The sequence below is a fragment of the Pseudomonas nitroreducens genome, assembly GCF_014204515.1.
In the GTDB taxonomy this organism is placed as follows: Bacteria; Pseudomonadota; Gammaproteobacteria; order Pseudomonadales; family Pseudomonadaceae; genus Pseudomonas; species Pseudomonas nitritireducens_A.
The window spans coordinates 1-186,873 of the sequence record NZ_JACHLI010000012.1 but is presented as its reverse complement, the minus strand read 5'-3'; the positions used below and the strand labels follow the sequence as shown (position 1 = coordinate 186,873).

The 186,873-nt window shown below is 65.6% G+C and carries 156 protein-coding genes, 3 tRNA genes, 2 rRNA genes, 1 other RNA gene and 2 pseudogenes; 76 read left to right on the top strand and 88 right to left on the bottom strand.

Translation table 11 applies throughout. The annotated features are described in order from the left end of the window. Positions 1–428: 428 nt before the first annotated feature. Positions 429–1,007: a TetR/AcrR family transcriptional regulator gene (locus HNP46_RS16900; RefSeq protein ID WP_184590969.1), complete on the bottom strand. Its 579-nt coding sequence runs from the start codon at positions 1,005–1,007 to the stop codon at positions 429–431. Between the two features lie 168 nt (positions 1,008–1,175). Between HNP46_RS16900 and HNP46_RS16895 the strand changes: the two genes are divergently transcribed. Together HNP46_RS16895 and HNP46_RS16890 are read left to right on the top strand one after the other, a co-directional pair. Continuing rightward, entirely contained in the window at positions 1,176–1,613 is a 438-nt protein-coding gene (locus tag HNP46_RS16895; protein WP_184590967.1) for a hotdog fold domain-containing protein, read from the top strand. An 11-nt stretch (positions 1,614–1,624) separates the two neighbouring features. Continuing rightward, complete coding sequence (locus HNP46_RS16890) at positions 1,625–2,479, top strand: alpha/beta hydrolase family protein (protein WP_184590965.1); 855 nt, start codon at positions 1,625–1,627, stop codon at positions 2,477–2,479. 33 nt (positions 2,480–2,512) lie between these two features. On the opposite strand, the gene HNP46_RS16885 is transcribed toward HNP46_RS16890, so the two are convergent. Together HNP46_RS16885 and sohB are read right to left on the bottom strand one after the other, a co-directional pair. Continuing rightward, positions 2,513–3,505, bottom strand: coding sequence for a YhdH/YhfP family quinone oxidoreductase (locus HNP46_RS16885; RefSeq protein WP_184590963.1), 993 nt, complete (start codon positions 3,503–3,505; stop codon positions 2,513–2,515). A 70-nt stretch (positions 3,506–3,575) separates the two neighbouring features. Then, a complete protein-coding gene (gene sohB / locus HNP46_RS16880; protein WP_184590960.1) occupies positions 3,576–4,604 on the bottom strand; it encodes a protease SohB in 1,029 nt (342 codons plus the stop codon). Between the two features lie 211 nt (positions 4,605–4,815). Between sohB and HNP46_RS16875 the strand changes: the two genes are divergently transcribed. From HNP46_RS16875 to HNP46_RS16860, 4 genes are all read left to right on the top strand, one after another. Beyond that, a complete protein-coding gene (locus tag HNP46_RS16875) occupies positions 4,816–5,526 on the top strand; it encodes a histidine phosphatase family protein (RefSeq protein ID WP_184590957.1) in 711 nt (236 codons plus the stop codon). A gap of 58 nt (positions 5,527–5,584) precedes the next feature. Continuing rightward, positions 5,585–5,896 carry an SCP2 sterol-binding domain-containing protein gene (locus HNP46_RS16870; protein WP_017519529.1) on the top strand — a complete coding sequence of 104 codons (312 nt, stop codon included), beginning with the start codon at positions 5,585–5,587 and terminating at the stop codon, positions 5,894–5,896. 333 nt (positions 5,897–6,229) lie between these two features. Then, positions 6,230–7,297 (top strand): phosphotransferase family protein, encoded by a 1,068-nt coding sequence (locus tag HNP46_RS16865; RefSeq protein ID WP_184590954.1) that lies wholly within the window; start codon positions 6,230–6,232, stop codon positions 7,295–7,297. A 28-nt stretch (positions 7,298–7,325) separates the two neighbouring features. Further along, positions 7,326–8,093: an SDR family oxidoreductase gene (locus tag HNP46_RS16860; protein WP_045208354.1), complete on the top strand. Its 768-nt coding sequence runs from the start codon at positions 7,326–7,328 to the stop codon at positions 8,091–8,093. A gap of 147 nt (positions 8,094–8,240) precedes the next feature. On the opposite strand, the gene HNP46_RS16855 is transcribed toward HNP46_RS16860, so the two are convergent. Further along, the gene (locus HNP46_RS16855; protein WP_184590952.1) at positions 8,241–8,885 is read right to left on the bottom strand and encodes a hypothetical protein; all 645 of its coding nucleotides are present in this window, start codon (positions 8,883–8,885) and stop codon (positions 8,241–8,243) included. 157 nt (positions 8,886–9,042) lie between these two features. On the opposite strand from HNP46_RS16855, the gene HNP46_RS16850 reads away from it, so the two are divergent. Then, on the top strand, positions 9,043–9,822 hold the full coding sequence (locus HNP46_RS16850; RefSeq protein WP_184590949.1) for a TSUP family transporter: 780 nt from the start codon (positions 9,043–9,045) through the stop codon (positions 9,820–9,822). Between the two features lie 25 nt (positions 9,823–9,847). Here the strand turns inward: HNP46_RS16850 and nudC are convergent, their stop codons facing one another. The 9 genes from nudC to HNP46_RS16805 form a co-directional block, all read right to left on the bottom strand. Then, positions 9,848–10,687 (bottom strand): NAD(+) diphosphatase, encoded by an 840-nt coding sequence (gene nudC, locus HNP46_RS16845; RefSeq protein WP_184590947.1) that lies wholly within the window; start codon positions 10,685–10,687, stop codon positions 9,848–9,850. Then, the gene (locus tag HNP46_RS16840; protein ID WP_184590944.1) at positions 10,687–12,360 is read right to left on the bottom strand and encodes a ferrous iron transporter B; all 1,674 of its coding nucleotides are present in this window, start codon (positions 12,358–12,360) and stop codon (positions 10,687–10,689) included. The genes nudC and HNP46_RS16840 overlap by 1 nt, the downstream gene beginning before the upstream one ends. A 42-nt stretch (positions 12,361–12,402) precedes the next feature. Continuing rightward, positions 12,403–13,215 carry a crotonase/enoyl-CoA hydratase family protein gene (locus HNP46_RS16835; RefSeq protein ID WP_184590941.1) on the bottom strand — a complete coding sequence of 271 codons (813 nt, stop codon included), beginning with the start codon at positions 13,213–13,215 and terminating at the stop codon, positions 12,403–12,405. Positions 13,216–13,448: 233 nt separating this feature from the next. Next, positions 13,449–14,792 (bottom strand): amino acid permease, encoded by a 1,344-nt coding sequence (locus HNP46_RS16830; RefSeq protein WP_184590938.1) that lies wholly within the window; start codon positions 14,790–14,792, stop codon positions 13,449–13,451. A gap of 202 nt (positions 14,793–14,994) precedes the next feature. Next, on the bottom strand, positions 14,995–17,181 hold the full coding sequence (locus tag HNP46_RS16825; protein WP_184590936.1) for a putative bifunctional diguanylate cyclase/phosphodiesterase: 2,187 nt from the start codon (positions 17,179–17,181) through the stop codon (positions 14,995–14,997). Between the two features lie 105 nt (positions 17,182–17,286). Next, positions 17,287–19,539, bottom strand: coding sequence for an Orn/Lys/Arg decarboxylase N-terminal domain-containing protein (locus HNP46_RS16820; RefSeq protein WP_184590933.1), 2,253 nt, complete (start codon positions 19,537–19,539; stop codon positions 17,287–17,289). A gap of 648 nt (positions 19,540–20,187) precedes the next feature. Further along, on the bottom strand, positions 20,188–20,925 hold the full coding sequence (gene dnaQ, locus HNP46_RS16815; protein ID WP_184590929.1) for a DNA polymerase III subunit epsilon: 738 nt from the start codon (positions 20,923–20,925) through the stop codon (positions 20,188–20,190). A gap of 58 nt (positions 20,926–20,983) precedes the next feature. Next, positions 20,984–21,427 carry a ribonuclease HI gene (gene rnhA / locus HNP46_RS16810; RefSeq protein WP_184590927.1) on the bottom strand — a complete coding sequence of 148 codons (444 nt, stop codon included), beginning with the start codon at positions 21,425–21,427 and terminating at the stop codon, positions 20,984–20,986. Between the two features lie 11 nt (positions 21,428–21,438). Further along, positions 21,439–22,194 carry a class I SAM-dependent methyltransferase gene (locus HNP46_RS16805; protein ID WP_184590980.1) on the bottom strand — a complete coding sequence of 252 codons (756 nt, stop codon included), beginning with the start codon at positions 22,192–22,194 and terminating at the stop codon, positions 21,439–21,441. Positions 22,195–22,283: 89 nt separating this feature from the next. On the opposite strand from HNP46_RS16805, the gene gloB reads away from it, so the two are divergent. The 7 genes from gloB (at position 22,284) to HNP46_RS16770 (ending at position 32,287) form a co-directional block, all read left to right on the top strand. After that, positions 22,284–23,063 (top strand): hydroxyacylglutathione hydrolase, encoded by a 780-nt coding sequence (gene gloB, locus HNP46_RS16800; RefSeq protein ID WP_184590924.1) that lies wholly within the window; start codon positions 22,284–22,286, stop codon positions 23,061–23,063. 79 nt (positions 23,064–23,142) lie between these two features. After that, positions 23,143–24,762: a LysM peptidoglycan-binding domain-containing protein gene (locus tag HNP46_RS16795; RefSeq protein ID WP_184590922.1), complete on the top strand. Its 1,620-nt coding sequence runs from the start codon at positions 23,143–23,145 to the stop codon at positions 24,760–24,762. A gap of 115 nt (positions 24,763–24,877) precedes the next feature. Beyond that, positions 24,878–26,707, top strand: coding sequence for an extracellular solute-binding protein (locus tag HNP46_RS16790; protein WP_184590919.1), 1,830 nt, complete (start codon positions 24,878–24,880; stop codon positions 26,705–26,707). After that, complete coding sequence (locus HNP46_RS16785) at positions 26,704–28,569, top strand: extracellular solute-binding protein (protein WP_184590917.1); 1,866 nt, start codon at positions 26,704–26,706, stop codon at positions 28,567–28,569. Before HNP46_RS16790 ends, HNP46_RS16785 begins: the two co-directional genes overlap by 4 nt. Continuing rightward, positions 28,569–29,651, top strand: coding sequence for a microcin C ABC transporter permease YejB (locus HNP46_RS16780; RefSeq protein WP_184590915.1), 1,083 nt, complete (start codon positions 28,569–28,571; stop codon positions 29,649–29,651). The genes HNP46_RS16785 and HNP46_RS16780 overlap by 1 nt, the downstream gene beginning before the upstream one ends. Before the next feature lie 4 nt (positions 29,652–29,655). Beyond that, positions 29,656–30,675, top strand: a complete 1,020-nt coding sequence (locus tag HNP46_RS16775; RefSeq protein ID WP_184590913.1) for an ABC transporter permease — start codon at positions 29,656–29,658, stop codon at positions 30,673–30,675. A 1-nt stretch (position 30,676) separates the two neighbouring features. Further along, entirely contained in the window at positions 30,677–32,287 is a 1,611-nt protein-coding gene (locus tag HNP46_RS16770; protein ID WP_184590911.1) for an ABC transporter ATP-binding protein, read from the top strand. Between the two features lie 85 nt (positions 32,288–32,372). Here the strand turns inward: HNP46_RS16770 and HNP46_RS16765 are convergent, their stop codons facing one another. From HNP46_RS16765 to HNP46_RS16725, 9 genes are all read right to left on the bottom strand, one after another. Continuing rightward, on the bottom strand, positions 32,373–34,262 hold the full coding sequence (locus HNP46_RS16765; protein ID WP_184590909.1) for a SurA N-terminal domain-containing protein: 1,890 nt from the start codon (positions 34,260–34,262) through the stop codon (positions 32,373–32,375). A 227-nt stretch (positions 34,263–34,489) separates the two neighbouring features. Continuing rightward, a complete protein-coding gene (hupB, locus tag HNP46_RS16760; protein ID WP_003087931.1) occupies positions 34,490–34,762 on the bottom strand; it encodes a nucleoid-associated protein HU-beta in 273 nt (90 codons plus the stop codon). Positions 34,763–34,898: 136 nt separating this feature from the next. After that, entirely contained in the window at positions 34,899–37,295 is a 2,397-nt protein-coding gene (lon, locus tag HNP46_RS16755) for an endopeptidase La (RefSeq protein WP_184590907.1), read from the bottom strand. A gap of 133 nt (positions 37,296–37,428) precedes the next feature. Then, on the bottom strand, positions 37,429–38,709 hold the full coding sequence (gene clpX / locus HNP46_RS16750; protein WP_184590905.1) for an ATP-dependent Clp protease ATP-binding subunit ClpX: 1,281 nt from the start codon (positions 38,707–38,709) through the stop codon (positions 37,429–37,431). A gap of 107 nt (positions 38,710–38,816) precedes the next feature. Further along, positions 38,817–39,455 (bottom strand): ATP-dependent Clp endopeptidase proteolytic subunit ClpP, encoded by a 639-nt coding sequence (gene clpP / locus HNP46_RS16745; protein ID WP_184590903.1) that lies wholly within the window; start codon positions 39,453–39,455, stop codon positions 38,817–38,819. 93 nt (positions 39,456–39,548) lie between these two features. Continuing rightward, positions 39,549–40,859, bottom strand: coding sequence for a trigger factor (gene tig / locus HNP46_RS16740; protein WP_184590901.1), 1,311 nt, complete (start codon positions 40,857–40,859; stop codon positions 39,549–39,551). A 142-nt stretch (positions 40,860–41,001) separates the two neighbouring features. Beyond that, positions 41,002–41,086 (bottom strand) — tRNA-Leu (locus HNP46_RS16735). Positions 41,087–41,138: 52 nt separating this feature from the next. After that, positions 41,139–41,214 (bottom strand) — tRNA-His (locus HNP46_RS16730). 29 nt (positions 41,215–41,243) lie between these two features. Beyond that, a tRNA-Arg gene (locus HNP46_RS16725) sits at positions 41,244–41,320 on the bottom strand. Positions 41,321–41,582: 262 nt separating this feature from the next. Here HNP46_RS16725 and folD point away from each other — a divergent pair. After that, the gene (gene folD / locus HNP46_RS16720; RefSeq protein ID WP_184590898.1) at positions 41,583–42,437 is read left to right on the top strand and encodes a bifunctional methylenetetrahydrofolate dehydrogenase/methenyltetrahydrofolate cyclohydrolase FolD; all 855 of its coding nucleotides are present in this window, start codon (positions 41,583–41,585) and stop codon (positions 42,435–42,437) included. A 63-nt stretch (positions 42,438–42,500) separates the two neighbouring features. On the opposite strand, the gene cysS is transcribed toward folD, so the two are convergent. Beyond that, a complete protein-coding gene (cysS, locus tag HNP46_RS16715) occupies positions 42,501–43,889 on the bottom strand; it encodes a cysteine--tRNA ligase (RefSeq protein ID WP_184590896.1) in 1,389 nt (462 codons plus the stop codon). Between the two features lie 3 nt (positions 43,890–43,892). Then, on the bottom strand, positions 43,893–45,575 hold the full coding sequence (locus tag HNP46_RS16710) for a glutamine--tRNA ligase/YqeY domain fusion protein (protein ID WP_184590978.1): 1,683 nt from the start codon (positions 45,573–45,575) through the stop codon (positions 43,893–43,895). 121 nt (positions 45,576–45,696) lie between these two features. Between HNP46_RS16710 and HNP46_RS16705 the strand changes: the two genes are divergently transcribed. The 3 genes from HNP46_RS16705 to HNP46_RS16695 all read left to right on the top strand — a co-directional run bounded on the left by HNP46_RS16705 (position 45,697) and on the right by HNP46_RS16695 (position 48,382). Continuing rightward, the gene (locus tag HNP46_RS16705; RefSeq protein ID WP_184590894.1) at positions 45,697–46,203 is read left to right on the top strand and encodes a peptidylprolyl isomerase; all 507 of its coding nucleotides are present in this window, start codon (positions 45,697–45,699) and stop codon (positions 46,201–46,203) included. A 4-nt stretch (positions 46,204–46,207) separates the two neighbouring features. Beyond that, positions 46,208–46,930, top strand: coding sequence for a UDP-2,3-diacylglucosamine diphosphatase (gene lpxH / locus HNP46_RS16700; RefSeq protein ID WP_184590892.1), 723 nt, complete (start codon positions 46,208–46,210; stop codon positions 46,928–46,930). Between the two features lie 123 nt (positions 46,931–47,053). Beyond that, on the top strand, positions 47,054–48,382 hold the full coding sequence (locus HNP46_RS16695; protein ID WP_184590890.1) for an SPFH domain-containing protein: 1,329 nt from the start codon (positions 47,054–47,056) through the stop codon (positions 48,380–48,382). A gap of 144 nt (positions 48,383–48,526) precedes the next feature. Here the strand turns inward: HNP46_RS16695 and HNP46_RS16690 are convergent, their stop codons facing one another. Continuing rightward, positions 48,527–49,138: a tRNA-(ms[2]io[6]A)-hydroxylase gene (locus HNP46_RS16690; protein WP_184590888.1), complete on the bottom strand. Its 612-nt coding sequence runs from the start codon at positions 49,136–49,138 to the stop codon at positions 48,527–48,529. 204 nt (positions 49,139–49,342) lie between these two features. Here HNP46_RS16690 and HNP46_RS16685 point away from each other — a divergent pair, with 204 nt between their 5' ends. Next, a complete protein-coding gene (locus HNP46_RS16685; RefSeq protein WP_184590886.1) occupies positions 49,343–50,206 on the top strand; it encodes a universal stress protein in 864 nt (287 codons plus the stop codon). Between the two features lie 161 nt (positions 50,207–50,367). Here the strand turns inward: HNP46_RS16685 and HNP46_RS16680 are convergent, their stop codons facing one another. Next, positions 50,368–50,844, bottom strand: coding sequence for a DUF1289 domain-containing protein (locus HNP46_RS16680; protein ID WP_184590884.1), 477 nt, complete (start codon positions 50,842–50,844; stop codon positions 50,368–50,370). Positions 50,845–51,226: 382 nt separating this feature from the next. On the opposite strand from HNP46_RS16680, the gene acnB reads away from it, so the two are divergent. The 11 genes from acnB (at position 51,227) to cobA (ending at position 67,551) form a co-directional block, all read left to right on the top strand. Next, positions 51,227–53,836 (top strand): bifunctional aconitate hydratase 2/2-methylisocitrate dehydratase, encoded by a 2,610-nt coding sequence (gene acnB, locus HNP46_RS16675; RefSeq protein ID WP_184590882.1) that lies wholly within the window; start codon positions 51,227–51,229, stop codon positions 53,834–53,836. Positions 53,837–54,286: 450 nt separating this feature from the next. Next, the gene (locus HNP46_RS16670; RefSeq protein WP_184590879.1) at positions 54,287–55,489 is read left to right on the top strand and encodes a CmpA/NrtA family ABC transporter substrate-binding protein; all 1,203 of its coding nucleotides are present in this window, start codon (positions 54,287–54,289) and stop codon (positions 55,487–55,489) included. Between the two features lie 2 nt (positions 55,490–55,491). Continuing rightward, on the top strand, positions 55,492–56,070 hold the full coding sequence (locus HNP46_RS16665) for an ANTAR domain-containing response regulator (RefSeq protein ID WP_184590877.1): 579 nt from the start codon (positions 55,492–55,494) through the stop codon (positions 56,068–56,070). A gap of 234 nt (positions 56,071–56,304) precedes the next feature. Then, positions 56,305–56,997, top strand: coding sequence for a polysaccharide lyase family 7 protein (locus HNP46_RS16660; protein ID WP_184590875.1), 693 nt, complete (start codon positions 56,305–56,307; stop codon positions 56,995–56,997). A 98-nt stretch (positions 56,998–57,095) separates the two neighbouring features. Next, positions 57,096–57,524 (top strand): thioesterase family protein, encoded by a 429-nt coding sequence (locus HNP46_RS16655; protein WP_184590873.1) that lies wholly within the window; start codon positions 57,096–57,098, stop codon positions 57,522–57,524. Between the two features lie 306 nt (positions 57,525–57,830). After that, entirely contained in the window at positions 57,831–59,042 is a 1,212-nt protein-coding gene (locus HNP46_RS16650) for a nitrate/nitrite transporter (RefSeq protein ID WP_184590870.1), read from the top strand. A gap of 229 nt (positions 59,043–59,271) precedes the next feature. Then, entirely contained in the window at positions 59,272–60,942 is a 1,671-nt protein-coding gene (locus HNP46_RS16645; protein WP_184590867.1) for a bifunctional protein-serine/threonine kinase/phosphatase, read from the top strand. 274 nt (positions 60,943–61,216) lie between these two features. Continuing rightward, positions 61,217–63,667, top strand: coding sequence for a nitrite reductase large subunit NirB (gene nirB / locus HNP46_RS16640; RefSeq protein WP_184590864.1), 2,451 nt, complete (start codon positions 61,217–61,219; stop codon positions 63,665–63,667). A 42-nt stretch (positions 63,668–63,709) separates the two neighbouring features. Beyond that, the gene (gene nirD, locus HNP46_RS16635; RefSeq protein WP_184590862.1) at positions 63,710–64,039 is read left to right on the top strand and encodes a nitrite reductase small subunit NirD; all 330 of its coding nucleotides are present in this window, start codon (positions 63,710–63,712) and stop codon (positions 64,037–64,039) included. A gap of 23 nt (positions 64,040–64,062) precedes the next feature. Then, the gene (locus HNP46_RS16630; RefSeq protein ID WP_184590859.1) at positions 64,063–66,777 is read left to right on the top strand and encodes a nitrate reductase; all 2,715 of its coding nucleotides are present in this window, start codon (positions 64,063–64,065) and stop codon (positions 66,775–66,777) included. 36 nt (positions 66,778–66,813) lie between these two features. Then, positions 66,814–67,551 (top strand): uroporphyrinogen-III C-methyltransferase, encoded by a 738-nt coding sequence (gene cobA, locus HNP46_RS16625; RefSeq protein ID WP_184590857.1) that lies wholly within the window; start codon positions 66,814–66,816, stop codon positions 67,549–67,551. Between the two features lie 67 nt (positions 67,552–67,618). Here cobA and HNP46_RS16620 read toward each other — a convergent pair whose 3' ends face one another. From HNP46_RS16620 to ppsA, 8 genes are all read right to left on the bottom strand, one after another. Next, complete coding sequence (locus HNP46_RS16620; protein ID WP_184590855.1) at positions 67,619–68,680, bottom strand: OmpA family protein; 1,062 nt, start codon at positions 68,678–68,680, stop codon at positions 67,619–67,621. Positions 68,681–68,788: 108 nt separating this feature from the next. Continuing rightward, positions 68,789–69,379 carry an RNA polymerase sigma factor SigX gene (sigX, locus tag HNP46_RS16615; RefSeq protein WP_045208526.1) on the bottom strand — a complete coding sequence of 197 codons (591 nt, stop codon included), beginning with the start codon at positions 69,377–69,379 and terminating at the stop codon, positions 68,789–68,791. Between the two features lie 73 nt (positions 69,380–69,452). Next, positions 69,453–70,277 (bottom strand): mechanosensitive ion channel family protein, encoded by an 825-nt coding sequence (locus HNP46_RS16610; protein WP_045208529.1) that lies wholly within the window; start codon positions 70,275–70,277, stop codon positions 69,453–69,455. 2 nt (positions 70,278–70,279) lie between these two features. Then, on the bottom strand, positions 70,280–70,528 hold the full coding sequence (locus HNP46_RS16605; protein ID WP_184590853.1) for a CrfX protein: 249 nt from the start codon (positions 70,526–70,528) through the stop codon (positions 70,280–70,282). 53 nt (positions 70,529–70,581) lie between these two features. Beyond that, positions 70,582–71,586 (bottom strand): zinc transporter ZntB, encoded by a 1,005-nt coding sequence (locus HNP46_RS16600; RefSeq protein WP_184590850.1) that lies wholly within the window; start codon positions 71,584–71,586, stop codon positions 70,582–70,584. 101 nt (positions 71,587–71,687) lie between these two features. Beyond that, a complete protein-coding gene (rraA, locus tag HNP46_RS16595; RefSeq protein ID WP_024765711.1) occupies positions 71,688–72,176 on the bottom strand; it encodes a ribonuclease E activity regulator RraA in 489 nt (162 codons plus the stop codon). Between the two features lie 97 nt (positions 72,177–72,273). Beyond that, positions 72,274–73,248: an alpha/beta fold hydrolase gene (locus HNP46_RS16590; protein WP_184590848.1), complete on the bottom strand. Its 975-nt coding sequence runs from the start codon at positions 73,246–73,248 to the stop codon at positions 72,274–72,276. Between the two features lie 64 nt (positions 73,249–73,312). After that, positions 73,313–75,682, bottom strand: coding sequence for a phosphoenolpyruvate synthase (ppsA, locus tag HNP46_RS16585; protein ID WP_184590846.1), 2,370 nt, complete (start codon positions 75,680–75,682; stop codon positions 73,313–73,315). A 165-nt stretch (positions 75,683–75,847) separates the two neighbouring features. On the opposite strand from ppsA, the gene ppsR reads away from it, so the two are divergent. The 4 genes from ppsR to HNP46_RS16565 all read left to right on the top strand — a co-directional run bounded on the left by ppsR (position 75,848) and on the right by HNP46_RS16565 (position 79,990). After that, positions 75,848–76,666, top strand: a complete 819-nt coding sequence (gene ppsR / locus HNP46_RS16580) for a posphoenolpyruvate synthetase regulatory kinase/phosphorylase PpsR (RefSeq protein ID WP_184590845.1) — start codon at positions 75,848–75,850, stop codon at positions 76,664–76,666. 251 nt (positions 76,667–76,917) lie between these two features. After that, entirely contained in the window at positions 76,918–77,460 is a 543-nt protein-coding gene (locus tag HNP46_RS16575; RefSeq protein WP_184590843.1) for an ATP-dependent zinc protease family protein, read from the top strand. A gap of 4 nt (positions 77,461–77,464) precedes the next feature. Then, complete coding sequence (locus HNP46_RS16570; RefSeq protein ID WP_184590841.1) at positions 77,465–79,000, top strand: inactive transglutaminase family protein; 1,536 nt, start codon at positions 77,465–77,467, stop codon at positions 78,998–79,000. A gap of 3 nt (positions 79,001–79,003) precedes the next feature. Further along, a complete protein-coding gene (locus tag HNP46_RS16565) occupies positions 79,004–79,990 on the top strand; it encodes an alpha-L-glutamate ligase-like protein (RefSeq protein WP_184590839.1) in 987 nt (328 codons plus the stop codon). 268 nt (positions 79,991–80,258) lie between these two features. Here HNP46_RS16565 and HNP46_RS16560 read toward each other — a convergent pair whose 3' ends face one another. The 7 genes from HNP46_RS16560 to HNP46_RS16530 form a co-directional block, all read right to left on the bottom strand. Continuing rightward, positions 80,259–81,443 (bottom strand): MalM family protein, encoded by a 1,185-nt coding sequence (locus HNP46_RS16560; RefSeq protein ID WP_184590837.1) that lies wholly within the window; start codon positions 81,441–81,443, stop codon positions 80,259–80,261. Positions 81,444–81,454: 11 nt separating this feature from the next. Continuing rightward, complete coding sequence (locus HNP46_RS16555; RefSeq protein WP_184590835.1) at positions 81,455–83,053, bottom strand: outer membrane protein transport protein; 1,599 nt, start codon at positions 83,051–83,053, stop codon at positions 81,455–81,457. A gap of 18 nt (positions 83,054–83,071) precedes the next feature. Continuing rightward, entirely contained in the window at positions 83,072–84,076 is a 1,005-nt protein-coding gene (locus tag HNP46_RS16550; protein ID WP_184590833.1) for a transporter, read from the bottom strand. Between the two features lie 48 nt (positions 84,077–84,124). Beyond that, entirely contained in the window at positions 84,125–84,886 is a 762-nt protein-coding gene (locus HNP46_RS16545; RefSeq protein ID WP_184590831.1) for a C39 family peptidase, read from the bottom strand. 77 nt (positions 84,887–84,963) lie between these two features. Continuing rightward, positions 84,964–85,419: a DUF6160 family protein gene (locus tag HNP46_RS16540; RefSeq protein WP_184590829.1), complete on the bottom strand. Its 456-nt coding sequence runs from the start codon at positions 85,417–85,419 to the stop codon at positions 84,964–84,966. 231 nt (positions 85,420–85,650) lie between these two features. Then, positions 85,651–88,374 (bottom strand): helix-turn-helix transcriptional regulator, encoded by a 2,724-nt coding sequence (locus HNP46_RS16535; protein WP_184590826.1) that lies wholly within the window; start codon positions 88,372–88,374, stop codon positions 85,651–85,653. A gap of 1 nt (position 88,375) precedes the next feature. Next, a complete protein-coding gene (locus tag HNP46_RS16530; RefSeq protein WP_184590824.1) occupies positions 88,376–91,084 on the bottom strand; it encodes a LuxR C-terminal-related transcriptional regulator in 2,709 nt (902 codons plus the stop codon). 162 nt (positions 91,085–91,246) lie between these two features. Between HNP46_RS16530 and pabB the strand changes: the two genes are divergently transcribed. Beyond that, the gene (pabB, locus tag HNP46_RS16525) at positions 91,247–92,590 is read left to right on the top strand and encodes an aminodeoxychorismate synthase component I (protein WP_184590822.1); all 1,344 of its coding nucleotides are present in this window, start codon (positions 91,247–91,249) and stop codon (positions 92,588–92,590) included. Positions 92,591–92,745: 155 nt separating this feature from the next. Here the strand turns inward: pabB and thrH are convergent, their stop codons facing one another. Next, on the bottom strand, positions 92,746–93,363 hold the full coding sequence (gene thrH, locus HNP46_RS16520; RefSeq protein ID WP_184590820.1) for a bifunctional phosphoserine phosphatase/homoserine phosphotransferase ThrH: 618 nt from the start codon (positions 93,361–93,363) through the stop codon (positions 92,746–92,748). A gap of 189 nt (positions 93,364–93,552) precedes the next feature. Between thrH and HNP46_RS16515 the strand changes: the two genes are divergently transcribed. The 3 genes from HNP46_RS16515 to HNP46_RS16505 all read left to right on the top strand — a co-directional run bounded on the left by HNP46_RS16515 (position 93,553) and on the right by HNP46_RS16505 (position 96,002). Then, positions 93,553–94,287 (top strand): phosphoadenylyl-sulfate reductase, encoded by a 735-nt coding sequence (locus HNP46_RS16515; RefSeq protein ID WP_184590818.1) that lies wholly within the window; start codon positions 93,553–93,555, stop codon positions 94,285–94,287. An 85-nt stretch (positions 94,288–94,372) separates the two neighbouring features. After that, the gene (locus HNP46_RS16510) at positions 94,373–94,717 is read left to right on the top strand and encodes a hypothetical protein (protein ID WP_045208573.1); all 345 of its coding nucleotides are present in this window, start codon (positions 94,373–94,375) and stop codon (positions 94,715–94,717) included. 88 nt (positions 94,718–94,805) lie between these two features. Next, complete coding sequence (locus HNP46_RS16505) at positions 94,806–96,002, top strand: MFS transporter (RefSeq protein ID WP_184590815.1); 1,197 nt, start codon at positions 94,806–94,808, stop codon at positions 96,000–96,002. 43 nt (positions 96,003–96,045) lie between these two features. Here HNP46_RS16505 and cysB read toward each other — a convergent pair whose 3' ends face one another. The 5 genes from cysB to HNP46_RS16480 all read right to left on the bottom strand — a co-directional run bounded on the left by cysB (position 96,046) and on the right by HNP46_RS16480 (position 100,033). Next, positions 96,046–97,020 (bottom strand): HTH-type transcriptional regulator CysB, encoded by a 975-nt coding sequence (gene cysB, locus HNP46_RS16500; RefSeq protein ID WP_024765699.1) that lies wholly within the window; start codon positions 97,018–97,020, stop codon positions 96,046–96,048. Between the two features lie 166 nt (positions 97,021–97,186). After that, positions 97,187–97,672, bottom strand: coding sequence for a universal stress protein (locus HNP46_RS16495; protein ID WP_184590813.1), 486 nt, complete (start codon positions 97,670–97,672; stop codon positions 97,187–97,189). Positions 97,673–97,768: 96 nt separating this feature from the next. Continuing rightward, complete coding sequence (locus HNP46_RS16490) at positions 97,769–98,680, bottom strand: 5'-nucleotidase (RefSeq protein ID WP_184590811.1); 912 nt, start codon at positions 98,678–98,680, stop codon at positions 97,769–97,771. Positions 98,681–98,699: 19 nt separating this feature from the next. Then, a complete protein-coding gene (locus tag HNP46_RS16485; RefSeq protein ID WP_184590976.1) occupies positions 98,700–99,656 on the bottom strand; it encodes a putative 2-dehydropantoate 2-reductase in 957 nt (318 codons plus the stop codon). Continuing rightward, positions 99,647–100,033 carry a thioredoxin gene (locus tag HNP46_RS16480; RefSeq protein ID WP_184590809.1) on the bottom strand — a complete coding sequence of 129 codons (387 nt, stop codon included), beginning with the start codon at positions 100,031–100,033 and terminating at the stop codon, positions 99,647–99,649. The genes HNP46_RS16485 and HNP46_RS16480 overlap by 10 nt, the downstream gene beginning before the upstream one ends. Between HNP46_RS16480 and HNP46_RS16475 the strand changes: the two genes are divergently transcribed. Together HNP46_RS16475 and HNP46_RS16470 are read left to right on the top strand one after the other, a co-directional pair. Further along, positions 100,032–100,451 (top strand): PilZ domain-containing protein, encoded by a 420-nt coding sequence (locus tag HNP46_RS16475; protein WP_184590807.1) that lies wholly within the window; start codon positions 100,032–100,034, stop codon positions 100,449–100,451. The genes HNP46_RS16480 and HNP46_RS16475 overlap by 2 nt on opposite strands. A gap of 181 nt (positions 100,452–100,632) precedes the next feature. After that, positions 100,633–101,709 (top strand): 3-deoxy-7-phosphoheptulonate synthase, encoded by a 1,077-nt coding sequence (locus tag HNP46_RS16470; protein ID WP_184590805.1) that lies wholly within the window; start codon positions 100,633–100,635, stop codon positions 101,707–101,709. Between the two features lie 156 nt (positions 101,710–101,865). Here HNP46_RS16470 and HNP46_RS16465 read toward each other — a convergent pair whose 3' ends face one another. Both HNP46_RS16465 and HNP46_RS16460 read right to left on the bottom strand, forming a co-directional pair. Further along, positions 101,866–102,150, bottom strand: coding sequence for a GNAT family N-acetyltransferase (locus HNP46_RS16465; RefSeq protein ID WP_017516909.1), 285 nt, complete (start codon positions 102,148–102,150; stop codon positions 101,866–101,868). 22 nt (positions 102,151–102,172) lie between these two features. Continuing rightward, on the bottom strand, positions 102,173–103,447 hold the full coding sequence (locus HNP46_RS16460; protein ID WP_184590802.1) for a hypothetical protein: 1,275 nt from the start codon (positions 103,445–103,447) through the stop codon (positions 102,173–102,175). A 235-nt stretch (positions 103,448–103,682) separates the two neighbouring features. Between HNP46_RS16460 and HNP46_RS16455 the strand changes: the two genes are divergently transcribed. The 4 genes from HNP46_RS16455 to HNP46_RS16440 all read left to right on the top strand — a co-directional run bounded on the left by HNP46_RS16455 (position 103,683) and on the right by HNP46_RS16440 (position 106,310). After that, positions 103,683–104,372, top strand: coding sequence for a crotonase/enoyl-CoA hydratase family protein (locus tag HNP46_RS16455; protein WP_184590799.1), 690 nt, complete (start codon positions 103,683–103,685; stop codon positions 104,370–104,372). Between the two features lie 158 nt (positions 104,373–104,530). Next, complete coding sequence (locus HNP46_RS16450; protein ID WP_184590796.1) at positions 104,531–104,725, top strand: hypothetical protein; 195 nt, start codon at positions 104,531–104,533, stop codon at positions 104,723–104,725. 303 nt (positions 104,726–105,028) lie between these two features. Further along, entirely contained in the window at positions 105,029–105,250 is a 222-nt protein-coding gene (locus tag HNP46_RS16445) for a hypothetical protein (RefSeq protein WP_184590794.1), read from the top strand. 88 nt (positions 105,251–105,338) lie between these two features. Then, positions 105,339–106,310: a magnesium and cobalt transport protein CorA gene (locus HNP46_RS16440; RefSeq protein ID WP_184590792.1), complete on the top strand. Its 972-nt coding sequence runs from the start codon at positions 105,339–105,341 to the stop codon at positions 106,308–106,310. A 28-nt stretch (positions 106,311–106,338) separates the two neighbouring features. Here HNP46_RS16440 and HNP46_RS16435 read toward each other — a convergent pair whose 3' ends face one another. Then, positions 106,339–106,734 carry a GFA family protein gene (locus tag HNP46_RS16435; protein ID WP_184590789.1) on the bottom strand — a complete coding sequence of 132 codons (396 nt, stop codon included), beginning with the start codon at positions 106,732–106,734 and terminating at the stop codon, positions 106,339–106,341. A 27-nt stretch (positions 106,735–106,761) separates the two neighbouring features. Continuing rightward, positions 106,762–107,457 carry a TetR family transcriptional regulator gene (locus HNP46_RS16430; protein ID WP_184590787.1) on the bottom strand — a complete coding sequence of 232 codons (696 nt, stop codon included), beginning with the start codon at positions 107,455–107,457 and terminating at the stop codon, positions 106,762–106,764. Positions 107,458–107,533: 76 nt separating this feature from the next. Between HNP46_RS16430 and HNP46_RS16425 the strand changes: the two are divergent. From HNP46_RS16425 to HNP46_RS16415, 3 genes and pseudogenes are all read left to right on the top strand, one after another. Next, a pseudogene (locus tag HNP46_RS16425) lies at positions 107,534–109,125 on the top strand (flavin-containing monooxygenase). Then, positions 109,122–110,012: an SDR family NAD(P)-dependent oxidoreductase gene (locus HNP46_RS16420; RefSeq protein ID WP_184590783.1), complete on the top strand. Its 891-nt coding sequence runs from the start codon at positions 109,122–109,124 to the stop codon at positions 110,010–110,012. The pseudogene HNP46_RS16425 and the gene HNP46_RS16420 overlap by 4 nt, the downstream one beginning before the upstream one ends. 177 nt (positions 110,013–110,189) lie before the next feature. Next, positions 110,190–110,729 carry a CbrC family protein gene (locus HNP46_RS16415; protein ID WP_184590781.1) on the top strand — a complete coding sequence of 180 codons (540 nt, stop codon included), beginning with the start codon at positions 110,190–110,192 and terminating at the stop codon, positions 110,727–110,729. Between the two features lie 14 nt (positions 110,730–110,743). Here the strand turns inward: HNP46_RS16415 and HNP46_RS16410 are convergent, their stop codons facing one another. Both HNP46_RS16410 and ftrA read right to left on the bottom strand, forming a co-directional pair. Further along, positions 110,744–111,892 carry an acyl-CoA dehydrogenase family protein gene (locus HNP46_RS16410; protein ID WP_184590779.1) on the bottom strand — a complete coding sequence of 383 codons (1,149 nt, stop codon included), beginning with the start codon at positions 111,890–111,892 and terminating at the stop codon, positions 110,744–110,746. Between the two features lie 76 nt (positions 111,893–111,968). Then, entirely contained in the window at positions 111,969–112,937 is a 969-nt protein-coding gene (gene ftrA, locus HNP46_RS16405; RefSeq protein ID WP_184590777.1) for a transcriptional regulator FtrA, read from the bottom strand. Between the two features lie 94 nt (positions 112,938–113,031). Here ftrA and HNP46_RS16400 point away from each other — a divergent pair, with 94 nt between their 5' ends. Next, positions 113,032–113,475, top strand: a complete 444-nt coding sequence (locus tag HNP46_RS16400; RefSeq protein ID WP_184590775.1) for a rhodanese-like domain-containing protein — start codon at positions 113,032–113,034, stop codon at positions 113,473–113,475. A gap of 57 nt (positions 113,476–113,532) precedes the next feature. On the opposite strand, the gene recR is transcribed toward HNP46_RS16400, so the two are convergent. From recR to dnaX, 3 genes are all read right to left on the bottom strand, one after another. Then, on the bottom strand, positions 113,533–114,132 hold the full coding sequence (recR, locus tag HNP46_RS16395) for a recombination mediator RecR (protein WP_184590773.1): 600 nt from the start codon (positions 114,130–114,132) through the stop codon (positions 113,533–113,535). 135 nt (positions 114,133–114,267) lie between these two features. Further along, a complete protein-coding gene (locus HNP46_RS16390) occupies positions 114,268–114,594 on the bottom strand; it encodes a YbaB/EbfC family nucleoid-associated protein (protein WP_045209089.1) in 327 nt (108 codons plus the stop codon). 37 nt (positions 114,595–114,631) lie between these two features. Beyond that, the gene (gene dnaX, locus HNP46_RS16385) at positions 114,632–116,827 is read right to left on the bottom strand and encodes a DNA polymerase III subunit gamma/tau (protein ID WP_184590770.1); all 2,196 of its coding nucleotides are present in this window, start codon (positions 116,825–116,827) and stop codon (positions 114,632–114,634) included. A 152-nt stretch (positions 116,828–116,979) separates the two neighbouring features. Here dnaX and HNP46_RS16380 point away from each other — a divergent pair, with 152 nt between their 5' ends. Continuing rightward, a complete protein-coding gene (locus tag HNP46_RS16380) occupies positions 116,980–117,702 on the top strand; it encodes a substrate-binding periplasmic protein (RefSeq protein WP_184590768.1) in 723 nt (240 codons plus the stop codon). A 61-nt stretch (positions 117,703–117,763) separates the two neighbouring features. Here the strand turns inward: HNP46_RS16380 and ffs are convergent. Continuing rightward, positions 117,764–117,860, bottom strand: an RNA gene (gene ffs / locus HNP46_RS16375) — signal recognition particle sRNA small type. A gap of 242 nt (positions 117,861–118,102) precedes the next feature. Here ffs and HNP46_RS16370 point away from each other — a divergent pair. Further along, a complete protein-coding gene (locus HNP46_RS16370) occupies positions 118,103–118,477 on the top strand; it encodes a hypothetical protein (protein WP_184590766.1) in 375 nt (124 codons plus the stop codon). Between the two features lie 6 nt (positions 118,478–118,483). Here HNP46_RS16370 and HNP46_RS16365 read toward each other — a convergent pair whose 3' ends face one another. The 6 genes from HNP46_RS16365 to HNP46_RS16340 all read right to left on the bottom strand — a co-directional run bounded on the left by HNP46_RS16365 (position 118,484) and on the right by HNP46_RS16340 (position 127,133). Beyond that, complete coding sequence (locus HNP46_RS16365; protein WP_184590764.1) at positions 118,484–118,861, bottom strand: hypothetical protein; 378 nt, start codon at positions 118,859–118,861, stop codon at positions 118,484–118,486. A gap of 88 nt (positions 118,862–118,949) precedes the next feature. After that, complete coding sequence (locus tag HNP46_RS16360) at positions 118,950–119,228, bottom strand: HU family DNA-binding protein (RefSeq protein WP_184590762.1); 279 nt, start codon at positions 119,226–119,228, stop codon at positions 118,950–118,952. A gap of 53 nt (positions 119,229–119,281) precedes the next feature. After that, positions 119,282–121,669, bottom strand: a complete 2,388-nt coding sequence (gene ligA, locus HNP46_RS16355; RefSeq protein ID WP_184590760.1) for an NAD-dependent DNA ligase LigA — start codon at positions 121,667–121,669, stop codon at positions 119,282–119,284. An 87-nt stretch (positions 121,670–121,756) separates the two neighbouring features. After that, positions 121,757–122,650: a cell division protein ZipA gene (gene zipA, locus HNP46_RS16350; RefSeq protein ID WP_184590758.1), complete on the bottom strand. Its 894-nt coding sequence runs from the start codon at positions 122,648–122,650 to the stop codon at positions 121,757–121,759. Between the two features lie 298 nt (positions 122,651–122,948). Further along, on the bottom strand, positions 122,949–126,437 hold the full coding sequence (gene smc, locus HNP46_RS16345; protein WP_184590756.1) for a chromosome segregation protein SMC: 3,489 nt from the start codon (positions 126,435–126,437) through the stop codon (positions 122,949–122,951). Between the two features lie 36 nt (positions 126,438–126,473). After that, positions 126,474–127,133, bottom strand: a complete 660-nt coding sequence (locus tag HNP46_RS16340) for a GntR family transcriptional regulator (RefSeq protein WP_184590754.1) — start codon at positions 127,131–127,133, stop codon at positions 126,474–126,476. Between the two features lie 182 nt (positions 127,134–127,315). On the opposite strand from HNP46_RS16340, the gene HNP46_RS16335 reads away from it, so the two are divergent. The 5 genes from HNP46_RS16335 to guaD all read left to right on the top strand — a co-directional run bounded on the left by HNP46_RS16335 (position 127,316) and on the right by guaD (position 135,172). Beyond that, on the top strand, positions 127,316–128,452 hold the full coding sequence (locus HNP46_RS16335) for an alkane 1-monooxygenase (RefSeq protein WP_184590752.1): 1,137 nt from the start codon (positions 127,316–127,318) through the stop codon (positions 128,450–128,452). A gap of 352 nt (positions 128,453–128,804) precedes the next feature. After that, on the top strand, positions 128,805–130,268 hold the full coding sequence (gene xdhA / locus HNP46_RS16330) for a xanthine dehydrogenase small subunit (protein WP_184590750.1): 1,464 nt from the start codon (positions 128,805–128,807) through the stop codon (positions 130,266–130,268). Next, the gene (xdhB, locus tag HNP46_RS16325; protein ID WP_184590748.1) at positions 130,261–132,651 is read left to right on the top strand and encodes a xanthine dehydrogenase molybdopterin binding subunit; all 2,391 of its coding nucleotides are present in this window, start codon (positions 130,261–130,263) and stop codon (positions 132,649–132,651) included. Before xdhA ends, xdhB begins: the two co-directional genes overlap by 8 nt. Positions 132,652–132,868: 217 nt before the next feature. Next, on the top strand, positions 132,869–133,720 hold the full coding sequence (xdhC, locus tag HNP46_RS16320; RefSeq protein WP_184590746.1) for a xanthine dehydrogenase accessory protein XdhC: 852 nt from the start codon (positions 132,869–132,871) through the stop codon (positions 133,718–133,720). A gap of 147 nt (positions 133,721–133,867) precedes the next feature. Continuing rightward, positions 133,868–135,172, top strand: coding sequence for a guanine deaminase (gene guaD / locus HNP46_RS16315; RefSeq protein ID WP_184590744.1), 1,305 nt, complete (start codon positions 133,868–133,870; stop codon positions 135,170–135,172). 425 nt (positions 135,173–135,597) lie between these two features. Here guaD and HNP46_RS16310 read toward each other — a convergent pair whose 3' ends face one another. Beyond that, positions 135,598–136,020 carry a universal stress protein gene (locus HNP46_RS16310; RefSeq protein ID WP_184590742.1) on the bottom strand — a complete coding sequence of 141 codons (423 nt, stop codon included), beginning with the start codon at positions 136,018–136,020 and terminating at the stop codon, positions 135,598–135,600. A 165-nt stretch (positions 136,021–136,185) separates the two neighbouring features. Between HNP46_RS16310 and HNP46_RS16305 the strand changes: the two genes are divergently transcribed. From HNP46_RS16305 to HNP46_RS16290, 4 genes are all read left to right on the top strand, one after another. Next, positions 136,186–137,109 carry a LysR family transcriptional regulator gene (locus HNP46_RS16305; protein WP_184590740.1) on the top strand — a complete coding sequence of 308 codons (924 nt, stop codon included), beginning with the start codon at positions 136,186–136,188 and terminating at the stop codon, positions 137,107–137,109. 163 nt (positions 137,110–137,272) lie between these two features. Then, positions 137,273–138,856 (top strand): MFS transporter, encoded by a 1,584-nt coding sequence (locus tag HNP46_RS16300; RefSeq protein WP_184590737.1) that lies wholly within the window; start codon positions 137,273–137,275, stop codon positions 138,854–138,856. A gap of 11 nt (positions 138,857–138,867) precedes the next feature. Then, positions 138,868–139,935, top strand: coding sequence for an HlyD family secretion protein (locus HNP46_RS16295; protein ID WP_184590735.1), 1,068 nt, complete (start codon positions 138,868–138,870; stop codon positions 139,933–139,935). Continuing rightward, positions 139,932–141,386: an efflux transporter outer membrane subunit gene (locus tag HNP46_RS16290; RefSeq protein WP_184590733.1), complete on the top strand. Its 1,455-nt coding sequence runs from the start codon at positions 139,932–139,934 to the stop codon at positions 141,384–141,386. Before HNP46_RS16295 ends, HNP46_RS16290 begins: the two co-directional genes overlap by 4 nt. A gap of 274 nt (positions 141,387–141,660) precedes the next feature. Here HNP46_RS16290 and HNP46_RS16285 read toward each other — a convergent pair whose 3' ends face one another. After that, positions 141,661–142,437 (bottom strand): GntR family transcriptional regulator, encoded by a 777-nt coding sequence (locus tag HNP46_RS16285; protein WP_184590731.1) that lies wholly within the window; start codon positions 142,435–142,437, stop codon positions 141,661–141,663. 399 nt (positions 142,438–142,836) lie between these two features. On the opposite strand from HNP46_RS16285, the gene HNP46_RS16280 reads away from it, so the two are divergent. After that, on the top strand, positions 142,837–144,183 hold the full coding sequence (locus HNP46_RS16280) for an NCS2 family permease (protein WP_184590728.1): 1,347 nt from the start codon (positions 142,837–142,839) through the stop codon (positions 144,181–144,183). A gap of 68 nt (positions 144,184–144,251) precedes the next feature. On the opposite strand, the gene HNP46_RS16275 is transcribed toward HNP46_RS16280, so the two are convergent. Both HNP46_RS16275 and uraH read right to left on the bottom strand, forming a co-directional pair. Next, entirely contained in the window at positions 144,252–146,045 is a 1,794-nt protein-coding gene (locus tag HNP46_RS16275; RefSeq protein WP_184590725.1) for an ATP-binding protein, read from the bottom strand. 163 nt (positions 146,046–146,208) lie between these two features. Then, positions 146,209–146,562 carry a hydroxyisourate hydrolase gene (gene uraH / locus HNP46_RS16270; RefSeq protein WP_184590724.1) on the bottom strand — a complete coding sequence of 118 codons (354 nt, stop codon included), beginning with the start codon at positions 146,560–146,562 and terminating at the stop codon, positions 146,209–146,211. Positions 146,563–146,971: 409 nt separating this feature from the next. On the opposite strand from uraH, the gene puuE reads away from it, so the two are divergent. The 4 genes from puuE (at position 146,972) to HNP46_RS16250 (ending at position 150,380) form a co-directional block, all read left to right on the top strand. Further along, on the top strand, positions 146,972–147,907 hold the full coding sequence (gene puuE, locus HNP46_RS16265) for an allantoinase PuuE (protein WP_184590721.1): 936 nt from the start codon (positions 146,972–146,974) through the stop codon (positions 147,905–147,907). Beyond that, entirely contained in the window at positions 147,904–148,419 is a 516-nt protein-coding gene (uraD, locus tag HNP46_RS16260; protein WP_184590719.1) for a 2-oxo-4-hydroxy-4-carboxy-5-ureidoimidazoline decarboxylase, read from the top strand. Before puuE ends, uraD begins: the two co-directional genes overlap by 4 nt. 66 nt (positions 148,420–148,485) lie before the next feature. Continuing rightward, on the top strand, positions 148,486–148,995 hold the full coding sequence (locus HNP46_RS16255) for an ureidoglycolate lyase (protein WP_184590717.1): 510 nt from the start codon (positions 148,486–148,488) through the stop codon (positions 148,993–148,995). 50 nt (positions 148,996–149,045) lie between these two features. Next, positions 149,046–150,380, top strand: a complete 1,335-nt coding sequence (locus tag HNP46_RS16250; RefSeq protein WP_184590715.1) for a urate hydroxylase PuuD — start codon at positions 149,046–149,048, stop codon at positions 150,378–150,380. 114 nt (positions 150,381–150,494) lie between these two features. On the opposite strand, the gene mnmH is transcribed toward HNP46_RS16250, so the two are convergent. Both mnmH and selD read right to left on the bottom strand, forming a co-directional pair. Continuing rightward, complete coding sequence (mnmH, locus tag HNP46_RS16245) at positions 150,495–151,595, bottom strand: tRNA 2-selenouridine(34) synthase MnmH (protein ID WP_184590713.1); 1,101 nt, start codon at positions 151,593–151,595, stop codon at positions 150,495–150,497. After that, positions 151,595–152,629: a selenide, water dikinase SelD gene (gene selD / locus HNP46_RS16240; protein ID WP_184590711.1), complete on the bottom strand. Its 1,035-nt coding sequence runs from the start codon at positions 152,627–152,629 to the stop codon at positions 151,595–151,597. The genes mnmH and selD overlap by 1 nt, the downstream gene beginning before the upstream one ends. Before the next feature lie 108 nt (positions 152,630–152,737). Here selD and HNP46_RS16235 point away from each other — a divergent pair, with 108 nt between their 5' ends. After that, a complete protein-coding gene (locus HNP46_RS16235; RefSeq protein ID WP_184590709.1) occupies positions 152,738–153,775 on the top strand; it encodes a patatin-like phospholipase family protein in 1,038 nt (345 codons plus the stop codon). 590 nt (positions 153,776–154,365) lie between these two features. Here HNP46_RS16235 and HNP46_RS16230 read toward each other — a convergent pair. The 6 genes from HNP46_RS16230 to kdpF form a co-directional block, all read right to left on the bottom strand. Next, complete coding sequence (locus HNP46_RS16230; RefSeq protein WP_184590973.1) at positions 154,366–155,058, bottom strand: response regulator; 693 nt, start codon at positions 155,056–155,058, stop codon at positions 154,366–154,368. A 40-nt stretch (positions 155,059–155,098) separates the two neighbouring features. Continuing rightward, positions 155,099–157,756, bottom strand: coding sequence for a sensor histidine kinase (locus HNP46_RS16225; protein WP_184590707.1), 2,658 nt, complete (start codon positions 157,754–157,756; stop codon positions 155,099–155,101). A 164-nt stretch (positions 157,757–157,920) separates the two neighbouring features. Further along, positions 157,921–158,469: a potassium-transporting ATPase subunit KdpC gene (gene kdpC, locus HNP46_RS16220; RefSeq protein ID WP_184590705.1), complete on the bottom strand. Its 549-nt coding sequence runs from the start codon at positions 158,467–158,469 to the stop codon at positions 157,921–157,923. 315 nt (positions 158,470–158,784) lie between these two features. Further along, entirely contained in the window at positions 158,785–160,845 is a 2,061-nt protein-coding gene (gene kdpB / locus HNP46_RS16215; RefSeq protein WP_184590703.1) for a potassium-transporting ATPase subunit KdpB, read from the bottom strand. 12 nt (positions 160,846–160,857) lie between these two features. Further along, complete coding sequence (gene kdpA, locus HNP46_RS16210; RefSeq protein ID WP_184590701.1) at positions 160,858–162,552, bottom strand: potassium-transporting ATPase subunit KdpA; 1,695 nt, start codon at positions 162,550–162,552, stop codon at positions 160,858–160,860. Positions 162,553–162,560: 8 nt separating this feature from the next. After that, positions 162,561–162,650: a K(+)-transporting ATPase subunit F gene (gene kdpF / locus HNP46_RS16205; RefSeq protein ID WP_009618573.1), complete on the bottom strand. Its 90-nt coding sequence runs from the start codon at positions 162,648–162,650 to the stop codon at positions 162,561–162,563. Between the two features lie 321 nt (positions 162,651–162,971). On the opposite strand from kdpF, the gene HNP46_RS16200 reads away from it, so the two are divergent. From HNP46_RS16200 to HNP46_RS16180, 5 genes and pseudogenes are all read left to right on the top strand, one after another. Continuing rightward, positions 162,972–163,730 (top strand): response regulator, encoded by a 759-nt coding sequence (locus tag HNP46_RS16200; RefSeq protein WP_184590699.1) that lies wholly within the window; start codon positions 162,972–162,974, stop codon positions 163,728–163,730. Further along, a pseudogene (locus HNP46_RS16195) lies at positions 163,711–164,858 on the top strand (sensor histidine kinase). The gene HNP46_RS16200 and the pseudogene HNP46_RS16195 overlap by 20 nt, the downstream one beginning before the upstream one ends. A 108-nt stretch (positions 164,859–164,966) precedes the next feature. Next, positions 164,967–165,743 (top strand): XopAW family type III secretion system calcium-binding effector, encoded by a 777-nt coding sequence (gene xopAW, locus HNP46_RS16190; RefSeq protein ID WP_184590697.1) that lies wholly within the window; start codon positions 164,967–164,969, stop codon positions 165,741–165,743. Between the two features lie 121 nt (positions 165,744–165,864). Continuing rightward, the gene (locus HNP46_RS16185; RefSeq protein WP_184590695.1) at positions 165,865–166,527 is read left to right on the top strand and encodes a FadR/GntR family transcriptional regulator; all 663 of its coding nucleotides are present in this window, start codon (positions 165,865–165,867) and stop codon (positions 166,525–166,527) included. Between the two features lie 66 nt (positions 166,528–166,593). Further along, positions 166,594–167,874 carry a CynX/NimT family MFS transporter gene (locus HNP46_RS16180; RefSeq protein ID WP_184590693.1) on the top strand — a complete coding sequence of 427 codons (1,281 nt, stop codon included), beginning with the start codon at positions 166,594–166,596 and terminating at the stop codon, positions 167,872–167,874. Between the two features lie 482 nt (positions 167,875–168,356). Here the strand turns inward: HNP46_RS16180 and HNP46_RS16175 are convergent, their stop codons facing one another. From HNP46_RS16175 to HNP46_RS16125, 11 genes are all read right to left on the bottom strand, one after another. After that, complete coding sequence (locus tag HNP46_RS16175) at positions 168,357–169,412, bottom strand: AI-2E family transporter (RefSeq protein ID WP_184590691.1); 1,056 nt, start codon at positions 169,410–169,412, stop codon at positions 168,357–168,359. 62 nt (positions 169,413–169,474) lie between these two features. After that, positions 169,475–170,284: a DUF4892 domain-containing protein gene (locus tag HNP46_RS16170; RefSeq protein ID WP_184590971.1), complete on the bottom strand. Its 810-nt coding sequence runs from the start codon at positions 170,282–170,284 to the stop codon at positions 169,475–169,477. 155 nt (positions 170,285–170,439) lie between these two features. Beyond that, positions 170,440–171,300 (bottom strand): alpha/beta fold hydrolase, encoded by an 861-nt coding sequence (locus HNP46_RS16165; RefSeq protein WP_184590689.1) that lies wholly within the window; start codon positions 171,298–171,300, stop codon positions 170,440–170,442. Positions 171,301–171,309: 9 nt separating this feature from the next. Beyond that, positions 171,310–172,110, bottom strand: a complete 801-nt coding sequence (locus HNP46_RS16160; RefSeq protein ID WP_184590687.1) for an alpha/beta fold hydrolase — start codon at positions 172,108–172,110, stop codon at positions 171,310–171,312. Positions 172,111–172,336: 226 nt separating this feature from the next. Continuing rightward, positions 172,337–172,984, bottom strand: a complete 648-nt coding sequence (locus HNP46_RS16155) for a LysE family translocator (protein WP_184590685.1) — start codon at positions 172,982–172,984, stop codon at positions 172,337–172,339. Between the two features lie 42 nt (positions 172,985–173,026). After that, positions 173,027–173,830, bottom strand: coding sequence for an AraC family transcriptional regulator (locus tag HNP46_RS16150; RefSeq protein ID WP_184590683.1), 804 nt, complete (start codon positions 173,828–173,830; stop codon positions 173,027–173,029). 454 nt (positions 173,831–174,284) lie between these two features. Continuing rightward, positions 174,285–174,710, bottom strand: coding sequence for a hotdog fold thioesterase (locus tag HNP46_RS16145; RefSeq protein ID WP_184590681.1), 426 nt, complete (start codon positions 174,708–174,710; stop codon positions 174,285–174,287). Between the two features lie 16 nt (positions 174,711–174,726). Then, positions 174,727–176,394, bottom strand: a complete 1,668-nt coding sequence (locus HNP46_RS16140; protein ID WP_184590678.1) for an AMP-binding protein — start codon at positions 176,392–176,394, stop codon at positions 174,727–174,729. A gap of 260 nt (positions 176,395–176,654) precedes the next feature. Next, positions 176,655–177,119 (bottom strand): phosphohistidine phosphatase SixA, encoded by a 465-nt coding sequence (gene sixA / locus HNP46_RS16135; protein WP_184590675.1) that lies wholly within the window; start codon positions 177,117–177,119, stop codon positions 176,655–176,657. Next, on the bottom strand, positions 177,116–177,457 hold the full coding sequence (locus HNP46_RS16130; protein ID WP_184590672.1) for a DUF4389 domain-containing protein: 342 nt from the start codon (positions 177,455–177,457) through the stop codon (positions 177,116–177,118). The genes sixA and HNP46_RS16130 overlap by 4 nt, the downstream gene beginning before the upstream one ends. Positions 177,458–177,470: 13 nt before the next feature. Continuing rightward, the gene (locus HNP46_RS16125; RefSeq protein WP_184590669.1) at positions 177,471–178,493 is read right to left on the bottom strand and encodes an NAD(P)H-dependent glycerol-3-phosphate dehydrogenase; all 1,023 of its coding nucleotides are present in this window, start codon (positions 178,491–178,493) and stop codon (positions 177,471–177,473) included. A 182-nt stretch (positions 178,494–178,675) separates the two neighbouring features. Between HNP46_RS16125 and HNP46_RS16120 the strand changes: the two genes are divergently transcribed. The 6 genes from HNP46_RS16120 to HNP46_RS16095 all read left to right on the top strand — a co-directional run bounded on the left by HNP46_RS16120 (position 178,676) and on the right by HNP46_RS16095 (position 186,172). Continuing rightward, positions 178,676–180,784, top strand: a complete 2,109-nt coding sequence (locus HNP46_RS16120) for a TonB-dependent receptor plug domain-containing protein (RefSeq protein ID WP_184590667.1) — start codon at positions 178,676–178,678, stop codon at positions 180,782–180,784. Position 180,785: 1 nt separating this feature from the next. After that, positions 180,786–181,706 (top strand): ABC transporter substrate-binding protein, encoded by a 921-nt coding sequence (locus HNP46_RS16115; RefSeq protein WP_184590665.1) that lies wholly within the window; start codon positions 180,786–180,788, stop codon positions 181,704–181,706. After that, positions 181,703–183,619, top strand: a complete 1,917-nt coding sequence (locus HNP46_RS16110) for an ATP-binding protein (RefSeq protein ID WP_184590663.1) — start codon at positions 181,703–181,705, stop codon at positions 183,617–183,619. The genes HNP46_RS16115 and HNP46_RS16110 overlap by 4 nt, the downstream gene beginning before the upstream one ends. 231 nt (positions 183,620–183,850) lie before the next feature. After that, positions 183,851–184,366, top strand: a complete 516-nt coding sequence (gene fabA, locus HNP46_RS16105) for a 3-hydroxyacyl-[acyl-carrier-protein] dehydratase FabA (protein WP_138216449.1) — start codon at positions 183,851–183,853, stop codon at positions 184,364–184,366. Positions 184,367–184,376: 10 nt separating this feature from the next. Continuing rightward, on the top strand, positions 184,377–185,594 hold the full coding sequence (gene fabB / locus HNP46_RS16100; protein WP_184590660.1) for a beta-ketoacyl-ACP synthase I: 1,218 nt from the start codon (positions 184,377–184,379) through the stop codon (positions 185,592–185,594). A gap of 119 nt (positions 185,595–185,713) precedes the next feature. Continuing rightward, the gene (locus HNP46_RS16095) at positions 185,714–186,172 is read left to right on the top strand and encodes a GNAT family N-acetyltransferase (RefSeq protein ID WP_184590656.1); all 459 of its coding nucleotides are present in this window, start codon (positions 185,714–185,716) and stop codon (positions 186,170–186,172) included. Between the two features lie 205 nt (positions 186,173–186,377). Here the strand turns inward: HNP46_RS16095 and rrf (HNP46_RS16090) are convergent. Together rrf (HNP46_RS16090) and rrf (HNP46_RS16085) are read right to left on the bottom strand one after the other, a co-directional pair. Continuing rightward, positions 186,378–186,493 (bottom strand): 5S ribosomal RNA (gene rrf / locus HNP46_RS16090). A 105-nt stretch (positions 186,494–186,598) separates the two neighbouring features. Further along, positions 186,599–186,714, bottom strand: a 5S ribosomal RNA gene (gene rrf / locus HNP46_RS16085). Between the last annotated feature and the right edge of the window lie 159 nt (positions 186,715–186,873).

Genomic DNA, 186,873 nt, shown 5'->3' with positions numbered 1-186,873 from the left:
CAAGTTGAAGGGACTGAGCCCCGTTCAATACAGGGCTCAGTCATTGGCAGCTTAGCGGCCCAGTCCAACTGTCCAACTTTCGGGGGTCAGTTCATATGCGGGGCTTTTTCGTTTCTGCGGAGCGCAATTCTGCGGAAGCTTTCGTAGGGCGCATAACGCGCCAGCGTTATCCGCAACCCTGTGAGCGGCGGATAACCTGTTCCAGGTTATTCGCCCTACGGTCCCGCACTGGCGACCTCGTAGGAGCGGACTCCGTCCGCGATGCTATCCGGCGCGCTGCGAACCTATCGCGGACGGAGTCCGCTCCTACGCCTATTCAAGCAAGCGCGACTGGCTGGTAGGAGCGAGCTTGCTCGCGAACCCGCCCAGCTTCAGCGCCGCCGGTCAATCCGTTCGCGAGCAAGCTAGCTCCTACAGGGAGCTCCGCCTCAGGCGCGGACGCTGTCCCAGGCGATCTGCGCCAGCTGCTCGCGGCATTCGAACAGGTCCGCCCGCGTGCGCCCGGCCAGCCAGTTGCGCGCGTAGTCATGGGTCGGGCCGATCACCACGGAGTTGAACAGCTCCGCCGACAGCGCCTTGAACGCCCCGGCCTTGCGATGCTCGGCCAGCAACTCGGCGATCCGCCGCCCCTGCTGCCGATTGGCTTCGCGCAACTCCTCGCCCACCTCCCCCGCCTCCACGCGCCCCCGGCTGTGGAGGATGAAACGCGCCCACTCGGGATTCGCCGACACCCAGTCGATGTAGGAAGTGACGAACAGCTTCACCACCGCCTCAGCGCTCTTCGCTTCCTGCAGCCCCGCATCGAGCAGCGCCGCGTACTGGCCGACGCCGGCCAGGTACAGCGCACCGATGATCCGCTCCTTGTTGCCGTAATGGTGGTAGAGGCTACCGATGCTGGCACCGGAGCGATCACGGATCATCTCGATGGTAGTGGCGTCCACGCCGGATTCACTGAAACAGGCCAGTGCGGCCTGGAGGATGTCGTCTTTGCGGGAAGGTCGGGCCATGGGGGTCCTGGGGAGTGAATCATTCCAGAATAAAATTCTAGAATAATCTTCTAGAATTACTTTCTAATCTTCGTATACTGCCTGGGCGCGCAGGTCTCTTCAATCGCAGTACTTCAATGAGAGCTCTTCAATCCCAGCTTGCCCACCCCATCAGCTTGCGGAGTCACCATGAGTCAGATGCTGCAGATGTTCCAACAGGCCGGCCCGGCGCAGTTCAGCGCCATGATCGGCCAGGTCGCCCCCTACTTCTCCACCATCGCCCCGCAGTTCGTCGAGTTGCGCCCAGGCTACGCAGAGGTCACCTTTCCCAAGCGCCGCGAAGTGCTGAATCACATCGGCACCGTGCATGCGATTGCCCTGTGCAACGCTGCCGAACTGGTGGCCGGAACCCTGACCGACGTGTCGATCCCCAAGGGACGCCGCTGGATTCCCCGCGGCATGACGGTGGAATACCTGGCCAAGGCCGAGGGCGACGTGCGCGCCGTGGCCGACGGCCTGACGATCGACTGGAACCAGGAAGGCGACATCACCGTGCCGGTGCTGGCCTACGTCGGTGACAAGAAGGTCTTCCGCGCCGACATCACCATGTACGTCAGCCAGGCCTGAGGGACGATGCCATGATCACCCCGCTCCCCCGCCCGCTGGACAACGGCAACGGCCACAGCCTTTCCAGCCACTGGTACTACCCACGCGGCGAGGCCCGAGGGGCGGTGCTGATCGTCCCCGCCATGGGCGTCGAACAACGCTTCTACACAGCCTTCGCCAACTGGCTGGCCGAGCGCGGCTACCTCACCGTGACCTTCGACTACGTGGGCATGGGCAAGTCCCGCGCCGGCCACCTGCGCGATCTTGACGTCGATGTCGTCGCCTGGGGTAACCACGACTGCAGCGCGATGCTCGACGCGGTGGTCGAAGCCGCCGGCGACCTGCCGGTGTACTGGATCGGCCACAGCCTCGGCGGGCAGATCCTGCCCTTCGTGCGCGGCAACGAACGCATCCTGCGCGCCTTCACCATTGCCACCGGCAGCGGCTATTGGCGCGAGAACACCAAGGGCTTGCGGCACAAGGCCTGGCTGCTCTGGTACCTGCTGGCGCCAACCCTCACTCCGCTGCTGGGCTACTTCCCCGGCAAGCGCCTGGGCGTGGTCGGCGACCTGCCGCGCGGGGTGATCGAACAATGGCGACGCTGGTGCCTGGATCCGGAGTACGCCGTGGGTGCGGAAGGCGGCGCGGTGCGCGAGGCGTATTCATCGGTACGCACGCCTATCACGTCGATCTCCTTCACCGACGACGAGATGATGTCCGGGCGCAATACCGAGTCGCTGCACGGTTTCTACCGTGGCTCGCCGAAGACGCTGAAGCGGATCGATCCGCAGGATATCGGCGTGAAGCGCATCGGCCACTTCGGCTTCTTCCGTAGCCAGTTCGCCGATTCGCTGTGGGCGGATTACCTGTTGCCGGACCTGGGCTGACACCCAGGCCCGGCGCGGGCATCGAGCGGAGTATCAGTCGAGGGTCACCAGCACCCGGCCGACCAGCTTGCCGGCGAGAATCTGGTGGATGGCGGCCGGCAGGTCATCGAGCTTGACCTCGCGCACCGCCGCTTCGAGGTTGTCGAGCTTCCACTGCAGGGACAGCTTGTCCCACATGGAAGCCTTGACCACCAGCGGCAGCTCCACCGAGTCCACGCCCAGCAGGTTCACGCCGCGCAGGATGAAGGGCAGCACGGTGGCCTTGAAGGCGGCACCCGCAGTCAGACCGCAACAGGCGACACTGCCGCCGTACTGCAGCGACTTGACCACGTTGAACAGGATGTCGCCGCCCACGGTGTCCACCGCACCAGCCCACTGCTCGCGCAGCAGCGGCTTGTCGATGCCATCGGAGACGGTGGCGCGGTCGAGAATCTGCCGCGCGCCGAGGCGGTTCAACAGCTCGGCCTGCTCCAGCTTGCCGGTGGCCGCAGCCACGGTGTAGCCCAGTTGCGCCAGCAGCATCACCGCGATGCTGCCCACGCCGCCGGTGGCACCGGTAACCAGGATCGGCCCGGCGGACGGCGTGACACCGGCGCGCTCCAGCTTGTCGACGCACAGCGCGGCGGTCAGGCCGGCAGTGCCGAGGATCATCGATTCGCGCAGCGACAGGCCCTGCGGGCGCTTGATCAGCCAGGCCGCGGGCACGCGGATGTACTGGCCGAAGCCGCCCGGCGTGTTCATGCCCAGGTCGTAGCCGGTGACGATGACTTCATCGCCCGGCGCGAACTCGCCGACCGAGGATTCTTCCACCACACCGGCGGCATCGATGCCGGGAGTGTGCGGGTACTTGCGGGTGACGGCGCGGTTGCCGCTGGCGGACAGCGCATCCTTGTAGTTCAGCGAGGAATACTTCACCCGCACCAGCACTTCACCCGCCGGCAGATCGGCCACCTGTCGCTCGATCACCTGCAGGTCATGCACGCCGTGCGCGCTTTCGGTGACCCACAACGCCTTGAATGCACTCATCTCGACCCTCCTCATTCGAATTCGGAACGGGCGCGATCCCGGCGCCCGATGACAATCAGTGCCAGCGGCCTCACTGCCAGAAGCGGCTGCGGCCCAGGCGGTCCCACCAGGTCACCAGCACACGGTCGATCACGCTGCTGACGCCGACGCCGAAGCGCTCCTGGATGGACTTCTTCTGCACATAGCTGAGCTGGTAGACATCCGCCTCGCGGGCGCGTTCGGCCAGGTATTCGTCGCTGGTCTTGAGCTCGTCGACCAGCTTCTTGCCCAGCGCCGCCTGGCCCAGCCAGACCTCGCCGGTGGCGATCTCGTCGATGGCCAGCTGCGGGCGGTAGTGGACGACGAAGCGCTTGAACAGCTCGTGGGTGGTTTCCAGGTCTTCCTGGAACTTCTCGCGGCCCTTCTCGGTGTTCTCGCCGAACACCGTCAGGGTGCGCTTGTACTCGCCGGCGGTGAGTACCTCGAAATCGATGTCGTGCTTCTTCAGCAGGCGGTTGACGTTGGGCAGTTGCGCCACCACGCCGATGGAGCCGAGGATGGCGAAGGGCGCGGAGAGGATGCGCTCGCCGATGCAGGCCATCATGTAGCCGCCGCTGGCGGCAACCTTGTCGACGCAGACGGTCAACGGCACGCCGGCCTGGCGGATACGCGCCAGCTGGGAAGCCGCCAGGCCGTAGCCATGGACCATGCCACCGCCGCTCTCCAGGCGCAGCACCACTTCGTCACGCGGGGTAGCGAGGGTCAGCAGTGCGGTCACTTCATGGCGCAGCTGCTCGGTGGCCGAAGCCTTGATGTCGCCGTCGAAGTCGAGCACATAGACGCGGTTCTTCTCGCCGCCCTTCTTCTTTTTCGCTTCCTTCAGCGACTTCGCCTCAGTCTTGCGCAGGGCCTTGAGCTTGGCCTTCTCCAGCACGCTGTGCTGCAGGCGCTCGCGCAGCTCCTTGTAGAAGTCGTTGAGCTTGTGCACCTCCAGGTGCCCACTGCCGCCGCGGCGGCCACGACCGCGCAGTGCGGCGATCACCACCAGGACGATGACGATGGCCACCACCACGGTGAAAGTCTTGGCCAGGAAACCGGCGTAATCGGCTAGAAACTCCACTCACATCCCCTTTTACAATTCTGTTCGCGCCCGCGCGAGGAGCGCGGCGAATCCCGCAAGCATACCCAGCCCGCCGGCCCGCCACCAGCGCTGGCAAAGCGCTGTATCAGTCCAGCGAATAGCATTCAAACAAGCGTATGTTTTTTCGTTGACAGCCCCAGGTGATCCTCATAACCTCGCCGGAACTTTCAGCCCTGCCGGGAACGTGCGCGTGGGAAGCATCTACCTGATTCGACATGGCCAGGCTTCATTCGGTGCCGACGACTACGATGTGCTTTCGGCCACCGGCGTACGCCAGGCAGAAATCCTCGGCGAGCACCTGGCCAGCCTCGGCCTGCGCTTCGACCGCTGCGTCGCCGGCGACCTGCGCCGCCAGCGCCATACCGCCGAAGCGGTGATGGGCCGGCTCAACGAAGCAGGGATCGAAACCCCCACCCTGGAAATCGACGCCGCCTTCAACGAATTCGAAGCCGACGCGGTGATCCGCGCGCACCTGCCGGACCTGCTGGAGATCGAGCCGCAGGCCCTGCACATCCTGCGCAACGCCGCCGACCACCGCGCCGAGTTCCAGCGCCTGTTCTCCAGCGTGATCGCGCGCTGGGTGTCAGGCGACCACGACAAGGACGGCCTGGTCAGCTGGGCCGAATTCCTCGACACCGTGCACGGCGGCCTCAAGCGCCTGCTGGAATCGGCCAGCGGCAAGGACAACATCGGCGTGTTCACCTCCGGCGGCACCATTACTGCAGTCCTGCAGATGGTCACCGGCATCCCGGCGCTGAACGCCTTCGAGCTCAACTGGCAGATCGTCAACACCTCGCTCAACCGCCTGAAGTTCCGCGGCAGCGAAGTGGCCCTGGCTTCCTTCAACAGTCACGTGCATCTGGAACTGTTGAGGGCGCCGGAACTCATCACCTATCGTTGAGTACCGGCCCATTGCGACGCGAGCGTCGCGCGAGAAAACCTAGAAAAGGAATAGAACCATGAGTGTTGCTGACATCGTTTCCACCATGAAGAGCAAGTTCAACGCCAGCGCGGCCGCCGGCCTGGATCTGGTGTTCCAGTTCAACATCGAAGACGGCGACAACCACTACCTGGTCGTCAAGGACGGTACCTGCGAAGTGGTACAGGGCGATGCCGAGTCCCCCAACGTCACCCTGATCATGGACAGCGAAACCCTCAAGGGCATCACCAGCGGCGAAACCGACGGCATGCAGGCCTTCATGGCCGGCAAGCTGCGCGCCGAAGGCGACATGATGCTGGCGATGAAGCTGGGCGAACTGTTCCCGGTCTGATCCGCGGAAACCTGCCCGCGCAACGCGAAAAACCGGAGTCCCTGGCTCCGGTTTTTTTATGCCCGCGCGCCGCTGCAAGCCCCGGATCAGGCAGCCTGATCGGGGTGCAACACGGGCGCCAATAACGGCGATGCGTGCTTGTGACGGGCGGGAGCGGGCATTAGATTAGCCAATGATCACCCGGCGCCATCATTGCTTTGCCTGATCCTGCCGACACTCATCAGGCACGAGAAGGACGCCGGCCTGCGCGCACCCCGCAGCAAGCCCAAGGCCTTGCGGGGAAGACCAGTACAAGCCCGTAGCAGACGAGCTCGTAGATAAGAAGGGACCAGCATGTCGTTGACCGACCAGACCATCCGCTCCCGCGAAGGCGAAGAACTCGACGCCGCCGTGATCGACGGCTACCTCAAGGACCATATCCCCGGCCTGCAGGGTCAGCCGTGCATCAGCCAGTTCCCCGGCGGTGCCTCGAACCTGACCTACCTGATCCAGTACGACAACCAGGAACTGGTCCTGCGCCGCCCGCCGTTCGGCAAGAAGGCCAAGTCCGCCCACGACATGGGCCGCGAATACCGCATCCTGAACCAGCTCAAGGATGGCTTCCCCTACTGCCCCAAGGCCTACGCCTACTGCACCGACGAATCGGTGATCGGCGCCGAGTTCTACGTCATGGAGCGGGTCAACGGCATCATCCTGCGCAGCGACCTGCCCAAGGAACTGAACCTCGACGCGCCGAAGACCACTGCGCTGTGCAAGAGCTTCATCGACAAGTTCGTCGACCTGCACAATGTCGACTACAACGCCTGCGGCCTGGGTGACCTGGGCAAGCCCGAGGGCTACGTGCAGCGCCAGATCGGCGGCTGGATCGATCGCTACGAGAAGTCCCTGACCCCCGACGCGCCGGCCTGGGAGCAGGTGAAGGTGTGGCTGCGCGAGAAGATGCCGGCCGACCACCACAAGCCGGGGATCGTCCACAACGACTACCGCTTCGACAACGTCATCCTCGACCCGAACAACCCGATGCAGATCATCGGCGTGCTCGACTGGGAGATGACCACCATCGGCGACCCGCTGATGGACCTGGGCAACACCCTCGCCTACTGGATCGAAGCCGGCGACCCGCAGCCGATGCAGATGCTGCGCCGCCAGCCCAGCCACGAGCCGGGCATGCTGACCCGCCAGCAGTTCGCCGACTACTACGCCGAGCGCGCCGGGATCCAGATCAACAACCTCGATTACTACTACACCTACGGCCTGTTCCGCCTGGCCGGCATCATGCAGCAGATCTACTACCGCTTCTTCCACGGCCAGACCCAGGACAAGCGCTTCGCCACCTTCATCCACGCCAACAAGCTGCTGGAACAGGTGAGCCTGCAGGTCATCGGCAAGTCCCGCCTGTAACGGCGCCAAAGAACAAGGAGAACTCCCCATGTCCAAGACCCAACTGTTCGACCTCGAAGGCAAGATCGCCTTCGTTTCCGGCGCCAGCCGCGGCATCGGCGAGGCCATCGCCAAGCTGCTGGCCCAACAGGGCGCCCACGTGATCGTCTCCAGCCGCAAGATCGACGGCTGCCAGGCCGTGGCTGACGAAATCGTCGCCGCCGGCGGCAAGGCCACCGCGATTGCCTGCCACATCGGCGAGATGGAGCAGATCCAGGCCGTCTTCGCGCAGATCCGCGAGCAGTTCGGTCGCCTGGACATCCTGGTCAACAACGCTGCCACCAACCCGCAGTTCTGCAACGTGCTGGACACCGACCTGTCGGCCTTCCAGAAGACCGTCGACGTGAACATCCGCGGCTACTACTTCATGTCCATCGAAGGCGGCAAGCTGATGAAGGCCAACGGTGGCGGCAGCATCATCAACGTCGCTTCGGTCAACGGCGTCACCCCCGGCGAGTTCCAGGGCATCTACTCGGTGACCAAGGCCGCTGTGATCAGCATGACCAAGGTCTTCGCCAAGGAATGCGCGCAGTTCAACATCCGCTGCAACGCCCTGCTGCCGGGCCTGACCGACACCAAGTTCGCCTCGGCGCTGGTGAGCAACGACGCCATCCGCAACGTCGCCCTGCAGCGCATCCCGCTCAAGCGCGTGGCCGACCCGAGCGAAATGGCCGGCGCCGTGCTCTACCTCGCCAGTGATGCCTCCAGCTACACCACCGGTGTGACGCTGAACGTGGACGGTGGTTTCCTCGCATAAGCATTGTCGCAGCAACGAAAAAGGGAGCCGGTTGGCTCCCTTTTTCATGGACGGAAAGTGGGCTTTTCGTAGGAGCGGATTCATCCGCGATTTCTTCATGGCGGATGCCAATCGCAGACGGAGTCCGCTCCTACGCCAGCTGGCAGATCACTGCCAGGACTTCAGCGCCTGGATCGCCGCCGCATTCATCGGCTCGGCGGTCAGCCCGCCGGCGCCGTAGCGCACGGCGAATACCGCCTGGTCCGCCATGGGCAGGTAGTTCACTCGACCGGCCTTCGGGACAAAGGTCAGCAGGTCATGCTGGCCGTCGCGCAGCCAGCGCCACAGGTCGATCCCCAGCGCCTCGTCAGCCAGCGACACCTTGCGCCCCAGGGCCTGCTGCTCGACCGCCAGGAAGCGCCCGCTGAGGTCCTGCAGGCGATAGCCCGGCGCCAGGCCGATCAGCCGCGCCAGCCCCTTCCACTCCAGCACCCGCGCGTCCAACTGCCAGAGATCGCCAGCCAGCTCCACATGGCGCTCGTCGTCGCCTTCGAGCAGGGTCACGTCGTAGCGCTGCTCGGCCACCCTGTGGAAGCTCAGGGTCGCCAGCGGCCGCTCCGGCGGCAGCGGCGCGTAGCTGCGCAGGTCCCAGGCCACCAGCGCGACCAGCACCGCCAGGGCAACGAACAGCATCCCCGCGCTGCCGCGCAGCCAACCCAGGAACCAGTGACGGTCGAACAGGATGCGTGCCGCCACCACCAGGGCCAGCAGCGCCAGGATCGCCACGACCCAGGCCAGACCGTCGTACTGCATCGAATGATTTCCTTCCTCGTAGAAATGCCGGCATTATGCGCACCGCATCCCTGCGCGGCCAGCCAGACCGTCGCAGCTTTCGGGCCCGTTAACGTTTCCTGCCGCACCGCCCTTCACAAGAGGTCGGCGCAGCGGGCCCCCGATCAAGGCCGATCCCATGCCCTTCGAACTCGTTGTAGACCCCACGACCCTGCTCATCCTCGCCGGGGTCGCCTTCCTCGCCGGCTTCATCGACGCCATTGCCGGCGGCGGTGGCCTGCTGACCATACCCGCCCTGCTCACCGCCGGCGTGCCGCCGCACCTGGCCCTGGGTACCAACAAACTCAGCTCGACCTTCGGCGCCGCCGTGGCCAGCTACACCTTCTACCGCCGCAAGCTGTTCGAACCACACAAGTGGCGCAAGGGCGTGATCGCCACCGCCATCGGCGCCGCGCTGGGTGCCTGGGCCGCGCACCTGATGCCGGCGGAGTGGCTCAACCGCATGCTGCCGGTGGTGGTGTTCGGTTGCGGCCTGTACCTGCTGTTCGGCAAGACGCCCGAGGCGCCACTGGACGCCAACCCGCAGATCGCCCAGCGCCGCCAGTGGCCGCAGGGCTTGGGCCTGGGCTTCTACGACGGCGTGGCCGGCCCCGGCACCGGCGCCTTCTGGACCGTCAGCACCCTGCTGATGTACCCGCTGGACCTGGTCCGCGCCAGCGGCGTAGCACGCAGCATGAACTTCGTCAGCAACATCGTTGCCCTGGCGGTGTTCATCGCCTCGGGCCAGGTGGTCTGGCTGCTGGGCCTGTGCATGGGCAGCTCGCTGATGGTCGGCGCCTATTTCGGCGCGCGCACGGCTATCGGCGGCGGCGCCAAGTTCATCCGTCCGGTGTTCATTCTGGTGGTACTGGCGCTGACCGTGCGCCTGGCCTGGCAGCACTGGTTCAGCGCAGTCTGATTTGCCGCTTGCGGCGCCTGAAGCGTCAGGCGCCGCCGGGCAGGACGGGATCGGGACGACCGGCGCGGCGCGCCAGGTAGACCTCGATCAGGTAGCGGGCGATGGAGCGCTCGGCCGGCAGGCGCGGCAGCTCGTCGACGTGGAACCAGCGGGCATCCTCGATCTCGTCCGGCTGCATGACGATCTCGCCGCTGACGTACTCGGCGTGGTAACCGAACATCAGCGAGTGCGGGAACGGCCACGGCTGGCTGCCCAGGTAGCGGATATTGCCGATCTCGACGCCCACCTCTTCGCGCACTTCACGCGCAACACAGTGCTCCACCGACTCGCCCGGTTCGACGAAGCCGGCCAGGGTGCTGTACATGCCCTGCACGAAGCGCGGCGAGCGTGCCAGCAGCACCTCGTCGCCACGGGTCACCAGCACGATCATGCTTGGCGATAGCAGCGGGTAGCGCTGGATGCCGCAGGCCTCGCAGTGCATGGCTCGATCGCGGGGCAGGCGCTGGTTGGGCTGACCGCAGCTGCCGCAGAAGCGGTGCTGGCGCCACCAGATGCCGATCTGGCTGGCGAAGCCGAGCATGGCGAAGATGTCTTCCTCGGCCTGCATCATGAACTGGCGCAGGCCGACCCAGCTGGCGCCTTCCAGCGGATCGGTGCGGTCGATTTCCAGCAGGTACACCGGCTCGCCATCGAACTGGCCGACGGCATGTTCGGAAAGCACCGAAAGATCCTGGCGCTTGAGCCAGTCACGGGGGAACAGCACGCCATTGCTGTCGGCGAGGAACTGCTGCTGGCAGTGGGCGAGCGCCCAGCCGCCAGTGGCAGCGATCTCGAACATCGAGGATTCCCAGCGTCCGCTACGCATCAGGCGGCCACCGTCAGGCCCAGGGCCTTGACGCTCTCGCTGGCGACGTCCAGGACGTCGGGTTGGCCTTCAGGCCGCATCATCGCTCCACCCTCCAGGTAGTACTCCAGGCCGGTCAGCGCATCCGCCAGGGTTTCCAGCATCTGCTCGGACGGCATCTGGCTCGTCTCGATCATCTGCCCCTGAATGTAATCGGCACAGGCGCCGACAAGCAATGCCGCGCGCTCCTGGCCGAGGAACCAGAGGCCGCCGCGTACCGCCTGCAGGCTGGTGGGAACGTTGGCCAGGTGCAGCTTGTCGCCGTTGGATTCCAGGTAGGCGGTGATCGCCCGCTTGGCCAGCGCCAGGCCCGCCTGGGCCTCGTCGATCACCACGATGCGCGCCTCGGCGAGCTGGTGCACGGCGAAGGAGTCGCCCTCCTCCTGCATCACCGGACGGGCGCTGCTGCGCTCACCGCGCTCGAGGTTGCCGACCATGCTCTCGACATAGAGCAGCGCATCGGCCAGCGCGTTGAGCGACGCCGGGTCGTCCGCCTCGCCCTTGGCCACCCAGCCGGCGACCACGCCATGCTGGTGCTGCAGCGAGGTGGCGGCGGAGTTCAGCCCGACCATGCCCAGGGTCTTGGCCAGCTTGCCCAGCTGGGTGTGCAGGATGCCGAAGGCATCGGCCTGGGACACGCCGCGTTCGATCAGATCGAGCTGGTCCTTCACGGCGGTGAGTTCTTCGCGGATCGCCACCGACAGCGAGCGCATCACCGACTGGCCGGGGCCGGACAGGCGCTGGGACTCGTCTTCGAGCAGATGGTCGGTGAAGGGCAGCGGCGCCAGGCCGAACACCTGGCGCAACTCGCTGGCGCGCACGCCGCTGGTGTCCGCCAGGGCGGTGAGGTACAGCAACTCCTTGAGCAGCTGGCGCGGCGCCTCGTACTGCGGGTTGCCGATCAGTTGCTTGATCTCCCGGTCCAGGCGCGAGAATACCTGCTTGCGCGTCTTGCGCGGCAGCATCTGCGCATCGACCAGGGCCTCCAGCGCGCCGGCGCCGACCCAGCACAGGCGGGTGCGCGCGGCGCTGCCCAGGAGCACGTCGAGCTTGCCCAGGGCGCGGCCCATCAGCTTGAGGCTGGGGTAGAGATTCTGTTCGCGGATCAGCCCGAGCAGGCCGACCTGGTACATCTGCCGCAGGCGGCGGATTTCCCGCGCCGGGTCTTCCACCTGCGGTGCAGTGACGGCACGCAGGGGGCGCGGCAGGTCCAGCCGCGCGCTGAAGAAGAAGCTCTCCGGCAGCGCCGGCTGGCCGGCGGCCTGGCGCACATCGTTGATCGCCGGCAGCAGCAGCTCGGGAATCTCCTGGCGGTGCGCCTCGAGGTTTTCCAGGTAACGGCGCAGCACGTACAGCGCATTGCCCAGCGCCGCCAGTTGGCCGTCACGGTCCTCGCTGACACCGGCGGGAATGTCGGTGGCCAGCGACAGCGCTTCCTGGGCCAGCAGCTCGGCGCCGGCCAGCTCGATCAGGTTGAGCGTGCCGCGAATCTGGCTCAGGCACTCGACCGAATGCTGCAGCAGGCTGCCGTTCTGGCGTTCGGCGATGAAATGTTCGAGGTTCTGCTCGGCCTCTTCCATGGTGGCGAACAGTTCGTCGCGGACCAGACTGAGGGACGTGGCTCCAGTAACCATCGGCCTAGTGCGCCTCCTGCGCGCAAGAAGATCGGAAGGACATCAATCGGCGAACTCGGGAGTCTTCTTGCTCATGTGCGCCATCATGGCGTTCTGCAGGTCGGCAGACTGCAGCATGGCGGCGTTCCAGGTGGCGATATATTCGAGGCCGTCCTCGACCCGGTGGTCGCGGGCGTAGCCGATCATTTCCTTGGTGCCGCGGATGGCGATCGGCGACTTGGCGGCGATCTGCCGGGCCAGCTCCATCACGCCATCCTGCAGCGCGGCATGGTCGGCGTAGACGCTGTTGACCAGGCCGATGCGCTGGGCTTCCTCGGCGTTGACGTTGCGCCCGGTGTACGCCAGCTCGCGCATGATGCCGTCGCCGATCAGGCGTGGCAGGCGCTGCAGGGTGCCGACGTCGGCCGCCATGCCCATGTCGATTTCCTTGATGGAGAACTGCGCGTCCGCGCTGCAGTAGCGCATGTCGCAGGCGGAAATCAGGTCGATGCCGCCGCCGATGCAGTAGCCCTGGATCGCCGCCAGTACCGGCTTGCTGCAGTTGTCCACGGCGTTGAACGAGCCCTGCAATTGCAGGATGGTCTTGCGCAGGGCGCGGGCATTGCGGCCGACGTCCTTGCCCAGGAGGGTTGCGGCCTGGGCCAGCAATGCCAGGTCGATGCCGGCGGAGAAATGCTTGCCGGCGCCGCTGAGGACGACGACGCGGACTTCATCCGTTTCATCGGCCCACTGGAAGATATCGATGATTTCCTTCCAGAAATCGGCGTTCATCGCGTTGAGTTTTTCCGGACGATTGATCTGCACATGGGCGATCTTGTCCGCCAGTTCGACGCGGAATGCTTTGTATTCGGTCACGGGGATGTCCTCGGGATTGCCCTGCTTCTCGTCTGGGTGCGGCGCGCTGCCGCTGGAGCCCGGGCCAACAGTTCTTATGAGTGCTGGATACAGATTTTTGATATCGCGCCACTATAACAAGGCAGGACCAAAAGTCGATCCGCGGTCTGTGACACAGACCACGGCATCGCCCGCCAGTCAGTTAGCGGCGGCATCACCCGCGCTTGATCGGGCGCTGCCCGCCGCCGCGACGATCAGTCGCCGGCCGCCAGCGGCAGGCCCTGCAGGCGGTTGCGGTACTGGCGCCAGGTGTACATCGGGATGCCCGCCATGAACACCAGGAAGCCCCAGAACATCGCCTGCTGGCCAGTGCCGTAGAGCGCCCACAGCGAGTAGAGGAAGCCCAGGCAGCCGATGGTCAGCACCTGCGGCCGCGAGCGCGGCGAGAAGGCCTCCGGCTTCACCGCCAGCATCTGCAGCAGCGCCGCGGTGCAGAAGGCATAGGGTACGACGCCGGTCATGGTGCCGAGCAGGATGATGACGTTGAACACTTCCACCAGCTCGCCATGGCCATCGACCATCACCAGCGCGGTGACCAGCAGCCCCGATGACAGCAGGCCATTGGCCGGCGCGCCGCGCTTGTTGAGCTTGCCCAGGGACTCGGGGAACAGCCCGTCACGGGCCGGCGCCACCGGGATCTGCCCCTGCAGCAGGACCCAGCCGTTGAGCGCGCCCAGGCAGGCAATCACCGCCCCGCCGGCCACCAGGTAGTAGCCCCAGTCGCCCATCAGGACGCGCGCGGCATCGGCGAAGGGCGAAGTGGACTTGGCCAGCACTTCCGGCGGCATCAGCCCCTGCACGGCGGTGATCGACAGGATGTACACCGCGGCGGCCGCCAGGGTGCCGAACAGCGTGGCGCGCGGGATGGTCTTCTTCGGGTCGCGCACATCGTCCGCCGGCACGGTGGCCGACTCCAGGCCGATGAACGACCAGAGCGTCAGCGCCGCCGTGGTGGCGATGGCCTGGGCATAGCCCATGTTCGGCAGTTCGCTGGGCGCCGGAATGGTCAGATAGTCCGGATTGAAGTGGAACCAGCCGAGGACGCCCACCAGCAGCAGCGGAATCAGCTTGAGCGCGGTCAGGCAGTTCTGCACCAGGGCGAAGGCGGTGATGCCGCGCAGGTTGATCAGGGTGCACAGCCAGATGGCGCCGATAGCGGTGGCCACCATCAGCAGCGGGTCGGCCAGCGCCGGGATGAACACCCGCAGGTAACCCACCAGGGTCACGGCGATGGCGGCGTTGCCGATCCACGCGGCCTTCCAGTAGGTCCAGGCACACAGATAGCCGGCGAAGCTGCCGAAGCCGTCGCGGGTATAGGCGTAGGGTCCGCCGGCACCGGGGTTGAGGCGCGCCAGCCGGGCAAAGGTGAAGGCCAGGATCACCGCGCCGGTACTCGATACCAGCCAGCCGAACAGGCTCAGACCACCGAAAGCCGCCAGGCTCGACGGCAGCAGGAACACCCCCGACCCCACCATGTTGCCGACCACCAGCGCGGTGCAGCTCCAGAACCCCATGCTGCCCTTCTTCGCTTCCGCCATCTGCGCTCCTTAGAAGCCCGCCTTCGTGTTTCGACTGGTTGCGCGCTGCCACGGCCAAGGGTGCAGAGCGACGATCTGTCCTACAGGGTAGACAGCGGCGGGCGAAGGAGGAAACCGATTTGCAGGGCGAAACCCCTCGTTTCGAGCGATTTCGCCCCGCGCGGTCAATGTCGACGCAGAAAATGCCGCCGCAAGGTCATTTTCAGGCGGAGCCGAACTGGCGCGTGCCGAGGTCGTAGAACTGCTCGAACTGCTGCGGTGGCATCGGTTTGGCGAACAGGTAGCCCTGCCCTTCGGTGCAGCGCTCGGCGCGCAGGCGATCACGCTGGGCGCTGGATTCGATGCCCTCGGCGATGGTCTCCAGGTCGAAGCTGCGGGCCATGTCGAGGATGGCGCGGATCACCGATAGGTCCTGTTGGGTTTCCAGCATGCCGATGACGAAGCTGCGGTCGATCTTGATCCGGCTCAGCGGGTAGGTCTTGAGCAGGCTGAGGGACGCGTAGCCGGTGCCGAAGTCGTCGAAGGCGATGCCGACCCCATACGAGCGCAGACTCTGCAGGGTGCTCAGGACCGTGTCGTCGTGGTTGAGCACGATGTTCTCGGTGATTTCCAGCTCCAGCGCCTCCGCCGGCAGGCCGTGGCGCTCCAGGGCTTCGAGTACCTGCGAGACCAGGTTGCCCATGCGGAACTGGGCGCCGAACAGGTTCACCCCCATGCGCAGGTTGGGCGCGCCATTGCGCCGCCAGTAGGCCGCCTGGGCACAGGCCTCGTCGAGAATCCAGGCGCCGACGATCGCTGCCAGCGGTCCGCCCTCCAGAGAAGGCAGGAAGGCCGCCGGCGACAGCAGGCCGCGCTGCGGATGCTGCCAGCGGATCAAGGCCTCGGCGCCACGCAGCGAACCATCGCGCAGGCTGACCTGTGGCTGGTAGAACAGCAGGAACTCGCCGTTAGCCACGGCCCGGTGCAACTCCATGCCATAGAGATGCCGCGCCGCCGCCTCCATCTTCAGGGCCGGGACGAACACGAAAGCGTGGCCACGCCCGCTGATCTTGGCCTTGAACAACGCCAGGTCGGCATCACCCACCAGCTCCAGGGCCTCCTGCGCGTGCAGGGGCGACAGCGCCACGCCGCAGCTGGCGGCGACCCGCACCTCGTGGGCATCGATGACGATGGGCTCGGCGATGCTGGCGATCACTGCCTGGGCGAAGCGCATGGCGTGCTCAGGGGTGAGCAGGTTGGGTTCGAGGATGGCGAACTCGTCACCGCCGATCCGCGCCACCGTGGCGCCGGCGGTAGCCAGCCGGTCCAGGCGCGCGGCGACTTCGCGCAGGATGCCGTCGCCCACCGCGTGGCCGAGGGAGTCGTTGACGTCCTTGAAGCCGTCCAGGTCGATCATCAGCACTGCCGCCGGTCGCGACTGCACCAGCACGTCCTCGGTTCGCCGGTAGAACTGGCCGCGGTTGGCCAGCCCGGTGAGCACGTCGACGCTGGCCAGCTGACGCAGCGCCTCTTCCTCCTGGTGGCGAGCCGTGAGGTCCTTGAGCACCGCCTCGAACTTGAGCTTGCCCTTCTCCGACCAGCTGAACAGGGTCAGGCCCAGGGACAGCTCGACGCCGTTCTTGCGCACGCCGGTGATTTCCCCTGGCACCGCCATGCCGTCCAGCGAAGTGGCGTCGCTGGCGCCGCTGATCAGCGCATGGAAGGTCGCGCGGTCGCGTTCGGGCAGCAGCAGTTCGAAGGACTGCCCGCAACCCTCGATCAGCTCGTAGCCGAACAGGTTGGCGGCCGCCTCGTTCCAGGCGCCGATCTCGCCCCAGCAATCGAACCAGACCACCGGGGTCGGCGAGGTACCGGCGTATTCCTCGAACAGCGGCCGGGTGCGCGAGGAGGCCACCTCGATGCGCCGCAGCTCCAGGCGGTCGGACGCCATGCGTGCCAGCTCGCGCAGGCGCTCGCAGTCGTCGCGGGTGAAGTCTTCATGGGGCTGGCTGTCGATGATGCACAGGGCGCCCAGCGGCTGTCCTTCCACCGACAGCAACGGAACGCCGGCATAGAAACGCACGCCGTTGGGCGCGGTCACCAGCGGGTTGTCGTGGAAGCGTTCGTCCTGGCTGGCATCGCCCACCACCATCACCTCGTCCTGGGTGATGGCATGGGCGCAGAAGGACACGTCGCGACTCATGTCCACTTCGCCGACACCTGCCGCGGCGGCGAAGAACACATGGTCACTGCCGATCATGTTCACCGCCGCAACCGGCATGCCGAACATGCGCACGGCGATCTGCACCACCGGATCGAGGCTGGGCAGCAGGCTTTCATCGTCGAATCCGTAGTCGGCGAGCGCACTCAGGCGCTCGCTCTCGTTCGGCAACGTCACGGGACAGCGCATGGGGGAAACCTCCCTTTTTCCTCAATTTCTCCCTTTACCGATCCGCACAAGGATAGTAGCACTTTGGAAATTCAGGGCCGGCCCCGCAAACCGGGGGCCGGACGGTCATTTGCAGCATTCCACGGTGTAGTGTTTCTGCCCGTCTATGACGCGGATCTGCAGGCCATGCACGTCGGAATCGAAGCCGGGGAACTGGTGCTCGAAGCTCTGCGCGAAGGCCAGGTAGTCGAGTATGGAGCGGGTCGATTCGGTGAACCTTTCCCCTGGCATGATCAGCGGGATGCCTGGCGGATATGGCACCAGCATCACCGCGGCGATACGCCCCTCCAATCGATCGATAGGCACCGCTTCCACTTCCCCGCGCACCAGCTGCGCGTAGGCGTCGGCCGGGCGCATGGCGATTTCCGGCAGTGCCGTGTACATGCGCTTCATCGCCTTGGCGGTGGCGTGATCGCGGTAGCAGCGGTGCAGTTCGTCGCACAGGTCGCGCAGGCCCATGCCCGCGTAGCGCGAGCCACCGGCCTGGGCGACGCTGGGCAGCGCGTCCGCCAGCGGCTGATTGGCGTCGTAGCTGCGCTTGAACTCCAGCAGCTCGGTGACCAGGGTGCTCCACTTGCCCTTGGTCACGCCCATGGAGAACAGCACGAGGAAGGAGTACAGCCCGGTCTTCTCCACCACCAGCCCGCGCTCCCAGAGGAAGCGGCTGACCACCGCGGCGGGAATTCCCCGCGAGTCCAGGCGCCCGCCGGCGGTGAGGCCCGGCGTGGCCAGGGTGACCTTGATCGGGTCGAGCAGCACGTAGTCTTCCACCGCGTCGCCGAAGCCGTGCCAGTCGGCGTTGGGTTCCAGTACCCAGTCGCAGGTCCTGACTTCGTCGGTGCCCTCCACGCCCGGCGGCTGCCAGACGCAGAACCACCAGTCGTCTTCGGCGAGGCTCTGCTGCACGTTGGCCAGGGCGCGGCGGAAGCTCAGCGCCTCGTCGAAGGTTTCCTGGATCAGCGAACGCCCGGCCGGGCCTTCCATCATCGCCGATGCCACATCCAGGGAAGCGATGATGCCGTACTGCGGCGAGGTGGAGATGTGCATCATGAAGGCTTCGTTGAAGCGCGCCTGCTCGAAGCGCCGTGCGCCGGCGTCCTGCACGTGGATCATCGAGGCCTGGCTGAAGGCCGCCAGCATCTTGTGGGTGGAATGGGTGGCGAAGACCATCGGACCGCCGTCGTCGCGGCTGGTGCCCATGCCGTAGCGCCCGTCGTAGAAGTCATGGAAGGCCGCGTAGGCGTACCAGGCTTCGTCGAAATGCAGCACCTCGACGCTGTCGCCCAGGGCCTGCTTGATCATCTGCGCGTTGTAGCAGAGGCCGTCGTAGGTGGAGTTGGTCACCACCGCCAGCCGCACCTTCGGCTCGCGCCCGCGGGCGAGCGGGCTGGCCGCGATCTTCGCGGCAATGGATTCGCGGCTGAATTCGGACAGCGGGATCGGCCCGATGATGCCCAGCTCGTTGCGCTCCGGCGTCAGGTACAGCGGGATGGCGCCGGTCATGATGATCGAATGCAGGATCGACTTGTGGCAGTTGCGGTCCACCAGCACCAGGTCGTCGCGGCAGACCATGGAGTGCCAGACGATCTTGTTCGCCGTGGAGGTGCCGTTGATCACGAAGTAGGTGTGGTCGGCGCCGAAGTTGCGCGCGGCGCGGGCTTCGGCTTCCGCCAGGGGGCCGGTGTGGTCGAGCAGCGAACCCAGTTCCGGTACGGAGACGGAAAGGTCCGAACGCAGGGTGTTCTCGCCGAAGAACTGGTGGAACGCCTGCCCCACCGGGCTCTTGCGATAGGCCACGCCACCGCCGTGGCCGGGCGTGTGCCAGGAATAGTTGGATTGCGCGGTGTGCTCCACCAGCGCGCGGAAGAACGGCGGCAGCAGGCCCTCCAGGTACTTGCGCGCGGCACGGCTGACCTGCCGCGCCAGGAACGGCACGGTGTCCTCGAACAGATAAAGAATGCCGCGCAGCTGGTGCAGGTCGGCCATGGACTCGGCCGGCGCGTTCTCGATGGTCATCTGCTCGCCGAGGGCGAAGATCGGCAACTGCGGCGCACGCACCCGCGCCATGCGGATCAGCTCCACCACGTCCTGCAGCAGGCGCTGGTTCTCCCCCGCCCCCTCGGCGGCCACCAGGATGCAGGCCAGCCCGTGGTGGGTCGACGCGACGATGCGGCCTTCGGCGGAACTGGCGGTGGAAAGGATGCTGAAGCCGTCCTGCTCCAGCTCCCGCGCAATATCCCTCACCCGGTCACCGGCCACCGTGTCGGCCTTGATATCGCGATGGACGATGAGGATGGGGAATTTCAAATCTTTGTACATTGTGAGCCCCTGAATGACGTACGACTGGCGTCGATCCCTTTCAGAGTATGGACTCACGGAATGTAGGGGAATGCGCTCGACTGAGAGCTGTAATAAAACGTCGCGTGGGTGACAGGCGCGCTTACTTCGAGCGCTTCGCTCTGGCTCTGGCTCTTCGTAAGTCTTCCAGATAAATGTCAGCGCACTCCGACTGCCCCGTTCAGGAGGCCTCGTTGAAGCGAAGTTTCAGGGGCACGCCGCGATGGGCCATCCCTGGCCCGTCGCGGCTCTCGCGGCATCCATGCCGCTCAACCCCTGAAACTCCGCTTCAACGAGGGTATTTTTCGCCTAAGCGAAAAACCGGATGTCCGGGGCAAGACCTTTGCCTACTTTGGGTGGGGCGGCCATCCGTCGTTTGCCAAAGTAGATCGCCCGAGGGGGCGAAACACAGAGTCCACGCACACGCCGAAGCGGCGCGGGAAACCCGGAGCGAGGCAGGCACATCGCGGACAGAGTCCGCTCCTACGCGGAAGCCATACAGGTGCGCTGCGAGAGGGATTTCGCGGACAAGGTCCGCTCCTACGGAAGCGGCGGAGTCGACCGAAAACGCTGGCCCGCAGAAACGAAAAAGGCCCCAGTCAGGGGCCTCTTCTCATGCAGCGCACCGAATCACTCCTTCGGCGCCTCCATCTGCGCCCACAGCGACGGACCGCCAGCGGACTTCTCGATCACCGCCAGCCTAGCCACGTGCGCCTCGATCTCCGCATCGGTCGCGCGGATCACCCTCGTCAACCCTCGCTCCGCCGCCAGACGACGAATCGCCGAAGCAGTAGCGCGCCCGCTGCCGTCGCCCTCAGCGCCATTGCCCGCCAGCGACAGGCTGGTCTGGCCACCGGTCATCGCCAGGTAGACGTCGGCGAGAATCTCGGCATCGAGCAGTGCGCCGTGCAGGTCACGGCCAGAGTTGTCGACGCCATAGCGCTTGCACAGGGCGTCGAGGTTGTTGCGCTGCCCCGGATGGCGCTCGCGGGCCATCAGCAGGGTATCGAGGATGCCGCAGTAATCGGCCACATCGGCGCGCTCGCTCTGTCCCAGCAGGGCGAACTCGTTGTTGATGAAGCCCACGTCGAACGCCGCGTTGTGGATGATCAGCTGGGCGCCCTTGATGAACTCGAAGAAGTCATCCGCCACCTCGCGGAAGCGCGGCATGTCCTTGACGTAGTCGTTGGTGATGCCGTGGACCGCGATGGCGCCTTCGTCGATCTCGCGGTCGGGCTGCAGGTAGACGTGGAAGTGCCGGCCGGTCAGGCGGCGGCCTTCGAGTTCGACGCAACCGATCTCGATGATCCGGTGGCCGTCGGTGACCGGCATACCGGTCGTTTCGGTGTCGAGGACGACGCTACGCATTCTGTGTGAAACCTTCTTGCGGTTGATTCGCCCGCAGCGTTGCAGGCGATCCTTGATCTCAGCGCGGCAGTTCGCTCACGCCACGGTTGGCGAGCATGTCGGCGCGCTCGTTGCCGGGGTGGCCGGTGTGGCCGCGCACCCAGCGCCATTCGACAGTATGCCGGTTGACCTGCTCATCCAGCGCCTGCCACAGGTCGGCATTCTTCACCGGCTGCTTGGCGGCGGTCTTCCAGCCGCGCTTCTTCCAGTTGGCCATCCACTCGGTGATGCCCTGCATGACGTACTGCGAGTCGGTGACGATACGCACCTGGCAATGCCGCTTGAGCGCGGCCAGGGCCATGATGGCGGCCATCAGCTCCATGCGGTTGTTGGTGGTATCCGCCTCGCCGCCCCACAGTTCGCGCTCGGCGCCCTTGTAGAACAGCACGGCGCCCCAGCCACCCGGACCCGGGTTGCCCTTGCAGGCGCCGTCGGTATAGATCTCGACTTTCTCTTCGCTCATTTGGCTCGCTTTCAGGACTCGGAATCGCGGCGACTGACCTTGGCCACCGGCAGCGGGACCAACTGGCCGCGCGGTTCGCGGCGGGGCTGGCGCAGGGGGCGCAGACCGACCACCAGCTTGCGCGCCACCAGCAGGTAGAAGCCGGCGCCGGTCCCCTGCAGGACGGGTCCCCAGGTTTCCATGCGGGCCAGGCGGCCCTGCCATTTCGCCGATGCAAGCGGCGGACGATAACATCCGAAGCGGCGTTTCTCCAGCGCGAAGCCCAGCAGGTTGAGCCAGTCGCAGACCCGCGTCGGCGAGATGCAACGAGCACGGCGCAGGGCGTCGCGGGCGAAATAATGGCGGATTCCCCAGGCGCTCCAGGGGTTGACCCCGACCACCAGCAGGTGCCCGCCAGGGCGAACGCTGCGAGCGGCTTCACGCAGCAAGCGATGGGGCGACAGGCAGAAATCCAGGCCGTGCTGCAGCAGCACCACGTCGGCGGCGTGCTCACCCAGCGGCCAGGCCGCCTCGTCACAGGCGATTTCTACCCCTGGCAGCGGCGGCCCCAGGCGCACGCCGCGCTGGATGTTGCCGACACGGGCCGGTAATTCGGCATGCGGCCCGTAATGCACCAGGTAGCCGCCGAAATAGCGTTCCAGCTCGTCGATCAGCAGTTGCTGCTCTTCGGCCAGCATCATTCCGCCGATCGGCCCGGACAGCCAGTGGCGAGCCTGGTCGATCAGCTCCAGCCAGTCGGCATCGGCCTGGGCGAAGGGTTCTTCGATCATCACTACCCCCTGTGGGACAGCGCGACACAAATGTGCGTATCCGCACTACTATGCGCCAATGCCCACCTCTTGGCGACTTTGACCCCATGATACAGATAGACGCACTGCCGGCCTTTTCCGATAACTACCTGTGGCTGTTGCAGGATGTGACCCGCCGCGAGTGCGCGGTGGTCGATCCGGGCGACGCCGGCCCGGTGGAGCGCTGGCTGGAAGCTCACCCCGGCTGGAAACTGACCGACATCCTGGTCACCCACCACCACGCCGACCACGTCGGCGGTGTCGCCCGCCTGAAGGAGGCGACCGGCGCCCGCGTGCTCGGCCCGGCCCAGGAGAAGATCCCCGCCCGCGACGTGGCCCTGGAAGACGGCGACCGGGTCGAGGTGCTGGGCCTGGGCTTGGAGGTCATCCACGTGCCTGGCCACACCCTGGGCCACATCGCCTATTTCCACAGCGCTCAAGAACAACCGCTGCTGTTCTGCGGCGACACCCTGTTCGCCGGCGGCTGCGGCCGCCTGTTCGAGGGGACGCCGGCACAGATGCATGAATCGCTGAGCCGGCTGGCCGCCCTGCCCGGGGCTACCGCGGTCTACTGCGCCCACGAATACACCCTGAGCAACCTGCGCTTCGCCTGTGCGGTGGAACCGGACAATCCGGAGGTCCTGGCTCGCTACGAAGAGGTCCGGCAGTGGCGCGAGCGGGGGCGGATCAGCCTACCTTCGTCCATCGCCCTGGAGAAGCGTACGAATCCATTCCTTCGCTCGTCAGAAATATCCGTTATGAAAAAGGCCGACGAGCGGAACGGCCAGCATCTACGGGCTCCGGAGGATGTCTTTGCGACCATTCGCCGCTGGAAGGACCAGTTCTGACGTCTGGCGAAATCTTGACCAGGGCAGATGCGATTCCTAGAATCGCCGAAATTTTTGCCCCGGACACAGTCATCAGCCAATGTCGCCCAAGACCAGCAAGACCTCCGATCTAGACGCATTGGCACGTGCCATCCGAGTCTCCATCGTACTGCTCGCCGCAGGCCTGGCCGGCTGCCAGTCGACCCCGCAGGAGTCGTCCAGCAGTCCGGTGCGCAGCGCCTCGCGCGCCGTCGACGTGCAGTTCAATCCAGCCTGGACCCAGGCCCAGAACGATATCTGGGAGCGCATGCGCGGTGGTTTCCAGCTGCAGGACCAGCTCAATACCAACCCGCGTATCGAGCGCCAGCGCCTGTGGTTCATGAGCAACCAGTCGTTCCTGGAAAACGCCAGCGAACGCGGTGCGCCCTACATGCACTATGTCGTCGAGCGCCTGGAAGAACGCGACATGCCGCTGGAACTGGCCCTGCTGCCAGTGATCGAGAGCTCGTACAACCCCATGGCCGTGTCGCGCGCCCAGGCCGTCGGCCTGTGGCAGTTCATCCCGAGTACCGGTACCCATTTCAACCTGCGCCAGACCAACTTCTACGACGGCCGCCGCGACATCACCGCCTCGACCAACGCTGCGCTGACCTACCTCAGCCGCCTGCACGACATGTTCAATGGCGACTGGCTGCTCGCCCTGGCCGCCTACAACGCCGGCGAAGGCACGGTGAGCCGCGCCATCGAGCGCAACGAGCGCCTCGGCCTGCCCACCGACTACTGGAACCTGCCGCTTCCGCAGGAAACCCAGGACTACGTGCCCAAGCTGCTGGCCCTGTCGCAACTGGTGAACGCGCCGACCATCTACGGCATCAACCTCAGCCCGATCGCCAACCAGCCCTATTTCACCTCGATCCGCGTCAAACCCGGCCTGGACCTGTCCCAGGTCGCCGCCGTCGCCGATCTGGACGAAGACGAGCTGTACCAGCTCAACCCGGCCTTCAAGCGCAAGGTGACCCTGGACGGCCCGCATCACCTGCTGGTGCCGCTGGCCAAGGCCGACAGCCTGAAAGCCGGCGTAGCCAACCTGGAGCCGGTGCAGATCAAGCCGGTGATCGTCGCCTCCAGCCGCGGCAGCCAGTATCGCGTGCGCAAGGGTGACAGCCTGCACAGCATCGCCCAGCGCTACCGCCTCAGCGTCGCCGAGCTCAAGGCGGCCAACCGCCTGAGCGCCAACCGCCTGCGCAACGGCCAGACCCTGGTCATCCCCGGCCAGCCCGGCCGGCCGACCATCGAGCCGGAGAGCCCGCGCCAGCTGGCCCAGGTGGAAAGCTCGCGGACCACCGCCAGTACCCGTGTCGCCACCCGCAGCTACACCGTGAAGAACGGCGACACCCTGTGGAACATCGCCAAGAAGAATGGCGTCGAGGTCGCCGACCTCAAGCGCTGGAACGGCCTGGACAGCCACGGCGTCAAGCCCGGCCAGACCCTCAAGCTGCAGAGCGCCGCCGCCACCCAGTTGGCCGCTGCCAGCAGCAAGGGCAAGGCCAAGCCGGATGCCGCGACCTATTACAAGGTCAAGCAGGGCGACTCGATGTACACCATCGCCAAGCGCTTCAATGTCGAAATGCAACACATCAAACGCTGGAACCCGCGCAGCGCCCAGGCCCTGAAGCCGGGCCAGACGCTCACGCTGTACCTCAACACCGCCAGCCGCTGAGTTTCACCCTGCGCCGGGGCGCACAGCCCCGGCCGCATGTCTTCTGGCAGCAAGGACAAGCTGCTACTGTACGACGCTAACCCCTTCAGCCAGCCAGGATCGGATCCTACGCCTGATGCGTCGTTTGTCTCTGCTGCTCCTGGGCCTCTTCCTGGGGCTCCCCGCCTCCGCCCAGATCATCGAGAGCCACGGCTACGCGCAGTTCGGCGATCTCAAGTACCCGGCGAACTTCGACCACTTCGACTGGGTCGATCCCCACGCGCCCAAGGGTGGAACCCTGCGCCTGATGGGTCTGGGCAGTTTCGACACGCTCAATCCCTATACCTTCAAGGGCAGCCCGCCGATCAGTACCGCCGACTTCCTGCAGTACGGCGTCAGTGAGCTGAACGAGCCGCTGATGGTCGGCACCGGGCTCTACGATCCGTCCGGCGACGAACCCGCCTCCAGCTACGGCCTGATCGCCCGCAGCGTCGAATACGCCGATGACCGCAGCTGGGTGGTGTTCAACCTGCGCCCGGAAGCGCGCTTCCACGACGGCAAGCCGATCACCGCCTATGACGTGGCGTTTTCCTACCGCACCCTGCTGCAGCATGGCCACCCCATGTACCGCACCAGCCTGCAGGAGGTGCAGCGGGTCGACATCCTCTCCCGGCAGAGCATCCGTTTCGTCTTGAAGCGCCATGACAATCCGCTGCTGATCCTGCGCCTGGGCGAGATGCCGGTGCTGCCGCAGCACTACTGGAAAGGCCGCGACTTCCAGGCCACCACCTTCGACGCACCGCTGGGCAGCGGCCCCTACCGGATCACCGAGGTGGAGCCGGGGCGGCGCCTGGTGTTCGAACGGGTCAAGGACTGGTGGGGCAGGGATTTGCCGGTGAATCGCGGCAAGTACAACTTCGACCGTGTCGAAGTCGACTTCTACCGCGACGCCGGCATCGCCTTCGAAGCCTTCAAGGCCGGCGAGTTCGACATCTACATCGAGCACCAGGCGAAGAACTGGCGCAGCAACTACCGCTTCCCGGCGGTACGCCGCGGCGACGTGGTGAAGGTGGAAATCCCCCACCAGATTCCCACCCAGACCCAGGCGCTGTTCATGAACACGCGGCGGCCGACCTTCGCCGACCGCCGCCTGCGCGAAGCGCTGGGCATGATGTTCGATTTCGAATGGACCAACCGCGCACTGTTCAATGACGCCTATGTGCGCGCCAGCAGCTACTACCCCAACAGCACCTTCGCCGCCAGCGGCGTGCCCCAGGGCAAGGAATGGCTGCTGCTCTCGCCCTATCGCCAGCAACTGCCAGATGCCCTCTTCACCCGCCCCTTCACGGTGCCGGTTACCAAGGGCAGCGGCATCCCGCGGGAAACCCTGCGCCATGCATTGGGTCTACTGGCCGACGCCGGCTGGAAACTCTCCGGCGACCGCCTGCAGGATGCCAGCGGCAAACCGCTGCGCTTCGAGATACTGCTGGTCAACCCCAGCCTGGAACGCATCCTCCAGCCCTACCGCGAGAACCTCGCCAGCATCGGCATCGATGCGAGCTTGCGCACCGTGGACCGCGCCCAGTACAAACAGCGTCTGGACCAGTTCGACTACGACATGATTCTGATGACCCTGCCCCAGACCCTGAGCCCCGGCCTCGAACAATGGCAGTACTTCCATTCCAGCCAGGTGGCGGTCAAGGGCAGCAAGAACTATGCGGGCATCGCCAGTCCCGTGGTGGACGCGATGCTCGAGAAACTCCTCGGCGCCACCGACCGCGACCAGCAGGAAGCCGCGGCGCGGGCCCTGGACCGGGTGCTGCTGTGGCAGCACTACAGCATTCCCAACTGGTACCTGAACAAGCATCGATTGGCGTACCGCAACCGCTTCGCCTTCGTCACCACGCCGCCCTACACGCTGGGCCTGCGCGCCTGGTGGCAAAAAGACCAGGAGAAACCCCTATGAAAAGCCCCCGCCGCGCCGCGCTCTGCGCCGGCCTGTTGCTGGGACTGCTGGGCAGTGCGCAGGCCGCGCCGCAGCACGCCATCACCCTGTATGACGAAGCGCCGAAGTACCCGGCGAACTTCAAGCACTTCGACTTCGTCAATGCCGCCGCGCCCCAGGGCGGCACGCTGCGCCTCTCCAGCGCTGCCGGCTTCGACAGCCTCAACCCCTTCATTCCCAAAGGCAACTCGGCACCGCAGCTGGGGCTGATCTACGACACCCTGACCTTCCACTCCCTCGACGAGCCCTTCACCGAATACGGCCTGCTCGCCGAGAAGATCGAGAAGGACCCCAATCACCGTTTCGTGCGCTTCTACCTGCGTCCCGAGGCGAAGTTCCACGACGGCACGCCGGTCACCGCCGAGGATGTGGTGTTCACCTTCGAGACCCTGATAAAGAGCGGCGATCCGATGTATCGCAACTACTACGCGGACGTCGACAAGGTGGTGGCCGAGGACAAGCTGCGCGTACGTTTCGACTTCAAGCACGGCGATAACCGCGAGCTACCGCTGGTGCTGGGCCAGATATCCGTGCTCCCCAAGCACTGGTGGGCAACTCGGGACTTCAGCAAGACCAACATGGAGCCGCCGCTGGGCAGCGGGCCCTACCGCATCAGCAAGGTCGACGCCGGCCGTTCGATCCGCTATGAGCGGGTGAAAGACTGGTGGGGCGACAAGCTGGCGGTAAACCGTGGCTTCAATAATTTCGGTGCCGTTGTGGTCGATATCTACCGGGACTCCAACGTGGCCCTGGAAGCGTTCAAGGCCGGGCAATTCGACTTCAACGACGAGCGCATCGCCAAGAACTGGGCCACCGCCTACGACTCCCCCGCCGTGCGCGATGGGCGCATCGTTCGCGAGGAGCCGGTCAACGGCAACCCGTGGGGCATGCAGGCCTACGCCTTCAACATCCGCCGCCCGGTGTTCCAGGACCCGCGCGTGCGCGAGGCGATCACCAACCTCTTCGACTTCGAGTGGACCAACAAGCAGCTGTTCTTCGGCTCCTACCTGCGCGACGGCAGCTACTTCGAGAACTCGGAGATGGCCGCCAAGGAACTGCCCGACGCGCAGGAGCTGAAAATCCTCGAGCCGCTGCGCGACAAGCTGCCGCCGCAGGTCTTCACCCAGGTCTACGTACCGCCCACCAGCGACGGCAGCGGCATCATCCGCGAGCAGAAGCGCAAGGCCTACCAACTGCTGCTGGACGCCGGCTACAAGATCGACAACGACAAGATGGTCGGCCCCGACGGCAAGCAGCTGAGCTTCGAGTTCCTGCTGTTCCAGACCGATTTCGAGCGAGTGCTGCTGCCGTTCAAGCGCAACCTCGCCGAACTGGGCATCGACATGCAGATACGCCGGGTCGACGTCTCGCAGTACGTCAATCGCCTGCGCTCGCGGGACTACGACATGATCGTGACCAGCTGGCCGCAGTCCAACTCGCCCGGCAACGAGCAACGGGAATTCTGGCACTCCAGCAGTGCAGACCAGTCCGCCAGCAGGAACATGATCGGCCTGCGCGACCCGGGCATCGACGCCCTGGTGGAACAACTGATCAACGCCGACTCCCGCGAAAGCCTGGTGCGCCATGCCCGCGCCCTGGACCGCGCGCTGCTCTGGGGCCATTACGTCGTGCCCAACTGGTACCTGGGCAACTGGCGCCTGGCCTACTGGAACCGCATCGCCCATCCGCAGAACCTGCCGCCCTACGACTACGCGCTGATGACCTGGTGGCAGGCCCGTGACAAGGCCGAACCGTCCAGGTCGGACGCCAAGGCCGCAGCCCAAGCGCCGGCTGACGATGCCGTCGCCCAAGGGGCCAACTGATGCTGGCCTACATCCTGCGGCGCCTGCTGCTGATCATCCCGACCCTGTTCGGCATCCTGCTCATCAACTTCATCATCATCCAGGCCGCCCCCGGCGGCCCGGTGGAGCAGATGATCGCCAAACTGGAAGGCTTCGACGCCGCCAGCGGCGGCGCCACCGGGCGCATCTCCGGCGGCGGCGGTGAAGTCGCCTCTGCCGGCACGCACTACCGCGGCGCCCAGGGCCTGGACCCGGAGCTGGTGAAGGAAATCGAGCGCATGTACGGCTTCGACAAGCCGGCCCCCGAGCGTTTCTGGATCATGCTGAAGAACTACGTGCACCTGGACTTCGGCCAGAGCTTCTTCCGCGACGCCAAGGTCACCGACCTGATCGTCGAGAAGCTGCCCGTGTCCATCTCCCTGGGGCTGTGGAGCACGCTGATCATGTACCTGGTGTCGATCCCGCTGGGCATCGCCAAGGCGGTGCGCCACGGCAGCCACTTCGACGTCTGGACCAGCTCGGCGATCATCGTCGGCTACGCCATCCCCGCCTTCCTCTTCGCCATCCTGCTGGTGGTGCTGTTCGCCGGCGGCAGCTACTGGGACTGGTTCCCCTTGCGCGGATTGACCTCCAACAACTTCGACGAGCTGACCTGGGCCGGCAAGGTCCGCGACTACTTCTGGCACCTGGCGCTGCCCATCACCGCGCTGGTGATCGGCAACTTCGCCACCATCACCCTGCTGACCAAGAACAGCTTCCTCGACGAGATCGGCAAGCAGTACGTGGTCACCGCCCGCGCCAAGGGCCTGACCGAGCGCCGCGTGCTCTACGGCCACGTATTCCGCAACGCCATGCTACTGATCATCGCAGGGCTCCCCTCTGCCCTGCTGGGGATCTTCTTCACCGGCTCCCTGCTGATCGAGGTGATCTTCTCCCTCGACGGCCTGGGCCTGCTCAGCTTCGAGGCCGCGCTGAACCGCGACTACCCGGTGGTGTTCGGCACGCTGTTCATCTTCACCCTGTTCGGCCTGATCATGAAGCTGGTCAGCGACGTCCTCTACACGCTGGTCGATCCGCGCATCGACTTCGAGAACCGGGAGTAATCCGATGCGCCTGTCTCCCATCAATCAGCGCCGCTGGGCGCGCTTCAAGGCCAACAAGCGTGGCTGGTGGTCGCTCTGGCTGTTCCTCGCGCTGTTCATCCTCAGCCTTGGCGCCGAGCTGATCGCCAACGACAAGCCACTGGCGGTGCGCTACGACGGCCAGTGGTACTTCCCGGTCATCAAGCGCTACCCGGAAACCGCCTTCGGCGGCGAGTTCCCCATGGAGGCGAACTACAAGAGCCCGTACATGCGCGAGCAGATCGCGCAGAAGGACGGCTGGATCCTCTGGCCGCCGATCGCCTACAGCTACGACACCATCAACTACGACCTGCGCGTGCCGGCGCCCTCCGCGCCCACGGCGGAAAACTGGCTGGGCACCGACGACCAGGCGCGCGACGTGATGGCGCGGGTGATCTACGGCTTCCGCGTGTCGGTGCTGTTCGCCCTGATCCTCACCGTGCTCAGCTCCATCGTCGGCGTCATCGTCGGCGCGCTGCAGGGCTTCTACGGCGGCTGGGTCGACCTGCTCGGCCAGCGCTTCCTGGAAATCTGGTCCGGCCTGCCGGTGCTCTACCTGCTGATCATCCTCGCCAGCTTCGTCCAGCCAAGCTTCTGGTGGCTGCTGGGGATCATGCTGCTGTTCTCCTGGATGAGCCTGGTGGACGTGGTGCGCGCCGAGTTCCTCCGCGGCCGCAACCTGGAGTACGTGCGCGCCGCGCGGGCCCTGGGCATGCGCAACGGGGCGATCATGTTCCGCCACATCCTGCCCAACGCGATGATCTCCACCCTGACCTTCATGCCTTTCATCCTTACCGGCGCGATCGGCACCCTGACCTCCCTGGACTTCCTCGGCTTCGGCCTGCCCGCCGGTGCGCCGTCGCTGGGCGAGTTGGTCGCCCAGGGCAAGTCCAACCTGCAGGCGCCCTGGCTGGGCATCACCGCCTTCGTGGTGCTGGCCGTGATGCTGAGCCTGCTGGTATTCATCGGCGAGGCCGCCCGTGATGCCTTCGACCCGAGGAAGTGACATGAGCCAGAACGAGAACCTCATCGAAGTCCGCGACCTGTCCGTCGATTTCCTCTGCGGCGAGGAACAGGTCCGCGCGGTGGAACACATCAGCTTCGACATCCGCAAGGGCGAAACCCTGGCACTGGTGGGCGAAAGCGGCTCCGGCAAGTCGGTGACCGCGCACTCCATCCTGCGCCTGCTGCCCTACCCCACCGCCAGCCACCCCTCCGGCAGCATCCACTATGCCGGCAAGGACCTGCTCAAGCTGCCCGAGCGCAAGCTGCGCGGCATTCGCGGCAACCGCATCGCCATGGTGTTCCAGGAACCCATGACCTCGCTGAACCCGCTGCACACCATCGAGAAGCAGATCGGCGAAGTACTGGCCCTGCACAAGGGCATGAGTGGCAACCAGGCCCGTGCACGCACGCTGGAACTGCTGGAGCTGGTCGGCATCCCCAACCCCGCGTCGCGCCTCAAGGCCTACCCCCATGAACTCTCCGGCGGCCAGCGGCAACGGGTGATGATCGCCATGGCGCTGGCCTGCGAGCCGGAACTGTTGATCGCCGACGAACCGACCACGGCGCTGGACGTCACCGTACAGCTGAAGATCCTCGACCTGCTGCGCGATCTGCAGCAGCGCCTGGGCATGGCCCTGCTGCTGATCACCCACGATCTCAACCTGGTCCGGCGCATCGCCCACCGCGTCTGCGTGATGAAACGCGGCTGCATCGTCGAGCAGGCCGACTGCGAAACCCTCTTCGCGGCCCCACAGCACCCCTACACGCGCGAATTGCTCGGCGCCGAGCCCAGCGGCAACCCCGCGCAGAACGCGCCTGGAGAGCCGCTGCTGGAGGTCGATGACTTGCGGGTGTGGTTCCCGATCAAGAAAGGCGTGTTCCGCAAGACCGTCGACCACGTAAAAGCGGTGGACGGCATCGACTTCAGCCTGCCGCGCGGGCAGACCCTGGGCATCGTCGGCGAGAGCGGCTCGGGCAAGTCCACCCTGGGGCTGGCGATCCTGCGCCTGATCAACAGCCAGGGCGGCATCCGCTTCGAGGGCCAGGCCATCGAAGGCATGAACCAGGCGCAGGTCAGGCCATTGCGGCGCGAAATGCAGGTGGTCTTCCAGGACCCGTTCGGCAGCCTCAGCCCGCGCATGTCGGTGGGCCAGATCGTCGGCGAAGGCCTGGAGATTCACGGCATGGGCACGGCCGAGGAGCGCGAGCAGGCGATCATCGCGGCGCTCAGGGAAGTCGGGCTCGATCCGGAAACCCGTCACCGCTACCCCCACGAGTTCTCCGGTGGCCAGCGGCAGCGCATCGCCATTGCCCGCGCCCTGGTGCTCAAGCCGGCGCTGATCCTCCTGGACGAACCGACCTCGGCACTGGACCGCACCGTACAGCGCCAGGTGGTCGAGTTGCTGCGCAGCCTGCAGGAGAAGTACAACCTGACCTACCTGTTCATCAGCCACGACCTGGCCGTGGTGAAAGCCCTCAGCCACCAGTTGATGGTGATCCGCCACGGCAAGGTGGTCGAACAGGGCCTGGCCGAGGAAGTCTTCGCCGCGCCCCAGCACGCCTACACCCAGCAACTGCTGGAGGCTGCCTTCCTGGCGCCGACGCCGGCCTGATTCCTCAGCGCAAAGAAAAAGGCCGCGACTGCGGCCTTTTTTCTTCACCGGAAACAACAAGGGCCGCTTGCGCGGCCCTTGTCTGTCACTTCTTGGCGTCGTCGAATTTCTCGATCTTCGCCTGATCCTGCAGGTAGCGGCGGAACGCGGTGAAATCGTCCGAACCGCTGCGCGAGGCGAGGAAACGCTTGTACATCGCCTTCTCTTCTTCGCTGGGCTTGGCCTCCGGCTCGCTCACACCGCTGAGCTTGACCAGCACGAAGTCGCCGTTCTGCAGTGCCACGCCGCCCAGACTGGGCTTGTCGGCGCTTTCCGGGCGAGCCATGCGGAACGCACTCTGCAGCACCACCGGATCGACGCCCTCCTGGCCACGGGCAGCCGCTTCCACGACTTTCCACTGCTGGCCTTCCTGGGCCTGGGTCAGCGGGATCTTGCCGTCGCGCAGACCGGCCAGCAACTCTTCGCCGCGCTTCTTCGCATCGGCGGCCGCGTGCTCGACCTGCAGGCGCTTGAGGATACTGTCACTGACCTGCTCCAGGGTTTCCTGCTCAGGCTTGTGGTGCTCCTTCACGCGCAGCACGACCACAGTGTCCGGGTCCAGCTCGATGGCGCCGCTGTTGGCTGCCTCTTCCAGCACTTCCGGGCTGAACGCCGCCTGGAGAACCTGACGGTTGGCGGTGATGCCTTCGCCGCCTTCACGACCGAACGGCTTGCTGGTCTGCACCTTCAGGCCCATGTCCTGAGCCGGCTGACCCAGATCGGCAGCTTCGTAGGCGGAGCTTTCCAGCTGCTTGGTGGCGTCGACGAAGCGCTGCTCGACCAGTTGGGTCTTCACTTCGCGCTCGAGCTTGGCCTTGAGGCTGTCGAAGCTCGGAACCTCGGGGGCCTCGACGCCCAGCAGCTTGATCAGGTGCCAACCGTAGGAAGTCTTCACCGGGGCGGAAACCTCGCCCTTCTTCAGCGCGTAGAGCGACTCTTCGAAAGCCGGGTCGTAAACGCCACGACCGGCATAGCCCAGGTCACCACCGTTGGCGGCGGAGCCGGTGTCGTTGGACAGCTCCTTGGCCAGCTTGGCGAAGTCCTCGCCCTTGTCCAGGCGCGCCTTGATCTCGTCGATCTTCGCCTTGGCCTGCTGGTCGTTCTGCTTGTCATTCACCTCGATCAGGATGTGCGCGGCGTCGCGCTGCTCGGACAGGCCGGCGATTTCCTTCTGATAGAGGGCGTCCAGGTCTTCCTTCTTCACTTCAACCTGATCGAAGAACGCCGACTTCTTCAGTTCGACGTAATCGATGGTGACCTGTTCGGGAGTCATGAACTCGGTGCTGTGGGCGTCGTAGTACGCCTTGATCTCGCTGTCCTCCACCTTGCTCCTGGCCGGGTCGGCCTTCAGGGTCAGGGTGGCGAAGTCACGGGTCTGCTTTTCCAGGCGGGCGAACGCGGTCAGTTCGTCATCGGTAACGAAACCGGTACCGGCGATGCCGGCGCGCAGTTGGCCGATCAGCATTTCCTCGCCGAACATGCGGCGGAACTGCATGCGGTCATAGCCCATCTGGCGGATGACCTGGTCAAAGCGCTCGGCGCTGAACTTGCCATCCACCTGGAACTCGGGAGTCGACAGGATCAGCTGGTCCAGGGCCTGCTGGGAGAAGGCGAACTTGTCGTTCTGCGCGGCCTGCAGGATCAGCTTGCGCTCGATCAGCGCCTTGAGCGCCGATTCCTTGAGCAGCTTGTCGTCGAGCATGGAAGCATCGAAGTCCTTGCCCAGGCGCTGCATCAGCTGGCGACGCTGCATATCAGCGGCCTGCTGCAGTTCCGGCAGGCCGATGTCGTCTCCATTGACCTGGGCGGCGACGTTCTCGTGGTGGGTTGCGCGAATGATCTGATCGAACCCGGTCAAAGCCATGAGGACAACGATCACGCCCAGGATGGTCTTGGTGATCCAGCCTTGGGAATTGTCCCTGATGTTTTGCAGCATGCGGCCCCCGACGCGGCCACGGCTCACCGTCAATGGCGGCGCGGCGTGGAAAAAAGGCAGATATAAGAAAGGCGCATCCGAGGATGCGCCTTCTCGTAACGGGTGGAGCTGGCGGGCTTCGAGCCCGTGACCCCTGATGATTCCAACCGACCTACGCCAGCCGGGTCATCGCTCCGTGACCGGCCCAACCGAAGTTGAACCGGTTCGGGTCAAGTCCAAAAAGACGCTTAGTTGACGGCGTCCTTGAGGGCTTTACCGGCCTTGAAGCCCGGGATCTTAGCAGCAGCGATCTTGATCGGCTTGCCGGTTTGCGGGTTGCGACCGGTGCGAGCAGCGCGCTCTTTGACAGCGAAGGTGCCGAAGCCTACCAGTACGACGGAGTCACCAGCCTTCAGGGCGCCAGTTACGGACTCGATCACCGCGTCCAGAGCGCGACCGGCAACAGCTTTCGGGATATCAGCAGATGCGGCGATAGCATCGATCAGTTCCGACTTGTTCACTCTAAGTCCCCTTATTTCTGTTGAGTATGTTTCTATGTGTTAGGTGTAAGCAAAAGCAGGTGCTGGTTTGCCATCTGACAAAGCAAGTGCCGCTTTATAACAAGGGCTCAAAAACAGTGTCAAGAAAGCCCCCCAACTAATGCGTGCTGATTCGCTCCTTGGAATCAGACTCGCGCTTCTCATCCTTTGCAACCATCTCGGGAGCCGCATCGGGCAAGGGCTCCGGGGCGTATTGCAGCGCAATTTGCAGGACTTCGTCAATCCATTTAACCGGTTTAATAACGAGATCGGCCTTAATATTATCCGGAATTTCCCTAAGGTCTCGTACGTTTTCCTCGGGAATGATCACAGTCTTGATTCCACCCCGGTGCGCCGCGAGAAGTTTTTCCTTCAGCCCACCGATGGCCAGCACCTGACCACGCAAGGTGATCTCACCGGTCATGGCGACATCCGCCCGAACCGGGATCTGGGTGATCGCCGACACGAGCGCCGTACACATGCCGATGCCCGCGCTAGGGCCGTCCTTGGGCGTCGCGCCCTCCGGAACGTGGATGTGGATATCGTGTTTCTCGTGGAAATCCGCCGCGATCCCCAGGCTCTTGGAACGGCTGCGAACCACGGTCAGCGCGGCAGTAATCGACTCGGCCATGACGTCGCCCAGCGAGCCGGTCTTGGTCAGCGCGCCCTTGCCGGGAACCATCGCTGACTCGATGGTCAGCAATTCGCCGCCGACCTGGGTCCAGGCGAGGCCAGTCACCTGACCGATCTGGTCCTGCTGCTCGGCCAGGCCGTAGCGGAACTTGCGCACACCCAGGTAGTTCTCCAGCGAATCCGGGGTCGCCACGGCGTCGATGCGCTTGGCCTTGCCGCCGTCCTTCACCGCCTTGCGGCAGACCTTGGCAATCTGCCGCTCAAGGCTGCGCACCCCGGCTTCACGGGTGTAATAGCGAATGATGTCACGGATGGCCGCTTCCTCGAAGATCAGCTCGTCCTTCTTGAGACCATTGGCCGCAGTCTGTTTCGGTACAAGATATTTCGAGGCGATGTTGACCTTCTCGTCCTCGGTGTAGCCAGGCAGGCGGATGACTTCCATGCGGTCCAGCAACGCAGCCGGAATGCTCATGGAGTTGGCCGTGCAGAGGAACATCACGTCGGAGAGGTCGTAGTCGACTTCCAGGTAGTGATCGTTGAAATTGTGGTTCTGCTCCGGATCGAGCACCTCCAGCAGCGCCGAGGCAGGGTCGCCACGCATGTCGCTGCCCATCTTGTCGATCTCGTCCAGCAGGAACAGCGGGTTGCGCACGCCGACCTTGGTCATCTTCTGAATCAGACGACCGGGCATGGAGCCGATGTAGGTCCGGCGGTGACCGCGGATCTCGGCCTCGTCACGCACGCCACCCAGGGCCATACGGACGAACTTGCGGTTGGTCGCGCGGGCGATGGACTCGGCCAGCGAGGTCTTGCCCACGCCGGGCGGGCCGACCAGGCAGAGCACCGGGCCCTTGAGCTTCTTCACGCGCTTCTGCACGGCGAGGTACTCAAGGATGCGTTCCTTGACCTCTTCCAGACCGTAATGGTCGGCATCGAGGATGTCCTCGGCCTTGTCCAGGTCGTGGCGAACCTTGCTCTCAGCCTTCCACGGCACGTTCACCAGCCAGTCGATGTAGGATCGCACCACGGTCGCCTCGGCGGACATCGGCGACATCTGCTTGAGCTTGTTCAGCTCGGCAGTGGCCTTGGCCATGGCTTCCTTGGTCAGGCCGGCAGCGTCGATGCGCTTCTTCAGCTCCTCGACTTCGTTGTGGCCTTCGTCGATATCACCCAGTTCTTTCTGGATGGCCTTCATCTGCTCGTTGAGGTAATACTCGCGCTGGCTGCGCTCCATCTGCTTCTTCACGCGGCCGCGGATGCGCTTCTCGACCTGCAGCAGGTCGATCTCGGCATCCAGCATGGCCAGTACGTGCTCGACGCGGGCGGACAGCTCGGTGATCTCGAGGATTTCCTGCTTCTGCTCGATCTTCAGCGCCATGTGCGCTGCCATGGTGTCTACCAGGCGGCCGGGCTCGTCGATGCTGTTGAGCGAAGACAGGACTTCAGCCGGGACCTTCTTGCCCAGCTGTACGTACTGCTCGAACTGGCTGAGCAGGCTGCGGGTGAAGACTTCGGATTCGCGCTCGCCGACGCTCGCCTCGTCGATGATCGAGACTTCGGCGCGGCAGTAGGCTTCCTCGTCGATGAAGCGCTCGACCTGACCGCGCTGCTCGCCTTCCACCAGCACCTTGACGGTACCGTCGGGCAGCTTGAGCAGTTGCAGGACGGTGGCCACGGTACCCATGCGGTACAGGCCGTCCGCGCCCGGATCGTCGTCGGCCGGATTCTTCTGCGCCAGCAACAGGATCTGCTTGTCGCTGGTCATGGCGGCCTCGAGGGCCTCGATGGATTTCTCACGTCCCACGAACAGCGGGATGACCATGTGCGGATACACCACTACGTCACGCAGGGGCAGCAGGGGCAACTCGACGAGTGTTTTCATGATATTCGGCTCTACAGCGGCACTTGGCCAAAACGATGGGATTGGACCCTTCGGCCTAAGATGGGGTTAGGACTGGGAAAAAACAAGCGCGGTAGATGGGAAGAAAAAAGGGGCCCTAGGGCCCCTTCTGGTTTCAGGCGTCAGGCGCGGCCTTGGCCGGCTGCTCGGTGTTCTCGTAGATCAGCAGGGGCTGGGACGAGCCATCGATGACGCTCTCGTCGATGACGACCTTGCTGACATCGTTCTGCGAGGGAATCTCGTACATGGTGTCGAGCAGGATGCCTTCGAGGATCGAACGCAGGCCACGGGCGCCGGTCTTGCGCTCCAGGGCGCGGCGAGCCACGGCCTTGAGGGCGTCCGGGCGGAACTCGAGGTCCACGCCTTCCATTTCGAAGAGCTTGGCGTACTGCTTGGTCAGCGCGTTCTTCGGCTCGGTCAGAATCTGCATCAGCGCAGGCTCGTCCAGCTCGTCGAGGGTCGCGATGATCGGCAGGCGGCCGACGAACTCGGGGATCAGACCGAATTTCACCAGATCCTCCGGTTCCACCTCACGCAGCGCCTCACCCACCTTCTTGCCTGCTTCCTGGCTGCGAACCTCGGCGTTGAAGCCGATGCCGCCCTTGGTGGAGCGGTTCTGGATGACCTTTTCCAGGCCAGCGAACGCGCCACCGCAGATGAACAGGATGTTGCGGGTGTCGACCTGCAGGAATTCCTGCTGCGGGTGCTTGCGGCCACCCTGGGGCGGTACGGAAGCCACGGTGCCTTCGATCAGCTTCAGCAGGGCCTGCTGAACGCCTTCGCCGGACACGTCGCGGGTGATCGACGGGTTGTCGGACTTGCGCGAGATCTTGTCGATTTCGTCGATATAGACGATGCCCATCTGGGCCTTCTCGACGTCGTAGTCGCACTTCTGCAGCAGCTTCTGGATGATGTTCTCGACGTCTTCGCCCACGTAGCCAGCCTCGGTGAGGGTGGTGGCATCGGCGATGGTGAAGGGAACATTGAGCAGACGCGCCAGGGTTTCGGCGAGCAGGGTCTTGCCCGAGCCGGTCGGGCCGATGAGCAGGATGTTGCTCTTGCCCAGTTCGACGTCGTCCTTGCGCTCACGCTGGTTCAGGCGCTTGTAGTGGTTGTACACCGCTACTGCCAGGGTTTTCTTGGCACGCTCCTGGCCGATCACGTACTGATCGAGGATGGTGCGGATCTCTTTCGGCGCCGGAAGCTTGTGCGCACTGCTCTCTGCCTGTGCTTCCTGCACCTCCTCACGGATGATGTCATTGCACAGGTCGACGCACTCGTCGCAGATAAAGACCGAGGGGCCGGCAATCAACTTGCGCACTTCGTGCTGGCTCTTGCCGCAGAAGGAGCAATACAGCAGCTTGCCGTTGTCCTCGCCGTTGCGGGTGTCAGTCATTCGATCGTTCCAATCGGGGATATACGTGAAGGACAAGATGAAGGCATTCGCAGGCATTTTCAAGCCCGCGAGCGGCCGGATTACCGGCCGCGGTGCAGCGGAGAGACTTAGCTGGCGGTCGGACGCTGGGTGAAGACCTGATCGATCAGACCGTATTTGACGGCCTCTTCGCCGCTCATGAAGCGGTCACGATCGGTATCGCGGGCGATGACGTCCAGCGGCTGGCCGGTGTGGTGCGCCAGCACGTTGTTCAGACGCTCCTTGATGAAGAGGATTTCCTTGGCATGGATCTCGATGTCCGAGGCCTGGCCCTGGAATCCGCCCAGCGGCTGGTGGATCATCATGCGCGAATGCGGCAGGCAGTAACGCTTGCCAGCGGCGCCGCCGGCCAGCAGCAGGGCACCCATGCTGCACGCCTGGCCCACGCAGATGGTGGACACGTCGGGCTTGATGAACTGCATGGTGTCGTAGATCGACATGCCAGCGGTGACCGAACCACCCGGGGAGTTGATGTAGAGGTGGATGTCCTTGTCCGGGTTCTCGGCCTCGAGGAACAGCAGCTGGGCCACCACCAGGTTGGCCATGTAGTCCTCGACCTGGCCGACCAGGAAGATGATCCGCTCCTTGAGCAGGCGCGAATAGATGTCGTAGGAACGCTCACCGCGGGCGGATTGCTCCACCACCATCGGCACCAGACCACCAGCGGCCTGAATGTTCGGAACTTGCGGCATATAAGGATTATGCATGTCCGACGATCACTCCCTAATAAAAAGTCATGTCTCTATAGACGCACAAGCCAGCCCGAAGGCTGGCTTGTGACAATCGAACGAAGCGTTGGATCAGGCCGCTTGCGGAGCTTCTGCAGGCTTGACCGCGTCTTCGTAGGATACCTGCTTGTCGGTCACATTGGCCTTCTGCAGGACAGTATCTACAACTTGTTCTTCCAGTACAACCGAACGGACTTCGTTCAGTTGCTGGTCGTTCTTGTAGTACCAGGAAACGACTTGTTCCGGCTCCTGATAAGCCGAAGCCATCTCTTCGATCATTTCGCGAACGCGGGCCTCGTCAGCCTTCAGTTCGTGCTGCTTGACCAGTTCGGCGACGATCAGACCCAGCACGACGCGGCGCTTGGCCTGCTCTTCGAACAGCTCGGCCGGCAGTTGGTCGGGCTTGATGTTGCCACCGAACTGCTGGACAGCCTGGACGCGCAGACGATTCACTTCGTTGCCGATCAGGGCTTTCGGAACTTCGATCGGGTTGGTCTCGACCAGACCTTCCATCACCTGGTTCTTCACCTTGGACTTGATGGCCTGACGCAGTTCACGCTCCATGTTCTTGCGAACTTCGGTGCGGAAGCCTTCCAGGGTGCTCTCCTTCACGCCGAACAGAGCGAAGAACTCTTCGTTCAGTTCCGGCAGCTTCGGCTCGGCGACGCTGTTGACGGTAGCGGTGAACTCGGCGGCTTTGCCGGCCAGGTCCAGGTTCTGGTAGTCCTCGGGGAAGGTCACGTTCAGCACGCGCTCTTCACCGGCCTTGGCGCCCACCAGGCCTTCTTCGAAGCCCGGGATCATACGGCCGGAGCCCAGCACCAGCAGGGTGCCCTTGGCGGAACCGCCAGCGAAGGCTTCGCCGTCGATCTTGCCGACGAAGTCGATGTTCAGCTGGTCATCGTTCTGCGCGGCGCGCTCAACGGTCTCGAAGCGGGTGTTCTGCTTGCGCAGGATTTCCAGCATGTTGTCGAGGTCAGCGTCAGCCACGTCAGCCTGCAGGCGCTCGACCTTGATGCCGTCGAAACCGGCAACCTGGAACTCGGGGAAGACTTCGAAGGTAGCGATGTACTCGAGGCCCTTCTCCTTCTCGAACACTTTCGGTTCGACGGAGGGAGCACCGGCCGGGTTCAGCTTCTGCTCGACCACGGCTTCGTAGAAGGTTTCCTGGATCAGGTCACCGAGGGCTTCCTGACGAGCGGCGGCTTCGTAGCGCTGACGGATCACGCTCATCGGCACCTTGCCGGGACGGAAGCCAGGAACCTTGGCGCGACGAGCAGTCTGCTGCAGACGCTTGTTGACTTCGGTCTCGATACGCTCGGCCGGCACGCCAACGGTCATGCGGCGCTCAAGAGCGGAGGTGCTTTCAACGGAAACTTGCATGGATATTCCTCGTGGCACAGACGTAAGCCGGTCCTTCCGGCTCCCAGAATCAAGGGCAAGCATTCTAGTAGCTAGAAATGCAGAAGTCACCCTGACCGGAAGCTGCGGAAATTCACGGATGCGAGAGCTTATGGAAAGAAGATGGTGCGGACGGAGAGACTCGAACTCTCACAGCTTGCGCCACTGGAACCTAAATCCAGCGTGTCTACCAATTTCACCACGTCCGCAGGGTACCGCAGAAACGAAAACGCCAGGCTCTAGGCCTGGCGCTTCGGAATATGGGGTGGACGATGGGAATCGAACCCACGACACCAGGAGCCACAATCCTGTGCTCTACCAACTGAGCTACGCCCACCATATTACATGCTTGTTCCGAACGCCACTTGGCGCACCCGGCAGGACTCGAACCTGCGACCATCCGCTTAGAAGGCGGATGCTCTATCCAGCTGAGCTACGGGCGCTTTAAGTGGCGGCAACCCTTGCTAAGCAGATCCGGTGTTACCACCCGATCGGTTGGCACCGCCTCTTTCGTGTTTCAGGCTGTGCTCGGCAAGCGGGGCGCATGTTATCGATGAGGCCATACCCCGTCAACAACTTTTTTAAAAAAAATTCAAAGAGATAAAGGAGTTACGCCAAATCAGGGGCTGCCGCCTTTGCCTTATGGAGGCAGCGTGCGAAAATGCGCGCCTTCTTTTCTCCCGCCTTGATGGTTATCCCCCCGACATGACTGCAAAACTGATCGACGGCAAAGCGATCGCCGCCAGCCTCCGCCAGCAGATTGCCCAACGCGTCAATGAACGCCGCCAGCAAGGACTGCGCATCCCCGGCCTGGCTGTGATCCTGGTCGGTAGCGACCCCGCCTCTCAGGTCTATGTCGCGCACAAGCGCAAGGACTGTGAAGAGGTCGGCTTCCTCTCCCAGGCCTACGACCTCCCCGCCAGCACCACCCAGGAAGAGCTGCTGGCGCTGATCGACCGCCTGAATGCCGACCCGGCCATCGACGGCATCCTGGTCCAGCTGCCCCTCCCCGCCCACCTCGACGCCTCCCAGCTTCTGGAGCGCATCAACCCGGACAAGGACGTGGACGGCTTCCACCCCTTCAACATCGGCCGCCTGGCCCAGCGCATCCCGCTGCTGCGCCCCTGCACCCCGAAAGGCATCATGACCCTGCTGCAGAGCACCGGTGTCGACCTGTACGGCATGGACGCAGTGGTCGTCGGCGCATCGAACATCGTCGGTCGCCCCATGGCGCTGGAACTGCTGCTGGGCGGCTGCACCGTCACCGTGACCCACCGCTTCACCCGTGACCTGGCCGACCACGTGCGCCGCGCCGACCTGGTGGTCGTAGCCGCCGGCAAGCCGGGACTGGTCAAGGGCGAGTGGATCAAGGAAGGCGCCATCGTCATCGATGTGGGCATCAACCGTCAGGAAGACGGCAAGCTGGTGGGTGACGTGGAATACGACGTGGCCGCCGAACGCGCCAGCTGGATCACCCCGGTGCCGGGCGGTGTCGGCCCGATGACCCGTGCCTGCCTGCTGGAAAACACCCTGTACGCCGCCGAACACCTGCACCCCTGACAGGTTTTCGACGCGCAAGAAAAAGGCCGCTGATCAGCGGCCTTTTTCAATTCCAGGGGAGCCTTACTCGGCCAGACGCCAGGTAGTCCCACCCTTGCCGTCTTCCAGCACCACGCCCAGGGCGGTCAGCTCGTCGCGGATGCGGTCGGACTCGGCCCAGTTCTTCGCCGCGCGGGCATCCAGGCGAGCCTGGATCAGCGCTTCGACCTGTGCCGCGTCGACCTTGCCAGCCGCACCCGCCTGCAGGAACTCGTCGGCGTCCAACTGCAGAACACCGAGCAGAGCACCCAATTCACGGACGCGCGCCGCCAGGACCGCAGCCGCCGCCGGATCGCTCTCGCGCAGGCGGTTGACCTCGCGGACCATCTCGAACAGCACTGCCACCGCTTCCGGCGTGCCGAAGTCGTCGTCCATCGCGACACTGAAGCGCTCGACGAACTCCTCGCCACCCGCGGCAGCTTCCTGCGGCAGGCCGCGCAGCGCAGTGTAGAACCGCTCCAGCGCGCCCTTGGCTTCCTTCAGGTTGTCTTCGGAGTAGTTGATCGGGCTGCGGTAGTGGCTGGAGACCAGCAGGAAGCGCACGACTTCCGGGTGGTACTTCTCCAGCACTTCGCGGATGGTGAAGAAGTTGCCCAGGGACTTGGACATCTTCTCGCCATCCACGCGCACCGCGCCGGCGTGCATCCAGCTGGCCGCATAGAGCTTGCCGGTAGCCGCCTCGCTCTGGGCGATCTCGTTCTCGTGGTGCGGGAACACCAGGTCCGGGCCGCCGCCATGGATGTCGAAGGTCTCGCCCAGGCAGCAGGTGGACATCACCGAGCACTCGATGTGCCAGCCCGGACGCCCGGCACCCCAGGGCGATTCCCAGCTCGGCTCGCCCGGCTTGGCGCCTTTCCAGAGCACGAAGTCCAGCGGGTCCTCCTTGGATTCGTCGACCTCGATCCGCGCACCGATGCGCAGGTCTTCGATCTTCTTGCGCGACAGCTTGCCGTAGCCGGCGAACTTGCCGACCCGGTAGTAGACGTCGCCGTTGCCCGGCGCGTAGGCGTAGCCCTTGTCGATCAGGGTCTGGATCATCTCGTGCATGCCGGCGATATGGCCGGTGGCACGCGGTTCGATATCCGGACGCAGCACCGACAGGCGCGCCTCGTCCTCGTGCATTGCGGCGATCATGCGGGCGGTCAGGTCTTCGAACGATTCACCGTTCTCCTGGGCGCGGCGGATGATCTTGTCGTCAATGTCGGTGATGTTGCGCACATAGGTCAGGTCATAGCCGCGATGGCGCAACCAGCGGGCGATGACGTCGAACGCCACCATCACGCGGGCATGGCCGATGTGGCAGAAGTCGTACACGGTCATGCCGCACACGTACATGCGCACCTGGTTGCCCACCAGCGGCTTGAAGCTGTCCTTGGTCTTGGACAGCGTGCTGTAGATCTGCAAGTCAGCCATCCGTCACTGCCCCCAGGAATCGCGCAGGGTCACGGTGCGGTTGAACACCAGGGCGTCGGCCCTGGAGTCCTTGGCGTCGGCGCAGAAGTAACCTTCACGCTCGAACTGGAAGCGATCTTCAGCCGTCGCAGCGGCCAGCGACGGCTCGGCGCGGCAGCCCTTGAGCACCACCAGGGAGTCCGGGTTGATGTTGTCGAGGAAGCTGCCGCCCTCTTCCGATTTCTCCGGGTTGGCGGAACGGAACAGACGGTCATACAGGCGCACTTCGCACTCGACGCTCTCGGCGGCCGGCACCCAGTGGATCACGCCCTTGACCTTGCGACCCTCGGGGTTCTTGCCCAGGGTGTTCTCATCGTAGCTGCAGCGCAGTTCGACGATGTTGCCGGCGGCATCCTTGATGGCTTCGTCGGCGCGGATCACGTAGCTGCCACGCAGGCGCACTTCGCCGCCCGGAATCAGGCGCTTGTAGCCGGCCGGCGGGACTTCTTCGAAGTCGCTGGCGTCGATGTAGATCTCGCGGCTGAACGGCAGCACGCGCACGCCCATGTCCTGCTTCGGATGGCGCGGCAGTTCGAGGTTCTCGACCTGTCCTTCCGGATAGTTGGTGATGACCACTTTCAGCGGCTTGAGTACGCACATGGCACGACCGGCGTTGGCGTCCAGGTCGTCACGGATGGCGAATTCCAGCATGCCGATATCCACCAGGCCGCCGGCGCGGTTCACGCCGATCATGTCGCAGAAGGCACGGATCGACGCCGGGGTGTAGCCGCGGCGGCGGTAGCCCGACAGCGTCGACATGCGCGGGTCGTCCCAGCCATGCACGTGGTTTTCATCGACCAGTTGCTTGAGCTTGCGCTTGCTGGTGATGGTGTAGTTCAGGTTCAGGCGCGCGAATTCGTACTGGCGCGGCTGCGCCGGCACCGGCAGGTTGGCCAGGAACCACTCGTACAGCGGGCGATGATCCTCGAACTCCAGGGTGCAGATGGAGTGGGTGATGCCCTCGATGGCGTCCGACTGACCGTGGGTGAAGTCGTAGCTGGGGTAGATGCACCACTTGTCGCCGGTCTGGTGGTGATGGGCGTGGCGGATGCGGTAGAGGATCGGGTCGCGCAGGTTGATGTTCGGCGAGGCCATGTCGATCTTCGCGCGCAGCGAACGGGCGCCGTCCGGGAACTCGCCGGCTTTCATGCGGGCGAACAGGTCCAGGTTCTCTTCCACCGAACGCTCGCGGAACGGGCTGTTCTTGCCCGGCTCGGTCAGGGAGCCACGGTAGGCGCGCATTTCCTCGGCGTTCAGGTCGCAGACGAAGGCCTTGCCGGCCTTGATCAGGTCCACCGCCCAGTCGTGCAGCTGGTCGAAATAGTTGGACGCATAGCGCACCTGCCCGGCCCAGTCGAAGCCCAGCCATTTCACGTCGGCCTCGATGGCGTCGATGTATTCCTGGTCTTCCTTCGCCGGGTTGGTGTCGTCGAAGCGCAGGTGGCAGTCACCGCCGAACTCCTTGGCCAGGCCGAAGTTCAGACAGATGGACTTGGCGTGACCGATATGCAGGTAGCCGTTGGGCTCCGGCGGGAAGCGGGTGACGATCTTCTGGTGCTTGCCACTTTCCAGGTCGGCCTGAACGATCGGGCGCAGGAAATTGGCGGCAACAGTGGCTTCTTTCGTATCGGCGGTAGGCTTGCTCATGGTGTCCTTGATCATGCTGGTGTTCGGCCAGGGTAGGCCAGCCAAACCAAAGCGCTTATCATAGCCGAAGCTGTCAACCCCCTGACAGGCCTTCGATTTTTACAAAGAGCGGAAATTCCTGATGTCTACCACCGTCAAACTGCAGACCAACTTCGGCGATATCACCCTTGAACTGTTCGACGACAAGGCGCCGGAAACCGTGGCCAACTTCAAGGAGTACGTGAAGGCCGGCCATTACGACAACACCGTCTTCCACCGCGTGATCAACAACTTCATGATCCAGGGCGGCGGTTTCGAGCCGGGCATGAAACAGAAGTCCACCCGCAAGTCGATCAAGAACGAAGCCAACAACGGCGTCGGCAACAAGGTCGGCACCGTTGCCATGGCCCGCACCATGGAACCGCATTCGGCCAGCGCGCAGTTCTTCATCAACGTCGCCGACAACGATTTCCTCAACCACAGCGCACCGACCGTTCAAGGCTGGGGCTACTGCGTGTTCGGTGAAGTGAAGGACGGCATGGACGTGGTCAACAAGATCAAGACCGTCGCCACCACCATGCGCTCCGGCCACCAGGACGTACCGGCCGACGACGTGATCATCGAGAAAGCAGAAGTCATCGGCGAGTGAGTCGATGAGCGTCCTGTTCATCTCGGACCTGCATCTCGAAGCGGAACGCCCGGATATCACCCGGGCGTTCTTGCATTTCCTCGCCACCCGCGCCCGCGCGGCCGAGGCGCTGTACATCCTCGGCGACTTCTTCGAAGCCTGGATCGGCGACGACGGCATGGACGAGTTCCAGCACGGCATCGCCCGCGCCCTGCGCGAGCTCTCTGACAGCGGCACGCGCATCTACCTGATGCACGGCAACCGCGACTTCCTGATCGGCCAGGGGTTCTGCCGCGAAGCCGGCTGCACCCTGCTGCGCGACCCGAGCCTGATCGACCTGGGCGGCGAGAAAATCCTGCTGATGCACGGCGACAGCCTGTGCACCCTCGATGTGGCCTACATGAAGCTGCGCCGCTGGCTGCGCAACCCGCTGACGCTGTTCATCCTGCGCCACCTGCCGCTGGCCACCCGCCACAAGCTGGCGCGCAGGCTGCGCAGCGAAAGCCGCGCACAGACCCGCATGAAGGCCAGCGATATCGTCGATGTCACCCCCGCCGAGGTTGAACGCATCATGCGCGACAAGGGCGTGCGCATCCTGATCCACGGCCATACCCACCGCCCCGCCGTCCACGAACTGGAGATCGATGGCCGTCCCGCGCGACGCATCGTCCTCGGCGACTGGGATCGCCAGGGCTGGGCCCTGGAAGCCGACGAGCAGGGCCTGCGGCAGGCACCCTTCACCCTGTGAAGCTCCGGGCCACCGCAATGGTGGCCTTTTGGCGTTAACCCACTCGCACTGTCAGACCCTTCCTATTGACCAGCAGGGGCGGCGTTGAGCAGCATTCACGGTTTGCTCACTCAAGGAAGAAACATGTTCAGCAAGGGAAACCTCATCAAGTTCGGCGCCCTGCCCCTGGCACTGGTCGCTGCCGCCTTCATCCTGTTCAACGGGATCTTCTTCTATAACGAAGCCGGCTTCATGACCCACGTGCGCACCATCTTCGGCGACGAGAAGGTGGTCGACGACGTCGGTTACGCCACCAAGTGGTTCGGCCGCGCCACCACCTGGAAGAAGGCGATCAGCGTGCAGTCCGTGCTGATCACCGACGACAACGACAACAACCCCGACAACGACGGGCTCGGCGCCACCATCGAGGCCTTCCCCATCGTCTTCCTCGGCAACGTCGACGCCAAGGTCGAGTCCTCGGCGCGCTTCCGCCTGCCCGGCGGCGACCAGTTCCTGAAGATGGCCCAGGAATATCGCAACCCGGACAACTTCATCCGTACCGCGCTGGTCCCGGCGATCAAGGAAACCCTCCAGGCCACAGCCTCGCTGATGACCGCCGATGACTACTACGCCGGCGCGCGCAGCGAATTCGCTGCGGAATTCGAAAACCAGCTCAACGACGGCCTGTACCTGATCAAGCGCAAGGAAGTGCGCGGCCCGCGCGGCGCCGTGCCGCACCAGACGGCCATCCTCCAGGCCGGCACCGAACAGGGCAGCTTCGGCGACAACAACGCCAGCCAGTTCGTCACCGAGAAAGTCACCGACAGCAAGGGCATCCCGGTACGCAAGCAACAGCAGTTCCGCAAGTTCGGCGTCGAAGTGGTGGAAGCGCGTATCACCAACGTTGACCCCAACCCGCAGTACAAGCAGCGCATGGTCAAGGTGCAGCAGGCTCTCGCCGAGCTGGCCGTAGCGCGCCAGAACCGCCTCAAGGAAGAGGAAGAGAAGCTGCTGGTCACCGCCCGCGGCGAGAAGGAAGTGGAAGCCAAGCGCCAGGAAACCCTGCGCGACCAGATCGAGCGCACCACCCAGGCGGAAACCGAGAAGCAACTGGCGGTGATCAACGCCGAGCGCGAGAAGCAGCGCGCCGAGATCGAGAAGCAAACGGCCGAACTGCTGCGTGACAAGGCTGCGGTAACGGCGCAGGCAACCAAGATCACCGCCGACGCCGAGGCTTACGCTCGTGAAGCGGTGATCAAGGCGGACGGCGCGCTGCAACCCAAGCTGGACGCGCTGATCGCCATCAACAAGGTCTGGGCTGAAGCCGCTGCCCAGGCGCCGGTACCCAGCGTCATGATGGCGGGCAGCCCGACCGGCGCCAGCAGCCGCCAGGACGAAATCGGCCAGCTGATGGGCGTACTGGCCACCAAGGCCGCGCGCGACCTGGCGCTGGACCTGAAGGTAAAGGACTAAGCGGAGCTTTTCTGTAGGAGCGAGCTTGCTCGCGAACGGATTGCCCGACGACTCCGGTGCCGGCAAGTTTGCGAGCAAGCCCGCCCCTACCAGTGGCAAAAAAGAAGCGCCCAATCGGGCGCTTTTTTCATTCCAGGCGACGGGTCAGGCCGCCTGCTCCACCGGCACACCGCTGTGAAAACGGAATTCGCTGTCCGGCGACCGAATCAGTCCCGCCTCGACTTCGCGAATCTCCGCCACGCGGCGATCGATATCGGCATCGTCGCCATAGCGCCGCGCCAGGCTCAGGTAACCCTGGAAGTGCCGCGCCTCGGATTTCAGCAACGAGCCGTAGAACTTCGCCAGGTCGGCATCCAGGTGATCCACCAGGGCGGCGAAGCGCTCACAGCTGCGGCATTCGATGAAGGCGCCGACGATCAGGGTGTCCACCAGCTTCTGCGGCTCATGATTGCGCACCACGGCGCGCAGGCCCGAGGCGTAGCGGCCGGCGGAGATCGGCCGCAGCGGGATACCGCGCTTCTTCAGGATCGCCAGCACCTGCTCGTGGTGGCGCAGCTCCTCGCGGGCCAGGCGCGACATGAAGTTCACCAGCTCCTCGTGGGCGCTGTACTTGGCGATCAGGGCCAGGGCCGTGCTGGCGGCCTTGAACTCGTTGTTCTTGTGGTCGATCAGCATCACCGCCTGATCCCGCAATGCGGCTTCCACCCACGCATCCGGCGTGGCACAACCGAGGAATTCCCTGATTTCGGACAGCATGTTCTTTCTCCACCCGCAGCCACCGCGCGGCCGCGCAAACTCTGTGCGCACCCGCCGTTCGCTGGCCGGTGCAATAAAGGCGGAGCATTATACGAATGCCGCCGCGCGGAACCAGCTTCGGGCGTTGATATGCCTCAACGTCATGAACGAGATATCCCGACTACAGTTGTTCCACATAAACAACGCGCACGAAGGGAGACGATCATGCAAGCCATCCGTAGCATCCTCGTAGTCGTGGACCCGGACCAGCCGGAAGGTCTCGCACTGAAACGGGCCCGCCTGATCGCCAGCGTGACCCAGTCACACCTGCACCTACTGGCCTGCGAGCGTCGCTCCGACTACAGCGCCAAGCTCGAGGAAGTCGCCGAGGTGCTGCGCCAGGAAGGTTTCAGCGCTTCCAGCCGGCAAGCCTGGAAGGACAGCCTGCAGCAGACCATCACCAGCGAGCTGCTGGCCGAAGGCTGCGGCCTGGTGGTCAAGCAGCACAGTCCGGACAACCCGCTGAAGAAAGCCCTGCTCACCCCCGACGACTGGAAGCTGCTGCGCTACTGCCCCGCCCCGGTGCTGCTGGTGAAAACCAGCCTGCCCTGGGCCGGACGCAACATCCTCGCCGCAGTGGACGTGGGCAACAACGACGTCGAGCACCGCACCCTGCACGCCGGGATCGTCAGCCACGCCTACGATATCGCCGGCCTCGCCCATGGCCAGTTGCACGTGATCAGCGCGCACCCCTCGCCCATGCTTTCCGCCGCCGACCCGACCTTCCAGCTCAGCGAAACCATCGAGGCCAAGTACCGCGAGGCGTGCAAGGCGTTCCAGGCCGAATATGGCGTGGATGACCAGCACCTGCACATCGAGGAAGGCCCGGCGGACGTACTGATCCCCAGCGCCGCGCACAACCTCGACGCCGCCGTCACAGTGATTGGCAGCGTGGCGCGCACCGGGTTCGCCGGCGCACTGATCGGCAATACCGCCGAAGTGGTGCTGGACTCCCTGGAGAGCGACATCCTGGTGCTCAAGCCGGACGACATCATCGCCCACCTGGAAGAGATTGCCGCCAAGCCCTGACAGCGCAGGTATCTGTAGGAGCGAGGGGACGCCCAGTTCTTGCTCGCGAACCCTCCCGACGCTGGAGTCGCCGGGGGATCCGTTCGCGAGCAAGCTCGCTCCTACAGAAAGCCCACAAAAAAGCCGCCCTCCAAGGCGGCTTTTTCATTGCACGGGGTAAATCAGGCCTGCGGCTCCAGCCCCTCGGCCAGAAAACTCGGCGCGATGTAGCGCTCGTAATGCGCCTCGGAGAGGATGAAGAACTCCTTGTCGATGGCGTCGCGCAGGTCCGGCAGCGGCCAGCCGCGGAACTCCGGCAGCAGCGCCAGGCCATAGGCTTCCACCTGGTTGATCATCCGCGAGCCGCGGGCGATCAGCTGGTAGGCCCAGCAATAGGGCGACTGCTCGGGGACGAAGCGGATCTGCCGCTGTTCCAGCTGGCTGCGCAACAGGGACGCATCGAAGACTTCCAGCTTGGCCATCATCACCTGCGTCAGCAGGATCTCCAGGCGGCTCAGGACCGCCCGCTTCTCCTCGTCGCCGTAGCGATTCCAGTTCACCACCTCGTGGTGGAAGCGCTTGCAGCCACGGCAGACCAGGTCGCCATAGACCGTCGAGCAGAGACCGACACAGGGAGTTTTGATGCGTTGCGAAGACATGGGCAAACAGATGGCTGGCAAAGCGGGCATGTTAGCCCTTTGTCTAGGCAAGATCACCCTTTGACGCCACGCAAATCGGCTTACCACGGCCGATGAATTCCATTAGAATGGCTGCGCCTTTTTGGCGTCATTGTCCGAAAGAAGCTGTTTTCAAAGCGTCACGAAGCACAGATTCCGGCAGCCGCGCGGTCTGGGCGCCTCCCTCAAGCGCCCAGCCCCATCAGTCCCTGGCCACCCCGGCGTAAAACTTTGAAAACAGCTTCTGCCCGGAGACCGCCGGTGCCGTCGTAGGTCAGTGGATTACCGTCCACCATGCCTGACGAATGGATCGGAGGGGTCTCCTGGATACGCGTCCTCCGGGACCACTGATGAGGGAAATACTGTGCTTGAAGCCTATCGCAAACACGTAGAAGAGCGTGCCGCCCAGGGCGTCGTGCCCCAGCCGCTGAACGCCGAACAGACCGCTGGTCTGGTCGAACTCCTGAAGAACCCGCCGGCCGGCGAAGAAGAATTTCTCCTCGACCTGATCACCAACCGCGTACCGCCGGGCGTGGACGAAGCTGCCTACGTCAAGGCCGGTTTCCTGTCCGCCGTCGCCAAGGGTGAAGCCACTTCCCCGCTGCTCTCCAAGACCCGCGCCCTCGAGCTGCTGGGTACCATGCAAGGCGGCTACAACATCGCCACCATGGTCGAGCTGCTGGACAACGCCGAGCTGGCCGAAGTCGCCGCCGCGCAGCTGAAACACACCCTGCTGATGTTCGACGCCTTCCACGACGTCGCCGAGCGCGCCAAGAAAGGCAACGCCGCCGCCAAGGCCGTGCTGCAGTCCTGGGCCGATGGCGAGTGGTTCAAGGCCCGTCCGGCCGTCGCCGAGAAGCTGACCCTGACCGTGTTCAAGGTCCCCGGCGAAACCAACACCGACGACCTGTCCCCCGCTCCGGACGCCTGGTCGCGCCCTGACATCCCGCTGCACGCCCTGGCCATGCTGAAAATGGCCCGCGACGGCATCGAGCCGGTCCAGCCGGGTTCCGTCGGTCCGCTGAAACAGATCGAAGCGGTCCGCGCCAAGGGCTTCCCGGTCGCCTACGTCGGTGACGTGGTCGGCACCGGTTCGTCCCGTAAGTCCGCCACCAACTCGGTGCTGTGGTTCTTCGGCGACGACATCCCCTACGTTCCGAACAAGCGTGCTGGCGGCTTCTGCTTCGGCACCAAGATCGCCCCGATCTTCTACAACACCATGGAAGACGCCGGCGCCCTGCCGATCGAATTCGACTGCACCGACCTGGCCATGGGCGACGTCATCGACGTCTACCCGTACGAAGGCAAGGTCGTGCGTCATGACAGCGGTGAAGTGGTCACCACCTTCGAGCTGAAGACCCCGGTCCTGCTCGACGAAGTCCGCGCTGGCGGCCGTATCCCGCTGATCGTTGGCCGTGGCCTGACCGAGAAGGCCCGTGCCGAACTGGGCCTGGGCGCTTCGGACCTGTTCAAGAAGCCGGAAGCTCCGGTCGACAGCGGCAAGGGCTTCACCCTCGCGCAGAAGATGGTGGGCCGCGCCTGCGGTCTGGCCGAAGGCCAGGGCGTACGTCCGGGCACCTACTGCGAGCCGAAGATGACCACCGTCGGTTCCCAGGACACCACTGGCCCGATGACCCGCGACGAGCTGAAAGACCTGGCTTGCCTGGGCTTCTCCGCCGACCTGGTGATGCAGTCCTTCTGCCACACCGCTGCCTATCCGAAGCCGATCGACGTCAAGACCCACCACACCCTGCCGGACTTCATCATGACCCGCGGCGGTGTCTCCCTGCGTCCGGGCGACGGCATCATCCACAGCTGGCTGAACCGCATGCTGCTGCCTGACACCGTCGGCACCGGCGGCGACTCGCACACCCGCTTCCCGATCGGCATCAGCTTCCCGGCCGGTTCCGGCCTGGTGGCCTTCGCCGCTGCCACCGGCGTCATGCCGCTGGACATGCCGGAATCGGTTCTGGTGCGCTTCAAGGGCAAGCTGCAACCGGGTATCACCCTGCGTGACCTCGTCCATGCGATCCCCTACTACGCCATCCAGGCCGGCCTGCTGACCGTCGAGAAGAAGGGCAAGAAGAACATCTTCTCCGGCCGCATCCTCGAGATCGAAGGTCTGAACGACCTGACCGTCGAGCAAGCCTTCGAGCTGTCCGACGCCTCCGCCGAGCGTTCGGCTGCCGGTTGCACCATCAAGCTGCCGGAAGAGGCCATCGCCGAGTACCTGAAGTCCAACATCACCCTGCTGCGCTGGATGATCGGCGAAGGCTATGGCGACGCCCGTACCCTGGAACGCCGTGCCCAGGCGATGGAAGCCTGGCTGGCCAAGCCGGAGCTGCTGTCCGCCGACCAGGACGCCGAATACGCCGCGGTCATCGAGATCGACCTGGCCGACGTCAAGGAGCCGGTACTCTGCGCGCCGAACGACCCGGACGACGCCCGTCTGCTGTCCAGCGTCGAAGGCCGCAAGATCGATGAAGTCTTCATCGGTTCCTGCATGACCAACATCGGTCACTTCCGCGCTGCCGGCAAACTGCTGGACAAGGTCAAGGGTGGCATTCCGACCCGCCTGTGGCTGGCTCCGCCGACCAAGATGGACGCCCACCAGCTGACCGAGGAAGGCTACTACGGCATCTACGGCAAGGCTGGCGCGCGCATGGAAATGCCGGGCTGCTCGCTGTGCATGGGTAACCAGGCTCGCGTACAGACCGGTTCCACCGTGGTTTCCACTTCGACCCGTAACTTCCCGAACCGTCTGGGCGACGCCACCGACGTGTTCCTGGCATCCGCCGAGCTGGCCGCTGTCGCTTCGATCATCGGCAAGCTGCCGACCGTCGAGGAGTACATGGCCTACGCGAAGGACATCGACAGCATGTCTGCCGATATCTACCGCTACCTGAGCTTCGACCAGATCGCCGAGTTCCGCGAAGCGGCCGCCAACGCGAAGATCCCGGCCGTTCAGGTCTGAGTCTTCCAGCGTGATGAAAAGCCCCGCCCCGTGCGGGGCTTTTCTTTTCCAGGGCCCGGAATAGAGCGCCCGCCGCCCCACCCTAACAATGGGCCTAATACTTATTGAACGGTTGCGCCCTCGCCTGCCGGAGCTATGGTGGACGACAGGCTCCTGCCGAATTCCGTGCCCAGGTGCCCTTGTGGAACCCTCCAGAGGTGCGCTCCCTTCCTCTGCGCCCCGCCGGTACATGGCGGGGCTTCTTTTTATCTGCAGGCCAATTATCTGCATGCTGGCTATCCCCTCGCTGGCACAGCCCTTGCTCGATGTCTGACAGCTGCGGTCCAACGGCGGATCGCCCGGCAATCAACAATCGGTAATCAACAAACGACAACGGCGTCGCTGCCACCGCCTTCACAGACCGGTGGCGCGGCGCTTTTTTTCGCATCCAGAGTGCGCTCAGAGGTGGAGATGATCGACAGTACCCGCGCGCTACCCGGCAGCCTGGCCTGGGTGGCCGGTTCCGATGCCCCGGAAAAGCCCGTACTCAACCTGGGCTTCATGGCCCTCACCGACTCCGCCTCGCTGGTGGTGGCCGCCACCCAGGGCTTCGGCCAGCCCTACGGCCTGACCCTCAACCTACAACGGCAGAACTCCTGGGCGGGGCTACGTGACCGCCTGCTCAGCGGCGAACTGGATGCCGCTCAGAGCCTCTACGGGCTCATCTATGATCTGCAGCTGGGCCTGGGCGGCGCCCCGGCCACCGACATGGCCGTGCTCATGGGGCTGTGCCAGAACGGCCAGTCGATCAACCTCTCCGCCCCGCTGATGCGTGACGGCGTGACCTGTGCTGAAGCACTGCAAAGCCTCGTGCGCCAGAAAGGTGCGCAACTAACCCTGGCCCATACCTACCCCACCGGCACCCACGCCATGTGGCTCTACTACTGGCTGGCCAGTCACGGCATCCACCCGCTGCAGGACGTGCGCAGCCTGGTGGTCCCGCCGGCGCAGATGGTCGAACACCTCAAGGCCGGGCGCATCGACGGCTTCTGCGCGGGTGGCCCCTGGGGCGCCCTGGCGGTGGACGAAGGCAGGGGCTTCACCCTCGCCACCAGCCAGCAGATCTGGCCGGATCACCCGGAGAAGGTCCTGGGCTGCACCCGCGCATTCGTCGAGCAATACCCCAATACCGCCCGCGCACTGGTCATGAGCCTGCTGGACGCCAGCCGCTTCATCGAAGCCAGCGAGGACAACCTGCGCAGCGCCGCTCAACTGATCAGCAGCGACGCCTACGTCGACGCCCCACTCGCCAGCATCGAGCCACGCCTGCTCGGCCGTTACCAGGACGGCCTCGGCCACGCCTGGCAGGACGCCCACCCGCTGCGCTTCCACAACGAAGGCCAGGCCAATTATCCCTGGCTCTCCGACGGTCTCTGGTTCATGACCCAGTTCCGCCGCTGGGGCCTGCTGCGCGAGGACGTCGACTACCTCGGCATCGCCCGCCAGGTGCAGCAGTTCGACCTCTATCGCGAAGCCGCCAGCGCCGTGGGCGTCAGCGTGCCGGACGGCGAGATGCGCGCCTCGACACTGATCGATGGTCGCCTCTGGGACGGCAGCGACCCCTCCGGCTACGCCCGCAGTTTCGACTTGAACGCCCTGGCGGAGCGAGGTTGAGCATGCTGCGCGTCCTGCTGATCAACGACACCCCGAAAAAGGTCGGGCGCCTCAAGGCCGCCCTGGTCGAATGCGGCTTCGAGGTCATCGACGAGTCCGGCCTCACCGTCGACCTGGCACAACGGGTTGAGGCCCTGCACCCGGACGTGATCCTCATCGACACCGAATCCCCCAGCCGCGACGTGATGGAGCAGGTGGTGCTGGTCAGCCGCGACCAGCCGCGCCCGATCGTCATGTTCACCGACGAGCACGACCCGCAAGTGATGCGTCAGGCCATCCGTTCCGGGGTCAGCGCCTACATCGTCGAGGGCATCCAGGCCGGGCGCCTGCAGCCGATCCTCGACGTGGCCATGGCCCGCTTCGAGAGTGACCAGGCCCTGCGCGCCCAGTTGCAGGCCCGCGAGCAGCAACTGGCGGAGCGCAAGCGCATCGAGCTGGCCAAGGGGCTGCTGATGAAGATGAAGAGCTGCGCCGAGGAAGAGGCCTACACCCTGATGCGTCGCCAGGCCATGGGGCGCCAGCAGAAGCTGGTGCAGGTGGCCGAGCAGATCATCGCCATGCACGAGATGCTGGGGCCCTGATACGGCGGCAACAGGGCCGGCCAACTGCCAGCGGAGGCACGGCGCGATCAATTCGCCAGTCGCCGGGCTGGCCCCCGGCAGCCCAGCGACGGCCTATCCTGCCCTCGCCCGGCTGCAGGCCGGGCCCCTGGAGCGTCATCGGCAGGTTCCGATGGCGCATCGCAGTGGTCGCCGCCGGCTAGGCCCCTCGGCGCCCACCCGACCTGCCGCGCGCGGCACAGCAAGGGCAAGCCCATGATCGACCTCACGACCTGGAACCTCAGCGTTCCCACCGACCCCAGCCCTACCGAAGTCAGCACCGAACAGATTGCCCGCGGCTACGAAAGCCGCTACTTCCGGCGTGACGGCGGGCAAGTGGTGTTCTGGGTGCCGGTAACCGGCTCCCACACCTCCGACAGCGTCTTCCCACGCAGCGAACTGCGCGAGACTCTCACCGACGGCGAAGTCTCCAACTGGTACTACAACCAGGGCGACAACGAACTGCGCGTTACCATGAGCGTCCAGCAGGTACCCTCGAAGAACAAGATCATCATCGGCCAGATCCACAGCCGCTCGCCCTACACCGGCGACGGCGAACCGCTGGTCAAGCTGCAGTACCACTACTTTCCCGACCAGCAGAGCGGCCGCCTGGAGGCCCTGGTGCGCAACCACCCGGACGACAGCGCCAGCATCAACGTGCCGCTGCTGGACAAGGTCGCCCTCGACCAGCGCTTCAACTACAGCCTGCGCGTCACCTCGGTGGGCAACCTGGCCATCCGCGTGGAGGCTTCTGACGGTCGCGCCAACTACTACCGCAAGATTCTCAGCACCACCTGGTCCAAGCAGCTGCTCTACTTCAAGGCCGGCGCCTACATCAACGACAACTACGGCGCCAGCAGCGAGGGCGCGCGGGTGACCGTGTACCACCTCAACTCGGCGCACCGCTGAGTCGTCATTCATCGGCCTGATGGGGCACGGGAGCGGCGGACTGCGCGTAGAATGCCCGGCACATCCGCACTACCCGCCGCCTTGTCACCGAGAACACCATGGCCCGCCTGAAACTGGAATTCCCCGAAGAACTGTTTCTCTACAGCACCAAGCTCACCGTCCGGGTCACCGACATCAACGGCGCCAAGCACCTGGGCAACGACTCGATGATTTCGATGATCTCCGAGGCCCGCGCGCGCTTCCTGTTCGACTACGGCATCCGTGAGACCGGCATCATCGTCACCGACCTCGCTACCACCTACCGCGCCGAGGCCCACGCCCGCGATCAGTTGCTGTTCGAGGTCGGCGTGATGGACTTCAACAAGTACGGCGGCGACATCATCTTCCGCATCACCCGCCCGGCCGACGACACCCTGGTGGCCATGGCCAAGTCCGGCTTCGTGTTCTTCGACTATCAAGCGGGCAAGGTCACGCCGATCCCCGAGGCCTTCCGCGACACCTTCCCCAACGTCAACTGGGTCGCATGACGCTCCAGGACGGCGCACGCCAAAGCTAGGCGCGCCCCCGGATGGTTCAACGCTGATCCACCCCGCCACCTCATCTGCCTGATCTGCCTGGAATTTCCCATCCTGGCCCGCGCCTTGCTCTGCACAGGGCGATGGTAGTCAACGGCGATTACCCGACTTCGACAAAGGCGTCGCATCCACACCCGCGCACAGCGGTGGGTGGAGCGACGCCTTTTTCGTTTGCCCCGGCGCAGGGGCTTAGGACTTCCCGGCAGCTGCCACGTGGCGACCGACCGGGCTCTTCTACCGTTGCTGATGAGGTGTTCGATGAACACGAGTTTCTGGAAAGCCGGCCATGCGCCGACCCTGTTTGCCGCCTTCCTGTATTTCGACCTGAGCTTCATGGTCTGGTACGTCCTCGGCCCATTGGCGGTGCAGATCGCCACCGACCTGCAACTGACCACCCAGCAGCGCGCGCTGATGGTCGCCACACCCATCCTCTCCGGCGCCATCCTGCGCTTCCTCATGGGCCTGCTGGCCGATCGCTGGTCGCCCAAGGCCGCCGGCATCCTCGGCCAGGTGATCGTCATCGGCGCGCTGCTGGGCGCCTGGCGGCTGGGCATCCACAGCCTGGAGCAGGCGATGATCCTCGGCGTGCTGCTGGGCATGGCCGGCGCCTCCTTCGCCGTGGCGCTGCCGCTGGCCTCGCAGTGGTACCCGCCGCAGCACCAGGGCAAGGCCATGGGCATCGCCGGCGCCGGCAACTCCGGCACCGTGCTCACCGCGCTGTTCGCCCCGGCCATCGCCGCCGCGTTCGGCTGGCAGAATGTCTTCGGCTTCGCGCTGATCCCGCTGCTGGCCACCCTGGTGGTGTTCGCTGTGCTCGCCCGCAACGCCCCGGAACGCCCGCCGGCCAAATCCCTGGCGGACTACCTGAAGGCCCTCGGCGACCGTGACAGCTGGTGGTTCATGTTCTTCTACAGCGTGACCTTCGGCGGCTTCCTGGGCCTTGCCAGCACCCTGCCCGGCTACTTCCACGACCAGTACAGCCTCGACCCGGTGCAGGCCGGCTACTACACCGCCGCCTGCGTCTTCGCCGGCAGCCTCATGCGTCCGCTGGGCGGCGCGCTGGCCGATCGCATCGGCGGCATCCGCAGCCTGCTGGTGATGTACACCGTCGCCGCGATCTGCATCGCCGCCGTCGGCTTCCACCTGCCCAGCGCGGTGGCAGCGCTGAGCCTGTTCGTGTGCGCGATGCTCAGTCTGGGCGCAGGCAACGGTGCGGTGTTCCAACTGGTACCGCAGCGCTTCCGCCAGACCATCGGCGTGATGACCGGCCTGATCGGCATGGCCGGCGGTATCGGTGGTTTCTGCCTGACAGCGGGGCTGGGCGCGATCAAGCAGGCCACCGGTGACTACCAGATCGGCCTCTGGCTGTTCGCCAGCCTCGGCGTACTGGCCTGGTTCGGCCTGCATGCGGTGAAAGCGCGCTGGCGTACCACCTGGGGCAGCGCGGCCGTTACAGCGGCGCGGGTGTAGCCATGCCCCTTGCAGCGACACGTATTTTCGGCAGGAGCAACAGTCTTTTCACGGGTCAATCCGTGTCTGTGCTGTCCCCCTCACCCCAGCCCTCTCCCTCAGGGAGAGAGAGCTGTCCGTACCGGCTGACGCTGAGGCTTCATCCTGCACCGAACGGTCCCCTCTCCCTCCGGGAGAGGTTTAGGGTGAGGGAGACCCCGAGCGCCAATCCATCCCGTAAGTTCGAAACATGAGCCTGGCCCTGAGCTTCGCCCAGGCCAGCGCCACCGGCCCGCGGGACGAGAACCAGGATGCCCTGCGGGTGGTTACCCCGCCCGCCGGGCTGGCCGCCAGCAAGGGGCACCTGTTCGCCATCGCCGACGGCGTCAGTCATTGCGCCGACGGTGGACTGGCCGCCCGCCTGACTCTGCAGGCGCTGGCCGCCGATTACTACGCCACCCCCGAGACCTGGGCCGTCGCCCAGGCCCTCGACCGCCTGCTGATCTCACAGAACCGCTGGCTGCAGGCCAACGGCGGCGGCCAGCCGCTGCTCACCACCCTCACTGCACTGGTCCTGCGGGGCCGGCGCTTCACCCTCGCCCATGTCGGCGACTGCCGCCTGTACCGCTGGCACGCAGGAGTTCTGGATTGCCTGACCCGGGACCACGTCTGGGAACAGCCCGGCATGCAGCACGTGCTCAAGCGCGCGCTGGGCCTCGACCAGCACCTGGTGGTGGACTACTGCGATGGTGAACTCGAAGCCGGACAGAGCTTCCTGTTGGTCAGCGACGGTATCTGGGCCACCCTGGGTGATAGCGCCATCCAGCGCCTGCTGGAGGACGCACAGAGCCAGCAAGCCTGCGTCGACGCACTGGTCAGCGCCGCCCACCTGGCCGGCAGCCAGGACAACGCCAGCGCCCTGCTCCTGCAGGTGGACGAACTGCCGCCGACAAGCCTTGGTGACGCCCTGGCCCAACTCGACCACTGGCCTGCCCCACCTGCACTGCGGGACGCTCAGGACTTCGAAGGCTGGCAGATCGAAGGCAGGCTGGCCCAGTCCCGCCAATCGCTGATCTACCGCGTGCGCGACCGACAGAATCGCCCCTGGCTGCTCAAGACCCTGCCGCCGTCGCTGCGCGACTCCCCGGAGGCCGCCCAGGCGCTGCTGCTGGAAGAATGGTTCCTGCGCCGTGTGCAGGGCCGCTACTTCCCCGAGCTGCACAGCCTCCCGCAACGCCAGCACCTGTACTACGTGATGCGCGAGTATCCGGGGCAGACGCTGGACCAGCACCTGAAGCTCAGCGGCCCGCTGAACCTGTTTGACTGGCTGGGCCTCGCCCAGCGCCTGCTGCGCGGTATGGGCCAGCTGCACCGGCGCAACATCCTGCACCGGGACATCAAGCCGGAGAACCTGCACTGGGCCGACGACGGCGAACTGCGCCTGCTGGACTTCGGCCTGGCCTACTGCCCCGGACTATCGCAGGAAGACCCGCACGATCTGCCCGGTACCCCGAGCTATCTCGCCCCGGAATCCTTCGAGGGCGCGGCGCCAGATGCTCGCCAGGACCTCTACGCAGCAGGCGTCACGCTCTACCGCCTGCTCTGTGGCCATTACCCCTATGGCGAGATCGAAGCCTTCCAGCATCCGCGCTTCGGCGCGGCGGCCCCGGCCAGCCGCCACCGTCCGGACATACCGGCCTGGCTCGACGACTGGCTGGCGAAACTGATCGCCGCCCGGCCGCAGCAGCGCTTCGAGACCGCCGAGCAATGCCTGCTCGCCCTGGAGCAAGGTGAACGCCAGCCCCCGGCGCGCCCGCGCCCACTGCTGGAGCGCGAGCCGCTGCGGGTCTGGCGCGGCGTCGCACTGGCCTCGCTGGCGATCAACCTGGGGCTGCTGTTCTGGCTGCTGCACGGGGGTTGAAGGCGCACCAGATCGGTTCAGAACGCATCACCGCAGTGCAGCATCAAGGCCGGAGGGCAGACCAGGCCAGCTGAAAGCCCCGGAAACCGGACAACCAACAAGTTGGCACAGCCCCTGCAATGACCGTTTCAACAATCTACAAAAGCGCGGCCCTCAACGAAGAGGCTCGCACTTCCCGATCGATCGGGACTTGGACAAAGGCGTCCTCGCTGGGTAACCGGCGGGACGCCTTTTTTGTTTTCCGTGTTTCAGCTTTGCGTGACGGAGCCCTGACATGAAAAAGCTCAAGCTCGTACTGATCGGCAACGGCATGGCCGGTGTGCGGACCCTGGAAGAACTGCTGAAGATCGCCCCCGACCTCTACGACATCACCGTGTTCGGCGCCGAGCCCCATCCCAACTACAACCGCATCCTGCTCTCCCCCGTCCTGGCCGGTGAGCAGGCCTTCGCGGACATCGTCCTCAACGACCTCAACTGGTACAGCGAGAACGGCATCCGCCTGCTGCTCAACCGCAAGGTCAGCCGCATCGACCGCCATCGCCGCAAGGTCTACGCCGAGGACGGCAGCGAGGCCGACTACGACCGCCTGCTGATCGCCACCGGCTCCAACCCCTTCATCCTGCCGGTGCCGGGCAGCCGCCTGCAGGGTGTCATCGGCTACCGCGACATCGCCGACACCCAGACCATGATCGACACCGCCGCCAGCCACAGCCACGCGGTGGTCATCGGTGGCGGCCTGCTCGGGCTGGAGGCGGCCAACGGCCTCAAGCAGCGCGGCATGGACGTCACCGTGGTGCATCTCTCCGACTGGCTGCTGGAACGCCAGCTGGACCGCACGGCCGGCAAGCTGCTGCAGGAAGCGCTGGAATCGCGCGGCATCCAGTTCCGCCTCAACACCCACACCGAAGAACTGATCGACGACGGCAACGGCCGCGTCTGCGCCGTGCGCTTCAAGGACGGCGAGGTGATCGCCGCCGACCTGGTGGTGATGGCCGCCGGCATCCGCCCCAATACCGAGCTGGCGGAAAAGACCGGCCTGCCCTGTAACCGCGGCATCCTGGTCAACGACACCCTGCAGACCTATGACCCGCGCATCTACGCCCTGGGCGAATGCGCCAGCCACCGCGGCATCGCCTACGGGCTGGTGGCGCCGCTGTTCGAGCAGGCCAAGGTCTGCGCCAACCACCTGGCCATGCTCGGCTTCGCCCGTTACCAGGGCTCGGTGACCTCCACCAAGCTCAAGGTCACCGGCATCGACCTGTTCTCCGCCGGCCAGTTCATGGGTGGCGAAGGCACCGAGACCATCACCCTCTCCGACCCCATCGGCGGTGTGTACAAGAAGCTGGTGATCAAGGACGACGTGCTGGTCGGCGCCTGCCTCTACGGCGATACCGCCGACGGTGGCTGGTACTTCCGGCAGATCCGCGAGAACCACAACGTCGGCGAAATCCGTGACCACCTGATGTTCGGCGAGAGCAGCATCGGCGACGTCGGCCACCAGGGCCAGAGCAGCGCGGCAAACATGCCGGATACCGCCGAAGTCTGCGGCTGCAACGGCGTGTGCAAGGGCACCATCGTCAAGGCCATCCAGGAGAACGGCCTGTTCAGCGTCGACGAGGTGAAGAAGCACACCAAGGCCGCCAGCTCCTGCGGCTCCTGTGCCGGGCTGGTGGAGCAGATCCTGATCAGCACCGTGGGCGGCGCGGCGGACGTGAAGCCCAAGAGCGAGAAAGCCATCTGCGGCTGTAGCGACCTAAACCACGGCCAGGTGCGCCAGGCGATCCGCGAGCATCACCTGGTTACCCTGAGCAGCGCCATGCGCTTCATCGACTGGCGCACCGCGGACGGCTGCGCCACCTGCCGCCCGGCGCTGAACTACTACCTGATCTCCACCTGGCCGGGTGAGGCCAAGGACGACCCGCAGTCGCGCCTGATCAACGAACGCGCCCACGCCAACATTCAGAAGGACGGCACCTACTCGGTGGTTCCGCGGATGTGGGGTGGCGTCACCAATGCCGCCGAACTGCGGCGCATCGCCGACGTTGCCGACAAGTACCAGGTGCCCATGGTGAAAGTCACCGGCGGCCAGCGCATCGACCTGCTGGGGGTCAAAAAGGACGACCTGCCGGCCATCTGGAAGGAACTGGACATGCCCTCTGGCCACGCCTACGGCAAATCCATCCGCACCGTGAAGACCTGCGTCGGCAGCGAGTTCTGCCGCTTCGGCACACAGAACTCGACCCAGCTGGGCATCGACCTGGAGCACGACCTGTTCAACATGTGGTCGCCGCACAAGGTCAAGCTGGCGGTCTCCGGCTGCCCGCGCAACTGCGCCGAGGCCGGCATCAAGGACATCGGCATCATCGGCGTGGATTCCGGCTGGGAGCTCTACATCGGCGGCAACGGCGGGATCAAGACCGAGGTGGCGGAGTTCTTCGTCAAGCTCAAGACCGCCGACGAAGTCCGCGAGTACAGCGGTGCCTTCCTCCAGCTCTACCGCGAAGAGGCCTTCTATCTCGAACGCACCGTGCACTACCTGCAACGGGTCGGCATGGAGCGCATCCGCAAGGCCGTGCTGGAGGACGCCCAAAACCGCCAGGCGCTCAATGCCCGCCTGCAGTTCTCCCTGTCGCTGGAGCAGGACCCGTGGCAGGAGCGTATCGCCCAGCAGCCGCTGAAGAAGGAGTTCGAACGAATTCCTCTCCAGCAGTTGGAAACCGTCTGAGTCGATACCTGGCCCTTCCTATCCGCTTGCTGGAGACACCCCATGAACTGGTTCGACATCTGCGCCCTGGACGACATCAACCCGCTGGGTTCGCGCGTCATCGCCGGCCCCAAGGGCGACATCGCGATCTTCCGCACCTCGGACGACGAGGTCTTCGCCCTCGACGACCGCTGCCCGCACAAGGGCGGCCCGCTGTCCCAGGGCCTGATCTACGGCAAGCGCGTCGCCTGCCCGCTGCACAACTGGCAGATCGAGCTGGAAAGCGGCGAGGCCGTCGCCCCCGACCAGGGCTGCGCGCATCGCCACGAAGTGAAGATCGAGGATGGCCGCGTGCTGTTGGCCCTGCGCGCCGCTGTAGCCAACTGCGCCTGAGGTTGCCAAGAGAGGTGGATGCCATGACCCCGAACCGTCGCACCACCGCATCCACCTGCTGCTACTGCGGCGTGGGCTGCGGCGTACTGATCGAGCACGACGACGAGCGCATCCTCGGCGTGCAGGGCGACCCGCAGCATCCGGCCAACTTCGGCCGCCTGTGCAGCAAGGGCTCGACCCTGCACCTCACCGGCGATGCCGCCGCTCGCGCGCAATTTCCCGAGCTGCGCCTGGGCAAGGGCCTGTCGCGCAGCCGCACCGACTGGGACACCGCGCTGGAGCACGCCGCCGGCGTCTTCGCCGAAACGATCCGCGAACACGGTCCGGACAGCGTGGCCTTCTACGTCTCCGGGCAGTTGCTGACCGAGGACTACTACGCCTTCAACAAGCTCGCCCGCGCCTTGGTCGGCACCCACAACATCGACAGCAACTCGCGCCTGTGCATGTCCTCGGCGGTGGTCGGCTACAAGCGCAGCCTGGGCGCCGACGCCCCGCCTTGCAGCTACGAGGACATCGAGCTGAGCGACTGCGTGATGATCGCCGGCAGCAACATGGCCTACGCCCACCCGGTGCTGTTCCGCCGCCTGGAAGAAGCCCGCGCGCGGCGCCCGGAGATGAAGCTGATCGTCATCGACCCGCGCGTCACCGACACCGCCGAACAGGCCGACCTGCACCTGGCGATCCTGCCAGGCACCGACGTTGCGCTGTTCCACGGCATCCTGCACATCCTTCTCTGGGAAGGTTGGATCGACCGCTCCTTCATCGACACCCACACCGAAGGCCTGGATGAACTCAAAGCGCTGGTGCGTGACTACGGTCCGCTGGCCGTGGCAGACATCTGCGGCATCGCCGTGGACGACCTGCAGCGCGCCGCCCAGTGGATCGGCCAGGCGCCGGCCTTCCTTTCGCTCTGGTGCATGGGCCTGAACCAGTCCACCGCCGGCAGCGCCAAGAACAGCGCGCTGATCAACCTGCACCTGGCCACCGGGCAGATTGGCCGCCCCGGCGCAGGCCCCTTCTCCCTCACCGGCCAGCCCAACGCCATGGGCGGCCGCGAGACCGGCAGCCTGTGCAACCTGCTGCCCGGCCACCGCGAGGCCGGCAACGCCGAGCACCGTGCGGAAGTGGCCGCCTACTGGGGCGTCGAACAGCTGCCGGAAAAACCCGGCCTCAGCGCCATCGAGCTCTTCGATGCGGTCCACGACGGGCGCATCAAGGCGCTGTGGATCGCCTGCACCAACCCCGCGCAATCACTGCCGGACCAGACCCGTGTGCGCGAAGCCCTGGCCGCCTGCCCCTTCGTCATAGTCCAGGAAGCCTTCCGCACCAGCGAGACCTGCCAGTACGCCGACCTGCTGCTGCCGGCCGCCAGCTGGGGCGAGAAGGAAGGCACGGTGACCAACTCCGAGCGCCGCATCAGTCACGTGCGCCCGGCCGTTCCTGCTCTCGGCGAAGCACGGGCGGATTGGCACATCGTCTGCGACTTCGCCCGTCGCCTGGAACAAAGGTTGCGCCCCGGCCAGGGCAGCCTGTTCGACTTCGACTCGGCGTCCGCGCTGTTCGACGAATACAGGCAGCTGACCCGTGGGCGTGATCTTGACCTATCCGGCATCGACTACGCGCTGCTGGATGCTCGCGGCCCGCAGCAATGGCCATTCCCATCCGGCGCAACGCAGGGTCTCCCACGCCTGTACGAAGATGGCCAGTTCCCGACCCCGAGCGGCCGCGCCCGGCTGATCGCCGAGCCCTTCCGCGCGCCGAAGGAAAAGCGCGACGCGCGCTACCCGCTGGTCCTCAATACCGGCCGCCTGCGTGATCACTGGCATGGCATGACCCGCACCGGCACGGCGCCGCAACTGTTCGGCCACGTGGAAGAAGCGGTGCTCGGCCTGCACCCGGAGGAACTGCGCCGCCGACGCCTGGGTGACGGCCAACTGGTACGCCTGCACAGCCGCCGCGGCGAACTGGTACTGCCGGTGCAAGCCGACGAGCGCCTGCGCCCAGGCCAGGCTTTCCTGCCGATGCACTGGGGCGACCGCTATCTCAAGGGGCTGGGCATCAACGTGCTCACTCTGCCGGCGGTGGACCCGCTGTCGCGCCAGCCGGAGCTGAAACACGCCACCGTGGAAGTCAGCCGCATCGAACTGCCCTGGCAATTCTTCGCCCTGGTGGAAGGCGAGGTGCAGCAGCGCTTCGACGCACTGCGCCCGCTGTTCGAAGAACTGCGCTATGCCAGCTTCAGCCCCACCGGCCGGGAACGCCCGGCGCTGGTGATCCGCGCCGCGCACATTGAGGCGCCCAGCGCAGAGTGGCTGGCCCGCATCGACGCCTTGCTCGACCTGGGCGACGGCCCGGTCATGGCCTATGACGACCCGCGCCGCACCGTTGGCAAGCGCGTACGCATCGAACAAGCGCGAATCGTCGCGCTGCGCCTGGCCGGTGAAACCGCCGCCCGGGAATGGCTACGTGAACTGTGGAAGGCCGGCCGCGCCGACCAGGAGCTGCGCCGCTGGCTGCTCGCTCCACTCAGCGCCTCCCCGGGCAAGGCCGGCGTACCGGCCGACAAGACCCTGTGCAACTGCCTTAACGTCAGCCAGAGCCGCATCCAGGCGGGCATCGACCAGGGCCTGGACCTGCAAGGCCTCCAATGCGCACTCAAATGCGGGACCGCCTGCGGCTCCTGCGTCCCGGAAATCAAGCGCCTGCTGGCGCGAAAACCGCTGGCGGCGACCGCCTGAATCAAGCCGCGAAGACGGCAGCCCGAGGAGAATGACATGAGTGGAAAAGTCTGGCTGATCGGCGCCGGCCCGGGCGACCCGGAACTGCTGACCCTGAAGGCCGTCCGAGCCATGGCGCAGGCCGATGTGGTCCTGATCGACGACCTGGTGAATCCGGCAATACTGGAGCACTGCCCGGCCGCGCGGGTGATATCCGTCGGCAAGCGTGGCGGCTGCCGCTCAACGCCACAGGATTTCATCCACCGCCTGATGCTGCGCTACGCCCGTCAAGGCCGCCGCGTGGCACGCCTGAAAGGTGGCGATCCGTGCATCTTCGGCCGTGGCGGCGAAGAGGCGGACTGGCTGACTGCGCGGGGCATCGACTGCGAACTGGTCAACGGCATCACTGCCGGATTGGCCGCTGCCACCCAGTGCGGCATCTCCGTGACCCTGCGCGGCGTCAGCCGAGGGGTGACCCTGGTGACCGCCCACACCCAGGACGACAGCCCACTGAACTGGCGAGGCCTGACCGAAGGCGGAACCACCCTGGTGGTCTACATGGGCGTGGCGAAACTGACGGAAATCCGCGACGGCCTGCTCGATGGGGGAATGGCCGCCCATACACCGGTGGCGATGATCGAGAACGCCTCCCTGCCCTCCCAGCGCGAATACCGGAGCTGCCTGTGCGACATGCTGGAGGACGCCCGACGCTTCGCCCTGAAGAGCCCGGCGATCCTGGTGATCGGCGAAGTGGCCGCCGCTGCGCAACAGGCAATCCTGGCCCGCAGCGCCTGAACCTCAGGTTCCTGCAGGCAAAGAAAAACCCGGCCGAGGCCGGGGTTTTCTCAGGAGCTCAGACCGATTACTGCTTGGACTGGGCTTCTACTTCAGCTTCAACGCGACGGTTGATGGCGCGGCCTTCGGCAGTTGCGTTGTCAGCAACCGGACGGGACTCACCATAACCAACGGCGTTTACGCGGCCGCCTTCAACACCGTACTCGTTGACCAGTACGTCACGAACGGCGTTGGCACGACGCTCGGACAGTTTCTGGTTGTAGGCGTCGGTGCCGACGGAGTCGGTGTGGCCTTCAACGGTGGTGGAGGTGGACGGGTACTGCTTCATGAAGTCAGCCAGGTTCTTGATGTCAGCGTAGCTGTTCTCTTTGACCTTGGACTTGTCGAAGTCGAATTTCACGTCCAGCTGAACGCGAACGACTTCAGCAACAGCCGGGCAGCCGTTGGCGTCAACGGTGACGTTGGCCGGGGTGTTCGGGCACTTGTCGACGTTGTCGCAGACGCCATCGTTGTCGGAGTCGGAGCAGACTTCATCAACCGGCTCGGGAGCCGGGGCCGGCTTGGCGCCGCCACCGAAGTTCATGCCCACGCCCAGACCGGCCATCCACTCGCCCTGGTGACCGTTGACGCGGTTCTCCAGGCCGTACTGGCCGTCGAGGCTGGCTTTGGCGTAGAAGTTTTCGGTGAAGTAGTACTTCAGACCGGTGCCGATCATGGCCATGGTCAGGTTCTGACGGCCACCGTTGTCGGAGTTGATGTTGGTCAGGCTCTGGTGACCGATACCAGCCGAGACGTAGGGACGCAGGTTGCCAGCGCCCGGGGTGCCGAAGTGGTAGATGGCGTCCAGGGTGCTCAGGTTGCCGTGGACCTTCTTGTTGCCAGTCTCGTAGGTACCACGTACGTCGTGGTACTCACCGTAGGACAGAGCCAGCTCGACGTCGTCGGTCAGGAAGTAGCCAACGGAACCGCCGTACAGGTCCGCGTTCTTCATGTTGCGAACGCTGTCGGTGAAGTAGCGCTTGCCGAAGGCTTCGACTTCGACGGCGCCCTGGCCTTGAGCGAACGCGTTGACAGCGGCGGTGGCGATCAGCGAGCCAACTACGACGCCTAAGGTGTTCTTCAGTTTCATCCGTTAAATCCCCATCTTGGTGGTCAATAAGTTGTCAAACCATAGGCCGTACAACTTGGGTGGCAAGTTTATCAGAACTTCCCAAACAGAGAGACAATATTTCCCAGACTAAGATTCCGTCACATTGGAAAACTTTTCTCTCATTCGATCGAGTGCACGTTTGTAGCGCATCTTGGTGGCACTGAGCCCCATGTGCATGATGTCAGCGATCTCCTGGAACTCCAGTTCGGCGACAAATCGAAGCACGAGGATTTCCCGATCAATGGGATTGACATGAACTAGCCAGCGGTCTAGCCCACCCCGTTCTTCGACTTTCGGAGCCTTCTCTTCAGAGGCTTCCTCTACTGGATCCAGACTCAGCGCATCGAGCAATCTGCGTTTACGTCTTTCCTTCCGATATTGGGTAATGCACTCGTTGTAAGTGATGCTGTACAGCCAGGTCTTGAACTTCGACTTTCCCTCGAAGTTCTTCAGACCATACAACACCTTGAGCATGACCTCTTGACACACATCATCGGCGTCCCGGTCGTTGCCCAGATAGCGCGCACAGACGTTGAACAGCGTGCGCTGGTAGCGGCGCATCAGCTCTTCATAGGCCCGTGTCACGTGGTAAAGCTCCTCGTGAGAACGCTCCACCAGCTCCTCGTCGGTGAGCTGGCGCGGGTCATAGCGCAAGGACAGTGATTGCGGCTTGTTCAAGTCGGGTCGGGCCAGGTCAAGTCAGCGTCCAGCGCACCTGCGAGCGAGGCGCACCGGCAATCGGTCATCATCTTCAGCGACTGGTTACACGCTGATCGAGGAGGATACGGTTGGCGATGGACACCAGCTCACCCTCATCAGTCAGCAGAATAGTCTTGATGGTTCCAATTTCCTCGATGATGCCTTCGACATCCGCGACTTTCACCTGTTGTCCGACCTGATACAGCTCCCGCACGTAGATACCCGCAATGATCTGTCCCGCCACCTCGCGGCTGCCCAGGCCCAGCGCGAGCGCCGCGGCCAGGCCGATGGTGATCAGCACGATGGCGATGATGTAGTTGAGCAGGTCGGTCTTGACCTCGAGCTGACCGATGGCCACCGAGATACTGATGATGATGACCAGCCACTGGGCGACACGGCCCAGGCCATTGGCGTACTCCAGGCCGACGCCGTCGGCGGCGCCGCGCACCAGGCTGTTGGCCAGCTGGGCGAGGAGGATGCCGACGATCAGCACCAGCGCCGCGCCGAACACCTTGGGCAGGTACAGCGCGAGCATGTCCAGGGTGGCCGAGACGCGCTGCAGGCCGAGGGACTCGGCGGCGGAGACGAGGAACACCAGCAGCACGAACCAGTAGATGATCTTGCCGATCAGCGTCGACACCGGCACCTGGATGCCGGCGCGCGCCAGCAGCTTGGTCAGGCCGGTTCCGGCCATCAGGCGATCCAGGCCGAGCTTGGCAAGCAGCTTGGAGAGCAGTGCGTCGAGCAATTTGGCGACGACGAAGCCCAGCAGCACGATCACCAGCGCGGCGAGCAGGTTCGGAATGAACCCGGCCAGCTTGCCCCACAGGGTGTTCATGGCGGTGAGCAGGCTTTGCGTCCAGATGTCGAATTGCATGTTCAGTCGGCCTTGTCAGCGGAAGGGGCGGAATTCTGCGCGCGGCGCGTAACCGGCGCAAGGTGCGCGGCGCCGCGGCTCACGCCAATCGACAGGGCCTGGAACCAGTGCCCCATCAGGCTGAACAGATCGCCGGCGCCGACCTGGCGGTTGGCGGTCTTCAGGACGCGATCCAGGCGCGAATCGTCGCCCGGCTGTTCCGGGGGCATTCGCAGCAGATCGCGCAGGGATTCTTCAAATGGGTCGTGCATGCGCACCTCGCCTGTGTGAGGTTTCTGACGCCCCACCACCTCAAAAGTCACACTCAGAGCCAACGCATACGGCGGAAGATCCACCACTGGAAAGCCACGATACCTAGGATCACCACGCAGGCTGCGGCGAAACCGTAGGGCGCGTCCGAGCCAGGAATGCCGCCGACGTTGATGCCCAGGAGCCCGGTCACGAAGCTCATGGGCAGGAAAAAGCCGGTAATGATACCAAGCAGGTACATGGTGCGGTTCATCCGCTCGGTGATTCGACGATGTTCGGCCTCCTGGATCAGGCTGATGCGCTCGCGCACCAGCTCCAGCTCCAGCTCCTCCAGGTTGCGGGTCAGGCGGTTGTACAGCTCGTTCCAGTAGTCGGCGTCGTCGGCCACCGTCCAGGCGGCCTTGTAGCGGATCATCTGCGAGTAGATTTCCCGTTGCGGCGCCAGGTAGCGCCGCAGTCCCGCCGCGCGGCGGCGCAAGGTACGCAGCTGGTGCTGGTCGGGAATGCTGCGCTCATCCTCCTCGATCGCCTCTTCCATGGCATCGAGCTGGTCGGCCAGCCCGCCGATCAGGGTGTCGACGCGATCGGTGAGGTAGTGGGCGAGGTACAGCACCACTTCCGAGGCGGTCTTCGGGCCCGTGCCGGCGTCCAGGTCGGCGCGCAGGTCGGCGACCGCCTTGAGCGGTCGCAGGCGCAGCGAGATGACCCGCTGCGATTCGGCGTAGACGCGCAGCGACACCATGTCCTCCGGCACCGCGCCGGGATTCAGGTTGACCCCGCGCAGGAACAGCAGCAGGCGCTCGCCGCCCAGGTCCACCAGGCGCGGCCGGGTCGCCTCCTCGAGCAGCAGGTCGCAGGCGAACTCGTTCAGCCCGCTGGACTCGCGCAGCCAGCTCTGCGCTTCCGGCACGCCGCGATCCCAGTGGACCCAGAGGCTTTCCTCGGGCTTGAGATCGAGCAAGGGCAATTCGCTGCGGGTGATCCGCCGGCCACCGCCATGACCGTCCAGCACGAAGCCGTCGATCAGTCCGCGTTCCGTGCCGCTTTCGTACTGCTGCATGCCCTGTTCCTTCATTCAGAATCGCCGTCGCGAAGCCCCATGAAAAATGCCGGAAGCTTGCGCTTCCGGCATTGACCCGAACTCTTCCTGGAAGGTTCGAATTATTCCGGCATTTTCAACGCTTTAGGCGAAACGATGATGCCGTTGTTGTCGGCATAGACGAACTCGCCCGGACGGAAGGTGATACCGCCGAAGGTCACCGCCACATTGAGGTCACCGATGCCGCGCTTGTCGGTCTTCATCGGATGGCTGGCCAGCGCCTGCACGCCCAGGTCGGTCTGTGCGATCACGTCGACGTCACGGATGCAGCCGTACACCACGATGCCTTCCCAGCCGCTCTTCGCGGCCTTCTCGGCCAGCATGTCGCCCAGCAGCGCGCGACGCAGCGAACCGCCGCCATCCACCACCAGCACCTTGCCCTTGCCGTCCTTCTCGACCTGCTCCTTGACCAGCGAGTTGTCCTCGAAGCACTTGATGGTGACGATCTCGCCACCGAAGGAGTCCCGTCCGCCGAAGTTGCTGAACATCGGCTCGACGACCTGGACCAGCTCCGGGTAGGCATCGCACAGATCGGGGGTGACGTAATGCATGGAAAACGCTCCTCTTGATGAAGTCGGGCAGGGATCCAGGTTTGGAAGTGACCGGAAGCCGCAATGGCGTCACAGTCTACTCCCTGCCGCGCCAAGCTCAAGCCTGCGCCAGAGCGCCCTGCTCCTGCGGCAACGCCCTGTGCTCCAGCCAATGCTGCAGCAATGGCCAGACTTCGCGCTGGGCGCCCTTGCTGATGAGCATCTCGACATGGCCGAAATCCTCGGAAAAACCGTGGCGCCGACCCAGGTGCAGGAATTCCCGGGTGTCGGAGTCGAACTGCTCGAGCAGCTTGCGACAGGCCCAGGCCGGATCCTGGATGTCGCCGTCCGAACCGATCGCCAGCACGGGCACGCTGACCTTCTGCAGCCCGCCCCACCAGTCATTGTCCTTCTCGCCGAAACGGCCGAACAGGCTGTACCAGTGCAGGGCCTCCAGGGCCAGGCCCAGCGGCTCGTCCTCCGGCCCGCGCTTGAGACGGGAACCGGACAGGCCACCCATGCGCCTGAGCAGGAAACGCCCACCCCAGGTCACCGGCGGCAGCTTCAGTGGCCAGTAGGTGCGACTGATCTGGCTGCCACAGAGTGCGACGCTGGCGGCCTGCCCTGCCTCCAGATAGCCGCCGCCCAGGGCGGCTGCCAGGGTCACGCCGCCCAGCGAATGGCCGACCCAGTGCGGCGCCTGGCCGCTCTGCTCGACGATGAAACTGGCTATGGCCGGCAGATCGAAACGGGCATAGTCGGCCACCCGGTTGCGGTCGTAATCCTCGTTGCGTGGCGACAGGCCATGGCCGCGCATCTCGGCGATCCAGACATCGAAGCCGGCCCGCGCCAGATACGCCCCCAGGCCGATGCCCTTGGGCGAGAACCAGAAGCGCCGGTTGGAAAAGCTGCCGTGCAGCAGGATCACCGGCACGCCGCGGCGGCCTTGCGCACGGCCAAGACGGGTCACCGCCAGCTCGACGCTGGAGTCCGGACTGTTATTGGGCTTGAGGCGGTAGACGTCTTCGGTGAGGTCGCCGCGCAGTTCCGCGCTCATCAGGGCGACGGGAAAGAGTTGACTGCTGCTTTGCATGGAATCGCTTGCATAAAAAAGGCGGGTGAAATCACCCGCCCCTTTCAGGATGGAAAAGGAACCGTCAGGACTGGCCTTCGGCGAGGAAGAACCAGGTATCGAGGACCGAGTCGGGGTTCAGCGACACGCTCTCGATGCCCTGCTCCATCAGCCATTTGGCGAGGTCCGGGTGGTCCGACGGGCCCTGGCCGCAGATGCCGATGTACTTGCCGGCGCGGTTGCATGCCTGGATGGCATTGGACAGCAGCTTCTTCACCGCCGGGTTACGCTCGTCGAACAGGTGCGCGACGATGCCCGAATCGCGGTCCAGGCCCAGGGTCAGCTGGGTCAGGTCGTTGGAGCCGATGGAGAAGCCGTCGAAGAACTCGAGGAACTCGTCGGCCAGCAGGGCGTTGGACGGCAGCTCGCACATCATGATGACCTTCAGGCCATTCTCGCCGCGCTTCAGGCCATTGGTGGCCAGCAGCTCGACGACCTGGGAAGCTTCGCCCAGGGTACGCACGAACGGCACCATCAGCTCGACGTTGGTCAGGCCCATCTCGTTGCGGACCTTCTTCATCGCGCGGCATTCGAGCTCGAAGCAGTCGCGGAAGGATTCGCTGATGTAGCGCGAGGCGCCGCGGAAGCCGAGCATCGGGTTCTCTTCTTCCGGCTCGTAGAGCTTGCCGCCGATCAGGTTGGCGTATTCGTTGGACTTGAAGTCCGACAGACGCACGATGACCTTCTTCGGCCAGAAGGCAGCAGCCAGGGTGCTGACACCCTCGACCAGCTTCTCGACGTAGAAGCCGACCGGATCGTCGTAACCGGCAATGCGCTTCTCGACGCTTTCCTTGATGTCAGCCGGCAGGCTGGCGAAGTTCAGCAGCGCCTTGGGGTGCACGCCGATCATGCGGTTGATGATGAATTCCAGGCGGGCCAGGCCCACCCCTTCGTTCGGCAGCTGGGCGAAGTCGAAGGCGCGGTCCGGGTTGCCGACGTTCATCATGATCTTGAACGGCAGCTCGGGCATGGCGTCGACCGAGTTCTGGCGGACGTCGAAGCCCAGTTCGCCTTCGTAGATCAGGCCGGTGTCGCCTTCGGCGCAGGACACGGTCACGCGCTGGCCGTCCTTCAGCGCCTGGGTCGCGTTGCCGCAACCGACGACAGCCGGGATGCCCAGCTCACGGGCGATGATCGCCGCGTGGCAGGTACGCCCGCCGCGGTTGGTGACGATGGCGCTGGCGCGCTTCATCACCGGCTCCCAATCCGGGTCGGTCATGTCGGAGACCAGCACGTCGCCCGGCTGGACCTTGTCCATCTCGGAGACGTCGTGGATCACCTTCACCGGGCCGGCGCCGATGCGCTGGCCGATGGCGCGGCCTTCGACCAGTACCTTGCCTTTCTCTTTCAGCAGGTAGCGCTCCATGACGTTGGCGCTGGAACGGCTCTTCACGGTTTCCGGACGGGCCTGCACGATGTACAGCTTGCCGTCGTCACCGTCCTTGGCCCACTCGATGTCCATCGGACGCTCGTAGTGCTTCTCGATGATCAGGGCCTGCTTGGCCAGCTCGGTCACTTCGGCGTCGCTCAAGGCGAAGCGCGCGCGATCGGCCTTCTCCACATCGACCACCTTGACCGATTTGCCGGCCTTGGCTTCGTCGCCGTAGATCATCTTGATCGCCTTGCTGCCCAGGTTGCGACGCAGGATGGCCGGGCGACCGGCTTCCAGGGTCGGCTTGTGGACGTAGAACTCGTCGGGGTTCACCGCGCCCTGCACCACGGTCTCGCCGAGGCCGTAGGCGCCGGTGATGAACACCACGTCACGGAAGCCGGATTCGGTGTCCAGGGTGAACATCACGCCGGCGGTGCCGGTTTCCGAGCGGACCATGCGCTGCACGCCGGCGGACAGGGCGACCAGCTTGTGGTCGAAGCCCTGGTGCACGCGGTAGGCGATGGCACGGTCATTGAAGAGGGAAGCGAAGACTTCCTTGGCCGCGCGGATCACGTTGTCCACGCCGCGGATGTTCAGGAAGGTTTCCTGCTGACCAGCGAAGGAGGCGTCCGGCAGGTCTTCGGCGGTGGCGGAGGAACGCACGGCCACGGCCATGTTGTCGTTGCTGCCGGCCATCTCGGCGAAGGCCTTGCGGATTTCGGCGTCGAGGCGGGTGGGGAACTCGGCGTCCATCACCCACTGGCGGATCTGCGCGCCGGTCTTGGCCAGGGCGTTGACGTCGTCCACGTCGAGGGCGTCGAGGGCAGCGTGGATGCGCTCGTTCAGGCCGCTCTGCTCGAGGAAGTCACGGTAGGCCTGGGCGGTAGTGGCGAAGCCGCCCGGTACGGAAACGCCGGCACCGGCGAGGTTGCTGATCATTTCGCCCAGGGATGCGTTCTTGCCCCCCACATGTTCGACATCGTGGACGCCGAGCTTATCGAGGGAAACTACGTACTCTACCAAGGTGATCTCTCCACTAAGTGTTGGAAAAGGTCATACAGGTCGGAGCGGTCCCACCCGTCTGGCCGGAGCCGGAAAAATGGGTGAGAATGCCCCGGCAAAGGGCCTTGCAAACGTGGGGCCTATCATAACCAGGATTCGATCCTACCTATAAGGCCCGCAGCGCACATGAAACGAACTGCATTCTTCATTTCCGACGGCACCGGCATTACTGCCGAAACCCTCGGCCAGAGCCTTCTGGCGCAGTTCGAGAACATCAACTTCACCAAACTGACGCGACCTTACATCGATACCGAAGAAAAAGCGCGCGTCATGGTACAGCAAATCAATCGGGCCGCGGAGACGGACGGGGCGCGTCCGATCATCTTCGACACCATCGTCAATCGTGAGATCCGCTCGGTTCTGGCGCAATCCAACGGGTTCATGATTGACATCTTCTCGACCTTTTTGTCACCGCTCGAGCAAGAATTATCCTCAGACTCTTCGTATTCCGTCGGAAAATCCCACAGCATCGGCCATAACCCGCACTACATGGAGCGGATCGATGCGGTGAACTTCGCCCTCGACAACGACGACGGCGCCCGCACCCACTACTACGACAAGGCCGACCTGATCCTGGTTGGCGTGTCGCGCTGCGGCAAGACCCCGACCTGCCTTTATATGGCCCTGCAGTACGGCATCCGCGCGGCGAACTACCCGCTGACCGAAGAGGACATGGAGCGCCTGCAGTTGCCCAATGCGCTCAAGCCCTACAAGCACAAGCTGTTCGGCCTGACCATCGACCCGGACCGGCTCACCGCCATCCGCCACGAGCGCAAGCCCAACAGCCGCTATGCCAGCTTCGCCCAGTGCGAGTTCGAGGTCCGCGAGGTGGAAAACCTGTTCCGCCGCGAGAACATCGCCTACATCAACTCCACGCATTTCTCGGTGGAGGAGATCTCCGCCAAGATTCTCGTGGAGAAAGGTGTCGAACGCCGCCTCAAGTGATCGTCACGGGCTCTACAATAAAGCCGGCCTCGCGCCGGCTTTTTGCTGGAAGTCAGGCAAACGGCGAGCAGATGATGGTGACAGGTTGATGACGGAACGCCATGCGACTGTCGTCGGAAAAAAGTCACATGCTAGAATGCCGCCCGCATTTGCCTGGGAACGACAGGCCCCTGCAACCTTCCAATGCAGGCGGCGAATTCGCCGTATGACCTTTTTCACGCGGCCATGCGGCCGTCTCACAGCCGGGACCTATGAGACTCAAGCCCCCAGCCCTACTGCTGCTGATCAGCACCCTCCTCTTCTGCAGCCTCGGCCTGGCCGCCGGCAAGACCGTGTATGGCCTGAACGAGTACGCACGGATCGACGATCCGGATATCGAACTGGCCGCCAAGCTCGACACCGGCGCCAAGACCGCCTCCCTCAGTGCCCGCGACATCAAGCGCTTCAAGCGCGATGGCGAGACCTGGGTGCGCTTCTACCTGGCCACCGACACCGCCGACAGCCAGCCGATCGAGAAGCCGCTGGCGCGCATCAGCAAGATCAAGCGTCGCCACGGCGACTACGATCCCGACGAGGGCAAGGCCTACACCGCCCGCCCGGTGATCGAACTGCAGCTGTGCATGGGCAAGGCCCTGCGCACCATCGAAGTGAACCTTACCGACCGCAGCGCCTTCCAATACCCGCTGCTGATCGGCTCCGATGCCCTCAAGCGGTTCGGAGCGCTGGTCGACCCGAGCCTGAAATACGCCGCCGGCAAACCCGGTTGCCAACCCGTAGCGAAACCTGCCGAGTAATCCCATGCGCTCTCTTACCCTGCATCTGAAGGTCCTGATCGCCATCCTGCTGACGCTGGGCGTCGCGATCACCGCCTACCAGATCTTCGTCCTCGGCATTCCCATGACCGAAGCCGAGACCGACGACCTGTGGAACATCGACGCCAAGGTCGAGTTCGTCGCCACGCCGAAGACCCCGGTGAAGGTGCAGATGTTCGTGCCGCCGCTGACCCAGGACTACGTCAGCCTCAACGAGAGCTTCGTCTCCAACAATTATGGCGTGGGCATCAACCGCTCCGACGGCAACCGCAAGGTGACCTGGTCCTCGCGCCGCGCCACCGGCCAGCAGACCCTCTACTACCGCCTGGTGCTGACCAAGCGCTATGCCGGTGCCACCGCTGAGAAGGCCAAGGAGAAAGGCCCGATCTTCCGCGACAGCCTGCCCCTGGAAGGCCCGGACAAGATCGCCGCCGAAGCCCTGATCGCGCCGATCCGCCAGCATTCGGCGGACGTCGAGACCTTCGTCAGCGAAGCCATCAAGCGCGCCAACAACCTCAACGATGACAACGTCAAGCTGCTGCTGGCCGGCGACACCAGCCTGGACAAGCGCTCCCACGTGGTCGAGACCCTGCTGTCGGTGGCCCACGTGCCGCTGGAGCGCGTGCACACCATCCGCCTGGTGGCCAACCAGCCGCAGCAACCCGAGCTGTGGCTGCGCAGCTACAACGGCAAGGAATGGCTGTACTTCAACCCGGAGACCGGCGAACGCGGCCTGCCCGCCGACCGCCTGATCTGGTGGCTGGGTGACGAAAGCCTGCTGTCCATCGAGGGCGGCAAGAAGGCCCAGGTCAACTTCAGCCTGAACAGCAGCGAGATGAACGCCATCCGCCTGGCCAAGCTGTCCGACGAGAACACCGACGCGGCGTTCCTCGAGTACTCGCTGTACGGCCTGCCGCTGTCCACCCAGCAGACCTTCCAGATCATGATCATGATCCCCTTCGGCGTGCTGGTGATCCTGATCCTGCGCAACCTGATCGGCGTGCAGACCCTGGGAACCTTCACCCCGGTGCTGATCGCCCTGGCCTTCCGCGAAACCGGCCTGCAATGGGGCATCGGCCTGTTCACCGTGATCACCGCGCTGGGCCTGTCGCTACGCTCGTACCTGGAACACCTCAAATTGCAGATGCTGCCGCGCTTGTCCGTGGTACTGACCTTCGTGGTGGTGATGATCGCCGCCATCAGCCTGCTCAGCCACAAGCTCGGCTTCGAGAGCGGCCTGTCGGTGGCGCTGTTCCCCATGGTGATCCTGACCATGAGCATCGAGCGCCTGTCGATCACCTGGGAAGAACGCGGCGCCGCCCATGCCATGAAAGCCGCCATCGGCACGCTGTTCGCCGCGGCCCTGGCGCACATGCTGATGCGTGTACCGGAGCTGGTGTACTTCGTGTTCACCTTCCCGGCCGTGCTGCTGATCCTGGTGTCGTTCATGCTGGCGATGGGTCGCTACCGCGGTTACCGCCTGACCGAACTGTTCCGCTTCAAAGCCTTCCTCAAGGACTAAGCCATGTTCGGCCTGATCAAGCGATGGAAAGCCCTGGAAGCCAAAGGCATCATGGGCATCAACCGACGCAACGCGGACTACGTGCTCAAGTACAACCAGCGGCACCTGTTCCCGATCGTCGACGACAAGATCATCACCAAGCAGCGCGCCATCGAGGCGGGGATCAACGTTCCGGAAATGTACGGGACCATCTCCACCGAGAAGGAAATCGAGCGCCTGCCGGAAATCATCGGCGAGCGCAGCGACTTCGTCATCAAGCCGGCGCAGGGCGCCGGCGGCGACGGCATCCTGGTGATCGCCGACCGCTTCGAGGGCCGTTACAAGACGGTCTCCGGGCGGATCATCAGCCATGAGGAAATCGAGCATCAGCTCTCCAGCATCCTCACCGGCCTGTACTCCCTGGGCGGCCACCGCGACCGCGCGCTGATCGAGTACCGGGTGACCCCGGACCAGATCTTCAAGAGCATCAGCTACGAGGGCGTGCCGGACATCCGCATCATCGTGCTGATGGGCTACCCGGTGATGGCCATGCTGCGCCTGCCGACCCGCCAGTCCAACGGCAAGGCCAACCTGCACCAGGGCGCCATCGGCGTCGGTGTGGACCTGGCCACCGGCCTGACCCTGCGCGGCACCTGGCTGAACAACAAGATCAGCAAGCATCCCGACACCACCAACGCGGTGGACGGCGTGCAGCTGCCGTTCTGGGACGGCTTCATGAAGCTCGCCGCCGGCTGCTACGAACTCTGCGGCCTGGGCTACATCGGCGTGGACATGGTGCTGGACCAGGACAAGGGCCCGCTGATCCTCGAACTCAACGCCCGCCCCGGGCTGAACATCCAGATCGCCAACGACTGCGGCCTGACCCTGCGCACCCATGCCGTCGAGGCGCATATCGCCGAGCTGGCAGCCAAGGGCGTGAAGGAGACGGTGGAGGAGCGCGTGCGCTTCGCCCAGGAGCTGTTCGGCCACGTGCCGCCGAAGGAAATCTGAGGCGCCCTGCCCCACGAAAAAGCCCGGCGATTGCCGGGCTTTTTTATGCCTGAGAAATGCTGTCTGTCACGTAGGGCGCATAACGCCGCCGGCGTTATGCGCCGATGCGGCGGATAACCCGTGCCGGGTTATCCGCCCTACATAACCGCACCGAGCGCCGGTGTGCGTCTGTAGGAGCGAGCTTGCTCGCGAACGGGTTTCCTGTTGACGCCGGAGTTGGGCGGTTCGCGAGCAAGGGCTGGGCGCCCCTCGGTCCTACAACAGCAGATCAGCGCACCACCGCCAGCTCGAACCCACCCTGGTCGCCGTGCTCGCGCACCTTCATCCCCGCCTCGTTCACCGCCAGGTCTTCCAGCGGACGCTTGTAGGGTTTGTTGTCGAGGGTCTGCAGGCTGCGATCTTCGTCAGTGGTGAGCAGCAGCACGTAGCGCTCGCCCTGATTGGCCCGCACCGGCACGGTGCCCTCGATGAAGGCGTAGCGGTACCAGGTTTCCGGGTTGAGCTTGTACACCGCATCGCTGACCAGGCGCGTCGGGCGCTTGTGCTCGTCGAGGAACAGCAGCGACGGGTAGACCACCTGGTGATTGGCGAAGCTGCGCACGCGCAGGCCGTAGACGCGCTGGGAGCTGGGCAGCTTCATCGCCACGAAGTAGCTCTTGCCCATGGGGAAGTCGAAGCTGGGGGAGAACTTGTTGAGTTCCTCGTAGCGCGGCTCTTCCACCGACAGCTCTGTGAAGTCGCCATCGCCCATCTGATCGCAGCAGCGCCGCTGCAGGTCGACGTAAAGGTCATCCAGGGTCTTGCCGCTGCCCTTGAGCAGCGCCTTCATGGCGTCGGTCTGCTCACCGGCGCCGTCCAGCCCGGGCAGGTTGCTCGGGCGAGTCTTCAGGTCGATCTGCCGGCCTTCGGTGAAGGCGATGTGGCTGCCGCCCTCCTCGCCCTGGCGGAAGGCCTGCGCGCGCTGCTCGGCGGTGATCGGCGAGTTGCGCACCTGGCCCTTCTCGTCCACCCAGGTGAAGTACGGGCTGCCGTTCTCGCTGCGGACGAAGCCGCGGTCCTCGTAGGACTCGGCGTCGATGTATTCGGCCGAATGATCGCCGTTGGGCAGCACGTAGTCGGCCCTGCCCGGCGCTACCTGGCCGGCGGCGTAGAAGCTGTTCTGCAGGTTGCCCTGGGCATCCACCCAGGTGAAGTAGCGCCGTTTGCTCTCCCCGGCCGGCCGGCTGCCCGGCCACTGGGTGGCGCTCAGGTCGATCAGGCGGTTGCGGTCGCTCTGGTCGATGCGGCGGTCGGCCTGGCGCTGCTGCTGGGCGTAGTTGGCGTCGACGAAAGTGTTGTGCACCTGGCCGCTGTCGTCGATCCACGACAGGTAGCGCCCAGCCGCGGCCTGCACCGCCGGAACGAGCGCGCCGCCGGCAGCCAGGCAGGTGATCAGGAGGGTCAGCCTGCGCATGTCGATTGCCCTCAGAAGGTGGTGCGGTAGGTCATGGCGAACACATAAGCCTTCACCGTGGTGTTCACGTCAAGGCCGCTGTAGGGGTTGTAGACCAGGTTGTCGATGCCGGTGCAGTTGACGTTGCAACTGGTGCCGGCCTTGATGCTCTGCTTGGAGACGAAGTAGTTGAAGCCCAGGTCGATCACCGTGTCCTTGTCCCACTGGTAGCCCAGGCCCAGGCCGTAGAGGTTGGCGTCGCCGATGGGCACCAGGGCGTCGGCCTTGTCCTTGGGAATCGCCGAGGGGCGGTACTCGTAGCCGGCGCGCAATTGCAGGCGATCGTTGACGTCGTACTGCATGCCCATGGCGTAGCTCCAGGTGTCCTGGTAGCCGCGGTCGAGGATGATGCTGTGGTTGGTGGCGCCGTTGGGGGCGAAGTTCTTGGCGATGCGCAGCAGGTCCAGCTCGCGGTCGAACTCGATCTCGAACTTGTTCCAGTCGCTGTAATCGGTCCACTTCAGGTCGAAGTTGAACTGCCACTTGTCGAACGGGCGCAGCTTGATGCCGGTGGAGAAGCTGTCCGGGTTGACCAGCTTCATGGTCGCCACGCCGTGCTCCTCGTCGGCGTTGCCGTAGGGGAACAGCGGGCTGAGGAAGGCGCCGAACACCGAGCTCTGCAGGCCGGACCAGAAGCCCTGCCAGTCCTTGGAGTAGTCGACGCGGTACTTGCCCTTGAGCTTCATGCGCGACTCGCTCTGGTAGGTCGCGCCCCAGGCGAACCAGTCGTAGGGCTCCCAGAGCACGCCCAGGTTGAAGCTCGGCGAGAGGGTCTGCTGCATGTCCAGCTTGAGGTTGGCCAGCGATTCGTAGGGACCGATGCGGCCGCCGCAGACGTTGAACACCAGCTCGACGATTTCCTGTGCGCCGGGCACGCAGGTGGTGTCATGGAGGGTCTGCAGCAGGCCGGTGAGCAGGCCCGGGTTGCGGAAGTCGGTGTCCAGCGCCATGGCCTGGTGGGAGAAGCCGACGCTCAGGCCCACCGACAGGTCGTCGTTGACCTCGTAGCCCAACGAGGGCGAGAAGTAGGTGATCCGCTGCAGCGACACGCGACGTCCTTCGAAGCGCGCCGGATCGCTGTCGGAATCCCGCGAGTAGCCCAGCGCCTGGGGCGCGTAGACGTTGGTGGCGAAGGTGAACTTGGAGCCCGGCGGGTTGATCGACAGGCCGGCCAGCGGGGCGACCAGCAGCGGCATGTCGGTCATGCCGCCGAGGCCCGGCAGGTACATGGTCGGCGTCAGGGTGCGGCTGCTGTCCCCGGCCACCGGGTCGTCGTCCAGGCCGAAGGATGAGGAACCGTAATCCGGCGGGGCGTGGAAGCCGGCGCGGATGTCCATGACCCCGGTGATCAGCTTGACCGCCGTCTGCCGGCCCTTGAGCTTGGTCAGGGCGGCAGGGTTGTAGTGCACCGCGTCGATGCCGGTGGAATCGGCCGTGACCGCGTTGGCCATGGCCATGGCCTTGGGGTTGCCGATGGTGAGATCGTTCGCCAGTTGGGCAAAGGCCGGCGTCGCACAGCCAAGACTCACCCCTGCCATCGCCACCGCGAGGGGCGAAATGCGCATAGTCATGTGATGGTCGCTCGTCGGTTACTGGGCCTTGAGGCCTTGGATATCCAGGGGAAGAGAGAGCCCCAGCAGTACATCCGGCGAGTCTTCGGTCAGACCGAAACCGGCGTTCACGTTGACGATGTAATCGGGTGATGTTCGCAGGCCCAGCGAGAAGTTCATGATCGCGCTGGTCTGCTCCGGCGCCTCTACCGTGCGGTCGTTGAAGTAGTACTTGTTCTTGAACGAGTAGGCCATCTGGTAGGAGGTGGCCAGCGACACGTCGTACGACAGCGCGTAGGCCATGCCCATGGCGAAGTTGATGGTGTCGCCCGGCACCACCTTCTGCAGTTCTTCGCCGTACTGGTTCTGGTGGATGTTGTCGACCTTCATGTTGTAGGTGTAACCCAGCGAGCCGTAGAGCACGACCGGGTCGATCACGTAGGACATGTTGGCGCCGCCGCCCAGGCTGTAGTAGCCGGCGCCGGTGGAGACATCGTTCTCTACATTGGTGTCGTAGGGGCTGTCGCCGGTGGGCAGGCCCAGGGTCGCGTACAGCGTGGTGACCGGGGCGCCGCGGCGCGCTGCCCACGGCTGCCAGCGCAGCGTCGTGGAGATGTCGCCCAGGCTGTAGGCGTGGATGTCGCGCTCGGTGTCGTACTTGGCCACGAACGGCAGGCGCATGCTGAAGGTCAGGTTGTCCCAGATACCGTAATCGAAGGTGAAGGAGTTGGTGAAGGTGTGCTGCGCCTCGCTCTGCGCCAGCACGCTGTAGACGTTCTCACCGGTGCGCACGGCCTGGATGCGGGTGTCGCGCATCAGCGTGTAGTCGAAGCCGTAGGTGAGCTGGCGCTCGCCCTTCTTGAGCAGGGTGTAGCTCTTCTCGGCAGCCTGGAACACCTGCTCCAGCGCCTTGGCGCTGTCGGCGTCGGTGTCCTTCTTCGCCAGTGCGTCGCGCGCCTCGTCGGTCGTCGCTTCTTCGGCCTGTGCGCCAGCGCTGGCCAGCCAGGCCAGAGCGGCAATGCACGCAAACCCCTTCAAATCCATCTTGCTATCCCCTGGTCTTGTTCTTATTCGTCTGGGCCGATCGGGCAGTCACTTGCGCCGGATGTACTGGACATCCCCCTTCGAGGCGGCTTCGCCAATCTGGTTCTGGGTCACCTTGCTCATTTCCGGGAACTCGCGGAAAGCCAGCAGGCTCACGGTGCGGTCGTCCACCAGGCGCATGTCGGCCTCCTTGAGCTCCAGGGCATTCCTGGGCTCCTGGCCGCTGGGGTAGATGACGAAGAGCACGTTCTGGTCCCAGATCTTCTCGAAACGGGCGCGGGTGAAGCTGATGTTGCCCAAGGCAGGATCGGCAACGAAGACGTGGTCGTTGTAGACATCGCGGACCACGACGAAATGCTTGAAACCGGCATAGTGGATCGGCACCAGCGCCGGGTGTTCGAGCGAGTCCAGGTCGGAGAACTCGGCACGGAAGCCACCGCTCTTGTAGCCGAGGGCGGCGGCGTAGCGCTTCATGTCCAGAAGCGAGAAGCCACGGCGTTCGACGATCTTGTCGGCCTCGCCGTACTTGATCAGGCCCTCCATGACCTGGCGCTCTTCGAGGTTGCGGCCCAGGTAGTAGTCCAGCAGCGTGGTCAGCGCCGCCGAGCCGCAGCTGTAGTCGTAGGCCTGGCGGATGACGTTGCGGAACTGCACCTGGCTCATCGGTTCGAGCTGCACCGACTCGCGAAACGGGCCGTTGGGCGTGAGCGGCTGCGAGATGTTCACTGTGCCCTGCTGTTGCGGCTTGGTGTCCACGGCCTGGGTGAATCCGAACAGGCCCAGCAGGCTTCCCAGCAGAATCTCGAACATCCAGCCCCTCTCTCTTCTTTCCTGGAAGAACCTTGCCGGCAGGCGCCGGCAAGGGTTACCGCGTTACAACCGCGGGATCAGTGACCCCAGACCTTCACGGTCGAACCGGCCAGGTTCAGGTTGGAAACGGTCAGCGAGCCGATGCTGGCACCGCTGGTGCCGACCTTGACGGCGTCGACGGTCACGTCGCCGGTCACGGTGGGCAGGCCGATGGCGAGCTGCTGGGTGGCAACAGCGGTGCCGCCACCGGCCGGGGTGATGTTGGTGGTCACCACGTCGATGGTCATCGGGGCGTTGTCGGCGATGGTCACGCTGGGCAGGTGGATGCCCTGCAGGACCAGGGAGCCACCGCCGGCATCGGCGTCCTTGTAGGTGATGGCGCCGATCTGGGCGTTGAAGGTACCGGAAATGCTGATGCCATCCTGGCCGGTGATACCGGACAGTGCAGCGTCATCCATGGATTTCATGTCGGCATGTGCCAGGAACGGAGCGGCCAGAACTGCGCTTGCGAGAACCAGTTGCTTGATTTTCATTGTTATAACTCTCCAGTGTTCAGGTGGGGTTGCCCCAGGCACTGCAAGGGGCGTCCTACCCCGCTGCAGGTTGACCGGCTGATGCCGATCCTCCAGACCCGCGGCTTCTTCCCTAGGCGCCGTGGGCATGGATTCGTGAAGCACGAAGCTTCGCGTCCTGATCTCCAAGCTACTGACCCGCCGTGAACCTGCCAGCCCATCCAAGGGATGGCGCAAAACCCACCGTCTGACTCAAGCTTCGCTCAACAATCCCAGACTCTTTCCCTTGAGTACCGCCTGGGTCCGACTACGCACGCCGAGCTTGGCGAACAGGTTGTGCAGATGCCACTTGATGGTGGCCTCCGACAGGTGCACCGCCTGGGCGATATCCCGGTTCGACAAACCCGCCGCGACGAGCCGCAGAATTTCCCGCTCTCGATGGCTAACATCTTGATTTTCATCGAAACTTTCCGGATCAACGGAAAGCCTGCGGCACTGCTCGCGAAGCATTTCGGCCACCCCCTGCCAGGCCGAGGCGCGCTTGGGCTCGGCCGCTTTCCAGGCCTCCCACAGCGGCAGCAGCCACAGGGCGTCGTCCTGGAACAGGCGGCGATAGCCCAGGTTCCAGGCTTCTTCCAGGGTCGGGGCGAACAGGGCGAAGGCCTTTTCGCTGTTACCTTTCTGCCAATACGCCACAGAAAGTAACAGCGACAGGCGCAGCCGCCGGTCGCGCTGATAGGCCGAGGTAAAGCCCGCCAGGCAGGATTCCAGACGCTGCTGCGCACGCTCGGCACGCCGCTCCGAAAGCGCCAGCCGCGCTTCGGCCAGGACCAGCGCCGTGTGGGCGTCGGCGTAGCGCTCGGCGTTGAGTCCCGAGAGCTGCCTTTCCAACTGCAGGCACACCCGCTCGGCCTCGTTGGGCCGGCGCATCCACAGCAGCAGTTGCACCTTGCAGCTCATGGCCAGTGCATGCACCCGCTCGTAGCCCGGCGACTGCAGGCCAACCAGCCATTCGTCGAGCTGGGCCAAGCCTTGTTCGGCCTCGCCGGCAAAGAAACGCGCCTTGGCCATCACCAGCTTGCCGCGGCTGATCAGCTCCACCGGCGTGGCGACGTCGCGCCAGGTGGTCGCCAGCGGCAGTTCGGCGAGGATCGCCGCGTGGCGATCCTGCTCGTAAAGCAGATCGGCATAGGCCAGCGACAGCGGCCCACCCACCCGGCTGCGCCGACCGAAAACCCGCTCCACTCGGCTGCGCGCACTTTCGGCGATGGTCCGGCCACGCTCCAGCTCGCCGCGTTCCTTGCAGATCAGCGATTCGATCATGCTGACCACCACCTGCAGGTATTCGCTGTCCGCCATGCGCAGGCAGTCGCGGGCGACACCGATGGCATTGGCGGCCTCGGCATAGTCGCCCAGCAGCGCGTAGGCTGCCGCCTGGATGCACGACAGGCTGGCGCGGAACACCGGCTGGTTGCCCGGCACCAGCGCCAGCCACTGGCGCGCCACCTTCAGGCAGGCTTCCAGCTTGTCCTGGTAGAGCAGCACCAGCGCCTTGAGCACCTGGGCCACGGCCAGCAGTTCGGCCATGCCGAAATGGCGGACCTTGCCCTGCCCCTGCAGCAGCCGCGCGCTCAGCTCCTCGATCAGCGCCTCGGCCTCGGCGAACTTCTGCTCGAAGGCCAGCTGCCAGGCATAGAAGATCTGGAACACCGGATGCTCGCGGATCACCTCGGCGGGAATGCTACCGAGCATGCCGAGGATGCCGTAGACGCGGTTGCCGGCGATCAGCCTGGCGCCCTGGCGCTCCAGCAGGTCGGCGGCGAAGGCGTAGTCGCGGGCGCGCAGCGCGTACTTGATCGCCCGGTCGGCCATGTCGCGGCTCTCGCACCAGCGCGCCGCCGCATGCAGCAGCGGCGTCGGGTCGGAGTTGCGCGACAGCCGACCCTGGAGGAATTCGGCGAACAGGTGGTGGTAGCGGAACCACTCGCGCTGATCGTCCAGCGGGATGATGAACAGTTGCTCGTTCTGCAGCCGCATCAGCATGTCCAGGCCATCGCGGCGCCCGGTCAGGGCGTTGCACAGCTCGGCACAGAATTCGTCGAGCACCGAAGTCTGGTCGAGGAACTGCTGCAGCGCTTCGGGCAGGCTGCGCAGCACGTCCTCGGCGAGGTAATCGGCGAGGTCGCGCTCGGTACCGGAAAGTCCCTTGAGGAAGGCGGCGCGGTCCGGATTGCGCGCCAGCGCCAGCGCCGCCAGGTGCAGCGCAGTGATCCAGCCCTCGGTGCGCTTGTGCAGCAGCTTGAGTTCGCTGTCGCTGAGGCTCAGTTGCTTGAGCTGGGTGAGGAAAGTGTCGGTTTCCTCGCGGGTCAGGCGCAGGTCGTCGCCGCTCAGGCAGAACGCCCAGGGCGCCAGACCGGGTTCGTCGACCAGGAAGCGCGGGCGGTAACGGGTGCTGGTGACCAGGCGGATATTGTCCGGCAGGTGTTCGATCAGGTAGCGCGCGCCGTGGGCCAGGGCCGGGTGGCGGATCTGGTGGAAGTCGTCGAGCAGCAGGTAGAGCGGCCCTTCCAGCCGGCGCAGGTCGGAGAGGAAGGCGTCGATGATGCCTTCCAGCGGCAGGGTCATGTCCGACTGCAGCAGGTTCGAGGTGTTGGCGCCGAAGTCCTCCTCGACGCTGCGGATGCTCGCCACCAGGTACTGCACCAGGCGTTGCGGCTCGCTGTCGCCTTCGTCGCAGGACAGCCAAGCGACCCTGGCGCCATCGGCCTTCAGGCGCTGGCGGAACAGGCTGAGGATGGTGCTCTTGCCGAAGCCGGCCGGCGCGCTGAGGATCAGCACGCGCTGCTGGCGGTGGGCGTAGAGGCGGTCGATCAGGGCCCGGCGCGGCAGCAGCGAGTCGCTGTCGGTGCGCGGCGGGAACAGCTTGGTGCGCAGCAACGGCATGGGCTGCTGCGGCAGAGTGGTCAGGGTCGTCATGTCAGAGCAGACTCAGCTCGCGGGCACGGCGTATCGCTTGGGTCCGATTGCGCACCTTGAGCTTCTCGTAGATGTTGTGCAGGTGCCATTTGACGGTGCCCAGGGCCAGCGACAGCTGCTGGCCGATCTCCTCGTTGGAGAGTCCCTGGGCTGCCAGGCATACCACCTCGCGCTCGCGGTCGGTCAGACCTTCTTCGAGCACCTCGGGCGACCTGCGTGCTTCCTGCCCCGGCCAGACGGTCAACATCGCGCGAATGAAGACCTGCAGCGCCGGTTGTCGCTCGGTGGACTCCAGCTGCTGGAGCAACTGGCGGATCCCCTCGCCTTCCTCGATGAAGATGCTCCGCACCCCTTCCCGCTCGGCGCCGACCAGGCACTGGCCGAGCAGGCTGTGGGAGCGTTCCTGGTAACCCAGGCGCTGGTAGCTCAGGGCCGCCAGCAGGTCCAGGCGCAGCCGCTGCAGGCCGTGCCAGCCCGGCTGCAGCATGCCGCGCAGCTGGGTGATCTCGTGCAGCGCCTCGCTGAAATGCCCGCGCGCCTGCAGCAGGCGGATGCGGCTGATGCCCTGCACCCACAGCACCGGGTTGAACGGCATCTGCTTGTAGTGGCTGGCCAGCTTCGCCCAGTCGACCGCCTTGAGCCGCTGCTCGGCGCGCTTGCAGCGGTCGGTGGCGGTCTCCTGGAGGATCAGGTTGACCTCCTCGCCCACCGCCATGGCGAAGAAGCGCCAGGACTGGTTGCGCGAGGCCAGGGTCTGCATCAGCCCGAGGGTCGCCAGCGCCTCCTTGCCGCGCCCCTGCAGGCGCTGGATGCGCGCCAGGCATTGCATGCCCTGGGCGTACAGGTCGATGGGGTTGACCACGTCGACCCGGCCCAGCGCCCAGCGCAGGCGCTCCTCCAGGCCGTCGAACTCGACGCGGTAGTAGGCCGTCAGCGCTTCGGCAATGGCCGGCAATGCCAGGGCCTGGGAGCGTTTGTCGAACAGCGGCATGGCCTGCTCGCGCACGCGCTCGATCAGCATCTGCGCCTGCTTGACCTGGCCCTGCTCCAGCGCCAGCACCACTTCGATGGTGCACTGCTGCATGTGCAGGTAACGGCCGTCGAGGAAGTGGTTGCGTTGCTGCGCCAGCCCCATGAGGCGCCGCGCCTGCTCGGCCTGGCCACGGACCACCTGGGCGAACGCGGCGATCAGCAGGATGGCGCCTTCGAGGAAGGCGGAATTCTGCCCCAGCTGACTCTCCACCCGCCGCGCCAGGGTGATGCACTGCTCCAGGTCGTCCTTCTGCAACGCCAGCACGGCTTTCACCGCCAGCGCCGAGAGGTACTGGTCGCCCATCGGCCCGCTGCCCTTGTGGTCGCCCCAGCGCGCCAGCAGCTCGTCGATCATGCGGTTGGCTTCGGGCAGGCTGAGTTCCGAGGCGCGGGTCCAGACGTCGCTGAGCACCAGGATCGGATAGCGCTCGGCGATCTCGTCCGGCACATGGCGGCGCCAGCGCGAGATCAGGTACAGCTGGCCGCGATTGATCAGTTCCAGGCCGCAGCCGTCCACCAGCGCGGCGAGCATCTCCGGGTCCTCGGCCAGGCACGCGTGCTCGATGGCCAGGGTCGGCATGTGGTGGTTGGTGAACCACAGGCTGGCGTTGAAGTGCAGTTGCTTGAAGCGCTCCGGGTCGCGCTCGCGCAGGCGGGCGCGGAGGAAATCGGCGAACAGCTGGTGGAAGCGGTACCACTGGCGGTCGCGGTCCAGCGGCAGGAGGAACAGCTGCATGCTGTCCAGGTGTTCCAGCAGCGCCTGGCCGTCCTGGCGGCCGGTGAGGGTGTTGGCCAGGTCGCCGTTCAGGCGGTTGGCGATGCCCAGGGACAGCAGCGCGCCCTGGATGTCCGCCGGCAGGCGCTCGAATACCGCGCGCAGCAGGTAGTCGCCGACGGCCGCCTTGTCGCTGCTCAGCAACTTGAGGTCTTCCGGCGCACCGGGCTGCTGGCGCAGCCACAGGCTGACCAGGTGCACCCCGGCCATCCAACCTTCGGTCTGGTTGTGCAGCGACTGCAGGCAGCTATCTTCCAGTTGCAGGCCATCGCGGGCCAGGTACTCGCGGGTTTCCTCGCGGGACAGGCGCAGTTCGTCCTGGCCGATTTCCAGCAGCAGCCCCTTGGCACGCCAGGTGGCGAGGTTCAGCGGCGGCTGCGAGCGGCTGCCGATGACCAGGGTGAGGCCGGGCGGCGCGTACTGCACCAGGCGGTTGAGGCCGGCGAAGACGTCGGGATGGGTGATCTCATGCAGGTCGTCGAGTACCAGCAGGACCTTGCGCTCGTCGCGGGAGAGGTCCATCAGCAGGCTTTCCATGACCGCGACCACGGGCACGCGCATGGTGTTGCGCACGTAGCCCAGGGCGTCCTCGCCGACGCCGGGCACGGCGGTGGCCAGGGCCTGGATGAGCTTCAGGCAGAAGCGGCCGGGGTCGTCGTCGTCATTGTCCAGCGACAGCCAGGCAACGCTGTGGCCCTGGCTGGACCGGGCACCGGCCAGCGCCGCCAGCGCGGTGGTCTTGCCAAAACCGGCGGGCGCGGAAAACAGCAGTATCGAGGCATAAGGATGTCGGTCCAGGGCATTCTGGACGTCGGGACGAATCAAATAATCAGCAGGCACCCGAGGGGGTGTTAATCTGGAGCGCAGAAGGCTGCCGGCTGCGGGCTCGAGCACTACATCCACGGCCTGTATCCCTATGTCATTATCGTTGTTGGTACGGAGCATCGTCCGCGTGGGATTCGTCACTTCTTATCAGAATGCTTTTCTCACGTAAACTGAAGAAATAGCTCTAGGATCGCTACTCCAGCCAACCTGATCACCTCATTTGCCTGCACGCTGTTACCCATGCCTGACTGTTTTCTGCATCCGCTTCCCTACCAGGAAGACCCGGGTGAACGCTTCGCCCTGATCCATCGAGCACCTGGCGCCGTCCTCCTGGACGCCGGCCGACCCATTGCCACACGTGGACGCTATGACCTTCTGAGCGCCTGGCCATTGGCAGAACTGGCGCCAATCGCCGACGAATCGGCCAAGAGCTTTTTCGCCCGCGTGCGCAGCGCCTTGCAGAGCCTGGGCGATGCCCAGGCTCCCGATGATCGCAAAGTGCCATTCGTCGGCGGAATGATCGGGTATCTGGGCTATGATTTCGGCCGCCGCATCGAACAGCTGCCCGAACCCACCCACGACGACCTCGCCCTGCCCGATGCGCGCCTGGGCCTGTATGCCTGGGCGCTGGTCAGCGATCACCAGGAGCGCAGCAGCCAGCTGGTGTTCCACCCGAAGCTGGCGCTGGAGGAACGCGAGCGGCTGATTGCCTTGTTCGAACGCCCGGGCCATGACGAAACACTGCCGCCCTTCCAACTCGGCGCAGCGTTCAGCCCCGACCTGAGCCGCGAGCAGTACCGCGAGGCGCTGGAGCGCGTGCACGGCTACATCCTCGCCGGCGACTGCTACCAGGTGAACTACACCCAGCGCTTCCGCGCGCCCTGCAGCGGTTCGCCCTGGCTGGCCTACCGGGCGTTGCGCGAGGCCTGCCCGACGCCCTTTGCCGGCTACCTGGAATTGCCTGAAGGCGCTGTCCTCAGCCTGTCGCCGGAGCGCTTCATCCAGCTCCACGGTGGGGAAGTGGAAACCCGGCCGATCAAGGGCACCCGCCCGCGTGGTGAAACTCCCGAGTCGGATCGGCAGAACGCCGAAGCCCTGCTGGCCAGCGACAAGGACCGCGCCGAGAACCTGATGATCGTCGACCTGCTGCGCAACGACCTCGGCCGCAGCTGCCGCCCCGGCAGCGTGCGGGTGCCCGAGTTGTTCGCCGTGGAGAGCTACCCCAACGTCCACCACCTGGTCAGCAGCGTGCGTGGCGAACTGGCGGCCGGCAAGGACGCGCTGGACCTGCTCGAAGGCAGCTTCCCCGGCGGCTCCATCACCGGCGCACCGAAGGTCCGCGCCATGCAGATCATCGACGAGCTGGAGCCAACGCAGCGCAGCATCTACTGCGGCAGCCTGCTCTACCTCGACGTGCGCGGCGAGATGGACAGCTCCATCGCCATCCGCACCGTGCTGGTGAAGGACGGCCAGGCGAGCTGCTGGGCCGGCGGCGGCATCGTCGCCGACTCGAACTGGGAAGAGGAATACGAGGAGTCGCTGACCAAGGTCGGCGTGCTCCTGCGGACCCTGGAAGGTATGTGAGCGGAGGTGTTTTCCCGTAGGAGCGGACTCCGTCCGCGATATCGATCAGGCCGGCCTCTCGGCCGGATCGCGGACAGAGTCCGCTCCTACGCAAATGTCATCTCGCTGGAAAGAAAAAGCCCCGCATCCGCGGGGCTTTTTCGTCACAGCCAGTCTTACAGGCTGAGCGGGCGGTTGGACGCCTTGAGGAATTCCTGCTTCAGGTCCTCATAGGTGTGCACGGCCGGGAACTGCGGGAACTCGCGAATCACGTTTTCCGGCGCGTGGAACAGGATGCCGGCGTGGGCTTCGGAGAGCATGGTGGTGTCGTTGTAGGAATCGCCCGCGGCGATCACACGGTAGTACAGGCTCTTGAAGGCGATGACCGACTGGCGCTTGGGATCCTTCTGGCGCAGCTGGTAGCCGACGACACGATCGGTCTCGTCGGTGATCAGCTTGTGGCACAGCAGGGTCGGGAAACCGAGCTGGCGCATCAGCGGCTGGGAGAACTCGTAGAAGGTGTCGGAGAGGATCACCACCTGGAAGCGCTCGCGCAGCCAGTCGACGAACTCCACCGCGCCTTCCAGCGGTTTCAGGGTGGCGATCACTTCCTGGATGTCGGACAGCTTCAGGCCGTGCTCGTCGAGGATGCGCAGACGCTGCTTCATCAGCACGTCGTAATCCGGGATATCGCGGGTCGTCGCCTTGAGCGCTTCGATACCGGTTTTTTCAGCGAAGGCGATCCAGATTTCCGGAACCAGAACCCCTTCCAGGTCGAGACAGGCGATTTCCACGAACGATTTCCCCGCAGGTTTGACTTGAGAGGCGGCACTCTAGCGGCTCGCTCCCAGCGGCGCAACGCGGCACTTATACCCAAACACCACAGTCCACCTTTCCTATGGTTATTTAGGGGCATATCCGCCTCTTTGCTACCATCGCGCCCACGCAGCGCCCTGCGCCATTAAAACTAGGAATACCGCCTGATGAGCCTCCCGTTCGATATCGCGGAAATCGCCGCGAGCCACGCCAGCAAATCCCCCCAGGACATCCTCAAGCTCGCCTTCGAGCACTTCGGCGACGAGCTGTGGATCTCCTTCAGCGGCGCCGAGGACGTGGTGCTGGTGGACATGGCCTACAAGCTCAACAGGAACGTCAAGGTATTCAGCCTGGACACCGGCCGCCTGCACCCGGAGACCTACCGCTTCATCGAGCAGGTGCGCGAGCACTACGGCATCGCCATCGAGGTGATGACCCCGGACCCGCGCCTGCTGGAGCCTTTCGTCAAGGAAAAGGGCCTGTTCAGCTTCTTCAAGGACGGCCACGGCGAATGCTGCGGCATCCGCAAGATCGAGCCGCTCAAGCGCAAGCTCTCCACCGTCCGCGCCTGGGCCACCGGCCAGCGCAAGGACCAGAGCCCCGGCACCCGCAGCCAGGTCGCCGTGGTCGAGCTGGACGGCGCCTTCTCCACCCCGGAGAAACCGCTGGTGAAGTTCAACCCGCTGGCCAGCATGAGCAGCGAAGAAGTCTGGGCCTACATCCGCATGCTGGAAATCCCCTACAACAGCCTGCACGAGCGCGGCTTCATCAGCATCGGCTGCGAACCCTGCACCCGCCCCGTGCTGCCGAACCAGCACGAACGCGAGGGCCGCTGGTGGTGGGAAGAAGCCACGCAGAAAGAGTGCGGCCTGCACGCCGGCAATTTGATCAGCAAGGCCTGAAGCCTTACCCTCGGCTGACGGAATTTTCCCTGTCAGCCCGCAGCCCAGGATCGGACGCCTGCATGCCTGCGGCGGAGCCGATCCCATGCGCATCACTCTGGTGAAGAAGGTCCTGGCCGACGGCCAGGACTGCCGCAAGTGCCGCGAAGTCCACGAACGCCTGGTCAAGGGCGGTTACCTCAATCGCATCGACCGCACCCTGGTCGCCGACGAGCGCAACCCCGCCAGCACCGGCTGGCTGGTCGCCGCGCAGTACGGCGTGGACACCGCGCCGTTCTTCGTGGTCCGCCACGATGACGGTCGCGAGGTGGTCTACACGGTGTTCATGAGCTTCCTCCACGAGGTGCTCGAAGGCCGTGGCGAGCTTCCGCTGGACTCCCGCGAAGCCCTCGCCGAACTGGCCCAGCGCGACGACCTCGACCGCCTGTAAACGCGTGCCGAGGTGTCGCGCTTGACGCTTTCTTGATGGCCGATCGGCCAGACTGCTCTCCCCTCCCCGCAGCACAAGGAAGTTTTCCATGGCCGACGGCTCGGACCGCACGCGCCCGCGCATTCCCGCTACCGTCTGGGCGCTGGGCTTCGTCAGCCTGCTGATGGACGTGTCCTCCGAACTGCTGCACAGCCTGCTGCCCTTGTTCCTGGTCGGCAGCCTGGGGCTGAGCCTGGTCACGGTCGGGCTGATCGAAGGCATCGCCGAGGCCACCGCGCTGATCGTCAAGGTGTTCTCCGGCGCTATCAGCGACTACCTCGGCCGGCGCAAGGGCCTGGTGCTGTTCGGCTACGGCCTGGCGGCGCTGTCCAAGCCGTTGTTTCCCCTCGCCAGCAGCGGCGAGACGATCTTCGCCGCGCGGCTGCTCGACCGCCTCGGCAAGGGTATCCGCGGCGCGCCCCGTGACGCGCTGATCGCCGACGTCGCGCCACCCTCGATCCGTGGCGCCTGCTTCGGCCTGCGCCAGTCCATGGACACCGCCGGCGCCTTCGCCGGCCCGCTGCTGGCCATCGCCCTGATGCTCTGGCTGGGCAACGACCTGCCGCGGGTGTTCTGGTTCGCCTGTATCCCGGCCGGCCTGGCGGTACTGGCGATCGTGTTCTTCGTGAAGGAGCCGGAACAGCTGCCCGGCACGCAGCGTTTCCGTTCGCCGATCCAGCGCGACACGCTGCGCAGCTTCCCGGCGCGCTACTGGTGGGTCGTCGGCATCGGCGCGGTGTTCACCCTGGCGCGCTTCAGCGAAGCCTTCCTGGTGCTGCGTACCCAGGCCATCGGCCTGCCGATGGCCTGGGCACCGCTGGTCATGGTGGTGATGGCCCTGCTGTTCATGCTCTCGGCCTACCCGGTGGGCTGGTGGTCGGACCGAATCGGCCGCAGCGGCCTGCTGGCCATCGGCATGCTCCTGCTGGTGGCGGCCGACCTGCTGCTGGCCTGGGCCGACTCCACGCCGGTGATGCTGGTCGGCGTTGCGCTCTGGGGCCTGCACCTGGGCTTCACCCAGGGCCTGCTGGCGGCGCTGATCGCCGACTGCACACCGGCCGATCTCAAGGGCACCGCCTTCGGCGTGTTCAACCTCGCCAGTGGCCTCGCCATGCTGCTGGCCAGCGTGCTGGCCGGCTGGCTGTGGCAGAGCTTCGGTGCCAGCTGGACCTTCCTGGCCGGCGCGGCGCTGGCCTTCGCCGCCCTGTTGCTGCTGCGCTGGCATACCCACAGCAGCCGGCCATGAAAAAGCCCGGCATTTGCCGGGCTTGTTCCGCAGACGGGCGCGATCAGTAGACCGGCAGCTCGATGCCGTCGAACAGCTCGTCCAGCTCGGTCTTGTTGTGGCACTGCACGGCCTTGGCCAGCAGGTCGCGGGTCAGGTGCGGGGCGAACTTCTCGATGAAGTCGCACATGAAGCCGCGCAGGAAGGTGCCGCGACGGAAGCCGATCTTGGTCACGCTGGATTCGAACAGGTGGCTGGCGTCGAGCATCACCAGGTCGCTGTCGAGTTTCGGGTCGACCGCCATGTGGGCCACGATGCCCACGCCCAGGCCCAGGCGCACGTAGGTCTTGATCACGTCGGCGTCGGCGGCGGTGAACACCACTTTCGGCACCAGGCCGCGCTGGTTGAAGGCTTCATCGAGCTTGGAACGGCCGGTGAAGCCGAACACGTAGGTGACGATGGGCTGCTCGGCGAGCAGCTCCAGGGTCAGCTTCGGCACCTTGGTCAGCGGGTGGCCCTGGGGCACGATCACGCAGCGGTTCCAGCGGTAGCACGGCATCATGATGAGGTCGCCGAACAGCTCCAGCGCCTCGGTGGCAATGGCGAAATCGACGGTGCCGTCGGCGGCCATCTCGGCGATCTGCATCGGCGTGCCCTGGTGCATGTGCAGGGAGACGTCCGGGTATTGCTTGATGAAGCCGCTGATCACGCCGGGCAGCGCATAGCGCGCCTGGGTGTGGGTGGTGGCGATGGACAGCGTGCCCTTCTTCTCGTTGGAGAATTCCTGGGCGATCTGCTTGATGCTTTCTACCTTGCGCAGGATCTCGCCGGCGGTGGTGATGATGCGCTCGCCAGCGGGGGTGACGCGGGTCAGGTGCTTGCCGCTGCGGGCGAAGACTTCGACGCCCAGCTCGTCTTCGAGCAGGCGGATCTGCTTGCTGATGCCGGGCTGCGAGGTATAGAGGCTTTGGGCGGTGGCCGAAACGTTCAGGTCGTGGTGCGCGACTTCCCAGATATAGCGCAATTGCTGAAGCTTCATGGAATTTCCTCGGAAAGAATGTCGCGACCCGCGATCAGGGGCTTTGGTTTTATAACCATATTAATGGTTTAAGGAATAAAACTAGACGTTTTTTTTTGACCTGCTTGCCATTCGTCTAAAGCCTTACGGAAATTCCGGGCTTGCCTGCCTGATTGTCATGAAGCCTTCAACGGTGCTGCAGCATCGGCACCAGGTAGACCGGGACCTCCGCCAATTGCACCAGGCGCCCCGAGGTGCGCCCCAGTGGCGTGTTCAGCCCCTCCCCATGGCTGTGGCTGCCGACCACGATGATATCCACCGCCAGGCGCCGCGCCTCCTCCAGGATCACCAGCGGCGGGTCGCCCTGTACCACGCGCACCGAGCGGATCAGTTCGGCATCCTGGCGCGTTTCCCCCAGCTCGTCGCGAAAGCCTTCCATCACCCGCTGCTCGATGCTGCTCATGACGTTGGTCAGGCCATTGCTGCGCATCTCCTTGAGGGTGTTCTCGTCCAGGTAGGTCTGCAGCACCGAATCGGCGAACAGGCCCAGCGGTTCGACTGCATGCACCACGTACAGCTCGGCGTTGTACGCGCGGGCCAGGGACAGTGCGTGTTGAAGGACGTAGGGGGCGTAGAGGCCAAGGTCGGTGGCGTAAAGGATCGATCGGATCATGCGGCCTCCTCGACTGCCTGCGCGGCGGGGCCTATCCAGCAGCGTAGCAGGAGAATAGGAATCGCTCCGAGAAGGCCGGATGTCGCGGCCGGACGGCTATCCGGGGACCTTCTTCTCGTTGCTCACGCCATGGGGAACATGGCCGGTCGCCACCACGTCCCGCGCCTTCTCGCAATGCAGTGGCTGGTCGTCGAAGAACACGTCGGCGGCGAAGGCTTCGAGGAACGCGGCCTTGTCCAGGCCGCCGAGGAACAGCGACTCGTCCAGGCGGATATCCCACTCGCGCAGGGTACGGATCACCCGCTCGTGGGCCGGCGCCGAGCGCGCGGTGACCAGTGCGGTGCGGATCGGGCAGGACTCCTGGGGGAAGGCCTGCTGGACCCGGTTGAGCGCCGCCAGGAAGGGCTTGAACGGCCCGCCGCCCAGCGGCTCGCGGGCGGATTCGCGCTCGTGGGTCTGGAAGGCTTCCAGCCCACCCTGCTGGTAGACGCGCTCGGAATCATCGGAGAACAACACCGCATCGCCGTCGAAGGCGAAACGCAGCTCGCCGTTGGCCTCGCGGCGGGTGCCGCCGGAGAGGATGGTCGCCGCGGCGAAGCCGGCATCCAGCGCGTTGCGCACGTCCTCGATGTGGGTGGAGAGGAACAGGTGGCAGTTGAACGCCTTGAGGTAGGGATAAGGGCTGCGACCGCCGACGAAGGCGGCGCGGGAGATGCCCAGGCCGTAATGCTGGATCGAGTTGAACACGCGCAGTCCGGTATCGGCGCTGTTGCGCGAGACCAGGATGACTTCGACCGGCGCGCTGTCGGTGCCGCCATTGAGGGCCAGCAGCTTCTGCACCAGGGCGAAGGCGTCGCCCGGCGGCAGGACCTGGTCCTCGCGGGCGATCTGGTATTGGCGATAGGCTTCGACGCCTTCGCTTTCATAGACCTGATGGCTTTCGCGCAGGTCGAACAACGCCCGCGAGGAGATCGCCACCACCAGCTTGTCGCCCAGCCCTTTTGCCATGCTTCCCCCCAGGTGTCCGTCAGCGCGACTGGTTGCGTGCGTCGATGAAACGCAGCGCGCGGTACAGCGCCGCGATCTTCGGCAGCTCGCGCCCGGCCTGGCGCGCGGCTTCCAGCGGCGCGGCGTAGATCGCGCCCAGCTCCAGCGGCCGGCGCTGGGCGAAATCATGGTACATGCTGGGCAGGTAGTCCGGCATGGCGTCGGTGGAGCTGAGCATGGCGCCGACGATGCCCGGCGGCAGCGAGTGGCCACAGGCGGCGGCGCCGGCGATGACTTCCTCCATCAGCTCGGCCACCAGCGCGCGGCTGTCGGGGTTGTCCATGATTGCCCGGGTGCCGCTGTCGAGCAGCACGGAGAGGCCGTTGTAGGGGATGTTCCAGACCAGCTTCTGCCAGCGCGCCTGCTCCAGGTTGGGCATGGCGTTGGAGTCCAGGCCGGCGCTGCGGAACAGCGCGGCGCCCTCCTCCACGATGGCCTGGCGCGCTTCGCCTTCCTGCGCCGGCCCCGAGTGGTAGCCGATGTTCACCCCGCCGAAGGCCTGGTGCTCGATCACCCCCGGCTCGGCACGGTGCACACAGATAAAGCACAGCCCGCCCAGCAGGTGAATATGTTCGGGCAGTAGCGCGCGCAGTTCGTCTTCCACGGCGAGGCCGTTCTGCAGCAACAGGACCTTGGCGCCCTGCGCAGCGGCCTGAATGATCAGCGGCGCAAGGTCGGCGTTGCTGGTGGTCTTGGCGCCCACCAACAACCAGTCGCAGGGCGGCATCTTCGCCACATCGTCGTAGGCGTTCACCGGCGCCAGGCTCAACGCGCCGTGCACCTGGCTGTTCAGGCGCAAGCTGTTCCGCGCGACCGCGGGATACTCGCTGCGCAGCAGGAAATGCACGTCATGGCCCGCGCGGGCCAGCATCAGGCCATAGAAGCCGCCGATGGCGCCGGTTCCGATGATGCCGATTCGCAGAGTGTTCAAGGCAATTCCTCAGCAGGGCGCGACAGGGCTTCGCGCAGGGCTTGGGTCAGGGGTTCGGGGCGTAGCGGCGCGTGGACAGGGCCGAGGAAACGGCCATCCCGCACCACGAATAGCGAAGGCAGGTGAAACACCTCGTAGCGTTCGACCAGGCCGCCGCTGTGCCCGGCATCGATCCAGCACAGGCGGTCGACGGGCAGGCCGAAACCGCCCAGCACCTGCCGCGCCCAGCGGCAGGTGGAACAGCCTTCGCCGGTGAACACCAGCAACGAGGTGCCCGGCAACTCCAGCAGCCGGCGGTCGGCGTCCAGGTCGGTCAGCTCCAGCGCCGGCACTATACTCAAGGTGCCATCACTATAAAGATTGCAGTCGGAGCGCTCCGTCATGCGTCAGTTCCTGCGTCACCCGTGCGATTTTCCGGTAGAGCTGGTCATTCGCAAACAGACCTTCCTGCCGCGCCAGCGGTTGCACAATATCAGCCTGGGCGGCGTCGCGTGCAATTCGCCGCGAGGCTTTCGCCGTGGTACGTCCATCGAATTGCGCATTCCCCTGCTGGGCGATTCCGCCCGCTACCCCGGCATCATCGCCTGGAGCCGCAAGCTGGCCAGCGATTACCGGGTGGGTATCGCCTTCATCGATGAAGACACGCTGTTCCGCGCGCGGATGGTCGAGCAGGTCTGCCAGATCGAGCAGTACCGGCGCCAACAGGAACAGGCCAGCGGCACCAGCCTGCCGTTCGAGCAGCTGGCGCTGGAGTGGATCGCGCAGAACGCCGCGGACTTCCCGATGTTTTGCGCGGTCTGAACGGCGCCGCGCAGAAAGTCGCGCAAATGCCCGTGCTGCGGGCATTTTCCTGCATTGAGCCATTGTCGAGGCGCTGCCTGAACGGTTAAGGTTCGGGTTCCCCTTAGCGACACCTTTTGCCTGCGCCCCATCGCACGGGGATTTCTGGCGGCCGGCACCCGTGACCTGATTGAGTACCACGATGGCTGATTTGCAGATCGACGACCTTAACGTTGCCTCCAACGAGACCCTGATCACGCCGGAGCAGCTCAAGCGCGAAATCCCCCTCACCGACGCCGCCCTGCGCACCGTCGCCCACGGCCGGCAGGTCGTCCGCGACATCCTCGACGGCAAGGACCACCGCCTGTTCGTGGTGATCGGCCCCTGCTCGATCCACGACATCAAGGCCGCCCACGAATACGCCGAGCGCCTGAAGGTGCTCGCCGCGGAAGTCTCCGACACCCTGTTCCTGGTGATGCGCGTGTACTTCGAGAAGCCGCGCACCACCGTCGGCTGGAAGGGCCTGATCAACGACCCGTACCTGGACGACTCCTTCAAGATCCAGGACGGCCTGCACATCGGCCGCCAACTGCTGCGCGACCTCGCCGAGATGGGCCTGCCCACCGCCACCGAAGCGCTCGACCCGATCTCCCCGCAGTACCTGCAGGACCTGATCAGCTGGTCGGCCATCGGCGCGCGCACCACCGAATCCCAGACCCACCGCGAGATGGCCTCCGGCCTGTCCTCGGCGGTCGGCTTCAAGAACGGCACCGACGGCAGCCTGACCGTGGCGATCAACGCCCTGCAGTCGGTTTCCAGCCCGCACCGTTTCCTCGGCATCAACCAGCAGGGCGGCGTGTCCATCGTCACCACCAAGGGCAACCGCTACGGCCACGTGGTACTGCGCGGCGGCAACGGCAAGCCGAACTATGACTCGGTCAGCGTCGCCCTGTGCGAACAGGAACTGACCAAGGCGAAGATCCCGCTCAACGTGATGGTCGACTGCAGCCACGCCAACTCCAACAAGGACCCGGCCCTGCAGCCGCTGGTGATGGACAACGTCGCCAACCAGATCGCCGAGGGCAACAACTCCATCGTCGGCCTGATGGTCGAAAGCCACCTGGGCTGGGGCGCACAGCCGATCCCGAAGGACCTGTGCCAGCTGCAGTACGGCGTATCGATCACCGACGCCTGCATCGACTGGGACACCACCGAGAAGGCCGTGCGCAGCATGCACAGCAAGCTCAAGGAAGTCCTGCCCAAGCGTCAGCGCGGCTGAGGCTCCAGGCACGAATGAAAAAGCCGGGCTGATGCCCGGCTTTTTCTTTGGTTTTTCTTCGGCTCTTCGTAGGCGGCCGCTACTGTCATTGATGGAGTTTCATCAGGCACAAAAAAGCCCGGCATTGGCCGGGCTTTTTTGATTCTGCGCCAGAAGTCAGAGCGCAGTATCGGTATGACGCTGACGGCGCTCCAGGTAGCGCTCGACGTAGGAGCACGACGGGATGACGCTGTAGCCCTTGCGCTCGGCGTACTGCAGCGCGTGTTCGGTGAGGGCGGCGGCGATGCCGCGGCCGCGCAGGCTGTCCGGAACGAAGGTGCGGTAGATATCGAGCGTCTGCTTGCCCAGATCCATGTAGGCCAGATAGGCGCGATGACCGTCAACAGTCGTTACGAACTGGTGGCTGGTTTCATCATGCTGGATGGACAACGACTCACTCACTTGCTCTCTCCTTCCGGGGGCCTCACAACATGACCCGCACCTGATTGATCTTGTTCAGGCGGAGGAACATCTGCGCCGAGCCAGTCCCCATCAGGACGGTGATATAGGCTCGGCCGTTCTCCACCTTGTGCAGCACACCCTGGTAATAGGCACCATCGAACGTGATGAACTGCAGGCGCTTGCCGGTGTACTGGGCAAGGCTTTCAACGCTAACGAACTCATATTGCTGCGTTCTGGCCTGCGACTCAACCGTTTCTTGGGCCGAAACCAGTTGAAGATCGCTTTCAGGCGCGATTTTTTTCTTCAACGGATCGACCCAGGCGAACCCCAACTCGGAAACCGGCTGCTGGTTCACTATGACGACCGGATGCAGCATCTGGATCACATCTTTCGGCTCGAAGAATTGCAGGCCGTCCCAGGCCATGCCCTCGGTCGGCGCCAGCTCGATGCGCAGCGAGCGCGGATCGGCGAGGTAGCGGCCATAGGCTTCCAGCAGCGGCTTGTCCAGGGCGATGCGCTGCTGGCGCAAGGCCTTGTCGAACTGCTCCAGCGACAGCGCGGTATAGGCCTGCTGGTCGAGGCCCAGCTTGCCGCGGCAGAACTCGCTGACCCGGCGCTGGTACTGGTTGTCGTTCATCTCGACGGTGACGCGGGAAACCCGCGGCGGATTCACGCGCATGTCGCCCGGGCGGTCGGAAATGTTCATCAGGGTCATGCTGGTGTGCAGGTCGAGCATGTCGCGGGTATCGCTGCGCAGGTCGAAGGTCAGCGTCTGCGCGCCGGGCTGGCGACGGTAGGAGAACTCGATATCGGACTCCAGGGTGCGATAGCCCATCTGCAGCAATTCATCGACGCCGATGTTGCGCATATTGCCGCAGGCCACTTCGCTCATGGCGGTGAAGGCGCTCTTCTCCGCCGGCTGCGCATACAGCGACTGCATGAACGGCCCGTGGATCTGCAGCTCCACGCCCTGCAGGTCGACCGCCATCTGCTCCGGCAGCTTGCCCTCGGCCAGGCTCTCCTTGAAGCTCAGCAGGTCGCGCAGGCCGTTGAACTTCAGCTGGGCGTGGGCGACCTTCAGGCTGTCATTGGCCATGGGCACGCGGATGACCACGTTCTGCAGGCCGACCCGACCGTCGAAGGACGAGGAGATGCCGCCATAGCTGATCTCCATGATCGGCGACACGCGGGCTATGGCGTCGTTCACCACGCTGCGCACGGAAAGCCAGAGCGAGGCCTTGATGATCAGGGCGACGGCAACGACGGCCAGCAGGGACCACTTGAGGATCTTCGACATTCGGATGCACGTCCTGGATTGTGCGAGGCAAGGCGCGGGATGCTGGCAGCTTAACAGTACGCCCGGCACCGCTCCACGAGGCGCATCTGAAATTGCGTGCATAGCGCACAGAAATTGCCTGACTTTCGTCAGCAGAGGCTGACCAGCCAGTCAGTCAAAACGCTTTACGCCCCAGGCCTGCGTCAGTATGTTCTGGCCACTTCCAACCCAAGGCCCCAACCCAGGACTCTCTGCCATGAGTGAGCTGATCAGCTACCAATTCGAAGACGGCATCGCCACCCTGACCCTCAACAACGGCAAGGTGAACGCCATCTCCCCGGCGGTGATCGAGGCCTTCAACCAGGCCCTGGACCAGGCGGAGAAGGATCGCGCCATCGTCATCGTCACCGGCCAGCCGGGCATCCTTTCCGGCGGCTACGACCTCAAGGTGATGACCTCTGGCCCGGAGAACGCGGTGAACCTGGTGGCCGCCGGCTCGACCCTGGCGCGCCGCATGCTCTCCCATCCCTTCCCGGTCATCGTCGCCTGCACCGGTCACGCGGTGGCCAAGGGCGCCTTCATCCTGCTCTCGGCGGACTACCGCATCGGCGTCGACGGCCCGTTCCAGATCGGCCTGAATGAAGTGGCCATCGGCATGACCATGCACCACGTCGGTATCGAACTGGCCCGTGACCGCCTGCGCCGCTCCGCCTTCACCCGCTCGGTGGTGAATGCCGAGATGTTCAACCCGCGCGATGCCGTGGACGCCGGTTTCCTCGACAAGGTGGTACCGGCCGAGCAACTTCAGGCCGCCGCCCTGGAAGCTGCCCAGCACCTGAAGAAGCTGAACATGACTGCCCACCGCAACACCAAGCTGAAGGTGCGCAAGCAGCTGCTGGAAACCCTCGACAGGTCCATCGAGCTGGATCGCAACCACCTGGTCTGATCGACCTCGCAATAGAAGCCCGGCCCGGTGCCGGGCTTTTTCATGCCTAGACTATTACCTAAAGAGCAATACTGATTAAGCCTGTTTGCTATTTTTCAAAAATTATTACGCATTAACCTATAGATGAACCCAGAGAAACCCAACCGGAGGTGTTCATCATGAAACTCAACATCATCGCCGCCAGCGTACTCGCCGCCGCTACCGCTTTCGCCGCCCAGGCCAGCTTCGCCGAAGAGTCCCCGCTGATGCAGGACCGCATGGTCCACATGACCCAGACCGCCATCCAGCAACACCAGCAGGCCGAGCAATCCGCCAGCCAGGTGAACGCCGAAGCCGCTGCCAAGCAGGGTTGAAGCACTCCACCAGCCGCCTGCAGCAGGTGACGTCATGCAGTCGACTCCGAAGCGGAAGGCCCGGCGCGATGCCGGGCCTTTCAACATCGATGACGCCGCCAGGCCAGCCGGGGTCCAGCCAGCATGAAGACTGCCATCGCCGTGCAATCATCCGACACCGCAGCGTCTTTGCCTGCCGTGCGCCTGGTCGCAGCGCCGCCACCCATCAATTTGCCTGATACCCGGAACCAACCGGCATCGTTATTCAATCGAAATGACCAAAGCGAAACTGGGCCATCCCTTCCCCGGACCCGAGTCGCCACCATGAATCGCCAAGCCCACCGCTACGCCCGCAATGGCGCCCTCGCCGCCCTGGGGCTCTACACCATCGTGATCCTGGTGATCACCGCCCTCACTGCCGGCTTCGACGTTGCGCGCCGCGCCCCGGTGGACAACGTCGATCGCAGCGGACTGTTCGAACGCTTCAACCAGGCCGTACCCGTCGCGCTGCAAGGTCTCCAGGACGCCCTCACTCCGCACTCCTGATCGCCCTCTTCTGGCGCGTCGCGCCAGGCTCTCCAACACTGAAGCTGCAGCAGGACATCCGATTCCGCAGCTGAAGGTGGGCTTCGCCATGGGCCGAGTCATCGCTTCCGCCGTCTACAGCAAGGGCCGCAAGGTCTCCGACATTCCGCTGGAGGATGGCTACCGCTGGGCCTGCCAGCCCGACCACTTCGTCTGGACCGGCCTGCAGGAGCCGACTCCGGAAGAAATGTTCAACCTGCAACGACAGTTCAACCTGCATGAACTGGCGGTTTCCGACGCCCTGGAAAAGCACAGCCGGCCGAAGCTGGAAACCTTCGGCGATGCGCTGTTCATCGTCATCTACTCGCCGATCCGCGCCGATAGCCGACTGATGTTCGTCGAAACCCACCTGTTCGCCGGCATCGGCTACATCATCAGCGCGCGCCACGGGTTCTCCCAGTCCTACTCCCAGGTCCGACAGCGCTGCGAAGCCCGGCCGCTGTTGCTGGCCCATGGTACCGACTTCGTGCTCTATGCCCTGCTCGACTTCGTGATGAGCAATTACGAACCGGTGGTGGAGGCCATCCGCGAGGAGATCGAGGAGGTGGAACAGCAGGTGCTGCGCCAACCGCTGACCCAGGAGCAGATCGAGAAGATCTACGGCCTGCGTCGCGAGGTGCTCAAGCTCAAGCACTACGCCGCGCCCATGGTGGAAATCTGCCAGGAACTGCAGCGCCTGGACTTCCCTTTCATCGACAAGCAGATGCGGCCCTACTTCCGCGACGTGGCGATCCACGTGAACCGCCTGCTGGAAGACCTCACTACCCTGCGCGACGTGGCCAGCCAGACCATTGAGGTCGGCCTGGCGCTGGAGTCTTCACGGCAGAGCGTGGTGCAGCGCAAGTTCGCGGCCTGGGCTGCAATCCTCGCCTTTCCCACCGCCGTGGCCGGCATCTACGGGATGAACTTCGAATACATTCCCGAGCTGCACTGGCACTACGGGTACTTCCTCATCATGGGCCTGCTGGCGCTGGGCTGCGTGGGGCTGTACATCAGCTTCAAGCAGGCGGACTGGCTGTGATGGCAGCCAGCCTGGCGACAATCGCCGGCTAGCCCTCCGCTCTACGCGGCAGGTCGTCTGCCGTGTCGAACCACGCCAGTTGCGCCGAACACCACACATGGCACTGCGGCTCGATCAGCTCCGGCTGGTCCAGGGTGACGATGTTGAGCCCCACCGTCTCGCCGTCGCGTACGCGAAACTCCATCGGCGTGCCGCACTTCACGCAGAAGCGCCGTTCGCCGTCCTCGCTGGAACGCCACAGGCCCAGCTCGCCGGCGACATAGGCGAATCCCGTCAGCGGGATCACCGCCCAGGGCACGGCGGGCGCGGCGTTGGATTTCTGGCAGATGCGGCAATGGCAGTAGCCGGTTTCCTCGGGTTCGGCATCCACCCGGTAGCGCACCGCGCCGCAGGCGCAGCCGCCGAACAGGGGCAAGGGCAACATGGCAGTCTCCAGGCTGGCGGGAAAGACTCAGAGCCTAGCCAGCATGCCGAAGGTCTGCAGCACCGCGACACCGGTGAACAGCAACAGGATTTGTCGCTCGGCCAGGGCACAGACTTCCTCGCGCTGCTGCGCAGGGCGCTCCAGGTAGTCCAGCGACTGCTGGAACAGTTGCCGGCTGATCAGCCGCGACAATTGATTCAGTTCGCCCTCGTCGACGTCCGGCAGCAGGTGGAACTGACGGATGTCCTCGGCCATGTCTTCGCCGAACTCGTCCATCACCCGCGCCAGCGCTGCTCGCAGCACCGGCGACGGCCCGTGCAGCTCGCGCACGCCGATGATGAAGGCCTGCGGGTTGCCCTCCACGAAGTCGAAGAACAGCCGCACCGTCTCCCGCGTCACCCGCTGGCCGCGCTCCAGGTCCAGGCCGAAGGGCACGCTGGCGGCGCCCTGCCCCGGCAGCGCGCGTTCGGCGGCCTCGCGGCGCAGATCGCGCAGCGGCTGGCGCAGCTGGGTGGCGATGTCGCGGATGATCGCCAGACCCAGGTCGTCCACATTGCCGAAGTGCCGGTAGAAGGTATTCGGGTTCAACCCTGCCTCCCGTGCCAGCTCACGCAGCCCCAGGCTGCTCAGGCTGCGCCGGCTGGCTGCCAGGCGCAGCGCGGCATCGATCAGCGCGCGCTTGCCGGCGGCTTCCACGGGCCGTTCTTCCTGTCCGATTTCCATGTGTCCGCTGCCCGACCCCATCTAAGGTTGGTTGTTGCTGAGGTATACAGATGTCTACATTTGATCACGTAGACAGTTGTATACGCCAGCAATAATCATAACAGGAGCGTGGCCATGAGTACGGTTGTGAGTACCCAACCAAAGTCTGCCCCCAGACACTGCAAGGTCGCCATCATCGGCACCGGGTTTTCCGGGCTGGGCATGGCGATCCGCCTGAAGCAGGAAGGCGAGAACGATTTCCTGCTGTTCGAAAAGGACGCCGGCGTCGGCGGCACCTGGCGGGTCAACAACTACCCCGGCTGCGCCTGCGACGTGCAATCCCACGTCTACTCCTTCTCCTTCGAGCCGAACCCGGACTGGACGCGCATGTTCGCTCGCCAACCGGAAATCCGTGCCTACCTGGAGAAGTGCTGGGCGAAGTACCGCCTGGAAGACAAGACGCTGCTCAACACCGAGATGGCGCGCCTGGAGTGGAACGACGAGCAGCAGCTCTGGCACCTGTTCGACGCCGCCGGCAACCACTACACCGCCAAGGCCGTGGTCTCGGGCATGGGCGCCCTGTCGATCCCCTCGATCCCGGCACTCAAGGGCCTGGAGAACTTCCAGGGCAAGGCTTTCCACTCCCAGCAGTGGGACCACGACTACGACCTCAAGGGCAAGCGCGTCGCGGTGATCGGCACCGGCGCCTCGGCCATCCAGTTCGTCCCGGAAATCCAGCCGCTGGTGGCCAAGCTCGACCTCTACCAGCGCACCGCGCCGTGGATCCTGCCCAAGCCCGACCGCGCCATCAGCGACAAGGAACGCGCGCGCTTCCGCCACTTTCCGGCGGTACAGAAACTCTGGCGCGGCGCCCTCTACAGCATGCTCGAAGGCCGTGTGCTGGGCTTCACCTTCGCGCCCTGGGCGATGAAGCTGGTGGGCAAGCTGGCCGAGCGCTTCATCCGCCAGCAGATCAAGGACCCGGACCTGCGCCGCAAGCTGACCCCGGACTACACCATCGGCTGCAAGCGCGTGCTCATGTCGCACAACTATTACCCGGCGCTGGCGGCCTCCAACGCCTCGGTGATCGTCGACGGCATCCGCGAGATCAAGGCCGGCAGCATCATCACCAGCGATGGCCGCGAACGCCAGGTGGACGCCATCATCTTCGGCACCGGCTTCACCGCCAACGACCCGATCCCGCGCGGCGTGGTGTTCGGCAAGGACGGCGTGGACCTGCTCGACACCTGGCAGAACGGTCCCGAAGCCTACAAGGGCACCATGACCCGCGGCTTCCCCAACCTGTTCTTCCTCATGGGCCCGAACACCGGCCTGGGCCACAACTCCATGGTCTACATGATCGAATCGCAGATCGCCTATGTGCTCGGTGCCATCAAGCTGATGGACCGCCGTGAGCTGCAGAGCGTCGAGGTCAAGCAGGAGGTGCAGGAGCGCTGGAACGAGAAGCTGCAGCGCGGCCTCAACCACAGCGTGTGGAACACCGGCGGCTGCAAGAGCTGGTACCTGCACCCGGTGAGCGGGCGCAACTGCACGCTGTGGCCGGGCTTCACCTGGCGCTTCCGCGCCCTGACCAGCCAGTTCGATCCCAGCGCCTATCATTTGAAGGCCAAGCCGCTGTCCAGCCCTGTCGTCCAACCCCAACGCCACGCAGAAGAGGTGCCGGCATGAAGAACTTCGAGAACAAGGTCGCCGCCATCACCGGCGCTGGCTCCGGCATCGGCCGTGCCCTGGCCATCGAACTGGCCTCGCGGGGCTGCCACCTGGCCCTGGCGGACGTCAACGCCGCCGGCCTGGAGGAAACCCGCCAGCTGCTCTCCTCCACCGGCGTGCGGGTGTCCATCGACACGGTGAACGTTGCCGACCGCGAGCAGGTGCACGCCTGGGCCGACAAGGCCGCCCGCGAGCACGGCAAGGTCAACCTGGTGTTCAACAACGCCGGCGTCGCCCACGCCGGCACCGTGGAAGCCAGCGACTACGAAGAGTACGAGTGGATCACCAACATCAACTTCTGGGGCGTGGTCTACGGCACCAAGGCCTTCCTGCCGCACCTGAAAGCCTCCGGTGACGGCCACATCGTCAACGTCTCCAGCGTCTTCGGGCTGTTCTCCCAGCCGGGCATGAGCGCCTACAACGCCACCAAGTTCGCCGTGCGCGGCTTCACCGAGTCGCTGCGCCAGGAGCTGGACATGGAGCGCGGCGGCGTCTCAGCCAGCTGCGTACACCCCGGCGGGATCAAGACCAACATCGCCAAGACCGCGCGGATGAACGACAGCATGGTCAAGGTCACCGGGCAGAACGCGGAAGCAGCTCGCACCCAGTTCAACGACCAGTTGCTGCGCACCACCCCGCAGAAGGCCGCGCAGGTGATCATCCGCGGCGTGGAGCGCGATTCGCGGCGCATCCTCATCGGCGCGGACGCCCACGCCATCGACGTGATGCTGCGCCTGCTGCCGGTCTGGTACCAGAAGGTGGTCACCGGCAGCATGAAGCTGGCCAAGCGCTTTGCGCCCAAGCCCAAGCGCAAGTCGGCTGCTGAGGGTTACGAGGCCAAGTAGCGCCGCCTCCAGCGAACCGTCGTACCAACGAGTCCCTTTTTCCCTGTCGGGCCGGCGCCCCTCCCCCTTACCCCCGGATGGGCGCCGTTTTTTTCCAGCACAGTGCCGCTCCGCCCTCCGCGAATCGCTGTTTATACTGGCAGGCTCTGTCGGTGAGCACGATCAAGGATGACGACCATGAGCCAGGCACTCCCCACCTTCCGCTACCACCCCGATCCACTGGCCACCGGCAGCCTGGTCGCCTCGGACGCCACCTGCCTGTGCTGCGGGCAGAAGCGCGGCCATGTCTATACCGCCTCGGTCTACACCCGCCATGATCTGCCGGAAAACTGCCTGTGCCCCTGGTGCATCGCCGACGGCAGCGCGGCCGAACGCTTCGAAGCGAGCTTCGCTGACGACTATCCGCTACTGGAAGCCGGCGTCCCCGACGCAATAGTGCTTGAAGTCTGCGAGCGCACGCCGGGGTTCGTCTCCTGGCAGCAGGAGCACTGGCTGAGCTGTTGCGGGGACGCCTGCGCCTTCCTCGGCGATGCGCAGCGCGAGGAAATCATCGCCCTTGGCGGCGCAGGGCTGGCCGAGCACTTTCCCGACTACGGCTGGCCGGACAAGACCTGGCTGCAGCTGGTCGAGCACTATGAGCCGGCGGGCAACCCGGCGATCTACCAGTTCCGCTGCCTGCATTGCTCCAGGACGCACTACGGGATGGACTTCACCTGAGCGATGGGTTCGATTCAGAGCCCCATCTGCTTGGCAATGATCTCGTTCATGATCTCCCGCGTGCCGCCACCGATGGAGAGGATGCGGTTGTCGCGGTATAGCCGCTCCACCAGGCTCTCGCGCATGTAGCCCATGCCGCCGAGCACCTGCACCGCGTCGTAGGTCACCCGGTCGGCGACATCGGTGGCGAAGTTCTTGGCCATGGAGATTTCCTTGATCACGCTCTTGCCGGCGGCCATCTTCGCCGCCTGACGGTAGGTGAACTCGCGCGACACCTCGACCTGGGTGGCCATCTCCGCCAGGCGATGCTTGAGCACCTGGAACTTGCCCACCGGCTTGCCGAACGCCTCGCGCTCGCGGCTCCAGGCCAGGGCCTCGTCCAGCGCCAGTTGCGCGGTCATGTTGGCCATGATCGCCAGCGCCAGGCGCTCGCTCTGGAAGTTCGCCATGATGCAGGCGAAGCCCATGTTCTCTGCACCGATGAGATTCTCCACCGGCACCTTGCAGTCATCGAAGAACAGCTCGGCGGTATCCGACGCCCACCAGCCCATCTTCTTCAGCTGGCGGCTGACGGTGAAGCCGGGCGTGCCCTTCTCCACCAGCAGCAGGCTGACGCCACCGAAGCCATCGCCGCCGGTGCGCACCGCCACGGTGTAGTAGTCCGCGCGCACGCCGCTGGTGATGAAGGTCTTGCTGCCACTCACGCGGTAATGATCGCCGTCGCGCACCGCACGGGTTTTCAGACTGGCCACGTCGGAGCCGCCGGACGGCTCGGTGACCGCCAGAGCCATGATCTTCTCGCCGGCCAGCACCTGCGGTGCGATGCGCTCGCGCAGCTCCGGGCGGCCCCACTTGATCAGCGGCGGCAGGCCGATATCCAGCGAACCCAGCCCCGCCACCAGCCCGCCGGAGCCGCAGCGCATCAGCTCCTCGCTGGCAGCGACCTTGGCGAACAGGTCGCCCTCGTGGCTACCGCCGAGCGCCTCGGGGTAGCCGATGCCGAGAATGCCGGCCTCGCCCGCCTTGCGGTACAGCTCGCGGGGAAACTCCTCGGCCTCTTCCCAGTCAGCGACGTGAGGGAGGATTTCCCGCTCGACGAAACGCCGCACGCTGTCACGGACCAGGCGGTGGTTGTCATCGAAGTAATCGGCGAACACGGACATGGCAAGGCTCCAGGCGGTTTGCCCAAGAACTTACCTAGCGCTTGCTTGGTTTTCAAGGCGAGACACCCGCCATCGGCTAGGACAGATGTGCCGTCCCGAACCTTTCGCGGTAGGCCGAAGGCGCCAGGCCCGCCGAGCGGCGGAAGGCGTTGCGGAAGCTTTCCACGGTGCCGAAGCCGCATTGCTCGGCGATGCGCTCCACGCTGTCGGCGCTGCCTTCCAGCAACTCACGGGCGCGCAGCATGCGTTCGTGCTGCAGCCAGGCCTTGGGCGTCATGCCGGTCGCCTCGCTGAAGCGGCGCAGGAAAGTGCGCTCGCTCATCGCCATGCGGCTCGCCAGTTCGACCACGCTGATCGAGCGGCCCAGCTGTGACCGAGCCCAGTCCAGCATGCCGGCGAGGTCATGCCGGGACGCCTTGGCCACCGGCGCCGGGATGAACTGCGCCTGGCCGCCGCCGCGTTGCGGCGACATCACCAGGCGCCGCGCGACGGTATTCGCCACCTGCGCACCAAAGTCCCGCGCCATCAAGTGCAGACAGGCATCGATGCCCGCCGCGCTGCCGGCCGAGGTGATCAGCTGCCCGGCATCCACGTAGAGCACCTGGGCATCGACCTCGATGGCCGGGAAGCGCGCCGCCAGCTCCTCGGCGTAGCGCCAGTGGGTGGTCGCCCGCTGGCCATCGAGCAGGCCGGTAGCTGCCAGGACGAATACGCCGGAGCAGATCGACAACAACCGCGCGCCCTCTTCACAGGCCTGGCGCAGCGCCTGCACCAGCTCGGCGGAAGGCGCTTCGGCACGATCGCGCCAGCCGGGCACGATGATGGTCCCCGCCGTGGCGAGCGATGCCAGCCCGCCGTCGGCCAGCACACGAATGCCGCCCAGCGCCCGCATCGGTCCTTCATCGACGGCAACGACCCGGTGGCGATACCAGGGAAAGTCGAACTCCGGGCGTGGCAGTCCGAAGAGCTCCACGGCAATGCCGAATTCGAAGGTGCACAGGCCGTCGTAGGCGAGTACGGCGACGTCCAGGGGATCGCGCTGCATTTGGCGGAAAACTTCCGATCACTGTCCAGGCCGCCACTGTAGCCGAGGTGGGCATCCCCATACAGTGGCTTTCGTCTTCCACAGGAGCCTTGCCATGCCCAGCCTCGTCAGCCAATTCCCTGCCGCCCTGCCCGCCGACGCCCTCGCCCACTTCAGCCATCGCCTGGCCTTCGAGACCGATTGCTCGGACGTGAACCACGCCCTGCAGAACGGCGAGCAGGATTTCGTCCTGCTGGATGTGCGCAATGCCGCCGCATTCGCCCGCGGCCACGTACCCGGCGCGCTGAACCTGCCAACCCGCGAGATCGATGCACGGCGCATGGCGCAGTTCCCTTCGGGCACCCTGTTCGTCGTCTACTGCGCCGGGCCGCACTGCAACGGCGTGCACCGCGCCGCCGCGAAGCTGGCCGCGCTGGGCCTGCCGGTGAAGGAAATGATCGGCGGCGTAACCGGCTGGCTGGACGAAGGGCTGGCGCTGGTCGGCGCCGCAGGCAAGGCGCTGCCCAGCCACGGCGAAGGCATCAGCTGCGCCTGCTGACGCCAGATACGACAAGGCCGGAATCGCTCCGGCCTTGTTCGTCCACCATCTAGCAGCTCAGCCGCTGATGGGCCGACGCCCCGCCAGGGCGTGGGCCAGGGTGCCGCCGTCCACCAGCTCCAGCTCGCCACCCAGCGGCACGCCGTGGGCGATACGCGACAGCACCAGCTCGCCGCCGCCCAGCAGCTGGGCGATGTAGTGGGCGGTCGCCTCGCCTTCCACCGTGGGGTTGGTGGCGAGGATGATCTCGCTGAAACTGCCGGCCTTGATCCGCGCCTCCAGCTCGGGAATGCCGATGGCTTCCGGGCCGAGGCCATCCAGCGGCGACAGGTGCCCCTTGAGCACGAAGTAGCGGCCGCGATAACCGGTCTGCTCCACGGCGAACACGTCCAGCGGGCCTTCCACCACGCACAGCAGGCTGTCGTCGCGGCGCGGGTCGGTGCACTGCGGGCAGAACTCGTCCTCGGACAGCGTGCGGCAGGTCTTGCAATGACCGACGCCCTCCATCGCCTGGGTCAGCGCCTGGGCCAGGCGCAGGCCGCCGTTGCGATCGCGCTCCAGCAGCTGCAGCGCCATGCGCTGGGCACTCTTCTGCCCCACTCCGGGCAGGGTGCGCAGGGCGTCGATCAGTTGGCGGATCAGCGGCGTGAAGCTCATGGGGCGGTCTCGGGATATTTTTCGGGGGTCAGAACGACTGTAGGAGCGAGCTTGCTCGCGAACCCTGCCCAGCCGCGCGGGCCGGAACAGCATTCGCGAGCAAGCTCGCTCCTACAGGTCAGCTGGATGCCTGGATCAGAAGGGCATCTTGAAGCCGGGCGGCAGCTGCATGCCGGCGGTCATGCCGGACATCTTGTCCTGGTTGTTCTGCTCGATCTTGCGCACGGCGTCGTTCACCGCGGCGGCGATCAGGTCTTCGAGGATTTCCTTGTCTTCCTGCATCAGGCTGTCATCCAGGGAGACGCGCTTGACGTCGTGGCGACCGGTCATCACCACGCTCACCAGGCCGGCGCCGGATTGACCGGTCACTTCGGCGTTGGCCAGCTCTTCCTGCATCTTCTGCATCTTTTCCTGCATCTGCTGGGCCTGCTTCATCAGGCCGGCCATGCCACCTTTCATCATGTCGAGTTCCTCGATTTGTTCAGTTGTCGGCGCAGGCTCAAGCCTTCGCTTCCAGGGGTTCGATAGTACCGTCGCGGACCACCGCGGCGAACTGTTGCTTCATCTGTAGCACATAAGGGTCGGCGGCGATCGACGCCTCGGCCTGGCGCTGACGCTCGGCGCGCTTGCGCGCGGCGGCCTGGGCCGGGGTTTCCTGCTCGGGCTTCTGCTGGGTGACCTGCAGGGTCAGGGTACGGCCGTGGAACTGGTTCAGCGCATCGTTCAGGCGCCGCAGCTGGGTTGCGTTGAACAGCGCGCTCTGGCCCGGGTCCAGGTGCAAATGCCAGTTGTCGCCGTCCACCGCCACCAGGGTGCAGTTGGCGCCGATGCTGGCGGTCAGGCCGGCCAGGCCCAGGCGCGGGAACAGCTCCAGCCACTCGGCGGCAAGGCCGGTGGCGGGCATGGCGGCGGGCTCGGGTTCCGGCTCGGCCTGTTCCTGCGGCGCCTCGTTCTCGAGGTAGCCGTAGGACTCCATGTCGACTTCGTAGTAATCCTCGGCGGGCGGCGGCTCGTCGTCGCGATCGTCGTCCTCGGCCGGGGCTTCGGCCACGATTGGCGCAGGAACTTCAACCGGCGCCGGCGCAGGCGCTTGCACGGGAGCGGGCGCTGCCGCTACCGGTGCAGGTGCAGGTGCAGGTGCAGGTGCAGGTGCAGGTGCAGCAGGCTCGACCACAGCGGGAGCGGCGGCAACCGGCACGCTGGGCTCATCCCATGGCAGATCGACCGGCGCTTCGACAACCGGCGGCTGCGGTTCGACGGCAGGAGCGACGGGCTCTGCGGCTGCGATCACTTCTGGCTGCGGCTCGACCGGCGCAGTAGCCGCCTCGACCACCGCTGCCGGTGCAGCAACAGGCGCTGCCTCCATGACCGGAGCCGGAGCCGGAGCCGGAGCCGGAGCCGGAGCCGCTGCAGGCTGGGGTGCGGCAACGGCAGGCGCAACCTCGGCGACCGGAGCGACAGGAGCAACCGGCGCTGGCGCAACCGGCGGCGAAGCAATGGCTGCAACCGGCGCCGCAACGGCGGCGCCGGCCACTGGGTTGGGGTTGGAATCAGCCGTGGCCTTGCTGATCCCCAGGTCCTTTAGGGGTGACCTCGGTGCGCCGTCGGCATCCGCCGGGCGGAACGCCAGCATGCGCAGCAGCACCATCTCGAAGCCGCCACGGGGATCGGGCGCCAGCGGCAGGTCACGGCGGCCGATCAGGCCCATCTGGTAGTAGAACTGCACGTCCTCGGCCGGCAGCGCCTGGGCCAGCGCCAGCACGCGGTCGCGGTCGCCCTGGCCGTTGTCCACCGCCTCGGGCAGTGCCTGGGCGATGGCCACGCGGTGCAGCACGTTGAGCATCTCGGCCAGCACGCCGCCCCAGTCCGGGCCTTGCTCGGCCAGGTGGCGCACGGCTTCCAGCAGTGCACGGGCATCGCCTTCCAGCAACGCATGAAGCACGCCGTAGACCTGGCCGTGATCCAGGGTGCCGAGCATGGCGCGCACGTCGGCGGCCAGCACTTTGCCCTCGCCGAAGGCGATGGCCTGGTCGGTCAGGCTCATGGCATCGCGCATGGAACCGTCAGCCGCACGGCCGAGCAGCCACAGCGCATCGTCCTCGAACGGCACGCTCTCGGCGCCCAGGACGTGGGTCAGGTGCTCCACCACCCGCTCCGGCGGCATGTTCTTCAACGAGAACTGCAGGCAGCGCGAGAGGATGGTCACCGGCAGTTTCTGCGGGTCGGTGGTGGCCAGCAGGAACTTCACGTGGGGCGGCGGCTCCTCCAGGGTCTTCAACAGGGCGTTGAAGCTGTGGCTGGAGAGCATGTGCACTTCGTCGATCAGGTAGACCTTGTAGCGTCCACGGGTCGGCGAGTACTGCACGTTGTCGAGCAGCTCGCGGGTATCCTCGACCTTGGTGCGGCTGGCGGCGTCCACTTCGATCAGGTCGACGAAGCGGCCCTCATCGATCTCGCGGCACACCGAGCACTGCCCGCAGGGCGTCGAGCTGACGCCGGTCTCGCAGTTCAGGCACTTGGCCAGGATGCGCGCAATGGTGGTCTTGCCCACGCCGCGGGTACCGGTGAACAGGTAGGCGTGGTGCAGGCGCTGGTTGTCCAGCGCGTTGATCAGGGCCTTGAGCACATGGGTCTGGCCGACCATTTCGCGGAACGAGCGCGGACGCCATTTGCGGGCAAGAACCTGATAACTCATTGAAATCCATCGCGACAGGTGAGCAGAAGTGCGCTAATCCTAGCGAAGCGGACTGTAAATTGCACCCGAAGTCCGCACCGGTCGTTGTCGCATCTTGGCAAGGGCCGGGCTAAACGGCATTGTGTTGTCGTTCTGCCATCAACGGAGCCTTGATGCGCTTCCTTGCCACCGCCCTGCTGCTGACCGCCACCCTCGCCCAGGCCGACGACCGTCCCCTGCGCTTCTCGGTGGTCGACAGCTGGGCGATGCCACTGGCGCAGATCGAGAATGGCGAACTGACCGGCGGCATCCTCTTCGAGCTGTTCAATGAAACGGCGCATCAACTGGGCCGCACGCCGGTCTTCCACATCGTGCCGCGGGCACGGATCGAACAGGCGCTGCTGAGCCATTCGGTGGACGTCCGCTGCTACGTTTCGCACACCTGGATCGAACACGACTTCAGCGATTACAAGTGGTCCGCGCCGCTGCTGGTGCAGCGCGACCTGCTGGTGACCCGCGACGCCCCGGCGGACAACCTGGAGACCCTGTCCAGCCAGTCCATCGGCACCGTCCTGGGCTATCACTATCCGCGCCTGAAGCCGCTGCTGGACAGCCACTGGCTGATCCGCGACGAGGCGCGCAACCAGGAACTGGTGCTGAAGAAGCTGCGCATCGGCCGTTATCAATATGCGATCAGCAGCGAGTTTGCGTTGAACTGGTTCAATCGCGCACTGCCCGAGGCGGAGCGCCTGCGCATTGCCAGCGTGATCGAGGAGACGCCGCTGTCGTGCATGGTGCTGGACAGCCCGGAAGTGAACGCCGGCGAAGTGCTCTCGGCACTGGCGAAGATCAAGGCATCGGGGAAGATCGAGCAGATCCTGGATCACTACCGCTGAGGCGGTGAGTGCATCGACAGGCAGGGGGCGCGAGATTTTCCTGGCCCCGAAATGGAGGCGGCCCCGCCAGCCACACCCCGGCACACAATGTCCCCGCCTTGGCTGCTTCCTTCCGGACCTGACCAGGTAAGCGAGTAATCGTTGCGGGGGGACCGACAGGGCCACCATCGCGAGATCTCGCCAGATCGGCGAGCCGCGCCATTGTAGCGGCTTGAGCGCAACTTACAAGTACTTCAAGCACTTAGCTGCGTCCTACGCGCTATTCCTGACCTCCATCACGAATCAGCAACTCAATTCGCGGAAACACCCTACAAAACATTAAGAAATTTCTAATTGCGCCGACGCTTAAGGAAGAGCTCGTCACGCAATGACGGGCCATGACCGAGCGAGGAATGCCTGCATGTCCGTGTCTGCCGCCCTGCGATCCACCCCACTTGTCGCGCTGCTCTTCTGCGCTCCCTCGATGGCCTATGACGGCATCATCCATTTCAGCGGTGCGGTCGTCGAACCCACCTGCCAGGTCGGTCTCAGCGAGGTGACCTCGCGCAGCGCGCGGGTGAGCCTGAGCGACTGCAACCAGGCGATGACCATGATGCTCAACGAGCCGCGCGGTGCACTGCCGAGCGTCAGCTATCGGCTGACCGACACCCAGGGCCGTGCGCTGGGGAACGGTATCAAGGCAATCGGCGACGCCGACAGCGTCATCCGCGCGATCGCCAAGGGTGGCGTCGCGGCGGACAAGCGCAATGTGGTGCTGGTGGCCGAGTACCTGTAAGGGGCGTTATTGCCCCTGGAGCAGCCCTTCGGGCCGAGGCTGGGTGGAGACTTCCAGGTTCGGCCCGATGAACAGGTCCATCTTGCTGTAGCCCGGACGGGTGCTGAAGGTGGAATAACGCTCCGCGCCCTGGTGGAACTGGAACGCCACGCGGTATTCGCCCGAACGCCACAGGCGCAGCGGGAAGCTGCGCGCCTCGCCCGGCCGGATCTCGCCCGCGAGGGTTTCCTCGGCGTTTTCCTTGAAGCTGTAGCTCACCGCCGGACCGCCTTGCGCCTCGTAGTGCAGGACGATCTGCGGACGCTCGGTCCAGGCCACGTAGGCCCCGAACAGCAGTACCAGTGCCGCGACGCCCAGCAGGCGCTGCTTTCTTGCCTTGTCCATGTTGCTCTCCGACAACCAGTGGCCCGCCTCGTTCTGCATCGCGACGCAGGAGCCGGGACGGGCCGGCCGAATCAGTTCAGGCTGTCGATCAGTTCAAGCTATCGACCAGCGCCTTGGCGGGCACCAGGCGCACGGCCTTCTTCGCGGCGATCTCGATGGTCTTGCCGGTCTGCGGGTTGCGACCGGTACGCGCGGCGCGTTCGCTGACCTTGAGCTTGCCGATACCCGGCAGGGTCAGTTCACCGTCGTTCTCCAGGGAGTCCTGGGCGATCTGCGCCAGTTGCTCGAACACACCGCGCACGGCGGCCTGGGTCAGGTCGAGGGATTCGGCGATATCGCGAACCAGTTGGTCCTTGGTCATGGGCATGGGGTAACTCCTTGATGCGTTGATCTTGATTTGCTGATCGGAATAAAGGCGTGTCAGGCGCCGATACCGTGGTTGGCCAGCAGCTTGACCAGCTGCTCTTCGTCCATCACGGCGACGCCAAGTTCCTGGGCCTTGGCCAACTTTGAACCCGCTCCCGGTCCGGCAACCACACAATGGGTCTTCGCCGAGACGGAGCCGGCCACCTTGGCGCCCAGGCTTTCGAGTTTTTCCTTGGCGACGTCGCGGCTCATGGCCTCCAGGGTGCCGGTGAGCACCCAGGTCTGGCCGGCCAGCGGCAGGCCTTCGACGACCTTGCGCTCGCTGCGCCAGTGCATGCCGAATTCGGCCAGTTGCGCCTCGACGGCCCTGGCGCGCTCGACGCGGGCGACGTCGGCGAAATATTCGCGCACGGACTGCTTGGCCTTCTCGTTCACGCCCTTGAGCGTGCTGAGGTCCAGCCAGTCCTGGCTGAGGGTGATCAGGGCATCGAGGCTGCCCGTCTTGTCGGCCAGCTTCTCGGCGCCGGTGGCAGCGATGAAGGGGATGTTCAGCTTGTCGATGAAGCCCGCCAGCGTGGCGACGGCAGCGAACTCGGCGGACACCTCGCCCTCGTCCTGCAACTCGATACCGCGCTCCAGCAGTTGGTCGATCACTTCGAGGTTGTGTTCATCGCTGAAGAAGTTGTGGATCTCGTAGGCCACTTCGCCGCCGACGTCCGGCAGGTAGGTCAGCACTTCCGGCAGCGCTTTGCGGATGCGCGCCAGGGAACCCAGGGAGCGGGCCAGCAGCTTGGCGGTTTCCTCGCCCACGTCAGGAATGCCCAGGGCAAAGACGAAGCGTGCCAGCGCAGGCTTGCGGCTGTCGGCGATGGCCGCGAGCAGGTTGCGCGTGGAAACCTCGGCGAAGCCTTCCAGCTCGATGACCCGTTCGAAGGTGAGCGTGTAGAGATCGGCCGGGGACTTCACCAGCCCCTTGTCCACCAGCTGCTCGACGATCTTGTCGCCCAGGCCGTCGATATCCATGGCGCGGCGCGAGACGAAGTGGATGATCGCCTGCTTGAGCTGCGCCTGGCAGAACAGCCGGCCGACACAACGGTAGATGGCACCTTCGCTGACCGACTCCTTGCCCTTGCTGCGCTTGACCAGCTGGGTGCGCTCCACCTGCGAGCCGCACACCGGGCACTGGGTGGGAATCTCCACCGGCCGCGCATCGGCCGGGCGGCGCTCGGTGACGACCTGCATGACCTGCGGGATCACGTCGCCGGCGCGGCGGATGATCACCGTGTCGCCGATCATCAGACCCAGGCGCGCCACCTCGTCCATGTTGTGCAGGGTGGCGTTGGAGACGGTGACGCCGGCTACCTGCACCGGCTTCAGGCGCGCCACGGGCGTCACCGCGCCGGTGCGGCCGACCTGGAACTCCACGTCGAGCAGCTCGGTGAGCTCTTCGCGTGCCGGGAACTTGTGGGCGATGGCCCAGCGCGGCTCACGGGCGCGGAAGCCCAGTTCGCGCTGGAAGTCGATGCGGTTGACCTTGAACACCACGCCGTCGATCTCGTAGGCCAGGCTGTCGCGACGGGTGCCGATGTCTTCGTAATAGGCACGGCACAGTTCCACGCCCTTGACCAGCGTCAACTCTCGACTGATAGGCACACCCCAACCCTTGAAGGCCTGGAGGATGTCGTACTGGGTGCCGGGCAGCGTACCGCCCTCGACGCGACCAAAACCGTAGCAGCAGAACTCCAGCGGACGGCTGGCGGTGATCTTCGAATCCAGCTGGCGCAGGCTGCCGGCGGCGGCGTTGCGCGGGTTGGCGAAGGTCTTGCCGCCGGCTTCCATCTGCCGCTCATTCAGTGCTTCGAAGCCGGCCTTGGACATGAAGACTTCGCCGCGCACTTCCAGCACCGCCGGCCAGCCTTCGCCCTTCAGGCGCAGCGGCACGTTGCGGATGGTGCGCACGTTGACGCTGATGTCCTCGCCGGTAGTGCCGTCGCCACGGGTGGCGCCACGGGTCAGCACGCCGTTTTCGTACAGCAGGCTGACTGCCAGACCATCCAGCTTGGGTTCGCAGCTGTATTCCACTTCGGCGCCACCGCCCAGCAGGTCACCGGCCGGCAACTGGTCGGCCAGGCCCTCGCGCACGCGGCGGTCGAAGTCGCTCAGGTCCTGTCCCTCGAAGGCGTTGCCCAGGCTGAGCATCGGCACTTCGTGGCGCACCTCGCCAAAGGCCGAGGCGGCCGCACCGCCGACACGCTGGGTCGGCGACTCGGGGGTGACCAGTTCGGGATGCTCGGTCTCCAGCGCCTTCAGTTCGCGGAACAGGCGGTCGTACTCGGCGTCCGGTACGCTCGGCTCGTCGAGCACGTAGTAGCGGTAGTTGTGGTCGTCGAGTTCGCTGCGCAGCTGGGCAATGCGTTCGGCAGCGGTCTGGGAGTCGGTCATGCGGGAGTCTCGGGCGGCTTTCTGCGTAAGGTAGAAATACGAAGCCCCAAGGGTCGCTTGGGGCTTCGCGTGCAGCGTGGGAGAAGCTTAGCGCTTCTGAGTCAGGGCGCGGCGCTCGAAATCGATGATGCGCTGGCGGTAGTGCTCGATGGTCTGTGCGGTCATCACGCTGCGCTGCTCGTCCTTCAGCTCGCCATTGAGCTCCTGGGCCAGCTTGCGCGCGGCGGCGATCATCACGTCGAACGCCTGTTTGGGATGGCGCGGGCCCGGCAGGCCGAGGAAGAAGCTCACGGCGCGGGTGCTGAACTGGTCGATGTTGTCCAGATCGAAGGTGCCCGGCTTGACCGCATTGGCCATGGAGAACAGCACTTCGCCGTTGCCGGCCATGCTCTCGTGGCGGTGGAAGATGTCCATCTCGCCGTAGCGCAGGCCGCTCTCCAGGATGTTCTGCAGCAGCGCCGGGCCCTTGAAGCCGTTCTCGTCGCGGCTGATGACGTTGATGATCAGCACTTCCTCGACCGGAGCCTGGGATGCGGCAGGAGCAGCAGTGGCAGCGGGAGCGACACGCTCCTTGTCCTTCTTGCGCTCCTTGCGGGGCTTTTCCTTCTCCTGCGGCGCTTCGTCCAGCGGGTTGGGGAAATCCTCTTCGTCCAGCGGGCCGAGCAGGTTCGGCGCCGGGTCGTCCAGGTTCAGGTCGCCCTGGCGCGGCTCGCCGCGGCGCTTGCCGCGCGACTCCTTGGCGCTGACCCTGGGCAGGTCTTCCTCGTCCAGTTCCGGCTCGCGGTGTTCGACCACCCGGGACGGCCCGAGCAGTTCAGGGTTGCCTTCATCCCCGTCATCGGGCTGGTTGGCAAACTGACGATCCAGTTTGAAGCGCAACTTGCCCTTGCCACCCCGCATGCGACGCCAGCCGTCGAACAGAATGCCGGCGATCACGATAAGCCCAATGACGATCAGCCATTCGCGCAGACCGATATCCATCTAATCCCGTAGCCCCTGAACAAAAAATGATGATGAAGAAAAAGGACGTCCTATCCCTTGAAAACGTGGAGCCAACTTCCTGTTCCAGCTGATGTTTTCCACGCGATACAAAAGTGGTCGTTAAGCTAACACGCCCTCACATAACTTTACACTGCCTGAGGCGACACTCCGCGGTGCTCTTTGCAACTTTTCATAGCCAGTTGCAGCGTTACTTGGCGAATGCGACCTATTCCTGCCAAATCAATAGCTTAGACTTGTAAAAAGGCATCCTGCCAGCACTCTCGGCAGGCACCGGTGATCAGGCTTCGGCCAAGGCGACCGCTTCTTCCACATCCACTGCCACCAGACGCGAACAACCCGGTTCGTGCATGGTCACGCCCATCAACTGATCGGCCATCTCCATGGCGATCTTGTTGTGGGTGATATAGATGAACTGCACTTTCTCCGACATCTCCTTCACCAGCCGCGCATAACGGCCGACGTTGGCATCGTCCAGCGGCGCGTCGACTTCGTCGAGCATGCAGAACGGTGCCGGGTTCAGCTGGAAGATCGCAAACACCAGCGCCAGAGCGGTCAGGGCCTTCTCGCCACCGGACAGCAGATGGATAGTGCTGTTCTTCTTGCCCGGCGGGCGCGCCATGATCGCCACCCCGGTATCGAGTAGATCCTCGCCGGTAAGTTCCAGATAGGCGTGACCGCCGCCGAAAACCTTGGGGAACAATGCCTGAAGGCCAGCATTGATCTGGTCGAAGGTTTCCTTGAAGCGGTTGCGGGTCTCCTTGTCGATCTTGCGGATGACGTTTTCCAGGGTTTCCAACGCTTCCACCAGGTCGTCGTTCTGGTCGTCCAGGTAGCGTTTGCGCTCGGACTGCTGCTGGTATTCCTCGATGGCCGCGAGGTTGATCGGCCCCAGGCGAGCGATGCGCGCGGCGAGTTCTTCCAGGCGGGTTTCCCAGACCTTTTCGGCAGCGTCGTGGGGCAGCGTGCCCAGCACGCCGTGCAAGTCGTAGCCATCCTCGTGGAGTTGCTCCTGCAGCGACTTGCGGCGCACGTTCAGGGCCTGCCACTCCATGCGCTGCTGCTCCAGCTGGCCGCGCAGCAGTTGCGACTGCTGCTCGGCCTGGGTGCGGCGCTTCTCGGCGTCGCGCAGCTGGCGGTCGGCGTCTTCCAGGGCGAGACGGGCATGCTTGAGCTCGTCTTCCACGGCCATGCGCCGGTCGAGCAGCTCTTCCAGGCGCATGCGCAACTCTTCCAGCGGCGCGGCGCCCTCCTCCAGGTTGAGGTTGAGCTGCTCGCAACGCTCGACCAGGCGCACGGCCTGGCTGTCCAGGCGCTCCAGCGCCTGGCGGGTGGACTCATGCTGGGCGCGCAGGGAACCGACGCGCACGGCCAGTTGGTGAGCGTGGTCCTTGTGCTGGCGGGATTCCTGGCGAATGCGGTCGAGCTTCTCGCGCATGCCGTCGCGTTCGGCCAGCAGGGATTCGCGGCGTTCGGTATCCACCGCCATGGCGTCCAGCGCTTCCTGCAGGCTGAGGCGGGCTTCGCCCAGCTGCTCCTGCTCGACGGCGTGCTGCTCGGCCAGTTCGGCCAACTCCTCGTCCAGACGGCGGCGGCGCAGGGTCAGTTGCTCGACCTTGGCCTGCTGCGCGGACAGCTGCGCCTTCAGCTCGCCCTGGCGGCGGCCCTCGTCCTGCAGGCGGCGACGCACCTGGTCGCGGCCTTCCTCGGCCTGGCGCTGCTCGTCGCGCAGGCGCACCAGTTGTTCGTCGATTTCGGCGAGGCGCTGCTCCAGCGCCTCGCGCTCGGCGTACAGGCGCTCCAGCTCCTGGCCACGAGCGAGCACACCGCCATCGGCGGATTCGCCACGGCGAACACGCAGGAAGTTGCGGCCGACCCAGTAGCCATCGCGGCTGATCAGGCTTTCGCCGTCGCCCAGCGATGCGCGCTGGGCCAGTGCCTGCTCCAGGCTTTCCACGGGGCGCACGCGGCCCAGCCAGTAACTCAGGTCAACGCTGGTCTCGACCTTGTCCAGCAGGCTGCCGGGACGGGAAACGGTGCCGGCGGCCAGATCGAGCAGGCGTAGCTCGCCCTTCTCCAGCGCATCGAACGGCAGGCCTTTCACATCGTCCAGCAGCACGCCGTGCAGGTCGGCGCCGAGCACGGTTTCCACCGCCAGCTCCCAGCCCGGCTGCACGCGCAGGCCTTCGGCGAGGCGCGGGCGCTGCTCCAGCCCTTGCTGGCGCAACCATTGCGCGGTGCCGTCGCCCGGATCGAGCGCGGCCTGCTGCAGCGCTTCCAGCGATGCGATGCGGCCATTCAGGCGCTGCAGCTCGCCCTGCGCCTGATGCTGCGCGGCGCTGCTTTCCTGCAGGGACTGGCGCACGCGCTCCAGGCGCTCGGCCAGTTCCTGTTCTTCGATCTGCGACTCTTCCAGCAGCAGTTCGATGGCGGCAACCTGTTCGCCCAGCTCGAGGATCGCGGCGTCTTCCGGGTCGGCAGCCAACTGCGTGCGCTCTTCGCGCAAGCGGCGCTGGCGTTCTCCCTGGCGCTCCAGGCTCTGCTCCAGGTGCTGGATGCGCGACTGCTGCACCTCCGCTTCGCGGCGCGGCTCGGCGCTCTGCTGGTTGAAGGCGTCCCAGCGCTGCTGCCAGTCGTGCATGCGCTGCTCGGCGTCTTCCAGGCCGACGCTGGCCTCTTCGGCGGCAGCGGCGCTGATTTCCTGCTCCGGCGCCAGACGCTCCAGTTCCTCACCCAGGGTGGCGAGCAGGGTGCGATCGTGGCCCAGGTGGGATTCGGTTTCCTGGCGGGTCTTCTCGGCCTCGCGCAGGTCGTCCTGCAACTGACGCAGGCGCTGCTGGCCGTGCTGGATGCTCTGCTCGACGCGAGCGATGTCGCCGCCCACGGAATAGAAGCGGCCCTGCACCTGGTTGAAGGTTTCCGACAGCTCGTGGTGGCCGTCGCGCAGGCGCTCGATACTGGCATCGGCGCTGCGCTGCTCGGCCACCAGGGCCTCGAAGGCCACTTCCTGGTCGCCGATGACCTTTTCCTTCTGCCCGACCTGCTCGTTCAGGTCGCGCCAGCGCAGGGCGCCGAGCTGGGCCTTGAGGGTGCGTTCCTCGGCCTTGAATTCCTGGTACTTCTCCGCCGACTGGGCCTGGCGGTGCAGGCGTTCGAGCTGGCGTTCCAGTTCTTCGCGCAGGTCGGTCAGGCGCGCGAGGTTCTCCTGGGTGCGGCGGATACGGTTCTCGGTCTCGCGGCGGCGCTCCTTGTACTTGGAGATGCCGGCGGCTTCCTCGATGAAGTTGCGCAGGTCCTCCGGCTTGGCCTCGATCAGCTTGGAGATCATGCCCTGCTCGATGATCGAGTAGCTGCGCGGGCCCAGGCCGGTGCCGAGGAAGATGTCGGTGATGTCGCGACGCCGGCATTTGGTGCCGTTGAGGAAGTAGGTGTTCTGCCCGTCGCGGGTCACGCGGCGGCGGATGGATATCTCGGCGTAGCTGGCGTATTCGCCCAGCAGGGTCTGGTCGGAGTTGTCGAACACCAGTTCGATGGACGCCTGGGTCACCGGCTTGCGCGTGTTGGAGCCATTGAAGATGACGTCGGTCATCGACTCGCCACGGAGGTTCTTCGCCGAACTCTCGCCCATCACCCAGCGAACGGCGTCGATGATGTTGGACTTGCCGCAGCCGTTGGGACCGACCACGGCCGCCATGTTGCTCGGGAAGTTGACCGTCGTCGGGTCGACGAAGGACTTGAAGCCCGCCAGCTTGATGCACTTGAGCCGCATGCGCCCTCTTCCCCCTTTCTCTTCTGATTAGCGAGCTTATCGTTCAGCCAGTGCGGCCAGGACCAGTTGGCTGTTGTGCCGCCCGTAATCGAGCAGGACCTCGCGGATGCCCGCCTCGTCGCGGCCGACCACCGCGCGCAACAGGCTCTCGAAGCTGCCGATGAACTGGCTCATCTCGCCTTTGCGGCGTTCCAGGGCCAGATGATAGGTGCGACTGATGGCCGGCAGGAGATTTTCCACGGTTTCCTGCAGGTAGGGGTTGGCGGCGAACGGGAAGGCGGCGCGCATGATGTCGAAACTGGATTCGACGAAGGCGTTGATGTCGCCGCGTTCGAGGTTGTCCAGCAGGCGCTGCTGGATGGCCATGAAGGGCGCGAGGTCGGCTTCCTCGCGCCAGGTCCGCGCCACGCTGCTGGCGAGCATGATGTACAGCTCCATCACCAGCGAATAGAGGCTTTCGACGTGCGCCGCCGACAGCTCGGAGACCTGCGCACCCCGGCGCGGCAGGATCACCACCAGGTGGCGACGTTCGAGGATCAGCAGCGCTTCGCGCACCGAGCCGCGGCTGACGTTGAGGGTCTGGGTGACCTTCTGTTCCTGGATGCGCTCACGTTCCTTGAGTTCGCCCCGGATGATGCGTTCGGCAAGGTGATGCGCGATCTGCTCAGCCAGGCTGTCCGGGGCCTTGAACGTCATGGTTGTCCTTAAGAATCGGGCGCTTTCGAGGGGGTGCTGCGGCCGCGAAGTGTAACACAGGGTGTTACCGCGCCATCCCCCGCCCAGGGGGAACGACAGAACAAAGGTTGGTGCGTGCGCCGGAAGTTTCAGGCGCAGGATTGTCTGACAATCCTACACAAGAGACGTATCGGGAGTCGTCCATGTTTGCCTTGTTCCTTTCCCCTGCCTGGATGTTGCGTCTCAAGAAAGCCGGTTACTGGATCTGGCTGGTGCCGGTGTTCGGTATTCCCGTCAGCTACTGGTGGTCATTCGGCAGCGAGTCCCCCAATGCCTGGCCCTGGCTGGTGATCACCGTGGTGTTCGGGGTGATCCCGCTGCTGGACTTCGTGGTCGGCCGCGACCCGGCCAACCCCGACGAGGTCGAGGAAGTCCCGCCCATGGAACGCGAGGGCTACTATCGCTTCCTCAGCCTGCTGACCGTGCCGCTGCTGCTGGGCATGCTGGTGTACGGCGGCTGGGTGCTGGCCACCTATGACGCCTGGAACTGGGTCGGCCAGCTGGGCTGGATTCTCTCGGTAGGCACGGTGATGGGCGCCATCGGCATCACCGTCTCCCACGAGCTGATTCACAAGGACCCGCAGCTGGAGCAGAACGCCGGCGGCCTGCTGCTGGCGGCGGTGTGCTACGCGGGTTTCAAGGTCGAGCATGTACGTGGTCATCACGTGCACGTCTCCACGCCGGAAGACGCCTCGTCCTCGCGCTACGGCCAGAGCCTCTATGCCTTCCTGCCCCATGCCTACAAGCACAACTTCCTCAACGCCTGGAAGCTGGAAACCGAGCGCCTCAAGCGCAAGGGCCTGCCGGCGCTGCACTGGCGCAACGAGCTGATCTGGTGGTACGTGATCAGCGCGCTGTTCCTGGTCGGCTTCAGCGTCGCTTTCGGCTGGATCGGCGCGCTGTATTTCATCGGCCAATCGGTGATGGCCTTCACCCTGCTGGAGATCGTCAACTACGTGGAGCACTACGGCCTGCACCGCCGCCGCCTGGACACCGGGCGCTATGAGCGGACCACCCACGAGCACTCCTGGAACAGCAACTTCCTGCTGACCAACCTGTTCCTCTTCCACCTGCAGCGCCATTCCGACCACCACGCCCACGCCAAGCGCCGCTACCAGGTGCTGCGCCACTTCGACGAGAGCCCGCAGTTGCCCAACGGCTACGCCGGGATGATCGTCCTCGCGCTGTTCCCGCCGCTCTGGCGCGCGGTGATGGACCGTCGCGTGCGCGCCTACTACGCCGGTGAGGAATACCAGCTGAGCGCCAGCCAGCAGGCCTGATCGACGAGTTCCACGCCTTGGCGGCAAGCCCTACCCCGGCTTGCCGCCTTTTTTCTTTCTGCCGCCGGGATCGAACCGCCCTTCGTAGGATGGCGTGGAGCGCAGCGATACCCATCACGCCTCGTGCGCAGACAGCATGGGTATCGCTCAGGCTCCACCCATCCTACGAAACGCTCAACGCCTGCGATCACGCGTATGACGAGCTCTCACATAAAGCCGTAATCCACCGTTCATCATCCGCTGAAAAACTTTCTGACCCTTTGGACAGAAATTTTATTGACTCAAAAGTCAGCTTTCCATAGATTCGCCTCCAGTGCCCTACCAAAAACAAGAATCAGCCTGGAGGCAAGCCTTGATCAGGTTCCTGCTCAATCGCGAGCTGCGTGTCGAAGACCGCCTCGATCCGAATCTCACCGTGCTCAACTACCTGCGCCAGACCCTGGGCAAGACCGGCACCAAGGAGGGTTGCGCCTCCGGTGACTGCGGCGCCTGCACCGTGGTGGTCGGCGAGCTGGTGGGCGAGGAAGGCGCCGAGCGCATCCGCTATCGCACCCTCAATTCCTGCCTGACCTTCGTCTCCTCGCTGCACGGCAAGCAGTTGATCAGCGTCGACGACCTGAAGCACCGTGGCGAACTGCACGGCGTGCAGCAGGCCATGGTCGACTGCCACGGCTCGCAGTGCGGCTTCTGCACCCCCGGCTTCGTCATGTCGCTGTTCGCCCTGCAGAAGAACACCGCCGGCGAGACCGCCGACGAGCGCAAGGCAGAAGCCCACGAAGCGCTGGCCGGCAACCTCTGCCGCTGCACCGGCTACCGCCCGATCCTGGATGCCGCCGAGCAGTCCTGCTGCCAGAAGCAGCCCGACCAGTTCGACGTCGCCCAGCCCGAGATCATCGCCCAGCTCAAAGCCATCGCGCCGACAGAAACCGCCGAGCTCAACAGCGGCGACAAGCGCTGCCTGCTGCCGCTGACCATCGCTGATCTGGCCGATATCTACACCGCCAACCCACAGGCGCGCCTGCTGGCCGGCGGCACCGACCTGGCGCTGGAAGTCACCCAGTTCCACCGCGAACTGCCGGTGATGATCTACGTCGGCCACGTCGAGGAAATGAAGCGCGTCGAAGTCTTCGACGACCGTATCGAGATCGGCGCGGCGACGCCGCTGACCGACTGCTACGAAACCCTCGCCCGCGACTACCCGGACTTCGGCGAACTGCTGCACCGCTTCGCCTCGCTGCAGATCCGCAACCAGGGCACCCTGGGCGGCAACATCGGCAACGCATCCCCCATCGGCGACTCGCCGCCGCTGCTGATCGCCCTCGGCGCGCGCCTGGTGCTGCGCAAGGGCAACGAGCGCCGCGAGCTGCCGATCGACGAATACTTCATCGACTACAAGGTCACCGCGCGCCAGGAAGGCGAGTTCATCGAGCAGGTGATCATCCCGCGTCCGCAGGCCAGCCAGGCGTTCCGCGCCTACAAGGTCTCCAAGCGCCTGGACGACGACATTTCCGCCGTCTGCGCCGCGTTCAACATCACCGTGGAAAACTGCAAGGTCACCGCCGTGCGCACCGGCTTCGGCGGCATGGCCGCGATCCCGAAGCGCGCCAAGGCCTGTGAAGCTGCGCTTCTCGGCCAGACCTTCAACAGCGCCACCTTCGAACGCGCCGCGCTGGCACTGAGCGAGGACTTCGCCCCGCTCACCGACTTCCGCGCAAGCAAGGAATACCGCCTGCTCACCGCGCAGAACCTGCTGCGCAAGTGCTTCCTGGAACTGGAAGCCCCTCAGGCCGTGACCCGGGTGACCCACTATGCATAAGCCCCAGAAGAGCCAGGAAGAACTCGCCGCGCTGTTCCGCGCCGACCTCACTACCGGCGTCGGTCGCAGCGTCAAGCACGAGAGCGCGCCCAAGCACGTCAGCGGCGAAGCGCAATACATCGACGACCGCCTGGAATTCCCCAACCAGTTGCACGTCTATGCCCGCATGAGCGACCGCGCCCACGCGCGCATCACCAGGCTCGACGTCAGCCCGTGCTACCAGTTCCCCGGTGTGGCCATCGCCATCACCAAGGATGACGTGCCCGGCCAGCTGGACATCGGCCCGGTAGTCGCCGGTGACCCGCTGCTGGCAGACGGCAAGGTCGAGTACGTCGGCCAGATGGTCATCGCCGTCGCCGCCGACAGCCTGGAAACCGCGCGCAAGGCGGCCATGGCGGCGATCATCGAGTACGAAGACCTTGAGCCGGTGCTCGACGTGGTCGAAGCGCTGCGCAAGAAGCACTTCGTGCTCGACAGCCACCAGCACAAGATCGGCGACTCGGAAGCCAAGCTGGCCACCGCGCCGAACCGCATCCAGGGCACCCTGCACATCGGTGGACAGGAGCACTTCTACCTGGAGACGCAGATTTCCTCGGTGATGCCCACCGAGGACGGCGGCGTGATCGTCTACACCTCCACGCAGAACCCCACCGAAGTACAGAAGCTGGTGGCCGAAGTACTGGGCATCTCCTTCAACAAGGTGGTCATCGACATGCGCCGCATGGGCGGCGGCTTCGGCGGCAAGGAAACCCAGGCCGCTGCACCTGCGTGCCTGTGCGCCGTGGTCGCGCGCCTCACCGGTCGCCCGGCGAAGATGCGCCTGCCGCGCGTCGAAGACATGCAGATGACCGGCAAGCGCCACCCCTTCTACGTCGAATACGACGTGGGCTTCGAGGACGACGGCCTGCTGCACGGCATCAACATCGAGCTGGCCGGCAACTGCGGCTACTCGCCGGACCTCTCCGGCTCCATCGTCGACCGCGCGATGTTCCACTCCGACAACGCCTACTTCCTCGGCAACGCCACGGTGAACGGTCACCGCTGCAAGACCAACACCGCCTCGAACACCGCCTACCGCGGCTTCGGCGGCCCGCAGGGAATGGTCGCCATCGAGGAGATCATGGACGCGGTCGCCCGCCACCTGGGCAAGGACCCGCTGGAAGTGCGCAAGCGCAACTACTACGGCAAGGACGAGCGCAACGTCACCCACTACTACCAGCAGGTGGAACACAACCTGCTGGAGGAGATGACCGAGGAGCTGGAAGCCAGCGCCGAGTACGCCAAGCGCCGCGCCGAAATCCGCGCCTTCAACGCCAACAGCCCGGTGCTGAAGAAAGGCCTGTCGCTGACCCCGGTGAAATTCGGCATCAGCTTCACCGCCACCTTCTTGAACCAGGCCGGCGCGCTGATCCACATCTACACCGACGGCAGCATCCACCTGAACCATGGCGGCACCGAGATGGGCCAGGGCCTGAACACCAAGGTCGCCCAGGTGGTGGCCGAGGTCTTCCAGGTCGATATCGACCGCGTGCAGATCACCGCGACCAATACCGACAAGGTGCCGAACACCTCGCCGACCGCCGCTTCTTCCGGCGCCGACCTCAACGGCAAGGCCGCGCAGAACGCTGCCGAGATCATCCGCCAGCGTCTCGTGGAGTTCGCCGCCCGGCACTGGAAGGTGACCGAGGAAGACGTCGAGTTCCGCAACAATCAGGTGCGCGTGCGCGATCTCATCCTGCCCTTCGAGGAGCTGATCCAGCAGGCCTACTTCGGCCAGGTATCTCTCTCCTCCACCGGCTTCTACCGCACGCCGAAGATCTTCTACGACCGCAGCAAGGCGCGTGGCCGGCCGTTCTATTACTTCGCCTACGGCGTGTCCTGCTCGGAGGTGATCGTCGACACCCTCACCGGCGAGTACCGGATGCTGCGCAGCGACATCCTCCACGACGTCGGCGCCTCGCTGAACCCGGCCATCGACATCGGCCAGGTGGAAGGCGGCTTCGTCCAGGGCATGGGCTGGCTGACCATGGAAGAGCTGGTCTGGAACGCCAAGGGCAAGCTGATGACCAACGGCCCGGCGAGCTACAAGATTCCGGCCATCGCCGACATGCCGATCGACCTGCGGGTGAAGCTGGTGGAAAACCGCAAGAACCCGGAGCAGACGGTGTTCCACTCCAAGGCCGTCGGCGAGCCGCCGTTCATGCTCGGTATCTCGGTGTTCTGCGCGATCAAGGATGCCGTGGCGAGCCTCGCCGACTACCGCGCCCAGCCGCAGATCGACGCCCCGGCCACCCCCGAGCGCGTGCTCTGGGGCGTGGAGCAGATGCGCAAGCTGAAAGCTGCCCAGGCGGAGAAGGCACCGGCTCAGGTCGAGCCGGCGTGATGTGACCATGGGGCTCCGCTGGCAGGAAGAGGCGTCCCCACTTCCGTCCTCCACCCTGCCAGCGGCGCCCCTCCCTATGACCGTGGGACGCCTTGCGCGCAACACGAAACGACAGACCGTAGGGCGCATAACGCGGAACGCGTTATCCGCCATCGCCAATGCGGCGGATAACGCCCGAGGCGTTATGCGCCCTACGTTCAGCCTTGAGGTTCGTACGATGAACTGGATCAGTGCCCTCGCCGACCTGCAACAGCGCGCCGAAGCCTGCGTGCTGGTGACCATCATCGAAGAGCGCGGCTCGACCCCGCGCAACGCCGGCTCGAAGATGGTGGTCAGCGCCGACAAGCTCTACGACACCATCGGCGGCGGCCACCTCGAATTCAAGGCCATGGCCATCGCCCGCGAGATGCTGCAGGGCCGCGAGCGCGAGCCGAAACTGGAGCGCTTCAGCCTTGGCGCCAGCCTCGGCCAGTGCTGCGGCGGCGCCACCGTGCTGCTGTTCGAGCCCATGGGCCAGCCCCAGGCGCACATCGCCGTGTTCGGCGCCGGCCACGTCGGCCGCGCCCTGGTGCCGCTGCTCGCCAGCCTGCCGTGCAAGGTGCGCTGGATCGACTCCCGCGAGGCCGAATTCCCCGACTACATCCCCGAGGGCGTCACCCGCGCGATCAACGAAGAGGTGATTGACGAGATCGACGAGATGCCCGCCGGCAGCTACTTCATCGTCATGACCCACAACCACGCGCTGGACCTGGAGCTGACCGCGAAAATCCTCGAACGCGACGACTTCGCCTACTTCGGCCTGATCGGCTCGGACACCAAGCGCGCCAAGTTCGAACACCGGCTGCGCGACCGCGGTTTCGCCGCCGAGACCGTGCAACGCATGCGCTGCCCCATGGGCATCAGCGAAGTGAAAGGCAAGCTGCCGGTGGAGATCGCCGTGTCCATCGCCGGCGAAGTCATCGCCACCTACAACGCCACCTTCGGTCAGCAGACCAGTAAGGGGGAGAACACTGTGGCCAAACTGTTACCCACGAGCCGCCGCGCGCGTACCGCGCAAAGCGGCGCCTGATTTCCAACCTGCATGGCTTCGTGATGGGTATCGCTGCGCTCCACCCATCCTGCGGAACCATGACCAGCTTTTTGTAGGATGGGTGGAGCGAAGCGATACCCATCGAAAAGCGTCGCAAGACGCGCCAATCCGATTTGCGAGACATCGATGAGCACTCAAGCCAAAGCCTACCGCGCCAGCATCCTGCACAGCGTCGCCGACCCCGCCGAAGTCGGTGTGGAGCAGTCCTACCAGTACTTCGAGGACGGCATCCTGCTGGTGGAAGACGGCAAGGTCGCCCGCCTCGGCCACGCGGCCGAGCTGCTGCCGCAACTGGGCGGCGTCGAAGTGGTGGAATACCGCGACGCGCTGATCACCCCCGGCTTCATCGACACTCACATCCACTACCCGCAGACCGGCATGATCGCCTCCTACGGCGAGCAACTGCTGGACTGGCTGAACACCTACACCTTCCCCACCGAGAAGCAGTTTGCCGACCCGGCCCATGCTGCCGATGTAGCCGGCATCTTCCTCAAGGAACTGCTGCGCGCCGGCACCACCACCGCGCTGGTGTTCGGCACCGTGCACCCGCAGTCGGTGGATGCGCTGTTCGGCGCCGCCGAGAAGCTCGACCTGCGCCTGATCGCCGGCAAGGTGATGATGGACCGCAACGCGCCGGACTACCTGACCGACACCGCCGAATCCAGCTACACCGACAGCAAGGCGCTGATCGAGCGCTGGCACGGCAAGGGCCGCCTGCTCTACGCGGTGACCCCGCGCTTCGCTCCCACCAGCACCCCGGAACAACTCGACGTCGCCGGCCGCCTGCTCAAGGAACACCCGGGCGTGTACCTGCACACGCACCTGTCGGAAAACCTCAAGGAAATCGAGTGGGTCAAGGAACTGTTCCCGGAGCGCAAGGGCTACCTGGACGTCTACGACCACCACGGCCTGCTCGGCCCGCGCTCGGTGTTCGCCCACGGCGTGCACCTGTGCGATGGCGAGTGCCAGCGCCTGTCGGAAACCGGCTCGGCCGTGGCCTTCTGCCCGACCTCCAACCTGTTCCTCGGCAGTGGCCTGTTCGACCTGGCCAAGCTGGAGAAGCACAAGGTCAAGGTCGGCCTGGGCACCGACGTCGGCGCCGGCACCAGCTTCTCCCAGCTGCAGTCGCTGAACGAGGCCTACAAGGTCATGCAGCTGCAGGGCATCAAGCTCGACCCGTTCAAGTCGCTGTACCTGGCCACCCTCGGCGGCGCCCGCGCGCTGGAGCTGGAGGACAAGGTCGGCAGCTTCGCCCAGGGCAACGAGGCCGACTTCGTGGTCCTCGACTACAAGGCCACCCCGCTGCTGGACTACCGCCTGCAGCAGGCGAAAACCCTGGAGGAGAAACTCTTCGCACTGGTCATCCTCGGCGACGACCGTACCGTGAAGGAAACCTTCGCGCACGGCCGCAACGTGCATCGCCGCGGCTGACCCCTTACGGCTGCGGCGCCGGGTCCTCGCTCAGGACCAACCCGGCGCCGGGGCCGCTTTTCATTCTTCACCTGGCAGGAGCGCGCCCGCATTTCTCCGCTGAAGAACCGCCCGCTCCTGCAGGAACACTGCGTTCCCCGACAGATACAGGAGCAACTGTTTTTGTTCCGGAAATCTGTGCCTGGGTTTCCCCTCTCCCTAACCCTCTCCCTGAAGGGAGAGGGGACCGTTCGGTGAAGGAGGAAACCTTAGCGTCAGCCGGCACGGACAGCTCCCTCTCCCTTCGGAGCGGGGCGCGCAGCCAGGGCGGGGGAGAGGGAACGCGCTGGCACGGTATTCAGGTAGGAGCGGACCTTGTCCGCGAAGTCCATCCGCCACGCCGATTTCGCGGATAAGATCCGCTCCTACAAAAAGCAGCCTCGCTGCTATTCGCGCACCTCGACCAGCACCGGACAAGGCGCCCGCTCGATCACCCGCTGCCCCACCGATGGGTCCAGCAGACGTTCGATGCGCCCCAGGTGCCGGTGACCGATGACGATCAGGTCGCACGCCAGCCGCTCGGCTTCGCGCAGGATCGTCCGCGCCGGATCACCGGCCACCACGGCGCCAGATGCCACGCAAGGCTGCAACTGCGCCACCGCGTTATCCACCAATGCCTGGGCTTCGTGCTGCTCTTGCTCGGCCGGCGGGTATTCCAGCGCGTCCTGGCGCGGCATGGCGAAGGCGCGGTCCACGGCACACACCACATGGACCTGCGCGTCATTGCAGCGCGCCAGCTCCGCCGCGCTGGCGATGATGCGTGGCGACTGCGCCGCGCCGTCGATGGCCAACAGAATCCGTTTGAACATGCCCTTCTCCTACTTGAAACGAAATCCGCCGCCATTCTTCGGGCCAGGGCGCAGAGCGTAAAGGCACGCCAAACGTAATGAACCATTGCATGAAACGCACGCTTGCCCATTCGGGCCGTCGCAATGGAACATGCATGGCATCGCGCCAACCCATTCGGAGTCGCCATGGCCCTGCCCGATCTCAACCTGCTGGTCGCCCTCAACATCCTCCTTGAAGAAGGCAGCGTGGTCGGCGCCGCGCGGCGCATGCACCTCAGTGCGCCAGCGATGAGTCGCACGCTGTCGCGCATCCGCGAGGCGGTGGGCGACCCGATCATGGTTCGCGCTGGGCGCAACCTGGTGCCCACGCCCCGCGCCCTGCAGTTGCGCGAGGAAGTCAGCGACCTGGTGGAGCACGCCACGCGCCTGTTCAACGCCAAGGAAAACCTGCGCATGGATCAGCTCGAACGCTGCTTCGTGCTGCGTTCGAACAACGTGCTGGTGGGCGGCTTCGCCTCGCGCATGCTGGCAGTGATGAAGGAAGAAGCGCCGCGCTGCAGCCTGCGCATCGCCCCGGAGGCCGACTTCGACGACGAAGCCCTGCGGCAAAACCGCATCGACCTGTACATCGGCGCCACCTCGACCCTGGAGCCGGAAATCCGCACCCAGACGCTGTTCACCACCAGCTTCGTCGGCCTGGCGCGGCGCGACCACCCGATCTTCGACGACGAGATCACTGCCGAGCGCTTCGCCTCCTTCCCGCAGATCAGCGTCTCGCGGCGCGGCCGTGCCATCGGGCCGATCGACGAGGAACTGGCGAACCTGGGCCTGCGCCGGGAAATCCGCCTGACCGCACCGACCTTCCACTCCTCGATCTTCGCCCTGCTGGAATCCGACCTGGTGCTACCCATCGCCGAGCACTCGCTGTGGCGCCTGGACCGCCTGGGCTTCGCCCTGCGCCAGTTCGATATCCCGCTGCCGCTGAAATCCGTGGTGATCCTCCAGGCCTGGCACCCGCGCTTCGACAACGACCCGGCGCACAGCTGGCTGCGGCAGACGGTAAAGCGCGTGTGCATCGAATTACGAGAGAGTTCGGGCCTGCTGAGCTGATCGCCCAATAAGTGCACCAGACGCACTGATTAGCTGCAATCATTTCAATTTTCACAACCCAAGCCCTTCCCTAGACTCGGTCGCAAATACCCGAGTCCAATCCTATGCCTTGCACCTCACCGCCCACCGGCGGCGGCATCGGCCATCCCTATGGAGGCCGGCCATGACCGCGCTCGCCCCGCTTTCCGCTGCCGCGCCACCAGCGGCCGAAGCAACCGCCAAGCCCGTTGCCCAGCCGTTCGGCCTGCGCATCGTGGTCGGCATGCTCGGCGTGCTGATCGCCTCCCTCAGCGCCGGCCTCAACGAAAAGGTCACCGATCTGGCCATGACCGACGTGCACGGCGCGCTGTCCATCGGCCACGATGAAGGCACCTGGCTGCTCGCCCTGTACTCGGCGGCGCAGGTCGCGGCCATGGCCTTCGCGCCGTGGTTCTCGGTCACCATGTCGCTGCGCCGTTTCACCCTCGGTGCCATCGCCTGTTTCGCCCTGCTCGCGCTGCTCTGCCCATTCGCACCGAACGTCGAGACGCTCTACCTGCTGCGCCTGCTGCAGGGCTTTGCCGGTGGCTGCATGCCGCCGATGCTGATGACCGTGGCGCTGCGCTTCCTGCCGCCGGGGATCAAGCTCTACGGCCTGGGCGCCTATGCGCTGACGGCCACCTTCGCGCCGAACCTGGGCATGCCGTTGGCGGCGCTGTGGACCGAGTTCGTCGGCTGGCAATGGGTGTTCTGGCAGGTCATCCCGCTCTGCGCCGTAGCGCTGGCCGCCGTCGCCTGGGGAATCCCGCAGGACCCACTGCGCCTGGAACGCTTCCGTCAGTTCGACTACTTCGGCCTGGCCCTCGGCCTGCCAGGCGTCCTGATGCTGGTGATCGGCCTGCTGCAGGGCGAGCGCCTGGACTGGTTCGAGTCCGACCTGATCACCCTGCTGATGATCGGCGGCGCCGGGCTGCTGGTGGCGTTCTTCGTCAACGAATGGACGCATCCGTTGCCGTTCTTCCGCCTGGACATCCTCAAGCGGCGCAACTTCACCCACTCGCTGATCACCCTGGCCGGCGTGCTGGTGGTGCTCGGCGCCTGCTCCGGCGTACCGGCGTCCTACCTGGCCTCGGCCCACGGTTACCGGCCGCTGCAATCGGCGCCGATGGCGTTGCTGGTGGCACTGCCACAGCTGATCTCGCTGCCGTTGGTGGCCGCGCTGTGCAACATCCCGCGGGTGGATTGCCGCTGGGTGCTGGCCATCGGCATCAGCCTCTGCGGCGTGTCGGCGTTCGGCATGAGCCAACTGACCAGCGAATGGACGCGGGAGAATTTCTACTGGCTGCTGGCGCTGCAGATCATCGGCCAGCCGATGGCCATCGTGCCGCTGCTGATGTCCGCCACCAGCGTGGTCGCGCCCATCGAAGGGCCGTTCGCCTCGGCCTGGTTCAACAGCGTGCGTGGCTTCTCCGCGGTGATGGGCAGCGCCATCGTCTCGTTCCTCATGACCTGGCGCGAGCACTACCACTCCAACCGCCTGGTCGATCACCTGGGCAACGCCACGCAAGCCCTCGGCCTGCGCCTGGAGCAACTGGGCGGCGCCGACAGCATCGGCCGCCTGGCCGCCCAGGTGCGCGGCCAGGCCGGCGTGCTCGCTGCCTCCGACACGCTGCTGGCGATGGCCTGCCTGGCCGCCGCCCTGCTCGTGCTGATCCCCCTGCTGCCGCTGCGGGTCTACCCGCCGCGCCCTGTCATTCCCAATCAATGAAAGGCCTGCCCATGTCGAAACTCAGTTCCCGTCGCGGCAGTCTGGCCCTGGTCGCCGCGCTGCTGCTCGCCCTTGTCGTCTACCTGTTGCTGCGCCTGCTGGGCCCCGCCCGCGAGCAGAGCACAGACGATGCCTATGTCCATGCCGACTTCACCCTGGTGGCGCCGAAAGTCGCCGGCTTCATCGAGGAAGTGCTGGTGGAAGACAACCAGTCGGTGAAGGCAGGACAAGTCCTGGCGCGCATCGACGCCCGCGATTACCGCGCCGCGCTGGAAGCCGCCGAGGCCGATGTGCTGGCCGCCGAGGCGCGTCATCACCACGTCGCCGCCGACCTCGAACGCCAGCAGGCGGTGATCGCGCAGAGCGCTGCCCAGGTGCAGGCCGACCAGGCTGCGCTGACCTTCGCCGCCCAGGAGCAGAACCGCTACCAGCATCTCGCGACCCAGGGCGCCGGCACCCTGCAGAATGCGCAGCAGGCGCGCTCGCGCGTCGACTCGGCAAAAGCCGTGCTGGACAAGGACAAGGCCGCCGCCCTCGCCGCCCGCAAGCAGCTCGACGTGCTGCTGGCCCAGCAGGCCGAAGCCCTCGGCGCGCTCAAGCGCGGCCAGGCGCAATTGCAGCAGGCACAGTTGAACCTGTCCTACACCGAAATCCGCGCGCCCTTCGACGGCATGGTCGGCCGCCGCGCCGTGCGCGTCGGCGCCTACACCACGCCGGGCAATGCGCTGCTCGCGGTGGTGCCGCTGCAGGACGCCTACGTGATCGGCAACTTCCAGGAGACCCAGCTCACGGAAGTGCAGCCCGGCCAGGCCGTGGAAATCAGCATCGACACCTTCCCCGGCAAGAAGCTGCGCGGCCACGTCGACAGCATCGCCCCGGCCACCGGCCTGAGCTTTGCGCCCATCGCCCCGGACAACGCCACCGGCAACTTCACCAAGATCGTCCAGCGCATCCCGGTGAAGATCGTCCTCGACGCTGACCAACCGCTGCGCGACAAGCTGCGTGTGGGCATGTCGGTGATCGCGCGGATCGACACCGGCAAGCACGCCGAGGAGAAGCAGAAGGTGGCCGTGCAATGATCGTCGCCCGCACGCCTCCGTTCGTACTGGCGGGCCTGGCCCTGCTCGCGCTCGGCGCCTGCAGCGTCGGCCCGGACTTCCAGCGCCCGGACGATGCCGATGCGCTGGACTGGTCCGCCCAGCGTGGCGACGCGCCGAGCCAGGCACTCAACGCACCGCTGGAAGCCCGCTGGTGGACGCTGATGGGCGATCCGCAACTGGATGACCTGCAACGTCGGGTGGCCGCCGCCAACCTCGACCTGCGCGAAGCCGACGCGCGCCTGCAGCAGAGCCGGGCGATCCGCCAGGCGCTGGGCGGCGACGCCGTGCCCAATGTCGGCGCGGACCTGGGCTACCAGCGCAAGCGCAACAGTGAAGTCGGCTTGAGCGACCCATCGGGCAAAGCCGGCAAGGACAGCTTCAACCAGCTTGACGGTGGCTTCGACCTGTCCTGGGAGCTGGACTTCTGGGGCCGTGTGCGCCGCCAGCTGGAGGCCGCCGACGCCAACGTCCAGGCCAGCGCGGAAAGCCGCCGCGACGTGCTGGTCTCGGTGCTCGCCGAGACCGCACGCAACTACCTGCAACTGCGCGCCGAGCAGGACCTGGAAGCCATCATCCGCGGCAACCTGGAGATCGCCCAGCGCAGCCTGGAGCTGACCCGCCTGCGCCGCGCCGATGGCGTCGCCACCGAGCTGGACGTCGCCGAAGCGCTGACCCAGGTCGCCAGCATCGAAGCGCGCCTGCCCGACAGCCAGAAGCGCCAGGCGCGCTTGATCAACGCCCTGGGTTACCTGCTCGGCGAAGCGCCGGGCGCCCTGCAGGCGGAGCTGGCCCAGGCCAGACCCGTGCCGCAACCGCCACGCGGCGTGCCGGTCGGCCTGCCCTCTGAACTGGCCCAGCGCCGCCCGGACATCCGCCGCGCCGAAGCCGCGCTGCACGCCGCCACCGCCAGCGTTGGCGTGGCCAAGGCAGACTTCTACCCGCGCATCAGCCTCAACGGCAGCTTCGGCTTCCAGGCCTTGCAGTTGTCGAACTTCGGCGACTGGAACAGCCGCACCTTCGGCATCGGCCCGAGCCTTTCGCTGCCGATCTTCGAAGGCGGCCGCCTGAAGGGCATGCTCGCCCTGCGCGAGGCGCAGCAACAGGAATCGGCCATCGCCTACCGCCGCACGGTGCTCAATGCCTGGCGCGAAGTGGACGACGCGCTGACCGACTACGCCGCCGACCAGCGCCGCCTGGCCAGCCTCGATAGCGCCGCCGAACACGGCCGCACCGCCCTGGCCAACGCCCGCGAGCAGTACAAGGCCGGCGCCGTGGACTTCCTCAACGTGCTCAGCGCCCAGCGCGAACTGCTGGCCACCGAGGAACAGCAGGTGCGCGGCCGCGAAGCCGTGGCGACGACCTTGGTGCTGCTCTACAAGTCCCTGGGTGGCGGTTGGCAGCAGGCCGAGGAAAGCGTCGGCCGGGACTGACGCCGGGGCGAATCCCGGGTATCAGGGAACGTCCTGATGCATCCGTAGGAGCGGACTCCGTCCGCGATGGCTTCAGGCGCGAGGCGGGCCGATCGCGGACAGAGTCCGCTCCTACGTCCATGGCAAACGCTCGGCACCGCCCCTGTAGGAGCGAGCTTGCTCGCGAACCCGCATCACAGCGGAACCTCCGGTAGCTGCGATCACGAGCCAGCCAGCTCAACCAGCAGCCCATGAAAAAGCCCCGCAATGGCGGGGCTTTTTTCTGGCGCGGCGATCAGGCCGCCGAGTCGGCGTCGGCCTTGCTGCGGCGCGGCTTCTTCTTGCCGGCCAGCAGGTGCGAGAACACCGCGTGCAGATCGCCCGAGGCGCCGTCCACGTCGAGGTTCAGCTTGTCGTCGATGTGCGCCATGTGGTGCATCATCAGGGTCACGGCCTTTTCCTTGTCGCCCTTCTCGATGGCGTCGAGGATTTCGTTGTGCTCGTCGAACGAGCAGTGCGAACGGCCACCGCTCTCGTACTGGGCGATGATCAGCGAGGTCTGCGACACAAGGCTGCGCTGGAAGACCACCAACGGCGCGTTCTTCGCCATCTCGGCGAGCTTCAGGTGGAATTCGCCGGAGAGGCGGATGCCGGCGCCACGATCACCGCGGGCGAAGCTGGATTGCTCCTGCCTGACCATGTCGCGCAACTCGCCGAGCAGTTCGCCGCTGGCATTGTCCACCGCCAGTTCGGTGATCGCGCGCTCGACGGTGCGGCGAGCGAAGAGAATCTGCCGGGCTTCCTCGATGCTCGGGCTGGCCACTACCGCGCCACGGTTCGGGCGCAGCAGCACGACCTGCTCGTGGGCCAGGCGCGACAGCGCGCGGCGGATGATGGTGCGGCTGACGCCGAAGATTTCGCCCAGGGCTTCTTCGCTCAACTTGGTACCGGGTGCCAGGCGCTGTTCGAGGATGGCGTCGAAGATGTGCGCGTAGACGATCTCGTCCTGAGTGCCGCTGCGCGCCTTGCCATTGCGCGGCTGCTTCCTGATCTGTTGCAACTGGTCGGTCATCGGAGTCGAACCCTGCTCAGCCGGTGTGAACCGGCACGAAATCCGTGGGGGGCTGAAGGTGAAACTGGCCGCGGGCCAGGTATGGCCGACAGTGTACACAAAGTGGCCACTATCGTGCAGCCGTCGCGAACAACTGCCGTTCGCCACCAATGCCGCAGCATGCGCGGGATGGATGGTTGCCATCCTGCGACCATTCCGTGGCTTTTCTTGTAAAAATCTTGCTGCCAGGTACTAAACATTATTTGAACTTTTTGTACACAACTGCATAATCGCGGCGTGACTTCCTGACTCAAGGGTCAACTAAATCACACCCTCACAACTCTTTCCGTTAGCGCAAGGGACGCAGGTGAACCAGCCGACGGCAAGGGACCAACAACAAGAGCGTTGAGGAGTACCGCTGTGGAAAGCACCAAACAAGAACAACAAGCCTTTGCGACCAGCCCCCCCGCCACCGGCCTGCTCGAACGCCTGTTCAAGCTCAGCCAGCACGGCACCACCGTGAAGACCGAACTCGCCGCGGGTCTGACGACCTTCATCACCATGGCGTACATCATCTTCGTCAACCCCAACATCATGGCCGACGCCGGCATCGACCACGGCGCCGCGTTCGTCGCCACCTGCCTGGCCGCCGCGCTGGGCTGCTTCCTCATGGGTCTGTACGCCAACTGGCCGGTGGGCCTGGCACCGGGCATGGGCCTCAACGCCTTCTTCACCTACACCGTGGTCAAGACCATGAACTACAGCTGGGAGATCGCGCTGGGCGCGGTGTTCATCTCCGGCATCGCCTTCATGGTCCTGACCTTCTCGCGCATCCGCGAATGGCTGCTCAACAGCATCCCGGTCAGCCTGCGCTTCGCCATGGGCGCCGGGGTCGGCCTGTTCCTCGGGCTGATCGGCCTGAAGACCGCCGGCATCGTGGTCGCCAGCCCCGCCACCCTGGTGCACCTGGGTGACCTCACCAGCCCCGGCCCGCTGCTCGCCGCCATCTGCTTCCTGATGATCGCGGTGCTGGAATACCGCCGCGTGTTCGGCGGCATCCTGATCAGCATCCTCACCGTCACCGTGGCCGGCATCGCCCTGGGCATCGTCAAGTTCGGCGGGGTGTTCTCCATGCCGCCGAGCCTGGCGCCGACCTTCCTGGCGATGGACATCGCCGGCGCGTTCAACGTGACCATGATCAGCGTGATCCTGGCCTTCCTCTTCGTGCACATGTTCGACACCGCCGGCACCCTGATGGGCGTTGCCCAGCGTGCGCACCTGGTGCGTGAAGACGGCCGCATCGAGAACCTGTCCAAGGCGATGAAGGCCGACAGCACCTCCAGCGCCTTCGGTGCGGTGCTCGGCGTGCCGCCGGTGACCAGCTACGTGGAAAGCGCCGCGGGCGTCGCCGCTGGCGGCCGCACCGGCCTGACTGCGGTCACCGTGGGCGTGCTGTTCGTCGCGGCGATGTTCTTCGCTCCGCTGGCCGGCATGATCCCCGCGTACGCCACCGCCGGCGCGCTGATCTACGTCGCCATGCTGATGATGGGCGGCATGGCCCACATCGACTGGAACGAGCACACCGAGACCATCCCGGCCATCGTCACGGTGATCATGATGCCGCTGACCTTCTCGGTCGCCGACGGCATCGCCCTGGGCTTCGTGACCTACGTGGCGATGAAGGTCTTCACCGGCCGCCACAAGGACGTCACCGTCAGCCTCTACGCGCTGTGCGCGATCTTCGTGGCGAAGTTCATCTTCCTCTGAGGCGCTTCCCCGCACGGTAAAAAAAGACCCCGGCCATGGCCGGGGTCTTCACTTGCGGGGAGCGCCACTCAGTGAGCAGCGTCAGGCAGGCTCAAGCCCAGGCGAATCTGGGTGCCGATACCCGGACGGCTGCTGACGCTGATCTGCCCCCCCATCAACTCCGCCAGGCTGCGGCACAGCGCCAGGCCCAGACCCGAACCACCACGGCGGATGCGCTGCGGGTCCAGGCTGTAGACGAAGGGTTCGAAGAGCACCGCCTGCTCGTCCTCGGCGATCCCCACGCCGCTATCGGTCACCGTCAACTCCACGCCGACCAGGCCGTTGCCCTGCCCGCGCGCGACCAGGCGAACGCTGATCTCCCCGACTTCGGTGAATTTCACCGCGTTGCCCAGCAGGTTGGCCAGGATCTGCCGTACCCGCAGCGGGTCGCACCAGACTTCCCGACTCAAGGCCTGAGCGGTATCCACTTCGAGCGTCAAACCCTTGGCCACGGCCTGCTCGCGGAAGTCAGCCACCGCGCGCGTCACCAACTCGCGCAGGTCAATGATCTCCAGCGCCAGTTGCAGCCGGCCGGTCTTGGCACGGCTGAGCAGCTGCAGATCGTCCAGCACGCCGAGCAGGTTATTGGCCATGGTGCGCGCCACCTGCAGCGGCTCACGACGGCGTTGGGGATCCTCCTGGTTCAGGGCGAGGTCGACCATGGCGACAATACTCTGCAACGGTCCCTGCATCTCCGAGCCCAGCCCGGCCAGGTATTGGGTCTTGCCCCGGCTGATGCTCTCGACCCGTGCATTGGCATTGCGCAGCTCGCGCACCAGGTCATCGCGGTCGGTGATGTCCATTGCACCGCAGATCGCCCCCATCAACCGGCCGCCTGCATCCACGTAAGGACGCCCCCAGTGGTGGAAAACACGACGCCCCAGGTGCAAGCGCACTTCCACGTCGAAATCATAGGACTCACCCCGCGCAATGGCGGCCACCAGGGTGTCGCGCATGACCTCGCCTTCCTGCTGATCGGCGAACATCTCCAGCTCCCCGAGCAGCTTGCCGACCACCTCTTCCAACCGGCGTCCGAGGATCGCCAGGGAAGCCTGGTTGCAATACAGAACCCGCGCATCCAGCCCACGGATGGTGACCGGATAGGGCAGTGCGTCGATCATGTGGCGAAGCAGGTCGAGCTCCCGGCGCTGCTCCTCGCTGATCAGGGTGGCCGCCCCGTCCGCTTCGGCATTACCCCCTTCCACCAGCCCTTGTCGGCGGCCGATATCGATCAGCTCCACCAGCGACTTGGCACGCAGCTTCTGCATCAGCCGCACCTTGTAGGTGCTCACCGTCTTGTCGCTGATCGACAGTTGGTCGGCGATGGCAATATTACTCATGCCCTGGGCCAGCAGATGCAGCACGCTCAGCTCGCGTACCGACAAGCCCTTGATCAGCTCACCGTGGCCCGCCTCCTCTGCAGCGCTGACGCTGCCCAGGGCATGGCTGGGGAAATAGCTGTGCCCCTGGGCGATGGCACGCACGGCCTCGCGCACGGCCTGCGGGTCCTCCTGCTTGCTGACGAAGCCGGCGGCGCCGGCGGTCAGGCAACGCCCGGCGAAGTACTCCGAATCCTGGGCGGTCAGCACCAGTACCTTGACTGCCGACTCCTGGGCGACCAGTCGCTGCAGGACCTCCAGCCCGCCCAGGCGCGGAATCGACAGTTCGAGAATCATCAGGTCGGGCCGGCATTGGCGTACCTGTTGCAGCGCATCGGGTCCGTTGTCGGCCTCGCCGACCACCTCATGACGATCTGCCTCCATCATCAGGCGCAAGGCGTGACGGGTAACCGGTTGTTCATCGACGATCAGAATCCTGCTCATGGCATCCTCAATACGATATTCCTCACTTCTTCTAGCCCAAATGCCGCGCACGCGCCTGCGAATGGCGGGTAAATCGCTGAATGACAGGCAAAGAAAAGCCCGCAGTGTGGGCGGGCCGAGGAAGACTCCACGAAGAGTCCGGGGGAAGACCTACGGGCGGGGACTAGCTGCCGCGATAGGTGGAATAGCTGTAGGGGGAGATCAGCAGCGGCACATGGTAGTGGTCGCTTTCCGAGGCGATGCCGAAGCGCAAAACGACCTGGTCGAGGAACGCCGGCTGGGGCAGTTCCACGCCGCGGGCACGGTAGTAGTCGCCGGCATTGAACAGCAGCTGGTAGACACCGGCGCGGAAGTCCTCGCCCTGCAGCAGCGGCTCGTCGCAGCGGCCGTCGTCGTTGGTGACGCGGCTGGCGATCAGCTCCAGCTGCTGGCCTTCGACGCGGTACAGCTCGATCCTGATGCCGTGGCCAGGGCAGCCGTGGGCGGAATCCAGTACGTGGGTAGTCAGGCGTCCCATGGGCTTAGCGGTGTCCTGCGGCAGAGCCGGCCGACACCTTCCTCCTCTGTCTTGTTGGTTCGAATGGGCGGCTGTCGCCAGGACAGCCCGCCGGTGCATTGGGTGGCAGCGAATATAACCAGCGGCGCGCTTTATTGTATACAAAAAACTGATTCAATCTTGCAAAAACCACCCTCTACGCCAGTCTGCAGTCGCTCCCCGAATCGCTGGAAAACCCGCTGGAGGCCGCATCAGGACTGGACACTTCGCACATCCAAGCCCGGCTCCCGGCTGACGAACGGATTCAAACGACCGTTGCGCAGATTGTATTTACAGACCGACCAACATTTTGTATACAATGCACCCATCAACGGCAGCGCGCAGTCCACCGACCCGGCGCCGACCGCCAACCACAAGAAGGAACACTGCAGTGAGCGCTGACTACCCACGCGACCTGATCGGTTACGGCAACAACATCCCCCACCCGCACTGGCCGAACGATGCGCGCATCGCCCTGTCCTTCGTCCTCAACTACGAGGAAGGCGGCGAGCGCAACATCCTGCATGGTGATGCCGAATCCGAAGCTTTCCTCTCCGAGATGGTCGCCGCCCAGCCACTCAAGGGCGAGCGCAACATGTGCATGGAATCGCTCTACGAGTACGGCAGCCGCGCCGGCGTGTGGCGCCTGCTCAAGCTGTTCAGGAAGCATGACCTGCCGCTGACCGTGTTCGCCGTGGCCATGGCCGCCCAGCGCCACCCCGAAGCGATCCGCCAGATGGTCGCCGACGGCCACGAAATCTGCAGCCACGGCTACCGCTGGATCGACTACCAGTACATGGACGAGGCGCAGGAACGCGAGCACATGTTCGAGGCCGTGCGCATCCTCACCGAGCTGACCGGCCAGCGCCCGCAGGGCTGGTACACCGGCCGCCTGGGCCCGAACACCCGGCGCATCGTCCGCGAGGACGGCAACTTCCTCTACGACTCCGACACCTACGACGACGACCTGCCCTACTGGGACCCGGCGAGCACCGCCGAAAAGCCGCACCTGGTGATCCCCTACACCCTGGACACCAACGACATGCGCTTCACCCAGGTGCAGGGCTTCAACAAGGGCGACGACTTCTTCGAATACCTGAAAGACGCCTTCGACGTGCTCTACGCCGAGGGTGCCGAAGGCGCGCCGAAGATGCTTTCCATCGGCATGCACTGCCGCCTGCTCGGCCGTCCGGCGCGCATGGCCTCGCTGGAGCGTTTCATCCAGTACGTCAAGGGTCACGAGAAGGTGTGGATCGCCCGCCGCGTCGACATCGCCAGGCACTGGCACGAGAACCACCCGTTCAAAGCGCAGGAGAACCCGGCATGAGCCGCTTCCAGACCCTGACCCCGGCCAGCCTCGACCGCGCCGCCTTCGTCGCCACTTTCGCCGACATCTACGAGCACTCCCCGTGGGTCGCCGAGAAGGCCTACGACCTGGGCGTGGACGACAGCCTGAACGACATCGAACTGCTGCAGCAGCGCATGGCCGACATCCTCCTGTCCGCCAGCCATGAAGCGCAGCTGGCACTGATCAATGCTCACCCGGACCTCGCCGGCAAAGCCGCAGTCCGCGGCGAACTGACCGCTTCCAGCACCGCCGAACAGGCCGGCGCCGGCATCCAGGACTGCACCGCCGAGGAGTTCGCCCGTTTCACGCAGCTCAACGACGCCTACAAGGCCAAGTTCGGCTTCCCCTTCATCAAGGCCGTGAAGGGCAGCAACCGTCACCAGATCCTCGCCGCGTTCGAAGAGCGCATCCACAACACGCCGGAGCAGGAGTTCCAGACCGCCCTGGCGGAGATCAACAAGATCGCGATGTTCCGCCTGCAGCAGCTCTGAGCGAGCGGACCTTCACTCCTCTCCTGCGGAGAGGCCCATGCGAACAACGATAAAAGAAGACCAGCCATGCGTACCCTGAAGATAGAGCCGTTGACCAAGGAAGCCTTCGCCCCGTTCGGTGATGTCATCGAGACCGAAGGCAGTGATTTCTTCATGATCAACAACGGTTCCACCCGCCGTTATCACAAGCTCGCCACCGTCGAAACGGCGCAGCCCGATGACAAGGCGATCATCAGCATCTTCAGCGCCGAATCCCTAGAGATGCCCTTGCGCATCCGCATGCTGGAACGCCATCCGCAGGGCAGTCAGGCGTTCATTCCGCTGCTCGGCAACCCCTTTCTGATCGTGGTCGCGCCGCTTGGCGACGTACCTGTATCGGGCCACGTCCGCGCTTTCCTCTCCAACGGCAAGCAGGGCGTCAATTACCACCGCGGCGTCTGGCACCACCCGGTGCTGACGATCGAAAAGCGGGATGACTTCCTGGTGGTCGATCGCAGCGGTTCTGGCAACAACTGCGACGAGCATTTCTTCACCGAGGACGAACAGCTCCTCCTCGACCCCCAAGCAAACCAATAAGAGAGGCCCGCGCAGCGCGACGGCGATGCCCGGGCAAGAGGTAAAAGACTGTGGAAGCACATCTCATCGAATGGCTGAACCTGCTGGTCCGCTGGATCCACATGATCGTGGGTATCGCGTGGATCGGCGCCTCGTTCTACTTCGTCTGGCTGGAAAACAACCTCAACCGCGCCAACCCGCGCGAGGGGCTTTCCGGTGATCTCTGGGCGATCCACGGTGGCGGTATCTACCACCTGGAGAAGTACAAGCTCGCCCCGCCGAAAATGCCGGACAACCTGCACTGGTTCAAATGGGAGGCCTACTCCACCTGGATGTCGGGTGTCTGCCTGCTGACCATCGTGTTCTACCTGAACCCGACCCTGTACCTGATCGCTCCGGGCAGCGACCTGTCGCCGGCCGCCGCCGTGGCCATCGGCATCGGCTCGCTGATCGCCGGCTGGTTCGTCTACAGCACCCTGTGCGACTCCCCGCTGGGCAAGAAACCCGCCCTGCTCGGCGCCATCCTGTTCGGCCTGCTGGTCCTCGCCGCCTACCTGCTCAGCCAGGTGTTCAGCGGCCGCGGTGCCTACCTGCACGTGGGCGCCATCATCGGCACCATCATGGTCGGCAACGTGTTCCGCGTGATCATGCCGGCCCAGCGCGCGCTGGTTAAGGCCATCGAGGAAGGCCGCGAGCCCGACCCGGTGCTGCCGGCCAAGGGTCTGCTGCGTTCGCGCCACAACAACTACTTCACCCTGCCGGTGCTGTTCATCATGATCAGCAACCACTTCCCGAGCACCTACGGCAGCCACTACAACTGGCTGATCCTGACCTGCATCGCGGCGCTGGCGGTGATCGTGCGTCACTACTTCAACACCCGCCACAATGGCAACGGCATGGCCTGGGCCCTGCCCGCCGGCGCCGTGGGCATGATCGCCCTGGCCTTCGTCACCGGACCGAACTTCCCCAGCAGCGATAACACCGTCAGCGCCCAGCCGGCAAAGGTGGAGTATCAGCCGCTGCCGGAAACCGCCATCGGCGGCAAGACCCCGGCCGAGCGCGCCAAGGACGAGGAAGCCGCCAAGGCCGCCGCTGCCCAGCAGGCTCAGGCCGCTCCGGCCCAGGCGTCCAGCGCTGGTTCGACCGAAGGCTTCGACAAGGTCCACCACGTCATCCAGGAACGCTGCGCCGTGTGCCACTCGGCCAAGCCGACCAGCAACCTGTTCAGCACCGCACCGGCTGGCGTGATGTTCGACACCCCGCAGCAGATCCAGCAGCTCGCCCCGCGCATCCAGGCGCAGGCCGTGGCCTCGCAGGTGATGCCGCTGGGCAACATCACCCAGATGACCCCGGAAGAGCGCAAGCTCGTCGGCGACTGGATCTCCAGGGGCGCCCAGGTGAATTGAGCCTGCGGCACGGCCAGGAAAACCGCACCTTCGGGTGCGGTTTTTTTATGCCCGCAGGATGGCCGGGCAGGCTCGCCGGCCGGGGGCGAGCCTGTCGCGAGCTCTGGACAGGAACTAGCGCTCAGCGCGGAAGCGCAGGTACTCGACCACCTCGTCCTGGGTGCCGCGAAACTCCACGCGCTCGCCCTTGCTCTCGCGCTGGAAGGCGTACATCGGGTCGTAGTATTCACCCAGCAGGCCCTCGATCCAGCCGCGGTGCAGGTCCACCGCGCCGCTGCGCTTCTGCTCTTCCAGGGCGGCATCCATGATCGCCGCAAGGCGCTGGTAACGCTCACCGCCCAGGCGCTTGACGATGCCCGACAGGCTCTTGCGCAGGTAGGCGGCAAAGGAGTCGAAGCCGCCCTCCTCGCCCACCGTACGCACATGGTCAGCGCACAGATCGACGACATAATCCTTGAGGATGCGCTCCACGCGGTGCTCGAAACTGTCTTCCAGCCACACCAGCGGGTAGTGCTGCATGCCCTGGTACAGCTCCAGCGGCACCGAGCAACTGCCGACGATGCGCCCCTCGTCTTCCAGCACGAACTGATCCAGGCCGGCGTGGCGCTTCTTCAGGATGTCGATGGCCAGGCGGTTCTCGAAATCGATCTGCGCCGGCTGCGGCGTGGCGCGGCGGCCGAAGGCGGAGCCGCGATGGTTGGCGTGGCCTTCCAGGTCCAGGCTGTTGGCCAACTGGGCAATGACCTCGGTCTTGCCGGTGCCGGTCAGGCCGCCCACCAGCACGAACTGGCATTCCTCGACGGCGGCGCGGGTGGTGTCGAAGAGGAAGCCGCGCATCGCCTTGTAGCCGCCGACCACGCGCGGGTACTCGATGCCGGCCTCGGTCTTCAGCCACTGCTGGGTGATCTGCGAGCGCAGCCCGCCGCGGAAGCAGTACAGGTAACCCTCGGGATTGGCCCTGGCGAAGTTCGCCCAGGCCTCGATGCGCTCGGCCTTGAGCGGGCCCATGACCAGCTCGTGGCCCAGGGCGATGGCCGCCTGCTGGCCGTTCTGCTTGTAGCAGGTACCGACCTTCTGCCGCTCGATGTCGTTCATCAGCGGCAGGTTGATCACATCGGGGAACGCGCCCTTGCCGAACTCGACCGGGGCGCGCACGTCCATCATCTTCACATCGCCGAGGAACAGCTCGCGGTAGTGGCGGGTGTTGTCGCGCATCACGCCACCTCGACCGCGTGACTCTGTCGGCCGACCAGTTCGCCGATCGGCGCCAGGTCCATGCCCAGTTCTTTCGCGGTGGCGAGGAACTGCGCCTCGCCGTCCGGCTCCACCGCCACCAGCAGGCCGCCGCTGGTCTGCGGGTCGCACAGCAGCAGTTTGTGCAGCTCCGGCAGCGGCGCAATGCGCTCACCGTAGCTGTCGAAGTTGCGCAGCGTGCCGCCGGGCACGCAGCCGGCTTCCAGGTAGTACTCGACGCTGGCCAGGCGCGGCACGGCGTCGTAGCGAACGCGCGCGGTCAGACCGCTGCCGTCGGCCATTTCCACCAGGTGGCCGAGCAGGCCGAACCCGGTGACGTCAGTCATCGCCTTCACCCCATCGAGCTTGCCGAAGCGCGCGCCGGGCTTGTTCAAGGTGCACATCCAGTCACGGGCAACGCCCACGTCCTCGGCGCGCAGCTTGGCCTTCTTCTCGGCAGTGGTGAGGATGCCGATGCCCAGCGGCTTGGTCAGGTACAGCTTGCAGCCGGCGGTGGCAGTGTCGTTGCGCTTCATGAAGCGCTTCTCCACCAGCCCGGTGACGGCGAGGCCGAAGATCGGTTCCGGGGCGTCGATGGAATGGCCGCCGGCCAGCGGGATGCCGGCTTCGTCGCAGACCTTGCGGCCACCGGCAATCACCTCGCGGGCGATTTCCGGCGCCAGCACGTTCACCGGCCAGCCAAGGATGGCGATGGCCATCAGCGGGTCGCCGCCCATGGCGTAGATGTCGCTGATGGCGTTGGTGGCAGCGATGCGGCCGAAGTCGAACGGGTCGTCGACGATCGGCATGAAGAAGTCGGTGGTGGACACCACGCCGCGCTCGGCGTCGATCTCGTAGACGGCGGCGTCATCGCGCGAGGCATTGCCGACCCACAGCTTGGGGTCGAGGTTCTGCGCACCACTGCCGGCGAGGATGACCTCCAGGACCTTGGGGGAAATCTTGCAACCACAGCCGGCACCGTGGCTGTACTGGGTCAGGCGGATCGGTTCGCTCATCGGGAGGCTCCGGTCGGGGAAATCAAACGCCGATTCTAGCAAAGCCCGGCTTGGCTCGACCGGTACCCTCGGCGTATCGTCGGGCAGTTCGTAACGCGGAGTTGCCCCATGTCAAAACAGATCGCGCTGGTACTCGGTTCCGGCGGCGCGCGCGGTTATGCGCATATCGGAGTGATCGAGGAGATCGAACGGCGCGGCTATGAAGTGGTTTGCATCGCCGGCTGCTCCATGGGCGCGGTGATCGGCGGCATCTACGCCGCCGGCAAGCTGGGCGAATACCGCGACTGGGTGGAGAGCCTGGACTACCTCGACGTGCTGCGCCTGCTGGACGTCAGCTTCCGCCTCGGTGCCATTCGCGGCGAACGGGTATTCGGCAAGATCCACGAGATTCTCGGCGAGATCGACATCGAACAGCTGCCGATCCCCTACACCGCGGTGGCCACCGACCTGACCAACCAGCAGGAAATCTGGTTCCAGGAAGGCTGCCTGCACCAGGCCATGCGCGCCTCGGCGGCGATTCCCAGCCTGTTCACCCCGGTCATGCAGGGCAGCCGCATGCTGGTCGACGGCGGCCTGCTCAACCCGCTGCCGATCGTCCCGGTGGTGTCGACCCACGCCGACCTGATCGTCGCGGTCAACCTCAACGCCACCAACCAGCGCCAGTACTCGCTGCCGGTGATCGAACGCCCGGCAGCCTTGAAGGGCCGATTCGATTCGGTGATCAACGGGCTTTCCAACAAGCTCAGCTTCTTCCGCCGTGGCGAAGTCGAACCGCCACCGGAACTGATCGCCGATGCCCTGCTCCACCCGGTACCGGCCGTCTCCGAAGAGCCCGCCGAGCCGGAAATGCAGCAACCCGCCGCCGCCCCGCAGGCCAAGGGCTCGCCGCGCTCGGCCACCGGCAGCCACGTGATCGACAGCAGCAGCCCGGCCTCGCTGCTGGAACTGGTGAACCAGAGCTTCGAAGTGATGCAGACCTCGCTCGCGCAATACAAGATCGCCGGCTACCCGCCGGACATCCTGATCAACGTGCCCAAGCGCGTCTGCCGTTTCTTCGAGTTCTACAAGGCACCGGAACTCATCGCCCTCGGCCGGCAGATCGCCAGCGATACGCTGGATCGGTATGAGGCGGAGAATCCTTACTGACCGGTTGAGACGGTGCCGTGCGGTTCGCGAGCGAGAACTAGGCGTCCCCCTCGCTCCTACAGGTAGCGCTTGGCCTCGGCATCTTTCGATGGAATTGGAGTACGTCGCGTGGGATTTCGCGGACAAGGTCCGCTCCTACGAAAAGCCATACCGCGCCGCTTTAGCTGGCTCTGGCTCGTAAAGACTTCCAGAGAAACATCCGCACGCGCCGAATGCCCCGTTCAGGAGGCCTCGTTGAAGCGGAGTTTCAGGGGTTGAGCGACATGGATGTCGCGAGAGCTGCGATGGGCCAGGGACGGCCCTTCGCAGCGTGCCCCTGAAACTTCGATTCAACGAGGGAATTTTTCGCCTAAGCGAAAAACCGGATGTCCGGGGCAAGACTTTTTGGTTCCTTTTGTGTCGTTTGACAAAAGGGACTCGCCCGAGGGGGCGAAACACGACGTCCACGCGCACGCCGAAGCGGCGCTGAAACTCCGAGTCGAGGCAAAGTTATCGCGGACAAAGTCCGCTCCTACGTACGGGGGGAGCGCCGAAACCGACCGGTAGGAGCGCGCCATGCGCGCCACCGGGTGCAGGGGAGCACCAGTCGATCAACCCTCGCGCAGGCGATAACCAACGCCCGCTTCGGTCACGATAAACCGCGGCGTCGCCGGATCATCAGCAAGCTTCTGCCGCAGATGGCCAACGACGACGCGCAGGTAGTGCGTGTCCTCGGCATGGGTCGGCCCCCAGATATCCTTGAGCAATTGCTGCTGTGTCACCACCCGGCCAACGTGCCGCGCCAGGGTCGACAGCACCGCGTATTCCTTGCGGGTCAACGAAACCTCGATGCCCTCCAGCAACACCCGGCGATAGGAGAAGTCCACACTCAACGGCCCCACCGCCACCACCGCTTCCTGCGTCTCGCCGCTCGCCCCCTGGCGCAGCAGCACGCGGATGCGCGCGAGGAACTCCTGGATGCCGAAGGGCTTGGTCACGTAATCATTGGCACCGCTGTCCAGCGCCAGCACCTTCTCGCTTTCGCTGGCGCGCACCGAAAGCACCAGCACCGGTACCTGCGACCACTCACGCAGTTCGCGCAGCACGTCCTGGCCGTCCTTGTCCGGCAGGCCGAGGTCAAGCACCACCAGGTCCGGGCGACCCAGGGCGGCCTGGGCCAGGCCTTCCTCGCCGGTGCCGGCTTCGAGCACCTTGTAGCCGCCGGCGCTCAGGCTGATGCGCAGGAACTTGCGGATCTGCGGTTCGTCGTCGACGACCAGGATGGTGGCGGCGCTGGCGTTCATCGGCAGTCCAGGCTGGCGGGGGGCGTCCAGCTTGAGCCTTTCAGACAGCGGCATCAAGCTGCTCCAGGTCCGGCTGCTGCTGCAACGGCAGGTGCAGCACGAGGGTCGTACCACGCCCGTCGATGCCGTCCTCGACGGTGATCCGCCCGCCGTGGGCACCGACCATGCCTTGGCAGATCGCCAGGCCCAGCCCGGTGCCCTGCCCGCCACGATCGCCGCGTGCGGCGGTGTAGAACATGTCGAAGATCTTCTCGCGTTCCGCCGGCGGAATGCCCGGTCCTTCGTCGCTGACCAGGAAGCGCAGCTCCTCATCAGCCTGCTCCACCGCCACCCGCAAGCGACCTTGCGGCGGCGAGAAGCGCGCGGCGTTTTCCAGCACGTTGACCAGCGCCTGTTCGATCAGCGCGGCATGCACGTAGAGCAGCGGCAGCTCCGGCGGCACGCGGGTTTCCACACGGTACGGGGCGACAACCGCACGCAGGCGATTGAGCGCACTGCCGACAATATCGCCGGGCGATACCCAGTCGCGCGACAGCTTCAGCCCGCCGTGGCCGAGGCGGGTCATGTCCAGCAGGTTCTGGATGTAGCGGTCCAGGCGCTCGGCTTCGTCGCGGGTGCTCTCCAGCAGCTCGCGACGATCCGCCGGTGGGATGGCATCGCCCAGGGCCAGCAGGCTGTCGATGGCGCCACGCATGGAGGTCAGCGGCGTGCGCAGGTCATGACTGACAGAGGCCAGCAGCGCGCTGCGCAGTTGTTCGGTTTCTCCGTGCAGGCGCGCGGCTTCGAGGTCTTCGGCAAGACGCGCACGGGCCAAGGCCTGCGCCAGCGGTTGGCCGAGAGCAGCCAGCAGCCGGCGGCGCGACCCGGACAAAGGTTGCGCATCGCGCGGGCTGACGCCCAGCAGCGCCAGCGGGCCATCCTCACCGGACAGCGGCCACCACCACCAGCGCCCGCCCGGCAGCGTGCCGGTGCCCAGGCCGGCGGGCTGGTCGTGCTGCCAGGCCCAGTCGGCGGCGGCGCGTTCCTGATCTTCCAGGGCGCGTTGGAGACCGCCCTCCAGTTTCCACTCGCCGTTGACCCGGCCGAGCAGGCAGATATCCAGACCGTCCCAACCACCGAGCTGCTGCGCGGCGGCGGCCATCACCGCCTGGCGGTCGGTGGCGGCGGTGAGCTTGCGCGACAGGTCGAGCATCTGGCTGGTCTCTTCCTGGGTCTCGCGCAGCGCCTGCAGTTGCCGGCGCTGGCGGGCCGCGAGGTTGCCGGTGAGGCCGGCCATGAGCAGGAAGAACAACAGGGTCAGCACGTCTTCTTCGCGCTGGATGGAGAAAGAGAAATGCGGCGGGATGAACAGGAAGTCGTAGGCCAGGAACGACAGCACCGCGCAGGCCAGCGCCGGGCCGAGGCTGCTGCGCACCGCCACCAGCAGCACCGCGGCGAGGAATACCAGGGAGATGTTCGGCAGCTCCAGCACGCTGGCCACCGCCCAGGCCAGGGCGCTGGCGCAACCGGCGGCCACGGCGGCGAGCAGGTAGTTGCCCCAGGGCCAGCTCGCCTGCGGGCGGACCTTGGGCGGCGCCAGATCGGCCTCGCTGTCGAGCACGCTGATTTCCAGCCCATCGCCCAGGCGCAGCAGGCGCGCGGCGAGGCCGCCACCGAACAGCTGGCGATACCAGCGTTGCCGCGAACGGCCGACCAGCAGCAGCGTGGCGCGGCGCTCCTTGGCGTGTTCGACCAGGGTGCGCGCAACTTCGCCGCCACGCAGTTCCACCACGTCACCGCCCAGGCGCTCGGCCAGTTGCTGGGCGTTCTGCAATTGCATCCGCGACTCTTCGCTGCGCGCCTCGCCGGTATCCACATGCACCAGCGACCAGGGCAGGTGCCGGCGCTCGGCCACGCGACTGGCGTGGCGTACCAGGCGCTCGGCGTTGTGTTCGCCGTCCACACCGACCAGCAGGCGCCCGCGCACGGCAGGCGCCTCGCTGCCCTGCTGGCGATAGCGATGGGCAAGGTCGGCGTCGACCCGCGCCGCGGCAGTCTGCATGGCCAGCTCGCGCAGCGCGGTGAGGTTGGTCTGGCTGAAGAAGGCATCGATGGCGGCGCGGGCCTGCTCGGGCACGTAGACCTTGCCCTCGCGCAGACGCTCCAGCAGTTCGCGCGGCGGCAGGTCCACCAGCAGCAGCTCGAAGGCTTCCTGCAGAACCCAGTCGGGCACGGTTTCGCGTACCTGCACGCCGGTGATGTCGCGCACGTGGTCGTTGAGGCTTTCCAGGTGCTGGACGTTGACCGTGGTGTAGACGTCGATGCCGGCCGAGAGCAGTTCCTGGATGTCCTGCCAGCGCTTGGCGTGGCGGCTGCCGGGGGCATTGCTGTGGGCCAGCTCGTCCACCAGCGCCAGGGTCGGCGGATCGGCCAGCAGGCCGTCGAGGTCCATTTCCTCCAGGGTGATGCCGCGGTAGACGGAACGCTTGAGCGCCTGCTGCGGCAGGCCGGCGAGCAGCGCTTCGGTCTCGGCGCGGCCGTGGGTCTCGACGACTCCGACACGCAGCTTCACGCCCTGGCGCAACTGGCTCTGGGCGGCCAGCAGCATGGCGTAGGTCTTGCCGACTCCTGGCGCTGCGCCGAGGAAGACCTTGAGACGACCACGGCCCATGGCGGGCAGGTCGGCCAGCAGGGCGTCGGCGCGGTTGGGGTCGGTCATGGCGGTATCCTCGGAGCGTCTTGGGCGCTCGTTTCATGAGTGGAGCAGGAGCTTAAGGCCCCTCACCCCAGCCCTCTCCCAAGGGGAGAGGGAGCCGTCCTCTGCCTCTGGACGGCCCTGCGTTTTTCCTCGTACCGCGGCAGGCTCGGTACTGGCGCTGGAGTCTAGCGAGGCAGGCTGGCCAGGGCCATGTTCAGCGCCAGCACGTTGACCACGGCGGGGCCGATCAGCGGGCGTTCGGTGTTGGCTTCCACCAGCTTCTCCAGGCTGGCCGCCGGCACGCCGCGTTCCAGGGCGATGCGTGGCACCTGGTACAACGCAGCGGCGGGCGGCAGTTGCGGGTCGAGGCCGCTGCCGGAGGTGGTGACCAGTGCCAGCGGCACCGGCTGGCCGCCGACCTGCTGGGCAGCGGCGTCCTTGGCGATGCGCTCAGCCAGCGCCGGGTTGCCGGGGGCGAGGTTGCTGGCGCTGCTGGAAACGGTGGCGAAGTCGCCGGCCGAAGGGCGCGGATGGAACCACTGGGCGCCGTCGAATTTCTGCGCGATCAACGCGGAGCCGCGCACATTGCCGTGCTCGTCGCGTACCAGGCTGCCGTTGGCCTGGTCGTGGAAGGCGACCTGGGCAATGCCGGTGACGGCCAGCGGGTAGACGACGCCGGTGATGGCACCGAGCAGGACCAGCGAGGCAATGGCGGGGCGGAGTTGGTTGAGCATTTTCGTGTTCCTCTGTTGGGTTGGGAGCGGGGGTTTGCCCTCACCCCAGCCCTCTCCCGGAGGGAGAGGGGGCGGTTCGGCGTGGCCGGCGAGCTCGGTACTTCCCGAGCACTCCGGAGTCCCTTCTCCCGAAAGGAAAGGCAGTTGTTCGCTGTGGCCGGTGAGCTCGGTGCATGCCGAGCACTCCGGAGTCCCCTCTCCCGGAAGGAGAGGCAGTTGTTCGGTGTGGCCGGCGAGCTCAGTTCTTCCCGAGCACTCCGGACGGTCCCCTCTCCCTCCGGGAGAGGGTTAGGGTGAGGGGAAAAGGCCGGCACCTCAGGCCAGGCCCACCGCCACCAGCACCATATCGATCACCTTGATCCCCACGAACGGCGCCAGCAGCCCGCCGACGCCATAGATCAGCAGGTTGCGCCGCAGCAGCTGCGAGGCATCGCTGGCCTGCACGCGCACGCCGCGCAGTGCCAGCGGGATCAGCGCAACGATGATCAGCGCGTTGAACACGATGGCCGAGAGGATGGCGCTCTGCGGGCTGGCCAGCTTAATCACGTTGAGCACGCCCAGTTGCGGGTAGATGCCGGCGAACAGCGCAGGAAGGATGGCGAAGTACTTGGCCACGTCGTTGGCCACCGAGAAGGTGGTCAGCGCGCCACGGGTCACCAGCAGTTCCTTGCCCACCTGCACCACGTCCAGCAGCTTGGTCGGGTCGCTGTCCAGGTCCACCAGGTTGGCGGCCTCGCGGGCGGCCTGGGTGCCGTCGTTCATGGCCATGCCGACGTCCGCCTGGGCCAGGGCCGGGGCGTCGTTGGCGCCGTCGCCGCACATGGCGACCATACGGCCCTCGCCCTGCTCCTGGCGGATGCGCGCCAGCTTCTTCTCCGGGGTGGCTTCGGCGATCACGTCGTCCACGCCCGCCTCGGCGGCGATGGCGACGGCGGTCAGCGGGTTGTCGCCGGTCACCATCACGGTGCGGATGCCCATGCGGCGCAACTCGGCGAAGCGCTCACGGATGCCCGGCTTGACCACGTCCTTCAAGTGGATGGCACCCAGAAGCTTGCCGTCGGCCACCACCAGCAGCGGCGTGCCGCCGCTCTGGGCGATGCGTTCGATTTCCTTGGCCAGGCTCTCGGGCATCTGCGCGCGCTCCAGACCGACGAAGGCCAGCGCCGCATCCACCGCGCCCTTGCGATAGACGTGGCCGTCGAAGTCGATGCCCGACAGGCGCGTCTCGGCGCTGAAGGCAATCGGCGTCACGCGGTTGCGTTCCGGCTCCGGCAGGATGATCTGCGAGCGAAGGAACTCGACAATGGATTTGCCCTCCGGCGTGTCGTCGGCCAGCGAAGCGAGGAACGCGCCCTCGGCCAGTTCCAGCGGCTGCACGCCAGGGGCAGTGTGCAGCGCGCTGCAACGGCGGTTGCCGAAGGTGATGGTGCCGGTCTTGTCGAGCATCAGCACGTGCACGTCCCCCGCCGCTTCCACAGCGCGGCCGGACTTGGCGATGACGTTCAGGCGCACCAGGCGGTCCATGCCGGCGATGCCGATGGCCGAGAGCAGGCCGCCGATGGTGGTGGGGATCAGCGTCACCAGCAACGCCACCAGGAACACCAGCGGCAGGTTGCCGCCGACGAACAGGGCGAAGGGCTTCAGGGTCACGACCACCAGCAGGAAGATCAGCGTCAGGCCGATCAGCAGGATGTCCAGCGCCACTTCGTTGGGGGTCTTCTGGCGCTTGGCGCCTTCCACCAGGGCGATCATGCGGTCGAGGGTGGACTCGCCGGGGTTGGCGGTGATCTTCACCAGCAGCCAGTCGGAGACCAGCCGGGTGTTGCCGGTGACGGCCGAGCGGTCGCCGCCGGACTCGCGGATCACCGGCGCGGATTCGCCGGTGATGGCCGCCTCGTTGACCGCCGCCACGCCTTCGATCACCTCGCCGTCGCCGGGGATCAGCTCGCCGGCTTCGACCCGCACCACGTCACCCTTGCGCAGGCTACTGGCGGCGACTTTCTCGAACTGGCCGGTAACCGCCATGCGCATCGCCTGCAGGCCCTGAGTACCGGCCTTGAGACTGTCGGCGCGGGCCTTGCCGCGACCCTCGGCGAGCGCTTCGGCGAAGTTGGCGAAGAGCACGGTGAACCACAGCCACACGGCAATCTGCACGGCGACGAAGGTGGGCACGGACTCACCGCCGACGATACAGAGCACAGTGGTCAGCACGGCGGTCAGGGCCACCACCAGCATCACCGGCGAGCGTTGCAGCTGGCGCGGGTCGAGCTTGAGGAAGGCCTGGATCAGCGCCGGCTTCCACAAGGAAGACAACGCGGTGCTCGGGCGTTTCTCGACGGCCTTGTTCACGGCCAGTTCCTGGGTTTTCGCATTCATTGCGATAGCTCCTCAGAAGCCAAGCGTCAGGTGATCGGCCACCGGGCCCAGCACCAGCGTTGGCAGGAAGTTCAGGCCGCCCACCAGCAGGATGGTGGCGGTCAGCAGGCTGACGAACAGCAGGCCGTGGGTCGGGAAGCTGTTGGGGCCGACCGGGGTGGCCTTCTTCGCCGCCAGGCTGCCGGCGATCGCCAGCACCGGCAGGATGTAGCCGAAGCGGCCAATGAGCATGGCCAGGGCGATCATCAGGTTGTGGAACGGCGTGTTGGCGCCGAAGCCACCGAACGCCGAGCCGTTGTTCGCGGTGCCCGAGGTGTAGGCGTAAAGCAGTTGGCTGAAACCGTGGGCGCCGGGGTTGCTCACCGAGGCGGCCGGGCCCGGCAGGCTGGCGGCGATGGCGCCGAGTACCAGCACACCCACCGGCATCACCAGCAGGGTCGCGACCAGCAGGCGCACTTCCCGGGCTTCGAGTTTCTTGCCGAGGTATTCCGGAGTTCGACCGACCATCAGCCCGGCGAGGAACACCGCCACCAGGACGAACAGCAGCATGCCGTAGAGGCCCGCGCCGACACCGCCGAAGATCACCTCGCCGACCATCATGTTGAGCATCGCGACCATGCCCGACAGCGGGTTGAGGCTGTCATGCATGGCGTTCACCGAACCGTTGGAGGCGGCCGTGGTGGTCACCGCCCAGAGCACGCTGGCGGTGGTGCCGAAGCGGCTCTCCTTGCCCTCCAGCGGCGCGACCTGCTCCACCGGCAGCGCACTCAGCGCAGGGTTCGGCTGATACTCGGCCCACAGCGACACGCCCAGGCCCAAGGCGAACAGCACCAGCATGCAACCGAGGATGGCGCGGCTCTGGCGCAGGTCCTTGACGTAGTGGCCGAAGGTGAACACCAGCGCGGCCGGGATCAGGATGATCGAGACGACCTCGAACAGGTTGCTCCAGATGGTCGGGTTCTCGAACGGATGCGCCGAGTTCACGCCGAAGAAACCGCCGCCGTTGGTGCCCAATTGCTTGATGGCGATCTGGCTGGCCGCCGGGCCCAGCGGGATGGACTGGTCGGCGCCCTGCACGGTCAGCGCGTGGGCATAGTCGAGGAAGGTCTGCGGCACGCCCTGCCAGACCAGCAGCAGCGCCAGCAGCAGGCACAGCGGGAGCAGCCCGTAGAGGGTGGCGCGGGTCAGGTCGACCCAGAAGTTGCCCAGGTTGTTCGTCGACTTGCGCGAAATGCCACGGGCCAGCGCCACCAGCACGGCCAGGCCGACCGCGGCGCTGACGAAGTTCTGCACGGTCAGCCCGAGCATCTGGCTCAGGTAGCTGAGCGAGGCTTCGCCGCTGTAGGCCTGCCAGTTGGTGTTGGTGACGAAGCTCACCGCGGTGTTGAACGCCAGGGTCCATTCCAGGCCCGGCAGGTGCTGCGGGTTGAGCGGCAGCGCGCCCTGCAGCATGAGGATGGCGAACAGCAGCGCCAGCCCGGCCAGGTTGAAGGCCAGCAGCGCGACGGTGTAGCTCTTCCAGTCCTGCTCATCCTCGGGGTGGATGCCGCAGGCACGGTAAATCGCCCGCTCCACTGGCAGCAACACGGGACTCAGGAAGGTCCGCTGGCCTTCCATCACCCTGTAGTAGAAACGCCCGAGAAACGGCGCCGGCACCAGCACCAGCGCCAGGAAGGCGACGATCAGCAACAGGTCATGACTGTTCATGACGTCTCCTAGGAACGGTCGGCGCGCAGCAGCGCCACCAGCAGGTAGATGAACAGTCCCGTGGCCAGGACCAGTGACACACCATCGAGCACACTCATGATTGCTTTCTCCTCACGCGGGCGACTCCATCGCTTGGGCGGCCGTTGCCGCCTGACGGAAATTTTCCGCAAGCGGCGCGTAAAGGAGCGATTCCCGGGCCCGGCGGGCGGCATAAAGAAAGCGTAAAAAACCGCTCTGGCGTGGCATTCGCGGCCTTTTGTATCTGACCCGATACACAGCGGACACGCTGGCGACACCCTCACGCCGCAGCCTCGCCGACCATGGCCCGCGCACGTGATGACGGGTTAGCATGCGCAGGTCGCATGCCCCTAGAGGCCCCTGGCCACCCTGCCCCACGTTTTCCCGCGACAGGTTTCTTCATGCACCCGACCCCTTCCGACGACCCGCGCCGCTGGACCACCCGCGCCCTGCTGGTGGATGACGACGAGCCGATCCGCGAGCTGCTCTGCGGTTATCTCGCGCGCTTCAACATCGAGGCCCACGGCGTTGCCGACGGCGTCGAGATGCGCCGCGCCCTGGAGAACGACAGCTTCGACGTGGTGGTGCTGGACCTGATGCTGCCCGGCGAGGACGGTCTGTCCCTGTGCCGCTTCCTGCGCGCCGAGTCGGACATCCCGATCCTCATGCTCACCGCCCGCTGCGAGCCGGCGGACCGCATCATCGGCCTGGAGCTGGGCGCCGACGACTACATGGCCAAGCCCTTCGAACCGCGCGAACTGGTGGCGCGCATCCAGACCATCCTGCGCCGCGTGCGCGGCGGCAACCTGGTCGGCAGCGACGACAGCGCCCGCGGCGAACCGCGCGCCCAGGTACGCTTCGACCAGTGGCGCCTGGACAGCGTGCTGCGCCAGCTGCATGCGCCAGACGGTCTTGTCGTGCCGCTGTCCAACGCCGAATTCCGCCTGCTCTGGGTGTTCCTCGAACGCCCGCGGCGGGTGCTCAACCGCGAATTGCTGCTGGATGCCGCCCGTGGTCGCGCCATCGAGGCCTTCGACCGCAGCATCGATCTGCTGGTCTCGCGCCTGCGGCAGAAGCTCGGCGACGACCCGCGCTCGCCCCGGCTGATCAAGACCGTGCGCGGCGAAGGCTACCTGTTCGATGTCCGCGACATCGCCTGAGTCCGCGCCCGAGCGCGCGAAGGAAAAGCCGCTGGAACGCGCCGACAGCCTGTTCGCCCGGCTGTTCGGGGTGTTCCTGCTGGCCATCGTGGTCGCCCACCTGCTGGCCTTCGCCTGGTTCCACTACTACGGCCCGCACCGCCCGGACATGCCGCCGCCCCCGCCGCCGGAGCAGGGCTTCGAGCGCGGTCCGCCGCCGGGCTTCGGCGCCCCGCCCGAGGGTTTCCGCCCGCCACCGGAAGGCTTCCGCCCGCCGCCACCCCCGCCGCCACGCCTGCCGTTCTGGAGTGCACCGTTCGCCTTCCAGCTGCTGGCGCTGATCCTTGCCGCCGGCATCGGCGCCCGCCTGCTGGCGCGCCCGGTACAGCGCATGGGTGACGCCGCATTGCGCCTCTCCGAAGACCTGGACAGCCCGCCGCTGCCGGAGACCGGCCCGCGCGAAGCCCGCCAGGCCGCCCACGCCTTCAATCGCATGCGCGAACGCATCCGCGAGCAGGTGCAGCAGCGCAGCCGCATGCTGGTGGCGGTGTCCCATGATCTGCGCACCCCGTTGTCACGCCTGCGCCTGCGCGTCGAGGAAATCGACAACCCGCAGCTGCGCACGCGCATCGGCCAGGACCTCGCCGAGATGATCGGCATGCTCGACTCCACCCTGCACTACCTGCAGCAGGAGCGCGCCAGCGAACCGCTGCAGTGGTTCGACGTGAAAGCCCTGGCCGACTCCCTGGCCGAAGACGCCTGCGAGCGCGGTGCCGATGTCGGCGTGGACGGCTATTGCGCGCCGCTCAAGGTCCACCCATGGCCCTGCGTTCATGCCTGAACAACCTGCTGGACAATGCCCTGCGCTACGCCGGCGATGTCAGCATCGAACTGCGCGACGGCACCCGCGAAGTGGAAATCCGCGTGCGCGACCACGGTCCGGGCATCCCCGCCGAGCTGCGCGAGCAGGTGTTCGAGCCGTTCTTCCGCCTGGAAGGCTCGCGCAACCGCAACTCCGGCGGCGTCGGCCTGGGCCTGGCCATCGCCCGCGATGCGGCGCGGCGCCAGGGCGGCGACCTGGTCTTCGAGGAAACCCCCGGCGGCGGCGCCACCGCGGTGCTGCGCCTGCCCAGAAGCACAACCGGGTAACGCCGTTGTAGCCGCCAGCAGACAAAGCGCACAAACCGGCGACACAGGCGAGCCCGAGGCTGTCATCAGCGGAGAACCCTCCGCTTCGGCAACCACGGAGACTCTCCCATGATCAGCGGCGTGAGCAGCAGCTATGCGAGCTACTACACCAGCTCGCTCGCCCGGACCCAGACCGCCAGCAGCACCACCGCAACCACCAGCGGTAGCAGCGGCAACCAGGGCGCGGCGAAATTCCAGGAAGATCTGTTCAAGTCCATCGACAGCAATGGCGACGGCAGCATCAGCAAGGATGAACTGACCAGCGCGCTGTCCTCCAGCGACGACTCGGACAGCAGCGACATCGATATCGACGCCCTGCTCAGCGAGCTGGACAGCGACGACAGCGGCGGCATTTCCCAGGACGAGCTGTCCGCGGCCATGCCCCCACCGCCACCACCACCCGGCGAGATGGGCGGGCTGGGCGATTCCGCCGAAGACCTGATCAGCCAGCTGGATACCGACGGCGATGGCAGCATCAGCGCCGACGAACTCTCCGCACTGGGCAGCGGCGATGACGACAGCGAGCGCCTGAGCACTCTGTTCAGCCAGCTCGACGCCGACGGCAGCGGCTCGATCAGCAACGACGAGCTGACCAGCACACTGCAGGCCCAGCGCCCGGACGGCCCGCCACCGCCCCCGCCTCCTTCGGCCTCCAGCGGTTCGTCCGACGACTCCTCCAACAGTTCTTCGGCCAGCACGACCACCGCCTCCACCAGCACCTCCAGCAACGCCAACACCGGCGCGGCCTACCAGAAGCTGGTGGCGAACCTGCTCAAGCAATACCAGAGCAGCGAGCTCACTTCGCTGCAGGCCACCAGTGGCAGCCTGGTGAATATCGCCGCGTGACCCAGTCGTGACGGCTGACGCCGGAGCGCCCGTGCTCCGGCGGTCTTTCTCCGTTTGCATCCCTCCCCGACTTTGCCCTAGGCTTGGGCCCTTCAAATTCATCCGATGATTGGATGTTTCCATGCCAAGCCCTGTTCCGCCTGCCCCCATTCAAAAGCGCTCCCTGGTGGATATCGCCCTGGAGCAGATCCGCCTGCGCATCGACGACGGCACCTGGCCGCTGGGCCAGCGCCTGCCGCCGGAGCCGGAACTGGCCGAATCCCTGGGTATCAGCCGCAATACCGTGCGCGAAGCGGTGCGGGTGCTGACCTTCTCCGGCGTGCTGGAAGTGCGCCAGGGCGACGGTACCTACGTGCGCGCCTGCGCCGACCCGCTGGACACCATGCTGGTGCTGGCGCGCAGCTCGGTGGAGCAGGCCCTGGAGGCGCGCGGCATCATCGAGGTGGAAGCCAGCCGGCTGGCCGCCGAGCGCCGCAGCGAGGCCGACCTCGCTGCCCTGCGCGAAGCGCTGGAAGCCTCCGCCGTGCACCACGGCGGCTCATTGGATGACTACATCGCCCATGACCTGGCGTTCCACCAGCGGGTGGTCGACAGCGCCCACAACCCGGTGCTCAGCGAGCTGTACCGCTACTTTTCCCAGGTGATCCGCGCCGGCCTGGAGCGCACCATCGGCGACCCGAGCCGGCCGCAGCCAAGTTTCGAGTTGCACCGCGAGCTGGTGGAGGCCATCGCCCGTGGTGACGCCGAGGCCGCGGCGAAAGCGAACCGCGCGCTGCTGATCTGACTCCCATTTCCTGTACCAACGCTTTTCGACGAACGCTTTCTGCCTTGCTGCCCTGGAATGCCCACCATGTCCCTGCCCCATGATCCGAAAGACACCGAGCACAAGGTGTCCTGTCCACCCGAGGAACTGCTGATCGACGCCGAAGACGACAGCGCGCCGCCGACTGCACCGCGCCCGCAACGCACCTGGCTGTTGCTGCTGGGCCTGGTGCTGGTGGCGATCAACCTGCGTCCGGCGCTGTCCAGCCTGTCGCCGCTGCTCAACACCGTGCGTGACGGCACCGGGCTTTCGGCGTCAGCCGCCGGCCTGCTGACCACCCTGCCGGTGCTCTGCCTGGGCCTGTTCGCGCCGCTGGCGCCGATGCTCGCGCGGCGCCTGGGCGCCGAGCGCACCGTGCTGCTGATCCTCTTCACCCTGGCCGGCGGCATCGTCCTGCGCAGCCTGTTCCCGGTGGCCGGGCTGTTCCTCGGCAGCCTGGTGGCCGGCGCCAGCATCGGCATCATCGGCGTGCTGCTGCCGGGCATCGTCAAGCGCGATTTCCCGCACATCGCCGGGACCATGACCGGCGTCTACACCATGGCCCTGTGCCTGGGCGCCGCCACCGCCGCCGGCTCCACCGTGCCGCTGGCCAAGCTGCTGGACGACAGCTGGCAGCTGGCGCTGGCGTTCTGGGCCATCCCGGCGGTAGTCGCCGCGGCGATCTGGCTGCCGCAGACCCGCCAGAACCACCACGCCCACCGCGCGATGCACAGGGTCAAGGGTCTGTGGAGCGATCCGCTGGCCTGGCAGGTCACGCTGTACATGGGCCTGCAGTCGTCGCTGGCCTACATCGTCTTCGGCTGGGTGCCGTCGATCCTCATCGACCGCGGCCTGAGCGCCGTGGAAGCCGGGCTGGTGCTCTCCGGTTCGGTGATGGTGCAGCTGTTCAGCGCCCTGGCCGCACCGTGGCTGGCGACCCGTGGCAAGGACCAGCGCATCGCCGTGGTCATCGTCATGGGCCTGACCCTGGCCGGCCTGCTCGGCCTGCTGTTCGCCCCGCTGTCGGGCATCTGGGGTTGGGCCGTGGTGCTCGGCCTCGGCCAGGGCGGCACCTTCAGCATCGCCCTGGCGCTGATCGTACTGCGCTCGCCGGATTCCCACGTCGCCTCCAACCTCTCCGGCATGGCCCAGGGTGTGGGCTACACCCTGGCGGCCTGCGGGCCGTTCCTGGTCGGCGTGGTGCACGACGCCACCGGCGGCTGGGCCGCGACCGGGGTGATCTTCGTGGTGGTGACCGTGGCGGGCATCGTCTTCGGCCTCGGCGCCGGGCGGGACAAGCTGGTGCAGGTGAAGAGCGAGCAGGTCTGAATCGTAGGGCGCCTAACGCCTCAAGCGTTATCCGCCAGCGCGGCGGGTAAACCGTTCCGGGTTATTCGCCCTGCCTGGCTGAGCTCGCCAGATCCAAGGCGCTTTTGGTAGGAGCGAGCTTGTCGTAGGAGCGAGCTTGCTCGCGAACAGACTACCTGGCGAACTCCGGAGCGCCTGCTGACACCCTCACCCCAGCCCTCTCCCAGAGGGAGAGGGAGCCGTTCGGCGCATGGGTTTTATAGAAAAGTCCGCCGGCAAGCTCCGCGATTTCAAAGCGCACCGACCAGTCCCCTCTCCCTCTGGGAGAGGGTCAGGGTGAGGGCCGCCGCCCGCTCAGAAATCTCAAATCACTGCCGAAAACCGCTCGGCGTGGACACGTTTCACGGCATCAACCGGCGAGCGCAGAGCTTTCAGTACGCATTGAACCATCCCCTCTCCCCACGGAAGAGGGTTAGGGAAACGGCAACCCCCGCTCCGAAACCTCAAACCACCGGCGGCGGCGGTGGCCGGTGCGAGCTGGCCACCCAGGCGCTGACCAGGTTGTACACCACAGCCAGCAGCACCGGCCCAAGGAACAGGCCGATGAAGCCGAAGCTGAGCAACCCGCCGAGCACGCCCAGCAGCACCACCACCAGCGGCAGGTTGCCGCCGCGACTGATCAGGTAGGGCTTGAGGATGTTGTCCACGCCGCTGATCACGAAGAAGCCCCAGATCGCCATGAACACCGCGTAGCCGTAGCTCTGCTGGTAGAACAGCCAGAGCACCGCCGGCCCCCAGACCAGCGGCGGCACCATCAGCAGGCTGCAGACGAAGGTCAGCAGGCCGAGCAGGAAGGCCCCCGGCACCCCGGCGATGAAGAATCCGATGGTGGCCAGCACGGCCTGGGCGGCGGCGGTGCCGATCACCCCGTTGACCACCCGCTGCACCGTGCCAGCGATGATGTCCAGGTACTGTTGGGCGGCGTCGCCGATCAGGCGTTCCAGCACGCCGTGGGCGAAGGCCTGCAGGCGCTGGCCGTCGCGGTAGAAGAAGAAGATCAGCACCAGGCTCAGCACCAGTTCGAAGATGCCCACGCCGAGCTTGGCGCTGCGCGCCAGGGCCCAGTTGCCGACCTCGCCCATATACGGCTTGAGCGCGGAGAACATCGCCACGCCCTGCTGGTCCGCCTGGTACCACCAGCCCACGAGGCGGTCGCCGATCAGCGGGACGCGCGCCATCCACTCCGGCGGTGGCGGCAGGCCGGAGACCTGCAGGTTCTTCACCAGCTCCACGCCCTCGCGCACCCGGTCCACCAGGCCGAAGCCCAGCCATACCAACGGCAGCGCTACCAGCACGATCCAGCCCACGGTGAGCACGCCCGCGGCGGCGGCCTGGCGCCCCCCCAGCAACTGGGTCAGCAAACGCATCAGCGGCCAGCTGGCGAAAGCCAGAACGGCGGCCCAGAACAGCGCCGACCAGAATGGCAGCAGCACCCAGATACTGGCGCCCAGCAGGCCGAGCAGCAGCAGGCGCAGCAACAGGCGATCATTGTCGAACATGGGAATTCCCGGTTGGCTCGAAAGGCCCAGTGTAGGGCGTTTGCGCTGTGGGCGTAGGAGAATCAGCGCAGCCAGGTCAGATGCAGGCCGTCGCCATCATCCTTGCCCTGCTCCAGGCGCGCATCGCGCACGCCCTGGGCGGTGAGCGCGGTGCGCCAATCGCCAGCGTGCTGGCCGGCCAGCTCCACGCGCACGCCGGTGTCCAGGCGCAGGGTGCGCACCAGCAGGTCAAGCCAGGCGCCGCCCGGCTCCTGCGGCACGTGGCTGAGGGTCAGCTCGCCGTTGGCCTTGAGCAGGCGCATCAGGGTCGCCGGGCTGGGCAGCAGCTCGCCCAGCGGCGCGCCGGCGTCGAGCTGTTCGGCGTGCAGGTAGGCACGGCGGTTGCCGCGGGTGATGGTGTAGACCGCCAGCAGGCTGTCCTCGTGGGGCGCGGCGAGGCGCACCAGCAGGTAGGCCTGCTGCTCGTCCGGGCCGAACAGCTTGGAGTTGCCGAACACCGCGTTGGCCAGCAGGTTGCTGGAGCCGCAGTCACGGCTCTCGCACCAGAACAGCGGCGTGGCGTCGGCCTTGAGCAGGTCCTTGCGCGCGGCGGCGAAGGCGCTCTGGCTGGAATCCTCGTCGGGCAGGCGGTAGGTCACGGCGGTCAGCTCGCCGATGGCGCGCACCTCGCCTTCCATGCGCAGACGCCCGCTGATGCGGCTGATCGAGCCTTGCGGGTAGATGCGTTCCTGGCTCGGCGACTGGTTGAAGTCGACGATTTCCGAGCGCGGGAAGCGCGGCAGGATGTCCAGGTCGTGGCTGTCCGGCAAGTCGGCGGCGACCGTCGCGGCGCTGCCGCCCAGGAGGCTGGCGAGGATCAGCAGGCGCGCCATCCGGTTCCTTTGCGCGCGGGTCTGGAAGGTCCGGCCGAACCACGAGCGCGCGGCAGTCTGGATGTCGAGCATGCACAATCTCCCTGAAATCATCCGTGCAGACTCGCGGCAGGCCCCGCTTTAGTCAAGCCGAAGGGCGCTACGGGGTGTTTCCCTCAGGCCTGCAGGAAGGGGCGGAAGATCGCTGCGACGGCTTCGGCACCCGCCTCGTCATCCAGGTGCAGGTGGTGCTGGCCGGGCAGCTCGTAGACCGCGAAGGGCCGGTCTTTCAGCAGTTCGCGGGTGGCCGGCTCGACCAGCATCAAGCCCTGCTGCGCCAGCACCAGGCTGGTCGGGCACTGCACCGACTGGACGAATTGTCGCGCATGGGCGCGGGTCAGGCGCAGCGGCGACGGCAGGGTCAGGCGCGCATCGGTGCGCCAGGTGTAGCCACCGGGCACCGGCACCAGGCCGCGGGAGGCCAGCAGCTCGGCTGCTTCGCGGCTGACCGCGCCAACGCCTTTCATGCGCGCTTCCACGGCACGGTCGATGGCCTCGTACACCGGCTTGCGCTTGTTCGGCAGCGCCAGCTGGGCACGCAGTGCCTCACCGAGTTTCTGCGGAGAAGTCTCCGGCTCGCCGGTGTAGGGCACCAGGCCGTCGATCAGCGCCAGACGCTCGATGCGCTCGGGCATGGCGCCAGCCAGCAGCACCGAGACGATGGCGCCCATGGAATGACCGAGCAGGGAGAAACGCTCCCAGCCCATCTGGTCGGCCACCATCAGCACGTCCAGCGCGTAGTCCCACAGCAGGTAGCTGGCCCCTGGCGCGCGGTGGCCGGAATGGCCGTGGCCGGCGAAATCCAGGGCGAGGATGCGCACACCTTCGAGCCTGGGCGCCAGCCGGGCGAAACTCATGGCGTTGTCCAGCCAGCCGTGCAGGGCGATCACCGGGCGGCCATCTTCCGGGCCGAAGAGGTGGGCGGCCAGCTCGATGTGCGGCAGGTTCAGGCGGATTTCCTGGACTTTGGCAGTCATGGCGATTCCTTAGGCATTGGCGCGCTGTTGCCAGCGGGCGAAGACGGTCTTGAGCAATGCGGCGGTGTCCTGCGGACGCTCCAGCGGAAACATGTGGCCGCCCGGCAGCGACAGGCTCTCGCCCATGGGGATGCGGCCGATCAGGCGGGCATGGTGCGGCAGCACCACGCGGCTGTGGCGGCCGCGCACCATGGTCAGCGGCACGGCCAGTTGCTTCGCGCGGCCCGGCGCGGTGTGCGGCACGTTGCGGTAAATGGATATCTCAGTGGCCGGGTCGAACTTCAGCCGCAGCCCCTTGGCATCCACCGGCGCCAAACCGTGGCGCACGTAGGCCTCCAGGCAGTCGCGATCGAAACGCTGGAACAGCGGCTTGCCGGCGAAGTATTCCAGCGCCTCGGCGAAATCGTCGAAGTCCTCGCGGCGGCCCAGGGTGCGGCCGGCCGGAGTCAGCCGGTCGATGAAGCCGAAGCGCTTGGCGGCGCGGATCACCAGTTGGTCGGCCAGGGTCAGCAGGGGCGAGTCGAGCATCACCACGCCGCGGTACAACTCGGGTTTGCGCAGCGCCGCATGGTAATGCAGCACACCACCCAGGGAATGGCCGACGCCCCAGACGGGCTCGTCCAGCGCTTCGAGGTGATGCAGCAGTTCCTCCACCAGGTTTTCCCAGTTGGCGTTCACCGGGAAGCGCGGGTCATGGCCATGCATGTCCAGCCGATGGACCCGGTAATCCGGCTCCAGGGCATCGAACAGCTTGCCGTAGGTGCCCGAGGGGAAGCCGTTGGCGTGGGCGAAGAAGACCGCTTGCGACATGCTGGGTGAACTCAGGGGAATGACAGCCTGAATTTTCCGACAGCTTCGCGGGTGCGGCAATGACCCGCACTCCCGCGAATGACGGCACTACGGCCAAAGTCCATGGCGCTCCGGCGGATTTGCCCTGATCCGGCCGCTATCGGCGGATAACCGCGAACGGTTATCCGCCCTACAGGTCGGCCGCCGTAGGGCGCATAACTTGGAACAAGTTATCCGCCATCCCCCTTCATACCCAATGCGTCGCGTGGTTCACCACACTGAACAGGATGCCGCCCGCCACCAGCAGGAACACCAGCCCGCAGGCGCCGTCGATCACCGGCACCGCGCGCAGCAGGCGCCGCTGCCACAGCGGCCGGGTGAGGATCACGCTGAGCAGGCTGAACCAGGCGAAGCCGACGACGAACAGCATCACCGCCACCACGACCTTGCCGGGCGCCGACATGTCCGCCGGGATCAGGCTGCTCAGCAGCGCGAGGAAGAACACCAGCGCCTTGGGATTGAACAGGTTGGTCGCCAGCCCGCGCAGCCAGGGGCCGAGCCTCGACGCGGACAACTCGCCGTCGATGCGCCCTGCCCCGCCCGGTTTGCGCAGCGCGCGCAACGCGCCGATGCCGAGCCAGCCGAGGTAGGCCGCGCCCACCAGTTGCAGCGCGCTGAACAGCAGCGGCGAGCGGGCCAGCAGCAACGACACTCCGGTCAGCACCAGCGTGCCGTGGACCAGGATGCCGCAGGCCAGCCCGAGGGCGCTGAGCACGCCGGCGCGGCGGCCCTGGTGCAGCGAAGTACGCACCACCAGCGCGACGTCCGGGCCGGGGCTGACCAGGGCGACCGCGAACACGGCGGTGAGCATGAGCAAGACGTGAACCTCCTGCATGGCGGGATTCTCCAGTGGGAAAGGAAACGGGAAGTGGGCGGATCAGCGCTGGCGGAGTCGCGCGGGCGGCAATCCGTAGGTGCGGCGGAACAGGCGGCTGAAGTGCGCCTGGTCGTAGAAGCCCAGGCTCAGGGCGATCTCCGACAGCGGCTGGCCCTTGATCACCCGCGGCAGCGCGCGTTCCAGGCGCAGCTGGGTGAGCCACTGGTGCGGCGGCAATCCGCACTGGTGGCGGAAGCGGCGCAGCACCTGCCAGGGGCTGAGGTCGCAGAATTCGGCGATTTCTTCCAGGGTCGGCGGGGTTTCCAGGCGCGACTCCAGCCACTCGCGGATACGTGCCCAGGTCGGTGCGTCGAAGCCCTGCCCCGGCTCGCGGATGCGCAGGCTGGAGGCGCGCTCCAGCAGCGCGGCAAGCGCCTGCCAGAGCTGGCCCTCCTGGGCCAGGCGTTCGCCACCGAGCATCAGGGCGTGGGCGCGCTGCAATTCAGTTTGCAGCAACGGGTCGCGCAACTGTGCGGCGGTCAGCCGCGGCGCGCCCTGGCGGCCATCGCTGAAGGCGCGGCAGGCGTCGTCCAGCCATTGCGGGTCGATGGACAGCACGCGGATGCGGTAGCCGTCCTCGCCCTCGCTGGAACCGTCGTGGATGCTTTCGGGACTCATCAGCAGGATGTCGCCGTTCCCGGCCAGCGAGCGCTCACCGCGATGGGTATAGCGCTGGCAGCCGTCCAGCATCAACCCGACGTGGTAGTCGAGATGAAAATGCCGCGGAAAGGCGAAACGGCGGTACTCGGCGTCGATGAACCGGACGCCGGGCAGGCCGCTGCTGTGGTGTTCGATGCGTTCCATGGGCCTACTTTACCGGCGCGGGAACGGCGGGTCTTGGACAAAATTGCGAGTGCGCCGAGCGGCGCAGGAGCTGTAGGCATTGTCGGGAGCGAGGTTTCTGTAGGAGCGAGCTTGCTCGCGAACCCCGCCCAACGCCATCGCATCAGGCGGTTCGCGAGCAAGCTCGCTCCTACCAAGAGCTCGCGCTCCCTATGCAGGTTCGTTGGAGCGGACTTTGTCCGGCTAGATCCATCGCGGATAAATCCGCTCCTACAAGAGCACGCTGCCCCCAACCACCTGCGTAGGAACGGACTCCGTCCGCGAACAGTCAGGCAGATGCAGCCGCAGGGAGCGCATCAGTGGGATGGGTGGAGCCTAGGCGATACCCATGCTGCCCGTGCCGGGATCGATGGGTATCGCTTCGCTCCACGCCATCCTACGGCTCTTCACGACAATGGGCGAAAGGCGCACCGGATCAGCGCTCCAGCGGCACCACCGCCATGGTCAGCCGCGAGATGCAGCTGGGCTTGCCGTCGTCCCCGTGCAGGCGGATTTCCCAGACGTGGGTCGAGCGGCCGATGTGCACCGCCTTGGCCACCGCCGTCACCCGCCCGCTGCGCAGGCCGCGCAGGTGGTTGGCGTTCACTTCCAGGCCCACGCAGTAGTACTTCGTGTTGTCCAGGCACAGGTAGCTGGCGGTGGAGCCGACGGTTTCCGCCAGTACCACCGAGGCGCCGCCGTGCAGCAGACCATAGGGCTGGTGGGTGCGCGAATCCACCACCATGCTGGCGGTCAGCGAGTCGTCGTCGAACGCCTCGAAACGGATGTCGAGCACTTCACCGATGGTGTTCTTCAGGTTCGCGTTGAGCTTTTCCAGGTCGGGCGTGGTGCGCCAGGTCATAGCGTTTTCCTTGTGGTCATTCGTGCCATTGCACCGCCTCGCGGCGCTCCGCCCATTCATTGAAGCGCTGTCCGTAGGTCCCTTCCACCACATTGCGCTTGATCTTCAGGGTCGGCGTGAGGAAGCCGTTGTCCACGGTCCAGACATCCTTGACCAGCACCAGCCCGGCCAGGCGCTCGTGCTTGTCCAGCGCCTCGTTCACCTCCGTCAGCAACGCCTGCAGACTCTGCTCCAACTGGCTGCGCGAGCCGTTGGCGGCTTCCTGGCGACCGACCTCGGAGAGCACGCACAGACCCAACGGGGCGATCAGGCCGTCACCCACCACGCAGATCTGCTCGATCCGCGAATGCACGGCCAGGCGGTTCTCGATGGGCGCCGGGGCCACGTACTTGCCCTTGGCGGTCTTGAAGATTTCCTTGAGCCGGCCGGTCAGGCGCAGGTTGCCGTCGGCATCCTGTTCGCCCTTGTCGCCGGTGCGCAGGAAGCCGTCCTCGGTGATGGTTTCGGCGGTGCGCTCGGGGTCCTTGTAGTAGCCGACCATGGTCGCGCCGCTGCGTACCTGGACTTCGCCGTCGTCGCTGATGCGCACTTCCACACCGGGACTGTTGCGGCCGATCCAGCCGGTTTTCTGTTCGCCAGGGCGGCAGACATGGGAATAGCCGCAGTTCTCCGACATGCCGTAGACCTCCAGCACGTTCAGCCCCAGGCGACGGTACCAGTCGAGCAGCGCCTCGGGCACCGGCGCGGCGCCGCACAGGGCGTAGCGCACGGCATCCAGGCCAAGGCCGGCAAGCACCTTGCGGCCAACGAGGCGGCCGACGATGGGCAGGCGCAGCAGACGGTCGAGTTTCTGCGCCGGCATCTGCGCATAGACGCCCATCTGGAACTTGGTCCAGATGCGCGGCACGCCGAAGAACACCGTGGGCCGGGCGCGACGCATGTCGGCGACGAAGGTGTCCAGGCTCTCGGCGAAGAACACCGTCTGCCCGGCATACAGCGAGGCCATCTCGACGAACATGCGTTCGGCGACGTGGCACAGCGGCAGGTAGGACAGCAGCCGGTCTTCGCCGCCAACGCCGAACAGGTCGATGGCGTGGCTGGCGGCGAAGGCAAAGTTGCCGAAGGTGTGCATCACCCCCTTTGGCGTGCCGGTGGTGCCGGAGGTGTAGACCAGCGTGGCCAGGGTGGCGGCGTCCGGGCGCGGGTCGTCGGCCATCGGCGCCACCGCCTGCAGGTCGCTCCATTGGTGATCGAATCGCCCTTCCGGATGCAGCGGCAAAGCGACGGTGGGCACGCCTTCGGGCATGCCGGCAGCCATCGACGGCCAGTCATCCAGCTTGCCGATGAACGCCACTGCCGCTTCGGAGTGGGTCAGCACCTGGCGCGCCGAGTCGGCGGTGAGGTTCGGATACAGCGGCACCGAGACGTGGCCGGCCATCCAGATGGCGATGTCGGCGACGATCCAGTGCGCGCAGTTCTTGGAAATGATCGCCACCCGGCTGCCTTCGGGCAGGTTCAGGCTGCGCAGCCAGGCGGCGGCGCGGCGGGCCTGGTCGCCCACTTCGCCCCAGGTCAGGGCCTGCACTTCGCCGCCGGCCAGCGGCTGCACCAGGTAGCGTTTGTTCGGGTGGCTCTTCTCGCGCTGATAGAACAGGTCGAGTGGTAATCGGACTGCTTTAACCACGTGCCCCTCCTTTGTTTTTTTTGTCAGAGGTGTAGCTCAGGGATATAGCGATGGATCAACCAAGCACTTGCTTGGTTGAATATTCCACGCAGCGCAGCGGCAGACAAGGCTGGTCGTGTGAACTTTTGTAGGATTTAGCCGAAGGATTGGCAGCAACCGCTCTGCAACGGACCTCGCGCAGAAACATCCGGGCACGATTTGGCGGCGATGGAAATGCAGAAGGCCCCTTTCGGGGCCTTTTTCGTACAGATCCTTCCGACTCAGGAATGCCGCGGATGGTAGAGCGATACCAGTTCCATCAACCCCGCCACCGGCACCTCGCCTTCCAGCTCCGCCAGGGTGGCGGTGCTGAACGGCACGGCGTCGTTGCGGCTGCCATGCACCAGCAGGCCGGCCAGCGCGCCCACCAGCGGCTGGTGGGTGACCAGCAGCAGGTTGCGCTCGCTGCGGCCGTCGAGGAAGCGCAGCACGTCCTTGGGATCGTCGTCCGGCGTCAGCCAGGGCGCAGTACCGACCGAACCCTCGAAGCCGAGCGCCTCACGGACCAGTTCGGCGGTTTCCTGGGCGCGCACGTAGGGGCTGGCGAGGATGCCGTCCAGCGGATGCCCGGCGAGCTGGGCTGCGCTTTTCAGCGCTTCCTTGATGCCGTGGGGCGTCAGCCGGCGCTCGGAGTCACGGCGGGCCTGCGGCTCGGCTTCGCCGTGGCGCAGCAGCCAGAGCTTCAAAGCTTGGGCTCCTCGTCGCGCACCGGGTGCGGCGCCGGCGGCACGTCGTGCGGAGCCTCGCCCTGCGGGGCGTGGGCGGTCGGCCAGTCGGCGAACGGCCAGGGCTTCTCTTCGGTCTGGAAGGTACCGAAGCGGCCGATCTGCGCGAAGTACTGGCTCAGGCTGTCGCCGAACGCCATCAGGCTGCCGCTGGGCGCGCCGTAGATGATGCGGTAGATCAGCTGGATGATCACCACGGCGCCGAGGATCATCTGGGCGACGGACCAGACCAGCGCGAAGACCAGCATCCAGACGACGCGCAGGACCAGGGATTCTTTTTCCAGTCGTTCAGCGGACATGGTGATTGCTCCTTCAGAAACCGGTGGTGGGAATGAAGTCGACGTCGGTCTTCGGCTCGCCGCTCATCAGCGCCTCGATGACCTGCGCCAGGGTACGGCCGCCGAACAGGATGGCGTTGAGGCCGGCCACCAGCGGCATGTAGACGCCCATTTCGTCAGCCTTGGCCTTGAGCACCTTGAGGGTGTTCACGCCTTCGGCGGTTTCACCCATGCGCGCCACCGCGTCTTCCAGGGTCAGGCCCTCGCCCAGGGCGAAGCCCACCTGATAGTTACGGCTCTTGGGTGACGAACAGGTGACGATCAGGTCGCCCACGCCGGCCAGGCCGAGGAAGGTCATCGGGTTGGCGCCGAGCTTGACGGCGAAGCGGGTCATTTCGGCCAGGGCGCGGGTGATCAGCATGCCCTTGGTGTTCTCGCCCATGCCCAGCGCGGCGGCCATGCCGGCAATGATGGCGTAGACGTTCTTCAAGGCGCCGCCCAGCTCGACGCCGAAACGGTCGCCACTGGCGTAGACGCGGAAGGTGCGGCCGTGCAGGGCCTGCTGCACCTGGGCGCAGAGGTCTTCGTCCTCGCTGGCGACCACGGTGGCGGTCAGCTCGTGCTCGGCGATCTCCCGCGCCAGGTTCGGCCCGGAGATCACCGCGATGCGGGATTTGGGCGCGATTTCCTCGAGCACCTGGCTCATCAGCTTGAAGCTCTGCGCCTCGATGCCCTTGGTCAGGCTGACCAGCATCTTGCCCGCCAGCTCCTCGCTGCGGCCGTCGAGCACCTTGCGCAGGGCGCTGGAAGGCACGCCGACGAAGATCATCTGGCATTCGGCCAGGGTCGCCGTCAGATCCGTGGTCGGCTCGACGCCGGCATGGATGCGCACGCCCTTCAGGTAATTGGGGTTCTCGCGGTTGACGCGGATCGCCTCGGCCTGTTCCTCGTCACGCATCCACTGGCGAACGCGGTTTCCATTCTCTGCCAGCAGGTTGGCGAAGGCGGTGCCGAAACTGCCACCACCGAGGACGGCGATCGGTTGCTGCTGTGTCATGTCTGTTCCATGGCTGGCCGCCCTGCGGCGGCGATTGGGGCATTATAAGGCCGCATCGGCGAGCGACCAGTGCGGATCTCCGCACTGGCATTCAGCGCAGCCTCGTTTAACATCCGTCGTGTGGAAAACGTCTAGCTGTAGACATCGACCGAACCCATAAGAACCGAGAACAAGGCCGTTCCGTGCAGCGTACCGCCCGCGCCCCTTTGCCGCTCTCCCTGCTTGCCGCCCTGCTGGCCGGCAAAGCCGTGGCGGGCGACCTGTTCGTGGACAGCCTCGACGTCCCCGAAGTTCTGACCGCGACGCGGCTCAAGCAATCCCCGGCGGAAGTGCCCGGCAGCATGACGGTGCTCGACCGCGACCTGATCAAGGCCTCCGGCGCCCGCGACATCCCCGAACTGATGCGCCTGGTGCCGGGCATGATGGTCGGCTACCTGTCGGGCAACCAGGCCACGGTGAACTACCACGGCACCAACGTCACCGAGGCGCGGCGCCTGCAGGTGCTGGTGGACGGCCGCTCGGTGTACCGCCCCGGCCTGGCCACGGTGGACTGGAGCGATATCCCGGTGGCCATCGAGGACATCGACCGCATCGAGGTCTTCCGCGGCCCCAACGCCGCGAGCTACGGCGCCAACGCGCTGATGGGGGTGATCAACATCCTCACCCGCAAGCCCGCCGACAGCCAGGGCACCCGGCTGAAATACACCGCCGGACAGAACGGCGTCCGCGACTGGTACGCCAGCCAGGGCCTGCACGACCGCTCCGGCGACTATCGGCTGTCGCTCTCCGGCCAGGAGGACGACGGCTTCGACCACGACCAGTTCGACCGCGACTACCGCGACGGCCGCCGCCTGAGCCGCTTCAACCTGGTCGCCAGCCACAGCCTCGACCCACGCAACAGCCTGGACTGGCAGCTCGCCGCGAAGGAAGGCAGCAACCAGCGGCCCTACGACTACCAGCCGGTCTTCGGCAACATCGCCGCCGGCGACGACAATTCCGACCTGACCGCCCGCGACTACGCCGGCTCCCTGCGCTGGACCTTCGACATCAACCCCAAGCACAGCCTGTACGTGCAGGGCTACGCCGAGCACTGGGAGCGCCTGCAGCAGTTCGGCGCCTGCGAAGCCGCCATCGCCTTCAGCCCGCAGCTCGCGCAGCTCTGGTCGTTGAGCCCGAAGTACGTCGACGACCTGGCCGAATCGCTGCCCAGGATTCCCCGCGGCTCGGCCCAGGAACAGGCGCTGGCCGGGCAGGTGCTGCAACAGCTGGCCAATGGTGCCTACCTGCCGGTGTGCGGCCAGGTGAACCAGAACATCCGCGAGACCCGCTACGACCTGGAGCTGCAGGACACCCTCAGCCTCGCCGACGGCGTGCGGCTGGTCAGCGGCCTGAGTTACCGCCACGACCAGGCCACCTCGGAAACCTACTTCGGCGGCACGGTGAACAACGACATCTGGCGCCTGTTCAGCCAGCTGGAATGGCACCTGACGCCACACTGGCTGCTGCAGGGCGGCGCGATGGTGGAGGACGATGCGCTGTCCGGCAGCTCGGTCAGCCCGCGCCTTGCCCTCAACTACCTGATCAACCCGCGCCACAGCCTGCGCGCGGTGTACTCCGAAGCGGTGCGCTCGCCGGACATGTACGAGAACGACGTGAACTGGAGCTACCGGGTGCGCAACCTCTCGGCCCCGGTCTACGGCCAGTCCAGCGCCTACTACTTCGCCCGCGCCCGTGGCCCTGGCGATCTCGACCAGGAACGCATGCGCTCGCGGGAAGTCGGCTACAACGGCCAGTTCGACGAACTCGGACTCGCCGTCGACATCAAAGCCTACTACGACGAAATCCACGGGCTGATCAGCGATCCCTTGAAGGTCTCCGACTTCGAACCGAGCAACCACAACGACATCCGCTTCCATGGCGCGGAAACCCAGCTGGACTGGCGCCTGACGCGGCAGGACCGCGTGCGCCTGACCTATGCCTATGTCGACTACGACGCCAGCAGCCGCTACGACCAGCGTCTCACCGCGCGCAACAGCGGCTCGGCCGGCTGGATGCGCGACTGGGGACGCGGCTGGTCCAGTTCGGTCTTCTATTACGGTGACGACGCGCTGAACCAGCACCGCTTCGAGCGCGTCGACCTGCGCGTGGCCAAGCGCATCCCCCTGGGCCGTGCGGCGCTGGAACTGGCCGGCGTGCTGCAGCAGCGCCTGGACGACGAACCGCTGACCTGGCCGGAAAACCGCTACGACAGCCGCCACCTGCTCTACTTCAGCGCCGAGGTGGATTTCTAGCATGCCTGCCCGCCGCTCAAGGATGAGCCCCGGAAATCTCCTCGCCGCCCTGCTCCTCGGGCTGGCCTGTCTCTTCGCGCTGCCGGCCCAGGCCCGCGACATCCTGCTGGTGAGCAGCGAGCGCAGCCCGGCCCTGGAGGACTTCGCCAAGGCCCTGGCCGAGCGCCGTCCAGGCGACCAGGTGCGCCTGGAATCCCCCGAAGACCTGCCGCCCGCCGCCGCCCTCGACGCTGAAACCCGCCTGCTGCTGCTGGGCAGCGGCGCGCTGAACTGGCGCCTGGCCAGCCACGATGCGCCACCGGCGCTGACCCTGCTGGTCAGCCGTGTCGAGGCCCGGCAGGTGATGGGCGAACGCGACGTGCCGCACCTGAGCCTGCTGTGGAGCGATCCGCCGCCGGCCCGCCAGATGCGACTGGCCCTGCTGCTCACCCCGCGCCCGCAGCGGATTGGCGTGCTGCTCGGGCCTACCAGCGAGTTCCTCCTCGACGAGCTTCGTCAGGCCGCCGGGCGGCTCGGCGTGGAGCTGGTCAGCGAGCTGCAGACCCGCGCCGAAGACGGCCGCCCGCTGCGCGAACTGCTCGGTCGCAGTGACCTGCTGCTCGGGCTGGACGACAAACAGCTTTATAACGCGCAGACCATCAAGGGCATCCTGCTCAGCGCCTATGCCGAGAACCGTCCGCTGATCGGCCCCAGCGCCGCCTTCGTCAAGGCCGGCAGCCTGGCCAGCAGCTACAGCGACCAGGACGACTGGCTGGAGACCCTCGACACCCTGCTCGACGAGCCGACGGAGCACTGGCCCCGCAGCCTCTACCCCGAACGCTTCAAGGTGCAGAGCAACCGCCAGGTGGCGCGTTCGCTCGGCATCGACCTGCCAGGCGACGCGGACCTCGCGCGGCGCCTCGCCGAAGGAGAGAAACCATGAGTTCCCGCCAGAGCTGGAACATCCAGACGCGCATGCTGGCCATCAGCCTTGGCCCGGCGCTGCTGCTGACCGTGCTGCTCACCGGCTACTTCACCTACTCACGGCTGCAGGACCTGCGCCTGGAGTCCAACCACACCGGCCAGCTGATCGCCAACCAACTGGCGCCGGCGGCGGAGTACGGGGTGATCTCCGGCAACCTGCCGGTGCTGCAGAGCCTGCTGCGCGCCACCCTGGGCACCGCCCACGTGAGATTCATCGAAGTGCGCGACCGTGGCGACAACATCCTCGTCTACGTCGAGCACGCCGCGGATCCCGCCCAGGCGAGCACCAAGGTGGAAATCTTCCACGCCTCGATCCAGCGCGAGAACATCGCCCTCGACGGCAGCGACCTGGCCAGCTCCAACGACATGCTGCCCGCTGCCGCCCCGCCCAGCGGCGATTACCTCGGCCGCGTGGTGGTCGGCATGGCCAGCGACGCCTTCAGCCAGCGGCAGCAGGAAATCCTCCTCAAGGCCAGCCTGCTCGCGCTGTTCGCGCTGATCCTCACCTACCTGCTGGCGCGCCGCCTGGCCCGCCGCCTGGCCGCGCCGATCCGCACCATGGGCCGCGCCGTGCAGGCGATCCAGACCGCCGACTACCACACCACCCTGCCGGTACCCGACGACGGCGAAGTCGGCGACCTCGCCCGGCACATCAACAACCTCGCCCGCGGCCTGCAGCAGGCCAGCCTGGAGCAGGACCGCAGCATCGCCCAACTGGTAGCGGCGCGGGAGGAAGCCGAAGAGGCCAACCGCGCCAAGTCCGACTTCCTGGCGATGATGAGCCACGAATTGCGCACCCCGATGAACGGCGTGCTGGGCATGCTGCAGCTGCTGGAAACCACCGAGCTCAACCAGGAGCAGGCCGAGTACAGCGCGCTGGCCACCGAATCCACCGAGCACCTGCTCAAGGTGATCAACGACATCCTCGACTTCTCCCGCGTCGAGCGCGGCGCCCTGGAGCTGGAGCGCATCCCGTTCAACCTGCTGGAGCTGATCCAGAGCTCCCTCCAGGTCTTCCAGCACAGCGCCCAGCAGCGCGGCCTGGCGCTGGAAATGGAAATCCAGGACGGCCTCGATCACCTCGAGGTGCAGGGCGACCCGACGCGCATCCGGCAGATCCTGGTCAACCTGCTGGGCAACGCGCTGAAATTCACCGAAGAAGGCGGCGTGCGCCTGGAAGCCACCTGGCAGGCGCTGGACGACGAGGTGCTGTGGCTCAGCTGCTCGGTGCAGGACAGCGGCATCGGCATCTCCCGCGAGCGCCTGGAGCACATGTTCGAAGCCTTCCAGCAGGCCGACTCGTCCACCTCGCGGCGCTACGGCGGCACCGGGCTGGGCCTGTCCATCGCACGCACCCTGGCCGAACGGATGGGCGGCACCCTGGGCGCGGTCAGCGAGGAAGGCTGCGGCTCGACCTTCACCCTGGAAATTCCCCTGCCCTTCCGCCAGCGGCAGAGTGCCGCAGAGGACGGCGCCAACGCCGGCGAAGCGCCTGCCACTGGTCAGTCCGTGCTGCTGGTGGAGGACAACCCGGTGAATCAAACGGTCATAGAAGCTATGTTGCGCAGCCTGGGTTATCGCGTCACGCTGGTGGGTGATGGCGCCCAGGCAGTGCGCACTTCCGAGCGCGGCGAGTATGCGGCGATCCTGATGGACTGCCGCCTGCCGGTACTCAACGGCTACGAAGCCACCCGGCAGATCCGCGCACGGCCGGGCGGCGAGCAGGTGCCGATCATCGCCCTGACCGCCAACGCGCTGCAGGGCGACCGTGAAGCCTGCCTGGAGGCCGGGATGAACGACTACCTGGCCAAACCGTTCAAACGCGCGGAGCTGCAGCGGATTCTGCAGCGCTGGGTTGCTCCAGGTCGTTGATCGACGGAGCGCTTGCCCGCAAACTGCGGACCGGCCCGGGGCCTGCGTCCCGACAGGGAAACCTGGCAGCGGCGAAAAGTGAACAAGCGTTCGCCGATTGCTGTGACTTTCACTTAAAGGCAATAGTCTATGACTAGGCTGCCGCATGACACCGTGACAACAACAACGGAACGCGGCGCCGCAGGCACAAGCCAGACAACGCCTGCTATCCAGGATTTTTGAGGAGCTCGCATGACCAAACAAAACGCCTTCACCCGAGAAGACCTGTTGCGCTGCAGCCGCGGCGAACTCTTCGGCCCGGGTAATGCGCAACTGCCCGCCCCCAACATGCTGATGATCGACCGCATCACCCACATCAGTGAGGTCGGCGGCAAGTATGGCAAGGGCGAACTGGTCGCCGAGCTGGATATCAATCCCGACCTGTGGTTCTTCGCCTGCCACTTCGAAGGCGACCCCGTCATGCCGGGCTGCCTGGGCCTGGACGCCATGTGGCAGCTGGTAGGCTTCCACCTCGGCTGGCAGGGCAACCCCGGCCGCGGCCGCGCCCTGGGTTCGGGTGAAGTGAAGTTCTTCGGCCAGGTCCTGCCGACCGCCAAGAAAGTCACCTACAACATTCACATCAAGCGTACGATCAATCGTTCGCTGATCCTGGCCATCGCCGACGGCACCGTCAGCGTCGATGGCCGCGAAATCTACAGCGCCGAAGGCCTCCGCGTCGGCCTGTTCACTTCCACTGACAGCTTCTAAGGGTATCCGCATGCGTCGCGTCGTGATCACCGGTCTGGGCATCGTTTCCTGCCTGGGCAATGACAAAGACACCGTCTCCGCCAACCTGCGTGCAGGCCGTGCTGGCATCCGCCACAACCCCAGCTACGCCGAGATGGGCCTGCGCAGCCACGTTTCCGGTTCGGTCAATCTGAACCTGGAAGAGCTGATCGACCGCAAGGTCTTCCGCTTCATGGGCGACGCCGCCGCTTATGCCTACCTGGCAATGGAACAGGCGATCAAGGACTCCGGCCTCAGCCCCGAGCAGATCTCCAACCCGCGCACCGGCCTGATCGCCGGCTCCGGCGGCGCTTCCACCCTGAACCAGATGGAAGCCATCGACACCCTGCGCGAGAAGGGCGTCAAGCGCATCGGCCCATACCGCGTCACCCGCACCATGGGCAGCACCGTTTCCGCGTGCCTGGCCACTCCCTTCCAGATCAAGGGCGTGAACTACTCCATCTCCTCGGCCTGCGCCACCAGCGCGCATTGCATCGGCCAGGCCATGGAACAGATCCAGCTGGGCAAGCAGGACGTCGTCTTCGCCGGCGGCGGTGAGGAAGAACACTGGAGCCAGAGCTGCCTGTTCGACGCCATGGGCGCCCTCTCCACCCAGTACAACGACACCCCGGAAAAGGCCTCCCGCGCCTACGACGCCAAGCGTGACGGTTTCGTCATCGCTGGCGGCGGCGGCATGGTCGTGGTCGAAGAGCTGGAACACGCCCTCAAGCGTGGCGCCAAGATCTACGCCGAAATCGTTGGCTACGGTGCGACGTCCGATGGCTACGACATGGTCGCCCCGAGCGGCGAAGGCGCCATCCGCTGCATGCAGCAGGCCCTGTCGACCGTTGACACCCCGATCGACTACCTGAACACCCACGGCACCTCCACCCCGGTCGGCGACGTTGCCGAAATCCGTGGCGTGCGTGAAGTGTTCGGCAGCAACGCCCCGGCCATCAGCTCCACCAAGAGCCTGTCCGGCCACTCCCTGGGCGCCGCTGGCGTTCACGAGGCGATCTACTGCCTGCTGATGATGGAAGGCAACTTCATTGCCGCCTCCGCCAACATCGACGAGCTGGACCCGGAAGTCGCCGACCTGCCGATCCTGCGCGAAACCCGCGAAAACGCGAAGATCGACACCGTCATGAGCAACAGCTTCGGCTTCGGCGGCACCAACGCCACCCTGGTCCTGAAACGCCACAACGGCTGATCAGTGACCTGAACAGAAAAGGCGCCCCAGGGCGCCTTTTTTGTTGCCTGCGATTCCGCTCTATCCCATTGCGCCCAATCCCTTCAGGATGGGCAAGCCGGACACCAGGGAGCGCACAGATGGAATTGAAGATCAGACAGGCCCGCAGCGAAGACGCTGCCGCCATCAGCCGAGTGATCGTGGCAGCCGTCAGGGAGAGCAACAGCCAGGATTACCCGGCAAGCGTCATCGACTCGGTAGTCGCGCATTTCACGCCTGAGCGGGTGATAGAACTGCTGCAGCAGCGCCTGGTCTTCGTTGCATTGCTGAGCGATCAGATCGTCGGCACCGGCGCGCTGGATGGCAGTACCGTGCGCAGCCTCTTCGTAGCGCCACAGCAGCAGCGCAAGGGCATCGGCCAGGCCCTGATGGGCCAAATCGAGAAAGCCGCCCTGGAGCGCGGCGTAGAGGCCTTGCTGGTCCCCTCTTCTCTCACCGCAGAACGCTTCTACGCCCGCCTCGGCTATCGCCTGCTGCGCGAACAGGTCCACGGCGAAGAACGCACCCTCATCATGACCAAGCCCCTCGCCCACTTGTAGGAGCGAGCCTGCACGCGAACCGCACACTTCACGGCCCTCGGCAAACGCCGGTCGTAGGGCGCATAACGCCTCAAGCGTTATCCGCCGCGGCGGATAACCCGTCCCGGGTTACTGGCCCTATATAGGGCTCCCGTATTGGCTTTTTCCGCCCCATAAAACAAAACCCCCGACCCGCTTTCGCGGATCGGGGGCTTCGGAATTAGAAGCTTGACGATGACCTACTCTCACATGGAGAAACTCCACACTACCATCGGCGATGCATCGTTTCACTACTGAGTTCGGGATGGGATCAGGTGGTTCCAATGCTCTATGGTCGTCAAGCAATTCGGTTGGATGCTCGCCTGAGCGCTCATCCGAATTCGGGTTGCTTACACTAATAAGCAAAACCCCCGGCCAGCGATGCTGACCAGGGGTCTTGGGATAGGAGCTTGACGATGACCTACTCTCACATGGAGAAACTCCACACTACCATCGGCGATGCGTCGTTTCACTACTGAGTTCGGGATGGGATCAGGTGGTTCCAACGCTCTATGGTCGTCAAGCAATTCTTTATGGACGCTCGTGGCAAGTGCACACGCTCATCCAGATTCGGGTATGTGACAGGTAATTTGCGGTTCACACGAACTTTCGGTTCGTTACGTCTTCACCGTACAACACGCAAATTGTTTGGGTGTTATATGGTCAAGCCTCACGGGCAATTA

Bases quoted from the DNA above. Each gene is read 5' to 3' on its own strand.
- HNP46_RS16900 (WP_184590969.1), bottom strand. From the start codon at position 1,007: ATGGCCCGACCTTCCCGCAAAGACGACATCCTCCAGGCCGCACTGGCC.
- HNP46_RS16895 (WP_184590967.1), top strand. From the start codon at position 1,176: ATGAGTCAGATGCTGCAGATGTTCCAACAGGCCGGCCCGGCGCAGTTC.
- HNP46_RS16890 (WP_184590965.1), top strand. From the start codon at position 1,625: ATGATCACCCCGCTCCCCCGCCCGCTGGACAACGGCAACGGCCACAGC.
- HNP46_RS16885 (WP_184590963.1), bottom strand. From the start codon at position 3,505: ATGAGTGCATTCAAGGCGTTGTGGGTCACCGAAAGCGCGCACGGCGTG.
- HNP46_RS16870 (WP_017519529.1), top strand. From the start codon at position 5,585: ATGAGTGTTGCTGACATCGTTTCCACCATGAAGAGCAAGTTCAACGCC.
- HNP46_RS16865 (WP_184590954.1), top strand. From the start codon at position 6,230: ATGTCGTTGACCGACCAGACCATCCGCTCCCGCGAAGGCGAAGAACTC.
- HNP46_RS16860 (WP_045208354.1), top strand. From the start codon at position 7,326: ATGTCCAAGACCCAACTGTTCGACCTCGAAGGCAAGATCGCCTTCGTT.
- HNP46_RS16855 (WP_184590952.1), bottom strand. From the start codon at position 8,885: ATGCAGTACGACGGTCTGGCCTGGGTCGTGGCGATCCTGGCGCTGCTG.
- HNP46_RS16850 (WP_184590949.1), top strand. From the start codon at position 9,043: ATGCCCTTCGAACTCGTTGTAGACCCCACGACCCTGCTCATCCTCGCC.
- nudC (WP_184590947.1), bottom strand. From the start codon at position 10,687: ATGCGTAGCGGACGCTGGGAATCCTCGATGTTCGAGATCGCTGCCACT.
- HNP46_RS16840 (WP_184590944.1), bottom strand. From the start codon at position 12,360: ATGGTTACTGGAGCCACGTCCCTCAGTCTGGTCCGCGACGAACTGTTC.
- HNP46_RS16830 (WP_184590938.1), bottom strand. From the start codon at position 14,792: ATGGCGGAAGCGAAGAAGGGCAGCATGGGGTTCTGGAGCTGCACCGCG.
- HNP46_RS16825 (WP_184590936.1), bottom strand. From the start codon at position 17,181: ATGCGCTGTCCCGTGACGTTGCCGAACGAGAGCGAGCGCCTGAGTGCG.
- HNP46_RS16820 (WP_184590933.1), bottom strand. From the start codon at position 19,539: ATGTACAAAGATTTGAAATTCCCCATCCTCATCGTCCATCGCGATATC.
- dnaQ (WP_184590929.1), bottom strand. From the start codon at position 20,925: ATGCGTAGCGTCGTCCTCGACACCGAAACGACCGGTATGCCGGTCACC.
- rnhA (WP_184590927.1), bottom strand. From the start codon at position 21,427: ATGAGCGAAGAGAAAGTCGAGATCTATACCGACGGCGCCTGCAAGGGC.
- gloB (WP_184590924.1), top strand. From the start codon at position 22,284: ATGATACAGATAGACGCACTGCCGGCCTTTTCCGATAACTACCTGTGG.
- HNP46_RS16795 (WP_184590922.1), top strand. From the start codon at position 23,143: ATGTCGCCCAAGACCAGCAAGACCTCCGATCTAGACGCATTGGCACGT.
- HNP46_RS16790 (WP_184590919.1), top strand. From the start codon at position 24,878: ATGCGTCGTTTGTCTCTGCTGCTCCTGGGCCTCTTCCTGGGGCTCCCC.
- HNP46_RS16785 (WP_184590917.1), top strand. From the start codon at position 26,704: ATGAAAAGCCCCCGCCGCGCCGCGCTCTGCGCCGGCCTGTTGCTGGGA.
- HNP46_RS16780 (WP_184590915.1), top strand. From the start codon at position 28,569: ATGCTGGCCTACATCCTGCGGCGCCTGCTGCTGATCATCCCGACCCTG.
- HNP46_RS16775 (WP_184590913.1), top strand. From the start codon at position 29,656: ATGCGCCTGTCTCCCATCAATCAGCGCCGCTGGGCGCGCTTCAAGGCC.
- HNP46_RS16770 (WP_184590911.1), top strand. From the start codon at position 30,677: ATGAGCCAGAACGAGAACCTCATCGAAGTCCGCGACCTGTCCGTCGAT.
- HNP46_RS16765 (WP_184590909.1), bottom strand. From the start codon at position 34,262: ATGCTGCAAAACATCAGGGACAATTCCCAAGGCTGGATCACCAAGACC.
- lon (WP_184590907.1), bottom strand. From the start codon at position 37,295: ATGAAAACACTCGTCGAGTTGCCCCTGCTGCCCCTGCGTGACGTAGTG.
- clpX (WP_184590905.1), bottom strand. From the start codon at position 38,709: ATGACTGACACCCGCAACGGCGAGGACAACGGCAAGCTGCTGTATTGC.
- clpP (WP_184590903.1), bottom strand. From the start codon at position 39,455: ATGCATAATCCTTATATGCCGCAAGTTCCGAACATTCAGGCCGCTGGT.
- tig (WP_184590901.1), bottom strand. From the start codon at position 40,859: ATGCAAGTTTCCGTTGAAAGCACCTCCGCTCTTGAGCGCCGCATGACC.
- folD (WP_184590898.1), top strand. From the start codon at position 41,583: ATGACTGCAAAACTGATCGACGGCAAAGCGATCGCCGCCAGCCTCCGC.
- cysS (WP_184590896.1), bottom strand. From the start codon at position 43,889: ATGGCTGACTTGCAGATCTACAGCACGCTGTCCAAGACCAAGGACAGC.
- HNP46_RS16710 (WP_184590978.1), bottom strand. From the start codon at position 45,575: ATGAGCAAGCCTACCGCCGATACGAAAGAAGCCACTGTTGCCGCCAAT.
- HNP46_RS16705 (WP_184590894.1), top strand. From the start codon at position 45,697: ATGTCTACCACCGTCAAACTGCAGACCAACTTCGGCGATATCACCCTT.
- lpxH (WP_184590892.1), top strand. From the start codon at position 46,208: ATGAGCGTCCTGTTCATCTCGGACCTGCATCTCGAAGCGGAACGCCCG.
- HNP46_RS16695 (WP_184590890.1), top strand. From the start codon at position 47,054: ATGTTCAGCAAGGGAAACCTCATCAAGTTCGGCGCCCTGCCCCTGGCA.
- HNP46_RS16690 (WP_184590888.1), bottom strand. From the start codon at position 49,138: ATGCTGTCCGAAATCAGGGAATTCCTCGGTTGTGCCACGCCGGATGCG.
- HNP46_RS16685 (WP_184590886.1), top strand. From the start codon at position 49,343: ATGCAAGCCATCCGTAGCATCCTCGTAGTCGTGGACCCGGACCAGCCG.
- HNP46_RS16680 (WP_184590884.1), bottom strand. From the start codon at position 50,844: ATGTCTTCGCAACGCATCAAAACTCCCTGTGTCGGTCTCTGCTCGACG.
- HNP46_RS16670 (WP_184590879.1), top strand. From the start codon at position 54,287: ATGATCGACAGTACCCGCGCGCTACCCGGCAGCCTGGCCTGGGTGGCC.
- HNP46_RS16665 (WP_184590877.1), top strand. From the start codon at position 55,492: ATGCTGCGCGTCCTGCTGATCAACGACACCCCGAAAAAGGTCGGGCGC.
- HNP46_RS16660 (WP_184590875.1), top strand. From the start codon at position 56,305: ATGATCGACCTCACGACCTGGAACCTCAGCGTTCCCACCGACCCCAGC.
- HNP46_RS16655 (WP_184590873.1), top strand. From the start codon at position 57,096: ATGGCCCGCCTGAAACTGGAATTCCCCGAAGAACTGTTTCTCTACAGC.
- HNP46_RS16650 (WP_184590870.1), top strand. From the start codon at position 57,831: ATGAACACGAGTTTCTGGAAAGCCGGCCATGCGCCGACCCTGTTTGCC.
- HNP46_RS16645 (WP_184590867.1), top strand. From the start codon at position 59,272: ATGAGCCTGGCCCTGAGCTTCGCCCAGGCCAGCGCCACCGGCCCGCGG.
- nirB (WP_184590864.1), top strand. From the start codon at position 61,217: ATGAAAAAGCTCAAGCTCGTACTGATCGGCAACGGCATGGCCGGTGTG.
- nirD (WP_184590862.1), top strand. From the start codon at position 63,710: ATGAACTGGTTCGACATCTGCGCCCTGGACGACATCAACCCGCTGGGT.
- HNP46_RS16630 (WP_184590859.1), top strand. From the start codon at position 64,063: ATGACCCCGAACCGTCGCACCACCGCATCCACCTGCTGCTACTGCGGC.
- cobA (WP_184590857.1), top strand. From the start codon at position 66,814: ATGAGTGGAAAAGTCTGGCTGATCGGCGCCGGCCCGGGCGACCCGGAA.
- HNP46_RS16620 (WP_184590855.1), bottom strand. From the start codon at position 68,680: ATGAAACTGAAGAACACCTTAGGCGTCGTAGTTGGCTCGCTGATCGCC.
- HNP46_RS16610 (WP_045208529.1), bottom strand. From the start codon at position 70,277: ATGCAATTCGACATCTGGACGCAAAGCCTGCTCACCGCCATGAACACC.
- HNP46_RS16605 (WP_184590853.1), bottom strand. From the start codon at position 70,528: ATGCACGACCCATTTGAAGAATCCCTGCGCGATCTGCTGCGAATGCCC.
- HNP46_RS16600 (WP_184590850.1), bottom strand. From the start codon at position 71,586: ATGCAGCAGTACGAAAGCGGCACGGAACGCGGACTGATCGACGGCTTC.
- rraA (WP_024765711.1), bottom strand. From the start codon at position 72,176: ATGCATTACGTCACCCCCGATCTGTGCGATGCCTACCCGGAGCTGGTC.
- HNP46_RS16590 (WP_184590848.1), bottom strand. From the start codon at position 73,248: ATGCAAAGCAGCAGTCAACTCTTTCCCGTCGCCCTGATGAGCGCGGAA.
- ppsR (WP_184590845.1), top strand. From the start codon at position 75,848: ATGAAACGAACTGCATTCTTCATTTCCGACGGCACCGGCATTACTGCC.
- HNP46_RS16575 (WP_184590843.1), top strand. From the start codon at position 76,918: ATGAGACTCAAGCCCCCAGCCCTACTGCTGCTGATCAGCACCCTCCTC.
- HNP46_RS16570 (WP_184590841.1), top strand. From the start codon at position 77,465: ATGCGCTCTCTTACCCTGCATCTGAAGGTCCTGATCGCCATCCTGCTG.
- HNP46_RS16565 (WP_184590839.1), top strand. From the start codon at position 79,004: ATGTTCGGCCTGATCAAGCGATGGAAAGCCCTGGAAGCCAAAGGCATC.
- HNP46_RS16560 (WP_184590837.1), bottom strand. From the start codon at position 81,443: ATGCGCAGGCTGACCCTCCTGATCACCTGCCTGGCTGCCGGCGGCGCG.
- HNP46_RS16555 (WP_184590835.1), bottom strand. From the start codon at position 83,053: ATGACTATGCGCATTTCGCCCCTCGCGGTGGCGATGGCAGGGGTGAGT.
- HNP46_RS16550 (WP_184590833.1), bottom strand. From the start codon at position 84,076: ATGGATTTGAAGGGGTTTGCGTGCATTGCCGCTCTGGCCTGGCTGGCC.
- HNP46_RS16545 (WP_184590831.1), bottom strand. From the start codon at position 84,886: ATGTTCGAGATTCTGCTGGGAAGCCTGCTGGGCCTGTTCGGATTCACC.
- HNP46_RS16540 (WP_184590829.1), bottom strand. From the start codon at position 85,419: ATGAAAATCAAGCAACTGGTTCTCGCAAGCGCAGTTCTGGCCGCTCCG.
- HNP46_RS16535 (WP_184590826.1), bottom strand. From the start codon at position 88,374: ATGACGACCCTGACCACTCTGCCGCAGCAGCCCATGCCGTTGCTGCGC.
- pabB (WP_184590822.1), top strand. From the start codon at position 91,247: ATGCCTGACTGTTTTCTGCATCCGCTTCCCTACCAGGAAGACCCGGGT.
- HNP46_RS16515 (WP_184590818.1), top strand. From the start codon at position 93,553: ATGAGCCTCCCGTTCGATATCGCGGAAATCGCCGCGAGCCACGCCAGC.
- HNP46_RS16510 (WP_045208573.1), top strand. From the start codon at position 94,373: ATGCGCATCACTCTGGTGAAGAAGGTCCTGGCCGACGGCCAGGACTGC.
- HNP46_RS16505 (WP_184590815.1), top strand. From the start codon at position 94,806: ATGGCCGACGGCTCGGACCGCACGCGCCCGCGCATTCCCGCTACCGTC.
- cysB (WP_024765699.1), bottom strand. From the start codon at position 97,020: ATGAAGCTTCAGCAATTGCGCTATATCTGGGAAGTCGCGCACCACGAC.
- HNP46_RS16495 (WP_184590813.1), bottom strand. From the start codon at position 97,672: ATGATCCGATCGATCCTTTACGCCACCGACCTTGGCCTCTACGCCCCC.
- HNP46_RS16490 (WP_184590811.1), bottom strand. From the start codon at position 98,680: ATGGCAAAAGGGCTGGGCGACAAGCTGGTGGTGGCGATCTCCTCGCGG.
- HNP46_RS16475 (WP_184590807.1), top strand. From the start codon at position 100,032: ATGCGTCAGTTCCTGCGTCACCCGTGCGATTTTCCGGTAGAGCTGGTC.
- HNP46_RS16480 (WP_184590809.1), bottom strand. From the start codon at position 100,033: ATGACGGAGCGCTCCGACTGCAATCTTTATAGTGATGGCACCTTGAGT.
- HNP46_RS16470 (WP_184590805.1), top strand. From the start codon at position 100,633: ATGGCTGATTTGCAGATCGACGACCTTAACGTTGCCTCCAACGAGACC.
- HNP46_RS16460 (WP_184590802.1), bottom strand. From the start codon at position 103,447: ATGTCGAAGATCCTCAAGTGGTCCCTGCTGGCCGTCGTTGCCGTCGCC.
- HNP46_RS16455 (WP_184590799.1), top strand. From the start codon at position 103,683: ATGAGTGAGCTGATCAGCTACCAATTCGAAGACGGCATCGCCACCCTG.
- HNP46_RS16450 (WP_184590796.1), top strand. From the start codon at position 104,531: ATGAAACTCAACATCATCGCCGCCAGCGTACTCGCCGCCGCTACCGCT.
- HNP46_RS16445 (WP_184590794.1), top strand. From the start codon at position 105,029: ATGAATCGCCAAGCCCACCGCTACGCCCGCAATGGCGCCCTCGCCGCC.
- HNP46_RS16440 (WP_184590792.1), top strand. From the start codon at position 105,339: ATGGGCCGAGTCATCGCTTCCGCCGTCTACAGCAAGGGCCGCAAGGTC.
- HNP46_RS16435 (WP_184590789.1), bottom strand. From the start codon at position 106,734: ATGTTGCCCTTGCCCCTGTTCGGCGGCTGCGCCTGCGGCGCGGTGCGC.
- HNP46_RS16430 (WP_184590787.1), bottom strand. From the start codon at position 107,457: ATGGAAATCGGACAGGAAGAACGGCCCGTGGAAGCCGCCGGCAAGCGC.
- HNP46_RS16420 (WP_184590783.1), top strand. From the start codon at position 109,122: ATGAAGAACTTCGAGAACAAGGTCGCCGCCATCACCGGCGCTGGCTCC.
- HNP46_RS16415 (WP_184590781.1), top strand. From the start codon at position 110,190: ATGAGCCAGGCACTCCCCACCTTCCGCTACCACCCCGATCCACTGGCC.
- HNP46_RS16410 (WP_184590779.1), bottom strand. From the start codon at position 111,892: ATGTCCGTGTTCGCCGATTACTTCGATGACAACCACCGCCTGGTCCGT.
- ftrA (WP_184590777.1), bottom strand. From the start codon at position 112,937: ATGCAGCGCGATCCCCTGGACGTCGCCGTACTCGCCTACGACGGCCTG.
- HNP46_RS16400 (WP_184590775.1), top strand. From the start codon at position 113,032: ATGCCCAGCCTCGTCAGCCAATTCCCTGCCGCCCTGCCCGCCGACGCC.
- recR (WP_184590773.1), bottom strand. From the start codon at position 114,132: ATGAGCTTCACGCCGCTGATCCGCCAACTGATCGACGCCCTGCGCACC.
- HNP46_RS16390 (WP_045209089.1), bottom strand. From the start codon at position 114,594: ATGATGAAAGGTGGCATGGCCGGCCTGATGAAGCAGGCCCAGCAGATG.
- dnaX (WP_184590770.1), bottom strand. From the start codon at position 116,827: ATGAGTTATCAGGTTCTTGCCCGCAAATGGCGTCCGCGCTCGTTCCGC.
- HNP46_RS16380 (WP_184590768.1), top strand. From the start codon at position 116,980: ATGCGCTTCCTTGCCACCGCCCTGCTGCTGACCGCCACCCTCGCCCAG.
- HNP46_RS16370 (WP_184590766.1), top strand. From the start codon at position 118,103: ATGTCCGTGTCTGCCGCCCTGCGATCCACCCCACTTGTCGCGCTGCTC.
- HNP46_RS16365 (WP_184590764.1), bottom strand. From the start codon at position 118,861: ATGGACAAGGCAAGAAAGCAGCGCCTGCTGGGCGTCGCGGCACTGGTA.
- HNP46_RS16360 (WP_184590762.1), bottom strand. From the start codon at position 119,228: ATGCCCATGACCAAGGACCAACTGGTTCGCGATATCGCCGAATCCCTC.
- ligA (WP_184590760.1), bottom strand. From the start codon at position 121,669: ATGACCGACTCCCAGACCGCTGCCGAACGCATTGCCCAGCTGCGCAGC.
- zipA (WP_184590758.1), bottom strand. From the start codon at position 122,650: ATGGATATCGGTCTGCGCGAATGGCTGATCGTCATTGGGCTTATCGTG.
- smc (WP_184590756.1), bottom strand. From the start codon at position 126,437: ATGCGGCTCAAGTGCATCAAGCTGGCGGGCTTCAAGTCCTTCGTCGAC.
- HNP46_RS16340 (WP_184590754.1), bottom strand. From the start codon at position 127,133: ATGACGTTCAAGGCCCCGGACAGCCTGGCTGAGCAGATCGCGCATCAC.
- HNP46_RS16335 (WP_184590752.1), top strand. From the start codon at position 127,316: ATGTTTGCCTTGTTCCTTTCCCCTGCCTGGATGTTGCGTCTCAAGAAA.
- xdhB (WP_184590748.1), top strand. From the start codon at position 130,261: ATGCATAAGCCCCAGAAGAGCCAGGAAGAACTCGCCGCGCTGTTCCGC.
- xdhC (WP_184590746.1), top strand. From the start codon at position 132,869: ATGAACTGGATCAGTGCCCTCGCCGACCTGCAACAGCGCGCCGAAGCC.
- guaD (WP_184590744.1), top strand. From the start codon at position 133,868: ATGAGCACTCAAGCCAAAGCCTACCGCGCCAGCATCCTGCACAGCGTC.
- HNP46_RS16310 (WP_184590742.1), bottom strand. From the start codon at position 136,020: ATGTTCAAACGGATTCTGTTGGCCATCGACGGCGCGGCGCAGTCGCCA.
- HNP46_RS16305 (WP_184590740.1), top strand. From the start codon at position 136,186: ATGGCCCTGCCCGATCTCAACCTGCTGGTCGCCCTCAACATCCTCCTT.
- HNP46_RS16300 (WP_184590737.1), top strand. From the start codon at position 137,273: ATGACCGCGCTCGCCCCGCTTTCCGCTGCCGCGCCACCAGCGGCCGAA.
- HNP46_RS16295 (WP_184590735.1), top strand. From the start codon at position 138,868: ATGTCGAAACTCAGTTCCCGTCGCGGCAGTCTGGCCCTGGTCGCCGCG.
- HNP46_RS16290 (WP_184590733.1), top strand. From the start codon at position 139,932: ATGATCGTCGCCCGCACGCCTCCGTTCGTACTGGCGGGCCTGGCCCTG.
- HNP46_RS16285 (WP_184590731.1), bottom strand. From the start codon at position 142,437: ATGACCGACCAGTTGCAACAGATCAGGAAGCAGCCGCGCAATGGCAAG.
- HNP46_RS16275 (WP_184590725.1), bottom strand. From the start codon at position 146,045: ATGAGCAGGATTCTGATCGTCGATGAACAACCGGTTACCCGTCACGCC.
- uraH (WP_184590724.1), bottom strand. From the start codon at position 146,562: ATGGGACGCCTGACTACCCACGTACTGGATTCCGCCCACGGCTGCCCT.
- uraD (WP_184590719.1), top strand. From the start codon at position 147,904: ATGAGCCGCTTCCAGACCCTGACCCCGGCCAGCCTCGACCGCGCCGCC.
- HNP46_RS16255 (WP_184590717.1), top strand. From the start codon at position 148,486: ATGCGTACCCTGAAGATAGAGCCGTTGACCAAGGAAGCCTTCGCCCCG.
- mnmH (WP_184590713.1), bottom strand. From the start codon at position 151,595: ATGCGCGACAACACCCGCCACTACCGCGAGCTGTTCCTCGGCGATGTG.
- selD (WP_184590711.1), bottom strand. From the start codon at position 152,629: ATGAGCGAACCGATCCGCCTGACCCAGTACAGCCACGGTGCCGGCTGT.
- HNP46_RS16235 (WP_184590709.1), top strand. From the start codon at position 152,738: ATGTCAAAACAGATCGCGCTGGTACTCGGTTCCGGCGGCGCGCGCGGT.
- HNP46_RS16230 (WP_184590973.1), bottom strand. From the start codon at position 155,058: ATGAACGCCAGCGCCGCCACCATCCTGGTCGTCGACGACGAACCGCAG.
- HNP46_RS16225 (WP_184590707.1), bottom strand. From the start codon at position 157,756: ATGACCGACCCCAACCGCGCCGACGCCCTGCTGGCCGACCTGCCCGCC.
- kdpC (WP_184590705.1), bottom strand. From the start codon at position 158,469: ATGCTCAACCAACTCCGCCCCGCCATTGCCTCGCTGGTCCTGCTCGGT.
- kdpB (WP_184590703.1), bottom strand. From the start codon at position 160,845: ATGAATGCGAAAACCCAGGAACTGGCCGTGAACAAGGCCGTCGAGAAA.
- kdpA (WP_184590701.1), bottom strand. From the start codon at position 162,552: ATGAACAGTCATGACCTGTTGCTGATCGTCGCCTTCCTGGCGCTGGTG.
- kdpF (WP_009618573.1), bottom strand. From the start codon at position 162,650: ATGAGTGTGCTCGATGGTGTGTCACTGGTCCTGGCCACGGGACTGTTC.
- HNP46_RS16200 (WP_184590699.1), top strand. From the start codon at position 162,972: ATGCACCCGACCCCTTCCGACGACCCGCGCCGCTGGACCACCCGCGCC.
- xopAW (WP_184590697.1), top strand. From the start codon at position 164,967: ATGATCAGCGGCGTGAGCAGCAGCTATGCGAGCTACTACACCAGCTCG.
- HNP46_RS16185 (WP_184590695.1), top strand. From the start codon at position 165,865: ATGCCAAGCCCTGTTCCGCCTGCCCCCATTCAAAAGCGCTCCCTGGTG.
- HNP46_RS16180 (WP_184590693.1), top strand. From the start codon at position 166,594: ATGTCCCTGCCCCATGATCCGAAAGACACCGAGCACAAGGTGTCCTGT.
- HNP46_RS16175 (WP_184590691.1), bottom strand. From the start codon at position 169,412: ATGTTCGACAATGATCGCCTGTTGCTGCGCCTGCTGCTGCTCGGCCTG.
- HNP46_RS16170 (WP_184590971.1), bottom strand. From the start codon at position 170,284: ATGGCGCGCCTGCTGATCCTCGCCAGCCTCCTGGGCGGCAGCGCCGCG.
- HNP46_RS16165 (WP_184590689.1), bottom strand. From the start codon at position 171,300: ATGACTGCCAAAGTCCAGGAAATCCGCCTGAACCTGCCGCACATCGAG.
- HNP46_RS16160 (WP_184590687.1), bottom strand. From the start codon at position 172,110: ATGTCGCAAGCGGTCTTCTTCGCCCACGCCAACGGCTTCCCCTCGGGC.
- HNP46_RS16155 (WP_184590685.1), bottom strand. From the start codon at position 172,984: ATGCAGGAGGTTCACGTCTTGCTCATGCTCACCGCCGTGTTCGCGGTC.
- HNP46_RS16150 (WP_184590683.1), bottom strand. From the start codon at position 173,830: ATGGAACGCATCGAACACCACAGCAGCGGCCTGCCCGGCGTCCGGTTC.
- HNP46_RS16145 (WP_184590681.1), bottom strand. From the start codon at position 174,710: ATGACCTGGCGCACCACGCCCGACCTGGAAAAGCTCAACGCGAACCTG.
- HNP46_RS16130 (WP_184590672.1), bottom strand. From the start codon at position 177,457: ATGTCCGCTGAACGACTGGAAAAAGAATCCCTGGTCCTGCGCGTCGTC.
- HNP46_RS16125 (WP_184590669.1), bottom strand. From the start codon at position 178,493: ATGACACAGCAGCAACCGATCGCCGTCCTCGGTGGTGGCAGTTTCGGC.
- HNP46_RS16115 (WP_184590665.1), top strand. From the start codon at position 180,786: ATGCCTGCCCGCCGCTCAAGGATGAGCCCCGGAAATCTCCTCGCCGCC.
- HNP46_RS16110 (WP_184590663.1), top strand. From the start codon at position 181,703: ATGAGTTCCCGCCAGAGCTGGAACATCCAGACGCGCATGCTGGCCATC.
- fabA (WP_138216449.1), top strand. From the start codon at position 183,851: ATGACCAAACAAAACGCCTTCACCCGAGAAGACCTGTTGCGCTGCAGC.
- fabB (WP_184590660.1), top strand. From the start codon at position 184,377: ATGCGTCGCGTCGTGATCACCGGTCTGGGCATCGTTTCCTGCCTGGGC.
- HNP46_RS16095 (WP_184590656.1), top strand. From the start codon at position 185,714: ATGGAATTGAAGATCAGACAGGCCCGCAGCGAAGACGCTGCCGCCATC.